General features: G+C 69.3%; 167 protein-coding genes, 1 tRNA gene, 2 pseudogenes and 1 riboswitch (1 of these 171 running past the window's edge). Of the genes and pseudogenes, 65 read left to right on the plus strand and 105 right to left on the minus strand.

Annotation, left to right across the window (positions count from 1 at the left end):
- Window positions 1–160: 160 nt before the first annotated feature.
- The 3 genes from ACT89H_RS18260 to ACT89H_RS18270 all read left to right on the plus strand — a co-directional run bounded on the left by ACT89H_RS18260 (window position 161) and on the right by ACT89H_RS18270 (window position 2,959).
- Window positions 161–1,801, plus strand: a complete 1,641-nt coding sequence (locus ACT89H_RS18260) for an acyl-CoA carboxylase subunit beta (RefSeq protein ID WP_445109833.1) — start codon at window positions 161–163, stop codon at window positions 1,799–1,801.
- Between the two features lie 202 nt (window positions 1,802–2,003).
- Window positions 2,004–2,330 carry an acyl-CoA carboxylase subunit epsilon gene (locus tag ACT89H_RS18265; protein WP_445109834.1) on the plus strand — a complete coding sequence of 109 codons (327 nt, stop codon included), beginning with the start codon at window positions 2,004–2,006 and terminating at the stop codon, window positions 2,328–2,330.
- Complete coding sequence (locus ACT89H_RS18270; RefSeq protein WP_445109835.1) at window positions 2,327–2,959, plus strand: nucleoside triphosphate pyrophosphatase; 633 nt, start codon at window positions 2,327–2,329, stop codon at window positions 2,957–2,959. Before ACT89H_RS18265 ends, ACT89H_RS18270 begins: the two co-directional genes overlap by 4 nt.
- On the opposite strand, the gene ACT89H_RS18275 is transcribed toward ACT89H_RS18270, so the two are convergent.
- Complete coding sequence (locus ACT89H_RS18275; protein ID WP_445109836.1) at window positions 2,888–3,664, minus strand: helix-turn-helix transcriptional regulator; 777 nt, start codon at window positions 3,662–3,664, stop codon at window positions 2,888–2,890. The two genes, ACT89H_RS18270 and ACT89H_RS18275, sit on opposite strands and share 72 nt — an antisense overlap.
- Before the next feature lie 168 nt (window positions 3,665–3,832).
- Between ACT89H_RS18275 and ACT89H_RS18280 the strand changes: the two genes are divergently transcribed.
- The 4 genes from ACT89H_RS18280 (at window position 3,833) to ACT89H_RS18295 (ending at window position 8,464) form a co-directional block, all read left to right on the plus strand.
- Entirely contained in the window at window positions 3,833–4,750 is a 918-nt protein-coding gene (locus tag ACT89H_RS18280; RefSeq protein WP_445109837.1) for a sulfurtransferase, read from the plus strand.
- 199 nt (window positions 4,751–4,949) lie between these two features.
- On the plus strand, window positions 4,950–6,755 hold the full coding sequence (locus ACT89H_RS18285; RefSeq protein WP_445109838.1) for an acetyl/propionyl/methylcrotonyl-CoA carboxylase subunit alpha: 1,806 nt from the start codon (window positions 4,950–4,952) through the stop codon (window positions 6,753–6,755).
- A gap of 121 nt (window positions 6,756–6,876) precedes the next feature.
- Complete coding sequence (locus tag ACT89H_RS18290; protein ID WP_445109839.1) at window positions 6,877–7,815, plus strand: patatin-like phospholipase family protein; 939 nt, start codon at window positions 6,877–6,879, stop codon at window positions 7,813–7,815.
- 304 nt (window positions 7,816–8,119) lie between these two features.
- Window positions 8,120–8,464, plus strand: coding sequence for a hypothetical protein (locus ACT89H_RS18295; RefSeq protein WP_445109840.1), 345 nt, complete (start codon window positions 8,120–8,122; stop codon window positions 8,462–8,464).
- A gap of 47 nt (window positions 8,465–8,511) precedes the next feature.
- Here ACT89H_RS18295 and ACT89H_RS18300 read toward each other — a convergent pair whose 3' ends face one another.
- The 3 genes from ACT89H_RS18300 to ACT89H_RS18310 form a co-directional block, all read right to left on the minus strand.
- The gene (locus tag ACT89H_RS18300; RefSeq protein WP_445109841.1) at window positions 8,512–9,696 is read right to left on the minus strand and encodes a YncE family protein; all 1,185 of its coding nucleotides are present in this window, start codon (window positions 9,694–9,696) and stop codon (window positions 8,512–8,514) included.
- Window positions 9,697–9,875: 179 nt separating this feature from the next.
- Window positions 9,876–11,210: an L-lysine 6-transaminase gene (gene lat, locus ACT89H_RS18305; RefSeq protein WP_445109842.1), complete on the minus strand. Its 1,335-nt coding sequence runs from the start codon at window positions 11,208–11,210 to the stop codon at window positions 9,876–9,878.
- A gap of 64 nt (window positions 11,211–11,274) precedes the next feature.
- Window positions 11,275–11,727, minus strand: a complete 453-nt coding sequence (locus ACT89H_RS18310) for an Lrp/AsnC family transcriptional regulator (protein ID WP_039796222.1) — start codon at window positions 11,725–11,727, stop codon at window positions 11,275–11,277.
- Window positions 11,728–11,839: 112 nt separating this feature from the next.
- Between ACT89H_RS18310 and amaB the strand changes: the two genes are divergently transcribed.
- The 4 genes from amaB to ACT89H_RS18330 all read left to right on the plus strand — a co-directional run bounded on the left by amaB (window position 11,840) and on the right by ACT89H_RS18330 (window position 15,676).
- Window positions 11,840–13,369 carry an L-piperidine-6-carboxylate dehydrogenase gene (amaB, locus tag ACT89H_RS18315; RefSeq protein WP_445109843.1) on the plus strand — a complete coding sequence of 510 codons (1,530 nt, stop codon included), beginning with the start codon at window positions 11,840–11,842 and terminating at the stop codon, window positions 13,367–13,369.
- Between the two features lie 75 nt (window positions 13,370–13,444).
- A tRNA-Met gene (locus tag ACT89H_RS18320) sits at window positions 13,445–13,518 on the plus strand.
- A gap of 260 nt (window positions 13,519–13,778) precedes the next feature.
- Window positions 13,779–14,258 (plus strand): hypothetical protein, encoded by a 480-nt coding sequence (locus ACT89H_RS18325; RefSeq protein ID WP_445109844.1) that lies wholly within the window; start codon window positions 13,779–13,781, stop codon window positions 14,256–14,258.
- A 272-nt stretch (window positions 14,259–14,530) separates the two neighbouring features.
- Window positions 14,531–15,676 carry a lipase family protein gene (locus tag ACT89H_RS18330; protein WP_445110054.1) on the plus strand — a complete coding sequence of 382 codons (1,146 nt, stop codon included), beginning with the start codon at window positions 14,531–14,533 and terminating at the stop codon, window positions 15,674–15,676.
- Between the two features lie 63 nt (window positions 15,677–15,739).
- Here ACT89H_RS18330 and ACT89H_RS18335 read toward each other — a convergent pair whose 3' ends face one another.
- Window positions 15,740–16,288 carry a histidine phosphatase family protein gene (locus tag ACT89H_RS18335; protein ID WP_445109845.1) on the minus strand — a complete coding sequence of 183 codons (549 nt, stop codon included), beginning with the start codon at window positions 16,286–16,288 and terminating at the stop codon, window positions 15,740–15,742.
- A 108-nt stretch (window positions 16,289–16,396) separates the two neighbouring features.
- Here ACT89H_RS18335 and ACT89H_RS18340 point away from each other — a divergent pair, with 108 nt between their 5' ends.
- The gene (locus ACT89H_RS18340) at window positions 16,397–21,154 is read left to right on the plus strand and encodes an ATP-dependent helicase (protein ID WP_445109846.1); all 4,758 of its coding nucleotides are present in this window, start codon (window positions 16,397–16,399) and stop codon (window positions 21,152–21,154) included.
- Between the two features lie 36 nt (window positions 21,155–21,190).
- Entirely contained in the window at window positions 21,191–21,973 is a 783-nt protein-coding gene (locus ACT89H_RS18345) for a DNA-formamidopyrimidine glycosylase family protein (protein WP_445109847.1), read from the plus strand.
- Window positions 21,974–22,030: 57 nt separating this feature from the next.
- Here the strand turns inward: ACT89H_RS18345 and ACT89H_RS18350 are convergent, their stop codons facing one another.
- A complete protein-coding gene (locus ACT89H_RS18350) occupies window positions 22,031–23,764 on the minus strand; it encodes a glycerol-3-phosphate dehydrogenase/oxidase (RefSeq protein WP_445109848.1) in 1,734 nt (577 codons plus the stop codon).
- 630 nt (window positions 23,765–24,394) lie between these two features.
- On the opposite strand from ACT89H_RS18350, the gene glpK reads away from it, so the two are divergent.
- Window positions 24,395–25,894 (plus strand): glycerol kinase GlpK, encoded by a 1,500-nt coding sequence (glpK, locus tag ACT89H_RS18355; protein WP_445109849.1) that lies wholly within the window; start codon window positions 24,395–24,397, stop codon window positions 25,892–25,894.
- 118 nt (window positions 25,895–26,012) lie between these two features.
- Here glpK and ACT89H_RS18360 read toward each other — a convergent pair whose 3' ends face one another.
- The 4 genes from ACT89H_RS18360 to ACT89H_RS18375 all read right to left on the minus strand — a co-directional run bounded on the left by ACT89H_RS18360 (window position 26,013) and on the right by ACT89H_RS18375 (window position 31,263).
- Window positions 26,013–27,191 (minus strand): aminotransferase-like domain-containing protein, encoded by a 1,179-nt coding sequence (locus tag ACT89H_RS18360; protein ID WP_445109850.1) that lies wholly within the window; start codon window positions 27,189–27,191, stop codon window positions 26,013–26,015.
- Between the two features lie 104 nt (window positions 27,192–27,295).
- Complete coding sequence (locus ACT89H_RS18365) at window positions 27,296–28,168, minus strand: DUF8176 domain-containing protein (RefSeq protein ID WP_445109851.1); 873 nt, start codon at window positions 28,166–28,168, stop codon at window positions 27,296–27,298.
- Window positions 28,169–28,452: 284 nt separating this feature from the next.
- Complete coding sequence (locus ACT89H_RS18370; protein ID WP_445109852.1) at window positions 28,453–29,547, minus strand: hypothetical protein; 1,095 nt, start codon at window positions 29,545–29,547, stop codon at window positions 28,453–28,455.
- 312 nt (window positions 29,548–29,859) lie between these two features.
- Window positions 29,860–31,263, minus strand: coding sequence for an NAD(P)H-quinone dehydrogenase (locus tag ACT89H_RS18375; RefSeq protein WP_445110055.1), 1,404 nt, complete (start codon window positions 31,261–31,263; stop codon window positions 29,860–29,862).
- Between the two features lie 173 nt (window positions 31,264–31,436).
- On the opposite strand from ACT89H_RS18375, the gene ACT89H_RS18380 reads away from it, so the two are divergent.
- Complete coding sequence (locus tag ACT89H_RS18380) at window positions 31,437–31,910, plus strand: gamma-glutamylcyclotransferase family protein (RefSeq protein WP_039796248.1); 474 nt, start codon at window positions 31,437–31,439, stop codon at window positions 31,908–31,910.
- A 188-nt stretch (window positions 31,911–32,098) separates the two neighbouring features.
- On the opposite strand, the gene ACT89H_RS18385 is transcribed toward ACT89H_RS18380, so the two are convergent.
- The 3 genes from ACT89H_RS18385 to ACT89H_RS18395 form a co-directional block, all read right to left on the minus strand.
- A complete protein-coding gene (locus ACT89H_RS18385) occupies window positions 32,099–33,247 on the minus strand; it encodes a M20 family metallopeptidase (RefSeq protein WP_445110056.1) in 1,149 nt (382 codons plus the stop codon).
- Window positions 33,248–33,363: 116 nt separating this feature from the next.
- Complete coding sequence (locus ACT89H_RS18390; RefSeq protein WP_445109853.1) at window positions 33,364–34,605, minus strand: M20 family metallopeptidase; 1,242 nt, start codon at window positions 34,603–34,605, stop codon at window positions 33,364–33,366.
- 137 nt (window positions 34,606–34,742) lie between these two features.
- Entirely contained in the window at window positions 34,743–35,447 is a 705-nt protein-coding gene (locus ACT89H_RS18395; protein WP_445109854.1) for an enoyl-CoA hydratase-related protein, read from the minus strand.
- A 436-nt stretch (window positions 35,448–35,883) separates the two neighbouring features.
- Between ACT89H_RS18395 and ACT89H_RS18400 the strand changes: the two genes are divergently transcribed.
- Both ACT89H_RS18400 and ACT89H_RS18405 read left to right on the plus strand, forming a co-directional pair.
- Window positions 35,884–36,675 carry a purine-nucleoside phosphorylase gene (locus ACT89H_RS18400; protein ID WP_445109855.1) on the plus strand — a complete coding sequence of 264 codons (792 nt, stop codon included), beginning with the start codon at window positions 35,884–35,886 and terminating at the stop codon, window positions 36,673–36,675.
- Window positions 36,676–38,172, plus strand: a complete 1,497-nt coding sequence (locus ACT89H_RS18405; RefSeq protein ID WP_445109856.1) for a phospho-sugar mutase — start codon at window positions 36,676–36,678, stop codon at window positions 38,170–38,172.
- An 18-nt stretch (window positions 38,173–38,190) separates the two neighbouring features.
- Here ACT89H_RS18405 and upp read toward each other — a convergent pair whose 3' ends face one another.
- Window positions 38,191–38,814, minus strand: coding sequence for a uracil phosphoribosyltransferase (gene upp, locus ACT89H_RS18410; protein ID WP_445109857.1), 624 nt, complete (start codon window positions 38,812–38,814; stop codon window positions 38,191–38,193).
- Window positions 38,815–38,967: 153 nt separating this feature from the next.
- Here upp and ACT89H_RS18415 point away from each other — a divergent pair, with 153 nt between their 5' ends.
- The 5 genes from ACT89H_RS18415 to ACT89H_RS18435 are packed head-to-tail and all read left to right on the plus strand — an operon-like array spanning window position 38,968 to window position 42,352.
- Complete coding sequence (locus tag ACT89H_RS18415; RefSeq protein ID WP_445109858.1) at window positions 38,968–39,279, plus strand: hypothetical protein; 312 nt, start codon at window positions 38,968–38,970, stop codon at window positions 39,277–39,279.
- 4 nt (window positions 39,280–39,283) lie between these two features.
- A complete protein-coding gene (locus ACT89H_RS18420) occupies window positions 39,284–40,393 on the plus strand; it encodes a C40 family peptidase (protein ID WP_445109859.1) in 1,110 nt (369 codons plus the stop codon).
- The gene (locus tag ACT89H_RS18425) at window positions 40,390–40,731 is read left to right on the plus strand and encodes a hypothetical protein (protein WP_445109860.1); all 342 of its coding nucleotides are present in this window, start codon (window positions 40,390–40,392) and stop codon (window positions 40,729–40,731) included. The genes ACT89H_RS18420 and ACT89H_RS18425 overlap by 4 nt, the downstream gene beginning before the upstream one ends.
- A complete protein-coding gene (locus tag ACT89H_RS18430) occupies window positions 40,728–41,075 on the plus strand; it encodes a YbaB/EbfC family nucleoid-associated protein (RefSeq protein WP_445109861.1) in 348 nt (115 codons plus the stop codon). Before ACT89H_RS18425 ends, ACT89H_RS18430 begins: the two co-directional genes overlap by 4 nt.
- Window positions 41,076–41,101: 26 nt before the next feature.
- A complete protein-coding gene (locus tag ACT89H_RS18435) occupies window positions 41,102–42,352 on the plus strand; it encodes a SatS C-terminal domain-containing protein (RefSeq protein ID WP_445109862.1) in 1,251 nt (416 codons plus the stop codon).
- On the opposite strand, the gene ACT89H_RS18440 is transcribed toward ACT89H_RS18435, so the two are convergent.
- The 4 genes from ACT89H_RS18440 to ACT89H_RS18455 form a co-directional block, all read right to left on the minus strand.
- Window positions 42,353–43,009: a hypothetical protein gene (locus tag ACT89H_RS18440; RefSeq protein WP_445109863.1), complete on the minus strand. Its 657-nt coding sequence runs from the start codon at window positions 43,007–43,009 to the stop codon at window positions 42,353–42,355.
- 106 nt (window positions 43,010–43,115) lie between these two features.
- Complete coding sequence (locus ACT89H_RS18445) at window positions 43,116–44,213, minus strand: adenosine deaminase (protein ID WP_445109864.1); 1,098 nt, start codon at window positions 44,211–44,213, stop codon at window positions 43,116–43,118.
- A gap of 235 nt (window positions 44,214–44,448) precedes the next feature.
- On the minus strand, window positions 44,449–45,738 hold the full coding sequence (locus ACT89H_RS18450; protein ID WP_445109865.1) for a thymidine phosphorylase: 1,290 nt from the start codon (window positions 45,736–45,738) through the stop codon (window positions 44,449–44,451).
- A gap of 60 nt (window positions 45,739–45,798) precedes the next feature.
- Window positions 45,799–46,200, minus strand: coding sequence for a cytidine deaminase (locus ACT89H_RS18455; RefSeq protein ID WP_445109866.1), 402 nt, complete (start codon window positions 46,198–46,200; stop codon window positions 45,799–45,801).
- Between the two features lie 274 nt (window positions 46,201–46,474).
- Between ACT89H_RS18455 and sdhC the strand changes: the two genes are divergently transcribed.
- From sdhC to ACT89H_RS18490, 7 genes are all read left to right on the plus strand, one after another.
- Entirely contained in the window at window positions 46,475–46,873 is a 399-nt protein-coding gene (gene sdhC / locus ACT89H_RS18460; RefSeq protein ID WP_445109867.1) for a succinate dehydrogenase, cytochrome b556 subunit, read from the plus strand.
- Window positions 46,874–46,875: 2 nt separating this feature from the next.
- Window positions 46,876–47,307 carry a succinate dehydrogenase hydrophobic membrane anchor subunit gene (locus ACT89H_RS18465; protein ID WP_445109868.1) on the plus strand — a complete coding sequence of 144 codons (432 nt, stop codon included), beginning with the start codon at window positions 46,876–46,878 and terminating at the stop codon, window positions 47,305–47,307.
- Between the two features lie 16 nt (window positions 47,308–47,323).
- A complete protein-coding gene (gene sdhA / locus ACT89H_RS18470) occupies window positions 47,324–49,123 on the plus strand; it encodes a succinate dehydrogenase flavoprotein subunit (protein WP_445109869.1) in 1,800 nt (599 codons plus the stop codon).
- Entirely contained in the window at window positions 49,123–49,896 is a 774-nt protein-coding gene (locus tag ACT89H_RS18475) for a succinate dehydrogenase iron-sulfur subunit (protein ID WP_445109870.1), read from the plus strand. Before sdhA ends, ACT89H_RS18475 begins: the two co-directional genes overlap by 1 nt.
- Before the next feature lie 329 nt (window positions 49,897–50,225).
- Entirely contained in the window at window positions 50,226–51,896 is a 1,671-nt protein-coding gene (locus ACT89H_RS18480; protein ID WP_445109871.1) for a WXG100 family type VII secretion target, read from the plus strand.
- Window positions 51,897–52,039: 143 nt separating this feature from the next.
- Entirely contained in the window at window positions 52,040–52,474 is a 435-nt protein-coding gene (locus tag ACT89H_RS18485; protein ID WP_445109872.1) for a YbaB/EbfC family nucleoid-associated protein, read from the plus strand.
- A 163-nt stretch (window positions 52,475–52,637) separates the two neighbouring features.
- Complete coding sequence (locus ACT89H_RS18490; protein WP_445109873.1) at window positions 52,638–67,229, plus strand: LuxR C-terminal-related transcriptional regulator; 14,592 nt, start codon at window positions 52,638–52,640, stop codon at window positions 67,227–67,229.
- A gap of 41 nt (window positions 67,230–67,270) precedes the next feature.
- On the opposite strand, the gene ACT89H_RS18495 is transcribed toward ACT89H_RS18490, so the two are convergent.
- The 3 genes from ACT89H_RS18495 to radC are packed head-to-tail and all read right to left on the minus strand — an operon-like array spanning window position 67,271 to window position 69,689.
- On the minus strand, window positions 67,271–68,299 hold the full coding sequence (locus tag ACT89H_RS18495; protein WP_445109874.1) for a HEAT repeat domain-containing protein: 1,029 nt from the start codon (window positions 68,297–68,299) through the stop codon (window positions 67,271–67,273).
- A complete protein-coding gene (locus ACT89H_RS18500) occupies window positions 68,293–68,979 on the minus strand; it encodes a HEAT repeat domain-containing protein (protein WP_445109875.1) in 687 nt (228 codons plus the stop codon). The genes ACT89H_RS18495 and ACT89H_RS18500 overlap by 7 nt, the downstream gene beginning before the upstream one ends.
- Window positions 68,980–69,017: 38 nt before the next feature.
- On the minus strand, window positions 69,018–69,689 hold the full coding sequence (gene radC / locus ACT89H_RS18505; RefSeq protein ID WP_445109876.1) for a RadC family protein: 672 nt from the start codon (window positions 69,687–69,689) through the stop codon (window positions 69,018–69,020).
- 187 nt (window positions 69,690–69,876) lie between these two features.
- On the opposite strand from radC, the gene ACT89H_RS18510 reads away from it, so the two are divergent.
- A complete protein-coding gene (locus tag ACT89H_RS18510; RefSeq protein WP_445109877.1) occupies window positions 69,877–70,182 on the plus strand; it encodes a DUF6881 domain-containing protein in 306 nt (101 codons plus the stop codon).
- Window positions 70,183–70,198: 16 nt separating this feature from the next.
- On the opposite strand, the gene ACT89H_RS18515 is transcribed toward ACT89H_RS18510, so the two are convergent.
- Window positions 70,199–70,393: a type II toxin-antitoxin system VapB family antitoxin gene (locus ACT89H_RS18515; RefSeq protein WP_445109878.1), complete on the minus strand. Its 195-nt coding sequence runs from the start codon at window positions 70,391–70,393 to the stop codon at window positions 70,199–70,201.
- Window positions 70,394–70,426: 33 nt separating this feature from the next.
- On the opposite strand from ACT89H_RS18515, the gene ACT89H_RS18520 reads away from it, so the two are divergent.
- Together ACT89H_RS18520 and ACT89H_RS18525 are read left to right on the plus strand one after the other, a co-directional pair.
- Complete coding sequence (locus tag ACT89H_RS18520) at window positions 70,427–70,582, plus strand: hypothetical protein (RefSeq protein WP_445109879.1); 156 nt, start codon at window positions 70,427–70,429, stop codon at window positions 70,580–70,582.
- Window positions 70,583–70,710: 128 nt separating this feature from the next.
- On the plus strand, window positions 70,711–71,607 hold the full coding sequence (locus ACT89H_RS18525; RefSeq protein WP_445109880.1) for a phenylalanine 4-monooxygenase: 897 nt from the start codon (window positions 70,711–70,713) through the stop codon (window positions 71,605–71,607).
- Between the two features lie 19 nt (window positions 71,608–71,626).
- Here ACT89H_RS18525 and ACT89H_RS18530 read toward each other — a convergent pair whose 3' ends face one another.
- Window positions 71,627–72,238, minus strand: a complete 612-nt coding sequence (locus ACT89H_RS18530) for an acyl-CoA-like ligand-binding transcription factor (protein WP_445109881.1) — start codon at window positions 72,236–72,238, stop codon at window positions 71,627–71,629.
- A complete protein-coding gene (locus ACT89H_RS18535; RefSeq protein ID WP_445109882.1) occupies window positions 72,228–73,745 on the minus strand; it encodes a DHA2 family efflux MFS transporter permease subunit in 1,518 nt (505 codons plus the stop codon). The genes ACT89H_RS18530 and ACT89H_RS18535 overlap by 11 nt, the downstream gene beginning before the upstream one ends.
- Before the next feature lie 201 nt (window positions 73,746–73,946).
- On the opposite strand from ACT89H_RS18535, the gene ACT89H_RS18540 reads away from it, so the two are divergent.
- Window positions 73,947–75,248, plus strand: coding sequence for a D-alanyl-D-alanine carboxypeptidase family protein (locus ACT89H_RS18540; RefSeq protein ID WP_445109883.1), 1,302 nt, complete (start codon window positions 73,947–73,949; stop codon window positions 75,246–75,248).
- A gap of 4 nt (window positions 75,249–75,252) precedes the next feature.
- On the opposite strand, the gene yhjD is transcribed toward ACT89H_RS18540, so the two are convergent.
- From yhjD to ACT89H_RS18570, 6 genes and pseudogenes are all read right to left on the minus strand, one after another.
- Window positions 75,253–76,284 carry an inner membrane protein YhjD gene (gene yhjD / locus ACT89H_RS18545; RefSeq protein WP_445110057.1) on the minus strand — a complete coding sequence of 344 codons (1,032 nt, stop codon included), beginning with the start codon at window positions 76,282–76,284 and terminating at the stop codon, window positions 75,253–75,255.
- 221 nt (window positions 76,285–76,505) lie between these two features.
- A complete protein-coding gene (trpS, locus tag ACT89H_RS18550) occupies window positions 76,506–77,537 on the minus strand; it encodes a tryptophan--tRNA ligase (protein ID WP_445109884.1) in 1,032 nt (343 codons plus the stop codon).
- Between the two features lie 424 nt (window positions 77,538–77,961).
- Window positions 77,962–78,456 (minus strand): barstar family protein, encoded by a 495-nt coding sequence (locus tag ACT89H_RS18555; protein ID WP_445109885.1) that lies wholly within the window; start codon window positions 78,454–78,456, stop codon window positions 77,962–77,964.
- A complete protein-coding gene (locus ACT89H_RS18560) occupies window positions 78,456–78,941 on the minus strand; it encodes a guanyl-specific ribonuclease (protein ID WP_445109886.1) in 486 nt (161 codons plus the stop codon). The genes ACT89H_RS18555 and ACT89H_RS18560 overlap by 1 nt, the downstream gene beginning before the upstream one ends.
- Window positions 78,938–79,024: pseudogene (locus tag ACT89H_RS18565) on the minus strand (exodeoxyribonuclease III); the annotation flags it as partial. The gene ACT89H_RS18560 and the pseudogene ACT89H_RS18565, both read right to left, overlap by 4 nt.
- 309 nt (window positions 79,025–79,333) lie before the next feature.
- Window positions 79,334–80,230 (minus strand): exodeoxyribonuclease III, encoded by an 897-nt coding sequence (locus tag ACT89H_RS18570; RefSeq protein ID WP_445109887.1) that lies wholly within the window; start codon window positions 80,228–80,230, stop codon window positions 79,334–79,336.
- A gap of 62 nt (window positions 80,231–80,292) precedes the next feature.
- Between ACT89H_RS18570 and ephH the strand changes: the two genes are divergently transcribed.
- A complete protein-coding gene (gene ephH / locus ACT89H_RS18575; protein ID WP_445109888.1) occupies window positions 80,293–81,183 on the plus strand; it encodes an epoxide hydrolase EphH in 891 nt (296 codons plus the stop codon).
- Window positions 81,184–81,224: 41 nt separating this feature from the next.
- On the opposite strand, the gene ACT89H_RS18580 is transcribed toward ephH, so the two are convergent.
- Together ACT89H_RS18580 and ACT89H_RS18585 are read right to left on the minus strand one after the other, a co-directional pair.
- Complete coding sequence (locus ACT89H_RS18580) at window positions 81,225–82,391, minus strand: MFS transporter (RefSeq protein ID WP_445110058.1); 1,167 nt, start codon at window positions 82,389–82,391, stop codon at window positions 81,225–81,227.
- Window positions 82,392–82,703: 312 nt separating this feature from the next.
- A complete protein-coding gene (locus ACT89H_RS18585) occupies window positions 82,704–83,921 on the minus strand; it encodes an NADP-dependent isocitrate dehydrogenase (protein WP_445109889.1) in 1,218 nt (405 codons plus the stop codon).
- Window positions 83,922–84,501: 580 nt separating this feature from the next.
- A riboswitch (SAM riboswitch) is annotated at window positions 84,502–84,612 on the plus strand.
- Between the two features lie 86 nt (window positions 84,613–84,698).
- On the opposite strand from ACT89H_RS18585, the gene ACT89H_RS18590 reads away from it, so the two are divergent.
- Window positions 84,699–84,842, plus strand: a complete 144-nt coding sequence (locus ACT89H_RS18590; RefSeq protein WP_445109890.1) for a hypothetical protein — start codon at window positions 84,699–84,701, stop codon at window positions 84,840–84,842.
- Window positions 84,839–85,996, plus strand: a complete 1,158-nt coding sequence (gene metX / locus ACT89H_RS18595) for a homoserine O-acetyltransferase MetX (protein WP_445109891.1) — start codon at window positions 84,839–84,841, stop codon at window positions 85,994–85,996. The genes ACT89H_RS18590 and metX overlap by 4 nt, the downstream gene beginning before the upstream one ends.
- Before the next feature lie 43 nt (window positions 85,997–86,039).
- Here the strand turns inward: metX and ACT89H_RS18600 are convergent, their stop codons facing one another.
- Entirely contained in the window at window positions 86,040–86,285 is a 246-nt protein-coding gene (locus tag ACT89H_RS18600) for a DUF3017 domain-containing protein (RefSeq protein WP_445110059.1), read from the minus strand.
- Between the two features lie 476 nt (window positions 86,286–86,761).
- Between ACT89H_RS18600 and ACT89H_RS18605 the strand changes: the two genes are divergently transcribed.
- Window positions 86,762–87,184: a hypothetical protein gene (locus ACT89H_RS18605; RefSeq protein ID WP_445109892.1), complete on the plus strand. Its 423-nt coding sequence runs from the start codon at window positions 86,762–86,764 to the stop codon at window positions 87,182–87,184.
- A gap of 122 nt (window positions 87,185–87,306) precedes the next feature.
- Window positions 87,307–87,771, plus strand: coding sequence for a tRNA (cytidine(34)-2'-O)-methyltransferase (locus ACT89H_RS18610; RefSeq protein WP_445109893.1), 465 nt, complete (start codon window positions 87,307–87,309; stop codon window positions 87,769–87,771).
- 17 nt (window positions 87,772–87,788) lie between these two features.
- On the opposite strand, the gene ACT89H_RS18615 is transcribed toward ACT89H_RS18610, so the two are convergent.
- The 7 genes from ACT89H_RS18615 to imuA' form a co-directional block, all read right to left on the minus strand.
- On the minus strand, window positions 87,789–88,022 hold the full coding sequence (locus ACT89H_RS18615) for a DUF167 domain-containing protein (protein WP_039796172.1): 234 nt from the start codon (window positions 88,020–88,022) through the stop codon (window positions 87,789–87,791).
- Entirely contained in the window at window positions 87,979–88,974 is a 996-nt protein-coding gene (locus ACT89H_RS18620; RefSeq protein WP_445109894.1) for a DUF4349 domain-containing protein, read from the minus strand. Before ACT89H_RS18620 ends, ACT89H_RS18615 begins: the two co-directional genes overlap by 44 nt.
- Window positions 88,975–89,063: 89 nt before the next feature.
- Window positions 89,064–92,417 (minus strand): error-prone DNA polymerase, encoded by a 3,354-nt coding sequence (locus ACT89H_RS18625; RefSeq protein WP_445109895.1) that lies wholly within the window; start codon window positions 92,415–92,417, stop codon window positions 89,064–89,066.
- Between the two features lie 54 nt (window positions 92,418–92,471).
- Window positions 92,472–92,927: a hypothetical protein gene (locus tag ACT89H_RS18630; protein ID WP_445109896.1), complete on the minus strand. Its 456-nt coding sequence runs from the start codon at window positions 92,925–92,927 to the stop codon at window positions 92,472–92,474.
- A 144-nt stretch (window positions 92,928–93,071) separates the two neighbouring features.
- Window positions 93,072–93,806 (minus strand): alpha/beta fold hydrolase, encoded by a 735-nt coding sequence (locus tag ACT89H_RS18635; RefSeq protein WP_445110060.1) that lies wholly within the window; start codon window positions 93,804–93,806, stop codon window positions 93,072–93,074.
- A gap of 531 nt (window positions 93,807–94,337) precedes the next feature.
- Entirely contained in the window at window positions 94,338–95,921 is a 1,584-nt protein-coding gene (locus ACT89H_RS18640) for a DNA polymerase Y family protein (RefSeq protein WP_445110061.1), read from the minus strand.
- A 13-nt stretch (window positions 95,922–95,934) separates the two neighbouring features.
- Entirely contained in the window at window positions 95,935–96,621 is a 687-nt protein-coding gene (gene imuA' / locus ACT89H_RS18645) for a DnaE2-dependent mutagenesis accessory factor ImuA' (RefSeq protein ID WP_445109897.1), read from the minus strand.
- A 483-nt stretch (window positions 96,622–97,104) separates the two neighbouring features.
- Here imuA' and ACT89H_RS18650 point away from each other — a divergent pair, with 483 nt between their 5' ends.
- Complete coding sequence (locus tag ACT89H_RS18650; RefSeq protein ID WP_445109898.1) at window positions 97,105–98,226, plus strand: serine/threonine-protein kinase; 1,122 nt, start codon at window positions 97,105–97,107, stop codon at window positions 98,224–98,226.
- Window positions 98,227–98,268: 42 nt separating this feature from the next.
- Here ACT89H_RS18650 and ACT89H_RS18655 read toward each other — a convergent pair whose 3' ends face one another.
- On the minus strand, window positions 98,269–98,904 hold the full coding sequence (locus ACT89H_RS18655) for a response regulator (RefSeq protein WP_445110062.1): 636 nt from the start codon (window positions 98,902–98,904) through the stop codon (window positions 98,269–98,271).
- Between the two features lie 111 nt (window positions 98,905–99,015).
- Entirely contained in the window at window positions 99,016–100,236 is a 1,221-nt protein-coding gene (locus ACT89H_RS18660) for an ATP-binding protein (RefSeq protein ID WP_445110063.1), read from the minus strand.
- 348 nt (window positions 100,237–100,584) lie between these two features.
- Here ACT89H_RS18660 and ACT89H_RS18665 point away from each other — a divergent pair, with 348 nt between their 5' ends.
- From ACT89H_RS18665 to ACT89H_RS18675, 3 genes are all read left to right on the plus strand, one after another.
- Window positions 100,585–102,288 (plus strand): PspC domain-containing protein, encoded by a 1,704-nt coding sequence (locus ACT89H_RS18665; RefSeq protein WP_445109899.1) that lies wholly within the window; start codon window positions 100,585–100,587, stop codon window positions 102,286–102,288.
- Window positions 102,281–102,499 (plus strand): hypothetical protein, encoded by a 219-nt coding sequence (locus ACT89H_RS18670; RefSeq protein ID WP_445109900.1) that lies wholly within the window; start codon window positions 102,281–102,283, stop codon window positions 102,497–102,499. Before ACT89H_RS18665 ends, ACT89H_RS18670 begins: the two co-directional genes overlap by 8 nt.
- Window positions 102,500–102,573: 74 nt before the next feature.
- Entirely contained in the window at window positions 102,574–102,699 is a 126-nt protein-coding gene (locus ACT89H_RS18675; RefSeq protein ID WP_445109901.1) for a hypothetical protein, read from the plus strand.
- Between the two features lie 59 nt (window positions 102,700–102,758).
- Here the strand turns inward: ACT89H_RS18675 and guaA are convergent, their stop codons facing one another.
- The gene (gene guaA, locus ACT89H_RS18680; protein WP_445109902.1) at window positions 102,759–104,333 is read right to left on the minus strand and encodes a glutamine-hydrolyzing GMP synthase; all 1,575 of its coding nucleotides are present in this window, start codon (window positions 104,331–104,333) and stop codon (window positions 102,759–102,761) included.
- A 191-nt stretch (window positions 104,334–104,524) separates the two neighbouring features.
- On the opposite strand from guaA, the gene ACT89H_RS18685 reads away from it, so the two are divergent.
- On the plus strand, window positions 104,525–104,881 hold the full coding sequence (locus ACT89H_RS18685; RefSeq protein WP_445109903.1) for an alpha/beta fold hydrolase: 357 nt from the start codon (window positions 104,525–104,527) through the stop codon (window positions 104,879–104,881).
- A 44-nt stretch (window positions 104,882–104,925) separates the two neighbouring features.
- Here the strand turns inward: ACT89H_RS18685 and ACT89H_RS18690 are convergent, their stop codons facing one another.
- Both ACT89H_RS18690 and guaB read right to left on the minus strand, forming a co-directional pair.
- Entirely contained in the window at window positions 104,926–106,089 is a 1,164-nt protein-coding gene (locus tag ACT89H_RS18690; protein WP_445109904.1) for a GuaB3 family IMP dehydrogenase-related protein, read from the minus strand.
- A gap of 348 nt (window positions 106,090–106,437) precedes the next feature.
- Entirely contained in the window at window positions 106,438–107,982 is a 1,545-nt protein-coding gene (gene guaB / locus ACT89H_RS18695) for an IMP dehydrogenase (protein ID WP_445109905.1), read from the minus strand.
- Between the two features lie 225 nt (window positions 107,983–108,207).
- On the opposite strand from guaB, the gene ACT89H_RS18700 reads away from it, so the two are divergent.
- Window positions 108,208–108,621 carry a DUF5319 domain-containing protein gene (locus ACT89H_RS18700; protein WP_039795739.1) on the plus strand — a complete coding sequence of 138 codons (414 nt, stop codon included), beginning with the start codon at window positions 108,208–108,210 and terminating at the stop codon, window positions 108,619–108,621.
- Window positions 108,622–108,850: 229 nt separating this feature from the next.
- On the opposite strand, the gene ACT89H_RS18705 is transcribed toward ACT89H_RS18700, so the two are convergent.
- The 3 genes from ACT89H_RS18705 to ACT89H_RS18715 form a co-directional block, all read right to left on the minus strand.
- Entirely contained in the window at window positions 108,851–110,029 is a 1,179-nt protein-coding gene (locus ACT89H_RS18705; RefSeq protein WP_445109906.1) for an anti-sigma-D factor RsdA, read from the minus strand.
- Entirely contained in the window at window positions 110,022–110,600 is a 579-nt protein-coding gene (locus ACT89H_RS18710; protein ID WP_039795737.1) for a sigma-70 family RNA polymerase sigma factor, read from the minus strand. Before ACT89H_RS18710 ends, ACT89H_RS18705 begins: the two co-directional genes overlap by 8 nt.
- Before the next feature lie 134 nt (window positions 110,601–110,734).
- Window positions 110,735–111,607 (minus strand): hypothetical protein, encoded by an 873-nt coding sequence (locus tag ACT89H_RS18715; protein ID WP_445109907.1) that lies wholly within the window; start codon window positions 111,605–111,607, stop codon window positions 110,735–110,737.
- 625 nt (window positions 111,608–112,232) lie between these two features.
- On the opposite strand from ACT89H_RS18715, the gene ACT89H_RS18720 reads away from it, so the two are divergent.
- The 3 genes from ACT89H_RS18720 to ACT89H_RS18730 all read left to right on the plus strand — a co-directional run bounded on the left by ACT89H_RS18720 (window position 112,233) and on the right by ACT89H_RS18730 (window position 113,785).
- Entirely contained in the window at window positions 112,233–112,526 is a 294-nt protein-coding gene (locus ACT89H_RS18720; protein ID WP_039796164.1) for a WhiB family transcriptional regulator, read from the plus strand.
- Window positions 112,527–112,956: 430 nt separating this feature from the next.
- The gene (locus ACT89H_RS18725) at window positions 112,957–113,532 is read left to right on the plus strand and encodes a sigma-70 family RNA polymerase sigma factor (RefSeq protein ID WP_445109908.1); all 576 of its coding nucleotides are present in this window, start codon (window positions 112,957–112,959) and stop codon (window positions 113,530–113,532) included.
- 1 nt (window position 113,533) lies between these two features.
- Window positions 113,534–113,785 (plus strand): RskA family anti-sigma factor, encoded by a 252-nt coding sequence (locus ACT89H_RS18730; RefSeq protein ID WP_445109909.1) that lies wholly within the window; start codon window positions 113,534–113,536, stop codon window positions 113,783–113,785.
- Window positions 113,786–114,013: 228 nt separating this feature from the next.
- Here ACT89H_RS18730 and groL read toward each other — a convergent pair whose 3' ends face one another.
- The gene (gene groL, locus ACT89H_RS18735; protein WP_445109910.1) at window positions 114,014–115,624 is read right to left on the minus strand and encodes a chaperonin GroEL; all 1,611 of its coding nucleotides are present in this window, start codon (window positions 115,622–115,624) and stop codon (window positions 114,014–114,016) included.
- 177 nt (window positions 115,625–115,801) lie between these two features.
- Window positions 115,802–116,104, minus strand: a complete 303-nt coding sequence (groES, locus tag ACT89H_RS18740) for a co-chaperone GroES (RefSeq protein WP_028479292.1) — start codon at window positions 116,102–116,104, stop codon at window positions 115,802–115,804.
- 586 nt (window positions 116,105–116,690) lie between these two features.
- Between groES and ACT89H_RS18745 the strand changes: the two genes are divergently transcribed.
- Window positions 116,691–118,229: a DUF7159 family protein gene (locus ACT89H_RS18745; protein WP_445109911.1), complete on the plus strand. Its 1,539-nt coding sequence runs from the start codon at window positions 116,691–116,693 to the stop codon at window positions 118,227–118,229.
- A gap of 77 nt (window positions 118,230–118,306) precedes the next feature.
- Here the strand turns inward: ACT89H_RS18745 and tsaD are convergent, their stop codons facing one another.
- The 7 genes from tsaD to ACT89H_RS18780 form a co-directional block, all read right to left on the minus strand.
- Complete coding sequence (gene tsaD, locus ACT89H_RS18750; RefSeq protein ID WP_445109912.1) at window positions 118,307–119,350, minus strand: tRNA (adenosine(37)-N6)-threonylcarbamoyltransferase complex transferase subunit TsaD; 1,044 nt, start codon at window positions 119,348–119,350, stop codon at window positions 118,307–118,309.
- A complete protein-coding gene (gene rimI, locus ACT89H_RS18755; protein ID WP_445109913.1) occupies window positions 119,347–119,850 on the minus strand; it encodes a ribosomal protein S18-alanine N-acetyltransferase in 504 nt (167 codons plus the stop codon). Before rimI ends, tsaD begins: the two co-directional genes overlap by 4 nt.
- A 5-nt stretch (window positions 119,851–119,855) precedes the next feature.
- Entirely contained in the window at window positions 119,856–120,572 is a 717-nt protein-coding gene (gene tsaB, locus ACT89H_RS18760) for a tRNA (adenosine(37)-N6)-threonylcarbamoyltransferase complex dimerization subunit type 1 TsaB (RefSeq protein WP_445109914.1), read from the minus strand.
- Between the two features lie 55 nt (window positions 120,573–120,627).
- Window positions 120,628–121,080: a tRNA (adenosine(37)-N6)-threonylcarbamoyltransferase complex ATPase subunit type 1 TsaE gene (gene tsaE, locus ACT89H_RS18765; RefSeq protein WP_445109915.1), complete on the minus strand. Its 453-nt coding sequence runs from the start codon at window positions 121,078–121,080 to the stop codon at window positions 120,628–120,630.
- Window positions 121,073–122,161 carry an alpha/beta fold hydrolase gene (locus ACT89H_RS18770; RefSeq protein WP_445109916.1) on the minus strand — a complete coding sequence of 363 codons (1,089 nt, stop codon included), beginning with the start codon at window positions 122,159–122,161 and terminating at the stop codon, window positions 121,073–121,075. The genes tsaE and ACT89H_RS18770 overlap by 8 nt, the downstream gene beginning before the upstream one ends.
- A complete protein-coding gene (gene alr / locus ACT89H_RS18775; protein WP_445109917.1) occupies window positions 122,158–123,378 on the minus strand; it encodes an alanine racemase in 1,221 nt (406 codons plus the stop codon). The genes ACT89H_RS18770 and alr overlap by 4 nt, the downstream gene beginning before the upstream one ends.
- A 427-nt stretch (window positions 123,379–123,805) precedes the next feature.
- Complete coding sequence (locus tag ACT89H_RS18780) at window positions 123,806–125,251, minus strand: NAD(P)H-hydrate dehydratase (protein ID WP_445109918.1); 1,446 nt, start codon at window positions 125,249–125,251, stop codon at window positions 123,806–123,808.
- Between the two features lie 42 nt (window positions 125,252–125,293).
- Here ACT89H_RS18780 and ACT89H_RS18785 point away from each other — a divergent pair, with 42 nt between their 5' ends.
- Window positions 125,294–125,716, plus strand: coding sequence for a cupredoxin domain-containing protein (locus tag ACT89H_RS18785; protein ID WP_445109919.1), 423 nt, complete (start codon window positions 125,294–125,296; stop codon window positions 125,714–125,716).
- 629 nt (window positions 125,717–126,345) lie between these two features.
- On the opposite strand, the gene glmS is transcribed toward ACT89H_RS18785, so the two are convergent.
- Window positions 126,346–128,229, minus strand: coding sequence for a glutamine--fructose-6-phosphate transaminase (isomerizing) (glmS, locus tag ACT89H_RS18790; protein WP_445109920.1), 1,884 nt, complete (start codon window positions 128,227–128,229; stop codon window positions 126,346–126,348).
- A 36-nt stretch (window positions 128,230–128,265) separates the two neighbouring features.
- Here glmS and ACT89H_RS18795 point away from each other — a divergent pair, with 36 nt between their 5' ends.
- On the plus strand, window positions 128,266–129,123 hold the full coding sequence (locus ACT89H_RS18795) for an alpha/beta fold hydrolase (protein WP_445109921.1): 858 nt from the start codon (window positions 128,266–128,268) through the stop codon (window positions 129,121–129,123).
- A 27-nt stretch (window positions 129,124–129,150) separates the two neighbouring features.
- Here ACT89H_RS18795 and ACT89H_RS18800 read toward each other — a convergent pair whose 3' ends face one another.
- The 5 genes from ACT89H_RS18800 to ACT89H_RS18820 form a co-directional block, all read right to left on the minus strand.
- Complete coding sequence (locus ACT89H_RS18800; RefSeq protein ID WP_445109922.1) at window positions 129,151–129,501, minus strand: hypothetical protein; 351 nt, start codon at window positions 129,499–129,501, stop codon at window positions 129,151–129,153.
- A 47-nt stretch (window positions 129,502–129,548) separates the two neighbouring features.
- Window positions 129,549–131,354 (minus strand): hypothetical protein, encoded by a 1,806-nt coding sequence (locus ACT89H_RS18805; RefSeq protein ID WP_445109923.1) that lies wholly within the window; start codon window positions 131,352–131,354, stop codon window positions 129,549–129,551.
- Between the two features lie 58 nt (window positions 131,355–131,412).
- On the minus strand, window positions 131,413–131,724 hold the full coding sequence (locus ACT89H_RS18810; RefSeq protein ID WP_445109924.1) for a hypothetical protein: 312 nt from the start codon (window positions 131,722–131,724) through the stop codon (window positions 131,413–131,415).
- A gap of 128 nt (window positions 131,725–131,852) precedes the next feature.
- Entirely contained in the window at window positions 131,853–132,161 is a 309-nt protein-coding gene (locus ACT89H_RS18815) for a DUF6802 family protein (RefSeq protein WP_445109925.1), read from the minus strand.
- Between the two features lie 99 nt (window positions 132,162–132,260).
- The gene (locus tag ACT89H_RS18820) at window positions 132,261–132,452 is read right to left on the minus strand and encodes a PspC domain-containing protein (RefSeq protein ID WP_445109926.1); all 192 of its coding nucleotides are present in this window, start codon (window positions 132,450–132,452) and stop codon (window positions 132,261–132,263) included.
- Window positions 132,453–132,599: 147 nt separating this feature from the next.
- On the opposite strand from ACT89H_RS18820, the gene ACT89H_RS18825 reads away from it, so the two are divergent.
- A complete protein-coding gene (locus tag ACT89H_RS18825) occupies window positions 132,600–134,255 on the plus strand; it encodes an ABC-F family ATP-binding cassette domain-containing protein (RefSeq protein WP_445109927.1) in 1,656 nt (551 codons plus the stop codon).
- A gap of 182 nt (window positions 134,256–134,437) precedes the next feature.
- Here the strand turns inward: ACT89H_RS18825 and glmM are convergent, their stop codons facing one another.
- The 5 genes from glmM to ACT89H_RS18850 all read right to left on the minus strand — a co-directional run bounded on the left by glmM (window position 134,438) and on the right by ACT89H_RS18850 (window position 141,396).
- Window positions 134,438–135,817 (minus strand): phosphoglucosamine mutase, encoded by a 1,380-nt coding sequence (gene glmM, locus ACT89H_RS18830; RefSeq protein WP_445109928.1) that lies wholly within the window; start codon window positions 135,815–135,817, stop codon window positions 134,438–134,440.
- 215 nt (window positions 135,818–136,032) lie between these two features.
- Complete coding sequence (gene rpsI / locus ACT89H_RS18835; protein ID WP_445109929.1) at window positions 136,033–136,551, minus strand: 30S ribosomal protein S9; 519 nt, start codon at window positions 136,549–136,551, stop codon at window positions 136,033–136,035.
- Window positions 136,548–136,991, minus strand: coding sequence for a 50S ribosomal protein L13 (rplM, locus tag ACT89H_RS18840; RefSeq protein WP_445109930.1), 444 nt, complete (start codon window positions 136,989–136,991; stop codon window positions 136,548–136,550). The genes rpsI and rplM overlap by 4 nt, the downstream gene beginning before the upstream one ends.
- Before the next feature lie 174 nt (window positions 136,992–137,165).
- The gene (locus tag ACT89H_RS18845) at window positions 137,166–138,806 is read right to left on the minus strand and encodes a chromosomal replication initiator protein DnaA (RefSeq protein WP_445110064.1); all 1,641 of its coding nucleotides are present in this window, start codon (window positions 138,804–138,806) and stop codon (window positions 137,166–137,168) included.
- Between the two features lie 97 nt (window positions 138,807–138,903).
- Window positions 138,904–141,396: an FHA domain-containing protein gene (locus ACT89H_RS18850; protein WP_445109931.1), complete on the minus strand. Its 2,493-nt coding sequence runs from the start codon at window positions 141,394–141,396 to the stop codon at window positions 138,904–138,906.
- A gap of 107 nt (window positions 141,397–141,503) precedes the next feature.
- On the opposite strand from ACT89H_RS18850, the gene ACT89H_RS18855 reads away from it, so the two are divergent.
- A complete protein-coding gene (locus ACT89H_RS18855; protein ID WP_445109932.1) occupies window positions 141,504–142,949 on the plus strand; it encodes a neutral zinc metallopeptidase in 1,446 nt (481 codons plus the stop codon).
- Between the two features lie 7 nt (window positions 142,950–142,956).
- Here ACT89H_RS18855 and ACT89H_RS18860 read toward each other — a convergent pair whose 3' ends face one another.
- On the minus strand, window positions 142,957–144,288 hold the full coding sequence (locus ACT89H_RS18860) for an FHA domain-containing protein (RefSeq protein WP_445109933.1): 1,332 nt from the start codon (window positions 144,286–144,288) through the stop codon (window positions 142,957–142,959).
- Window positions 144,289–144,430: 142 nt separating this feature from the next.
- Here ACT89H_RS18860 and ACT89H_RS18865 point away from each other — a divergent pair, with 142 nt between their 5' ends.
- From ACT89H_RS18865 to ACT89H_RS18875, 3 genes are all read left to right on the plus strand, one after another.
- On the plus strand, window positions 144,431–145,636 hold the full coding sequence (locus ACT89H_RS18865) for a DUF7373 family lipoprotein (protein ID WP_445109934.1): 1,206 nt from the start codon (window positions 144,431–144,433) through the stop codon (window positions 145,634–145,636).
- Window positions 145,637–146,206: 570 nt separating this feature from the next.
- Window positions 146,207–146,524: a WXG100 family type VII secretion target gene (locus ACT89H_RS18870; protein ID WP_039795679.1), complete on the plus strand. Its 318-nt coding sequence runs from the start codon at window positions 146,207–146,209 to the stop codon at window positions 146,522–146,524.
- 35 nt (window positions 146,525–146,559) lie between these two features.
- Complete coding sequence (locus tag ACT89H_RS18875; RefSeq protein WP_445109935.1) at window positions 146,560–146,862, plus strand: WXG100 family type VII secretion target; 303 nt, start codon at window positions 146,560–146,562, stop codon at window positions 146,860–146,862.
- 97 nt (window positions 146,863–146,959) lie between these two features.
- Here ACT89H_RS18875 and ACT89H_RS18880 read toward each other — a convergent pair whose 3' ends face one another.
- Window positions 146,960–148,378 (minus strand): type VII secretion-associated protein, encoded by a 1,419-nt coding sequence (locus ACT89H_RS18880; protein WP_445109936.1) that lies wholly within the window; start codon window positions 148,376–148,378, stop codon window positions 146,960–146,962.
- A complete protein-coding gene (gene eccCa, locus ACT89H_RS18885; protein WP_445109937.1) occupies window positions 148,378–152,409 on the minus strand; it encodes a type VII secretion protein EccCa in 4,032 nt (1,343 codons plus the stop codon). The genes ACT89H_RS18880 and eccCa (ACT89H_RS18885) overlap by 1 nt, the downstream gene beginning before the upstream one ends.
- Window positions 152,410–152,579: 170 nt before the next feature.
- Here eccCa (ACT89H_RS18885) and eccD (ACT89H_RS18890) point away from each other — a divergent pair, with 170 nt between their 5' ends.
- Complete coding sequence (eccD, locus tag ACT89H_RS18890; RefSeq protein ID WP_445109938.1) at window positions 152,580–154,046, plus strand: type VII secretion integral membrane protein EccD; 1,467 nt, start codon at window positions 152,580–152,582, stop codon at window positions 154,044–154,046.
- Window positions 154,047–154,056: 10 nt separating this feature from the next.
- The gene (gene mycP / locus ACT89H_RS18895; RefSeq protein ID WP_445109939.1) at window positions 154,057–155,526 is read left to right on the plus strand and encodes a type VII secretion-associated serine protease mycosin; all 1,470 of its coding nucleotides are present in this window, start codon (window positions 154,057–154,059) and stop codon (window positions 155,524–155,526) included.
- 92 nt (window positions 155,527–155,618) lie between these two features.
- Here the strand turns inward: mycP (ACT89H_RS18895) and eccB (ACT89H_RS18900) are convergent, their stop codons facing one another.
- Window positions 155,619–157,112, minus strand: a complete 1,494-nt coding sequence (eccB, locus tag ACT89H_RS18900) for a type VII secretion protein EccB (RefSeq protein WP_445109940.1) — start codon at window positions 157,110–157,112, stop codon at window positions 155,619–155,621.
- A gap of 112 nt (window positions 157,113–157,224) precedes the next feature.
- Here eccB (ACT89H_RS18900) and eccE (ACT89H_RS18905) point away from each other — a divergent pair, with 112 nt between their 5' ends.
- Window positions 157,225–158,868 carry a type VII secretion protein EccE gene (gene eccE, locus ACT89H_RS18905; protein ID WP_445109941.1) on the plus strand — a complete coding sequence of 548 codons (1,644 nt, stop codon included), beginning with the start codon at window positions 157,225–157,227 and terminating at the stop codon, window positions 158,866–158,868.
- An 80-nt stretch (window positions 158,869–158,948) separates the two neighbouring features.
- On the opposite strand, the gene ACT89H_RS18910 is transcribed toward eccE (ACT89H_RS18905), so the two are convergent.
- The 3 genes from ACT89H_RS18910 to ACT89H_RS18920 form a co-directional block, all read right to left on the minus strand.
- Window positions 158,949–159,509, minus strand: a complete 561-nt coding sequence (locus tag ACT89H_RS18910; protein WP_445109942.1) for an NADPH-dependent FMN reductase — start codon at window positions 159,507–159,509, stop codon at window positions 158,949–158,951.
- Window positions 159,510–159,708: 199 nt separating this feature from the next.
- The gene (locus ACT89H_RS18915) at window positions 159,709–160,698 is read right to left on the minus strand and encodes an NAD-dependent epimerase/dehydratase family protein (protein WP_445109943.1); all 990 of its coding nucleotides are present in this window, start codon (window positions 160,696–160,698) and stop codon (window positions 159,709–159,711) included.
- 5 nt (window positions 160,699–160,703) lie between these two features.
- The gene (locus tag ACT89H_RS18920) at window positions 160,704–161,513 is read right to left on the minus strand and encodes an S-methyl-5'-thioadenosine phosphorylase (protein ID WP_445109944.1); all 810 of its coding nucleotides are present in this window, start codon (window positions 161,511–161,513) and stop codon (window positions 160,704–160,706) included.
- A 209-nt stretch (window positions 161,514–161,722) separates the two neighbouring features.
- Here ACT89H_RS18920 and ACT89H_RS18925 point away from each other — a divergent pair, with 209 nt between their 5' ends.
- Window positions 161,723–162,046, plus strand: a complete 324-nt coding sequence (locus ACT89H_RS18925; RefSeq protein WP_445109945.1) for a metal-sensitive transcriptional regulator — start codon at window positions 161,723–161,725, stop codon at window positions 162,044–162,046.
- A gap of 91 nt (window positions 162,047–162,137) precedes the next feature.
- Here the strand turns inward: ACT89H_RS18925 and ACT89H_RS18930 are convergent, their stop codons facing one another.
- The gene (locus tag ACT89H_RS18930) at window positions 162,138–162,971 is read right to left on the minus strand and encodes an LLM class F420-dependent oxidoreductase (protein WP_445109946.1); all 834 of its coding nucleotides are present in this window, start codon (window positions 162,969–162,971) and stop codon (window positions 162,138–162,140) included.
- A 163-nt stretch (window positions 162,972–163,134) separates the two neighbouring features.
- Here ACT89H_RS18930 and ACT89H_RS18935 point away from each other — a divergent pair.
- Window positions 163,135–163,575: pseudogene (locus tag ACT89H_RS18935) on the plus strand (Hsp20/alpha crystallin family protein); the annotation flags it as partial.
- A gap of 121 nt (window positions 163,576–163,696) precedes the next feature.
- Here the strand turns inward: ACT89H_RS18935 and truA are convergent.
- The 8 genes from truA to infA all read right to left on the minus strand — a co-directional run bounded on the left by truA (window position 163,697) and on the right by infA (window position 168,759).
- Window positions 163,697–164,563 (minus strand): tRNA pseudouridine(38-40) synthase TruA, encoded by an 867-nt coding sequence (gene truA / locus ACT89H_RS18940; protein WP_445110065.1) that lies wholly within the window; start codon window positions 164,561–164,563, stop codon window positions 163,697–163,699.
- A gap of 106 nt (window positions 164,564–164,669) precedes the next feature.
- Complete coding sequence (gene rplQ, locus ACT89H_RS18945; RefSeq protein ID WP_445109947.1) at window positions 164,670–165,221, minus strand: 50S ribosomal protein L17; 552 nt, start codon at window positions 165,219–165,221, stop codon at window positions 164,670–164,672.
- Between the two features lie 186 nt (window positions 165,222–165,407).
- On the minus strand, window positions 165,408–166,466 hold the full coding sequence (locus ACT89H_RS18950; RefSeq protein ID WP_039796155.1) for a DNA-directed RNA polymerase subunit alpha: 1,059 nt from the start codon (window positions 166,464–166,466) through the stop codon (window positions 165,408–165,410).
- A gap of 139 nt (window positions 166,467–166,605) precedes the next feature.
- Window positions 166,606–167,211, minus strand: coding sequence for a 30S ribosomal protein S4 (gene rpsD / locus ACT89H_RS18955; RefSeq protein WP_356964759.1), 606 nt, complete (start codon window positions 167,209–167,211; stop codon window positions 166,606–166,608).
- Window positions 167,212–167,231: 20 nt separating this feature from the next.
- A complete protein-coding gene (rpsK, locus tag ACT89H_RS18960) occupies window positions 167,232–167,645 on the minus strand; it encodes a 30S ribosomal protein S11 (RefSeq protein WP_039795647.1) in 414 nt (137 codons plus the stop codon).
- Window positions 167,646–167,654: 9 nt separating this feature from the next.
- Complete coding sequence (gene rpsM / locus ACT89H_RS18965; protein WP_039795645.1) at window positions 167,655–168,026, minus strand: 30S ribosomal protein S13; 372 nt, start codon at window positions 168,024–168,026, stop codon at window positions 167,655–167,657.
- Window positions 168,027–168,272: 246 nt separating this feature from the next.
- Window positions 168,273–168,386: a 50S ribosomal protein L36 gene (gene rpmJ / locus ACT89H_RS18970; protein ID WP_011207363.1), complete on the minus strand. Its 114-nt coding sequence runs from the start codon at window positions 168,384–168,386 to the stop codon at window positions 168,273–168,275.
- 151 nt (window positions 168,387–168,537) lie between these two features.
- On the minus strand, window positions 168,538–168,759 hold the full coding sequence (gene infA / locus ACT89H_RS18975) for a translation initiation factor IF-1 (RefSeq protein WP_003418601.1): 222 nt from the start codon (window positions 168,757–168,759) through the stop codon (window positions 168,538–168,540).
- Window positions 168,760–169,267: 508 nt separating this feature from the next.
- On the opposite strand from infA, the gene ACT89H_RS18980 reads away from it, so the two are divergent.
- Window positions 169,268–172,402, plus strand: coding sequence for a nucleotide-binding protein (locus tag ACT89H_RS18980; protein ID WP_445109948.1), 3,135 nt, complete (start codon window positions 169,268–169,270; stop codon window positions 172,400–172,402).
- A 48-nt stretch (window positions 172,403–172,450) separates the two neighbouring features.
- Here ACT89H_RS18980 and ACT89H_RS18985 read toward each other — a convergent pair whose 3' ends face one another.
- A complete protein-coding gene (locus ACT89H_RS18985) occupies window positions 172,451–172,762 on the minus strand; it encodes a DUF4254 domain-containing protein (RefSeq protein WP_445109949.1) in 312 nt (103 codons plus the stop codon).
- Between the two features lie 359 nt (window positions 172,763–173,121).
- Between ACT89H_RS18985 and ACT89H_RS18990 the strand changes: the two genes are divergently transcribed.
- Together ACT89H_RS18990 and ACT89H_RS18995 are read left to right on the plus strand one after the other, a co-directional pair.
- Window positions 173,122–173,925, plus strand: coding sequence for a GntR family transcriptional regulator (locus ACT89H_RS18990; protein WP_445109950.1), 804 nt, complete (start codon window positions 173,122–173,124; stop codon window positions 173,923–173,925).
- A gap of 41 nt (window positions 173,926–173,966) precedes the next feature.
- Window positions 173,967–174,572 (plus strand): GNAT family N-acetyltransferase, encoded by a 606-nt coding sequence (locus tag ACT89H_RS18995; protein ID WP_445109951.1) that lies wholly within the window; start codon window positions 173,967–173,969, stop codon window positions 174,570–174,572.
- A gap of 53 nt (window positions 174,573–174,625) precedes the next feature.
- Here ACT89H_RS18995 and eccCa (ACT89H_RS19000) read toward each other — a convergent pair whose 3' ends face one another.
- Genes eccCa (ACT89H_RS19000) through eccD (ACT89H_RS19010) form a run of 3 tightly spaced genes read right to left on the minus strand, consistent with a single transcriptional unit; the run spans window position 174,626 to window position 181,593 of the window.
- Entirely contained in the window at window positions 174,626–178,705 is a 4,080-nt protein-coding gene (gene eccCa / locus ACT89H_RS19000) for a type VII secretion protein EccCa (protein WP_445109952.1), read from the minus strand.
- Between the two features lie 45 nt (window positions 178,706–178,750).
- Window positions 178,751–180,130 carry a type VII secretion-associated serine protease mycosin gene (gene mycP / locus ACT89H_RS19005; protein WP_445109953.1) on the minus strand — a complete coding sequence of 460 codons (1,380 nt, stop codon included), beginning with the start codon at window positions 180,128–180,130 and terminating at the stop codon, window positions 178,751–178,753.
- 32 nt (window positions 180,131–180,162) lie between these two features.
- On the minus strand, window positions 180,163–181,593 hold the full coding sequence (gene eccD, locus ACT89H_RS19010; RefSeq protein WP_445109954.1) for a type VII secretion integral membrane protein EccD: 1,431 nt from the start codon (window positions 181,591–181,593) through the stop codon (window positions 180,163–180,165).
- A gap of 285 nt (window positions 181,594–181,878) precedes the next feature.
- Here eccD (ACT89H_RS19010) and eccA point away from each other — a divergent pair, with 285 nt between their 5' ends.
- Window positions 181,879–183,711 carry a type VII secretion AAA-ATPase EccA gene (gene eccA / locus ACT89H_RS19015; protein ID WP_445109955.1) on the plus strand — a complete coding sequence of 611 codons (1,833 nt, stop codon included), beginning with the start codon at window positions 181,879–181,881 and terminating at the stop codon, window positions 183,709–183,711.
- Between the two features lie 46 nt (window positions 183,712–183,757).
- Here the strand turns inward: eccA and eccB (ACT89H_RS19020) are convergent, their stop codons facing one another.
- Window positions 183,758–185,266: a type VII secretion protein EccB gene (gene eccB / locus ACT89H_RS19020; RefSeq protein ID WP_445109956.1), complete on the minus strand. Its 1,509-nt coding sequence runs from the start codon at window positions 185,264–185,266 to the stop codon at window positions 183,758–183,760.
- A gap of 184 nt (window positions 185,267–185,450) precedes the next feature.
- Here eccB (ACT89H_RS19020) and eccE (ACT89H_RS19025) point away from each other — a divergent pair, with 184 nt between their 5' ends.
- Entirely contained in the window at window positions 185,451–187,184 is a 1,734-nt protein-coding gene (gene eccE, locus ACT89H_RS19025; RefSeq protein WP_445109957.1) for a type VII secretion protein EccE, read from the plus strand.
- Window positions 187,185–187,253: 69 nt separating this feature from the next.
- Here the strand turns inward: eccE (ACT89H_RS19025) and ACT89H_RS19030 are convergent, their stop codons facing one another.
- The 16 genes from ACT89H_RS19030 to ACT89H_RS19105 all read right to left on the minus strand — a co-directional run.
- On the minus strand, window positions 187,254–187,547 hold the full coding sequence (locus ACT89H_RS19030; RefSeq protein WP_445109958.1) for a WXG100 family type VII secretion target: 294 nt from the start codon (window positions 187,545–187,547) through the stop codon (window positions 187,254–187,256).
- Between the two features lie 60 nt (window positions 187,548–187,607).
- Window positions 187,608–187,913 carry a WXG100 family type VII secretion target gene (locus tag ACT89H_RS19035; protein ID WP_445109959.1) on the minus strand — a complete coding sequence of 102 codons (306 nt, stop codon included), beginning with the start codon at window positions 187,911–187,913 and terminating at the stop codon, window positions 187,608–187,610.
- 94 nt (window positions 187,914–188,007) lie between these two features.
- Window positions 188,008–188,799 (minus strand): ESX secretion-associated protein EspG, encoded by a 792-nt coding sequence (locus tag ACT89H_RS19040; RefSeq protein WP_445109960.1) that lies wholly within the window; start codon window positions 188,797–188,799, stop codon window positions 188,008–188,010.
- The gene (locus ACT89H_RS19045) at window positions 188,796–189,785 is read right to left on the minus strand and encodes a PPE domain-containing protein (RefSeq protein WP_445109961.1); all 990 of its coding nucleotides are present in this window, start codon (window positions 189,783–189,785) and stop codon (window positions 188,796–188,798) included. Before ACT89H_RS19045 ends, ACT89H_RS19040 begins: the two co-directional genes overlap by 4 nt.
- 34 nt (window positions 189,786–189,819) lie before the next feature.
- Window positions 189,820–190,161 carry a PE family protein gene (locus ACT89H_RS19050; RefSeq protein WP_445109962.1) on the minus strand — a complete coding sequence of 114 codons (342 nt, stop codon included), beginning with the start codon at window positions 190,159–190,161 and terminating at the stop codon, window positions 189,820–189,822.
- 32 nt (window positions 190,162–190,193) lie between these two features.
- Complete coding sequence (locus ACT89H_RS19055; RefSeq protein WP_445109963.1) at window positions 190,194–191,585, minus strand: hypothetical protein; 1,392 nt, start codon at window positions 191,583–191,585, stop codon at window positions 190,194–190,196.
- Entirely contained in the window at window positions 191,582–191,899 is a 318-nt protein-coding gene (locus ACT89H_RS19060) for a type VII secretion target (protein WP_445109964.1), read from the minus strand. Before ACT89H_RS19060 ends, ACT89H_RS19055 begins: the two co-directional genes overlap by 4 nt.
- Before the next feature lie 99 nt (window positions 191,900–191,998).
- A complete protein-coding gene (locus tag ACT89H_RS19065; RefSeq protein ID WP_445109965.1) occupies window positions 191,999–192,286 on the minus strand; it encodes a YbaB/EbfC family nucleoid-associated protein in 288 nt (95 codons plus the stop codon).
- Between the two features lie 38 nt (window positions 192,287–192,324).
- Window positions 192,325–192,681, minus strand: a complete 357-nt coding sequence (locus ACT89H_RS19070) for a hypothetical protein (RefSeq protein ID WP_445109966.1) — start codon at window positions 192,679–192,681, stop codon at window positions 192,325–192,327.
- A gap of 46 nt (window positions 192,682–192,727) precedes the next feature.
- Entirely contained in the window at window positions 192,728–193,501 is a 774-nt protein-coding gene (locus ACT89H_RS19075; RefSeq protein ID WP_445109967.1) for an ESX secretion-associated protein EspG, read from the minus strand.
- Window positions 193,498–195,354, minus strand: coding sequence for a hypothetical protein (locus ACT89H_RS19080; RefSeq protein ID WP_445109968.1), 1,857 nt, complete (start codon window positions 195,352–195,354; stop codon window positions 193,498–193,500). The genes ACT89H_RS19075 and ACT89H_RS19080 overlap by 4 nt, the downstream gene beginning before the upstream one ends.
- A gap of 471 nt (window positions 195,355–195,825) precedes the next feature.
- Window positions 195,826–197,454: a hypothetical protein gene (locus ACT89H_RS19085; protein ID WP_445109969.1), complete on the minus strand. Its 1,629-nt coding sequence runs from the start codon at window positions 197,452–197,454 to the stop codon at window positions 195,826–195,828.
- 96 nt (window positions 197,455–197,550) lie between these two features.
- Window positions 197,551–197,994, minus strand: a complete 444-nt coding sequence (locus ACT89H_RS19090; RefSeq protein ID WP_445109970.1) for a TY-Chap domain-containing protein — start codon at window positions 197,992–197,994, stop codon at window positions 197,551–197,553.
- Window positions 197,991–198,482: a DUF6301 family protein gene (locus ACT89H_RS19095; protein ID WP_445109971.1), complete on the minus strand. Its 492-nt coding sequence runs from the start codon at window positions 198,480–198,482 to the stop codon at window positions 197,991–197,993. The genes ACT89H_RS19090 and ACT89H_RS19095 overlap by 4 nt, the downstream gene beginning before the upstream one ends.
- A 29-nt stretch (window positions 198,483–198,511) precedes the next feature.
- Entirely contained in the window at window positions 198,512–198,796 is a 285-nt protein-coding gene (locus ACT89H_RS19100; RefSeq protein WP_445109972.1) for a hypothetical protein, read from the minus strand.
- Window positions 198,797–198,844: 48 nt separating this feature from the next.
- On the minus strand, window positions 198,845–230,686 hold the 3' portion of the coding sequence (locus tag ACT89H_RS19105) for a WXG100-like domain-containing protein (RefSeq protein ID WP_445109973.1). It continues 3,402 nt past the right edge of the window; only the last 31,842 of its 35,244 coding nucleotides appear in the window; its start codon lies beyond the right edge, outside the window; the stop codon is at window positions 198,845–198,847.

Consider the following 230,686-nt stretch of genomic DNA (forward strand, 5'->3'; position numbering starts at 1 on the left):
AGGCTACTCGCCGTGCGGACGCTCCCCGGCCAGGTCGCTCCCCAACCCCGCTACCGACCAGGAATTTCGCCTCGAAAATTTGATCTAGCTGCGGCTTTTACCGGTGGGTAGCCCCGTCTGGGTTAGAAGGACGCAGTGGCACTGGTTACACTCCGAAGCCATGACGAGTGTCCAGCAGCAGCCCGCATCAGGTCCCGCGGGCGCCCCCGATATCCACACCACCGCCGGGAAACTGGCCGACCTGCGGAATCGGCTGGAAGAGGCCAAGCACCCGATGGGTGCGGCCGCGGTCGACAAGGTGCACGCGAAGGGCAAGATGACCGCCCGCGAGCGCATCCTCGCCCTGCTGGACGAAGGCTCCTTCGTGGAACTCGACGCCCTGGCCCGCCACCGCAGCGTGAACTTCGGCCTGGAGAATCACCGGCCGCTCGGCGACGGCGTGGTGACCGGTTACGGCACCATCGACGGCCGCGACGTCTGCATCTTCAGCCAGGACGTCACGGTGTTCGGCGGCAGCCTCGGCGAGGTCTACGGCGAGAAGATCGTCAAGGTGATGGACCTGGCCCTGAAGACCGGCCGCCCGCTGATCGGCATCAACGAGGGCGCGGGCGCGCGCATCCAGGAGGGCGTGGTCTCGCTCGGTCTCTATGGCGAGATCTTCCACCGCAACATCCAGGCCTCCGGCGTGATCCCGCAGATCTCGCTGATCATGGGCCCGGCCGCCGGTGGCCACGTGTACTCCCCCGCGCTGACCGACTTCGTCGTGATGGTCGACGGCACCAGCCAGATGTTCGTCACCGGCCCGGACGTCATCAAGACGGTCACCGGCGAGGACGTCACCATGGAGGACCTGGGCGGCGCGCACACGCATATGACCAAGTCCGGTGTGGCGCACTACGTCGCCTCCGGGGAGCAGGACGCCCTGGACTACGTCAAGGACCTGCTGTCCTACTTGCCGAGCAACAATCGGGCCGAGGCGCCGCGCTTCCCGGCCACCGACCCGATCGACGGCGCGATCGAGGACTCGCTCACCGACGAGGACCTCGAGCTGGACACGATCATCCCGGACTCGCCGAACCAGCCCTACGACATGCACGAGGTGATCCGTCGCCTGCTCGACGACGACGAGTTCCTCGAGGTGCAGGCCGAGCGCGCGATGAACATCATCGTCGGCTTCGGCCGGATCGACGGCCGCAGCGTCGGCATCGTGGCCAACCAGCCCACCCAGTTCGCGGGCTGCCTCGACATCGACGCCTCGGAGAAGGCCGCGCGCTTCGTGCGCACCTGCGACGCGTTCAACATCCCGATCATCACCCTGGTCGACGTTCCCGGCTTCCTGCCCGGCACCGGGCAGGAGTACAACGGCATCATCCGGCGCGGCGCGAAGCTGCTCTACGCCTACGGTGAAGCCACTGTGGGCAAAATCACGATCATCACCCGCAAGGCCTACGGCGGCGCCTACGACGTCATGGGTTCCAAGCACATGGGCGCCGACGTCAACCTCGCCTGGCCGACCGCCCAGATCGCCGTCATGGGCGCTTCGGGCGCCGTCGGATTCGTCTACCGCAAGCAGCTCCAGCAGGCTGCCAAAGACGGCGGAGACGTCGATGCGCTGCGGCTCGAGCTCCAGAACGAGTACGAGGACACGCTCGTGAACCCGTACGTCGCGGCCGAGCGCGGCTACGTGGACGCGGTCATTCCGCCGTCGCACACCCGCGGCCAGATCGTCTCCGCGCTGCGTCTGCTCGAACGCAAGATGGTGACCCTGCCGCCGAAGAAACACGGCAACATCCCGCTGTGATCGAGCGATACGCTCGATAGGCCGCGCAACCAAGGGTGGCATCGGTCTCGGTAGCACTTACCCTGGCGTATACCGGCTTGTTGCAGAGAGGCAATGAGTGCGTCCGAGGACAGTTGCTTCATCCATAACTTGTCGGAAAACGGGAACAGCCTGATCAGTTCCGCTGATCAAGGCGAAGAGAGGACCTGGCACTGTGACGACCGTGGCAGAAGAAGATGTGTTGAGCGCCGTCGAACTGGATCTCACCGTCGACCCGATCGCGAACGAAGCCGGTGCGTCCACCGACTCGAACGCGGCAGCGCAATCCGCCGAGGCCACCCCGGAGCCGTTCTTCCGTGTCGTGAAGGGCTCGCCGACCGACGAGGAACTCGCCGCGCTGGTGTGCGTGCTGTCCGCCGCCGCGAACAGCGCCGCGCCGGCCGGGCCCGCGGGCCCGCCGGACCTGTGGGGGAGCCCGGCGCTGCTGCATCGCGGTGCTTCGCCGTTCTCCCCGTACTCCTTCGCCCATCTGTCCCACCTGCACGGGTGACGCGACTGATCCTGGCTTCCGCCTCCCCGGCCCGCCTGCAGGTGCTCCGCTCGGCCGGCATCGACCCGATCGTCCGAGTCTCCGCCGTGGACGAGGACGCGGTCGCCGCCGCCCTCCCCGAAGGCACGCCTCCGCAGGGAGTCGTGGTGGAGCTGGCGCGCGCCAAAGCGGGGGCCGTTGCCGCCGCGATTCCGGAGTTCGCCGCCGATTGCGTTGTGGTGGCTTGTGATTCCATGCTGCTGCTGGACGGCGAGTTGCAGGGCAAGCCGCACACCCCCGAGGTGGCGCGCGCCCGGTGGGGCGACATGGCCGGGCGCAGCGCGGATCTCGTCACCGGTCACTGCGTGGTGCGGATGCGCGACGGTGCGATCATCGCCGAGGCGGTCGACTGCAGCAGCACCACCGTGCATTTCGCCAAGCCGGAGCCGGACGAGCTGGACGCCTACATCGCGACCGGCGAGCCGCTCCAGGTGGCCGGCGCGTTCACTCTCGACGGGCTCGGCGGCTGGTTCGTCGACCGCATCGATGGCGACCCGTCCAGCGTCATCGGCATCGGGCTACCACTGCTGCGCCGACTGCTTGGCGATGTTGGGATCGGCGTTACGCAGCTGTGGGGCCACACGGCCTGACGGCGTGGTCAACGCCTCGGCGTCACCGCCGGGAGGCACCTTCGCGGCCTCTTGGGCGTCGGCGCGCTGCGCCGCGATGAGTTCCAGACGGGCCACGCACAGCTCCGGCTCCACGAACGGATGCATCCGCACGTCGACGGTCCCCTGCGCACCGCCGCGGTGCAGCACCTCCTCGAGCAGGCCGAGGTGCACACCGCAGACCACTTCGGCGTGCGTGCGCGCGAGCTCGCGCAGCGGACACGCCGTCATCCGGATCAGCACCTTCCCCTCGTTCACCGGGGAAGGGTCGCGCTCGGGCGCGAAACCCAGTTCCGACAGAAGCGTCATCGTGAGGTCCTTGGCGTCCTCCAACGACTCCACCCGATGGTCACCGACGTCGAGTCGGCTGCCCCAGGCGTGGCCCGCCGCATTCGCCGCCTCCGCCCTGCGCCGGGGATCGGGGGCGAGCTGGTCGGCGAGCACCTGCGCCAGATCCTGGTAGCCGACCGATCGCTGCACCGCGCTGTATCCGATGCGCGGCCGACCGCGACCCCGCGGCGGCTGCTGGAACTGCCGGACGAGGGATTCTCGGGTGAGCACATCCAGATGGAACCGGACCGTGGTGACGTGCTGTCCGGTGATTCTGGCCAGTTCCTGGGCGTCGAGCGGCTCACTGGCGCCACGTAGGATCGCGAGCAGTCGCCGCCGCGGCCAAGAATCGGACATAGCTCACCCCTCCTCCCGGGAGACTTTATCGGATGTAGGTGCCCCTTAATGGCCCTCATCCGATTTGTGATCTGAAACGAGAGTCACTGTCGCCCCACAACTACGCTCCTTGTGAGACATCGAACCGCTGTCACCGCCGTCCACCCATGCGTGAAGGACCCAAACACCGTGCCCGTCGCTCCGGACCCTCATCCCTCACTCGGTTCCTACGCACACCCTCACCGACTAGTAACCACGGAGTGGCTGTCGGCAAACATAGGCGCGCGGGGACTCAAGATCATCGAGGCCAACGAGGACACACTGCTCTACGACATCGGGCACGTTCCGGGCGCCACCAAACTGGATTGGCGAAGCGATCTGAACGATCCGGTCACGCGCGACTATATCGACGGAACCCGCTTCACCGAACTGATGCGCGCGAAAGGTATAGATCGTGACGACACAGTTGTGATCTACGGGGATCACGGCAACACGCAGGCGGCGCACGCGGCATGGGTGTTCACCCTGTTCGGGCACGAGGATGTGCGTCTGCTCGACGGCGGCCGCGCGGCGTGGATCTCCGAGGGACGCGACACGGCGTTCGAACCCGACTACCCGGTACGCGGCGACTATCCGGACGTGCGCCGTGACGACAGCACCTTCCGCGCCTTCCGCGAGGACGTGCTCGCCCACCTCGGCAAGCCGGTGCTCGATGTGCGCTCGGCCGAGGAGTATTCCGGCACGCCGGTGCTCCGACCGGCCGATCCCGAAGGCACGGCATTGCGCGGCGGCCATATTCCCAGCGCGTCGAACATCCCCTGGTCGGCGCCTCTCGCCGCCGACGGACGTTTCCGGTCCCGCACCGAACTCGACGACATCTACCACGCGTTGGCCGGCCCGCAGGAGGTGATCGTCTACAGTCGTGTCGGCGCGCGATCCAGCCACACCTGGTTCGCCCTGACCTACTTGCTCGGGCGTGACGGCGTACGCAATTACGACGGATCGTGGATCGAGTGGGGCAACTCGGTGCGAATGCCGATCGCCACGGGGGACGAACCCGGCGAAGTACCCGCACGCGGTGGGTCGCGACCCACGCGAAGCAGGTAGCGCGGGGTGCGATCATGAACGCAGGGCGCGTGCCGTGTGATCCGCGACCTACTGTTCGGTAGGGCTAGCCGAGTTCGGCGGTTGTTGGCAGACTGCCTACACTCGCCCGAGACGTAAGTTTGTCGATTACGGGAGCGGAGCACGCACAGCGACCCCACCCCCCGGCGAAGCGACCAGAAGAATGCACACAGGAGGCTCAGTGCCCAGCCATGCCAGCGCGCGGATCACAAAGGTACTCGTAGCTAACCGAGGCGAGATCGCCGTGCGCGTGATCCGGGCAGCCAAGGACGCCGGTATCGGCAGCGTCGCCGTTTACGCCGAGCCGGATGCCGATGCCCCGTTCGTCGAACTCGCCGACGAGGCCTTCGCCCTGGGCGGGCAGACCTCGGCCGAGTCGTATCTGGTCTTCGACAAGATCCTCGACGCCGCCGCGAAGTCCGGCGCCGACGCCATCCACCCCGGTTACGGCTTCCTTTCCGAGAACGCCGACTTCGCCCAGGCCGTCATCGACGCCGGGCTGATCTGGATCGGCCCCTCCCCCCAGTCCATCCGCGACCTGGGCGACAAGGTCACCGCGCGGCACATCGCCGAGCGCGCGAAGGCGCCGATGGCCGCGGGCACCAAGGACCCGGTCAAGGACGCGAGCGAAGTCGTCGAGTTCGCGAAGAAGTACGGCGTGCCGGTCGCCATCAAGGCGGCGTTCGGTGGCGGTGGCCGCGGCATGAAGGTCGCGCACTCCATCGAGGAGATCCCGGAACTGTTCGACTCAGCCGTCCGGGAGGCGACCGCCGCCTTCGGTCGCGGCGAGTGCTTCGTCGAGCAATACCTGGACAAGGCCCGGCACGTCGAGGCTCAGGTCATCGCCGACCAGCACGGCAACGTCATCGTCGCGGGCACCCGCGACTGCTCGCTGCAGCGGCGCTTCCAGAAGCTCGTCGAAGAGGCCCCCGCGCCCTTCCTGTCCGACGAGGTGCGCGCGAAGATCCACGCCTCGGCCAAGGCCATCTGCAAGGAAGCCGGTTACTACGGCGCGGGCACCGTCGAGTACCTGGTGCAGGGCGAGACCGTCTCCTTCCTCGAAGTGAACACCCGCCTGCAGGTCGAGCACCCGGTCACCGAGGAAACCGCGGGCATCGACCTGGTGCGTCAGCAGTTCCGCATCGCCAACGGCGAGAAACTGGAGATCACCGAGGACCCGACGCCGCGCGGCCACGCCTTCGAGTTCCGCATCAACGGCGAGGACGCGGGCCGCAACTTCCTGCCCGCTCCCGGCCCGGTCACCGTATACAAGGAGCCCAGCGGCCCCGGTGTCCGCGTGGACTCCGGCGTGGTGCAGGGCAGCGTGATCGGCGGGCAGTTCGACTCGATGCTCGCCAAGCTGATCGTCACCGGCGAGAACCGCACGCAGGCCCTGGAGCGGGCGCGGCGCGCGCTGGCCGAGTTCCAGGTCGACGGTCTGGCCACGGTCATCCCGTTCCACCGGGCGATCGTCGAAGACCCGGCGTTCATCGGTGACGGCGAGAAGTTCGACGTCTACACCAAGTGGATCGAAACCGAGTGGGTCAACACCATCGAGCCCTTCGCGGGTGCGGGCGCCCCGGCCGACGAGGACGAGCAGGCGCCGCGGCAGAAGGTCGTCGTCGAGGTCGGCGGCCGCCGGGTCGAGGTGTCACTGCCGGGCAACTTCACCGTCGGCGCCGGGGCGAGCGGAGCAGCGGGCAACGGCGCGGGCGTGATCCGCAAGAAGCCCAAGCCGCGCAAGCGTGGCGGCGCGGCCGGCGGCGCGGCTTCCGGTGACGCGGTCACCGCTCCGATGCAGGGCACCGTGGTCAAGGTCGCCGTGGAAGAGGGCCAGTCGGTCGAGGCGGGCGATCTGATCGTGGTGCTCGAGGCCATGAAGATGGAGAACCCGGTCAACGCGCACAAGGCGGGTGTGGTCACCGGCCTGTCCGTCGAGGCGGGCGCGGCGATCACGCAGGGCACCGTTCTGGCGGAGATCAAGTAGTACCGGTATCCGGGCGGGCGCGGACCAGGAGGTCCGCGCCCGCACCTTTGTTCACGCGGCGGTCCCTCCATCGTCACGCCGCTGGACCCGACACGCATACCGGGTGTCGTATCGTGATCCGGTGATCAGCTCGACAAGCTTCTCCCCCGTAGCGGAGGTGATCCGCGCGCGTCGTGCCACCGGCTGCCGTGCCGACGGCCACCGGCTGGCGCTGGTGGTGGAGGGGGGCGGCAGCCGGGGCGTGTACTCCAGCGGCATGGTGGCCGCGCTGGAGGAACTCGGGCTCGCCGGGGTATTCGACGCCGTGTACGGCACGTCGGCCGGTGCGATCAACGGCGCCTGGTTGCTGTGCGGGCGCGCGATCCGCGGCATGCGCTCGTGGACCGATCCCGAGATCATGCGCCGCGCCATCGCCCCGGCCCGGCTCCTGCGCGGGCGCCCGGCATTCGACCTGAGGTATCTGCTGCACCAGGTGTACGACGGCATCGAACCGATGGACTTCGGGGCGATCTTGGCCAATTCCACGACGTTCCATCCGATCGCCACCGACATCCGGACCGGACAATCGGTCGACCTGCATCCGCACATCACCGACAAGAAGACGCTCATGCGCGCGTTGCGCGCGTCGGCGGGCCTGCCCATCCTGGCCGGGCCACCGGTCGCGCTGGGCGGCTCGGCGTTCTTCGACGGAGGTCTCTCCGAGACCGTCCCGATCCGCACCGCGGTCCGCGCGGGAGCCACCCTCGCCTTGGTGTTGCGCACCCGGCGAGTGGATGAACGGCGCCCGCCCGCGTCGCGCTTGCATCAGATCGTCGGTGGCGGTTATATGCGCGCCGTAGCCCCTGGCGCGTACCGGGCCTGGCTGGAACGCCCCCGTCAACAAGACATCGAAGATCGGGCGCTCGCCGAACTAGGCGACTCGGTATTGCAGATCCACCCGCCCCTCGGCTCCCCCGATATCAACAGCGCCGCCCGGGACATACCGCTGCTGGCCGCGGGCCTGCGCATCGGCCGCCAAGCCGTCCGCACGGCACTGTCCGCCGTCCTCCCGGCCGTCTGAACGCCCTCTGCTCTTCCTCCCCAGCGGGCACGCGGTGGGCACGGCGGGCCATTCTATCGATGTACCGGCCGTCGTCGAACTCGCTGGGTGGCGAGCCGAGCCTCTCCGATGAACCTCCCGCTAGCCTCTTGCTCATGATCGAGTTACCCGAAATCCGCGTCGGTACCGCGAAACACGCGACAGCGACGACGCGACCATCCGATCATGTCCCGGGCAGGGAGGCCTGCGTCGCGGAATTCAGCGCAGCGCTCGCAGGTGTCCCGGTCGCGCCGCGCGATCGGCGCTGCGGAACGGCCGGATACTGATGGAGCCGATCGAGATCAACGCGGGCGCCTGGTATCTGCGCGCCCTGCGCGCCGACGACCGCATCGATGACCGCCCGGCCCTGGCCGCGGGTGGCATCACCGAACCGGACTACGTGGCCCGGCGCGGTGCGGGCTGGGCGGACGAGACGCACTTCTCCTGGGCGGTCTGCGAACCGACCACGGCGGAGTTGGTCGCCGAAATCGGCGTGACACCGGCGGGCGACGGCACCGCGCGGGTGAGCGGATGGGCGCGCCCGGGCTACGAGGCCGCCTTGGACGCCGGGTCGAGGTCGGTGCACCGCTTCGTCGAAGACGGTCTGGGGCTGCGTCCGGTCACGTCCTGACCGATCGGTTTCCCGAACCCGCGACGACCAGGGCGGCAACCGCCAGATCAGCGCATCACGCCGGTGTGTCCCGTGCAGTAGCGGCCCGGCTGCGGCCAGATGGTGAGGCCGTGTGGACCTTTCCCGACCGGGATGCGAGCCAGCAGAGTCCAGTTGACGATGTCGATGGCGTACACCTCGCCGTGGTGTCGGCCGGACGCCCAGAAGACACGCCCGTCGGCGGAGATATTGCCCATGTCGGGACTGCCGCCGCCGGGCACGAACCACGTGCGCACCAGCCCGTTCGCCGCGAAGTCCCACACCGAGATGCTGCCCTCATGCCGGTTGGTGATGAGCATCTGCGTGGAATCTCGGGTGACGTAGAGGCCGTGTGTTCCCTTGCCGGTCGGCACGAATCCGGTGTTCTCGAAGGTGTGCGCATCGAACAGATAGACGCCGTCGGCGGTCATGTCGGCGACGAAGAAGGTGTGCCCGTCCGGGGACAGCTTCACGTCCTGCGGCATGCCCGAGCGACCGCCGGGCAGGTCGACCAGCTTGACGACCGTGCGCTCGGCCACGTCGAAAACCAGCATGCGGCCGCTGAATTCGCACGACACCAGGGCGAACCGGCCGTCGGCGGTGAAGTCCATGTGATCGACTCCGGCGCAGTCGGGCACCGCCATGGCGTGCACCTTCTGCCACGTTCGCGGATCGTAGAAATCCAGCGACTTGTCCGCCTCCGCGACCACGACCGCGTACCGGCCGTCCGGCGTGTAGTACATGTTGTAGGGATCGCGCACGGGAAAGGGTTCACCCGGTTTGCCCGTCCGCGGGTCGATCGGCAACAGACTGCCCCCGCCGATCGGCAGATCATTGGTGACGTAGAGCGTCTGCAGGTCGTATGCCGGCACGACGTGTTGCGGTTCCGAGCCACCCGTCGAGTAGGTGTCGATCACCTGGAAGGTCGCCGGATCGATCACCGAGACCGTGTTCGACTCACTGTTGGGCACGTAGACGAGCGGGCGATGGTCGGCCACGGCGGGGCTGAGTTGCCGATCGGCCAGGTACACGTCGGTCGGGGAGAGCGGCGGCGGCATCCCCGGCAGCAGATCGAGCGGATGCGGTGCGAGCGCATCGGTGGGCGGGGCCGCCGCGGCCGGGATCGCCACGGTGGTCGGGACGGGCTGGCTTTGCTCGGTGCCCACCGTGCCCGCGCCGCCGGTCGCGCAGCCGGGCAGCGCCGGCAGCAACAACAGAGAGACGAGAAGGTGGAGTGCGCGGCACCGGTGTATCCGCAGGTGGTTCACGCGCTGCACCCTGTCGGAGCGTGGTGACGACGAGATGACATGAATGCGAAGCCTAGGAGCCGAATCCGGAATTCCGGCGCATTCCCGCGGAAGTACGCCGGAACATCCGGATCGTCGCCCGTACGCTAGTGCAGGCCGGTCAGCACTCGATCCAGTGCGTCGACGGCTTCGTCCAGTTCGGCGCCGGTGACCGTCAGCGGAGGACGGAACCGGATGCCCCGCTCGCCGGTGCCGAGGATCAGCACGTGCTCGCGCTCGCGCAGCGCCGTGAGCACCTCGTCGCGCAGCCGGGACGACGACAGGGTGATCGCGCACATCAGGCCCCGCCCGCGTGGCTCGCTGACATCGGCGTGCCGGGCGGCGAGTGCGCCCAGCCGTTCGAGCAGATGCGCCCCCAGCGGCCGGGACCGTTCGATCAGCCCGTCCTGCTCGAGCACCTCCAGGGTGCGCCTGCTACGCACCATGTCGGCGAGATTGCCGCCCCAGGTGGAATTGAGCCGGGAGCTGACCGCGAACACGTTGTCGCGCACCTCGTCCACCCGTCCACCCGCCATGACACCGCACACCTGGGTCCGCTTGCCGAACGCTACGACGTCCGGAGCCAAGCCCAGTTGCTGATAGGCCCAGGCCGTCCCGGTCATGCCGACGCCGGTCTGCACCTCGTCCAGCACGAACAGCGCGTCGTTCTCGTGACACAGCCGCTGCACGGCCTGCAGGAACTGCGGACGCAGATGCCGGTCGCCGCCCTCGCCCTGGATCGGCTCGGCGATGAAACACGCGATATCGTGCGGGCTTTCCTCGAATGCCCGCCGCACCTGCGCGAGCGCGCAGGCCTCCGCCTCCTCGACGTCGAACGCGTCGGTGAGATAGGGCGACTTGACGCGCGGCCAGTCGAACTTCGGGAAACGCGCGGTCTTCACCGGATCGGTGTTGGTGAGCGACATGGTGTAGCCGGTACGGCCGTGGAACGCGCCGGTCAGGTGCAACACCTTGGTGCCGAGTTCCGGTGCGCGGCCGTGTGCTTCGTTGTGCCTGCTCTTCCAGTCGAACGCGATCTTGAGGGCATTCTCCACCGCGAGGCCGCCGCCGTCGATGAAGAACAGGTGCGGTAGCCGCGGATCGCCGAGCACCCGCACGAACGTCTCGACGAAACGGGCCATCTCGACGGTGTACACGTCGGAGTTGCTCGGCTTGTTCACCGCCGCGGCGAGCAGTTCGGCCCGGAACTGCGCGTCCTCGGCGAGGGCGGGATGGTTCATGCCCAGCGCGTTGGAGGCGAAGAAGCCGAACATGTCCAGGTAGGGGCTGCCGTCTCGTTCGTCGACGAGCCGGCAGCCGCGGGAGCGGTTGAGGTCGAGTACCAAGTCGAAGCCGTCGGCCAGGATGCTCGCCGACAAGATCTCGTGGACCCGGGTGGCGGGGGTGACCGCCGGGCGGGTGCGTTCCAGTTCGATGGTCACGCCCTGAGGGTACGTAAAAATTTACGGAACCTCTACAACAAAGCGTATTAATTACACAGAATCGTCACCTGTCATAGAATGTCTGCAAGATGATGGTGCTCCGGGTGCGCACGTTGGCGGTGGCTCTGATCTCTTGGAGCAACTGCTCGAGGTGCCGCGGGGAGGCCACGCGCACCAGCAGGATGTAGCTCTCCTCACCGGCCACCGAGTGACAGGCCTCGATGCCGGGGATGTGCTGCAACACCGCGGGCGCGTCATCGGGTTGTGACGGGTCGAGAGGAGTGATCGCGACGAATGCCGACAGCAGCTGACCGAGCGCCTCCGGATCGACGTGGGCGGTGTACCCGCGGATCACACCGCGCGCCTCTAATCGGCGGACTCGGGACTGCACCGCGGACACCGACAGACTCGCCTTCTCGGCCAGGTTCGACAGAGTGGCCCGTCCATCGGCCATCAGTTCCCGAATCAGCAGGCGATCGATGTCATCGAGTACGGGTCGCGCCGGTGTATCCGCCATCAGCGAAGGCTAACTCAGGCAGCCCGCCTCGTGCCCGGAACCCGACCTCCATCCTCCCGCCATGTGGGACAGACACGCCGCGACGCGGCCGAAAGGTACGGCGGAACAACAGATGACCGATGTACTCGACGACCAGGCCACCCGACGACTCGCCGCCCGCGCGGAGGCGCTGCTGCGCCACTTGGGCGCGCCGCCACCGGAACCGGGCGATCTGCCCGCGCGCACTCCGATCACCGGAGGGCGGCTGACCACCCTGCGATCCAGCTCACTCGACGAGGTCGACGCCGCGATCGGCCGGGCCGCTACCGCCTTCCGGGCCTGGCGCGGGGTTCCGGCCCCGGTCCGGGCCGGGGTCGTGCGCAACCTCGCCCAGCTGCTCACCGCGTACAAGAGCGAGCTGGCCGAACTCGTCACGCTCGAGGCGGGCAAGATCCCCGCCGAGGCCGCGGGTGAGGTGCAGGAGATGATCGACATCTGCGAATTCGCCGTCGGCCTGTCCCGGCAGCTGTACGGCCACACCATGCCCTCGGAACGTCCGGGCCACCGGCTGATGGAGACCTGGCATCCGCTCGGCGTGGTCGGGGTGATCTCGGCGTTCAACTTCCCGGTCGCGGTCTGGGCATGGAATACCGCTATCGCGCTCGTCTGCGGCGACACTGTGGTCTGGAAGCCGTCGGAGACGACGCCGCTGACCGCCGTTGCCTGTCACGCGCTGCTGCGGCGCGCGGCCCGCGAGGCGAACGCCGATCCCGAGATCCATCAACTCATCCACGGCGCGAGTAACGTCGGCTCCCGCCTCGTCGACGACGAACGGGTGGCGCTGGTGAGCGCGACCGGCTCGGTGCGGATGGGCAGGCTGGTGGCGCCGCGGGTGGCCGAGCGGCTCGGGCGCTGCCTGCTGGAATTGGGCGGCAACAACGGCGCGATCGTCACCGCGTCCGCCGACCTCGACCTCGCGGCGCGGGCCATCGTGTTCGCGGCGGCGGGCACGGCCGGGCAGCGTTGCACCACGCTGCGCAGGCTGATCGTGCACCGAAGCGTGGCGGGCCCGCTGCTGGACCGGCTCGAGCGGGCGTATCGGCAACTGCCCGTCGGCGATCCGTTCGCCGAGGGTGTGCTGGTCGGGCCGCTGATCGACGGCAAGGCATATACCGGAATGCGGGCCGCGCTGGACCGGGCCGTGACCGATGGGGGCGAACTGGTATGCGGCGGCGAGCGAGTCGAGGGATTCGGCGACGACGCCTACTACGTGCGGCCCGCCATCGTGCGCATGCCCGCCCAGACCGCGGTGGTGCGGGAGGAGACCTTCGCGCCGATCCTCTACGTGCTCGCCTACGACGACTTCGATCGCGCGATCGCCCTGCACAACGAAGTACCGCAGGGCCTTTCCTCCGCCATCTTCACCACCGACCAGCGCGAGGCCGAACGCTTCCTCGCCGCGGACGGATCCGACTGCGGAATCGCCAACGTCAACATCGGCACCTCCGGCGCCGAGATCGGCGGCGCCTTCGGCGGCGAGAAACAGACCGGCGGCGGCCGCGAATCCGGCTCGGACTCCTGGAAGTCGTACATGCGCCGCGCCACCAACACCGTCAACTACTCCACCGAACTGCCCCTCGCTCAGGGCATCGAGTTCGGCTGAAACGCCCGCAACATGGCCTCCTACCAGCACGATTGGGTTTTTTCCTCCCACCCTGTGTAGTGTTGGAAAAGCCGACGCGGGGTGGAGCAGCTCGGTAGCTCGCTGGGCTCATAACCCAGAGGTCGCAGGTTCAAATCCTGTCCCCGCTACTGCGAGACGGCTCGGAGCACAGCGCTCCGAGCCGTTTCTCTTCTCTTATTCCCGGCGAAAGTCGGCTGATCTCGCGTGGGTGTCGCGCGGCGGGCCACGGGCGTGCTCGAGGACTGCTCGACCAACTGCCGCCCGATCGCCCGCACGCCGGTGCGGACAACGGTCCCCGAGCCGACGCGGTAACAGTCGGCGAGGTCGCACCCGTGCCACGCCGCGCATCCTCCACCGCACCCGCGCCCACCTGTGTGAAGGTGGAAAGGTGGCACCGCGCAGGATGGGTACGGCGATCGTCGCCGCCATCACGTTCGCAACGCTGACCGGGTGCGGGCAGCACGCGGGCCCCGGCGTGCCCGCCACCCCGGAGCGCACCGCGGAAGCGGCGGCGGGGATGCGGGCCGACCCCGGCCCCCGGCGTTACGCGGGCGGGACGATGATCGTCGTCCCGCCTGCCGCGGACCTGGAATCCGATTCGACACTGCCCTTCTCGGAGTACGACATCGAGGACGGGATGGACAAACTCGGGATCCACATCCCCGGCCCGCTCGGCTGTCCGAGCATCGGATTCACCGCGCGGGTGGAGGAATCGACCGACCTGGTGAGCGTGCGGCTGATCCACGGCCTGCATCACGGTATGCCGCCGTGTCAGGGTGCGAACCCGGAGCAGAAGCGCGAGTACGGCGTGGTCGTGGTAAGCCTGCGACGCGCGCTGGGCGGACGGACGGTGCTCAGCCTCACATGAGCCATGCGACGAGGGGCCGGATCGGCGCGCGACCGGGCAGGCCACCTCCGGCGCGGCAGTCCGCCATGACCGACTCAGGGCCCCTCGGCGGCGGTTCCTTCCGCTCTGCCCCGCAGCGCGGCTTCGCTGCGGTCTTCCTTGTAGTGCCGGCGCCGTCCGAAGCACCGACGCCGCGGCGCGCCCGCCGCGGCCGCGCTGGGTCGGTGACGGCTGACTTTCGAAGGAAACCCGTGTCCAGAGTTCCGTTCAGGATCGCGATCTTGCTGGTGAGCATGGTCTCGCTCGGCCTGCTCGGCCTGCCCGCGACTGCTCGACCCCTCTATCCCACTCCCGATCCCGACCCCTTCTACACCGCGCCGCCCGACTTGGCGGCACTCGCCACCGGTGACGTCGTACGGACCCGCCGGATCGCCACCGGTATGTATATCGGCACCGAAGGCTGGCAAGTCGCGTTCCGCTCCACCAATTCGCAGGGCAACCCCGTCATGGGCATCACGACGGTCCTGCTGCCCGCCGGGGTCGAGCACCCGGCGCTGATCTCCTACCAGGCACTCATCAATTCCCTCGGCACCCAATGCAATCCATCGCGCTCGCTGTTCAACGGAGAGTTGCAGGACGCGGTCGGCGCGATGCTGCCCATCGGGCGCGGGTGGGCGATTTCCCTGCCGGACTACCTGGGACCCACCACCGCCTACGGCGCCGCGCGCCTGTCCGGCATGATGACCCTCGACAGCGTGAAGGCGGTCCGCAAGGTCGCCGAACTCGGCCTGTCCGACTCCCCCGTCGCCCTCGCCGGCTACTCCGGCGGCGGTATGGCCACCGCGTGGGCCGCCGCCATGCAACCCACCTACGCGCCGGATCTGCAGCTCACCGCCGCCGTGGCCGGTGGCATCCCGGCCGACCTGGAGGAGATGGCGACGGTGCTCGGCTTCGAGCCGCACCCCGGGTTCGGCCTCGCCTTCGCCGCCGCGATGGGGCTGGAGCGGGAGTACCTGGACCGGCTGCCGATCTCCGACCAGCTCAACGAGAACGGTTTGTGGTTCCGGGAATTCACCCACGACGCCTGCCGCAGGTTCCTGCTCTTCCACGGCGCCTTCCGCAGCGCGGAGCAGATGGCGGCGTCCAAGAGCCTGATGGACAGCCCGGATGCGCATGCCGTCCTGCGGGAGAACAGTCTGAAGTACTTCGACGGCGTGCCCGCGGTGCCGACCTATATGTGGCAGGGTCGCTTCGACGCACTCACCTTCTACGAGCCGATCGCCGAAGTCGCGGACCGGTACTGCAAGGCGGGTGCGCAGCTGACCTTCCACACCGTCGACATTTCCGAGCACCTGACCGCGGCCGCCGCCGGATTCGCGGACGCGTGGAACTACGTGGAGGCCAGGTTCCGCGGCGAACCCGCACCGACCAACTGCTGAATCCAGACGTCGTCCCATCAGCTGATGGAACTGACAGCTCGGCCCGAAAGCCCCCAGATCGGCTCAGGCCGTGAAGTGCAGTGTCCATTCGCCGCGATAGTGCAGGCGGGTGACGCTGCCGGGCGGTATGTCGATGCGCCAGAACGATTTCGGCGGGGCATCCAGCGTCACCAGCAGCGCGGCCCGCACGACCGCGGGGTGGGTGACCGCGATCGTGGACACCGACCGCGCGGCGACCTCGGCCATCCAGAGCCTGGTCCGTTCGATCACGTCCAGCACGGATTCGCCGCCGTGCCCGCGGAACGCCGGGTCGGTCAGCCATGCGTACAGCTCGTGCTGGGGCACCGACATCAGTTCACCGCCACGCCAGGCGCCCGCGTCCAGGTCACGCAGCCGGTTGTCCTCCTCATCCGGCAGCAGCCCCAGCAGCGCGGCGGTTTCCACCGTCCGGCGTTCCGGGCCGGTGAGCACTCGCGCCGCGGTGAGCGGTCCGCACCCGGCCACCGCCCGCCTGCCGGCCTCGGTGAGCGACTCGTCCACCGGGAAGCGCGCCTTCCGCATCGCCTCGGTCATGCCATGGCTGACCAGGTCGAGTCTGAGCACTTTCTGCACCTGTGGAAGCGTACGGCCCGGCGTCGGCCGCCGTTGTTCGATTGCTCCCGCTGCGCTCGACCAAACGGTACGGGCGTGCTTGTCGGTGGGCCGGTGCACACTGATTCCATGGCCCAGTTCTCCCGCGCGACCCAGGAGTGGTTCGACGGCGCGTTCCCCGCGCCGACCTCCGCTCAGCTCGGGGCGTGGAAGGCGATCGCAGCGGGCGAGCACACTCTGGTCGTCGCGCCCACCGGGTCCGGCAAGACCCTTTCGGCGTTCCTGTGGGCGATCGATCAGCTGGCCGGCCGGGAGCAGCGGCCCGAGCGAGCAGGCACCTCGGTGCTGTACGTGTCGCCGCTGAAGGCGCTGGCGGTGGATGTGGAACGCAATCTGCGGGCGCCGCTGGTCGGCATCACCCAGACCGCCGAGCGCCTCGGTCTACGGCCGCCGGAGATCACCGTCGGGGTCCGTTCCGGAGACACCAGCGCGTCTGATCGGCGGTCCATGCTGCGCACCCCGCCGGACATCCTGATCACCACGCCGGAGTCGCTGTTCCTCATGCTGACCTCCGCCGCCAGGGAGACGTTGCGGGACGTGCGCACGGTGATCGTGGACGAGGTACACGCGATCGCCGGTTCCAAGCGCGGCTCGCACCTGGCGCTGTCGCTGGCCCGGCTCGATCTGCTCACCGAGCGGCCCGCCCAGCGCATCGGGCTTTCGGCGACCGTCCGGCCGCCGGAGGAAGTCGGGCGGTTCCTGGTCGGCAACGCGCCGATCACACTGGTCGCGCCGCCCGCGCCCAAGACCTTCGACCTGTCGGTGCGCGTGCCGGTGGCGGACATGACCGAGCCGGGTGACTCCGACCAGCCGGGATCGATCTGGCCCCACGTGGACGAGGCCATCGTCGAACTGGTGCTGGAGCATCGGTCCTCGATCGTGTTCGCGAACTCCCGCAGGCTGGCCGAGCGGCTCACCGCGCGACTGAACGAGGCCTACGCGGCGCGGCTGGGCGAGCCGGTGGCGACCGAGCACGAGCCGCCCGCACAGCTCGGCCCGTCCACCGAGGTCATCCACGGCGCCGGGCCGTTGCTCGCGCGCGCGCACCACGGTTCGGTCAGCAAGGAGCAGCGCGCGCTGATCGAAGACGATCTCAAGAGCGGGCGGTTGCGCTGCGTCGTCGCGACCAGCAGCCTGGAACTCGGCATCGACATGGGCGCGGTGGACCTGGTGGTCCAGGTGGAGGCGCCGCCCTCGGTAGCCAGCGGATTGCAGCGGATCGGCCGGGCCGGGCACCAGGTCGGCGAGATCTCGCGCGGGGTGATCTTCCCCAAGCACCGCACCGACGTCATCCACTGCGCGGTGGCGTCGCGGCGGATGACGGCGGGACAGATCGAGGCGATCCAGATCCCGGCGCACCCGCTGGACATCCTCGCGCAGCAGACCGTCGCCGCGTGCGCGCTGGACCCGATCGATGTCGACGCGTGGTTCGACGTCGTACGCAGCACCGGCAGCTACGCGTCGCTGCCGCGCTCGGCCTACGAATCGGTGCTGGACCTGCTCTCCGGGCGGTACCCGTCCGATGAGTTCGCCGAGCTGCGTCCCCGGCTGGTCTGGGATCGCGACGCGGGCACGCTCACCGGACGGCCCGGCGCGCAGCGGCTGGCCGTGACCTCGGGCGGAGCGATTCCCGATCGCGGCATGTTCGCGGTGTACATGGTGGGCGAGAAGGCATCCAGGGTCGGGGAGCTCGACGAGGAGATGGTCTACGAGTCCCGGGTCGGCGACGTGTTCGCGCTCGGGGCGACGAGCTGGCGGATCGAGGAGATCACCTTCGATCGCGTGCTGGTGACGCCCGCGTTCGGGCAGCCGGGCCGGTTGCCGTTCTGGCACGGCGACGGGCTCGGCCGGCCCGCCGAACTCGGTGCGGCGCTCGGTGAGTTCGTGCGCACGGTCGCCCAGGACCGGGCCGCCGAATCGGCCGGGCCCGCGAGCACCGAACGGACGTCACGGCGCGGCGACGGCGCACCGCGGAGAACCTCGAAACAGAGTCGGGTGCGGTCGGATTCGGGAAAAAACGGCACGGGCGGCGGGTCCGCGCCGGAGCGGATCGCGGACATCATGCACTCCGCCGGGCTCGACGACAACGCGACCGCCAACCTGCTCACCCTCGTGGACGAACAGCGCACCGCGACCGGGCACCTCCCCACCGACCGCACGCTGGTGGTGGAGCGGTTCCGCGACGAACTGGGCGACTGGCGGCTGGTGCTGCACTCCCCCTACGGTCTTCCCGTGCACGCCCCCTGGGCACTGGCCATCGGGGCGCGGCTGCGGGAACGGTTCGGCGTGGACGCCGCGCCGAACGCCTCCGACGACGGCATCGTCGTACGGCTGCCCGACACCACCGACGATCCGCCCGGCGCCGAACTGTTCGTCTTCGAGCCCGACGAGATCGACGACATCGTCACCGAGCAGGTGGGCGGTTCGGCGCTGTTCGCCTCCCGTTTCCGCGAATGCGCCGCGCGCGCGTTACTGCTGCCGCGCCGGGACCCGGGCAAACGAGCCCCGCTGTGGCAGCAGCGGCAGCGCTCGGCCCAGTTGCTGGACGTGGCGCGCAAGTTCCCCGAATTCCCGATCCTGTTGGAGACGGTGCGCGAATGCCTGCGCGACGTCTACGACCTGCCGTCGCTGCGCGACCTGCTCGCTCAGGTGGGGCGGCGCCGGATCCGGCTGGTCGAGGTGGAGACCGCGACGCCGTCACCGTTCGCCAACGCCTTGCTGTTCGACTACATCGGGCAGTTCATGTACGACGGCGACAGCCCGCTGGCCGAGCGGCGCGCCGCCGCGCTCTCACTCGATTCCGGTCTGCTCGCCGAACTGCTCGGCCGGGTCGAGTTGCGCGAACTGCTCGACGCCGCGGTCATCGACCACACCGAGCGGGAACTGCAGCGGCTCACCCCCGAGCGGCACGCACGCGACGCCGAGGGTTTGGCGGACCTACTGCGGCTGCTCGGGCCGCTCACCGCCGCCGAAGCCGCGCAGCGCTGCGACGGCGATCCGGTCGCGTGGTTCGAAAGCCTCGTGTCGGCGCGTCGTGCGCTGGAGGTCTCCTTCGCCGGGCGCACCTGGTGGGCGGCGGTGGAGGACGCGGCCCGGCTGCGCGACGCGCTCGGGGTTCCGCTGCCGATCGGCACGCCGTCGGCGTTCATCGAGCCGGTGGCCGATCCACTGGGCGATCTGGTCAGCCGCTACGCCCGCACGCACAGCCCGTTCGGGACGGCGGCGGTGGCGGCCCGGTTCGGGCTCGGCACCGCGGTCGCCGCCACCGCGCTGCACCGGCTCGCTGCCGAAAAACGGGTGGTCGAAGGCGAATTCACACCCGGAGCGGCCGGGGCTGAGTGGTGCGACGCGCAAGTGCTGCGCCGGCTGCGCCGCAGATCCCTCGCCGCCGCCCGGCACGAGGTCGAGCCGGTCGCCACCGCCGCGTTCGGACGCTTTCTCCCGTCCTGGCAGCACGTCGGCAGCGGCGAGCTGCGCGGCGTCGACGGCGTCGCGGCCGTGGTGGAACAGCTCGCGGGCGTGCCGATCCCGGCGTCTGCCTGGGAATCACTCGTCCTGCCCGCGCGAGTGCGCGACTACACCCCCGCCATGCTCGACGAACTCATGGCGACGGGCGAGGTGATCTGGTCCGGGCACGGCGCCATCACCGCCAAGGACGGCTGGATCGCCCTGCATCCGGCCGAGCAGGCGCCGTTCACCCTCGCGCCGCCGGACGAAGTCGACCTCACCGACGTCCAGTTGCGCCTGCTCGGTGCGCTGGGCGCGACCTTCGTGCAATGGACACCGCCCGGCCCCGTGGAAACCGTGCCGGATCGAGCACCCGTGCCGTTGGACGACCCGGATCCGCCGTCCGGAAGCGCGGCCGAGGGTTATCAGCGACTCGTACCTGTGCCGCACAGCGGCGGTGCGTACTTCTTCCGGCAGCTCTCCGACGCCACCGGCCTGCTCGACGACACCGCGGCGGCCTCCGCGCTATGGGAACTGGTCTGGGCCGGAATGGTGTCCGGTGACACGTTCGCGCCGGTGCGGGCGCTGCTGTCCGGCACAGCCCGGACCACGACGGCGCACCGCACGCCCCGGCGCGCGCCACGAGGGCGAACCTATCTGCCCCGGCCGAGCATGCCCACCCGTTCCGGTCCGCCCTCGGTCGCCGGGCGATGGTCTCTGCTTCCGGAGCGGATCTCGGACAACACACTGCGCGCACACGCGACCGCGGATCTACTTCTGGAGCGGTACGGCGTGCTGACCAGGGGCTCGGTGCAGAACGAGGGGGTGCCGGGCGGGTTCGCGCTGATGTATCGGGTGCTCACCGAGTTCGAGGACCGGGGCCGCTGCCGCCGCGGCTATTTCGTCGACTCGCTCGGCGGCGCCCAGTTCTCCACCACCGACGTGGTGGACCGGCTGCGCTCCTTCGATCCCGAACGCGCCCGCCCCGAGTCCAGGGAGCCGACCGGCACGGTACTGGCGCTGGCCGCGTGCGATCCCGCGAATCCGTACGGCGCCGCGCTGGCCTGGCCCAAGAGCGACGTCGATGGCGGGCATCGCCCCGGACGCAAAGCCGGGGCGCTGGTCGTGCTCGTCGACGGCGAACTGGTCCTGTACCTGGAGCGGGGCGGCAAAACCCTGCTCACCTTCACCGAGGAGCCCGACGCACGCCGCGCGGCCGCCGCGGCGCTGGCCGACCTGGTCCACCGCCGCCGGGTGGATTCGCTGGTCATCGACCGGGTCAACGGAGACACCGTGCACGGCAACACGTTCGCCGGATTTCTCACCGAAGCGGGTTTCTCCGCCACCCCGCGCGGCCTGCGCCTCCGGAGCCGCCCGTGAGCCCGCGACCCCGCGCCGACTCGACGGAGCTGCCCTGTGCCCGAGGGTGACACCGTCTTTCTCGCCGCCGAACGGCTCCGTGCCGCCTTGGCGGGAAAAGAACTGACCCGCAGCGATTTCCGGGTTCCGCGCTACGCGACGGTGGATCTGCGCGGACAGACGGTCGAAAGCGTCGGCAGTTACGGAAAACACCTGTTCATCCGGACGCCCACCGTGAGTATTCACACTCACCTCAAGATGGAGGGCAGCTGGCGGGTGTTCCACTGCGGACAGCGCTGGACGAAACCCCGCGTCGCCGCGCGGGTCGTGCTGAGCACCGCGGATGTCGAGGCCGTCGGGTTCTCCTTGGGCACCGTCGAGGTGGTGCGGGCGCGCGACGAGTACAACATCGTCGACCATCTCGGACCTGACCTGCTGGGCCCGAATTGGGATGCGGCGGAAGCCGTCCGGCGACTGGAGCGGTATCCCGATCAACCCATCGGTGTCGCGCTACTGGATCAACGCAATCTGGCCGGTATCGGGAACATCTTCCGCAGCGAGGTCTGTTTTCTCCGCCGCGTCCACCCCGCGACGCGGGTCGGCGATGTCCCGGACCTGCTGGCCTTGGTCAACGAAGCACACCGCATCCTGGCCGAAGCGGTAGCGAAGCCTCCGCGGCGCGCTCTGGTCTACGGGCGAACGCACCGCCCGTGCCAGCGGTGCGGCACCCTGCTCGCGGCCGACCTGCTCGGTGACACCGCGCCGGAGTACGACCGTGTGGCGCAACGAGAGCGCGGCATCTTCTTCTGCCCCCGGTGTCAGCCCGTCCCGGCCGCATGATCCGACGCCGCGAACCGTGGCATCCGCAGACCGGACTGCCGTTCCGGTCCCCACTGCTCAGCCCTCGGACGGCACCGGCTCCAGGATCTGCGGGCGCGGTTCGGGCGCGGCGATCCGCAGGGCGTCGGCGGAGGCGTCGTCCGGTTGGGTCTGCGAGTGGATCTCCGCGTCGACCCGCGCCTGATAGGTGCGCACCTCCCGGTCGATCTCCTCGTCGTCCCAGCCGAGGATGGGTGCCACCAGCTGGGCCACCTGCTCCGCACAGTTGGTGCCGCGATGTGGGTACTCGATCGAGATCCGGGTCCGCCGGGCCAGGATGTCGTCGAGATGCAGCGCGCCCTCGGCCGCCGCCGCGTAGACCGCCTCCACCTGGAGATAGGACGGTGCGTCCGTAATCGGTTGCAGCAGTTCCGGTTTGTCCTCGGCAAAGGCCATGACATCGGCGATCAGCGAACCGTACCGATCCAGCAGGTGTTTGATCCGATACGGATGCACCCCATAGGTCTCGGCGAGCTGTACCGTCTGGTTGACCAGCGCGAAATAGCCGTCGGCGCCGAGCAGCGGCACCTTCGCCGTGATCGACGGCGAGACCCGGGCCGGGATGTCCTGCGCCGCTTCGTCCACCGCGTCGAGGGCCATCACACGATAGGTGGTGTACTTGCCACCCGCGATACCGACCAGGCCGGGCGCGACCCGTGCGACGGCATGTTCGCGCGAGAGCTTGGAGGTCTCGTCGCTCTCCCCGGCCAGCAGCGGCCGCAGGCCCGCGTACACGCCGTCGATGTCGTCGGGCGTCAGCGGGGTGACCAGCACCTCGTTCACGCGTTCCAGCAAGTAGTCGATATCGGCCTTGGTCGCGGCCGGATGCGCGAGGTCGAGGTTCCACTCGGTGTCGGTGGTGCCGATGATCCAATGCGCGCCCCACGGGATGACGAACAGCACCGAGGTCGCGGTGCGCAGGATGATCGCGGTGTCACTCACTATTCGGTCGCGGGGCACCACGATGTGCACGCCTTTGGACGCCCGCACGTGGAACCGACCGCGCTGATGCGACAGCGCTTGGACTTCGTCGGTCCACACGCCGGTCGCGTTGATCACCACGTGTCCACGGACCTCGCCCGCGCAGCCGTCCTCGGTGTCGCGCACCTTCACGCCGACCACCCGGTCCGCCTCCCGCAGGAATCCGACTACCTGTGTGGAGGTGCGGATCACCGCGCCGTAGTGGGCGGCCGTGCGCGCCACCATCATGGTGTGGCGCGCGTCGTCGACGACCGTGTCGTAGTAGCTGACACCGCCGATCAGCGAGTCGCGCCGTAGCCCGGGCGCCAGCCGCAACGCGCCCGCGCGCGTGAGATGTCGTTGCCCTGGAACGGATTTCGCCCCGCCCATGGTGTCGTACAGGACCAGCCCCGCCGCCACGTACGGACGCTCCCACACCCGGTTCGTCAGCGGGTACAGGAAGCGCAGCGGCTTGACCAGGTGCGGCGCCAGCATGGACAACGTGAGCTCGCGCTCGCGCAGCGCCTCGCGCACCAATCCGAACTCCAACTGCTCGAGGTATCGCAGCCCGCCGTGGAACATCTTCGACGACCGGCTGGAAGTCCCGGACGCGAAATCGCGGGCTTCGACCAAAGCGACTTGCAAACCTCTGGTCGCCGCGTCCAACGCGATCCCGGCTCCCACCACGCCCCCACCTACGACGACCACATCGAAATGATCCTTGCCGAAGCGCTCCCAGGCCGCAGTGCGCTGCTCCGGGCCGAGAAGCTGCGATTCCGGTTTCTTGGCCATGCTCGACTCCTCCAGCCGACGCGGATGTGTCCGATCGAGCGTTCGGCTCCAGGCTAGGCGAACCGCGCGAATCGACCACCCGCACCCGATCCGTGTCGCCTCGGCCTACTCATCGGTAGCAAGTCCAACCCTAGCCGAGCGGCGAACCATCACCAACAGCCCAGTGAGGCACCCGACACCGCGGCCCGGACTCACCGACCGGATATCCGCCCCCACGCCTCGGCGGTCTCCGGACATCGCGTCACGGAAGACCACCGCACCAGGCGGCCCCTCTACGGCCGGATCGAGACCCGAGCATTGCTCAGTTTGCGGCACGGGCGTTCCGCTGGGGTACCGACGCCCCAGCGCACCTCGACTGCGGGTGCCCAGCAAAGCGAATCCGAACCTGTTCCGCTCACGGCCCCACTCGCTGTGCGGGCGGACGCGACAGCCCGGAACCGCGCACACCTGGCAGCGAGCTTCGAGACCGACACGCCCAGCACACCCCCACAGGTTTCAGACCGAGCATGCGCCGTTCGCGGCCCGGCTCGCGTCTACGCGGGTCGCCGCGCACCCGTGAACCACCACAGAGCCGCGAACACCCAGCGCCGAACGCGCTGGAAATCGAACACCGCCAAATAAAATCACAGCATGCGTCGCTATGTGGCCGCCATCGACCAGGGCACGACCTCGAGTCGGTGCATCGTCTTCGACCGGCAGGGGCGCGTCGTCGGCGTCGCCCAGCGGGAGCACGAGCAGATCTTCCCGCAACCGGGCTGGGTGGAGCACGATCCCGAAACCATCTGGCGCAATACCGAATTCGTCCTCAGCGACGTTCTCGAGCGCAGCGGCCTCGGCGCCGGTGACATCGCCGCGGTGGGTGTCACCAATCAGCGCGAGACGACCGTGGTGTGGGATCGCGAGACCGGCCGCCCGGTCTACAATGCGATCGTATGGCAGGACACCCGCACCGACCGCCTGTGCGCCGAGTTGGGCGGCGATGCCGGACCCGGCCGCTACCAGGACCGCACCGGCCTGCCGCTGTCCACCTATTTCGCCGGGCCGAAGCTGCGCTGGATCCTGGACAACGTGCCGGGCGTCCGGGAACGAGCGGAGGCGGGCGAGCTGTGCTTCGGCACCGTCGACAGCTGGGTGTTGTGGAAGCTCACCGGCGAGCACATCACCGACGTGACCAATGCCTCGCGCACCATGCTGCTGGATCTGCGCTCGTTGCAGTGGAATTCGGCGATCTGCCGGGAGTTCGGCGTGCCGGAGTCGATGCTTCCGCAGGTGCGCAGTTCCTCGGAGGTCTACGCGCCGATCGGTTCCGGCCCACTGGCCGGGGTGCCGGTGGCGGGCATCCTCGGCGACCAGCAGGCCGCCACTTTCGGCCAAGCGTGCCTGTCGCCCGGCGAGGCCAAGAACACCTACGGTACCGGCAATTTCATGTTGCTGAACACCGGGACCACGCCGGTGTTCAGCAAGCACGGACTGCTCACCACGGTGTGTTACCGCCTGGGTGACGCGGACGCGGTATACGCCCTGGAGGGCTCCATCGCGGTGACTGGCTCGCTGGTGCAGTGGTTCCGCGACAATCTCGGCATCATCTCCTCCGCCGACGAGATCGAGCCACTGGCCCGCAGCGTCGAGGACAACGGCGGCGCCTACATCGTGCCCGCCTTCTCCGGACTCTTCGCGCCCCGCTGGCGTCCGGACGCGCGCGGCGTGATCGCCGGTCTCACCCGTTTCGTCACCAAAGCGCACTTGGCGCGCGCGGTGCTGGAGTCCACCGCGTTCCAGACCCGCGAGGTGGTCGACGCGATGCGCGCGGACGCCGAGTCCCAGCGGCTCGGCTTGGAGCTGACCACGCTGAAGGTGGACGGCGGCATGGTCGCCAACGATCTGCTCATGCAGTTCCAATCCGATGTCCTCGACGTGCCGGTGGTGCGCCCCGTGGTCAACGAGACCACCGCGCTGGGCGCGGCGTACGCGGCCGGGCTCGCGGTCGGCTACTGGTCGGGCACCGACGACATCCGCGACAACTGGACCGCCGACAAGACCTGGCACCCGACCATGCCGGAGGCGGACCGGGACGAGCGCTTCGCCGCGTGGAACAAGGCGGTCGAGCGCACCTACGGCTGGGTGGACTGACCAGCGCACCGGGTTTCCTCGCACGACCCGCCGACGCGTCGTGCGGCACGGTCCACACCGTAGAGCTGAGACGAGGAGCGGGCCCGGTCGGAAGTCACTGTCCCGAGGCTGTTCCTGGCTATTCCCCGATCGCGCGCGCCAAGCGCCCGACCGCCTCTCGAAGTGTCGCCGCGTCGGAGGTGGTGAAGCACAGGCGCATCGAATTCCGATGGGCGCCCGACACCGCGAACGCCTCGCCGGGGACGTAGGCGATGCCCAGATCGATGGCGTGGGGCAGCACGTTCACGGTGTCGGTCCCATCGGTGAAGTCGACCCACACGAACATGCCGCCCGCGGCATCGGTGCTCACCAGCCGGTCGCCGAAGCGGGTGCGCAGCTCGTCGACCAGGACGCGCGCACGCGCACCGTAGACCCGCCGGATCTCCTCGATGTGCCCGGCCAGCCAGTCCGCGTCGGCGAGCAGATCGGCGGCGATCTGCTGGGTCAGCGCCGAACCACACAGGTCCGCGCCCTGCTTCAGCAACTCCACGCCCCGGCATACCGCGTCAGGCGCGATCATCCAGCCCACCCTCAGGGTCGGCGCGAGAATCTTCGACGCGCTGGACAGCCGGATCACGTTGGGCGAATACGTCGCGATCGGCTCCGGCGACGGCCGGTCGAACCACAGCTCGCCGTAGGGATCGTCCTCGATCACCCAGAACCCGAACCGGCCGGCGAGCTCGGCGAGCTCCCGTCGACGCTGCGGGCTCATGGTGACACCGCGCGGATTGTGGAAGTTGCTCACCGTGTGCACCACCGCAGGCCGCTCGCCGCGGCCCAGCAGTTCGGCCAGCACGTCGACCCGCATTCCCTCGGCGTCCAGCGGGACCGTCACGACGCGCGATCCAGCGGCCTGGAACACCTGCAACGCACCGACGTATGCCGGATCCTCCACCACCACGAGCGCGCCCGGATCCAGCAACACCTCGGCCAGCAGCGACAACGCCTGCTGCGAACCGTGGGTGACGAACACCTCCGCCAGCGCCACCGGCCGCCCGAGCCGCTGCGTCTCGCGCGCTGCGAGCACGTCACGCAACGGACCCCACCCGGCTGATTCGGTGTACTGCAGACGCGCGCGGTCCGCCAGCGCCGACTCCGCTGCCCGGGCGATCCGGTCCCGCGGCATCAACTGTTCGTCGGGCAGGCCACCGGCCAGGCTGATGACGTCGTCGCGCGCGGCTACCTTCAGCAGATCACGAATCGCCGAACTCGTCAGGCCGTCGAGACGCCGGGCCAAGGGTGGAGTGATCGCCGACATGAAACCTCCAGAAGGACGCCACGGTACGCGTGTCCTCACTGTTTCACATCGCCTACCAAAATATGAAATCAAATTCCCAATATATGAGAAATATTGGAGCGGACTCAATCGATCAGGTAGATGAGGGTCCGTCCGTCCAGGGTCATGGTCGTGAACACCGGGAAATACTGGGCCTCGGTGCCGTCGGGATGGCGCTCGGTGATCTCGACGTTGAAGCGATCGGGCGTGATCTCCGCGATCCGCAGGCAATAGGCCGTGCCCTGCGGGATGTGCTGGTCGATGGTTTTCTGCAGGTCGGCGGGTGGCTCGACGTTCGCGCCCGGTGCCACGAAGGTGTGCGCGCGGGTAGCGCTGCGCTCGGAGTAGTACGCGTGCTCGAAGCCGAGAATCGCCCGGACCCCACTGCTCGTATCGCCCGGGCCGTTGCCGAAGGTGACCTTGCCCTCGGTGCGGGACGGGCAGTCCACCGCCACGGTGCTGGTGGCGCCCCCGGCAGCCGTGCCGCTCTCGCCGTCATCGCCGCCGCCGGACACGATGATGGTCACCGTCAGCGCGATCAGCACCACGGCCGCCGCGACCACACCGAGCACGATCCGGCGAGGCGAGGAGTTCTTGCGCCGGGCAGGCTCCGGTGTGGTGGGCACGCGCAGCGCCAACCGCATGGCGATCGGGTCCTCGGCCCAGGACAGCCCCGATTCGGACGGCGCCGGAGGTTTCGGCACGCCCCCCTCCGCGGTCGGCTGGTTCCACCAGGACGCCTGCGGCTCGCCGCCCGTGGACTGCTCCGCCTCTGCTTCGGCGAAAGGCTGCTCAGGGGCTGCGGAGGCAGGTCCGGCGTAGACCGTGGAATCCGGCGCGCGGAACTGCGACGGCAGTGCGGGTGTCGTTTCCGGCTCGCCCGCGGGCCGCCAAGTCAGTTCCGGGTGATCGGTGGGCTCCTGTGGCACCTGCCAGCGCGGGCCGGTGTCGGCCCCCATCGGCGGACCGAACTCCGAAACAGGCGGACCGAACTCCGAAACAGGCGGACCGAACTCCGAAACAGGCGGACCGAACTCCGAAACAGGCGGACCGAACTCCGAAACAGGCGGACCGAATTCGGAAACCGGCGGTCCGAATTTCCCCAACGACGGACCGAACTCCGAACCGGACTGGTCGGATTCGTTCTCCCTCGCATCACCCTCGGAGGTCACACCCAATCCTTTCCCAGGACACACAAGTGGGGCGGCCGCGAACGACCGCCCCACCCGTCGAGAACAGCACGTCAGTACTGGAGTGAACCACCCCACTGGGTGGTGACACCACCCACGCCGACGGTCTGCGGAGCGAAATCGCCCGGCTGAAGCGGAAGCTTAACCTGTGCGGCGGCATCCAGGGCGGCAGCTCCGCCCGGCTGCTCCCGAATCCAGTTCTCCACCGCGGCCTTGGCCTGGTTCAGCTGGGTGGTGTCGAGCACCGTGGTGGTGTTGTTCGAGGCCAAGCCCTCCCCACCGGTGTAGGTGGTCAGCTTCACGGTGTTCTTGTCGATGAACTCCACCGAGACGCCCGCTTCACCCGAGCCGGTCGGCGTGCGGTAGCCGATGGTGCCGACGTAACCGGCCTCGTTGCTGAAGTGGTGGGTGTTGGCCACGTGGCCCGGGAGGAGGGTGCCGCCGTCGATGTTCGCGCCGATCTCCGCGTGCGGGCCGGTCATCTCCACGACCGGAGCGGCCGGGGCCGACTCCAGACGCGGCGCCTGCCAGCGTGGCTGCGCCTGCGGCTGCACCAGCGTGGAGCTCTCCGGCTGCCGCGCCTGGGCGTTGTCGTTCTGGGTGCCCTGCTGCGGAGTGGCCTGCTGACCCGGCTGCGGCGCGGCTTGCTGACCCGGCCGCGGAGTGGTCTGCTGACCCGGCTGTGGAGTCGACTGCTGCCCCGGCTGCGGCGCGGCCTGATCCGGCGCGACCGCGGGCAGCGGCTCGCTCGGCTTCTGCTGACCGGGGACCGGCAGCGGCGCGACGCGCGGCGGAGTCACACCCGGCTGGGTCGGCTTGGCCAGCTTCGGGTCCTTCTGGTCCGGCCCGACATGATCCGACTCCGGGGTGGTGACACCGGGCTGGCTCGGTGTGGGCTTGCTCTCCGGCTTCTGCGGATCCTGCTTGGAGTCCGGCTTGTTCGGCGCCGGCTGAGTGGTCTCCGGTGTGCTCGGCGCCGACTCGTTCACGCCCGGCTGCGCCGGAGCAGGCGTCGGCGGAGTGGTCGGATCGTTGGGAGCCGCCCCCGCCGGCGCAGCGAAGAGAGTGGCCACGGCAGCCGCAGTGGCCAGTGGCAGCGAGGTGCTCGCCATCGCTCGCTGCGCCCGACTCGGCTTACGATGTTTCACTTTTCGCAATTTCCTTCCCGGGTGCGGCCCGGCAGGCCGCGTGCAGTTGTCCCTGGGTGAGACGCCTGATCGCCGAACGGCCCGGGCCGTTCGCTCGTGCCGATTTGGAAAGGACCTATCCCCCCACACCGAACTCCGCGACCGTCCAGCCGATCGCATCTCTGCCGAGAGTGAACCACATGTTCGCACGATGGGCAACGCGACGAATAGCCAAGGGTGGCAAGACCGCACGCGTCCCGTGCCCGCCCCGACCGGGGTTCACCCGGCCCGATGTCCGGGACGGGACACGGCACCGGACACGCCGAACGGAGCTCAGCCCAGGTCGTCGTGCCGCATCAGCAAACGCGCCGCCTCGGTCACCGAACCGGTGAGTGACGGGTACACCGAGAAGGTCTGGGCCAGGTCGTTGACCGTCAGATTGTTCTGCACGGCAAGGGCGATCGGCAGGATCAGTTCCGAGGCGATCGGCGCGACCACGACGCCACCGATCACCACGCCGGTCGCCGGACGGCAGAAGATCTTGACGAAACCGCGTCGCAGTCCGGACATCTTGGCGCGCGGGTTGGTGTTCAACGGCAGCATCACCGTGCGCGCGGGTACCTCACCATTGTCGATCGCGGTCTGGCTGACGCCGACGGTCGCGATCTCCGGCCGGGTGAACACCGCGGACGCGACGGTCTTCAGGCGGATGGGGTTCACGCCTTCCCCGAGCGCGTGGTACATCGCGATGCGCCCCTGCATCGCGGCCACCGAGGCCAGCGGCAGCAGGCCGGTACAGTCACCCGCGGCGTAGATGCCCGGTGCCGAGGTGCGCGACACGCGGTCCACCCGCAGATAGCCGCCGCGATCGAGTTCGATGCCGACCTTCTCCAGCCCGAGGCCTGCGGTGTTGGGTGTCGAGCCGACGGTCATCAACGCGTGCGAGCCGGCGACGGTACGCCCGTCGGAGAGCTTGACCACGATGCCGTCGGCGGTGCGCTCCACGGCGTCGGCGCGCGCGTGCTTGACCAGTTCGACGCCCCGCTCGGCGAGCGCATCTTCCAGCACGAGCGCCGCGTCGGCGTCCTCGCCGGGCAGCACCCGGTCGCGGCTCGAGACCAATCTCACCCGCACGCCCATCTCGGTGTAGGCGGAGACGAATTCCGCACCCGTCACACCGGAACCGACGACCACCAAGGTCTCCGGCAGTTCCTCCAGGTCGTAGAGCTGACGCCAGTTGAGGATCCGCTCACCGTCCGGTTCCGCCCCCGGCAGCACCCGCGGGCTCGCGCCGGTCGCGATCAGCACGACCTCGGCCTCGATGATCTGCTGCGCGCCGTCGGCCAGCTTGGCCAGCACTCGGTGCGCGGCCAAGCCAGTGCCCGGATCGATCAGCTCGCCGTATCCGGCCAGCACGGTCACCCCGACGGTTTGCAGTTTCGAGCGGATGTCGGAGGACTGGGCCAGCGCCAGAGCCTTGACCCGCGCGTTCACCTCGGACAGTTGCACGTGCGCCTGGGCCGGGTCCAGGGTGATGCCCAGATCGCGAGCGCGGCGCAGGTCGGTGCGCACGCCGGTCGAGGCGATGAAGGTCTTCGAGGGGACACAGTCCCACAGCACGCATGCCCCGCCGATGCCGTCGGAGTCGACCACCGTCACCGACGCTCCGTGTTGGGCCGCCACCAGGGCGGCCTCATAGCCGGCCGGTCCGCCACCGATGATCGCGATGCGGGTCATAGATACCTCCGCTCGTGCTTCGCACCGGGATCTCCGGCACGGGTAAACGTTATCCGGCAGCCACCCCGCACTATCGACCGCGTTACCGGTGCGCAACGGTTCCCCAGCGGACGGCGCGCCGCAGGTGCGGCAATCGAACGCGGTCTGCGAAGGTTATTGGCTACCCTTTGCTGGTGCCGATCTATGCCGCCTATGGGTCCAATATGGACTCGACGCAGATGCTCGAGCGCTGTCCGCACTCCCCCATGTCCGGGACGGGCTGGTTGGAGGGCTGGCGGCTCACCTTCGCCGGTGACGATATCGGCTGGGAAGGGCCTCTCGCGACGGTCGTCGAGGATCCCGGTTCCCGGGTGTTCGTCGTGCTCTATGACGTGTCCCCGGAGGACGAGCAACGGCTGGACCGCTGGGAGGGCTCCGACTTCGGCATCCACAAGAAGATCCGCCTGCGCGTGACCCGCAACGGCGACGGTGGCGAACCCACACTGGCCTGGCTGTACGTCCTGGATGCCTACGAGGGCGGCCTGCCCTCGGCCCGCTACCTCGGCGTGATCGCCGATGCCGCCGAAAAGGCCGGTGCGCCAGAGGATTACGTACACGCCCTACGCACCCGCAACAGCCGCAACGTCGGCCCGGGCAACTTCGGCTGACCGGGCGCGTACACCCGTAACGCCGGCGGCCCACTCCCCGCCCCGTTCGGGTGCGAGGCCGTCGAACACCATTCCCGGTCCTGCTCGCGTCCGAGTGGGCGAAGCGCATGCGCCGCAGGCGCGAGTCTCGCCCACTCGGACGCGAGCCACAAAGTGGCCGCGAACACCCAGTGCCGCAGGCGCTGGAATCAGACCGGGCCCGCGCCGAGCGCGAGGTTGCTGAGCACCCGGACGCCGACCGCGAGCGCCCGTTCGTCGATGTCGAAGGTCGGCTGGTGCAGATCCAGCTGTTCGCCCTCGCCGGACCAGACGCCCAGGCGCGCCATCGCGCCCGGCACCTCCTCCAGATACCAGGAGAAGTCCTCGCCGCCCCCGGACTGCGGAGTGTCGGCCAGCGCATCGGGACCCAGCGCGCGAATGGCGTCCTCGAAGATGCGGGTGGAGTGCTCGTCGTTGACCACCGGCGGCACGCCGCGCCGGTAGTTGAGCTGGTACCGCACACCCGTCGGGGCGAGCAGGCCGTCGACGATCTCCCGCACCATCGGCTCCAGCAAGGACCAGGTCGCGTGATCTCCGGTGCGGATGGTGCCGGTGAGCATGCCGGTCTGCGGAATGGCGTTCGGCGCCTTGCCCGCGCTCACCGCGCCCCACACCATCACGGTGCTGGTGCGCGGGTCGATACGGCGGCTGAGCAGGCCGGGCAGGCCGGTGATGACCGAGCCGATCGCGTAGACCAGGTCACTGGTCAGGTGCGGACGCGAGGTATGGCCGCCGGGCGAGTCGAGCACCAGCTCGATGGTGTCGGCGGCGGAGGTGATCGCGCCCACGCGGATACCCACCCGGCCGACCTCCAGGCGCGGGTCGCAGTGCAGCGCGAAGATCCGCTCCACGCCGGTCATCGCGCCGGTGGCGACCACGTCGATCGCGCCACCCGGCATGACCTCCTCGGCAGGCTGGAAGACCAGCCGCACGCCGACCGGCAGCTCCGGCACCTCGGCCAACGCCAGCGCCGTGCCGAGCAGGATGGTGGTGTGCGCGTCATGGCCGCACGCGTGTGCCACTCCGGGGACGGTCGAAGCGAAGGGCAGTCCGGTGAACTCCTGCAGCGGCAGCGCGTCCATGTCGGCGCGCAGGCCGATCCGCGGTCCGTCCGGTCCGATGTCACAGATCAGTCCGGTGCCGCCGGGCAGCACCTGCGGCGTCAGCCCCGCCTTGGTCAACCACGCCGAGACGAACTCGGTGGTGCCGAACTCGGTCCTGGACAGTTCCGGATTGGCGTGGATGTGCCTGCGCCACTGGACGAGATCGACCGTGTGATCGGCCAACCACGACTCCACCGCTTCCCGTCCTGATCCCCCGGTTTCCGACACCGCGGAGCTGCCGGGGCCCTCCGTGGCCACACGGATGCCCGCTGCCGGGCCCGGCGCCGGCGCCGCAGAACGGCCGGTTGTGCTCACCGAATGTCCTCCTGTCGTTGAACTAGCCGTTGCAACAACCTGTCTCTATGGATGTCATCGCGGGCGACGGCGATCGCGGTACGCGCGAGCGCGAGCGCACCATCGAGGACCGCGCGATCCGCCGAGGCGTTGACGCTGGCCGCGGCGAAGCCGGGCTGATGTGTCACCGCACCACCGGCATCAATGCCGATGACCGGGTGAATCCCCGGAATGACATTGGTGACGTTGCCCATATCGGTGCTGCCCAGCGGCCGTTGCGCCTCGAACTCCGGAGCGAGTGGCACGCGTCCGGATCCGGTGAGCTGCTCGCGATAGACGAGCAACAACTCCGGATCCGGGGTCAACTCGGTATAGGTCGGCGCGAGCGTCCGGATCTCATGGGTGCAGCCGGTCGCGAGGGCGCCCGCCTCGAAGCAAGCCGATGCTCGTCGCATCAGATCGTCGAGGGATGCGGAGTCGACTGCGCGTAGGTAATACAGCAATTCCGCACGTCCGGGCACGATGTTGGGAGCTACGCCACCGTCGCCGACTATACCGTGCAGTTGCTGGCCGGGCAGGAGATGCTGCCGCAGCAACCCGAGGGCGACCTGTGCGACGGTGACCGCGTCGCCCGCGTTTCGGCCGTGCTCCGGCGCCGCGCTGGCGTGCGCCTCGCGCCCGTGGAAGACCACCGACAGGTCGGCCAGAGCCAGCGAGCGGGCGCCGACGATGTCGAGCGGGCCCGGATGCACCATCATCGCCATCGCGACATCGTCGAACACGCCGCGTTCCAGCATGAGCACCTTGCCACCGCCGCTCTCCTCGGCCGGGGTGCCGAACACCAGCACGGTCAGGTCCAGCGCGTCGGCGACCTCGGCGAGCCCGAGAGCCGCGCCCACCGCGGAGGCGGCGATGATGTTGTGCCCGCAGGCGTGGCCGATCTCGGGAAGAGCGTCGTATTCGGCGCAGATGCCGACGGTCAGCGAGCCGCTGCCGTAGCGTGCGCGGAAGGCCGTGGGCAGTTCGGCGACGCCGACCTCGATCTCGAAGCCGCGCTCGGCGAGCGGTGCGATGGTCTTGGCGGCGCTACGGGTCTCCTCGAACGCCAGCTCCGGCTCGTCGTGAATCGCATGCGAGAGCGCGATCAGCTCGGCGGACGCGGCGCGGATCGCGGCGTCACCGCGAGCGGTGGCGTCGACCCCGCGGACTGCGTTGCCGTCGTGCTGCGCTTCCTGGCGCCCGCTGCGCGATGGTGGCATGCAACACAGTCTCGCAGGTATTTGGTTTTGCGGCGCCCGCGGCGCTGCGTGTTCGCGGCGGTGCTGGTGTGGATGCCCGGTCCCGCTGCGCTCGAAAGTCGTGGTCGAGGTGCGCTGGGCGCCTTGGTGTAGGCGGGTCAGTTCGCGCCGAAGGCCAAGTTCTCCGGGGTGGTCGGCACCGCGAGGCCGGCCAGCGCTTTCGCGTGCAGCGCGCGCTTGATCACCGGCAGGTTGGGTTTGCGGTTGCTCGCCAGTGCCGCGGCCCACTGGACGGCGGTCGGGAGCAATTCGCCGGCTTCGGCCTTGCCGTCCACGATGCCCGCGGCGATCGCCTCGTCGGCCGGGTAGCGATGGCCGGTGGTCATCGCCCGAACGCAGACCTGATTGGTCAGCCGCTCGGTGAGCAGGGCGTTCATCCCGATAGTGAACGGCATGCCCAGGTGCACCTCGGGCAGGCAGTAGAAGCCGCGATCGGCGCGCATCACCCGGAAATCGTGCGAGGTGGCCAGCATGGCGCCCGCGCCGAAGGCATGGCCGTTGATCGCCGCGACGGTCGGCAGCGGGAAGGCGAGCAGGCGGGTGTAGAGCGAGTGCACGCGATCGAGATAGCCGTGCATCTTGTCCAGGTTGCCGAACAGCCAATCGGTGTCCAGACCGTTGCTGAAGAACTTCCCGGTCGCCGTCGTCACCAGCGCGGCAGGCCCCGCGGAGCTCTCCACCTCGTCCAGCAACCCATGAAACGCGTCGATCCAATCCGGGTGGAAACGGTTCTCGCCGTCCGTCTGCGCCTCGGCCCCGAGGTAGACGACGAAAACCTCCCCTTGACGTTCCAGATACGGCATGCGATGCAGCGTAACGGGCCGCGCCCGACCCCTACTCACGGGTAGCAGTCGACCGCGTACCACGACGATCAACCGCGCACCGAACCACCACCGAAAGACAGGCAGCGGCCCGTCGGACAACCATCCCCGAAGGCACGGCAACCAATAAAGGTTTCTGAACCGCGCGCCCCTGCGCCCCGCGGCTCGAACACAACGCGCCCAGCGCACCCCAACTACGACTCTCGAGCGAAGCTGTTCAGGGGCGCTGCGCGCTCCTGCGTGGGTGGGGAAATTCAATTTTCGTGTCAGCGAGACCGAGCATGCGCCGTTCGCGGCCCGGCTCGCGTGTGCGCGGCCGCCGCGCAAGCGACGAAGGAGCAAGCGGCGGCCGCGCACACGCGAGCCACAAAGGGGCCGCGAACACGCCGCGACAAAGTCGCGGCAATCAAACACAGCTATGGTGACCATCATGCTTGCCGAACAGGCCGCCGAGGCGATCGCCGAACGTACGGGAGTGTCACGTCACCGGGTCGCGGTGGTGCTGGGGTCCGGCTGGCAGGACGCGGCCGCGGAGATCGGGGCGCCGCGGGCGTCGGTGCCGATGCCGGAGCTGCCCGGTTTCGGGACGCCGACCGCACGGGGCCATGTCGGCATGATCCACTCCGTCCAGGTGGACGACAACGACGTACTGCTGTTGATGGGCCGCCAGCACCTCTACGAGGGCTATCAGCCCGCCGATGTGGTGCACCCGGTGGCGGCGGCGGTGGCGGCGGGCGCGGAGATCGTCGTACTGACCAACGCCGCGGGCGGTATCCGATCCGGTCTCCGGGTGGGTGAGCCGGTGCTGATCAGCGACCATCTCAACTTGACCGGCCGCACGCCGCTGGTAGGCGCGACCTTCGTCGACCTGGTCGACGCCTGGGATCCGGAGTTGCGGGCGCTGGCGAGGGAGATCGATCCGAGCCTGGCCGAGGGTGTCTACGCGGGCCTCACCGGTCCGCAGTATGAGACACCCGCCGAGATCCGGATGTTGCGCACCATCGGCGCGGATCTGGTCGGCATGTCCACGGTGCTCGAGGCCATCGCCTGCCGTGCGCTCGGCGCCCGGCTGCTGGGCGTCTCGCTGGTGACCAACTTGGCCGCGGGGGTCACGGGCGCGCATCTGTCCCACGCGGAGGTGCTGGCCGAAGGCCACGCCGCGGCGCCCCGGCTCGGCAAACTGCTGCGCGGCGTGCTGGAACGGGTGTAGATGCTGCGCTTCGGCACGGCGGGCCTGCGCGGACCGCTGCGCGACGGCCCGGACGGCATGAACGTCACCACGGTGAGCCGGGCGACCGCCGGACTCGTGGCATGGCTGCGCACGCGCTGCCTCGGCGGTGGCCCGGTGGTCGTCGGACGCGACGCCAGGTACGGTTCCGCCGAGTTCGCCGCGGCGGCCGCGGAGATCTTCGCCGCCGCGGGCTTCCCGGTGACGCTGCTGCCGCGTCCGCTGCCCACGCCTGTGGTCGCGTACGCGGTGCGTGAGCTGGGCGCGGTCGCGGGCGTGCAGGTCACCGCCTCGCACAATCCAGCCACCGACAACGGCTACAAGGTCTACCTCGACGGCGGAGCACAGCTGATCGCCCCGGCCGACGCCGAGATCGAGCGCTGCATCGAGGCGGTCACCGAGCCGATCGACCGGGCGCCGGTCACCCCCGCCGGCGACGAGGTCGTGCGGCGCTACCTCGAGCGCGTCGCCGGACTGCCCCACCGGATCGGCGGACCGGGCGAGCGCGCCGGAATCCGGATCGCGCTCACCCCGCTGCACGGCGTCGGCGGCGACCTCGCTGTCGACGCGCTCCGGGCCGCGGGTTTCGCCGACATCCATGTGGTCGACGAGCAGTTCCAACCGGACCCCGACTTCCCCACCGTCGCGTTCCCCAACCCGGAAGAGCCCGGTGCGACCGATCTGTTGCTCGCGACGGCGGCCCGGGTCGGCGCGGATATGGCGATCGCCCTCGATCCGGACGCCGACCGGTGCGCGGTCGGCGTCCCGCGCCCGGACGGCACCTGGCGGATGTTGCGCGGCGACGAGACCGGCGTGCTCCTCGGCGATTGCGTACTGCGCACCGCCCCGGAAGATGCGCTGGTGGCCACGACCATCGTGTCCTCGCGGCTGCTGTCGAAGCTGGCGCGGGCGCGCGGTGGCCGCTACGCGGAAACGCTCACGGGATTCAAATGGCTGGCCCGGGCGGGGGACGGCTTGGTGTACGCCTACGAGGAGGCGATCGGCCACTGCGTGGACCCGGCGGCGGTCCGGGACAAGGACGGAATCTCGGCCGCGGTGCTGGCCGCCGACCTGGTGGCCCGGCTGAAGGCCGCGGGCCGCGACCTGAACGACGAACTCGACGACTACGCGGTGGAATTCGGCGTGCACGCGGGCGATCAGGTGTCGCTGCGGCTCGTCTCGGCCGCCGAGGCGGCCGCCGCGGTCGAGCGGTTGCGGGCCGATCCGCCGCACGAGATCGCGGGCGAGCCGGTGGAGTACACCGATCAGCTCCGGGTGCGGGGCCAGATGCGTACCGACGCAATGATTTTCCAGGGTGTTTCGTCCCGCGTGGTCGTTCGCCCTTCCGGCACCGAACCGAAGCTCAAGTGCTACCTGGAGGTGGTCGAACCGGTCGGCTCACGCGCCGATCTTCCGGCCGCGCGAGCCGCCGCACGGGAACGCCTTTGCGCGCTGCGCGACTTCTGCCAGAAGTTCTGACCCGCCTTCGTCAGCAGTTCAGCGCGGGCCGAATTGCCTGTCGCCCGCGTCGCCGAGGCCCGGAACGATATAGGCGTTCTCGTTCAGGCCCGCGTCGACCACGGCGGTGACCAGCCGCACCGGCAGGCCCGAGTCGGACAGTGCCGCAATGCCTTCCGGAGCGGCGACGACGCACACCGCGGTGATGTCGGTGGCGCCCCGGGCCGCGAGCAGTTGCAGGGTGTGCCGCATCGAGCCGCCGGTGGCCAGCATCGGGTCGAGCACGAAGACCGGCAACCCGGCGAGATCCGCGGGCAGCGATTCCATGTAGGGCACCGGCAGGTGGGTGTCCTCGTCACGGGCGAGACCGACGAATCCGATTCTGGCATCCGGGATCAGCTCGGCGGCCGCGTCGACCATGCCGAGTCCGGCGCGCAGTACCGGAACCAGCAGCGGCGGGTGGGCCAGCCGGACGCCTTCGGTGGGAGCGACCGGGGTGACGATCTCGAAGCGCTCCACCTCCGCGTCGCGCAGCGCCTCGTAGATCAGGATCCCGGTCAGATCCCGTAGTGCGGCACGGAAAGCCGGATTCGGGGTTCGCTCGTCCCGCATGGCGGTGAGCAGGGCGGCGACGAGTGGATGGTCCACGGTGTGGGTGCGCATGAGGGAACGATAAGGTCGGTCGAGAACGCACCGCTGGACGCCACCGGACTTTTTTTCGAAGCGGCGGAACCGAAACGCGACAGCGCGCGTCGAACCAAGTAGATGACGTACTCTGCCTGGGAACAACAGATGGGGGAAGCTCTGATGCGAAAGATGTCGGCGGATACCGAAGGCATCGCGGCCTATGGCGCGACCGCCCACGTCATGGCGGGTGAGATGGCGGCGGCCGGAGCGAGCGCCGCGGCGGCGGAGCCCGCCTTGCTCGGCCCGATCATGGGGCTGATCGGCGGTGACTTCATGGCGGCCTACGCCGCGGCGCACGCCGGGCACGTGGCCTCGATCGGCCAGCTGTCGGCGGTGCTGACCAGCATGGGCGGCGCGGCCACCGGGGCGGCGGCCGTCCTCACCGAGACCGACGCCGCACACGCCGGAGCGCTGCGGTCCGCGGCCACCGAGCTGGAGTGAGCGCGTGATCGATGTCAACGCACTGGCCCAGCCGATCCTGGACCTGCTCGCAAGCTTCGGCAGCGGCGTGTTGCCTGCGGGTGGTCCCACCGACGCGCTGCGCAGCACCTCGACCGTGGTCGACCAGATCCATCAGATGGGCCGCGACAGCATCAACGCGATGAATACCGCGTGGGACGGCCGCGCCGCCGACGCGGCCACCGCGAAAGCGCTGCGCGTGCAGACCTCCGCCGCCACCATCTCCGATCGCGGCAACGAGATGGCCACGGTGGTGAACCAAGCCGCCGGCGAGGTCGAGACGGGCCAGAAAGAGCTCACCGACATCGCGCAGTCCTTCGTGAACACCGCGGCGAGCATGGGCCCGGTCCTGGCCACGCCGGAGGGGTTGACGGTGCTCGTCGGCTCGGCGATCGACCATCTCAACCAAGCGCTCAACGTAGTCGGCCGGGTGCAGAACGAATTGCAGACGCACACCGCGTCGATGAACGACCTGACCCCGCCGCCGCCCACCCCGTCGCTCGCCGGTGTGCCGGTCGCGGGCGTGCAGCAAGCGGCGTCCGCCGCATCCGGTGTGCTCAACGGTGCCGGCTCGTTGCTGAGCACCGTGATGGCCACGCCGCTACAGTCGCAGTCCTCGCCCAGTTCTCGTGGCACGCCGGGCCCGGCGGGCACCCCCAGGCCGGACACCGGTTCGTCCGGGGCGCCCGACAACGGCGAGGGCGTCAAGATCACCCTGCCCGACGGCAGTGTCGTCGAGGCCCCCAACGAACAGGCCGCCACGGCCGTCCGGTCGGCGATCGGCGCCGTCGGCACGCCGTACGTCTGGGGCGGCAACACCCCTGGCGCGGGATTGGATTGCAGCGGGCTCACCAAATACGCCTACGGCGAGGCGGGCGTCGACCTGCCCCGGCTCGCGGCCGAACAGGGCAACGGGGCCACGCCGGTGTCGGCCGGTGACCTGATGCCCGGCGACCTCGCGATCTGGGACGGCCACGTTGCCATGGTGATCGGCAACGGCCAGTTCGTCGAGGCGGGTGACCCGGTCCAGATCAGCTCGATTCGAACGGAGAATTCAGGCATGGACTTCCACGGCTTCTACAGGCCGACGGCATGACCCGACCGCAAGTCCCCAATGTCACGGTGGCGGCCAGCAGCAACCGGTCGGGCACCATCTCGGTGCGCGCCACCGATCAGGGCATGCCGGTGGAGATCACATTCGAGCGCAGCGAATACCGTTACGGCGCACAGTCGCTTGCGAACGAGATCCTGCGGCTCACCCAGCGGTCCGCCATCGCGGCGCGGGCGCGGCGGCGCGAACTGCTCGCCGAGGCGGGCATGCCCTCGGACATCCTCGACCGGCTCGGCCTGCCCACCCGCCGGCAGGCGGTGGACGAGCTGGACCGGATCGACGACGCGGACACGGGACCGACGAGCTGGATGAGGCCGGTATGAGTGCGGAGATGGACGCCCTGGTCGCGTCGGCTACCCAGAAACTGGAGGCGCTGGAAGCCGCGCTGTACGGGCTGAAGCAGGTGCGTGGGCGGTTCACCTCGGACGACGGCGCGGTGAGCGTCGAGGTGAACAGCGATGGCGCGCTGGTCGGTCTGACCTTGGCGGAATCGGTCACCGCACTGCCACCCGCGGAGGTCGGGCAGTTGATCGTCTGGGCGTGCAGGCAGGCCGCCGAGGACGCCGGCACACAGCGATCCAAGGTCGTTGCGACACTGAACGAGTCGTTCGTCCCCGCGGCCGGGCAGCCCGCGGGCACGAATGGGGGCGGGCCGGATAGTGCCTGACGCGGAAGGTCGATAGGCTTCCGCACATGGCTTCTGGAGACATCGTCCCGATCGAGCTCGGCCTGACCGACGGCGATCTCGTCACCCTGTGGGCACCGCGCTGGCGAGACGGTGACGACGAGTGGGAGGCGTTCCTCGGTCACGAGGACGCGCTCTACGGTTTCGAGTCCGTGGCGGAGCTGGCCGCATTCATCCGCACCAACGCCGACAACGACCTCGTGGACCATCCGGCGTGGAAGGTCGTCGCGGGTCTGTCGGCGGTCGAGCTGGAGCCGGAGGAGAACTTCTCCTTCGATCTGGTGGCGGTGCCGGAGCTGGCGGCGGGCGAGCCCGACGTCGACACCGTCGCCGAGCTGGAGGACACGCTCGGCATGGTCCGCAACATCGGCGAGGTGTGCGAACTCGAGACGGTGACCAAGTTCTTCGGTTCGCATCCGGTGCTCGGCGCGCTGCCCGGAGGCGTGAGCGCGTTCGTCGGGCGCGACGGCGAGGAGCTGTGGGACCAGATCGGCGCGGCCATCGCCAAGGGCTGGGACGACGTTCTGGACGCGATCGATTCCGTGGTGCGGACGCCAGAGGTCGACGCCGAGGCGGTCGCGGTCGCCGAAGCCGAGCTGCTGGCCGCCGAGGAGAACGTGGTCGACGCCGATGACGCGGCCGACAGCGACGAGGACGAGGAGTTCGAGCCCGTCGACCTCGAAGAAGACGACGAGGACGAGGACGAGGACGAGTCGTTCTGGCATGAGGTCGGCATCGACCCGGTCAAGATCATCACGTCCGAGGGCAGCGTTTTCACGCTGCGCTGTTACCTCGACGATGAGCCGATCTTCCTCGGCAACAAGGGCTCGATCACGGTGTTCTCCTCCGAGCGCGCACTGGCCCGCTACCTCGCCGACGACCACGAGCACGATCTGGCCCGCGTGAGCACCTTCGCCGACGTGCAGACCGCGGCGGTGGACGGCTCGCTGGAGGTCGAGGTCACCGACGAGAACGTCTACGTGCTGCCCGGCCTGGCCGAGGACCTGGCCGAAGGCCCGGACGCGGTCGACATCGAACAGCTCGATCTGGCGGTCGAGTTGTTCACCGACGCGGCGGACTACGCCGATGACGACACGGTGGAACAGGCCCTGGCCCCATCCACCCCGCTGGGCTGGTATGTCTCCTACCTGCTGAACCCCGACCCCACCCGGTTGGCGCCCAACCCGCCGTTCACCGCCGAGGCCCAGGCCTGGCGCGAACTGGAACGCAACCTGGAGTCCCGGCTCGACAAGCAGTAACTAGGTCAGCCGGATCCAGACCTGCTCGGCCTGCCCGAGCAGGCGTTCGTCCGCGCCGTAGACCGCGGTCGAGGCCCGGCATTTGCGGCCCTGTTCGCCGTGGAATTCACCCACCACGACGCAGCGCTCGTCGACCTGGGGAATGCCGTGCACCGTGGCGGTCATCGAGCCGAGCAGCGCGGGACGTTGGAGCATGCCGGGCAGGGACCAGCCGCCGGGGCAGTCCATCGCGGCCCACAGCAGCGGTGGACCCAGCGGCACGGTGGCGTCGGGCACCCACGGCGCGGCCACCCGGTTCTCGTCGACCCGGCCGGGTTCGATGCGCAGACCGTCCGCGCGGCCGCTGCCGCAGACGAAGCAGGACGCGAACATCTCGATGCTCGTATAGCTGCGCGTCGCCTCGGCCGCGGCGGCGAAGGGGACATGACTCGGTGCGTCGCGCTCGAGTTCGCCGCTCTTGGACTCGGCGATCAGCCTGTCCCCGTCGTAGAGCCGTTCGTCCCGCACGGCCAGCGGCGTCTCCAGGGGCGGCGGACTGCGCAGGATCACGGTGACGACCGGCTCGTCGTGCTGGTCGGCGAGCAGACCGGCCACATAACCACCGTTGCCGGAATCGAGCGGACCGTTGAACCGGCGGGGGATCCGCAAAGTCGCCATGGTCGCCACGCTAGCGAACCGGTTGCCGACGGGCGGCCGAACCTCGCTGCCGACACTTTCCGTTGCCGCACGGTGATCCGGCACGGCCTGACCTCGAGCGCGCCCGTTATCCGATCAGCACCGCGTATCCGGGCTTGATGATGTCGTCGATGATCCGCAGCCGCTCGGGGAAGGGGATGAACGCCGACTTCATGGCGTTGATGGTGAACCGTTCCAGATCGCTCCAGCCGTAGCCGAACGTCTCGACCAGCTTGAGCATTTCCCGGCTCATGCTGGTGTCGCTCATCAGCCGGTTGTCGGTGTTGACCGTGACGCGGAAACGCAGGCGGGCCAGCAGGTCGAACGGGTGCTTGTCCAGCGAGGGCACGGCGCCGGTCTGCACGTTCGACGACGGACACAACTCCAGCGGGATGCGCATGTCCCGGACATAGTTGGCGACCAACCCGAGCTGTGCGTCCTCGATCGCGCCGGGCACGCTGATGTCGTCGGTGATCCGCACGCCGTGGCCGAGCCGGTCGCAACCGCAGAACGCGAGTGCCTCGTGAATGGACGGCAGACCGAAGGCTTCGCCCGCGTGGATGGTGAAGTGCGCACTGTTGGCGCGCATGTATTCGAACGCGTCCAGGTGCCTGCTCGGCGGGTAACCGGCCTCCGCGCCGGCGATGTCGAAACCACCTACGCCACGATCGCGGAAGCGCACCGCGAGCTCCGCGATCTCCCGCGAGCGCGCGGCATGCCGCATCGCGGTGAGCAGGCAGGTCACCACGATCGGGCGCCCACTGGCTGCGGCGACCGCCGCACCTTCGCGGAATCCGGCCAGCGTGTGCTCGACCACCTCGTCCAGCGTGAGCCCGCGCTCGAGGTGCTGTTCGGGGGCGAACCGCACCTCCGCGTACACGACGCCGTCGGCGGCGAGGTCCTCGGCGCATTCGCGGGCGACCCGGCGCAGGCCCTCCGGGGTCTGCATCACGGCGACGGTGTGCGCGAAGGTCTCCAGGTACCGTTCCAGCGATCCGCTGTCGGCCGCGTCACGGAACCAGGCCGCCAGCGACGCCTCGTCGGCGGCGGGTAGATCCTCGTAGCCGCAGTGCGCGGCGAGGTCGAGCACCGTCGCGGGCCGCAGGCCACCGTCGAGGTGGTCGTGCAGCAACGCTTTCGGCGCTTGGCGGATCGAGGCAAGGGTCAAAGGCATCGGTCCAGTCATGTATCGACGGTAGCCGCAGCGCGCCGAAACGGCAGCCGACTCCAGCCGTTGCCACCATCTCGTTGCCCACCGGATGCGGACCGGTCCACAACCGGACACCGATCGGTTCTGCGCCACATTCGCGATCCACCCGCATCCACGTGAATGCGTGTGGCCGCGACCCGGTCGTGGACCGGCGGCCGCACCAGGTACCACGCAGCCGTGGACGGGGCGAAAGCCGGCATGCACGGGTCGCTCAGGAGACGATGCGGCCGAGGATCAGCGAGTTCGGAGCGGGCGCGGCATCGGTTCCGATCCTGATGGCGTCGCGCACGGCCGCGATGGCCCCGGGAAACGACTCGGGCGTATCGGTGTGCAGTGTGAGCAGCGGCTGACCCGCCGTCACGGCGTCGCCGGGCTTGGCGTGCATTTCGATGCCCGCGCCGAACTGAACGGGATCGCCCTGACGTGCCCGGCCCGCACCGAGGCGCCAGGCGGCGACGCCGACACCCATCGCGTCGAGCCGGGTGAGTACGCCGTCGGCGTCGGCGCGCACGGTCTCGGTGTGGTTCGCCGTGGGCAGTTTCGCGTCCGGGTCGCCGCCCTGGGCGCGGACCATCGCGCGCCAGTGATCCATCGCCCGGCCGTCGGCCAGCGCATCGGCGGGGTCGGCGTCGAGACCGGCCAGCGCGACCATCTCACGAGCCAAGGCGATGGTCAGCTCGACGACGTCGGCGGGACCGCCGCCCGCGAGCACCTCCACCGATTCCGCGACTTCCAAAGCATTGCCCGCGGTGCGGCCGAGCGGGGTGTCCATGGCGGTGAGCAGCGCGACCGTACGCACATCCGCGTCGGCGCCGAGTTCGACCATCGCGGCGGCCAGTTCGCGCGCCCCGTCGAGAGTCTTCAGGAACGCGCCGGAGCCGACCTTGACGTCCAGCACCAACGCCGCGGTGCCCTCGGCGATCTTCTTGCTCATGATCGAACTGGCGATCAGCGGGATGGATTCGACCGTGCCGGTGACGTCACGCAAGGCGTAGAGCCGTCGGTCCGCCGGCGCGAGATCCGCGCCTGCCGCGCAGATCACCGCGCCGATCGCGGGATCGGTCAGGAGATCTCGCATCCGCGACGCGGACAGGTCCGCCTGCCAGCCGGGAATGGATTCCAGCTTGTCCAGGGTTCCGCCGGTGTGGCCGAGACCGCGCCCGGACAACTGCGGCACCGCCGCGCCGCACGCCGCGACCAGCGGCGCCAGCGGCAGTGTGATCTTGTCGCCCACCCCGCCGGTCGAGTGCTTGTCCACGGTGGGGCGCGGCAAGCCGGTGAGGTCCATGCGCCGCCCGGAGGCGATCATCGCGGCGGTCCACCGCGCCGTCTCGCGTCGCGTCATCCCGCGCCAGACGATCGCCATGGCCAGCGCGGACATCTGTTCGTCGGCCACGGCGCCGCGGGTGAAGCCATCGACCACCCAGTCGATCTGCGCGTCCGACAGCTCCCCGCCGTCGCGTTTGGTGGTGATGATCGAAACCGCGTCCAGTGTCGTCACGGTCGCCAGTTTGGCATGGGCCGACGCGCACCCGGGTTCTCGCCGATGGGATGCGACCGGCTACACCTGCCCGGCGTGCAAGTCGTCGGGGCCGAACGCGTCCGGCAGCAGCGTGCGCAACGGCACCGGCCCGGCCTTGTGATCGACCAGGAGCCCGGCCCCACCGTGCTCGTGGAGCAATTGGCGGCAGCGCCCGCAGGGCATGAGGATTTCGCCGCGCGAATCGGTGACGGAGATGGCCCGAAGACGCCCTCCGCCCCCCGAAATCAAGTTACCGATGAGTACACATTCGGCGCACAGGCCCAAACCGTATGAGACATTTTCCACATTGCAACCGCTCACCACTCGGTCATCGACACTGAGAGCCGCGGCGCCGACCGGAAACCTCGAGTACGGCGCATAGGCATTGCGCATAACTTCAAATGCACTGTCGCGCAACATTTTCCAGTCGATTCTCGACATATGAGACCCCTCTCGGATCGACCTGCCACGGCCACGACGAGGCCGCGACGGAACCCCGCACCCATCGAGAAAGGTAAGCCTAACCCGATCCGGTGTCGCGCAACGCACGGTACGCCGAATTAGTTCCGGGATTGCTCGAGGATTAGAGTCCAGAACAGATCGGTTCAGGTTCCTGCGACGGGCCGGAGTACAGCTACCTGGGCATTCGCCCACCACGCCGTCGGCGTCGGACCTGCGACCGGGTCCATCAACGACGTTGGAGGCACCGCACTCTATGACCACGATTGAAGCTCCGGCCCAGCCGAAGCGGAAGACGCTGTACCGAGGCGACCCTGGAATGTGGTCGTGGGCGCTGCACCGGATCACCGGCGTCACCATCTTCTTCTTCCTCTTCGTCCACGTGCTCGACACCGCCCTCGTGCGCGTGAGCCCGGATACATACAACAAAGCGATCGAGACCTACAAGACGCCCATCGTCGCGTTGATGGAGATGGCCCTGGTCGTCGTCGTCCTGTACCACGCGCTCAACGGCGTCCGCGTGATCCTGGTGGACTTCTGGTCCAAGGGCCCGAAGTACCAGCGCCTGATGCTCTGGATCATTCTCGCGATCTGGTTCCTGCTGGCTGTTCCGGCGATCGGGCGCCAGTTCTTCTACCTGTTCACGGAGCACTGACAATGAGCGCACCTGTTCTCGGCAAGTCGTACGACCGTCCGGCCGGCCTGGACCTGCCCCGCACGCCTCGCGCGCGCTCGAACGGCAACTTCGAGAAGTACGCCTGGCTGTTCATGCGCTTCTCCGGCCTGCTGCTGATCGTGCTGGTGCTCGGCCACATGGCGATCATGCTGCTGCTCGACGGCGGCGTGAAGCGACTCAACTTCGCCTTCGTCGCGGGCCGCTGGTCCAGCCCGTTCTGGCAGTTGTGGGACCTGACCATGCTGTGGCTGGCGCAGTTGCACGGCGGCAACGGCCTGCGCACCGTCATCGACGACTACTCCCGCAAGGACTCGACCCGCTTCTGGCTCAAAACCCTGCTGGCCGTCTCGATGATCCTGATCATGGGCGTGGGCACCTACGTCATCTTCACCTTCGACCCCAACATCAGTTAGGAACAGGCCCCCTCGCATGAGTGAGCGCAGCGAACGAACCATCGGGACTGGTGAATCTCGTCCTGTCCAGGAGCACCGCTACGACGTCGTCATCGTCGGCGCGGGTGGCGCGGGCATGCGCGCCGCGATCGAGGCCGGCCCGCGTGTTCGGACGGCGGTGCTGACCAAGCTGTACCCGACCCGCAGCCACACCGGCGCCGCCCAGGGTGGCATGTGCGCCGCGCTGGCCAACGTCGAAGAGGACAACTGGGAATGGCACACCTTCGACACCGTCAAGGGTGGTGACTACCTGGTCGACCAGGACGCCGCGGAGATCATGGCCAAAGAGGCCATCGACGCGGTGCTCGACCTGGAGAAGATGGGCCTGCCGTTCAACCGGACGCCCGAGGGCAAGATCGACCAGCGGCGCTTCGGCGGGCATACCCGCGATCACGGCAAGGCCCCGGTCCGTCGCGCGTGCTACGCCGCCGACCGCACCGGCCACATGATCCTGCAGACGCTGTACCAGAACTGCGTCAAGCACGATGTGGAGTTCTTCAACGAGTTCTACGTGCTGGATCTGGTGCTCACCGACACCGATCGCGGCCCGGTCGCCACCGGCGTGATCGCCTACGAGCTGGCCACCGGCGACATCCATGTCTTCCACGCCAAGTCGATCGTGTTCGCCACCGGCGGCTCCGGCCGGATGTACAAGACCACCTCGAACGCGCACACCCTGACCGGCGACGGCATGGCCATCGTGTTCCGCAAGGGCCTGCCGCTGGAGGACATGGAGTTCCACCAGTTCCACCCGACAGGTCTGGCCGGACTCGGCATCCTGATCTCCGAAGCGGTCCGCGGCGAGGGCGGCATCCTCCGCAACGCCGACGGCGAGCGGTTCATGGAGCGCTACGCCCCCACCATCAAAGACCTCGCGCCGCGCGACATCGTCGCCCGCTCGATGGTGCTCGAGGTGCTGGAGGGTCGCGGCGCGGGGCCGAACAAGGACTACGTCTACATCGACGTGACCCACCTCGGCGAGGACGTGCTCGAGGAGAAGCTGCCCGATATCACCGAGTTCTCCCGCACCTACCTGGGTGTCGACCCGGTGAAGGAACTGGTGCCGGTGTTCCCCACCTGTCACTACGTGATGGGCGGGATCCCGACCCGCATCCGCGGTGAGGTGCTGCGCAACAACACCGACATCGTCCCCGGCCTGTACGCCGCGGGCGAGTGCGCGTGCGTCTCGGTGCACGGCGCCAACCGGCTGGGCACCAACTCGCTGCTGGACATCAACGTGTTCGGCCGTCGCGCCGGCATCGCCGCCGCGGAGTACGCGCAGCGCAGCGAGTTCGTCGACCTGCCGGAGCACCCGGCGCAGATGGTGCAGGACTGGCTGACCCAGCTGCTGAGCGAGCACGGCGACGAGCGGGTCGCCGACATCCGCACCGAGCTGCAGCGTTCGATGGACAACAACGCCTCGGTGTTCCGCACCGAGGACACGCTCAAGCAAGCGCTCACCGACATCCACGCGCTCAAGGAGCGTTACACGCGGATCACCGTGCAGGACAAGGGCAAACGCTACAACAGCGACCTGCTCGAGGCCGTCGAGCTCGGCTTCCTGCTCGAGCTGGCCGAGGTCACCGTGGTCGGCGCGCTCAACCGGAAGGAATCGCGTGGCGGCCACGCCCGCGAGGACTACCCGGACCGCGACGACGTGAACTTCATGCGCCACACCATGGCCTACAAGGAGGGCTCGGAGCTCCTGTCGGACATCCGCCTCGACTTCAAGCCGGTGGTGCAGACCCGCTACGAGCCGATGGAGCGTAAGTACTGATGACTGCTGTTGCCGAAGCACCCTCTTCGCAGAAGCCCGCTCCGGTCCCCGAGGGCTCGGTGATGATCACCGTCAAGGTGGCCCGGTTCAACCCGGAGGACGGCAAGGGCGCGCATTGGGAGTCCTTCCAGGTGCCGGTCCTGCCGACCGACCGCTTCCTGAACGTGCTGATCTACATCAAGTCCTATCTGGACGGCACGCTCACCTTCCGCCGGTCGTGCGCGCACGGCGTCTGCGGTTCCGACGCGATGCGGATCAACGGCGTCAACCGGCTGGCCTGCAAGGTGCTGATGAAGGACATGCTGTCCAAGGACGGCAAGTCGATCACCGTCACCGTCGAGCCGATCCGCGGCCTGCCCGTGGAGAAGGACCTCGTGGTGAACATGGAGCCGTTCTTCGACGCGTTCCGCGCGGTGAAGCCCTACCTGATGACCTCGGGTAACGAGCCCACCCGCGAACGCATCCAGAGCCAGGCCGACCGCGCCCGGTTCGACGACACCACCAAGTGCATCCTGTGCGCCTGCTGCACCACCTCCTGCCCCGTGTACTGGAGCGACGGCAGCTACTTCGGCCCGGCCGCGATCGTGAACGCCCACCGCTTCATCTTCGACAGCCGCGACGAAGGCGCCCGCGAACGCCTCGACATCCTCAACGACGTCGAAGGCGTCTGGCGCTGCCGCACCACCTTCAACTGCACCGACGCCTGCCCCCGCGGCATCGAGGTCACCAAGGCGATCCAGGAAGTCAAGCGCGCATTGCTCTTCACTCGCTGACCCAGGCACCGAACGACGAAAGCCGCGACCATCCCACAGATGGTGGCGGCTTTCGCCGTTCGCGCCCGCAGCAGAGCAGTCAGCAGTAGATCGACAGCGCAGCAGCACCCGCCTCATGGAGTGCTACAACCTTGCGGGTCTCGAACCGGCCGGTCCCAAAGGGCTGCCCGAGGCAAGTGGCCGCCGCGTTCCCGCCGACGAGAACACCAGCGCACGTCGCTTATGCTTCGGCTCGGGTCGACCTGGCGCGTGGCGATTCGCCGATGCGCGAGGTCCCGTTCAGCAGCCGAGGACGGCCGGGCCGTCTCGATATCGACCTAGGGGGTCGCGTGGCCGAATCACTGTCGGTCGACCTGGCCCAGCTGCGCGAATCGGCGGCGGAGTTGCGGCAGGCGGCCGAAGACGCCGAACGGGTGGCGAACGAACTGAAGGCGGCACTCGCCGACGAGGGTGAGTTCTGGGGTGACGATGAAGCCGGCGAGACGTTCGCCCACACCTACAAGCCCGGTGCCGACCGTACGTTGGAGGGGTTCGACGACCTCGTCGCGGACATGCGGGCGATGAGTTCCGCGATGGAGCAGGCGGCCGATGCGTTCGAGGACGGGGACCACCACGGCCGGCGGAACATCCGGAACTCGGCCGACGATGGCATCCCGTACACGAACCCACCGAGCCGAAACCGGTCGGCAGGGCCCATCCCCCAGGCGACGTCCAGCGAACCCCTCGGCTACCCAGACGACTTCGCATGGCCGCCGGGCACGTCCCATCCGGCGAACGGAGACTCCGCCCGTCCGCAGCCGGACACCCCGAACGACCGCGGCAGTGTAGATACACAGCGACCCCCGGCATCCGGCCAGGAGCCCGCGGCATCCGGCGAGCAGCCCGGGGAGTCCGGCCGGCAACCTCCGGAATCCGGACAGCCGGACGATTCGACGAGCGATTCCCCAGAAGCCGAATCCCCCGAGAACAAATCCGGTGGCCAACCCCCGGCAGCCGAGACCGGATCGCCGACTACGCCAGGTAACGGCGCAGAGCGACCGGGAGCGCCGGCGAATACACCAACGAGGCAGCAGACGGGTCCACAGACGATGCCGCCGGGCGGCCGCAACGACTCTGGCAAGCCGTCGGCAGGTACGCCGTGGACGCGAAACGGGTCGGGCACCCCTTGGGCGAAGACTCCGAGCCCCGCGGGCGCGCCGGCGAACGAAACCCCGCCTCGGGTATCTCCGCCACGCACCCCGGACCGCCCGCCCGCGGGCAAGAAGCCGGAGCGGGCTCGGCCCGAGCAGAAGCGGGCCCCGAAACCTGCGAGCGTGCGGGCGCGCCGAGAAACCGATGCCGAGGCCATGCGGATCGCTCGGGAGATGGCCGCCCGGCACAACATCGAAATCGTCGGGTTCGACGCGGCGGGTATCGCCACGGCAACGGTCCAGGACATCGCCGATGCTGTCGACACCGTGCTCCCGCGGATGCCGGTCGTACTGCGTGGAATCGAGATCCGGGAGGTGACGGATTCGCTATCTGCCGTCGAAAATCGCGGCACGGCAGACCAACCTGGGGAGGTGGCGCCATGGATCGTGCTTGCGCACACTGCTGTGATCGATCCTCGGACGTTGGCCGGCCGTTCCAGGGCGACGACCCGATCCGGTCCTCCACGGCGACCGATGTATGCCGCGATCCTGCGGGAACTCGGCGCCGCGATCGACCTCACCGGCGGGTTCCGGGCACACCAGGAGGCGCAACGCGCGCTCATCACCGAATACGTGCGGATCAACGACCCCCGAGGCCAGACGTTGAGCCGGGTGGTCGCCGGCTACAAGCGATGGCGGGCGCAACTCGGCGACAACTGTTTCGAACACGGTCTGTTCGTTCCGGGCAGGGCGCTGGCCGAGGGATTCGCCGCTGTCGAATCGAGTGAGGACGAGGCCAACGGCCCGCAGAAGGTGCTGGGTCGGCTGCTGGTGACGATGTCGCGTGCGGCGTTGCCGGACCGGCCATGAGGCCCGTTGCCGCCTGCGCGGGTTCTTCCCTCTTCCCACCAGCGGTGAAAGTTGCCACGCCTCAGTCGGTCATCATTATGGGCACGTTCGGAGGTCCGCGGTCGTCGCTGTCCGCTGAGCATTTCGAGTCGGAAGGTCGTGGCATGGATCGATGGGAGCGCGAAGGCCTACGCTCGGCCAACAACGGCATGCGCAACCAGCTCGAACATCTCCTCGACTCCTTCGAACGTCAGCAGAGCCGGCTCTCCGATGTGTTCCGAGAACTGGAAAATGCTCGCACGCAGGCGAGTTCTCCCGACCAATCGGTAGAGGTGACCGTGGACGCCGCCGGCGTGCTGACGGACCTGCGCCTCACGGCCGCGGCAATGCGCCGGACACCGGAGCAGTTGAGCAGGGCGATCGTGGACGCCACTCGGACCGCGGCGCACCGGGCGCAGCAGCAGGCCGAAGCCCTCGCCGCACCCGTCGACGACGACTTGGACGACTTACCCGACCTGCCCGATATCTCCCAGGGCGCCCCGAGCCTCGACGAGATTCGCGCCTTCTTCCGCAGGGACAGCGAAGGTTCCCCGAGATAGTACCGGGCCGCGTAGTGCAGACGATGCCGCGTACCTGTCGACAACCGGAGCGGAGCTTCCCGCCGGCGGAAGGGCATGGGATTCGGGTGCGACCGTGCGATGCCGGCAGCGGTAGCGTTCGCAAAGCCGCTTGCCGGATACGCATCGACGAACGCGAGCACACATGACGCTGCGTTTGCCGGCCTGGCTTCCCCCGGTCGTAGTGATGTGTGTCGCGGTGCACTTCCCTCTGGGTGACGAGGACGCGGAACGACGAGCCGCCGACGCCTGGTCGGATAAGGCCGAATGGTGTCGTGAGCAGGCTGAATATCACGAAGCCAAGGCACAGCCGTCCGAGGGCTCACACGGCGAGACCGTCGCCGCGATCGCCGACAAGCACCGGCGCACGGCCGAGCGCTTCCGACAGCAGGCGACCAATTGCGACAGCCTAGCCAGGCAGCTCTACGAGAGCGCCAACGCCACCGAGCTGCAGAAGATGGTCATCATCAGCATGGCCGTGATCCTGGCCCTCCAGCTGGCCCGGTGCGCACTGATGTTCGCGGCCGGTGGTCCGATCCAGGCCGCCATTGCGCAGATGGCGACCCGAACCGCGGCGCAGCGCGCGTGGATGAGGTTCGTGGCGTTCCTTTCCGGACGCGGTGCGGAACTGGCGGCGGAACGCGGCTCGATGGTGCTGCTGCGCAACGGAGTCCTGATGGGGGTAACACTGGGCGGCGGCACCCAAGCCGCTGCCCAGGCGATTCAGGTTGCCAAGGGCGACCGCGAACGTATGGATTGGAAATCCGTCGGCGTGGCAACGGCCGCCGGCGGTGTCGGTGGCGCCCTCGGCATGTTGTTCGGACTCTGGGCAGGGCCGAAGGTCGCCACCATCGGCGCGAACGCCAACAGCACCGCGGGACGGGTGGCGCTGCAACTCGCCGGCACCACGATGGTCGGCGCCGGAGCCGGAGCCGTCGGCGCCCTCGGCGGCACCGCCGTCTCGCTTGCGCTGTCCGACCAGCCGTTCAGCCGCAAGGCCTTCACCGAGGGCCTGATCCCCGGTATGGGTAGCGGATTCCTCGGCGCGGCAGCCTTCGCGGCACAGGGGATGCGCAGCCGGGCGCCACTTCCCGACACGACTGCCGCCCCCGCTGTCGCACCGGATGTCACCAGGGCCGAAGCATCGCCCGGTTCGCTCGTCGACGCACTGCGCTCGCATGGCATCGTCACCGCTGACTTCGATCCGAACAACCCCTCCCACACCCATCAGCAACAACAGATCGACAATCTTGTGGCGCTGCTGAGCCGAGCTGGGGCAACCGCGGACGCGCCGGCCCATCCCGCACTCCCGTTGAACAATGCCGACTGGCAGCCCGCGAATGTGCCGAATGTGTCGCCCGACAACCTCAACCCGGTCAAGTCTGTCAAGCCCCCCTCCGACGCCGTTGCCACACCTGCTGATCCGGCCCCCGCAGGGACAACGCCGAAAGCTGACGGAGGCAATCAACCGCCCGATGTGTCGCCGCCGAAAGAGTACAAGCCGCGTCCGGAGCAGCCGTTCTCCGTGCCGAACAACAGCATGGACTGGGAACCACCCGCAGGCATGCCCGGCGCCCTGATCGACAATGTCAATCCCGTCAAGACCGTCACCTTCCCCGCGGCCGCCATCGCGTCCACCGTCAACCCGGTCGGCGTGCCGAGCCTCGGGACGGATCCGGCATCGGCGGAGGCGCCCGGGTCACCTAACGCTCCCGCCGCACGATCGGATTCCGAGGCCGTCGGCGCCGCTGCAGCTCCTGTCGACGGGGAGCTGCCTCCAGCACCGCGCGACTCGAATAACAGCACCGCCGAGAACGCGGGTACAGCACGGCAAACCACCGAACATGAGCACCCCGCAGCCGGGCCCGACCACTCGGTGCGGCCACACCCCACGGATACCGGCGAAGGCAGTGTTCGACCGGCAGACGTCGCGCCCGGGTCGGCTCACGGCAACCGGGTCGGCTCCGAGAAAACGCCGGTGGCACCGCATTCCACGCCGGAGCACGCCGCAGTGCCGGACAACGCCGCCGCCACTGCCCGACCGCATCCTGGCGGCCGGGACACGGCGGGCGAGGGGCCCGCCGGGCGAGGCCGCGCCGTCGCGGATGCCCGAGACGACGATCCGGCGGGCGAGGGGCCGGCCGGGCGAGGCCGCGCTGTCGCGGATGCCCGAAGCGACGACCCGGCGGCCGGGCCGTCGGCACCGGTTCGGCAACGAGGTGTCGCAGCGGACGAGGAATCCGGTCCGCAACCCGTCACGGCCGACTCGCACGACGCATCGGCGCAGCCGAGTCCGGTAGCGGCGGCGACCGAGCGCCAAGAGGCACAACAGGCCCCTGACGCAGCGGCCGATCCCGCACCAACCGTGTCCGAGCTGGTACCGGCGGAGGCGCAGAAGGATTCGGTCGACGGAGTGTCGTCGGACCGGGACGCGTCCCCGACCATGACGATCGTCACCGACCCGGCGCCCGCTCCACAACGCGGCGATCCCGGTCAGCGCACCCCCGGCGGGGACAGGCTCGTGGACGCGGCTGGGCAGCAGCGGCAGACCGCGCAGCCGACCGGCGGCCCAGTGCGACCGGCCGCCGGGGCGCAGCCTGGCGCACCCGCTGCCGGTGGGCCACCCGGCGCTGCCGGAGGCAATCGGCCGCCGCGCGTGTCGGCTCCGAAGAATGCTGCCGCGGAGCGCCCTCCGGCTGTCGAACCGGTCGAAGGAGCGCGGGGACATGCCGAGGACGGCTCCGGGCCGCCCGAATCGACGACGGCCCGAGCCACCAAGAATGACAACCGGAACACGCCGCCTCCGGCCGACAAACCGGAACCGGAGCATGGCCGCGCCGACGGCACCGACGCCAAGGGCGACGAGACGGCACGAGCCCCGCATCCGGAGACGGAGCCGGAGCAGGCCCGCGCGGTCGACGATACGCCGCCCGCCGCTCGCGATGAGGACCCCGCCGCGGCCGTACGCGCGAATGCACGGGCTGAAGTAGAGCAGCGTATTGCGGGAGAGCGGCAGCAGAACGAGCTGGTGCGCGAACACCACCGGCAGCGTGTCGACGCGGCGGCCGAGCGCGAGCGGGCCGCCCATGCCGAGTTGCAGCGGCAGGAGAAGGCCGTACGTGTGGCGGTGGAGCATGAGCGGGCCACCCGCGTCGGCTTCCGCGACGAGATACGCGATCTGTTCGGGCGGGGCACGGCGGAGGATCGGGTGGCCGTCGAAGCCGCGCGGGCCGCTCAGGAACAGCTCCGGCAGGCTCAGTCGAGGTTGGCCGAGTGCCGGGATGCGTACGAGGCGGCGGTAGCCCAGCATGACGCCGCAGCCCAGGCCAGAGCCCGTGACCTGGTGGAAATCTCGGACAACGCGGGTGTTTCGCTGATGAACGACTACGAGGCCGGGGTGCTCACCGATCGCGACGCCGTGTTCGAGATGGTCGCCCAGGAGCGGGTGCGCGCGGCCCTGGACGCCGGTCGCGCGATCGGGGAGTTGCGGAAGCCGGGCAGCACGGCCGACGGTACGAGCCCGTTGGCGAAGGCATCACCGGAATCGTTGGCCGACACCATGGTGCGGGGATCCAGGGAGGAGCGCGTCGCGGCGATGACGGAATGGATTCGCCGGGGCGACGACCGGCATCGGCTGGTGCGGGAGACGCAGGCCGCGGCGTTTCTGCTGCTCGAGCACGGTCCGGTTGATATGAAGACCGGTGAGGGCAAGACCATCGTCATGGTGATGAAGAAGGTGTCCGACGCCATCGATCACGGCACCGCACATGCATGGACCAGCAGTGATCTGCTCGCCGGTGAGCTGGCCGGTGAGTTGCACGCATTCGTGGCGCGGCCGGAGTCGGATACCGGGATCGATGTGGTCCGGATGGATCAGGACGGTCCGCTGCCGGATCCGGTGCCCGGCCGTAGCCGGATCGTCGTGGGTACGAAGGAGGACTACCTGTTCCGGGCGTTGAAGGTCGCGGATTCGATGATGAACGAACTCGCGGCCAGTGGCATGTCGCACCAGGAGGTGACGGCACTGCGGGACTTCCTCAACACGAAACCGTCGATCGATCTGATCAAGGAAAGGCTGGATGCCGCGGCATCCGACCACGGCTTGGACGTCCGGTACGACCCGTTCCCGGCGGGCAAGCTCACCGTCGACGAATTCGACACCATCTTCGACGGCAATTCCGAATGCGTACTTTCCCCCGGGGCGGCGGAGGAGGCCCCACCCGAGGTGCGCGCCGAATTGCAGGGCATCTGGAATCGGCTGACGACAGCGGAGCGTGAACACGGTTTGACGGCAGCGGATTTCAAGAGGCCGGAGCACACCCGGGGAATGTGGGCCGCGGAAACAACCCCGGCGGCGGTGGCGAAGCTGGAGAAGGTGGCGGGTGGACCGGTCACCGCCTCGGAGCTGAAGCTGTACGCCGATGCCGCCAACGCCCGCTGGGGGCTGGAGAAGGGCACGCACTACATCACCCGGGCGGACGAAGGCGAGGGCGCGAAGATCGGCATCCTCGCGCACGAAACCAACGACAAGGCGATGTGGGACAGGACGAAGTGGACCGAGGTGCGCTGGCAGGACGTCGGTCAGTTCGTCGACCTCAAGGAAGGGCTGCCGGTCCGGGCGAATCAGGAACATTCGCTGCGCATGTCGGATCAGCAGTTGATCGGCAGCAAATTGCTGTTCGATCCGTCTGGTCTGTCGGGGACCATGAAGGGCGTCGAGGGCATCACCTACGACCTGTACGGCGTGGGGCCGGTGCCGGAGCTTCCGACATTCTATGCATCGCAACGGGTCGTGGAACCGCCGAAATTCTACGAGAACACGCATGCGAAACTCACGCAGCTGGCCCGCGACATCGTGCGGGACGCACATGTTGTCGACGGGGAGCAAACCGGCCGTGCGCAGTGGGTCGTGTGCATGGACAACGGCGAAATCCGGGGCGACCCGGACGCCGGGCGGATCGGACTGATCGACCTGCTCCGCGCAGCGGCGAAGGAAGAACACGGCGAGGCGTTCGAGCTGAAGTTCGAGGTGGTCGATGCGGATTTCTACGCCGAGCACGGCGGTAGCAATGCCGGCGCCGAGGCCCTGGTCAGGCAGAAGATCGAGGAATTCGGGGACAAGGGCACCATCTATATCACCAACAAGGACGGAGGCCGCGGCGCCGACCCGACGCCGTCGCAGGAGGTGATCGATCTCGGCGGTGTCGACGTCAAGGTCAGCGGCGGGCCGTCGTACTCCGAGCGGGTGAACGACCAAGTCGATGGTCGTGGCGCCCGCGGCGGATCCGGCGACGACCGGGAGCACGGCGGCACCCCGGGTTCGGCGGTGCACTACGTCTCCCCCGAGGACTTTCTGGGCCGGGTCACCGACCACGGCGTCACGCAGCAGATCGTCCAGTACACGGAAGCCGTCAAGGCCCACCGGACCGCCCTGGAACAGCACGAAGCCCTCAACACCGAGGCGACGCGCATCGAACTCAACAGGACCGAAACGGCGCTGCAAAACGCCGAGTCCGACCTGTGGAAGCATGCCGTCCCCGCGATGAAGGACGCTGTCGAGCAGAATCAGCTCGCCTCCAAGTACGCGAGCGCCAACCAAGCCAACGCCCCGCCCACGGACGCACATGGCACCGCGACCCGGCAACCCCAGCACCCCCCTCCCCAATCCGCGGGGACCGCGGCTGCGCATGCGACCGGTTCACATGCGACCTCGCACGCCGCTGCCGCCACCCACAACGGCACCTTCGTCCCGACCGCCGCAGGCCTCGCCGCCGGGGCAGCATCCAATCTCCCTTCCGGTAACCCACCGGTCGCACCCAAGCTGCGTGACGAGCACGGCGACAGCACCCTCCGCCACCTCCTGCAGCTGCTGGACGCACCCGGCGGACAGGCGGCCGCACCGTTGCTGCCGGTCGCGCAGGCCGTCCGCGACGCGGCATTCGATCAGGTCGAGTCGCAAGGTCTCCCGATCGGGACCGACGTCGCCGACCACTTACGCGAGACCGCACGAAATCTGCTGGACACCAGCCTGAATCAGCTCGATCCGGCGCAGCGTCAACTCGTCACCGATGCCGGGACGACGTTGCAGCAAGGACGCAGGCTCGAAGACGCGCACACCGCAGCCGTCGCCCAGTTGGTCGCGCAGGTGCCGACCGCCCAGCCCATCCTCGCGGCCGCTGCGGGCACCACCGTCCCGTTCGACCAGCTGCCTCCCGACAACCGCACCGAGATATTGCAACGGGCGCAGCGGGGAGACCAGGCCGCCGCGCAGACCTTGGACCGCCATTTCGGCCCCGCCACCGCCCAAGCCATGTGTGCCGTACTCAGCGGGAATGCGGAGCACGACACCCCGCCCACGCGGATCCAGCTCCTGGCGCACGCCGTCGCCCGGGCCACGCTCGGCGCCGCCGAAGCCGGTGGCTGGCAAGTCCCCCCGGGCATCGACATCGGCGACTGGCTGCTCAGCCAGGCGCGAAACACATGGCTCGACAGCCTCGACCACCTGAATCCCGCCGTACGCCGACTCGTCAGCGAGGCGCTCGATCCCAGATCCCGCAGCGACGACCTCACCGACGCTCAGATCGCCCTGTTCGGGTGGGTCGCGCAGGAGATCGCAGTACCGGCGACCGATTCGACGGCCCGGCAACGGCAACCCTCGGCCGAGAACCGCGACCGTGCGACCTCCGCGAAGACGGCCGCGACGGATCGAAAAATCAAGCAGGCCATTGCCCGGCAGTTGTTCGAGACGTTCGGCATCGAGGTGCTCGGACTGGACAAGCCGGGGATCTCCGTCGACACGGCTCTGTCGATCAGGAATGCGATTGTCGACGGTTTCGCGGCAGGGCAGGAGCTCGAGCTCGACGTCGTACTGGTCGCCCCCATGGTCGGCAATACCGGTGCCTGTATCTGGACTCCCGAAGGCATCGAAAAGGACGCCCCGACCTTCATGGTCCTGAACGAGAACCTCTTCGGTGACCCGGAGAAATTCCGGAACGCCATGCGGAAGGCGGTGCAGGCAGGTCACCTGATGGCCCCGACCGGCGATCCGGCATACGACTCCGTCAGTCACGAGATGGGCCATCTGCAGGATCGAGCCGCGCGGAAGGGGCTCTACGACGAAAAGCCGATTGCCTATCTACGAGACGGAGCGGTCCAGGGGAAGGACTACGAAGACTCCAAAGAGGCGCGCGCATTCGGATTCCTGTTCACGCATTTCGCCGAGTTCACAAAGGCCGGCATGCTGCCACCGGACCTCGATTTCGACGATTGGCTGGGGCAGCTCGATTCGTACAGCAGAAGCAGGAAGAAGCTGAAGGAGGCAGAGGAAAACAACCGAATACTTGCGGGAGAAGAGTCGCAGGGTACGGAAATGGGCACTTACGAGCCCAAAATGGGTGACCTCGCGGTATTCAATCCGGCCGAAGCACTGGCCGAGGCGAACAACGCGTTCGGCAGGACCGCACCGGCCGATCGCACACATCCCGCCTACGTCCTGCAGGCCCTGCTTCGAGACATCCCGTATTTCCAGGTGTTGCGGGAAGCCGAACAGCGCAATGCCCTGGTGCAGGCGGACCATCGCGGTCCGGTCCCGGCCGCGTCCGAGTTCGGCACGAGCATCGCCTCCAACGGCCCGTCCGCATCCCTGGCCGCGAGATGGCGCGCCATGTCCCCCACCGCCCGCGCCGACTACGCGCAACAGCAGATCGCATACTTGAACCCCGACAGCGGGTTCGTGCTCGACGAGTTGGCCCGGCTCCAGGCCGAGCACCGCGCCACGGTCGCATCGACCCCGAATCACACCGCACAATCGACGGAAACGTCAGCGCCCCACAATAATTCATCACAGCAGGAGTCCGGACGACCTGACGGCGGGTCGGCATTCCCACCCGAGTTCTGGCAGCAGCACAGTCAGTCCCACACGCGGGCAGCTGTCCCGGCCCCGATCCACCTCAGCGAGCCCGACGAGCCAGGCAGCCGCGGAATCCCGGAAGCCGAAATGGATACCGCTCTCCCCGAATTCAGTGGTTTGACCGGTCGAGAGCTCGACATCCTGCGCATGAGTGCGCGGGGTCTGTCGTACCGGGAAATCAGTGCCGAGATGGGGATCCCGTATTCGCAGCTGTACCGCCACGCCGGAAGCGCCTGCGCCAAGCTCGGCCGGAGCAGCCTGGTACGAGCCGTCTTCGCAGCGGATCAGAAAGGCTGGCTCGATGACGGCGCCGACGACACCGTTCCGCACGTCGCACTGACTCCGCCGGAAGTTGCCATCCTCCGCTTGGCGGCCGACGGGCTCTCCGCCCATAACATCGCCACAAGACTCGGAATGAACAGATACCGAGTGAGAAACTTCCTGGCGGAACTGCCCGGCAGATTCGATACCACCGGACGCATCCCGGCCATGCTCGCGGCACACCGGCAAGGATCGCTCGAGATCGGCCACCACAACCCGTCCGTGGCACTGGATCGCGTCGCTTTGTCGCCGCGCGAACGCCAAGTCCTCGATCTGATGGTGGCGGGCCTACCGGACCGCGCGATCAGTGACGAGTTGGGGATGCCGGTAACGACGGCACGGGGGCACCGATTCCGTCTGCAGGCCAAGCTGGGCACTTCCGATCTCGAGCAGATCAAGGTTCTGGCCGGCCTGCTGCCCGTCGCCGACGAGCCGCGGCCTTCCGACTTGCCCGGCCACTTCCAGTCCGCTCTGCACAACGCCTTGACGCACGCCGCTCAACCCGATCCACAGCAACTGCTGGAGCGCGCGACCTCGCAGCAGTTGGCCCACGCGTTCCATGGACTTACCACTGACGATTGGAATGCACTGCGCTCGGTGAAAGCCGGAGCGGATACGCCCGAAGCTCGCGCGATAGCACTTGCGGCAGCTCACAGACTGGTTATTTCCATTGGCGCCGTGAATAACTCGGAGCAAGAATGGCTGGCCGCCGCGCTCGTGGACGCGAGCCCGGTGAGCGTCCGGGAAGCACTCGACAGGCTCACCCCAACTCAAAGGGAACTCATTACCAGTCGGTATGCGCGCAACGTACCGCCCGCCCAGTTGGCACCGATACTCGGCTACGACGACGCAACGTTCGACTCCTGGGCTCTCAGCGTTGTTCGGCAGATAGCCGTGCACATTGCGAACCGAGCCGACGAGTCGGGAGAGCATCCCGGCCGGCCGGAATCGGCAGCCACACCGGTGTACGCGGAAAACGAATGCCTGAATGCGGTCACGCAGTGGCTGGACGACCACGCCCTGACACGCCTCGCGGAGACCGGAACGCTCGACGAGCGTTCACCACAGGAACCGAGGGACACCGGTCCCCACACACCCACACAGCTGGACAGGCTGCGGAACATCCTGCATACCGCCCTCCAGGGCACTGCGCCCACACCGGAAGAGCTGCTGAACGAAGCAGACATCGAGCAGATCGATCGCGCGATGCAGGCGCTCACCCCCAGCGACCGGTTGAACCTGCATCAGCTCGCGTCCGGTACGAACAGCAAGTCCGTCCGCTCGTCGGTTGTCATGTCGGCGCGCCGGGTGGTGAATTACCTTGCGGCCGAACACGGCACATCACAGGCGATGCTGGCCGGCACGATAGCCGACGCGGGGCCCGCGGATCTCCTGGACGCGTTGAGCGTACTCAGCTCGCAGCAACGGAAACATGTCACCGGTGTGCTCGCTCGGCCGAAATCGTCTGCCACCGCGGCTTCCGCGCCCGCGAACCGCGCCGACCCCGACGCTGAGGCGCAGACCGAGCGAGCTGCCCAGCGAATGGCTCGGTACCTAGTGGCCCGATCCGGGACCTCCGCCCCGACGACCACAGCCGCGGCGACGTCGGCCCGTCCGTCGGCCGACAGCACCGCCGAGTACACCAGCTCCGAACTGTTGCGGATCTTCTTGCCCTGGTTCGAGGAATACCAGCGCATGCAGGACGAGCGGCACCCCCGGCCCACTACGCGCACGAGGCCGGCACCGGATCGTGACGCGCTGCGAAAGGTCAAAGCCACATTTGCCGTCGCGGTCGAGGCGGCGGAGCGAGGCGACCCGAGAGAACTCGACAGGCTGCGGACGGCGATCCGGCAGCTGGGCAATCCCCGTCAGGAACGATGCCTCGAGCTTCGGTACCTGGAGGGCCGCTCGATTCCTGAGATCGCCGCCGTACTGGACGAAAACCTCAGCCGCGGTGCGGCCGAACAGTTGCACCGCCGTGCCGTCCGGGCACTGGCCGCAGTCCTCGAGCAGGACCACACTCCGGACGAGCCGACACCGCCACCAGCCACGCTCGCGCAGGCGCCGGAACGCGGAATCCAGCCCGGTGTTCGGAGATCGAACGCGCCGGAGGAATTCCCGGATCCCGACGACTTCGAATCAATAAACGACTGGTTGCGCGAGCTTCGGCATCATTACAGAATGAAACAGTCCGAGTTCGCTGAGTTATGCGACAGGTCTGTCACGACGATCGTGAACTACGAAAAAGGACGCAGTAGGCCCGATATCACCCTGCTCCGGAGACTTCGTGACCGACTACGTTTCTCCAATGATTCACTGATTGCCGTACTACGACGTTTTCCGAAGCATCCGAATTCAGCGAGCCGCGAATCGGCCACACATCCGCTGATTTGGGAATTCATCGCAGCGCGAGTCGGTAGCGCGATCGAGGCCAAGGCTGAGAAGCTGATTGTGCAGGAATACGCGTGGATCGCAGAGCAGCTGGCAAGCGGCTGGGATATCTCAGTAGAGCACCGCGCCGAACTCATGAAGGTTGGCGAAGAGGCGATCGCGGTGGCCTTGCGGAATTTTGTCCCGCCAGGCGACTTCGCTGCCGTGGCGCGATCGTCAGCCCGATACGCCATGCTCAGATCCACCTACTACGCGCCGGCAAACCGTAACGTCGGCGAGTATCGCAATACATCTGGTAATCGCACCGATCCAGTCGCGATCGACCTCGATGATACAGAAGGCGCGCCCTCCGAACTCCCGTCGGCCGGCGACGTCCACGGTACTGCGCGAGCATCGACAGAAAAGCCGCGATCGGAAACGCCGCCTCGGGGCAAACGGCGATCCCGCGCCGAACAGTTGGTGAAGGTACTCACCGACGCACACCGCGACAACCGGAAGGCCTTCGAAGCGGGCCTCGAGGTACTCGAGCCTGCCGATCGCGACGAGGTGGCCGCGGCAGCAGGAACAGAGCAGGCCGTCGTCCGCGACGCTGAGAAGGGTGTCGGGGAGCCTGACGTCATCAGTCGGGTATGCCGGGCCGCCGACGAGGTCGGGTACTGGTACCACCCGGACGGACCGATGGCAGTCGCCGCGGCGGCAGCCTCCGGCGCACAGCGGCCGGACTCTGATGAGAGCGTGACGGCCGCGCATACCCCCGCAGATGTCGCCACGGCCCTGCGGAACAGCCTGCCACCGAACACACCCGCATCCGATCCGGGCACCCGGATCGCCCCCGTCGCCATCGACCTCGACCCCGACGAACCAGAGACATCGAGCACGCCTACACCCGGCGCTCCACGGATCCACCCCCACCAGCCGGTGAATTCGAGCGAGCACGCCACCACCGGCCCCGGTGAAAGCCCACGCGCAGGCCATCAGCCCGACAGCGCGGAATCCCGTGAAATCGAGCAGTTGCGGGCACTTCGTGATGCGGTCGCCGCGAGACTGGCTGGCGCAGTGGCGGTTTCGAACGATTCCGTGCTGACTCGAGCCCCCGCTCTGATCGATGAACTGGTGGCCGCGCGGCGCCGGCTGGATGCGCGGGTCCCGGCGGAACGGCTACGGTTGCTGGAGCAGTTCGCCCACCAGATGTCGGCATGGTCGGCCGGCGCGGACGAAGCCGCCGAGGCAACCGCCGCCTACGAGCAGGGCCTGCGAGAAGGGACGCCCGCCGTCCTGCGGGCCCGGCAGGACGCCGCGGAGATCCGGCTCGGATCGGCTCTCGCCGCCGTCGCGGAGGTCTGGGCACGGACCCGCGCCCGAACAGATACGCCGATCGTGACCCGGCCGGCGGAACACCTCCAGCCAAAAGAGACGGAACGGCTGCGCGACGTGGCCGAAACGATCTTCGCGGAGATGGTGGCCGCGGGGGCAGCGGTCGATACGGTGGTCACCACCGACCGCGAACAGCTCGCCGAGGCCACGCGGCGCTATGACGCGCTGCGAGATATGTCGCAGTGGCTGGAGGAACTGCTGACCTTCGCGGAGCAATGGGATACGACACGGATAGGCCGGGAGCGACTCTCATTCCTGCTCGACCACTTCCGCGCGATCTCAGAGCTATTGGCGGCAACCAAGATGCGCGACGCCGCGGCCGCCGCCCTGGCCGGTGCGACCGATAGAGAACGACGACTCGCGCAAGCCGCCGGGAACTACGGCGTGGCCGACCGCGGGGTCCGCGCTCTAGCGGAGATGCTGGGCGAGCCGCAGCAGCGCGCGACGACCACTCCCCCGGTGGCGCAACCCGGCGCACCCGTCGTCTGGCCCGGCGCGGACGGACAACCCGACTTCATCGCACAGACCCAGCCCCGGCAGCATGATCTCACCGAGCCCGGTCCCGGCGAGTCGGCGTCGCCCGATCCAACCACCGAGGACCGCGCAGCGCAGTCCGGATCGGAACACCCGCGGGGGCACCATGTCGAGCAGCCCCGCGGCTCCGATGAAACTACTCCGCGGCGCTATGTCGAGCAGAACCTGACGGTGGAGGATCTGGGTACGGTCGCGGCAGCGAGCGATCGGGGCCGGCACGCGCACAACGAGGACGCCTTCGCCCTGATCCGAGTGAATGTCGGTAGCGAAGAGGCCACCGCACTGATCGTGAACGACGGACTCTCGCGGCCGAAGGGCGGTCATCGCGCCTCCGCCGCCGCCAAGGCAGCCGCCCACGATTTCGTGGTGGCGGCGCTGCGGCGGGCCGCCCGCGACGGCACGATCGATCCGGTGGCCGTAGTCGAGGGTGCCGTGGCCGCCGCCCAGGAGGCGGTACTCGCCTTGCCCCCGGAGTCTCCCGCGGACAAGCCGCCCGCCACCACGATCGTGGTCGCGTTGATGGAGTCGGGACGGCTCACCGTCGACTGGGTGGGCGACAGCCGCGCGTACTGGATTCCGCTGGACGGCGGCCCGCCGATACAGCTGACCAGGGACGACTCGAAGGTCCAGGATGTGCTGGACGTCTTCGACGACACCACTCGTGAAGAAGCCGAACACTCGGCGATCGGGGGCCCGGGTCTCACCCACAACCTGGGCCGGTCCCTGGACGGGCTGAAACCGCGCGAGAAGGCCCGAGACATGCGCGGCGACGGTGTCGTCCTGGCGCTGACGGACGGCGTGTGGGAACCGATCAGCCCCGACGACCCCGAACCTGTCGCGGCCATCGTGCGGCGGTCGCTCGCCGAGGCCCCGGGCGATCTCGGCGCCGTCACGCGCGCGCTGGTACGGGCAGGCATCGAAGCGGGCACAGATGACGATGTGACCGCCGCAGCGGGATTCCTGTCTGCCGCGAATATCGACACCCCCGCGAATACGGTGACGGACCAGGACGGGCCCGCGACCCCGGCCGATCGCGGCGCTGACCCCGTCGCGATCGACCTCGAGCCGGACGAAGCCGGTCCCACGCCGGTCGGGTCACGACAACCCGGCACCACCGCGCCGCAGAACTCGCCGGATGCCCCCGGCCCACAGCACGGCACGACCAACGAGGCGAACACCGCCGGCAGCGTCGGCACCCCGTGGGCTCGACTCGCACAGCGCGAGACACCACCGGGAACCGCAGCGCCCGATGTGGGCGTTCCACGGCCCGGTCCTGATGCTCGGCCCGATCCGGCCGCATCGGAGCCTCGAACAGGCGGCCGGACACCCTGGAAGTCCAGAGCGTCCCTGACCGAGGCCGCGCGGAACGCAGGCAGCACTCGGAAAGAGGTCGTGTCACACGCTCGGCCGGGTCTGCAGGCACCACCGACCACCGCGCGCACCAATTCGTTCGACGAATGGATCCAGGAGCTCCGGTACCTGGAAATCGACACTCAACAGATGATGTCGGATCTGACGGAAATCTGGGACTACCTGCGCCTCGACCCGAAAGTCCACGCGACGTTCCCGGATGCTTCGAAGCCCCAGGAAAACGAGCACATCGGCAGAGCTACCGCACCCGTGCCGATGTCCGATTTTCTCCGCTACGGCCTGCCGGACATGACTGGACGGGAACTGGTGTCCGCCCTCGCGAACGAGGTGCGAGAACTCATCGAGGCATCGACGACAGGACACATCGTCGAGCAAGAAATACCCGATAACGTACGGATCGCCTACCAGAACGTGGCCGGGACGCTCGAACTCGCCCGAATCGGGTCGACCCGGCAAGAGTTCCGGGTGCTCACGCGACTTGTGCAAGGCAAGACCTATAAAGAAACCGCAGCGGAACTCGAAATAACGCCGTGGGCGGTGCAGAGGCAAGCCCGGTCGATCTACGCCGAATTCGGCATCGAAGGGCCCAGCGCGCTGGAAGCAGCAATCCGAGCCCGCCACGCCGACACCGCCGCCGAGGCCGCCCCACGCGATCCGGGCGCGCCGACCGAGACCATGCCGAACGGCGAATGCAATGCCCAGTGGCAGGCGCGCTTCGACCGCGAGAAGGCGCGGACCGTCGCCACCGAGCAACGTTCGCCCGCTGAACCGGGCGAAGCATGCCGGAGGACGAGCCGGAAGGACCAACCAGCAGCGCCGCCGTCGATCGGGCCATGACCGGATTCCACTGGATCGGCCACACCACGCCGTGAGATCGGTCAGGCTTGGCCCGGCTGCTCGCCCGGTCGTTCTACGAGCGTTTCCACGAGGGCCGAGGCTATGGCCGCCACGGCGCGATCCTCATCGCAGGACAGTTGCCGCAGGGTATCCAGCGCGATGGTCCCCGGCATTTCAGCGAGCGCCTGGGTCAGTCGGATTCGCACCGCCGAGTCCGCCGCATATGCGGTGAGCTGTTCGACCAGCGCACTGATGATCTGATCCGCCCACTCCGCGTCCTGCGCCAGCGTTCCCAGGAGTTCGGCCGCCTCGACGTCGTTCGGGCCTTCGACCACCGTGCCGACAAGCGCGGGCACGGCCCGGGTCACGCCGCGCCCACCCACGGCGAGAGCAGCGTGTCTGCGGACCGTCGTGTCCGGGTCCTCGAGCGCGTCCGTGAGCACCGCGGTCGCCTCGTCGCCCGGCAGCTCGGCGAGCGCCAGGACCGCGCGCCGCCGGACGTCGACGTCCTCGGAATCCAGGCCGGATGCCACGCTCGCCACCCCGTCACCGCCGGCCCGTGCCAGCGCCCACCGCAAAGCCCCGGCCACATACGGATCGGATTCGGTGAGCACCGCCTCGGCCAGCAACTCGGCCGGCACCGCAACGTCCTCGGCCGGCGCCAGGACGGCCTGCTGCCGCCGGGCGGGGCTGTGCGAACCGAGTGCGTGTAGCAGTTCGACGATGCGCAGGACATCTTGCCAGCCGGAGGGCTCGGCCGAATCCACCGTACGCAGCCGCTCCAGGAGTTCTCGCTCCCGGTTCAGTCGTTCTTCGGTCTTCCGAATGAGGTCGCCGACCAGCGTGGACGGGGTGAATCCGGCATCATCGAGCGCGCGTCCGATCTGGCTCAATGACAGCCCCAGCGAGCGCAGCCCCTCCACGTGGAAGATCCGCCGGATGTCTTCCGGGGAGTACTCGCGGTAGCCACCCACGGTGCGGCCGGTCGGTCGCACCAGCCCGAGGGAGTCGTAATGCCGGAGCATGCGGGCACTCACACCCGAGCGGCGCGCCACCTCACCGATCAGCACGCAGTTGTCTCCTCCTGGTCCGGACCGAGCGCGACGACCCGTCTCGCCGCATCGACGGCGAGGTCGAATCCGGCATCCGGGTCGCGCAGGAGCCGCTCCGTGGCGCGTGCATGCGCCCGCACGGTCGGGTCGGGATTCGCCATCGCCATCCGGAGGACCGGCTCGATCACCTCCCCGAGCGCGACGAGAGCGCGGCTCAAGCTCAACCGTACCTCCCGGTCTCCCCGGCCGAATTGCCTGGCCAGTTCCACGCCCAGCCATTCTTTCGCTTCGTCGGGCACGAGAACGACGGCAGCACGCCAGGCACTTCGCGCGACTTCATCGTCGGCCTCGTGCAGCAATGAGCGCGTGATCGCCGACCACGCGCTCGGATCCCCGATCTTGGACAGCGTGTGCAACGCTTGGCTCCGGGCCTGCGCCCGCTCGGAACGAGCCTCCGTGAGCAGCTTCGGCACCGTGAGCTCCGCCGGGAGCCGCGTCAGCGCCCACGTGAGCATGTCGCGCACGAAGAAGTCCGGCTCGATCGCGCACCGTTCTATCAGCGCATCGATGAACCCGGGATCGGGATGAGTGCCCGCCGCCAGTGCCGCCTCGAGCCGCGTCGACGAGCTCCCCGCCGCCAATGCGTCGAGCAGCCGGGCGTGCTGTGGATTCTTGTGTGTCGAATTGATGGGAACCACCTCCGACAGCCAGTGAAGGCCTTGACACAGTGCGAAGGTCAAGCGAACTTCGGTGCGCTCGTCCACCTCTCCCCCGCGACCACCACGTGGTCGAGGAAGCGGAGGCCGACGGTGTGGGCCGCTTCGGTGAGCAGGGTGGTGGTGTGGCGGTCGTCGGGGCTGGGGGTGGGGTCGCCGGAGGGGTGGTTGTGCACGATGGCGAAGGCGCGGCCGTCGTGGCGGAGCACGGTGTTCAGGATTTCTCGGACGGGGACGGCGACCTGGTCGACGGCGCCTTCGGCGACGAAGACTTTCTGGCGGAGGCGGTTCTGCGCGTCGCAGACCAGCACGAGCAGGCGCTCGACCCGGCAGCCCGCGAACAGCGGAAGGGCCGCGGCGGCCACGTCGGCGGGGCTGGTGAGCCGGATCGACGTGTCCGGCCTGCCGCGCGCTCGCGTGCCGAGGTGGAAGGCGGCGACTATCGCGGCGGCCTTCGCCACACCGATGCCCGCTCGGCGCGACAACTCCTCCGGACGCGCGGACGCCAGCCCGGCGAGCCCGCCGTGCTCGACCAGCAACTCCACCGCCAGGTCCAGCGCGCTCGCCCCGCGCCTACCCTGACGCAGCAGCAATGCCAGCAACTCCGCGTCGCTCAGCGCGTGCGGCCCGAGCGCCAGCAAGCGCTCCCGCGGACGCTGCTGCACCGGCACGTCGACTAAAGAGACCGCCATGACTCCCACCCCTCGGGTCACGCCAACAGTGCCCGGGATTCTGCCAGGGGCCACCGACAGTTCGGCCGGGTCTCGCTCACCACACCCGACACTCGTCCGACAGCTCGCCGACGGGACGCCGACCCGCGACACCCATATGCTGGCTGGTGTGCGGTTCGGTAGCCGAGTCGGTCGAGCTGGGGAGCTGATGGCGATGTGGTACCTGAAGGCGCAATGGCACCACGATTTCGAGGACGAGCCGGTCGAGCTGTTCAGCGAGATCGGCGACGACGGTTTCGAGGTGCGCAAGATCGAGGTGTTCCGCGACGGGCACCGCGACTGGGCCGATTCGACCCGCGGCACCGGTACGACCGAACTCGGGCAGATCCCGGTTCCGACGCCGGACGAGCTGAGTGCGCAGACCGAGTTCACGGCACTCCAGATCGACGCCGAGGAGTTCGACGAGGTCTGGCAGCGTGCTCGCGACGAGCAGCGGCCCGCTTCTCCGAGATAGCGCGCCGGTCGCGGGCCTAGCGGTCCACCACCGCGACGTCCGACCCGATGAACGCCTTCGCGGCGAGCCGCTGCAAATTGTGCAGCTGGCGCTCGTGCACGACGATCCGGCGCAAGGCCTCGTTGACGGTGGTGTCGCTGGTCGACGTGCCCATGATGGCGGCGGCCGCGGCGAGCAAGTCCTGGTCGAGATCGATCCGCACGGATTTCATGCGCCCTCCTTCATACTTTCGCCATCTTGCGGCATGACGCCCGCTCATGTCCGGCAAATCGCCAACTACTCGGCGGATGGCGGCCGTGACCACGCGGTGGCCTTCGTGCTGACCACGCCGGTCAATAAATGGATGATCGGACGCGGCAAAGGCCACGCGGTGGTGCATGCACTGCACGGCGCGCACTGATCAGCACGCCGCCCGATCCGCGCCTTCGAATGACACAGGGGTCGGATCTCAGCCCGTTCAGCTAGGCAGATTGCCCAGCTGGACGGGCTTTTGTTGTCGGCGGGCGCCTGCGGTGCTTGCATCGAGTCATGTTCAGCGAGGCGCAGTTGTACTCGCCGGTGACGCGCACCGGCGACGGCGACGTGACCGTGCACCTGAGCGATGAGCACCCCGGTGTGCACGATCCGCAATACCGGGCCCGGCGCAATGCCATCGCCGCGCTCGCATTGGACTACGCACCCGGAAAGCCGCTACCCCACGTCGCCTACACCGATGAGGAACAGCAGGTGTGGCGGATCGTGTCGGCCGAACTCGCGCGCAAACATCGCACCTATGCCAGCGCGGAGGTATTGACGGCCGCCGAGGCGCTGTCGCTGCCTACCGATCACATCCCGCAATTGGACGAGGTGTCCGCGGCACTCGCCCCGTTGACCGGGTTCCGCTACGCACCGGCCGCGGGACTGGTGCCGCTGCGGGAGTTCTTCGGCTCCTTCGCCGACCGGATCTTCCATTCCACCCAGTACATCCGGCATCATTCCGCACCGCTGTACACCCCGGAGCCCGACGCGATCCATGAGATCATCGGCCACGCCAACCAGATCGCCAGCCCGCGCTTCGCCGCGATCTACGCGACCGTCGGCGCGGCGGTCGCACGGCTGAGCACCGACCACGCACTGAAATTCCTCGCCGACGTCTTCTGGTTCTCGATGGAATTCGGCGTCGTCCGGGAGCGCGGCGAGATCCGGTGCTACGGCGCGGGCCTGCTGTCGTCCTACGGCGAGATCGAGGAGTTCCGCCACGCCGAACTACGCCCGCTCGACATCGCCCAGATGGGTACCGCCGCCTACGACATCACCCACTACCAGCCGACTCTGTACTGCGCGGACTCGATCGCCGAGATCGAGGACGTGATCGGCGGCTTCTTCGCGACGATGGACGACGACACACCCGACCGTTTACGGCACGCCAGCCCCGCCGGCGCGTAGTGGCGGCCGAATCGAGACGTCAGGCCTCCCGCCGCGGCCCGAGCGGCATGCCCGCGTCGAGGAAATCCAATGTGCGGGTGATGTTCTCGACGTTCATCGGCGTCATCGTCGCCATGCCGATGGCCGCGCCGGCCACCGCGCCCGCCGCCACCCGCACCTCGAAGTCGTCGGCGGCCCGGCCGAGATGGTCGGCGAGCAACTCCGCGATGAGGTCGATGCTGCGGATGATCTCCAAGCCGATGGCCGACCGCAGCTCCGGCACGTGATAGAGCAATGCCTGCCGTTCCTGCTCGAACGCCAGCTCGGCGGCGGGCAGACTGCCGAAGACCTCGAGCACCGCGTTGCGGAAGGCCGCCATCGGCCGGATGTCGCGCGGCTGGCGCCGCAACGCCTCGATCATCGGCGGATCGAGATCGTCGGCGAGCACCAACTGCTCCTTGGACGGGAAGTAGCGGAAGAAGGTGCTCGGCGAGACATCGGCGGCCGCGGCGATATGCTCGATCGTCGTCTCGTTGTAACCCTGCTCGCGGAACAGCCGGAAAGCCTCGAGGCGAATCGTTCGGCGGGTCCGTTCTTTCTTCCGCTCGCGCAGACCCTGCGCTGTCCCGTTCGCGGGTAGCTCAACCGACATGTATCGATTCTGCCGCACCCGGCTCCGGCGCCCGGGCGGGTTGCCGGATGCGCACCAACGTCGCCGTGAGCACCGCGGCCAGCACGCACAACGCGGCGCAGGCCCACAGCATCGCGCTCATGCCGCCGAGGAAGGCCACCTGCACCTGGTGCAGCATCGAGGGATCGCCCAGTTTGTGCGCGGTGGCGACGCCCGCGTTCACGCCGTCGGAGATCGGTTCGCGGTTCAGCGCGCCCAGTTCCGACCGGTACCGGGTGGACAGCACGGTGCCCAGCACCGCCACGCCGATGGTGCCGCCGGCCTGGCGCAGCGCCTGCAACAGCGCGGAACCGGAGCCGGAGCGCTCGGCGTCCAGGTCGCCCATCGCCATGCCCATAGCCGCGGGCATCACCAGCCCCATACCGGCGCCGAGCAGCGTCAGCCACAGTGCGGCGAAGCCGTAACCGCTGTCCACGGTGGTCGACGCGCCCACTGCCAGCGAGCCTGCCAGCAGCGCGAATCCGGTGGCCACCACCACGCGGACACCCAGTTTCGGCAGCACCTTGTCGACCAACCTGCTGCCGACCAGCAAACCGGCGATCAACGGAAGCAACCGCAGGCCGCTACCGAGCGCGTCCACGCCGAGCACCGCCTGGAAGTACTGCGGAACGGTGAAGAACATGCCGAACATGGCGAAGTTCACCACGATCGAAAAAACTGTCCCCCAGCGGAATCCGTCGGCGGCGAAGAGCTCGAGATCGATCAGCGGGTGCGTGGTCCTGCGCTGCCAGAGCAGGAACGCGCCGAGCAGCAGCACACCGGCCGCGATGATCGCCCAAGCCGGGCCGTCGCCCCAGCCTTCCTCGCCGATCCGGATGAAGCCGTAGGTGAGCCCGAGCATGCCCGTCGCGGACAGCGCGACCCCGGGCAGATCGATCCGGAAGCGCTGCGCGCTGCGCGATTCGGGAACCAGGGCGGCGACGGCGCACGCACCGATCACGACCATCGGCACGTTGATCAGGAATACCGAACCCCACCAGAAGTTCCGCAGCAACCAGCCGCCCACGATCGGGCCCAGCGGTAAGCCGATCGCGGTGGAGGTGATCCAAATGGTGAGCGCCCGCTGGAGCTCGGCCGGTTCGGGGAACATCGCGGGCAGCACCGACATCGACAGCGGGATCATCGCCGCCGCCGCGACGCCGAGCACGACGCGCGCCGCGATGAGTTCGCCGGGCGAGTCGGCCACGGCGCAGGCGACGGATGCCACACCGAACAACACCAGCGCGACGAGCAGGAACTTCTTGCGCCCGTAGCGGTCGCCGAGCGCGCCCGCGGGCAGCATCACGGCCGCCAGCGCCAGCGTGTAGGCGCTGCTGAACCATTGCAGCGCAGCGGTATTCGCGTTCAGGTCGACCGCGAGCGTGGGCAGCGCCACGGTCAGCACGGTGACATCGAGCCCGATGGTCAGCATCGCCACGGCCAGCGCGCCGAGGGCAAGCCAGCGACGACGGGGCGCGTCGTTCTTCATGACGCCTCCAAAAATGGTATTGACAGCCTTTTGCTAGTAACTCTCATTTAGTAGCAGATGTCAATACCTCCGCGGGCTTCGCTCCGGCCATGCGCGGGGCTGAGGGCGGACTGCGTCCGGCTGTGCCCGTTACGCGTACCTCCGCCTTCGCTCCGGCCATGCGCGGACTGCGTCCGGCTGTCCCCGTTACGCTCATCGGCGATGAAGATCACTCGCCGTGCCCTGCTCTGCCTGGGCGCCGTGCTCGCCGTCGCCGCGTTCGGAGCGACGGCCGCGCCGTCCCTGGCAGCGCCCAGCACCACCACGCCGTTCACCACCCCGAACACCGACGGGTGCCCACAGAAGACATCGCCGCCCGCTCCGATCGACACCTCCGAGGCGCCCGCGCCCGGACAGCCGACTCCCACGCCGCTGCCGATTCCGTCCCCGCCGATCGGGGGGACGCGCCTCGGCGAGTGCGGCGTCGTGCTCCCCAGAGCCGCGCCGCCCGCTCCGCAGGACATTTCGGCCACGGCCTGGCTGGTGGCGGATCTGGACACCGGAGAGGTGCTGGCCGCGAAGGACCCGCACGGTCGCTACCGGCCCGCGAGCACGATCAAAGTGCTGCTGGCCACGCTGGCGCTGCGCACGCTGAATCTCGACAAGGTGGTCGTCGGCACGCACGACGACGCCGACGTCGACGGCACCCGGGTCGGCATCGGGCCCGGCGGCCGCTACACCAACCGGCAGCTCGTGCAGGCGCTGATCATGGCCTCGGGCAACGACGCGGCCCATGCCATCGCGGCGCAGCTCGGCGGCGACGCCGCGACCGTCGCGAAGATGAACGAGCTGGCGAAGTCGTTGCGCGCCATGGACACTCGCACGGCCACTCCGTCCGGACTGGACGGCCCCGGCATGAGCACCTCGGCCTACGACCTCGCCGTGCTGTTCCGCGAGGCGATGACCATCCCGCTGTTCGCCGAGCTGATCCACACCGAGCAGGTCGATTTTCCCGGCTACCCCGCCGACCCGGCCGTTCCGGGCGACGCCGATCGCCCCGGCTACCCGATCGGCAACGACAACCAGCTGCTCTACAACTACGACGGCGCCCTCGGCGGCAAGACCGGCTTCACCGACGACGCCCGCCAGACCTTCGTCGCCGCAGCCCAGCGGGGCGGCCGCAGGCTCGCCGTCACCCTCCTCAAGGCCGACGTGCAGCCGGTGCGGCCATGGGAACAGGCCGCGCGCCTGCTCGACTACGGATTCGCGCTGCCGCGCGGCGCCTCGATCGGCAACCTGCCCGGCGCGGTGGTACCCCAGCGCAACCCGAGCGGAGCCACCCTGGCCGCGCCGCCCACGCCGGGCACCGACCCGGCCATGGCATCGTCGCCGGGCAGCGATCCGTCCGCCATGCCGCACACCGGAGATCACCGCACCGGCGCGCGAACCGTTCTGATCGTCGGCGGCATCCTGGTGATCGCCGCTCTCCTGCTAGGGGCACGGCGGGCCACCCGGCGACGCTGATCGATCACCGCCGGTCCGGCGACCTGCGCAATCCGGACAGCGCGAGTGCGGCAAGCGCGCCGGCGCCGAAGAAGGCGGCGCCCACTCCCATCGACACGTCACGCGCACCGGCCCGCGGCGCGATCACAGCCGGTCCGGGCGCGGGAATCTCGGCTTCCGGCTCGTTCTCCGCGGCGGTGGCGGCCCAGGCGGTGGCGAACAGGACGATGCGGTAGGTGATGTAGCTGAACACCATCAGACCGATGATCGAGCCGAAGGTGGCCCCCGCCGGGCTGCTGAGCACCGATTGCAGGTAGATCGAGGCGACGATCTTGAACACCTCGAAGACCAGCGCGGCCAGACCGGCCGCCTTGGCGGCGCTGGCCAGCGTCACCGGTTCCCGGGGCAACCGCGCGATGACCCACGCGAACACCGCCCAGGAAGCGAGGAAACCGAGCCCGAGCGACAACAGCGACAGCAACACGTCCGCACCGGGTAGGTCACCGAGACCGAGGTCGTCGAGCAGTTGGCTGCCCAGCGAACTCGACGCCAGCGCCGACAGCCCCAGCGACACGGTGAACGCGAGCCCGAGACCGATCAGCGCACCCAGATCGGAGAGCTTGGTCATCAGCCAGTTACCGTCCGGAGACTTCTGATCCCATTGCTCGGTGAGCGCGGCGCGCAGGTTGGCCATCCAGCCGAGCCCGCTGTAGACGCCGGTGAGCAGACCCAGCGCGCCGACCGTGCGCCGAGAGTCGACCGCCTGATCGATCAGGTCGTTCAGCTGGGTGCCGAACGAGCCGGGAATGTTCTCGACGATCTTGGCCTGCAACTCCCCGAGCAGATCCGGATTGCTGGACAAGATCACGCCCGCTACCGCGAAAGCGATCATGAGCAGCGGAAACAACGACAGCACAGTGAAATACGTGATACCCGCCGCGTAGTAGTCGCCCCGCTGCCGCTGATAGCGCTCCGCCGCACGAACCAGATGATCCAGCCACGGCTGTGCGTGGATCCGGCGTTCGATCCCGGCTTTGACGTTGTCGATCACCTGCACCATTCGCCCCTTCGACCGAGAACCTCGCACCGGTGATACCCGGTCGAGCGCACGACAACCGCCCGGCGAAGGCGGAGGTACGCCTAATGGGCGCAGCCGGACGCAGTCCGCCCTCAGCCCCGCGCACGGCCGCAGCGAAGGCGGAGGTACGCATAATAGGCGCAGCCGGACGCAGTCCGCCCTCAGCCCCGCGCACGGCCGCAGCGAAGGCGGAGGTACGCCTAATGGCTCAGCAAGCCGACCCGGTCATAGACCTGCGCGAGGGTGTTGCCGGCGATCTCTCGCGCGCGCTGCGCGCCGGCGGCGAGTACGCGGTCGAGTTCACCTTGATCCGACATGTACTCTTGCACCTTCGCCCGCAACGGCGTGACAAATTCGACCAGCGCGTCGGCCACGTCGGCTTTCAACTCGCCGTAACCCTTGCCCTCGAAATCCTTCTCCAGGGTGACGATCGGCGCACCGGTCAGGGAACTCAGGATCACCAGCAAGTTGCTGACGCCCGGCTTGAGTTCCGGATCGTAGCGGATCTCGCGTTCGGTGTCGGTCACCGCGGATCTCACCTTCTTGGCGGTGACCTTCGGGTCGTCGAGCAGGTTGATCAGACCCGCGTCGCTGGAGGCCGACTTGCTCATCTTCGCGGTCGGATCCTGCAGGTCGTAGATCTTCGCCGTGCCCTTGACGATGTGCGCCTCCGGCACCACGAACGTCTTCTTGAACCGAGTGTTGAAGCGCTGAGCCAAGTTCCGGGTCAGTTCCAAATGCTGCCGCTGGTCCTCGCCGACGGGCACCTGATGGGCGCGGTAGAGCAGAATGTCCGCGGCCATCAGCACCGGGTAGGTGAACAGGCCGACGGTCGCGTTCTCCGCCCCCTGCTTCACCGACTTGTCCTTGAACTGCGTCATCCGGCTCGCCTCGCCGAAACCGGTGATACAGCTGAGCACCCAGGCCAGCTCGGCGTGCTCGGGCACCTGGCTCTGCGCGAACAGGGTCGACTTCTTCGGGTCGATGCCGAGCGCGAGCAGCTGGGCGGCGGCGACCTTGCTGCGCAGCCGCAGCTCTTTGGGGTCCTGCGGCACCGTGATCGCGTGCAGATCCGGGATGAAGTACAGCGCGTCGTAATCGTCCTGCATGGTCACCCAGTACTGCAGCGCGCCAAGGTAGTTGCCTAGATGGAACGAGGAGCTGGTCGGCTGGATCCCGGACAGAACCCGCTGTTTGCGTTCGGCGGCCGGGCTGGGCGCAGGACTCGACATGTCTCCGATTTTCGCATGCGGCTCGAGCCGAATTTCGCTGCACCCGGTCGCGCGGGTCCACCCGGCCATACTCGGCCGTCCGCCGCTGACCAGTTGGTGTTCCCCGCTGACTGCTGCGACGGCACACCCTGCGAATGGGGGCCGCGCTGCCCGGCCAGGGCCGGTACTGCGCGCCCGCACCACCGAGACGGTGCCGGCCTTCGCGCGGACGGTTGCCACGGACTCCCACCGGATGTCCGATTCGGCCCCGGTCGCGGTGGTCGGCTTCCGGGCGCTGTACCTGGTCGGGGGGCTGGTGCAGACGCCGACCGCCTGGCTCCAAAGCGACCCGGATCTCACGCGCGAGGAATCGATCGAGCAGACGGCCGACGTGTTCGTGGCGCTCGGCGAGCACCCGGCCGACCGGCTGCGGCGAACGCCCCGCTCACAGGCGCAGGGACACGTCTTCCAGGTCGGGCGCGTCGCCTTGCAGGACCACCCGGAACAGCACGTCCCGTCGCGACCAGTAGGCCGCGCAGTCGCGCATGGCCTCGGCGAACCAGTCGCGCTCGATCGGCTCGTCGGCGAGCAATCCGGCCGAGTCGCGCACCACGGCAACGTATCCGGCCCCTTCGCCGAGAAAATCGTCGAGGTCACGCAGGCATTCGTCGAACGCGTCCTTGTTCTCGCCGAAGTAGTACGGGAACTGGAACGCTGCGGCGAACTCGTCGAACAGCCGGGCGGTGGTGGGCATCTTGGTGCCGCGCAGCTCGCGCACCAAGTACCCGGAAGGCGCCTTGTCCCGCACCCCGCTGAAGTCGGCGGCATCGACGGCGAGGGTGCCGAACGTGACGCGCGGCGGGCCGAGTTCTGCGCTGGGCGGCGCGTCGGCGGCGTCGGGGCGGGCAAGGAACTGCGCCAGCGTGACGGTCTTCGTCATCAGCGCATCCTCGTGAAGGTCTGGTAGTGGTCGCCGGTGTACCAGGCCGAACCGTCGCTGCCGGTGATGATGCGTTCGGCGTCGCGGGATCGGCCGGACTGTTTGGGATTGACGTCCCATTCCTGATAGGTGATCGGCTTACCGGAACCGTCGGTCGCGGGCAGGTCGCCGCCACGGTTCTGCCACCGCTCGCCCCCCTTGGTGCCCGGGGCGTTCGCCGAGTCCGGCCACCGGCCCGCGTCGATCTCCCGCAGCGTGGCGTAGGCGCGCTCCGGCACACCGGACGCCTGAGTGACCGGCGACACACTGTCCGCACCGCGTGGCGCGGCAGCCGTCGGGGTGACCGTGCTCGTCGCGACGGTGGCCGTGCGATTCACCGGGGCGGACGTGGTGGTGCCGCCGTCGTACAGCGCGAGCACCGCGGCGAGCACCACCAGGGCCACCGCGCCCAGCAGCCCGAGACCGCGTTTGATCGACCGGTTCATCGGTACTGCACCGTGACGGGCGCGTGGCCGGACCAGCGCTGCTCATAGGTGGCGGCGCGTTCGACCACCGCGTCCGTGGCGCGGGTGGAAGGAACCGGAACGCAGACCCCGTTACGCGCCTTGCTGGTGGCGCGGCTATCCGTCATGACTGACGAATCTACGTCACCTGCCCGGCAGTTGGACACGGACGCAACACCGTGCAGGCGTATGTGTTCGTCCGGCGGGACATCACACGCGGCAATCCGTCAGTGCGTGAATTCGAAATCGCAACCGTGGAAGCGGGGCCGTGCCGGTAGCCGCGGGCTTCTTGTCGAAGGCAGCACAGCGGAACCGAACATCACACAGCCGCGAGAGGTCCCGGTGTACCACCGGACGTTCGATGTTCTGGCCGGTCAATCCGTGACCGGCGACGCTACACGAGAGCTGATCCGCACGACGCTGGGTGCCCGCACGCCCCGACCGTGACCGTGACCGTGCAGGGGGTATTCACTGGTCAGCGGTTCGGGAACCTTCTGCGCAAACTCCACTGTGACCGGAGCATGGTCGGACCAGCGCTCGGCGTACGTCGCCGCACGCTCCACCCGTGCCGACACAGCGCGGGATGCGACCCCCTGTCTCGTGTACACCGCGTCGATGCGCCAGCCGCTGTCGTTGTCGAACGCGCGCCCCCGATACGACCACCAGCTGTACGGACCGTCGGCCTCCGGATGCAGATGACGCACCACGTCGACGTATCCGGCGGCCAGCAGCTCATCGATCCACGCCCGCTCCTGCGGCAGGAACCCGGCCGACTTCAGATTGCCCTTCCAGTTCTTCAGGTCACGCTCGGTGTGCGCGATATTCCAGTCCCCGGCGACCACGAAATCGCCGGTTCGGGTGGTGAGGTAGGCGCCGAGTTCGGCCATGAAGCGATACTTCTCGGCTTGGCGCACCGTGCCCGCGTCACCGGAGTGCACGTAGACGCTGGCCACGGTGACGTTGTCGAAATCGGCCTCGAGATAGCGGCCCGCCGCGGCGAACTCAGTGCTGCCGAAGCCGACTCGCACGGCGCTCGGCGCCCACCGGGACAGGATGCCGACACCGGCGCGTCCCTTGGACTCCGGCTCGGCGTGCGACAGGTGCCATCCGGCGTCCAGGGCGGGCGCCAGCGCGGCCCGGACCTGCTCATCGGTGGCGCGGGTCTCCTGCACGCAGACGATGTCCGCCGTGGTGGCGGCCAGCCAGGCGAGCAGTCCCTTGCCCGCGGCGGCGCGGACGCCGTTCACGTTCACCGTCGAGATACAGAGCACACCACGACCGTACAATGCTGATCAGATGAAGTCCCTCGGACACTGCCGTCCAGGAAGGGGTGATGACGATGTCGTCGGACACCTCCCAGTCCTTCTCCGCCGCCGCGCGCGGATCCAGCCGGGCGACACAGCCTCGGCCGATCAAGGCGTTGCACGTGGGATCCGGCGATCCCCTGCTGTTGCTGCACGGATTCATGATGTCGCCGCACTGCTGGGAGCAGACGGCGGCGCGGCTGTCGACGCAGTGCGAGGTGTTCGCGCCCGCGTTCGCGGGCCACTGGGGCGGCGCGCCCACCGGAGGTCCGTCGGTCGACGTCGCCGACCTGGCCGACCGGATCTGCGAACAGCTCGACGAATTGGGTTGGCGTACTTGTCATATCGCGGGCAACTCGCTCGGCGGGCTGGTCGGCGTCGAACTGGCCCGCCGCGGACGCGCCCGCACCCTGACGCTCATCGCGCCCGCGGGCGGCTGGCACGCACCCTCGCTGACCCAGTGGCGGATCAACCTGAAATTCCTGTCCCTGGTCGCGCTCGTCGAAATCGGCAAGCGCGTGGGCGGGTTCGTGATCGGCAACCCACTCGCGCAGCGGGTCGCGTTACTCGCGCTGAGCAAGCACGCCTCCGCGGTATCCCGGCGCGACGCCGCGGCCGCCCTCACCGCCGCGCTGCACTGCCCGGCGACGGTGCCGATGATCCTCGGCGCGATGCGGGCACCCGCACAGGAGGACCTGTCCACCCTGCGAACGCCGGTCCGGCTGCTGCTGTCGGAATACGACCGGGTCATCCCCAACCACGTCTACGCACGGCGCTACCTGAAGGAACTGCCCGAATCCGCCGATCGCATCCTGGTCAACGGCGTCGGCCACGTCCCGATGCTGGAAGCACCCGACCGCATCGCCACTCTCATCGCCGAGCACGTCTACGCCGGCCGCAGCCGGCTGCGGGCGATGTAGTTCGGCCGCGTCGTCTCGGTCAGGCTCCCGCTTCGGTGCCGCTACGACGCCGCGCGCTGGGTCTGCCCAGCAGGGCGCGAGCTCCGCGCGGTCCAGACGGTGACCGTGAACAACGCGACACCGGTCGCGGCCAGAACGGCGCCGACCACGGCTGGGGCCGTGTAGCCGAGTCCCGCGGCGATGACCAGACCGCCGAGCCAGGCACCCGCGGCGTTGGCGATATTCAAGGCGGCGTGGTTGAGGGCGGCGGCAAGAGTCTGAGCATCCGCCGCGACGTCCATCAGACGGGTTTGCAGTCCGGGCGCCAGCGCGGCTCCGGACGCGCCGACCAGCAGAGCACCGAAGGCCGCGGTGTACGGGTTGTGCACGGCGGCGACGAAGCCACCGAGGATGACGGTCATCGCGACCAGTGATACCCGGATGGCGCGGTCCACGCCGCGATCGGCCAGCACGCCGCCGACGATGTTCCCGATCACCATGCCCACGCCGAACAGCATCAACACCAGCGGGACCAGTCCGGCCCGCAGACCGGCGACGTCGGTGAGCGTGGTCGCGATGTAGGTGTAGACGGCGAACATGCCACCGAACCCCACAGCGCCGACCAGCAGCGTCAGCACCACCTGCGGGCGACGCAGCGCGCCGAGTTCGGTCCTCGGATCGGTCACCGTGATGCCGGTGAGCTCCGGGACGAAGCGCAGCAGCGCCACCACGGTGGTCACCCCGATGAGCGCGACCACCACGAACGCATCGCGCCAGCCGAGATGCTGGCCGAGCCAGGTAGCTGCGGGAACGCCGACGACATTGGCGGCGCTCAATCCCAGCATAACTGCGGCAACTGCCTTGGCCCGCTGGCCTACCGGGGCCAGAGTGGCGGCGGCCAGCGAGGCGACACCGAAGTAGGCGCCGTGCGGCAAACCCGAGACGAATCGCGCGAGAACCAGCATCTCGAACGAGGGCGCCAGGACGGTCGCCGCGTTTCCCACGGTGAACGCCACCATGAGCGCGACGAGCAGGCGTTTGCGCCGCATCCGCGCGCACAGCGCCGCGATCAGGGGCGCGCCGATCACCACACCGAGCGCGTAGGCCGATACCGCGTACCCCGCGGTCGGCTCGGAGACGCGCATGGCCGAAGCGATGTCGGGCAGCAACCCCATGGTGACGAATTCGGTCGTGCCGATGCCGAAGCCGCCGAGAGCCAGGGCGAGCATCGCGGGCACATGCCAATCGGTTCGTCCGGGCGACGCGGTGGTGCTGGTGGTCAGGGCGCTGGTCACGTGTTCATGTAACCGGCCTCGTCCTACGTTCGCTTCCCGGGCGAACGTGAGTTCGGCCACGCACCGCCGCTGAACCATGCGGATGACCTGCGGTCGCGAAACGGTCCGGGCACCCGTTCCACCGATGGTGGGCCGGGTGCCCGATATTCAGCCCGGCGCTGGGCGAGCACCCAGCGCCGGAGTCGGCCGAGCGACGCGGCTCGGCCCCGCAACCCCGGCCCCGCGACGACGCGGCGCCGGAGCGGCTCAGCGCAGCGCGCGAGCCAGGTTGGCGTCCAGCGCGCCGAGGAACTCCTCGGTGCTCAGGTAGCCCTGGTCCCCACCGACGAGCAGCGCGAGGTCCTTGGTCATCTGGCCGCCCTCGACGGTCTTGATGACGACGTCCTCCAGGGTCTGGGCGAAGCCGATGACCTCGGGGGTGTTGTCCAGCTTGCCGCGGTGCTCGAGCCCGCGGGTCCAGGCGAAGATGGACGCGATCGGGTTGGTCGAGGTCGGCTTGCCCTGCTGGTGCTGGCGGTAGTGCCGGGTAACGGTGCCGTGCGCGGCCTCGGCCTCGCAGGTGCGGCCGTCCGGGGTCAGCAGCACCGAGGTCATCAGGCCGAGCGAGCCGAAGCCCTGCGCCACCGTGTCCGACTGCACGTCGCCGTCGTAGTTCTTGCACGCCCAGACGTAGCCGCCCTCCCACTTCATCGAGGAGGCGACCATGTCGTCGATCAGCCGGTGCTCGTAGGTCAGGCCCGCGGCGTCGAACTGGCTTTTGAACTCGGCGTCGAAGATGTCCTGGAACGTGTCCTTGAACATGCCGTCGTAGGCCTTGAGGATGGTGTTCTTGGTCGACATGTACACCGGGTAGTTCTGCTGCAGGCCGTAGTTGAACGACGCCCGCGCGAAATCCTCGATGGACTTGCGGAAGTTGTACATGCCCATGACGACGCCGCCCTCATCGGGCATCTTCACGACCTCGTGCACGATCGGCTCGCTGCCGTCGTCCGGGGTGAAGGTCACGGTGACGGTACCGCTCTGGAACACCTTGAAGTCGGTGGCGCGGTACTGGTCGCCGAAAGCGTGACGGCCGATGATGATCGGCTTGGTCCAGCCCGGCACCAGCCGCGGAATGTTCGAGATGATGATCGGGGCGCGGAAGATGGTGCCACCCAGGATGTTGCGGATGGTTCCGTTGGGCGAACGCCACATCTTCTTCAGACTGAATTCCTTGACGCGCGCCTCGTCCGGAGTGATAGTGGCGCATTTCACGCCGACGCCGTGCTTCTTGATGGCTTCGGCGGCGTCGACGGTGACCTGATCGTCGGTCTTGTCGCGGTACTCGATGCCGAGATCGTAGTACTCGAGGTTCACGTCGAGATAGGGGTGGATCAGCTTGTCCTTGATGAACTGCCAGATGATCCGGGTCATCTCGTCGCCGTCGAGTTCTACGACGGTGCCTTCAACCTTGATCTTGGACATGGATCTTCGTGTCCTCCTAGGATGGTGCCCTCATTGCACGGCCAGGCGAACACGCTTGTGAGCGGACCCCAGCTGTTCCAACAGACAACGTATATGTCCCGCGTTGTCGGCGAGACATGTGGTGCAAACAAGACAAGCGTACTGCTGCCGAATTCCGCACCGCACGGGGCAGCCCCCGAAGTGAGCTGGAGCACCTCGGTCACCCGATTGGCACGCCCGTCCAACACCTCGGCGGGCCGCCCGCGCAACCGCCGTCGCCGCCATGATCCGCCTTCCGTTCCGGTACGGCAACCGCCCGGCAGACGACGAAGCTCCGCGCGGCGCCGTCACGCCGCGCGTATCTCGTTCCAGCGGATCGGACCGCGACCGCAAGCCACGCCCCGACCTCGGAACTTCGATCAGGTTCTCCGGCTGGTCCCGGCGAACAGCGGACCCATGCCGCGTACGGTGAGCACGTTGGGCCCGCAGCACCGGCCGATGCCGTTCCCGCCCACCTGCCGCGCGGCGCCGAGCACCGCGGACCAGTGAGTTCGGAGGAGGATTTCGGGCGCCGACCGCCCGCCGGTTATGATGCCGGACAGGTCATGAGTGCCAGCGCCAAGCCCCGGCTCGCTGGTCGGCAACCCTCCAGCCGCGGTGGGGTGCTCCGGGTGATGACCTGGCTCCCGAAAGCCGGGAGCAAGCGCGTAACAGGAGGTCGCCGGCATGTGTTGTTGTTCGTCACCAACCCACCGCTAACCCCTGCTGTACCGGCGAACACCTGCTTGGGAGCAAACCATGAGTGAATTCACCGCGCCCGGGGCCGAGCGAGGCCCGGCGCAGTCGGCCCCGCACAGCCACGGCGCCGAGTTCGGGATCGTGCGTTTGCTCCCGGATCCTCCGGCAGACCTGCACGCCGGTTGCACGGCGGCGGCGACATGACAGTGAACACCGAAGCGAGCGCGCGGACCTCCGGCATCACCCTGCCGCCCCCGGACGGGCAGCTCGGCACCATCGCCATCGGAGACGTGCGACTGGAGAACGGCGCGGTCATCCCGGACGTCCACCTCGCGGTGCAGCGCTGGGGTGAACTCTCCCCCGAACTGGACAACGTGGTGCTGGTCGAACACGCGCTGACCGGCGACTCACACGTGGTGGGCAAGCCCGACGACGTGCACCCGCTGCCCGGCTGGTGGGACGGCATGGTCGGTCCGGGTGCACCGCTGGACACCGACGAATGGTGCGTGATCGCGACGAACGTGCTCGGCGGCTGCAAGGGCAGCACCGGGCCGTCCAGCCCCGCTCCGGACGGAAAACCCTGGGGCGCACGGTTTCCCGCGATCTCCATTCGTGATCAGGTGACCGCCGAGGCCGCTCTGCTCGATCTGCTCGGTGTCGAGCGGCTCGCCGCCGTGGTCGGCGGGTCGATGGGCGGTATGCGAGTGCTCGAGTGGATGGTCGGCGCACCGGATCGGGTCGCCGCGGCACTGGTGCTCGCGGTCGGGGCCCGCGCTACCGCCGATCAGATCGGCACGCAAACCACGCAGATCGCGGCGATCAAGGCCGATCCGGACTGGCAGGGCGGCAACTATCACGGCACCGGCCGCGCTCCGACGACGGGGATGGCCCTGGCCCGGCGGATCGCGCACCTGACCTACCGCACCGAATTCGAGCTGGATCACCGGTTCGGGAACAAGCCGCAGGGCGACGAGGACCCGTGGAACGGCGGCCGCTACGCGGTGCAGAGCTACCTGGATCATCAGGCCGAAAAGCTCTGCCAGCGTTTCGATCCCGCCACCTACGTACTGCTGACCGAGGCGATGAACCGCCACGACGTCGGACGCGGCCGGGGCGGCATCGAGGCGGCGCTCACGGCGACGCCGGTGCCGTGCGTGGTCGGAGGCGTCGACTCCGACCGGTTGTATCCGTTGCGGACCCAGCAGGAACTCGCCGATCTGCTGCCCGGTTGCGACGGACTGGAGATCGTGCACTCCCGCGACGGGCACGACGGATTCCTCACCGAGGCGGCGGCGGTGTCGAAACTGCTGACCGAGACCATGCGGCTGGCCCGCGCCGGGGTGCGACCCGAACGCTGACGGCCCACTCCCGCGGCTGCCCGAGTTCGGCGCCGACCAGCCGTCAGCCGACGCCGAGTGTGTTGATCGTGGCCGCGAGAAACAGAATGCTCGAGCCGAGCAGCGTCAGCGCGCCGACGTCGAACGGCTTGCTGCGCACCGCCAGCAGTCCCACCCGTACGGTCGGCAGACACAGCCGGAACGCCGCCGCCAGCAGCGTCGCACCGCCGAAGAAGAACGCCCCGCGCCGCCACCGATCGGACGCCACGAACACCACCGCCACCACGATGACCAGCGTCACGACGACCATCGGCAGATGGGAACGCAAGAACTCGGCCCCCGGACTGCGGCGCCTCGCGATAGGCGTGTCGGGATCGGTCACTCCCCGATTCTTGCAGACTCCCCGCCGCCGGTCCGCCGAAGGTATCCGAGCAGACCGAAATACCAACCGATCCCTACGAAAACAGCAAGGCGCAGGTTAGGGGCTAAAACCGTACTCTGCTGTGCGGCGGCTGCTTCGGCATCGTCAGCATCGCGGCCGACGACATTAAGGACTCCGCGTCCGGTACCGGGAATCGAGCAGCCACGCCGGACGGACCGGCGGCACCTGCGAAATCCGACGCCGCCCCCTTGGGCAGGGAGGTCCGCCGACGAGTGGCACATGGCTGCGGCAAAAGGCGAGTAGGCCCCGCACTGGTGTGCCACTCGTGTGGCTGTAAGCGGGCGGCGCCGGGCAGCACTGGTGCGTCAACCTGGGCATGTTCAGGTGGCTGGCATCATTCGATCATGATCCTGCGACGACTTCCCCTTCTCTTGCTCGCCGCACTACCGGCGATGGCACTCGGCTCCGGCGCCACCGCTACCGCGGCACCTCCACTGTCGCCTCCGGTGCTCGAGGAGATCTTCTCGGTGCCCGGAACCGTGTCGGCGAAATTTCACAACCCCAACGCCGAGGGCGTGTGCTGGGTGTACAACGACGACACCGGGGAGATCTTCGGCGGCAACAACCCGACGTCGTTCGCCATCGCCGACGGCAAGATGGTCCAGACGTCGCTCGGTAACGGCTCCCTGCCCGCCGGACAGGTGCGCGTGCGTGGCGCGTGCGCCGGGGCACGCCCCACCGGTGATCCCCGCCAGGGCGATGCCTCGAGGACGGACGTCGTCACCGTCGACGTGATCGGCAGGCCGAGCACGGGCAGCTTCGGCTGATTCCTGGCCGGCCGCGGAGCCCGGGCCCGGTCACGGCACCGGCTCCGGGTTTCTCTCCGGTGGTCCACGAGCTGGGGATCGCCGTTCGCGGTGGTTCTCGATCACCTGGTTGACTGACACCCGTGTTCCATCTGATGTTCCATCAGCCGTGCATTCCGCCGAATACCGGCAACGCGATCCGGTTGGTCGCGGGGACCGGGTGTCATCTGCATCTGATCGAGCCGTTGGGGTTCGATCTGTCGGAACCGAAGCTGCGCAGGGCCGGGTTGGACTACCACGATCTGGCGGCGGTGACGGTGCACCCGAATCTGGCGGCGGCGTGGGATGCGTTGCGCCCGGAGCGGGTTTTCGCGTTCACGACGCAGGGCACCACACGGTTCACCGACGTGGCCTACCGCGAGAACGACGTGCTGCTGTTCGGCACCGAGCCCACCGGCCTGCCCGCGGAGGTGCTGGCGGACCCGCGCATCACCGACCGGCTGCGCATCCCGATGCTGCCCGGCCGCCGCTCCATGAACCTCTCCAACGCGGCCGCCGTAACCGTCTACGAGGCATGGCGCCAACTCGGTTTTCCCGGCGGGATGTGATCTCTGCGACAGCGACGTCAGGAGACGTCGATTTCGAATCGTTTGAACCGGGAGGTCGCGCCCGCCGTCAGCCGGACGGCGGACTTGGGGACTCCGTAGTGGCCTGCGAGCAATTCGATGGCCGCCTTGTTGGCCTTGCCTTCGACGGCGGGAGCCCGCACGTACAGTTGCAGGCTGCCGTCGTCGAGGGTCTCTACCAGCGGGCCCTTACGGCTGTTCGGCTTGATCGTCGCCCTTACCACCGTCGGCACTGTTGCCTCCTGCGCTGGTTTCCGCGCCGTCGGAGGCGCTGCTCACCGGCTCCCCGGGAGCCGGTGCCGATTCTCCCGCACCCGGCGCGGGCTTGCGCCGCCGCACCCAGCGCACGATGCCCCACAGCACGGCGGCCACCACCGCCAGGAAACCGAGCCACGGAATCGCCTTGCCGCTGAAAACGATCACGTCGTGTAGCCAGTGGACCAGGGAGTTCCAGCCGGAGACGATGCCGTCCCAGAAGGTGTCGGGGTCGTCGCCGGAGTGCTTGGCATCGGTGGTGACGTCGATGGTCAGCGTGGACAGGGCGACCTGGTCGTCGAGTCTGCGCTTCTGCGCGGTGAGACTGTCGAGTTCGCCCTGGCGGCTGGACAGCGCCTGCTCGGCGGCGAGCAGGTCGGAGGTGGTGGTGGCGGCCGCGATGAGCCCGCGCAGCCGGTCGACCGAAGCTTGCAGCGCCTTGATCCGCGCGTCCAAGTCCTCCCAGCGCATGGTGACGTCGTCGCGGTTGGTGGTGACCCGAGTGATCCGCCCGACCCCGCCGAGGCCCGCGATGAACGCGTCGGTCTTGTCCGCGGGCAGCCGGACGACGAGTGTGGCGCTGGGCTCGGTGTCGTCGGTGCCGGGCTGCTCGGTACGGCTGTCGACCCGGCCGCCCGCGGCGCGCACCTGGTCGATGATCGTGCCCGCCGCGGCGACCGGCGCGTCCGCGGTGATCTCGACGCTGCCGGTGACCACTTCCTTGCGCGTTGTCGTCGGTTCGGCGCCGGAATTGTCCTCCCGCTTCGGCGGCGCGTGCTCGGGTAGCCCCGGCGGCACGAGCGCTGGAGCGGCGGGCCCGGTGACCCCCGACGACGTCCGATCCCGAGCGGGTGCCGCGTTGTCGCTACCGCAGCCGGTGAGCAAGATCAACCCCAGCACGCCGGCGCACAGCACCGCAAGCTTCCTCATGTCAGGCACAGTAGCCGTTCACGACGCGCGGAAAGCCCCGCACAACAGTTTCTCTAGAACGCTTGTGACACTTCCGCAGAGCAACCGGCTCAACGGAAATCGCGAGATTTGGACGTCATCCGCAGATCCAATCGCTGGAGATGTTCGGCGACCACGCTGACCACACCCTCGGCATTCTGCACCCGTCCGCGGATGAGCAGCGCGGCGGCGCCCTGGGCCAGACGGCGGTAGCGCCGCCACAGCCCCGGCGAACAGACGATGTTCACCATGCCGGTCTCGTCTTCCAGATTGAGAAAGGTGATCCCCTCCGCGGTCGCCGGACGCTGCCGGTGCGTCACCGCGCCGCCCACCAGGACCCGCGCACCGTCGAGCACGGTGAGCAGACCAGAGGCAGGTACGACACCGAGGGCGTCCAGGTGCGGGCGCAGGAACTGCGTCGGATAGCTGCCCGGCGAGACGCCGGTGGCCCAGACATCGGCGGCGGCCGTCTCCAGATCGCCCATCCCGGGCAGGACGGGCGCGGTGGTGACCGCGCCCGTGCCGGGCAACCGGTCCGGGCGCTCGCCTGCGGCGGCGCCCGCCGCCCAGAGCGCTTCACGACGGGTGACGCCGAGGCTGCCGAGCGCGCCCGCCGTGGCGAGCGATTCCGCTTGCGCGACGGTGAGCTCTACCCGGCCGGTCAGGTCGAGGAAGGACGTGTAGGGCCGCTCGCCTCTGGCGGCGACGATGCGCTCGGCGAGGTCGTCGCCGATCTGGCGGATCGCGGCCAGGCCCAGCCGCACCTCGGTGCCCTTCGCCTCGAGGGTGGGCTCGGCACGGCTGGCGTTGATATCGGGACCGTGCACCGCGACCCCATGCCTGCGCGCGTCGGCGACCAGCGACTGCGGCGAGTAGAACCCCATCGGCTGAGCGCGCAGCAGGCCGGCGCAGAAGGCCGCGGGATGATGCAGTTTGAACCAGGCCGAGTAGTACACGATCGAGGCGAAGCTCTGCGAATGACTCTCCGGAAAACCGAAATTCGCGAAGGCGTAGAGCTTCTCGTAGATGCGGTCGGCGACCTCGCCGGTGATACCGTGCCGCTCCCGCATGCCCTCATAGAGCCGCGCTTTGAGACGATCCATGCGCTCCGGTGACCGTTTGGAGCCCATGGCGCGGCGCAGCTGATCGGCCTCGACGGCGGTGAATCCGGCGACGTCGACGGCCATCTGCATGAGCTGCTCTTGGAACAGCGGCACGCCGAGCGTGCGTTCCAGCGAATTCTTCAGCGCCGGATGGTCGTAGACGACATCCTCGGCTCCGTTGCGCCTGCGGATGTAGGGATGCACCGACCCGCCCTGGATCGGGCCGGGACGGATCAGTGCCACCTCGACCACCAGGTCGTAGAAGCTGCGCGGTCGCAGCCGGGGCAGGGTGGCCATCTGCGCGCGCGACTCCACCTGGAAGACACCGACCGAGTCCGCGCGCGAAAGCATCTCGTAGACCTCGGGTTCGGCCAGATCGAGCGCGTGCAGCTCGACGGTCTCGCCTTTGTGCTCGCGGACCAGATCGATCATGTAGTGCAGTGCGGAGAGCATGCCGAGGCCCAGCAGGTCGAACTTCACCAGATCGATGGCCGCGCAATCGTCCTTGTCCCACTGCAAGACGCTGCGGCCGGGCATGCGCGCCCATTCCACCGGGCAGACGTCGGCGATCGGCCGATCGCAGATCACCATGCCGCCGGAGTGGATGCCGAGATGCCGCGGCAGACCCTCGAGGTCGGCGGCCAGTTCCAGCACCTCGGCCGGGATGTCGGTGTTCGTCTCGGCGCCCACCCCGGACCAGCGGCTCACCTGCTTGCTCCACGCGTCCTGCTGGCCGGGTGAGAAGCCCAGCGCCCGTGCGGCATCGCGCACCGCGGACTTGCCGCGATAGGTGATCACGTTGGCCACCTGCGCGGCGTACTCGCGGCCGTACTTGCGGTAGACGTGCTGGATCGCCTCCTCCCGGCGATCGGACTCGATGTCGACATCGATATCCGGCGGGCCGTCGCGTTCCGGGGAGAGGAAACGCTCGAACAGCAAGTGATTGCGCACCGGGTCGACATTGGTGATGCCGATCGCGTAGCAGACCGCGGAGTTGGCCGCCGAACCGCGGCCCTGGCAGAGGATGTCGTTGTCCTTGCAGAAGCGGACGATGTCGTGCACCACCAGGAAGTAACCGGGGAATTCCAGGGCGTTGATCACCGCGAGTTCGTGCTCGATCTGCCGGTATGCCTCCGGGTTCTCCTCGGGAGTCCCGTAGCGCGCCGCGGCGCCCGTCATGGCGAGTTCGCGCAGCCAGGACTGTTCGTCGTGTCCGGCGGGCACATCGAAGGGCGGCAGGTTCGGGGCGATCAACTGCAGGTCGAAGGCGCATTCGCGGGCCAGGGCCGCCGCGTTCGCCACCGCCTGCGGGCAGTCGGCGAACAACCGCGCCATTTCCGCCCCGGACCGCAGGTACGCACCACCGGCAGGGGCCAGCCAGCCCGCTATCTCGTCCAGGCTCCGCCTGGCCCGGATCGCCGCGAGCGCCATGGCTCGGCGGCGCAGGCTCGGCGCGGCGAAGTGCGCTCCGGTGGTGGCGAGCACGGGCAGGCCGAGACGATCGGCCAAGGCGATGAGATGCGCGTTGCGCTCGTCGTCCTCCGGGATGCCGTGCTGGGTGAGTTCCACGCTCACCCGGTCGTCGCCGAAGCGGTCGGTGAGCTCCCGCAGCGCGGCTTCCGCACGTTCGAGCCGGGTGCTGCCCGCGCGTAAGTCGAGTTCGAGCGCCTGGCGCAGATGCCCCTTCCGGCATCCGGTCAGGATGTGCCAGTGGCCCTCGGCCGCCGCGGTGAGCGTGTCGAGGTCATAACGCAGGATGCCCTTCTCCCCTGCGGCCATGTGCGCGGCGGCGATCTCACGGGAAAGTCTGCGGTAGCCCTCGTGCCCGCGGGCCAGCACCAGCAGATGCGGCCCGGCCGGGTCCGGCGTGCCGGTGCGCGGCGCCGAGTCGGGGGCGGCGGCGTGCCCCCGCGCGGTGCCGGGCACCTGCGGTTCGAGTGCCGTGCCGAGCGATAGTTCGGCTCCGAAGACGGTGGGCATGCCCCATTCCTCGGCGGCCTCGGCGAAGCGGACGGTGCCGTAGAAGCCGTCGTGGTCGGTGAGCGCGATCGCGGTCAGGCCGAGCCGCACCGCCTCCTCCACCAGTTCCTCCGGATGGCTCGCACCGTCCAGGAAGCTGTAGGCCGAATGCGCGTGCAGCTCCGCGTACGGAACCGTCGGTTCATCGACAGGGCGCACCGGCTCCGGACGGTACTCGCCGCGCTTACGCGACCACGCCGGGCTGTCACCGCCGTCGCCCGGATACCGCCCATCGGGCCTCGCCCGCCCGGACAGCACCCGCTCCATCTCCGCCCAGCTCGGCGGACCGTTGCCCCAGCCCACGACTCACCTCCTCGCATCGAACATACATTCGAAAGGTGGCGATGTACAGGCGGGTCAGGATGCCCGGAGCCGTTCGACGGAACCGGCGGCCAGAGCGGCTTCGACGCCCCGCAAGCGAGTCCGGATGAGCGCGCCGTAGGCATCGCAGGCGAGGACGTCGAGATGCCCGCGGGCGATGGCCAACTGCATCTTGGCGACTTCGAACTCGCCTACCCGGCGATGACTGTCGGCCAGGTTCAGATAGAGCGACGGCAAAAAGCCGCGCAGACCTTCGTCCAGCGGCACACCGGGCCCGAACACCACGGCCAGGGCGCGCTGATCCCAGCGCAGCGCCTCGACGGGCTCCTCCTGGAGATCGGCGAGATGATGTGCGACCACGCAGCGCTGCAACACTCCGCCGTGTTCGCCGAGTTCGTCCCACAGCTTTTCCAACGCCCGTCGCCCCGCCGCGGGGTCGACGCCACCGAGCCGCACCGCGGCAAACACCTCCGCCATCCGATCGTCCGACATGCGCTGAGTATCGCACATATGTTCGAACGATTCGAGAGTTGTTCGATTCCTTTCGAACACCCGCGAATCCGCAGGCCGCGTGTGGTTCTCGAACCGCGGCACGACACGCCGCGGTGCCCTGGGGGCGACCGGTTCCGCCCCGATTCAGCCTGCCAGGAACGGCCGGACGGCCGCGGCGAACTCGTGGTAGCGGTCGCGGTGGATGCTGTGACCGCAGGTGAAGGTGGTCACCGTGCAGTCGGCGAGGCTGTCCCGCAGGATGGCGAGTTTCTCCGGATCGACCATGCCGCCCGGTCCGCCGCACAACACCAAAGTGGGTGCGGTGATGTCGGAGAGGCGGTCCCACCACTCCGGGTTCGGCTTGCGGAACTGCTCCAGCGCGGTCTTCGTCATGGAGCGGTCGAAGGTGAGTACCGCGCGCGGGTGCCGGACCAGGCTGGAGGTGGCGTGCCACAGTTCGGGCGCGGTGGGAAACCGGCGGGTCAGGCGCAATTCCTCGGCGCCGGACCGCAGTGGGAGCGGGCACTCCTCGATGACCAGCCTGCGCGCCAGTTCCGGCCGCTCCTGCGCGACGCGCGACACCGCGTAACCGCCGAGCGAATGCCCGACCAGATCCACCGCGGACAGTTCCAGGTGGTCGCACAGGCGCAGCAGATCGTCGCCGAACTCGTCGAAAAGATAGGAATCGGTGTGTGAGCTACGGCCGTGTCCGCGGAGATCGGGGATGATCACGCGGCGTCCCGATCGCGCGAGAACGCGCGCGAACCGGTCCCACGTGTGCCCGTCGCCGCCCATGCCGTGCACGAGCAGCACGGGGATGTCGCTGACCGCCCCCACCCCTGAATCCCGATAGGCGATCCGCACGTCTCCGAATGTCATCTGGCCCAGCGTCAGATCCACGACCAACGAGGATACCGGCAGTCATGCACCGGCCCCGCGTGGTGTAGCGCTGATCACCCTCCACGGCGAAAACGCGATTCGGGCGGCACGTACCGGAGCCGGATATGCGAAGTTCGTTGTCACATCGGTGTTTCGAGTAACGCGAATACGCCTGGAGCATGGGTGAACTCGGAGCGAATACTCGCCGCATGCCCTCCTTCGCCGATTTCGACCGCCGCGACTACCCACCGTCGACCGGGGTACGACGGTGGGGCGCCGACCTACGAGTAGACCGTCTCGGATGCGATGGATCTCGCTCCGCTCGCCGCTATTGCGGTTGGACCTCGGTGGAGTGCGGCGCGCGGCCGACCTCGCCTGCGGCACGGGCTAACCGGAACTCGGTTGCGCGACCGCGGAATACCGCACATCGACGGCGTCGACGTGAGCCAGGGGATGTCGGCGTCGGCCGCCGAACGCGGCGCCCACACCACGCTGACCCGAGCGGATGTGCGGGCCACCCGGAATGGGCCCTCAGTCGTAAAGCCCTTCCGCGCGCCAGGTTCCGTCGTGATAGACCAGCAGCAGCACGCGGCTGGTGGCGGTGGCGGTGGCGAGTTGGACCTGCGCGCGGGCGGTGCATTCCGCATTGTCCGAATCGGGGGCCCACCAGCGTTCGTCCACCGGCCACGGGCCTGCCCAGCCGGTGAGCCGCCACTGTTTGCTCCCCCAGCGCAGCAGCGCGGGATCGGCGTCGAACAGGGCGCGGTCGGTGACCTTGACGAGCGCGCCGTCGGCGGTTTCCAGCCGCACCAGCGGGCGGTTCGGCAGGATCACGGCGGGGGCGGGCTCGGGCAGCCGGCCCGGCCACGGCTGCGCGGGGTCGGCCGCGGGAACGAGTTCGTCACCCAGCGCGACCATGGTGATTCGTTCGGCGGGGCCACGTCCGCCGCTCAGCACGCCGACCCGCACCGCCTCCCCGCCGAGCAGCCCCTGCACCCGGATCAGCGCGCGGCGGGCACGCTCGTCCTCCTCCCCGTCCCCGCCCCACAAGCCGAGTTGCAGCGCGCCCGCCGTGACCACCTCGACCGGTTCCAGCCGCAGCACGGTGATCGGCGCGGTGGGCCGCGCGCCGTCGCGCCGGGTGAGCCAGCCGTCCAATTGCCAGCGCACCCGATCCGCCGTGCCCTCCGGCGTGAGCGGCTCGGCGCAGCGCCAGATCCGCGAAAGATGCTCCCCCGCCGCGGTTTCAGCGTGCACCGAAAGTCTGGTGCAGGCCAGCCCGGCATCCGCGAGCGCGCTGTGCAGCCGGATGGCGAGCAGGCGACCGGCGAAGGCGGCGGCATCGACCCGCTCGATCGGCGGATCACAGCGGTATTCCACCATCAGATCCGGCGGCGGCTGCCGCGCGGACGGCGGACGCTCCGGCTCGGCTCTGGCACAACGATGCGCGAGCACGGCGTCGGTGCCGAACCGGGAGGCGACCTCCGCCGCGGAGAGCGCGGCGAAATCGCCGATCCGGCGTAGCCCCAAGCGGTGCAGCAGATCGACCAGATCGGCGCGTTCCGGTGCGGCCAGGCTCGGTTCGACCGCGAGTTCCCCGACCGGCAGCGATGCGAGGAACCGCGCTCCCGCCCCCGCGGACACGATCGCGGCGCGCCGGGCGGCGATCACCGCCGTGGACAGCTCATCGGCGATCCCGATCTGCGCTTCCGCCCCGGCCGCGGCCACCGCGTCGACCAGGCGCTCGGCCGCCGCCTCCTCGGACCCGAAGAACCGCGCCGCGCCGCGCGCACCGAGCACGAGCAGCCCGGGTCGCAGCACCTCCACCCCGGGCACCGTCGCGGCCACCGCGGCGACCAGCGGTTCGAACAGTCGCGCGTCCCGATCCTGATCCTGTTGCGCGAGGTACAGCTCGGGGCAGCGGGCCTGCGCCTCTCTGCGCTTCAGGCCGCGGCGGACCCCTTCGGCTCGCGCGATCGCCGAACAGGCCACTACCCGGTTGGCGAACAGCACCGCCACCGGCCGCGTCGCGGACAGTCCAGCCACCGCCGCCGCGGCGACCGCGGGCCAGTCCGGGCACCACAGGGCGAGCACCCGCTTCGATCCCGGCCGGATCACGGCGCCGCACTCATGACACGGCCTCCTGTGTGTCGACGGACTCGACTGGCGGAGCGGCCTTTTCGCGCAGTACCCATTCCACCCGCCCCGCATTCGGGCACAGCTCCAACCGCCCGCGCCGTGGCGGTCCCGCCTTGCCGCGCACTTCGACCGTCACACCGAGCGAACGCAAGCGTCCGCGCCCCCGGCCGAGACCCGCGTACCCCGCGATGCGGGCATCGAGCTGGAGGGACGCACCGGGCCAGCGACCGTCGGCGACCACCAGGGTGGCGCCCTTGTTGCGGGCACGGGCCGCGATCACTCGGCTGCGAGCAGGCGCGACGGCGGCGCCCCCGAGCCCGAGCACGATCAGATCGAGCCCGTCGAGCAGCACCGCGGCCACCTCCACCGGATCGGGGCCGGGATCGGCGATCACGGCCAGCCGCCGCAGCTGCGCCCCCATCTCCACCGCGGCGAGCAGACCGAACCGGGGCATGCCCACCACCGCGGCGTGCCCACCATCCGCGGTCACCGCGGCGAGCAGACCGGCCAGCAGCGAACTCGCTCCCGTGTAGGCCACCACGGAACCCGTGACCAAGCCACCCTCCGGCAACAGCGGCGCGAGAGCCGAGGGCACCGGCAATGCCGCTCGGCGCGCCCCGTCTCCCAGCGGAGCCCGATGCGCTGCCGATTCACCGCGCCCCGGCACCGCCGCCATGCGTCTACGCAGTTCAGCCAGGGAGGGTGCCTCTGCCCGCCCACCACCGCGCGACAGCGCGCCCCGATTCACCCCTCCCTGCGATATCGCATCCGAACCCATCTCAACCACCCACTTCCCGCGATGGACCCGAGGCGAAGCATGCGGAGCGACCCTCGATTGAGCGCCAGCACCGATTCAGCTATCGATTTGTATCGAATATACGTTCGATACCGACCCAGTAGAAACCGACCCCCGGGTTTCGTCAAGCTGCGACGCCCTCGTGTCGCGAACGGTCGGCTCGACCGGCGTCCGACTCGATGCGGGAGGCGGGGACCGACCCGGCGCGCGCCCGGCTACTACGCCCGGCGCCCAGTCATCGGTATGGTTTGTGGCACACATCCGAACCCGGAGCGCGCCCGACACAGAGCCGTGCCCTGGTGTCTCACCTATGCGCGAACACGAATCAGGCCAGCTAGCCCCATTTTCCGCTACCCTGCACCCGTGACCGAACGCGCTCGTCCCACTGTCGGCCCCCAATATCTCGTCGCAGGCCGCTACCGCCTCCAGTCGAAGCTCGGTGGCGGCGGTATGGGCGCGGTCTGGCTGGCACACGACCGGCTGCTCGACCGGGACGTCGCGATCAAGCAGGTGCTCACCACCGCCGGGCTCGGCGAGGCCGAAGCCCATGCGGTCCGCAACCAGATCATGCACGAGGGCCGGGTCGCCGCGAAACTCTCGCACGACCACGCCATCGCCGTGTACGACGTGGTGCTCGAGGCCGGTGAGCCCTGGCTGGTGATGGAGCACCTACCCTCGCGCAGTGTCGCGAAGGCACTGGCGCTGGTCGACACGCTGCCGCCGATCGAGGTCGCGCAGATCGGCGCCCAAGTCGCCGACGCGCTGGCCGCCGCGCACGCGGTCGGCATCGTGCACCGGGATATCAAGCCGGGCAACATCCTGGTCGCCGACCGGGGTCCCGGGGTGGGCATGGCGAAACTCAGCGACTTCGGCATCTCCCGTGGTGCGGGCGATCTGCTCGACGAACCGGACGGCGTGATCACCGGCACCCCCTCCTACCTGCCTCCCGAGGTCGCCCGCGGAGCGCAACCGACCAAGGCCAGTGACGTGTTCTCCCTCGGCGCCACGCTCTACACCGCGATCGAAGGACAGCCGCCGTACGGCTTCGACGAAGACAGCGACGTCATCGTGCACCGCGCCGCCATGGCGCAGATCATCCCGCCGACCCGCAGCGGCATGCTCACCCAGGCGTTGCTGCACATGATGGAGCCCGCGCCGCAGCGCCGCCCGACCATGGCCGAGGCGCGCGACGAGATCCTCACCGCCGCTTTCGGTCCCGGCACCGGACCGCACATTCTCGGCGCGCCGGTCCGCACCGAGGACGGCACCATCCCGTTCTGGGCGGCACGCAACTCGGCAGCCGGGATCCGCAGCCCGCACTCCACACCGCTTCCCCGCCCGCATCGCAATCTCGCCGGGGCGGCCGCGGCCGCGCCTCCGCAGCGCCCCAAGGATTCTCAGCCGGGCAACGCCCCCCTGGCCATCGCCGTGGGACTGCTGATCGGCCTGGTCATCATCATCGGGATCATCGTCGCCGTCCTCTGACGCCGGCGTTTGCGGCCGCGGGTACGCGGAACCGAACGGCGGTCAGTCGATGCGGCGGCGGTGCGCCCAACGGGTCAGGGCGTTGCGATTGGACTGCTGGGTCTTGCGCAACACGTTGGAGGCGTGCGTCTCCACGGTCTTCACCGAGATGAAGAGGGATTCGGCGATCTCGCGGTAGGTGTAGCCGCGCGCGAGCAGGCGCAGCACCTCCAGCTCGCGCGGGGTCAGGGAGTCGAGTTCGGGGTCGAGGGGCGGTTCGGGTACCGGGGACCTCCCGGTGAACGAGTCCAGTACGAAACCGGCCAGGCGCGGGCTGAAGACCGCATCGCCGCCCGCCACCCGGCGGATGCCGTCGGCCAGCTCGGCTCCCGAAATCGTCTTGGTGACATACCCTCTCGCCCCGGCCCGGATCACCGCGATCACGTCCTCGGCCGCGTCGGACACGCTCAGCGCCAGGCACACCGGCCCGGGCTCGATACCCCCCAGCACCGCGACCCCACCGCCGTCGGGCATGTGCACGTCGAGCAAGACGACGTCGGGCCGTTCGGCGTTGATCCCGGCCACCGCCTCCACGACCCCGCCTGCCTCCCCGACCACCTCCATGTCCGCCTCGCGGCTCAATTCAGCACGCACCCCCGACCGAAAAACGGCGTGATCATCGACGAGAAAGACCCGCACGGTCACCTACTTCTCCTAACCGACCCTTGACCCCTCACCCGTACCACACTCGTCCCCCATGCGCTCCGCGCCCGTCCTTCGCATTCCGCACAGGAGGCGAGGAGCGCAGGCCTAGTCGGCGGCCCGAACGGGCTCTTCGTCCGGGGTGGCGCAGCCGGAATCGGCGCGCGGCATGATGATTCGGACCTCGGTGCCGCGGCCCGGCGTCGACCGGATGTCCACCTGGCCGCCGCGGCGCTCGATCCGGCCGCGAATGGACTTCGCCACGCCGCGGCGATCTTCCGGCACGGACGCGAGGTCGAAGCCGCAACCGCGGTCACGGACGAAGATGCTCACCTGATGCGGCTCGACCTCGGCGAACAGGTCGATCTCCGGCACACCCGCGTGCTTCGCGGCGTTGACCAGTGCTTCCCTGCTCGCGCCGAGCAGTGCGGTGAAGTGTTCCTTCGGCAGACCCGATCCGGAACTGTCGACGTCCATCGATACGTCACCGACGGTCACCGGCGCCACCTTCACACCGTGCTGGTCCTCCACCTCGCCCGCGATGGTCCGCAGGGCCGCGGCCAAGCTCGACTGCGCGGGGCCGGCATCCTCGAACAGCCACTTCCGCAGCTCCCGCTCCTGGCTACGGGCCAGCCGCAACACCTCCTGCGGGTCGTCGGACTGCCGCTGGATGAGCGCGAGTGTCTGGAGCACGGAGTCGTGCAGGTGCGAGGCGATCTCCTCGCGTTCCTCGTTGCGGATGCGGGCGGCGCGCTCGGCGTTCAGCGCGCGCATCATGCGCAGCCACAGCGGAACCGTCAACAATCCCGCGCCGATCAGCGTGACCGCCACCGCCAGCAGCGCCGATCCGATCGAGCTCAGATTGATCCTGGCCAGCACCACCACCCCGAGACCGGCCACGATCAGTGTCGCACCGGCGATGATGCGCGACCAGGTGACCACCGAAGGACGCGCGGGCAGCCCGAGCAGCGAACGCGGTCCGTCGACGTCGTACTCCCGCCACACCAGTGCCGCGCCGACCGCCACCACGATGATCGGCGCGATCACCTTCGCCGCGGTCCCACTGAAAACCCAGGACACGGCGATCGCGAGGCCGAGCCCGAGCATCGCGAGCCCGATCGCCTGCCGCCGCTCCGCACCGGAGGGTTTCGCCTGATCCGACCCGCCCGGCGTGAAGATCCACAGCAGCCCGTACGCGACGACGCCCGCCCCGGCCAACGCGGACAGCAGCACGAACGCCACTCGCACCTTGAACACGTCGACACCGAGATGGTCGGCCAGACCGCCCGCCACCCCGCCGACGACCCGGCCGCCCGACCGGCGGATCATCCGCGCCTGCGGCGGCCAGGGGACCGGCGCGGGCACGGGTCCCAGCCCACGGGCAGCGTCGAACCCCCGGGGGTCGGAACCCCGGGCGCAGAACCCCCGGGCGTCGAACGCGGGAACAGACGGGTACATGTCTTCGATACTGGCACGGCGACGAAGCTGCCAGCATCCGGATTCACCCTGATCTTGCTCGTCCACACCCGCGCCGACCAGGGCGTACGCTATCCAGCCCGATCGAGCCCGTGCATAGCTGAAAGTTTGCTGCATCAGCGGATCGGTCCAAGTGTTCAGGTCGTTTTTCAGGGTTCCCCCCGATGCGCCGATTCCGCGGATCGGCACACCATGGGAACCATGACGAAAACGAGCCTCGGCGACCAGGTCCAGCAGATATGGCAGACCCGGCCGGTCCGATTGCCGCAGCAGGGACCGGTCGCGGGCGTCGCGGCGGGGTTCGCGCGCCGCTACGAGATCGATCCGGTGCTGGTTCGCGTCGCGTTCGTCGTCTCGACGATCTTCGGCGGCGCGGGCATCGTGCTCTACCTGCTGGCCTGGCTGCTGCTGAGCGCAGCGGGCGACCAAGCCTCCGCGGCCGAGTCGCTGGTCGGCAAGGGCCACAGCTCGCAGTCGCAGACCAAGACCATCGTGTTGATCGTGGCCCTCGCCATCGCGGTCAGCACGATGGGGCCGGTCGGTGTCGGTCTCGGCGGATCCGGCCTGATCAGCCTCGCCCTGATGCTGGCGGGCTGGTGGATGCTGCACCTGCGCACACCGAACCCGCCGCCGGGAACCACCGAAGCGTTCGGCGGATTCGCCCAGGAGAGCGGAATCAACGCCACCGGCTACCCCGGCGCGGTCTTCCCACCTGCAGCAACCCGGACGGTCGGCGACCTGTACGTGCCGCAGGCCACCATGTACACGCCGTACACGAAACTGCCGGATTCCTACGTCCCGGAGACGCCCGCGCCCGCTGTGGACGGCGCAACGGTCCCGCTGCACAAGCCCGGGGCCGAGATACCGGACGAAGCGGCGAAGCCCGCTGCCGGATCGGAGACGAGTTCGTCCGAGGAATCGGACGCTCCGCCCGCCACCGTCGGCGATCGAGATGCACCGGCTGCGGCCGGCAGCGGCCGGACCGATCCACCCGCCCCCGTCGGCGATCAGGACGCACCGGCGGCCGACAGCGGCCGGACCGATTCACCCGGTTCGGTCGGCGAAGCCGGAGCGGGCAAGGCTCACACGGTCCGAGCCGATTCGGCAGGCAGCGAACCGGGCACGACGATGTCACCGTCCGACGGCCCGGTCCCACTCGGCAAAGACATTCCGGCACTCGGCCGCGCTGCGAACCCGTATGGCCCCGCAGCCGCGCACCCCGCGATCATCGGCGGCCCGACCCCACCGTCCTGGGACCCGCTCGGCGTCGCGCCACTCGCCTGGGACCTGCCGGAACCCACCCCGGAACGCACTGTCGTCACCCCGCCGCAGCAGCGTCCGCGCTCGCGCCTGACGCCGGTGGTGATCGGCTCGGCCATCCTGGCGGCGGCCGGTGCGGGTGCGGCGGCGGCCTCGGGTGCGGAATGGATGACACCCGGCCGCATCGCCGCGGTGGCGCTGGCCGTGATCGGTCTCGGCCTGGTGCTCGGCGCGTTCCTGCGGCGCGGCTACGGCTTGCTGGTGCTCACCGCGCCGCTCGCCGGGTTCGTCCTGCTCGCCTCCGCCGTCGGTCCGGTCGAGTTCGACAAGGACCTGGGCGACCGCACCTGGGCGCCCGCCTCCGTCGCCGATCTGGCCCGGAACTACCAGCTGACCATGGGCACCGGCACGCTGGACCTGCGGTCGGTGAAACTGACCGAGAACCGCGCCGTGGACATCGAGGTCCGGATGGGTGAAGCCCACATCCTGCTGCCCGCGGACATGACCGTCCGCACCCGGTGCACAGCGACGATGGCCGAGGCCCTCTGCCCCGAGGGCATCAGCGGCCCCGCGACTCCCGGCGCGCCGGTACTGGATCTGAATGTCGACGTCCGCGTCGGAAACGTGGAGGTGCAACGTGGCTGAGAACGAGAAGAGGCAGACCACGGACTCTCGCCGCGGCCCCGCCACCTCGCTGCTCATCGCGGGACTGCTGTCCCTCGCGATCAGCGTGTGGGCTTTCGTCGGCCCGGCGTCCTGGCCCGCGGCCAGCATGATCCCGATCGGTTGGATCGTCGTGCTCGCCGCGATCGTCATCGGCATAGTGCTGGTGATCTCCCCCCGCAGACGACCATGAGCATGCGGCCCGTCCATCCCGGACGGGCCGCTTCGCGTTCACAGCCGCACTTGCCTTCTACGACAGGACACCGCATGAAGCGCGACGAACCCACCGAACAGAGACCACCCGCCACCCCGCCGGATCCCCGCCCCGGCGCCACGAACGGCGCGCTGCTCGGCCACCTGATCCTGCACAGCGCGTTCCATCGTCCCCGCTGATCTCTCCGCGGATTCGATGACGGCGGCGAGCAGTTACCGCCTGCTGTGCAGTCGAGAAATCACTCCCACTCGATGGTGCCCGGCGGCTTGCTGGTCACGTCCAGGACCACGCGGTTGACCTCCGCCACCTCGTTGGTGATCCGGGTGGAGATGCGCTCCAGCACCTCGTAAGGCAACCGGGTCCAGTCGGCGGTCATGGCGTCCTCACTGGAGACCGGGCGCAACACGATCGGATGTCCGTAGGTGCGGCCGTCGCCCTGCACGCCGACGCTGCGGACCTCCGCGAGCAGCACGACCGGGCACTGCCAGATCTGTGCGTCCAGACCCGCCGCCGTCAGTTCCTCGCGGGCGATGGCGTCGGCCCGGCGCAGCGTCTCCAACCGATCCGCGGTGACCTCACCGACGATGCGGATGGCGAGGCCGGGACCCGGGAAGGGTTGGCGGGCAACGATTTCCTCCGGCAGCCCGAGTTCGCGTCCGACCGCGCGGACCTCGTCTTTGAACAGCAACCGCAGCGGTTCGACGAGATCGAACTCCAGATCGTCGGGCAGACCGCCGACATTGTGATGACTCTTGATGTTCGCGGTGCCGCTGCCGCCGCCGGACTCCACGACGTCCGGGTACAGCGTGCCCTGCACCAGGAACTCGACCTTCGGCGGCGCGCCATCGGCCGCCCCGTGCTCGAGCACCACCTCGCCCACCGCGTCCTCGAAGGAGCGGATGAACTCCCGCCCGATGATCTTGCGCTTCTCCTCGGGATCGGTGACGCCCTTCAGCTCGCCGAGGAACTTGTCCACGGCGTCGACGGTCACCAGCTTGGCGCCGGTCGCCGCGACGAAGTCCTGCTGCACCTGCTCGCGCTCCCCGGCCCGCAACAGGCCGTGGTCGACGAAGACACACGTCAGCCGATCCCCGATGGCGCGCTGTACCAGAGCGGCGGCGACGGCGCTGTCCACCCCGCCCGACAGCCCGCAGATCGCGTGCCCGTCACCGATCTGCTCGCGTACCGAGGCGATCAGCGAATCGGCGATGTTCGCCGGCGTCCAGGTGGCGGGGATACCGGCGAGCTCGTGCAGGAACCGGCTCAGCACCTGCTGGCCGTGCGGCGAATGCAGCACCTCCGGGTGGTACTGCACACCGGCCAACCGGCGCGCGCGATCCTCGAAGGCTGCGACCGGAGCGCCCGCGGTGGTGCCGGTGACCTCGAAGCCCTCCGGCGCGTCGGTGACCGCGTCGCCGTGACTCATCCACACCGGCTGAATGGTGGGGAGGCCGCCGTGCAGCAAACCGCCGTCGATGTTGAGTTCGGTGCGCCCGTACTCACGGGTGCCGGTGTGCGCGACCGTGCCGCCCAGCGCCTGGGCCATCGCCTGGAAGCCGTAGCAGATGCCGAAGACCGGCAGCCCCAGATCGAACAACCGCGGATCCAGCTGCGGCGCGCCCTCGGCGTACACGCTGGCCGGACCGCCGGACAAGATCACCGCGAGCGGCTGCTTGCCCGCGATCTCCTCCACCGTCGCGGTGTGCGGAACCACCTCCGAGTACACGCTCGACTCGCGAACCCGACGCGCGATCAGCTGGGCGTACTGTGCTCCGAAGTCGACGACGAGGACCGGTCTCTGGGTTTGTGCCACTCGCCCAGTTTAGTGAGCAGCGAAATGAGCGAATCACCGGCACAGCGACCCCGCGTGCGAGGCTGGGATGCCCGCGGCCACGGCCGCACCAGGAACGAGGGCCTACAGCCCACGGCCCCACCCCGGAACAGTCCACCGCCACACGGAAGTTCCTCGACGAGTGGTACGACGACGGCTCCCGCGAACGGGCCGTGCAGCAGCTCGCTTCCTGGCTGATCGGCGACGACGAGTGGTACCGCTCGATCTGGACCCGACGCTGGCAGGTGCGCGAGCGCCGCGGCATCGAAGTTGCCGCGGGCTGCCTGCTCAGCCGCGACTCGGTGCTGGACCGCCTCCGCGAAATCGCTTGCCCTGCCTTGGTGATCCACACCACGCACAGCGGCATGGACCGGGAGCGCGCCCAGGAACTGGCCCAGGGGCTGTCCGGCGCCACGTTCATCGAGATCGCCGAAGCCCGACTTGCGGTGACGATGACCCACGCCGAGCCGGTGAACCACGCGATCCAGCAGTTCCTGCGCGCCCGGACGAAACCGACCCGCGTGCGCTGAACCTGTGTTGGTTTTCCAGCGCCTGCGGCAGCTCAGGCCTACCTTCAAGCGCGTACGCTCAGGCCCACCTTCTGGAATTCCTTGAGATCCGAGTAACCGGCCTTGGCCATCGAGCGACGCAGCCCGCCGACGAGATTCAGCGACCCGAACGGATCGTCGGACGGGCCGAAAAGCACCCGCTCCAAGCTCGGGCGCACCTGGTCGCCGATCGGCTCGCCACCGAGATCCCACGGATCCTCGACGTGCAGCATCGATCCGCGCGGCACCGACGGGTGCGCGGCCGCCGACGGCCAGTACCAGCCACGACCCGGTGCCTCCGCGGCCACGGCGAGCGGAACCCCCAGCATGGCCGCGTCCGCACCGCACGCGATCGCCTTGGCCAGCTGCCCCGAGGTGGCGATGTCGCCGTCCGCGATGACGTGCACATAGCGACCGCCGGTCTCGTCCAGGTAGTCGCGGCGGGCGGCGGCGGCATCCGCGATCGCGGTGGCCATCGGCACGCCGATGCCGAGTACCTCGCCGGTGGTGGTCGCGCCGGGGTAGGAGCCGTAGCCGACGATCACGCCCGCCGCTCCGGTGCGCATCAGGTGCAGCGCGGTGCGGTGATCGCTCACGCCACCCGCGACGACGGGCACGTCCAGCTCGGCGATGAAGGTCTTGAGGTTCAGCGGCTCACCGTCGCCGACGTGCTCGGCGGAGATGATCGTGCCGTGCACCACGAGCAGGTCGACGCCCGCCTGCAGCAGCGCCGGAGTGAGCGTGCGCGCGTTCTGCGGGCTCACCCGCACGGCCACGGTGACACCGGCGGCGCGCACCTGCGCGACCGCTGCGGCGAGCAGATCCGGCTGCATCGGCGCGGCGTGCAACTCCTGCAGCAGCGCCACGGCGCGCTCATAGCCGCCCTTGCCGACCAGCTCGAGCAACTGGTCGATCTTCGCGCCGACATCCGCGTGCCGCGCCCACAGTCCCTCGCCGTTGATCACGCCGAGCCCGCCGAGGCGGCCGAGCTCGATGGCGAACTCCGGCGACACCAGAGCATCGGTGGGATGCGCCAGAAACGGAATCTCGAAGCGGTAGGCATCCAGCTGCCAGGACAGCGAGACCTGCTTCGACGAGCGGGTCCGGCGCGACGGGACGATGTCGACGTCGTCCAGCTCGTAGGTACGCCGGGCGGTCCGGCCCATGCCGATCTCCACCATGTCGCGCACGCGAAATCTCCTTGTCTGATGTGCAGCGCCTGCGGCGCTGGGTGTTCACGGCTGTGTTGGATTTCCAGCGCCTGCGGCGCTGGGTGTTCACGGCCCCTTTATGGCTCGCGTTCCAGCGGTCGAGACTCGCGCCTTCGGCGCATGCGCTTCGACCGCTGGAACGCGAGCCGGGCCGCGAACGGCGCTCGTAAGACTCGCGCCTCCAATGGTTATTTATGGGGGCAGGTAGGCAGGTGGGCAGCACGGAAGGCGCCGCCGACTGCCACGCAGTGTGCTCACGGCCGCCACAGCCGGTTGGCAAGCTCCATCATGCACGGACCAGTTGGTCCTGTACACGAACCTAGTGGGCTAACCCCGTCCCGTGTAGTTAGGGGCTTCGACGGTCATGGTGATGTCGTGCGGGTGGCTCTCCTTGAGGCCCGCCGCGGTGATCTGCACGAACTGGGCTTCCTGCAGATGCGCGATCGACTGCGAGCCGGTGTAGCCCATGGCGGCGCGCAGGCCACCGACCAGCTGGTGGATCACCTGGTTGACCGGGCCGCGGAACGGCACCCGGCCCTCGATGCCCTCGGGAACCAGCTTGTCCTCGGCCAGGACGTCGTCCTGGAAATAACGATCCTTGGAGAACGACTTCGCCTGGCCGCGGCCCTGCATGGCGCCCAGCGAGCCCATGCCGCGATAGCTCTTGAACTGCTTGCCACCGACCAGAATCAGCTCACCGGGCGACTCGGCGGTGCCCGCGAGCAGCGAGCCGAGCATCACCGTGGACGCGCCCGCGGCGATGGCCTTGGCGATGTCACCGGAGAACTGGATACCGCCGTCGGCGATCACCGGGACGCCCGCGGGCTTGCACACGGCGACCGCCTCCAGGATCGCGGTGATCTGCGGCGCGCCGACACCGGCGACCACGCGGGTGGTACAGATCGAGCCGGGGCCCACACCCACCTTGACCGCGTCCGCGCCCGCCTCGACCAGCGCGGCCGCGCCCTGGCGGGTGGCGACGTTGCCGCCGACGACCTGGATCCGGTCACCGACCTCGGACTTGACCTTGGTCACCATCTGCAGCACCTGGGCCTGGTGACCGTGCGCGGTGTCCACCACGAGCACGTCGACGCCCGCGTCGGCCAGTGTCATCGCCCGCGACCAGGCGTCCTCGCCGACACCCACCGCGGCGCCGACCAGCAGGCGGCCGTCCCGGTCCTTGGTGGCGTTGGGGTACTGGTCGGTCTTGACGAAGTCCTTGACGGTGATCAGGCCGCGCAGCCGCCCGTTGCCGTCGACGATCGGCAGCTTCTCCACCTTGTGCCTGCGCAGCAGTCCGAGCGCGGCCTCCGCGGTGACGCCCTCCTGCGCGGTGATCAAGGGAGCCTTGGTCATGACATCGGCGACGCGGCGGTTCTGATCCACCTCGAAGCGCATGTCGCGATTGGTGATGATGCCCACCAGCGCACCGGTCTCGTCCACCACGGGAAGACCCGAGATGCGGAATCTGGCGCACATCGCGTCGACCTCGGCCAGGGTGTCGGTCGGACGGCAGGTCACCGGGTCGGTGACCATGCCGGCCTCGGACCGCTTGACCGTCTCCACCTGGGAGGCCTGGTCGGCCGTCGAGAGGTTGCGGTGCAACACGCCCATGCCGCCCGCGCGGGCCATCGCGATGGCCATCCGCGCCTCGGTCACCGTATCCATGGCCGAACTGACCAACGGGGTGCGCAAGCGGATCTCCCTGGCCAGCAAGCTGGAGGTCTCCACAGAGCTGGGGATGAGATCCGAGGCGGCAGGCAGCAACAGCACATCGTCGAATGTGAGGCCGAGCATGGCGATCTTGTTCGGATCGTCGCCACCCGTAGGAGGGCGGACTGCGATTCGTTCGCCCGATACGGGATTACTCATTCGGATCGACCCCTCCTGGACGTCGATAGCGACCGGCGCCGGTCTGACCGGCGCCGTGACGGCTGATTGGGATGGACGTGCTTCGGCGGCGGTGCGATCGAGACCCGCCGTAGCGTGTGCTCCATGGTATCTGTCCGGTGAACTCGCCGACGAAGTGAGCCCGCCACCGAAACTGGCAGGCCGCATCGCTGGCGCAGACCGCCCTGTTCTGCGTACCGTGGGGATGTGCGTGACCATCTACCACCTGGCTTGCCGCCGGATCCGTTCGCCGGAGACCCCTCCGACCCGTCCGCCGCGCTCGATGCCATCGAGCCCGGCGAGCCGCTGGATCCCCACGAGCGCCTTGCGGTCGAGGAGGATCTCGCCGACCTCGCGGTGTACGAGGCACTGCTGGCCCACCGCGGCATCCGCGGGCTCGTGGTCAGCTGCGAAGACTGTAGGCAGGATCACTACCACGACTGGGACATGCTGCGCGCCAACCTGCTCCAGTTGCTGGTCGACGGCACCGTCCGTCCGCACGAGCCCGCCTACGACCCGACGCCGGAAGCGTATGTCACCTGGGACTACTGCCGGGGCTACGCGGACGCTTCGATGAACGAGGCTTTCCACGGCGACGGGTTCGACGGATTCGACGGCTGATACCAGTCCGAGCGGGTCGCACGCGGGTCTTCCGAGGCTCGCGTACTGTGCGCTTGCCGCTGTGATCTTCGACGCACAAGATCACTTCGGCAGGCGAACGAGGCGGCTCCGCAGGCCGACACGCCGATGATCGCGGCCCTGTCGTCACCCACCGGAAAGACCCCCGGAAAGACAAAAATCCGACCGCCTGGCCGGCGATCGGTTCTTGCCTGGACCGATATTTCCGCTGTCAGCGGCCGGGCGGCACGAACTGGCCCGGATTGGGAATGACGGGAACGCTGAAGGTCGGCGGCTGATTGTTGCTGCTGTGGGTATTGGTGTTGCCCTGCGTCGGAGCGGTGGGCGGCTGCTGCTGCGGAGCCGTCGGACTACCGGTGTCGCCCGTGGGCCCGCCCGTCGGCGGCGGCTTGACCTCGGTAACCGGCGGCCCTTGGGGAACCGTCGGTTCCACCGTCGCCGACGGCTGGGTGGTCACCCGCGGCACCGTGGTCACCGGCGGCGCCGTGGTCGGCGCGCCACCGCCGTTCGACGTACCGCCCTCGCTCGAGGTTCCACCGCCACTGGGAGCGGTGGCGTCGGCCGAGGGCGAAGGCTTGTTCGTCGGCTCGCCCGGCTGCTGGACGATCGTCGAGGTCCCGCTACCGGGCGTTGGGCTGGGCTTGGTGGTCGCGCTGCTGCCGGAGGTGGCACGCGGGTCGGTGGTCTTGGGCACCGTGGACCCCAGTTGATCGGCCAGCGCCGGATTCACCTCGCGCAGTTTCGCGAGCAACCGCTCCCACTCGGTCATCAACTCGGCGCGCTTGTCGGGATCGCTGACCTGAGCGGCGTTCTCCTTGGCCTGCTCCAGCCGCACCTTCGCCTGCGTCGGGTTCTGCGTGACCAGCGTGGACGCCACGTCCAGGTCGTCGCCCGCCCGCTGCACGACGGTGGTCTGGGCCTGTTCGCTGAACACGACCTCTTTGACTCGCCACAGCGGATCGCCCGGCTCGGCGTTGTACGAGAACGCCGTCATACCCCCGATGACCAGGGCCAGCGCGGCCGCGGTGCCCATGATCGGGCGGAGCAGCCGCAGCCGCCCGCCGCCGTGCGCCCCGATGCGAACCTGCCGCGCGCCGATCTCCTGGTTGACCGCGGCCACGATCGCATCCAGATCCGGCTCGGCCGGCATCGGAGCCGCGATCAACTCCGCTCGCCAGTCCGCGAGCAACGTCGCGAGCTGATACTCCTCGGCGCTGTCGGTGTGCACCGGACCATCGCTGGCGATGGCATCGATCAGAGCATCATCGCGGCGGACCGCGGCGATGTCGACCGGGCCGGTATCACCGGACGCCTCGGCGTAGGGACCGCTGTTCCGCGATCCAAGCCGCGCCTTCCAGTCACCCCGACCGCGCTCGCCATCCCTAGCCATACATTTCACCTGCCCTCGCCACTTGTGACTTGAGTTTCGCGAGTGCCCTGTGTTGGGCCACCCGTACCGCACCCGCCGTACTGCCCACGGCGACTGCGGTTTCTTCCGCTGACAAACCCATGACCAAGCGCAGGATCAAGATCTCCCGGTGCTTCTCAGGAAGCGTCGCGAGCAAGCGGTTCATCTGCCTGCTCGTCTCGGATTCGAGAGCTCGTTGTTCCGGTCCCTGGTCGGTGGATATGACATCTGGTACTTCGGCCATCGCCTCCGCCTTGTTACGGGCGGCGTTGCGATGCGCGTCGGCGACCTTGTGCGAAGCGATTCCGTAAACAAAGGCCATGAAGGGCCTGCCCTGGTCTTGATACCTGGGCAAGGCTGTCATCACAGCCAGGCAAACCTCCTGCGCAACGTCATCCGCGGAGAGCTGCCCACGCTCCGCGGCTCCGATCCGCGCGCGGCAGTAGCGCACCACCAGCGGGCGGATCATCTCCAGTACCTGAGCTAAAGCGGATCTGTCGCCCTGCGCAGCGGCAGCGACGGCGAGGTCCAACTCTTCGCCCGTGTGCGTCATCGTCAGAGATATTCCCGGCGTTACAAAGTGGCACGGTCAGGTGACGACCAGTGCTTCCACCGAAGGGGCGGAACGGATCTAACAATAGCGACCCGTCGGCCGGAACTGGGCAACACGGGGCACTCCGTGATCACCTACCAACCGGTCATGGGGCGCAATACGCCGCCGGAGCGGGCGATGGCCGCGGCGCATTCGGCCGCCTCCGCCGCCGCGTTCCGCGCGCCCGACCCGGCGCGGAGCATGGCACAGGCCCAGCGCAACGGCAGCAGGCCGTGCTCGCGGCACTGCTCGGCGACATCCTCGGCCGAGACGCCGGATCGCCCGTGCGCGTCCGCCGCGGCGACCAACAGGCGGGACTTGACCCGGTGGCGCACCGACGGGGATCGCTCGGCCAGCTCCAGCGCGGCCGCCGCGTGTGCCGACGCCGTCTCGAAATCTCCTGCCGCCAACGCCCTTTCCGCGGACACCCAACCCAAGCGGATCGCCGGACGCCAACCGGCCCGGTACTGCCGCGCCGCCGACGCGCTGCGCCGCAGCAAGCGATCGGCCAGCGCGAGCCGTCCGGTTCCGAGCGCGTCGGCGGCGAGTCCGGTGAGCGCGTCGCAGATCGCGTCGGCGCGGCTGGGACGGTAGCCGCCGACCGCCTCGGCGGAACCGCCGGCGGTGTCCGGCTCCGCTCCGGTATCGGCGGTGAGGATCAGCGCGGCCGCCCGCCCGTCGAGCGCCGCGGCGCGCTGGTGCCAGCCGAGCTGGCGAAGAAAAGAAGCCTCGGTACTTCCCGCCAGTGCGAGGAGGACGGGGTCGGCTCCGTGCTGGCATACCCTTCGCAATTCGGTGCGCGCCGCGGCGTAGCGGCCCTGGCCGCCGAGGACCACCGCGCGATACCACCGGCCGAGCGGGTCCGACGCGGACGGCAGATCGGCGGCGGCACGCCCCGGATCAGCGCCGAAGGCGGCCTCCGCGAGGACCGTGACGTGAGGATCTCCGGGCAGAGCGGGCACCGACACGGGCGCACTCTATCCTGTGCGGCACCCGGGCCCCGGCGCGGAAAGGTGATCGAGGCAGGCCTGCCCCCTCTCGGGATTTCCGTCGCCGAGCCGATGTTGCCATTAGGTAAATCTCGTCCTGGCAATCGCCGAGCGGCCGCGCCGGGAATTCATGCGCGTTTCGCGTAATTAACCTGCGCGCCCCGTTGGCGCCATCTTCGGATCCGCCGGCGCGGAACACCCCGGTCCGCGGCAGTGACCCACGTCATGGGCTCGACATCTGCGCCGCAGCGGCGCCACGCCCCGGAAAAGGCCCCTACCAGCGGAATCTCGATCCGCCCCGGAACATGCAGCAGCCACGGGCATCCGGCTAACCAAACAGTATCGCCGGAACCAACGCGAAAAGTAAACAGTTCGGAGGTTAAATTTCGCAGCGCGAGATTTGGAAAAGTGCTGCGTCGAACTATTGACGGATTTTCGCGGCTGGACCTAACGTAGCTCATCGCCACGGACGGCGCGGCACGAAATTGCGGCGACCACGAGGGCGAGCCCCCGGGCACCCCCGCCGACACGGCGTCCTGGCCCAGGACTGTTGCAGAACAACTGCTCGACAACGCTGACGAGCTCTCACCACGAGGAGTTCACCATGCCCATGCCGACCCACCTCCCGGGACCCAACGCCGATGTCTGGGATTGGCAGATGCGAGGATCGTGCCGCGGGCAGGATTCCGCGGTGTTCTTCCATCCCGATGGTGAGCGTGGCCGAGCCCGCACCGCGCGCGAGATGCGTGCCAAGGAGATCTGCCGCACCTGCCCGGTGCTCATGCAGTGCCGCGCCCACGCGCTGAAAGTCAGCGAGCCCTATGGCATCTGGGGCGGCATGTCCGAGACCGAGCGCGAGATGCACGCGCGGCGCAACCGCCGCCGCATGGCCGTCTGAATCAATCGGCTCCCATCCGCACGCCGCCGGGCGTCGAATTCCTAGCAAACAACGGGCCACTGCAACATGCTTCGGTCGAGCCGCTCACGCGACACGGTGATCGGTCCGGTGCCGAAGGTCGGCGCGTGGGCTCCGATCGTCACCATCGATCGGCCGGCCGCCGAGCCACGCCGGAAACCGCGCACGCGGTGTTTCCGGCAGGCGCGACAGCGCTCGGCGTGTCACGGCTTGTCTTTACCGAAATGTCCGGCCTCTCGGCGCTTTCCGCGACGCGGCGCCGCTACACGACGAGCTTGTGGCCACCCCATCGGAAGGGAGGCCATAGCGGCAAGCTACGGTAGTGACCGATGACACAGAATGGAGCGTTGTGACAACGCGGCCGTCGGCCGCAGAGGGCGACTCGTTCCGAAGAGAAGCCTTCCCACCCACGGTGGATTCTGCGGTTACGGCACGCGCAGCCGAAAGTATCGAGCTCGCCGCGCTTTTACATCGATGCGGCCGAGCCGACCAGGAAGCATTCGCCGAACTGTACGACCGGACGTGTGCGCGCGTCTTCGGTCTGGTGTTGCGCGTTCTGCACGATCCGGGATACGCGGAGGAGACCACGCAAGAGGTCTATCTGCAGATCTGGCGGATGGCATCGAGTTTCGACCCGGCGAAAGGTTCCGCGGTCACCTGGTTGATGACGCTCGCCCACCGGCGTGCCGTCGACCGGGTCCGCGCCGAGCAGGCCCACACCCAGCGCGAGGTCGCCTACGGGATCCGGGTGCTCGGCAACGAATTCGACGAGGTCACCGAAGAGGTCGAGCGCAGGCTCGAACAACAGGCCGTCCTGGCTGGTCTCGCCACCCTCACCGAAACCCAGCGGGAAGCCATCTCGCTCGCCTACTACGGCGGGCGGACCTATGCGGAGGTAGCCACCTACCTCGACGTGGGTTTACCCACGGTGAAGTCCCGGATTCGGGACGGATTGACACGACTGAAGAAAAGTTTGGGGGTGACGTGAGATGAACGAACGCCGGATCGATCTCGCGCACACCGTCGCGCTCGGATCGATCGACGACGAAGACCATCAGGAAGTGCAGGGACTGCTCGACAGCGAGGACCCCGTACTACGCGCGGAGTTCATCCAGGAAGTCAGAGACACGAAAGAAACGCTCGCCGTTCTCGCCACCGCCACGGCGGTCACTCCGCCGCCGTCGCTGCGTGCTCGCCTACTCGCGGCCATCGCCGCTGAGCAGCCACCGGTCGCCAGCTGAATCCGGCGTACCGCCAGGCCTTCCCGCTCCGCGCGTACCGACCCCAGCGGTCCGGCCTTTCCCGCGGCCCCCTTCCGGCCCTGCGGCAGACAGCGTGTCGAGCATCGGAACTCCCTCGGTTTCACGGCAGCCGCGGTCCCGCCCCGGCTTGCGGGCCCGATCGGATACGGCAAGGCCCCCGAACCACGATGCGGTGCGGGGGCCTCGTCCGTGCGTTGTCCCGAAGGCTCAGTGCGCGTGACCGTGGTGGCTGTGGTCGTTCTGCTCCTCGGCGGGCTTGTCGACCACGGCGCTCTCGGTGGTGAGCACCATCCGCGCGACCGACGCCGCGTTCACGACGGCCGAACGGGTCACCTTCACCGGGTCGACGACGCCGTCGGTCAGCAGGTCACCGTAGGTGAGCGTGGCGGCGTTGAAGCCCTCCTTACCCTCGGCCACCTTGCTGACCACCACGGCGCCGTCCAGGCCCGCGTTGGTGGCGATCCAGTACAGCGGCGCCTGCAGCGCGGTGCGGACCACCTCGACGCCGACGGCCTCGTCACCGGACAGCGAATCGCGCAGCTCGACGAGCTTGCCGCTCGCCTGCACCAGCGCGGTGCCGCCACCGGGCACGATGCCCTCGTCCACAGCGGCCTTGGCGGCGCTCACCGCGTCCTCGACGCGGTACTTGCGCTCCTTCAGCGCGGTCTCGGTGGCCGCGCCGACCTTGATCACCGCGACGCCGCCGGCCAGCTTGGCCAGCCGCTCCTCCAGCTTCTCGCGATCCCAGTCGGAATCGGTGGCCTCGATCTCGCGGCGCAGCTGCGCGACCCGCGCCGACACGTCCGCCGCGGAACCGGCGCCGTCGATGATCGTGGTCTCGTCCTTGGTGACGACGATGCGGCGCGCCTTGCCGAGCACGTCCAGCCCCGCCTCGCGCAGGGTGATGCCCAGGTCGGGGTTCACCACGGTGCCGCCGGTGACCACGGCCAAGTCGTCGAGGAACGCCTTGCGGCGGTCGCCGAAGAACGGCGCCTTGACCGCCACCGCTTTGATCGTCTTGCGGATCGCGTTGACCACCAGGGTCGACAGCGCCTCGCCTTCGACGTCCTCGGCGATGATCAGGACGGGCTTGCCGCTCTCGGCGATCTTCTCCAGCAGCGGCAGGAAGTCCGGCAGCGAGCTGATCTTCTCGCGGTGCAGCAGGACGAACACGTCCTCCAGGATCGCCTGCTGGCTGTCGGGATCGGTGACGAAGTAGGGCGAGAGGTAGCCCTTGTCGAACTGGACGCCCTCGGTGACGACGAGTTCGGTCTGCAGCGTCGAGGACTCCTCGACGGTGACGACACCGTCCTTGCCGACGGTGGTCAGCGCCTTGCCGACCATCTCGCCGATCTCCTCGTCCCGCGAGGACACGGTCGCGACCTGCGCGATGGCCTGCTCGCCCGCGACCGGGGTGGCCAGCGCGAGCAGCGCCTCGGAGACCGCGTCGGCGGCCTTGGCGATGCCGGAGCCGACCGCGATCGGGTTCGCGCCGGCGGCAACGTTCTTCAGCCCGGCGCGGACCAGCGCCTGGGCCAGCACGGTGGCGGTGGTGGTGCCGTCGCCCGCGACGTCGTTGGTCTTGGTGGCGACGCTCTTGACCAGTTGCGCGCCGAGGTTTTCGAACGGGTCTTCCAGCTCGATGTCGCGCGCGATGGTGACGCCGTCGTTGGTGACGGTCGGGCCGCCGAAGGACTTCGCGAGTACGACGTGCCGTCCGCGCGGGCCCAGGGTGACCTTCACGGCGTCGGCGAGCTTGTCGACACCGCGTTCCAGAGCCCGGCGAGCCTTCTCGTCGAACTCGATCTGCTTTGCCATGGGGATTCGCTCCTGTAGTGGATTGCGGCGCTCCCGGGTCCCATCGCCGTTACGCAGGCTGCCGCCTCCGGGCCCGTCGCTCGCACCGCGTGTTTCAGTGCCGTGGTGTCGGCGCCGAACGCACTCCGCCCCGGGTCGGGGAAGACACCGGGGCGGAACGCATGCGTGCCCGATCGGCTACTTGGTGACGACGGCCAGCACGTCGCGCGCCGACAGGATGAGGTACTCCTCGCCCTGGTACTTGATCTCGGTGCCGCCGTACTTGCTGTAGATAACGGTGTCACCCTCCTGGACATCCAGCGGGATGCGCTTCTCGCCCTCGTCGTCCCACCGGCCGGGACCGACGGCGACAACGGTGCCCTCCTGCGGCTTTTCCTTCGCCGTGTCCGGGATGACCAGGCCGGAGGCCGTCGTCGTCTCGGCCTCGTTGGCCTGGACGAGGATCTTGTCCTCGAGCGGCTTGATGTTCACGCTCGCCACGTTGAGCCCTCCACTTTCAGGGGATTCGGTCGTTCGGAACTTGTCGCTCCGAACTCGTCGGTTGGTCACGATGCTGACCCTGCGCATAGCCCCGTCGTCGCGGGTGCCGGGACCCCTGCCCAGTGGTCAAGCTGCTGGCACAAGCACTACACACAGTGCCGACTAGCACTCTATACATGAGAGTGCCAGCGCTCAAGGCTGGAAGGTGCCAACTTTGCGCGGCGCGCCCGCCACGCCGGTGGGCTTGGCGATAAGTTCGGGAAAACAGTAACGTTCGGATAACGGATTGTGACACTATTGACGACGGCTGCGGTCCGGCCGCCGGTTCGTCGCTCCTCGGGCGACGGCGCGGCGGCACCGGATAACCACAGCGTCGACGGAACTCGCAGCGCCGCAGCACGATCGTTGCACCACCCGCTTCACCAGAGAGCAAGACACACGTGATCCATGGCCGGTCCCCGCGACCCACCCGGACCAGGGGCCGGTTCGTTTCCCGGTCCTGGTCGCGCGTCATCCATACGGCGGTCCGGCAGTCCATTCGAGATGGTCGGCGACACCGTGACCATCCACTCGAAGGGAGGTGAACATGCGAACATCCCTCGGCATCTCGGCCGGGGCAGAGGTCGTGTGCTCGGCGTTGGTCTCCACCGCGCCGAACGGCACGCAGAGCTTCGATTACCGCGTCGTCTCCGCCGACGCGGCCCATTCCGATCTCGGTGACCTGGTGGCGTCCTCCATCGAGTTGATGACGACCCAGCTGCCGACCACGCAGCCGCCGCGCAAGATCGTCCATCCGGTCGGCGGTCGTTTCGCGGGCGGTCCACGCGACTTCGAGCCGACGACCGGGCGCCCGCCCACCAGCGTCGCGGTCGCCTACCGCACCAAGGAGCAGGCCCAGATCATCCGCTCCGCCACCGGCAAACAGCGTGAACTGCGGCTGATCCCGGAGGGCACCGCCGCGCTGACCTACCTGCGGCACACCGGCCTGCTCGACCGCTACGAAACGGTCGCGATCGTCGATCTCGGCGCCTCCGGGCTCAGTGTCACCGTCGCCGACCGCGCCGACGGCTCCCTGCTCCGTTCCGATCACACCGCCACCGTGAGCGGCAAGGCGATCGACGACCTCGTCTACCACCATCTGCTGAACTTGCACTTCGCGCGGCGCAGTACCCGCCCGAACCGCGGCATGCTCACCAACCGGAGCCGCGCGGCGAAGGAGCACCTGTCCATCGCGCCGGCGGTCACCATCGACCATGTCGCAGGTCGTCCGCTGAAGCTGACCAGGGCCGACTTCGAAGAGTTGATCGCCGACCTGCTGCGTGACCTGGCACGGTTCGTGACGATGTCGTTCACCCGGGCGCCCAGCCAGCCGCAGGTGGTGGCGGTCATCGGCGGCGGCGCGAACATTCCCGCGGTGCTGCACACGCTCACCGCCGCCGTGGACGTCCCCGTGTTCACCGTGCCGGATCCCGAGGCGGTGACCGCGAAAGGCGCGGCGCTGGTCGCCGATTCGACGCAGCCCTCGGTGTTCCCGGTGGGCGGGCTCGGCGGCGACGCGCCCGCGGGGACCGTCACCAAGGTGTTCGGCACGCTGGCCGGTGCGATCGTGGTCGTCGGACTGATCGTCGGTTACGGGGTCAAGACGTTCGCGCCGGCCTCGGATGACGAGGTCTCCCCCGCGGGGACCACGAGCAGCGCGTCGCAGCTTCCGAACCCGACATCCGTACCGCCCGCGACCACGGCGGCCACCACGCCGCACGGCCGGACGCCGGAGAGCACCGGCATCGCCTCGACGACCATGGAACGCGGACCGCAGAGCACGACCGGCGGGCCGTCGGCCACGCAGGGGATCACACCCACACAGCCCACGCTGCGCCCGGATCCGAACCTTCCGCCCATTCCGTTCCCCGAACTGCTCGGTCCACTGTTGGGGAATTCGACTGCGGCACCGGACAGTTCGCCCGAGTCGCCATCGAGCCAGACGTGGTACCCCGCGGCGCCCGGTGCACCGGCGCCCGGCACGAGTCCGGCGCCCACCCAGGCGCCCGCGCAGTCGGCCCTGCCGCTTCCGCCCCGGGGGAATTCGGGGTCGGCGGTACATCCCGGCCTGATCACACCGAACTGATCCGGCCGCCGACGGCTCGCCAACTCACCGGAATCCCGGTGCGGCCATCGACCATCGGCGCGCTGAATCCGAGCCGGTCAGCGAACCATACTGACCGACACCGGCAAACCGGGATCGGTGGCGACCGTCAGCGGCGAAGCGGCCGCGCCACCCGCGATGACATGCGCGCCGAGCGCGGCGATCATCACCCCGTTGTCCGTGCACAGCCGGGGCTTGGGTACCCGCAGAGTCACACCGGCCGCAGCGCAACGTTCCTCGGCCATCGAGCGAATCCGCGAGTTGGCCGTCGCACCGCCACCGAGCACCAGCGTGCCGACACCGACATCCTGGGCAGCGCGAACCGCCTTCATCGTGAGCACATCCGCGACGGACTCCTGGAAGGACGCCGCGATATCGGGGATGGGCAGATCCTCGGCGGCGACACCGTCGCGCTGGGCCGCCTCCACGTAGCGGGCCACCGCGGTCTTGAGGCCGGAGAAGGAGAAGTCGTAACGCGGGTCGCGCGGCCCGGTCATGCCGCGGGGGAAGGCGATGGCGCGCGGATCACCGGTCGCCGCGGCGGCATCGAGCGCGGGACCACCGGGAAAGCCCAATCCGAGCAGCCGGGCCACCTTGTCGAACGCCTCGCCCGCCGCGTCGTCGACGGTGCTGCCCAACTCGACGATCGGCTCGGCCAGATCCGTGACGTGCAGCAGATGCGTGTGCCCGCCGGAGACCAGCAGCGCGACGCACGGCGGCATCGGCCCGTGTTCCAAGGTGTCCACCGCGACGTGCCCGCCGAGATGGTTGAGCGCGTAGAAGGGCACATCCCACGCCGCCGCATACGCTTTCGCGGCGGCGACTCCGACCAGCAGCGCACCGGCCAGGCCGGGGCCGATGGTGACCGCCAGCGCGTCCGGTTTCGCGATACCCGCGGCCGACAGCGCGCGGCGCATCGCGGGCACTATCGCCTCGAGATGGGCGCGCGAGGCGATCTCGGGAACGACACCACCGAAGCGCGCGTGCTGGTCGACACTGGAAGCGACCTCGTCGGCGAGCAGTTCGCAGGTGCCGTCGGAGTTCCTGCGGACGATGCCGACACCGGTCTCGTCGCAGGAGCTTTCGATGCCCATGATGATCACGACAACACCTCGTCCCGTGTGCGCCTGCGGTACTCGCCGGCCAGCGCGGGGCGGCGCATCGTGTACGCGTCCGCGCCACTGGGGTGGTAGTAGTTCTTGCGCAATCCGATGATGTGGAAGCCGTGCTTGGCGTACAGCGCGATCGCGGGTGCGTTGTCGGTGCGGACCTCCAGGAACACCGGTCCACCGCGCCGGTCCGCCTCGGCGAGCAGCGCCTCCAGCAGCAGCGTGCCGACGCCCGCGCGGTGGCAGCCGGGATCGACGCCGATGGTGTGCACCTCGGCCTCGGGGTGTTCGGCATCACCCAGCAGAGCGATACCCGCGTAGCCGACCATTCGCCCATCGTCGTCGCGCGCGGTGATGTAGCGGTTGTGCCGCCCGGCCAGCTCGGACTGGAACGCCACGGCGGCCCACGGGTCGTCCTCCGGGAACAACAACTGTTCCAACTCGACGCAGCGCGTGATGTCGGCGGTCACCATCGGCGCGATTCGGACAGTCACCGGCCTCACGCCCCCGTCCGGTCGAGTCGGCGGTAGGCGTTCTCGACCGCGTCCGGCCTGCGCAAGTACAGCGGAACCAACGGTTCCGGCACACTGCCGGACAGCAGCTCGGCGGCGGCGACGCACACCAGCCCCGCCGGCGATGGCGTCTCGGCGGGAAGCACGGGGAGATCGAAGTAGTCGACGTGCGAGGCGGATCCGGCGATCGCCGTGGCCTGGCCCGCATCCAAGTCCGAAGGCTTGCACACCTCGGGTCCGGCCACGCGCGCGCCCTCTCGGTACCGCGCCCAATACACTTCGCGCCGCCGGGCATCGGTCACGACGAGCAGTTCGGTTTCGGGCGGGAGCTCGACCGGGATCGGCACCGCGAGGTCGGCGGCGGCGTCGGCGGCGATCGCGTCGAGGCTGCACACGCCGTACACCGGGATACCGAGCGCGTCGCCGAACGCGGCCGCGGTGGCCATGCCGACGCGCAGGCCGGTGAACGGCCCCGGACCGGCACCGACCACGATCGCGTCGATGTCGGTCCTGGAACGACCTGCCTCGGTGAGACATTCGAGGATCTGCGGGGTGAGTACCTCGGCATGGGCACGGGGGTCGACCCGCACCCGGGAGGCGACGGTGTGTACCAGGACAGGATTCGCCGCGCCCGCGCCCTGCTCCAAGTCCACCAGTCCCGCTGTGACGGCGGGTGTCGCGGTGTCGACGGCTAGTACAAGCATGATTGGGCCAAGGATACCGGGTGGTAGCAACCGCCGACGCAGAGCTACCTGGGAGCTAATTCACCCATTCCCAGCTGGCGGTGCGCACATCCGAGTCCGGCGCCCGCGACAGCACCACGCGCAGGTGCCGCTCCGCGAGGTGTTCCACCACTCCGCGGCCCCACTCCACCACGACCACCGCCTGATGCAGATCGGTGTCCAGGTCCAGCGCGTCCAGCTCGTCCAGATCGCCGCCGAGCCGGTAGGCGTCCACGTGCACCATGGGCACCGGCGGCCCGCCCGCGCGCTGCCCCGCGCGGTGCTGGCGGGCGATGATGAACGTCGGCGAACTGACCCGTCCCTGTACGCCGAGTCCTTCGGCGATGCCGCGGGTGAGCGCGGTCTTGCCCGCGCCGAGCGGACCGTCCAGCACCACCAGATCCCCGGCACGCAGATCGGTGGCCAGTTCCCGGCCCAGTGCCTCGGTGTCGGCGACAGTGGGCAGCACCCGATGCCCCGGATCAGCCACGAGCCGCCTCCGATGCCTCTTCCGACGCCGGGTCCACCACGCCCGCGCGCACGAGCAAGCGATCCAGCGCGGCATCGACGATGTCCGGGTATTGCAGGTGCGGCATGTGCGCCGCGCCCTCCAGCCGGACGAGCTCGCTGCCGGGCAGGGCGGCGGCCAGCGCACGCGAGTTACGGAACGGGATCACCAGATCGTGCGCGCCGCCGAGCACCAGAACCGGCGTGCCCGCCAACACGGGCAACGCCGCCGACTCGTCGTGCAGCTCGATGGCCTGGAGAAATTTCACGATGGTCGCCATCGGCGTCTGATCGATCATCAGCGTCGTGAAGCGCGACAGGGTCGGGCTCACCGGTCCGTGGAACGAGCTGACGTGCAGGATCGGCGCGATCACATGGCGAGCGGTGACGCGGCCGGCCTGGACCAGTGCGGGCGCGGTGTACACGGCCAGCCGGAAGCCGTCGATCGCGGGATTGCGCAACACCTGCCCGATACCCGCCGCGGTGACCTCGGCGGCCGCGGTCGACAAGAGCGCGACCCCGATCACCCTGGCGGCGAACAATTCCGGGAATCGCGCGGCCGCGGCCAGGATCGCCATCCCGCCCAGCGAATGTCCCACCAGCACCACCGGCCCGGCCGGAGCAGTGGCGTTCAGCACGGCGGCAAGGTCGCTGCCGAGCTGGGCGACGGTACAGCTCGCCGCGCTCGGCACACCGGAACGACCGTGCCCGCGCAGATCGAACAACACCATGCGAACCCGTGCGCCATAGCGCTTTTCCAGGTCACGACGCTGAAAGTGGAAGGAAGCCATGCTGTTGCAGAAGCCGTGCACGAAGATCACCGTCACCGGCGCGTCGTCGGGGCCACAGGTCCGCGTGGCCAAGGGCACACCGTCGTCGGCGAGCACCGTCCCCGCGCGGTCGGCATCGATCAGCGCGAAATTCTCGTCGCGGTAGTCGTCGCCCCGGGCGGGCCACAGCACCCGCGCACCAGCGCAGCGCAGGGCATGGGCGCCCGCGAGCGCACCGACGAAACCCACCGTGGCCAGCCCGCCGCGCAACGGGGTCACCCGGAAGCGGCTCATCGGACGCCACCGACATAGCGCCGGGTGACCCGGCCGCGCGGCGCACACACCACTTCGTAATGGATGGTGTCGAGCAGGTCCGCCCAGTCCTGGGCGTGCGGTCGCGCACCGAAGAGAATCGCGGTGTCGCCTTCCTGAACACCCGCCGCGTTGTCACCGAGGTCGACGACGAACTGATCCATGCACACCCGCCCCACGTTCTTGCGCAGTGCCCCGCCGAGCCAGACGCCGAATCGTCCGCTCAAGGGCCGGAAGACGCCGTCGGCGTACCCGGCGGGAATCAGCGCGACGGTGGTGTCGTGCGGCGCGATCCACTGGTGCCCGTAGGAAACGCCTTCGCCCGCGGCCACCCGCTTGACCAGGGCGACGCGGGCCTGGAACGTCATCGCGGGCCGCAGGCCGAAATCGTCGTCCGGTATCGGGGACAGGCCGTACATGGCGATGCCCGGCCGGACCAGGTCGAAGGCCAGGTCGGGGCGGGTCAGGGTGGCGGCGGAGTTGGCGATGTGCACCAGCTCCGGCTCCAAGCCGTGCTCCTTGGCCGTGGCGATGGCGTCCAGGAAACGGGCGCGTTGCGCGTCGTTGTTGCGGTGCGCGGGTTCGTCGGCGTGCGCCAGGTGGGAGAAGATCGCGCGAAACCGCACCACACCCTCGTCGACCAGAGCGCGCAGCGCCGTCAGGACTTCCGGATATACCACCGGCGACACGCCATTGCGGTTCAGGCCGGTGTCCACCTTCAGGGTGACCGTCGCCGGACGGTCGAGGTCGCGCGCCGCGGCCTCGACCGCTCGCAGGTGAGCCGCCGAGGAGATCCCGATCTCGACGTCGGCGGCCACCGCGGCCGCGAAGTGGGTGTCCGTGCTGTGCAACCAGCACAGGATGGGCGCGGTGATCCCGGCCGCACGCAACTGCACGGCCTCGCCCACCGTCGTGACGCCCAGTTCCGCCGCACCCGCGGCCAAGGCGGCCCGGCCCACCTCGATCGCACCGTGGTTGTAGCCGTCGGCCTTCACTACCGCCATCACCGCGGCGTCGCCCGCGTGTTCCCGCAGGATCCGCACGTTGTGGGCGATGGCGTCCAGGTCGATGACCGTTTCCACTTGCGCTGTGCCGCCTCTCCGCGGGTCAGGGCCGTACTGGTCGGGCACGCAAGATTCGGGTCCATGCCCTGCGTTCGATGCCGCCCGGATCGTGGGCGTGCCCGGCGAGTTACCCATGTGCTCTCGAGATCAGTCGTCGCGTTGTTTCCGGTCGAGTCTATTGGCGCGCTCGTTTCCGGTTCCAATCGGTTTGTGTGGCGCTCCGGCCGGTGTGTCGTGCGCCACGACCAGCACCGATTACGCCGACGAGGGTGACGCCCGGCACATAGCATGCCGGCCATCGTGCTCGCCGGAACCCGCGTCGGACCGGCTGGATGCCCGCCGGCTCCGGGTGCGGCACGCGCCGATCGGGAAGATCGCCGATCGGGAAGATATAGCACCGGCTCACTCGACAGCCGTCGGCTCCGCACTGCTCCGCACCGCCCATCGCTTTCACCGAACACCGCCCACCGCGACGCGAACCATCACCTTGCACCCGCGGGTTCGGCGCACGCTCCATGCTCGCCTGACGCCTCGGCGAAAGAGCTGGTGGGCGGCCGACCGGTCAGAAGGGGTGGGCGAGGCCGCGTAGGACGCCGATCGCGGGGCGGACATGAGCTGCCAGGAGACTCGCCGAGATGGGGGTTCCCGCGGGGGCGGCGTCGTGGGCGGCGAGGTTCGCGGCCAGTGCGTGCACGCGCGCGGCCGCCGCGGCCGACCATGCGGGTTCGCGGCCCGCCGCGAGCAGGGTCCCGATGATGCCCGACAGCACGTCGCCCGCGCCCGCGGTCGCCGCCCAGGAACCGCCCGCCTCGTTGACCAGCACCGGACGGCCGGGAGCGGCGACCAGCGTCGCACGGCCCTTCAGCAGTACCGTGACCTGCCAGGCAGCGGCGAAGTCGCGGACCGCGGCCACCCGGTCCGGACCGACCTCGTGGCCGGTGAGCCGAGCGAACTCGCCCGCGTGCGGAGTCAGGACGGTCGGTGCCGCACGACCGCGCACCAGATCCGGCTCCGCGGCCAGCACAGTCAGGCCGTCGGCGTCGATCACCACCGGGAGGTCGGTGGCCAGGATTTCGCGCAGGCGTTCCCTGGCGGCGGCATCGGTGCCGGCGCCGGGACCGAATACCCAGGACTGGACGCGACCGGTCGCGGCGATCTCCTGGGTAGCGATCACTTCGGGAAAGTGGTTCAGCACCTCGGCGGCCGCGGTCCCGGCATACCGCACCATGCCCGACGTCGCGGCCACGGCGGCACCCGCGCACAACACCGCCGCGCCCGGATACGTCGCGCTGCCGGCGCATACGCCCGTCACACCCTGCGTGTATTTGTCGTCGGCCGGGCCGGGAACCGGCCACGCGGCGCCGACGGCCGCCGGCTCCAGCGCGACGAGCCCCGCCGCCGGAAGACGTAAGCCGATGGGCACCAATTCGATTCGGCCGCACTGCGGCGCGGCGAGGGCGTGCACCGGCTTGTACGCGCCGAACGCGACCGTGACGTCCGCGCGCACGGCCGGGCCTTCGATCGCGCCGGTGCCCGGGTCGACGCCGCTGGGCAGGTCGGCCGCGACGATCGGAGCCTGCACGGCCGCGACGATTTCCGCGGCGCGCGGCCGCAGCGGCCCACGACCGGATATGCCGACGATTCCGTCGATCACCAGGTCCGGCCGGCCCGCGTCGTCGGCGACTCGACCGCCTGCCCTGCGCAGCGCAGCGAGCCCTTCGGCGTGCGCCCGCTCCGGGTTCAGCAATACCGCGGTGACCGCGACACCGCGGCGGCGCAACTGCGCTCCGGCCCAGAGCGCGTCGCCGCCGTTGTCCCCGCTACCGATCAGCAAGGTCACCGCCCGCCCCGCGATACCGCCGGTACGCTCCCGCAGTTCGCGCGCCGCCACCGTGGCCAAACCGTGCGCCGCCCGGCGCATGGGTACGCCGTCCGGCACCCGGGTGAACAGTTCGGCCTCCGCCGCGCGCACCTCGTCTACGGTGAAATAGCCCCGCTGCGTGGACATCGCCGCTCCCTCCGTCGGTGTGGCCTACTACGCTTGGCCATCATGCCAAGCGCCCGCCGCATCGAGATCGTCCGCGTCGTCACGGGTGTCGCCCTGGCCTGCGCGCTGCCGCTGTCCGGTTGCGGCGGTGACGAATCCGGTTCGGCCGCCACCACGACGAGGCCGGCCCGGCCGACCACCACCGCTGCGCAGACGGGTGACAGCAAGCCCGCCGCCGCCACCGTCGTGGTGCACGACATGAAATTCTCCCCCGCCGAGGTCACCGTCGAGGTCGGCGACACGGTCACCTGGAAATTCGACGACAAGGTCCCGCACACCGTGCAGGGCATCGGCGACAAGGCCATGGGGATCAACAGCCCGATCTTCGACAAAGGCGAGTGGAGCTACACCTTCACCACACCGGGCACCTACCGCTACCTCTGCTCTCTGCACCCGGAGATGCGCGGCTCGGTCACGGTGAAGTAGATCGGGGTACAGACCGACCGCGCCGGAACCACATCGCCGGGTGTTCCGTCGGCGCAGCGCCCCAGACGTCGGCTCGACGAACCCCTCCATCCAACCGAGTTCAGGATTCGCGGCCGCTTGCCCGGGTGCCCCAGGGTGTGTCGGCCGAGCCTGTTCAGCAAGTCCAAACCCGCCGAGATGCGGCGACGGTCGTCGAGGCATAGATAGCGCTGGAGCAGGCCCCGATCTTCCAGCCGGGTAGGCGCGCTCTGCGTCAGCACCGCGACCTCGGCCACCTGGTTGATCCGCAGGTCGCCCGCCCGGCCCGTCGTGCCGACAGCTCGAGACGACCAGCAGCGAGTATCCGCGAACGCTCAGATCGTGGCCGGACCGCGAGGCCCGCTCGAGGTGCGCCGCAGATCCGGTCGTACGGAAGCGAGCGTGTGTACCGACCATCGGTAAGGCCGGCCAAGGGGGGATCCGCGGGCCGCTGCTGCTCGCGGTCCGTCCGGGCAGCTCGAGCGGCGCGCCACGGCCACCGGAGTCCGCCACGCCCGTACGGGCGTAAGTCCGTGGCTCTCGGACGGGCATAGCCGACCGCTATCCGGGCGAAGCAGCGGCCGCGCACTCGAGAGTGCGCGGCCGCTGAACTATTCCACGGTGACGGACTTGGCCAGGTTGCGCGGCTTGTCGACGTCATAGCCACGCGCCTGCGCCACCTCGGCGGCGAAGATCTGCAACGGGACCGTCGACAACAGCGGCTGGAACAGCGTCGGCGCGCTCGGGATCTCGATGAGGTCGTCGGCGAACGGACGCACCGTGTCGTCGCCCTCCTCCGCGATCACGATGGTGCGCGCGCCGCGGGCCTGGATCTCCCGGATGTTGCTCAGCAGCTTCGAGTGCAGCACCGCGCGCCCCTTCGGCGACGGCATCACCACGATCACCGGCAGGCCGTCCTCGATCAGCGCGATCGGGCCGTGCTTGAGCTCACCCGCCGCGAATCCCTCGGCGTGCATGTAGGCCAGCTCCTTGAGCTTGAGCGCGCCTTCCAAGGCCACCGGGTAACCGACGTGTCGTCCGAGGAACAGCACGGTCGGCACCTGCGCCAGCTCCCGCGCGATCGCCCGCACCTGCGGCGCGGTCTCCAGCACGCGTTCCACCAGCCTCGGCATCGCCTCGAGTTCGGCGAACTCGCGGGCCACCTCGTCCGGGTACTTGGTGCCGCGCGCCTGCGCCAAGGCGAGCCCGACCAGGTAATTCGCGGTCACCTGGGCCAGGAACGCCTTGGTGGAGGCGACGCCGATCTCCGGCCCGGCCCTGGTGTAGAGCACCGCGTCGGACTCGCGGGGGATCTGCGCGCCGTTGGTGTTGCAGATCGCGAGGACGCGCGCCTTCTGCTCCTTCGCGTGCCGCACCGCTTCCAGCGTGTCGGCGGTCTCGCCGGACTGGGAGATCGCCACCACCAGCGTGGAACGGTCCAGCACCGGGTCGCGGTAGCGGAACTCGCTGGCCAGTTCCACCTCGACGGGCAGCCGGGTCCAGTGTTCGATGGCGTACTTCGCCAGCAGACCGGAGTGATAGGCGCTGCCGCACGCCACGACGAACACCTTGTCGAAATCGCGCAGCTCCTGGTCGGCGAGGCGCTGCTCGTCCAGCACGATCCGGCCCGCGCTGTCGTGGTCGGTACTGAAATGCCCCATCAAGGTGTCCGCGACGGCGGCGGGCTGTTCCTCGATCTCCTTGAGCATGAAGTAGTCGTGGCCGCCCTTCTCGGCGGCGGCGAGGTCCCAGTCGATCGTGAACGGGCGGGTGCGCGCTCTCGCGTCGTCACCGGCGAAGTCGGTGACCCGGTAGCTGTCCAGGGTGATCACCACCGCTTGGTCCTGACCGAGCTCGACCGCCTCCCGGGTGTGCTCGATGAACGCCGTGACATCCGAGGCGATGAACATCTCGCCCTTACCCACTCCTACCACCAGCGGGGTGGAGCGGCGCGCGGCCACGATCATGTCCGGATGGTCGGCATGCGTGAAGACCAGCGTGAACGCGCCCTCCAGACGGCGCAGCACGAACAGCGCGCTGGCCGCGAAATCGCCGGCGGTCGGGCCATGGGCGTACGCGCGGGCCACCAGGTGCACCGCGACCTCGGTGTCGGTGTCGCTGCTCAGCTCGACCCCGGCGTCCTCCAGCTCGCGACGCAGCGGGGCGAAATTCTCGATGATGCCGTTGTGCACGACGGCGACCTTGCCGCTGTGGTCCCGATGCGGGTGCGCGTTGCGGTCGGTCGGCGCGCCGTGCGTGGCCCAGCGGGTGTGCCCGATACCCGTGGTGCCCGCGAAGCGATCGACCCCCGCTTCGGCGAGCTCGGCCTCCAGATTGGCCAGGCGGCCCGCCTTGCGCTCCACCGCCAGCGCGCCCGCGCCGTCCAGGATCGCGACACCCGCGGAGTCGTATCCGCGATATTCCATGCGGCGCAACGCGTCAACGACGACGCCGAGCGCGTCTCGGTACCCGACGTACCCCACGATTCCGCACATGGCTCACCACACTACTTATCGGATAACGTTCACGTCGTGTCGGCGTCTGTGAAATCGCTATTGAGCACCCTGACCAGCCGGGGCCCGCACCGCGTGTTGCGTGGCAATCTGGCCATCGCCGGCCAGCCGGGGGTGGTGTTCACGCCCGAGGCGGGGCGGAATCTCCCTGCCGTCGCGTTCGGACATGGCTGGTTGACCGGGGCGGGCCACTACCGCACGCTGCTCGAGCACCTCGCTTCCTGGGGCATCGTGGCCGCTGCGCCCGACACCGAGCGCGGAGCGATTCCGTCACATCTGGGGCTGGCCGCCGATTTGGTCACCACGCTCGACATCTGCACCGGTGTGCGCCTCGGTGACGGCGAGATCAGCGTGCATCCGGAGCGCCTCGCCCTGGCCGGCCACGGGATGGGCGCGGGCGCAGCGGTCATCGCCGCCGGTCGTCGCCCCGTCGCCACCGTCGCGGCGCTGTTCCCCGCGCCCACTGCTCCTGCCGCCGAAACCGTCGCACCCGAGCTGGACGTTCCGGCGCTGATCCTGGCCGGCGCGACCGACATCACCTCGGTCAGCTCCAGCGCCATCCCGCTGGCCACCGCGTGGGGCGGCTCGGCGATCCTGCGTGCCATCGACAAGGCCTCGCACAACGGCATCATCGAGGGACGACGCGTCCTCGCCGCCGTGGGTGCGGGCACACACGAATCGAAGACCGCCCGCACCACCCGCGCCCTGCTGGCCGGTTACCTGCTCGCCACGCTGGCGGGCGACAAGACCTACCACGCCTTCGCCGATCCCGACCAGGTCATCCCGCACACCACTGTCGTCGACCCGGCTGCGCCGCAGGAGAAGGAGCCGCCGAAGCTGAAGGTCGGCCAGCTCGCCGCGCTGCTGCGGCGGTAGCCGGCCGACCGGCCCGGACTCCGCCGGTCAGATCAGCCAGCTCTTGCGTTGGTAGAACTGGGCCTCCTCGTCCTCCTCGTCGACCGGCGTCACCGTTTGATTGGCCCGGCGGGCGGCCATCGACCGCGCGATGGCCGCGCGCTGCTCTTGTGCTTCGTCTTGCAGCCGCTGCTGCTCTTCCGCCACGGCGGCGGCCTGGTCCAGGTCGGCGGCGTGCGCCACCCAGAACTCGGCCATATCGGCGGTCAGCCGGTCGGTGAATTCCCGGCCGGTCGCCGCGGTCTGCTCGTTGATCGCCTGGATCTCGCCGAGCAGCAGCGACATGCGGCGCTGATTCTCGGCGGCGAGTTGCCTCGCTTCCTCGGCGTAGTCGACCATGCTGCGCCTCCTCACTCATCCGGTGTGCGATCTTGCGCCGGCCGGGCTCACAGTGGACCCGCCTCGGCGAACCCCGCGTCCAGCGGCCCGGCTTCGGCGAGTTCCGCGCCACTGTCCACGGGGTCGCCCAGCTCCGGCTCGCCCAGCTCCGGCAGCGGCTTCGGGTAGTGTTCGCCGTCCTCTTCGCGTCGGGTACCGGGCGAGGTTGCGCTCGGCAGCCCGGGCGGACCGTCCCCGGTGCCTGGTTCCGAGCCTGGAGCGGGCGTTTTCTTCTCCTCCTGAGATTCCGGCGCCGGCGACTCCTCGTCGCGTGACTTCGGTGTCAGCGCCTCCGGCGCCGGAGGATGTGCGTTATCGGCTTCCGGCTCGATCATCGAGATGACCGGTATGCCGTGCTCGTTCAGCTCGACGGTGAACTCCCGCTCCGCACCCGTGGCATCGGAGAGGAGAAGTTTCAACCGGCCGTCCGGCCCCATCTCGAATTTCACATGCTTACCGCCGATATCGAATTCCGCCTCCGCGCGGGGCGTTTCGTTCCGCCCCTCGTCGTTGCGTTCGTCGGCTTCGGCATTCTGCGGATCGGTGCTCTGCATGAGCTTTTCGATCGCGTCGTCGACCCCGCTCTTGATGATTCCGCCCAGCGCGGACACTCCCTGCTCCACCGCCTGGCCGAGACTCGTTGCCAGTGGCGCCAGTTCCCGCGCCACCTGGCCGAGCGCGGCAAGGCCGTCGAGCCCGGGCATCTTGACCGCTGGGGCGGTCGGAGTGCTGGGCATGCTCGGGGTACTCGGCGTGTCCGGCGTGATCGGCGTAGTCGGCGTGATCGGCGTAGTCGGCGTGATCGGTGTGGTCGGCGTAGTCGGCGTAGTCGGCGTAGTCGGCGTAGTCGGCGTAGTCGATGCGGGGACGGTACTCGGCGCCGTGCTCGCCGGGACCGTGGCCGTGGGCGCGCCCGGCGGACCAGGGGCATTTGTCACCTGGGGCTTGTCCTGGTCGACCGGTGTTCCCGGCGGTGGTTCGGAGGGGGCTTCCGGACGCGGGTAGGACTGCTCGGACACCTGCGCCAATGCGTCGGTGAGGTTCTTGTACTGGTCCTTGAACAGTCGATCGACCTCGGCGCAGACATCGACGTAGGACGCCAGTTTGCGATCGAAGTCCGGTTTGAACGTATTGGTCAGCCACTCCTCGGTGACGCTGCGCACGCGGTCGCCGTACGCGCCGGTGAGCAGGTTCCTGTGGTCGATCTCGTCCTCCGGCACGGCAAGAGCGGGGAAGATGCGGCCGAGTTCCCGGACTTGGTCCGTGTCGATCCATTCTCGCGCGTTGCGCACGTCGACGATGACCTTCACCTGTTCCGGTGTCTTGCCGTCGATCGCAACCGCTTTGCTGCCGCCTACCGGACCCTCCAGCAGCTCCCGGGTGGCGAACGCCTTCGCGGCCACCGCCGACCGCAGCGAGTTCGCCATATCCGCGATCACGGCCATGGCGGCTCTGGCGTGCTGCCGGTCCTCGTCGGCCAAGGCCGACTGTTTGCCGAGCATGTCGAGCGCCGCGGCGGCCGCCGCTCCCTGCCACAGTTCGGGCAGCCGACGGGTGTATCCCTGCTGCGCGTCCCATTGCCGATCCGCCTCGGACAGCGCGATTTTCAGCGCCTCCCCCGCCTGCTCCAGCTTCTCCAGCCGCGCGCCGCGCTGCTCGTCGTACATCGCCAGCAGCTTGTCGACGTCACCTCGGCCCCCGTTGCCGCCGAACGCCGCCTCGTACAGCGGCAGGAACTCGATCCAGTACTGCAATCCCACGCTGCCCTCGTCCAAGAGGGTGTCGATCGTCTTGCCCTGCCAGGAAACCGTCATGATTCCGACTCCTCGAATGTGTGGCGTCGCCGCTGCGAGCACATGTCATTCGGCGGTCTCATGTCTTGTTCGTCTCGGAGGCGCGCTGCCGGTCGGTCTCGGTGTAGGCCACTACCGCGACCCCGAGCGCGTCGGCGGTCGCGGTAGTGGCCTCGCTCCAGTTACGCAGCCACGAACCGATCCGTTCCAGCCCCTGCTGCACCGCGATTCCCTGCGGCGCGTAGTTCCGGCCCGCCTCGCCACCGATGCCGAACAGGTGATCGGCAACTCGCTTCGCTTGGTCGCGCACGGCGTCCGCCGATCTGCGATAGTCGCTGCCGAGCGCACCGAGCTCCCCCGTCCGGGCACCGACCATTTCCGACCCGCCCACGACTCCCCTCCGTCCTCGTAGTGTCGTTGCGCCGACGCGAATCTCGTTCGCGCCGAAATGCCGCCGTACTTCCTTCGACGCAACACACCGACACTCGGTTCCCTCGAATTCCGCTCCCGCGGATCCGGTCAGCCGCCGATCTTGCCTTTATCGGTGCGGACCCACTCGGAGGTGCCGTCGGGGTGGCGGTGGAATTCCCATGCGGCGTAGTCGCCGTCGTTCTCCACCACGGTGACGTGGTCGGCGAAGCCGTCGTGGTCGTAGTCGGTCCAGACCTGCATCGCCTCCGCACCCGTGGTGGTGATGGTGTCGAGCGAGCCGTCGCCGTCGATGTCCTGCGTCGGATGGTGCAGTTCGATCGCACCCAGGCCGTCCAGTGACGAGGACGCGTCGATGCCGGGTATATCCAAACCTGGGAATTCGCTCGAGGTGATCATGACCCCTCCTCAGCAGGACTCGTACCGGTGGTGCGGTGCCGCTGCAGCGGCATCGTTCCATCCTGTCACTCGCGCGGGCTCGACGCAGCCCCCGCGGGTTCACTTCTTCGGCATCAACAGCCACAGCACCAGGTAGATGACGAACTGCGGACCCGGCAGCAGGCACGACACCACGAACAGCAGACGGACGACGTTGGCGTTCCAGCCGAGGTACTCGGCGATGCCACCGCAGACGCCTGCGATCCACTTGTCGTGGGCGGAGCGGGTGAAACGGCGGGTGGGGGCGGTCATTGGTCTTCCCTCTCGTGCGGTGATCGCTACGTCCTCCACTGTGCCCGTCTCCGCGGGCCCCGCCATCGGTCCGACGGCCGATGCCGACCCTGATTTCTCCCGGGGTCGATCTCAGGGTGCGACCCCGAGCACGGCAGACTCGTGCTGGTGAGCACCACTCTGCATGCCCGCGGCCTGTCGGCCGGTCACGGCGAACGCACACTGTTCGCCGACCTGGATCTGACCCTCGCGCCGGGCGACGTGATCGGCTTGGTCGGCGTGAACGGCGCGGGCAAGTCGACGCTGCTGCGCATGCTCGCCGACGGGCACGCACCGACGGGCAGCATCACGCTCAGTCCCCCGGATGCGACGGTCGGTTATCTGGCCCAGGAGGCACAGCGGGTCGACGGCGAGACCGTCGTCGAATTCCTCTGCCGCCGAACCGGCGTCACCGAGGCGCAGGCAGCGATGGACGCCGCGGCCGAGCGCCTCGCCGAAGGCGGGCCGGACGAGTACTCCCCCGCGCTGGAGCGCTGGCTCGCCCTCGGCGGAGCCGATCTGGACCAGCGTGCCCACGAGGTCGCCGCGGATCTCGGCTTGGCGGACAGCCTGCCCAGTGGCCTGGACACGCCCATGACCGGTTTGTCCGGCGGTCAGGCCGCGCGCGCCGGACTGGCCTCGGTCCTACTGTCCCGCTTCGACATCCTGCTGCTGGACGAGCCGACCAACGACCTGGACCTGGACGGCCTGGCCCGGCTGGAACAGTTCGTCGCCGCCGTGCGGGTCCCGCTCATGGTGATCAGTCACGACCGGGAGTTCCTGGCGCGCACGGTGAACCGCGTCGTGGAGCTGGATCTCGCGCAGCAGCAGGTCGGGTTGTACGACGGCGGTTACGAGTCGTACCTGATGGAGCGCGAAATCGCCCGGCAGCACGCGCGCGAGGCGTACGAGGAGTACGCCGACACCAAAGCGAGTCTGGAGTCCCGCGCGCAGATGCAGCGCAACTGGCTCGAGCACGGTGTCCGCACCGCCCGCCGCAAGGCGCGCGATCCCAGGAAGCTGGACTCGGACAAGGCGGGCCGCAAGATGCGGGCGGAGTCCACCGAGAAGCAGGCCGCCAAGGCCAGGCAGACCCAGCGCCGGATCGAACGGCTCGAGGCGGTGGAGGAACCGCGCAAGGAATGGGAGCTGCGCATGAGCATCGCCGCGGCCCCGCGCAGCGGCTCGGTGGTGGCGACGCTGTCCGGGGCGACCGTCACCCGGGGCGACTTCACGCTGGGCCCGATCACCACCCAGGTCGACTGGGCCGACCGCATCGTGCTCACCGGAGCGAACGGCTCCGGGAAGTCGACTCTGCTCGCCCTGTTGCTGGGAAAACTCCAGCCCGACACCGGGACCGCGAGCCTGGGCTCCAGCGTCGAGATCGGCGAGGTCGACCAAGCGCGCGGGCTGTTCCGCGGGACCGCGGCCCTGGCCACCACTTTCGGCGCCGAACTGCCGGAATGGCCGGAGGCGGAGGCGCGCACACTATTGGCGAAATTCGGCCTGCGCGGCCCCCACGTGCTGCGGCCGTGCGACACGCTCTCCCCCGGCGAACGCACCCGCGCCGCCCTCGCCCTGCTTCAAGCCCGCGGCGTGAATCTGCTCGTGCTCGACGAGCCGACCAACCACTTGGACCTCCCCGCCATCGAACAATTGGAGCAGGCCGTGGAATCCTTCACCGGCACACTCGTGCTCGTCACCCACGACCGCCGCATGCTCGACACCGTCCGCGCGACCCGCCGCTGGCACATGAACGCGGGCGTGCTCACCGAGTCCCACTGATTTCGGTGCTGCGGGATTCACCTCATCGCTTCGGTCCGAGGACGAACCGCGCCCAGCGCACCTCGACCAGGTCTTTCGAGCGAAGCTGTTCAGGGGCGCTGCGCGCTTCGTGGGTGGGGAAAATTCACTTTCGTGTCAGCGAGACCGAGCCTGTTCGGTTCGCGGCGACGAAGTCGCGGCAATCAAACACAGCCTGCGACCCGCTTGGCGAGATCGTCCGCCAACTGGCGCGCCTGGGCCGGATCGGTGGCCTCCACCATCACCCGCACCAGTTCCTCGGTGCCGCTGGGGCGCAGCAGCACGCGCCCGGATTCGCCGAGTATCCGCTCCGCCTCCAGCACGGCTTCGCGAATCTCGGGCGCGCGCGCGACCACGGATTTGTCGTTGACCGGCACGTTCACCAGAATCTGCGGCACGGTCTGCAAAACGCTCGCCAGATCGGCCAGGCTGCGCCGGGACTGCGCCATCCGCGCCATCAGGCGCAGGCCGGTGAGAATCCCGTCGCCGGTGGTGCCGTATCGGGGGAACACCACATGCCCCGACTGCTCACCCCCCAGCGTGAAGCCGCCGCGCCGCAACTCCTCGAGTACGTAGCGGTCGCCGACCGCCGTGGTGCGCACGCTGATTCCGGCCGCCCGCATCGCGATGTGCAGGCCCAGGTTGCTCATCACGGTGGCGACCAGGGTGTTCTCGGTCAGCTCGCCCGCCTCGTGCATGGCGAGGGCGAGGATCGCCAGGATCGCGTCGCCGTCGACCACATCGCCGTGGGCGTCGACGGCCAGGCAGCGGTCGGCGTCGCCATCGTGGGCGAGACCGAGATCGGCACCGTGCTCCACCACGGCGGCCCGCACCTGGTCGAGATGGGTCGAGCCGCAGCCGTCATTGATGTTCAGCCCGTCGGGCTCGGCGTTGATGGCGATCACCGTCGCCCCCGCTTCACGATAGGCGGCGGGCCCCACTTCCGCGGCGGCGCCGTGCGCGCAGTCGACCACGACGGTCAGCCCGGACAGGTCCTGCCCGGTTCCCTCCACCAGGTGCTCCACATAGCGTTCGTGGGTGCCCGCGAGGCTGTACTGGTCCGGGACGGCCAGTCCGTGATCACGCGCGCCCGCCGCGTTGCGCACCCGTCCGATGCCCGCGCCGGTCGGGCGGAACGGCGTCTCCGCGGTCACCAGTGCCTCGATCCGGTCCTCGATCGCGTCGTCGAGTTTGTGGCCGCCCGCGGCGAAGATCTTGATCCCGTTGTCGGGCATCGGGTTGTGCGAGGCGGAGATCATCACGCCGAGACAGGCGTCGTACAAGCCGGTGAGGTAGGCGACCGCCGGGGTCGGCAGCACCCCCACCGAGAGCACGTCCACTCCCGCCGCGGTCAGCCCAGCGGTCACCGCGGCCTCGAGCATCTCCCCGCTGGCCCGTGGGTCGCGCCCGACCACCGCGAGCGCGCGCTTCTTGCCCCGGCTCAGGATCTGCGCGGCCGCGCCGGACACGCGCAGCGCCAGCTCCGGACTCAGTGACTCGTTGGCAAGCCCACGGACTCCGTCGGTGCCGAACAACCGTCCCATACCTCGCCCCTCATTGATGATCTGTGGCGTGGGCGCCGGCCCCGGAGGCACCAGCCCGTGCACCACGAAGGCCCCGCGAACGCCGCGTCTTCATACAGCGCGAGAGCAGGCGACCAGCTGTTCGCTGGGAGCCTGCTCTCGTACAGCTGCCGCGTCGACCGTACCTCGTCCGGCATCGCGAGAGTGCCGGACGAGGAGGGTCGACGATGCCGAAATCAGCGCTTCGAGTACTGCGGCGCCTTGCGCGCCTTCTTCAAACCGTACTTCTTGCGCTCGGTGGCGCGCGGGTCACGGGTCAGGAAACCGGCTCGCTTGAGGGCGGGACGGTCCTCCGGGGTGACCTCGATCAGCGCACGGGCGATGGCCAGTCGCAGGGCACCTGCCTGGCCGGACGGGCCGCCGCCGACCAGGCGGGCGTGCACGTCGAAAGACTCGGTGCGCTCGACCGTCACCAGCGGCGACTTGACCAGCTGCTGGTGCACCTTGTTCGGGAAGTAGTCCTCGATGGTGCGGCCGTTGAGCACGAAGTTGCCGGAGCCGGGCAGCAGGCGCACGCGCACGACGGCCTCCTTGCGGCGGCCGACGGTCTGCACCGGGCGGTCGATCACGATCGGAGCGTAGGACGCCGAGACCTCGGAGTCCTCGGAGTCCTGGTAGCCCGCGCCGTCCTCGACAGCCTCGGCGGCGTCGAATTCCTCGACGTAGTCCTCGTTGAATTCCTCGGGAGCGGTCACTGGGCCACCTGCTTGATCTCGAACGGAATGGGCTGCTGGGCGGCGTGCGGGTGCGTCGGGCCCGCGTAGACCTTCAGCTTGCCCGCGATCGCGCTGCCGAGCTTGTTCTTCGGGATCATGCCCTTGACGGCCTTCTCCACGAGCCGATCGGGACGGCTCTCCAACACCTGACCGACGGTCCGCGACTTGAGGCCGCCCGGGTGCCCGGAGTGGTGGTGGATCAGCTTGTCCTGCCGCTTGTTGCCGCTGACGGCAACCTTGTCGGCGTTGATGATGATGACGAAATCGCCACCATCGACGTTCGGGGCGTAGGTCGGCTTCGTCTTGCCACGCAGCAGATTCGCTGCCTGGACGGCGAGACGGCCGAGCACTACGTCAGTGGCGTCGATGACGTACCACTTACGGGTCACGTCACCCGCCTTGGGGCTGTACGTAGGCACAGTGCTTCCCTGTCTGTCGTCGGTGTTGCCGGCCAGGCGTACGGTCGAGGTGTTCCCGGCGGCCGGTGGAGACCCGGGACTCGGCGGACATCCACCCGGTCCACCAGGAGTCGGCTGGACGTTCCGCACGCCAACGAGCCACCATACCAGTGGGGTATCGCGGGAAGAAATCCGTCAGATCTCGAGCGGCGGGCCGAGGTCGATGGCGCCGGGCGGGCCGGGGACCAGGTAGCGCAGCGTGTCGACGTCCGGACGCCCGCACTCCGCCACCCTCTCCCTCGCTTCCCGCTGATTTTTCCGGGCAGCGGTGACTCCCGGGGTCGGCTGGGTGGTCGCGTAGGGCGCGGTCGGACACCCGACCGGCTCGCCGTCGGCCCCTTCCACCGCGACGACCGATCCCGCGTCGAGGACGACCTGGTGCGCGGTCAGCTCCACCTGGTGATTCCCGGACGGAAGCGCGACCACGGCCAGCGCCACCGCGCCGACGACGGTGTTGGCTCCGAACAGGCCGCCCTTCATCTTGTTCCACAGTTTGCCCTTGCGGTGCTGGTCCGGGTCGTCGGACTCGGCGCCCGGGTCCTGCCACGGTCCCTGTCGCGAATGCCCCGGGTAGGACGACTGCTGCGCGCCCGGATAGGGCGTACCCGTGCCGAGGGGCGGCACCGGACCACCTGGTCGACCCGCGAGCTCGCCGGGTGGGCGACCGCCGTCCTGCTGCTCGTCCGGCGCGCTCGGCGGCCGGGTGAAGCGGCTGCCCAACTCGGCGAGGTTCGGTGGCAGGCCGCGCGGCACTTCGTCGCGCCCGATCCTGGTCGTCGTCTCGTCGGGCTGGGTCGGGTACCCCGAGCCGTGCTGGGCGCCCGGCACCCGCAGGCCCGCGTCCTGCTGTGGCGGGTACTGCGCCTCCGCCGGGCGCGGCGACGCGGGCGCGGGCTCGGCGGGCCTGCCCGCGGACTCCGGCTCGCCCGCCTCCGGATCGCTCACCAGCAGATGCGCCGCGCCGAGGACGAGCGCGTGCATCGGATGGTCGGCCACGTGCAGGCGGTGCCCGAGATGGTTCTGGAAGGCCAGCCGCAACGCGTCGTTGAAACGCACATTGCCCGACAGCAGAACCGTCGAGGTGTCCGCGCCGATCGAACGGGCCGCCGCCATCACCTCGATCACGACGTCGTCCGCCGACCTGGCGTCGCGCATGGCCTCCGCGTGCACCGGAACGTCGACCGACTCGGTGGGCTGCTCGTCGTCGCCGTGTACCGCGACCACCAGCATGCCGCGGCCATCGGAGTACACACCGGTCGCGCCGATGCCGTTCGGCCTGGCCCGGTCCGGCGGGTGCACCAGTCCGAGGGCGCGGACGTAGCCGGACAGCGCGACGCTCTCCGGCAGCGGTTCCACGACGACATCGAGCTGTTCGACCATCGAGGCGTAGATATCGATCCGCTCGTCCGGCCAGCTGTCCGGGTAGGGCAACGCCACCAGGTCCGGTTTGCCGCGCAAGTGCTTGCCGATCTCGGCGAGCGGGTTGTACAGGCGCGCGCGGAAGACCAGTTCCGCGGGCCAGGTCGCGCCCGCGACCACGATCTGCGGATGCCCGAGGATGTCGCGCACGTCTGCGATCGCCATCCCGAGATCGGGTCTGTTGCGTTCCACGCCCGCTGTGTGCAACCGGCCCGACGAATCCGCCAGCAGATAGGCCGGCGGCGTCCACATGCCCTCCACCTGCACCGGGCGGATGGGCACGCCACCGCCACCGGCCGCCACGGACACCACATCCCAGCCGAGATGCACTGCCCCTACTCGCACCGTCACAGGCATAAGTGTGCCCGGTTCGCGGCCGAGATGCTCGTTGCCGTCCGACACCGCCGGGCGCCGCGTGCGCGCACCGGGGCGAAGGCGGACCGTCCGGACCGCATCACGCCGCCGACTTCTTCAGTCGCAACCGGCGCCAGGTGATGACCGCGAGCACCACGGTGATCAGCAACAGCACGACCACGTCCAGCGCCCAGATCGCCGGCTTGTGCTGCCAGAGCGTGTCGGCCTGCGCGTTCAGGAACAGTTCACGAATGTTCACCGTCGACGCGCCCGTCGCGTATCCCCAGCGAGCCGGGAACAGCCAGGACACCTGCTCCAGCACGACCCGGCCGGTGACCGGGATCAGACCGCCCGCCATCACCAGCTGGCACATGATCGCCACCACCAGCAGCGGCATCACCTGTTCGTTCGACTTGGCCAGCGACGAGAGCAGCAACCCGACAACCACACAGCAGATCGCGGTCAGGGCGATATCGATGTACAGCTCGGCACTCCCGGACGCCAGCACCGCACCCTGGCCCGGACGCTTCTTGCCCGCGAGGACGATGCCGACCAGCACCGCCGATTGCAGCAGGGCGGTCGCACTGAACACCGCGATCTTCGCCATGAGGTACGCCGAGGGAAGCAGCCCGACGGCGCGTTCGCGGTGGAAGATCGTCCGTTCGCCCACGAGGTCGCGCACGGTGAGCGTCGAGCCCATGAAGCAGGCGCCCAGAATCAGCACCACCAGCAACTGCTGCGTCTCGCCCCCGCCCTCGGGCACGAACGTGCCGTCGGGCAGCGCTCTCAGCGCGCCGCGCTGGAAACCGTTCTTCCCCGGCACCACCAGCGACAGGCCGCCGAGGATGAACGGCAACAGCACCAGGAACGCCAGATAGCCGCGATCGGCCAGGATCAACCGGATCTGCCGGCGCGCCAGAGTCGAGAACTGCTTGCCGCGACTGGACTGTGGCGGACTGCCCGCGGGCCCGTACGGCTGCGGAGGCGGTGGGGGCGGCGGTGCGAACGCCTGCCGGGAGCGGTAGGCGGCGAACGCCTGATCCGGGTTGGCCGCGACATCGGCGAAGATCTCCGCCCAGTCGCTGGTCCCGAGCGTCGCGCCGACACCGGCCGGATTGCCGCAGTAGGCGGTCTTACCGCCGGGGGCGAGCAGCAGCACCTGATCGCACATGTCCAGATGCGCCACCGAGTGGGTCACCACGATCACCACGCGGCCCGCGTCGGCCAGTTCGCGCAGCATCACCATGACCTGGCGGTCCAGCGCCGGGTCCAGGCCCGAGGTCGGTTCGTCCAGGATCAGCAGCGACGGGCCGGTCAGTAGTTCCAGCGCCACCGAGGCGCGTTTGCGCTGACCGCCGGAGAGCCGGTCGACCCTGGTGTCGGCGTGCTCGGTGAGCGAAAGCTCCTGGAGCACACCGTCGATGACCTTCTGCCGGTCCTGCTTGCTGTTGTCCCTCGGCAGCCGCAGCTCGGCCGCGAAACCGAGCGCCTGGCGCACCGTGAGCTGCCGGTGCAGCACGTCGTCCTGCGGCACCATGCCGATCCGGGAACGCAGCGCCTCGTACTCGGCGTGCAGATTGCGGCCTTCGAAGGTGACCACACCGCCCGAAGGCCGGGTGGTGCCCGCGATCAGGCGTGACAGCGTGGATTTGCCCGCTCCGGACGGGCCGATCAGCGCGGTCAGCGTGCCGCGGCCGGCCGACATGTTCACGTCGACGAGCAGTTGCTTGTTGCCCTCGACGGTGAAGCCGACCCCGTGCACCGCGAGGCCCTGCTCGGCGACCGGCTTCTGCCGGTGCACCAGCGTGCCCTGCTGGACGACGAAGTCGATGTTGCCGATGGTGATGATGTCCCGCTCGCGCAGCACCGCCCGCTGCCTGCGGTGCCCGTTGACGAACGTGCCGTTCGCCGATCCGAGGTCCTCGATGGCCAGGCCCTCGGCCGAGGCGACCAGGCGGGCGTGCTTGCGGGAGGCCAGCGGGTCGTTGACGACGATCTGGTTGTCGGTGGTGCGGCCGATGCTCAAACCGGTCTGCGGGATCCGGTCGGCGCGGGCGACGGGCGCCGTGCTCGCCCTGGCTCGGACCGGCGGGATGTTGGAGGTGTCGGCCCTGGTCGTCATGTTGACGTTCACCGCGGGCGCCGGTGCGTCCTGCGCGGGCGGATAGTGCGGGCGCTGGAACTGCGGCGCGGGCCGCCGGACCCCGTGCGCGGGCGGACCCGGAGTCGGCGCCTGCGCCGGTTGTGGTGGGCGCGCGGAAGGCCGTTGCGGGGGTTGCGGGTTCGCGGGCAGCAGGTGCAACAGCGGGCCGCTGATCGCGTCACCCAGCCGGACCTGTGTGGGGCGGTCGATCGACACCGGCTGAGTCAGCCTGCGCGCGTCCACGAACACCCCGTTGGTGCTCTGGTTGTCGGTCAGCACCCAGGCACTGCCCTGCCAGGCCAACGTCGCGTGCACACGCGAAACGAGCGGGCTGTCGACGAAAAGCGTCACCTCCGGCGCGCGGCCCATCGTGACCTGCTGGCTCGAATCGAATACTCGTTCGCTTCCATCATGGCGCACGGTGATGGACTGCGCCCCCGGTGAAGACATGCAGCGGATACTATTCCATCGCCCGGACATCGGCGGTGCCCCCGATGCGCCAGATACCCCGATCCGGCGACCGATGTGAACGTTGTAGCGGCCGACCAGGGGGAGCCTTGCCGAGAGTCCGAGCGACCGCGCTGGTTGCGGCGCTGCTCAGTGTTCTGCTGCTGGTCGGCGGCTGCATTCGAGTGATCGACGGCCGGGCCGTCTCCGTCTACGACGATCCGTTCAAGGTTGCCGGGTTGCCCACCACCAGCGGCCCGAGCGGTCCCCGCGCCGGCGTCCCGGACAGTACGCTGACCGCGACCAACGGTGACGGCGGCGCTGTGGACACCCTGGCGCTCAACGCCGTCGACGACATCCAGGCCTACTGGCGCGGCGAGTTCGGCAAGGAGTTCCAAGGCGAGTTCAAGCCGGTCGGGAAGCTGCTGTCCTGGAGCGCGAAGGCCGGGCGTCAAGAATCGCTCGAGTTCTGCAGGGAATCCACCTACCGCTTGGTCAACGCCGCCTACTGTCGCCTGGACAATTCCATCGGCTGGGATCGGTCGGTGCTGCTTCCCACCATGGAGGAGACCTTCGGGAAGATGTCCGTGGTGATGGTGCTCGCGCACGAGTACGGGCACGCGGTGCAGACCATGGCCAAGATCGTCGGACCGAAGGATCCGGTGATCGTCAAGGAGCAGCAGGCGGATTGCTTCGCGGGCGCTTTCATGCGGTACGTGGCCGAGGGCAAGGCCGCGCATTTCACGATCAATACGTCGGACGGCCTCAACTCGGTGCTCGCCGCCACCGTCGCCATCCGCGACGCCGACCCCGACGACCCGGAGAGCGTGCACGGCTCCGCCTTCGAACGGGTCACCGCGGTGCAGATCGGTTTCACCGACGGCCCCAAGGGGTGCAAGGGCATCGACCAGAACGAGATCGACCAGCGCCGCGCGAATCTGCCGCAGAGTTTCAGCGACGACAACGGGCGCGGCGAGTACCCCATCACCAAACAGACCCTGATCGAACTCACCAAAGCCCTCAAAGCAATTCTGCCGATCGGCCACGAGCCGACCTACGACTACTCGCGGGCGAAGATCGATTGCCCCGATGGTGTGGTGACCGAACCGGTCTCGTACTGCCCCGCCGGGAACACGATCGCCACGGACATTCCCGCACTCGCCGAGCGTGGTAGGTCGAGCTCCGGCGCGGACGACCCGCTGCCGCTCAAGGTGACCGGCGACTACAACGGCTACATCGTGTTCATCTCCCGATACACCTTGGCCGTCCAGCAGAGCCGCGGCCAGAGCCTGGTCGGCGCGAAAACCGGACTGCGCGCGGCCTGTCTGTCCGGAGTGGTCACCGGCAAGCTGGCCGAATCCGGGCGACCGGTCAGCCAAGGGGATATCAAGCTCGCCGCAGGCGATCTCGACGAGGCGGTCTCGGGTCTGCTCACCGACGGCTTGGCCGCGAGTGACGCCCTGGGCAAGACCGTGCCCAGTGGTTTCTCCCGGATCGAGGCCTTCCGCGCCGGAGTCCTGAACGGGGAAAGCGTATGCGCCGCGCGCTATTCGTAGCGCGGGCTCAGCGGCCGAACGGCGGCGGAGCGGCCAACTCGAAGCGCAGCACGCGGTTGCCGAGCATGATCTCGGCGCCCGGTATGAGCGCCATGGACTGACGCGGCGCCAGGCGCACCCAGTCGCGGTAGCCCGGCAGGCGAGTGCGGGTTCCGTTGGTCGAACCGCAGTCCACCACCATCACATCCCAGTTCACCAAACGGATTTCGGCGTGCGCCCTGGACATGCCACCGGAGGCGTCGTCGACCCGCAGCGGGACGAGTCCGCTCTCCGCGGCGGGCGAGCGCTCCGGATCACGACCGATCACCGCGTCCGCGGCGAGCATGTAGGTCATGCCGTCGTCGAGGATCAGCATGCCCAGCGGCGGGCGGACCACTTCGATCAGCGCTTGGGTCTGGTCGACCGGCATGCCGCAGACGGTGCAGAACGCCGCCCGTGGATCGCTGGGATGCGCTCGCGCGCATTTGAATCCCATCACCTTGACCGTCAGCGCGGTGGCCTTCGCCGTCGCCTCCAGCCGACGCTGGAGCTCCGGGTCGGGCCGCGGCGCGGGATTGGTGCCGCCCAGCTGGGTCGGCGCGTGATGCGGGTCGATCGGCGCCTGCTCGGTCTGGGCGTCGAGCATCGCGGTCGACGGTGCCGTCGGGTGCCGTGACGGTCGCGGCTCCGATCGTTCCTGCCCTTCCGGTGCGGCGGGCGGCTGCTGTTCGACGCGCGCCGTCGGCAGCGGAGACGTCCGTGGGCGGTGGTGTGCGCCCACGGAACCGGACTCCCCGCCGTTCGTCGACGAACGGGTGCGGGAGCCCTCCGTCCACACGATCGCGCCACCTGCCTGAGCGATGCCCTCGACCAGCCTGCCGATGCCCCGCTCGAGTGGCAGATCCGGGATACGGCCCTTCGCGTCGTCGACGAACAGCGCCGCCGCCCGCGCCGGAACCGCCGCGACCCGATCCACCGTGAAAGCCGCGTCACTGCCGCGATATCGCTCGAGCAGGCCGTCACCGGCCAGCACGGCGGTGATCGCCCCGTGCAGGAAGATCGCCACACCCCCGTGCTCGGCGGTGGACAGGATGCCGAAGTCGATCGGCTCGCCCGGGCTGATCTGCTCGGCCTGCTTCATCAGCCAGCGCGTCGCCTGCCGCGCCACCAGGGCACCCGGTCCGCCCGGCTCCCGATCGGTCGCGTCGCGCACCAGGTCGGCCAGTGATTCCAAGGCGACGACGGCGGGCGAGTCCCGAGTCGGCCTACCGGGCTTGCGGTGCGCGACGACAACAACCGCGCCCGCGACCCTGGCCACGGCGTGGCTGCCAACGACGACCTCGACCTGCCGATCCTTCACCGGTATCGGCCTCCACCGGGGTTGCAGTGCAAGGTCGTCGCCACACCGACAAGGGTATTGCAATACCTCGCGCATCGGTCCCCCTCCCCGGCCTCCGTCGGGTAACTTCAGTGTCAGCAATGGGAGGAACGAGGGGCCTGAGATGGTTCGGACGCAACGCATCGCGCTCACCGCGTCGTGCCTGGCACTGGCAGGGATGCTGGCCGGTTGCGCAGGCGCGCACGGCACACCTACCGCGAGTGAGATCGATGTGCGCAAGCTGGAAGTCGGCACCTATCCCGTCGACAAGCACAACTACAACCAGGATTCGGCCGGCAAGGGCGCGCTGCTGGAGGGCATGCGGATGTCCGACGCCGTGGTCCCGACGGTGCGCATCGACTCCACACTGAAGTTCGGTCGCGGCAGCACCGTCGTCAAGGACGCCGAGCAGGCGCTCGACTTCGTGGCCAAGGTGTCCAAGCCCGTTCTCGACAATCGCAAGCTGGTCGTGGGATACGCCGCCAGCGGTGCCGACCGTCCCGATCCGGCCGGTCAGTCCAATCCCGCGCCGCAAACCACCGCGGTCACCAACGCGGTGTTCCGCTTCCCCGACGAGGCCGCCGCGAAGCTCGCGGCCCGTGAACTCGAGGACGTCGACATCGCCGTCTCGCCGGACAACCGCAAACTGTCGTCGACGAAGTATCCCGACTCCTACATCCACTGGCGCCCAGGCGTCGCCAATGTCGGTACCTTCATGGCCTACAAGGAATTCGTCATCTCCTTGTTCATCCAGCGTCCGACAGCGGAAGCCGACGACCTGGTCAAATGGGTCGACAAGACCTTGGCCGCCGAGGTCGCGCAGCTGGCGAAATTCACCCCGACCCCGGTGAACAAGCTCGACACCCTGAAGGCCGATCCCGACGGCCTGCTCGCCCGCGTCGCGGTCGTCGACCGCAAGAACCGCGTACCGGACCCGGCGACCTTCGCCGTCTACGGCGGCTATCACACGGTGCACCGCGCCGACGACGAGTCGGTACACCTGCGCCTGGTCGAGGAAGCCGGTGTCGACCACATCGGCCTGCTCGACGACAGTTACGTCGCCCGCACCCGCGACGCGGCCGCCGCCCAGAAACTGGTCACGGGCCTGTTGGACAGCGAAGGCGCGCACTACGACCCACTGGGCGCTCCCAGGGACGTCCCCGGCGCCAAGTGCCTGCAACTCAACAGCAAGGGTGACCCGGATCGGGAGTACAAGTACCGGTGCTACGTCGCGTACAAGCGGTACGTCGGAGTCGTCACCAGTGATAAGGAACCGGACGTTCGGCAGAAGGTCGCCGCGGAGTACGCACTGTTGGCGAACAGTTTCTGAGATCGGCGGCGGTACGCGCCCAAAGCTTTCCGATCCCCCGCCATGGGGGCCGAAGTAGGATCCGGCGCCGGGCCGTAGCCGCGGTGCGCGACTGGAGCCGGCCTTCCCGGCAGGCTTTGCTCGACCGTCTGGTGCCGGTGCTGCGCAATCGCGTGCAGTGATTGGGCTGCGTCTCCGGAATGCAAGGCCTCCTGGACTTTTCGGTCTGCGCGCCCACCGGCTTTCGTCAATCTGCTGGTAGCGGCGGACTTAGGCGTTCGGTAAGGTGTACCGCAGCCAGCCCACTCGCCGATCATTACAGCAGCGAGCAGGGGGAAGGAGGGGAGCCGAGCGCTGGCGTTACAAGTCATGCAGACCCGGATCGCATCGTGGTCTTCCGAGCAGGCCCGTACGCGGCCGCCGAAATCTACGGACGAGCCGGGCGGAGGGCGCAGGACCCTGATCCCGTGGGGCGATGCCGAACTTTTTCGAGTCGGATGGAACCGATCAGACCCGCACCGCGTCCAATCAGATGTACAGGCCAACTGAGGCTTCCGCCGTTGGCCGAGACGGGAACCGAAAGGAGCCGAAATGGCAGGACAGCTCGAAGCGAGCGAAGAGGCGATCTCTAAGTTTGTAGACAATTGCCGGCAGCGGCACCAGGATTTGCAGACCGCGATCACCGCACTGAACAGCAAGTCGGATCAGACCACCGCTACCTGGAGCGGTGCGGCCCGTCAGGCGTTCGACACCTTCATGGACAGCTACTTCGCCCAGGCGCGGAAGCTGAACGATCAGCTGGATCAGACGTCGGACAAGCTCGCCCACGCCGGACGGAAGTTCGCCGATCAGGACCAGCAGTTCGCCCAGCAGGTGGCCGCGCAGGCCTCCAGCCTGGACCTTCCCTGATCCGATAGCCGAACCACAGAAACAAGGAGTTCCCCATGGTAGCGAACGATCCCGGTCGGATTGCTTCGAACTTCGGCGAGGTCGAGGCGGGTGCCCAGGCCATCGTGGCCGAGGCGCGCAGCGTCATGACCATGCTCGAAGATTTCCACAAGCAGGTCACCGACTTCGTGACCAACTACTGGAAGGGTGACGCAAACGACGCGTTCGCCTCGCTGCAGGCCCAGTGGAACACGCAGGTCACCCAGCTGAACACCACGCTGGAAAGCGCGGGCAAGCTGGTCAGCAGCGGCAACTCCGACCTGCAGAGTACCGACACCGCGCTGGCGGGCCTCTTCTGAGATCCCGTTTCGGCTGATTCGAGCCCCCGGTACTTCGGTGCCGGGGGCTCGAATTGTTCTTGGCTGCGGCATGTCGCCTAGGTGCGCGCCTCACCTATCAGGGGACGACGCGGACGGTATCTCCGAAATGCGAGCACGGGGCTTCCAACGGTCCCCATTCGTCCCCCGCGTACTGGCAACCGATGCTGACCTGAATTCCGGACTCCAGCAAGACATGCCAGCGAACGGTTGATCCGTCTCCGGGATGTTCCAGATAGGCCAGACCGGAACGGCCACCGAACATGACGTCCTGCTGCAAGTCGGTCAGTACACCCGGTGTGTGCTGCGCAATCTGTGTTTCCAGCTTCGCCGCGATCTGCGCGTAACTGGACGACGCCGTCAACGGTGCCTGCATCACCGTGATCCGCTGCCGGGCAGTGGCCTCGGGCACTAGATCGACGCGAGCACGTCCCGTATCAGACGACTGTGCAATGCGCCAGCCCGGAGGAACTCGAAACCTGATTCTGCCGAATGCCTCCGGCGCCGCCTCGGCCGGTGGGGCGGTCGGCGACGGCGCTTCCGCGCTGGGTGCCGCTACCGTCTCTCCGCCTCGGCGACCGGACAGGACAACCGCGCCGACGATCGTCACTGCGACGACCATCACGGCCGCGATCGCGGCGATCACGATACGCGCTGTGCCATACCGGGGCTGCCGTGCTGCGGCACGCTCACGAAGCGGTCCCATCCACTCGGTGGGCGCGGCGGGCACCTCGCATCGATCACCCGGCTCGGCCCGACGCCCTCGGACGAGATCGGGACCGGTAACCGGACGCAGCTCGACGTCGGCACCTATAGACTGCCGAGCCGCCTCACGGAGCAAGTCCCGCTGCTGGTAGTCGCTGATACCCACCACCTGCACAAGGTCGATCGGGCCGCTGTCAAGCAATCGAGTGATCAGGTTGCACAAGGCGACGAATCCTGGCGAATCGGCGACTATTTCGGCTAGCGCGAGCGTTGGCTCATGCTCACAGGATTCGATATGCACGCCGCGATGGCTTCGGATGACCGCCGACGCCGTGGTGACCAACATGCCGAACTCCAGCACCAGCGTTCGCTGACTGTAGCTGGTGCCCTCGTCCGACGCGACCGAACGGACCGCGATGTCTTCGAAGACCACATCCGAGGCGACGCGGCGCGCCGCCTGAGCGAGCACACCGCGACGGCCTGCGCCCCATTCGGTCGGACAGACCAGCGTTATCCGTGCACACGGAGAGGCAACTCGAAGATGGTCGAGCACACTCGCGAAAACGGCACTCATCGCGTCCACCACCGAAGGCATGCGGGGCGGCAGGGCTATGGCATCGGCGGGTAGGAACTGGACCACCGAACTGACTTGGGTGGGCGGCGTCAACGACTGCCCCACGACGAGATCGAAGCCGTTGCTGCCAAGAACCACCGAAGGCGGCGCGTCCCAGTGCGTGTCGGCGCCACGCGCCCAGATGCGCGCCTCGGTGACGACGAGCTCAACCTCGGACATCAGGGCGACGGCATCCACGCCGTCTGGACCAAGCCCTCGACATTGCGGGTGACGTAGGTGCCTCGGCCCGGCAACATCGGACTCGGTCGCTTGGTGCCCATCAAGACGCCCTCGTCCTTGCTGCAGCTCAGGATCAGTCCCGCCGAGCCCAGATCACGCATTCTGGCCAATGTCGCCTCGAACATCGCTCTGCTCGCACCACCCGAACGCCGGGCGATGATCACGTGGAAGCCGAGGTCTCGGGCGTGCGGCAGATGCTCGAGCAGCGCTTGGACCGGGTTGCCCGCGGACGTGGCGACCAAATCGTAATCGTCGATGATGACGTACAGTTCCGGCCCGCTCCACCATGAACGATCTCGCAGCTGCTGCGGAGTGACGTCCGAGCCCGGGGTCCGCTTGCTGACATAGGCGGCCAAGTCGTTCATGTTCTGGGTGAACTGCGGCGCCGTGGAGCCATAGCCCGCCAGATATCCCTCCGGGACGAGGCCGAGCATACTGCGCCGGTAATCGCCGATGATGAAGCGAGCCTGATCGGGGGTGTTGGATGCGGCGATGCCCTCGATCAGCGAGCGCAGCAGCGTCGTCTTTCCCGATTCGGTGTCGCCGATGATGATGAAGTGCGGGCTCTCCACGAAGTCGATGTAGACCGGAGCGAGCTCGGACTCGTTGATGCCGAACGGAATACGCAGGCACTTCGCGCTCGGATCGACCTGCGCGGGCCAATCGCCCGCCAGATACAGCAGCTGCTCGCGCGGGAGCTGCTCGGGCAGCATGCGAACCTGCGGCGCATGACGGCCCGGCGTCAGCCTGGCGATGGTGGCGACCGCGTCCGCGACGGCCTGGGTGAGGTCGGTCGGGTCGGAGTTGCCGTCGATGCGGGGCAGGCCGGTCAGCATGTGCAGGCACTCCGGGGTCATACCGCGGCCCGGCCGCCCCACCGGAACCAGCGAGGCGAACTTGCGGCCCAGATCGGAATCCATCGGATCACCGAGGCGCAACTCGATCCTGGTGCCGATCTGATCCTTGAGCGCGGGCCGCGCCTCCGGCCAGCGGTTCAGCGTGACGACCACGTGCACGCCGTAGGACAGACCTTGCGAGGCGAGGCTCATGATGGTCGGCTCGAGCATCTCGAAATCCTCGCGGATCGTGATGAAACGGTCGATCACCAGGAAGACGTCACCGAACGGATCCTCGTGCACACCCGCCGCGCCGGGGCTGCTGGCCGGGTCCATCGCGCGCAGCCTGCGGAAGTCCGCCATCGATTCGATGCCGAGCTGGCGGAAGCGTGCCTCACGGTGCCGGAGGATGGTCGTCACCTCCGCGATGGTGCGCCGGACCTGGTCCTCGTCCAGCCGGCTGGCTACCGAGCCGACGTGCGGCAACCCCTGCAGGCTCGTCAAGGAGCCGCCACCGAAGTCGAGGCAGTAGAACTGCACCTGTTCGGCGGTGTGCGTCAACGACATCGCCATGATGAGCGTGCGCAGCGCCGTAGACTTGCCGGACTGCGCGCCACCGACGATGGCGACATTGCCGCGGGCGCCGGACAGGTCGATGTTCAACGGGTCGCGGCGCTGGTCGTACGGGCGGTCCACGATGCCGATCGGGGCGCGCAGCGTGGACACCGCGGAGTACTCGCCGGTGAGGATGGAGCGCGGGAGGAGCTGGTCGAGCGTCGGCGCCTCGTCCAGCGGCGGCAACCATATCTCGTGCGCCGGGCGGCCGTGGCCGCGAATCCGGGAGACCAGCATGTTCAGGTTGGACAACTGCTCGCCGTCCTCGTCCTGTTCCGGCTCCAGGCTCGGTTCGGGCGGCAGCGCGACGCGGTCGGCGGCCCGGAAGTCGACATGGTTCGCGGTGAACGGCCGTGCTTTGACATCGATTTCACCGGCCTGCGTGGCCACGGTCATGTCACGCTGCGAGCCACCGCCGACATACGCGCCGGAGACATAGGAAGCCTGGAAGCGCTGGATCTCTCCGGAGTCGGCCTTCAGGTAGCCGCCACCTGGGCTGTTCGGCAGGTTGTAGGCGTCCGGCACGCCGAGCACCTGGCGAGACTCGTTGGCGGAGAACGTCTTCAGGCCGATCCGGTAGGACAGGTGGGATTCCAGGCCCTTGAGCTTGCCTTCCTCCAGACGCTGCGAGGCGAGCAGCAGATGCACGTGCAGCGAGCGGCCGAGGCGGCCGATCATGACGAACAGCTCCGCGAAATCCGGGTGCTGGGTGAGCAGTTCGGAGAACTCGTCGAGCACCACGAACAGGGCCGGCAGCGGATCCAGGTCGGCGCCGGCGGCCCTGGCCTTCTCGTACTCCAAGACGTTGGCGAAGTTGCCCGCCGCCCGCAGCACTTCCTGGCGGCGGTTCATCTCGCCGGCCAGGGCGTCCTTCATGCGGTCGACGAGGTCGGCCTCTTCCTCCAGGTTGGTGATGACGGCGGCGACGTGCGGAACCCCTTCCAGGCCGAGGAACGTCGCGCCGCCTTTGAAGTCGACCAGCACCAGGTTCAGCTGGTCGGGCGAGTGCGTGGCCAGCAGGCTGAGCACGAGGGTGCGCAGGAACTCCGACTTACCGGAGCCGGTGGCGCCGATGCACAGGCCGTGCGGGCCCATGCCGTTCTCGGCGGCCTCCTTGATGTCCAGTTCCACCGGAAGGCCGTCGGCACCCACACCGAACGGGACGCGCAGGCGTTCCCGTCCGTAGCGCGGCCGCCACGCGTGCTCCGGGTTGAACGAGCCGATGTCGCCGAGGCCCATGAGCTGAGCCCAGGTCGAGATCGCCTCGGAGTCGTCGGTCTCCACGTCGCTGCTGCGCTGCGTGGCGGCGCGGTAGGGGGCGAGCCTGCGCGCCACCTGCTGCGCCTGCTCGGGACTGATCCGGTCGATCAGCGCGAACCGCTCCTGATTACCGGTGGCACCCCGGCCGACACACTCGCCGTTCTCGACGATCATCTTGATGCCGCGGGACACCGCGAGGCGCGGCGCGTAGCCGCACAGGTCGATGATGGTGACGCCCTCGTAGCCGGACTCACGCAACTGATCGTCCTCGGCCTCGAGCAGGCCACCGTCGACCACGATGACGATGTGCACCATGTTCGCGTTGGCGGGTTGGTTGCGCGAGTACCGCACGCGGTTGCCGAGCAGGGGATGCAACCCCGCCGTGGCCTCCCGGATCGAGCCGTAGAACATGCGCTGGGTACCGATGCCGTCCTGCGCGTCGGGGTGCTGAGTGTGCGGGAGCCACTTGGTCCACTCCCACTCCGGCGCCGTGTCCGGTCCGCAGACGACCGCGACCAGCACTTGGTCCGGCGCCTGGAACATGCACAGCTGCACCAGCATGGCGCGGGTCATGTCGCGCGCCTGGCCGCGGTCGCCGTCCAGCGCGATGGTTGCGAAGCCCTTGACCGCGATGGCGGTCGGCAGATCGGGCACGGTCGAATGGGCGCGCACGAAACGGCGCAGCGAGACCGCGGCGATCGGTTCGAGTTCCTCGACCGGACCGGTCTCGGGGGCGACCAGCCTCGTGGCCAGGCGCTGGCCGCCGAGCCCGATGCGGGCGTGGCAGAAGTCCTTGTCCCCCGCGCGGCGTTCCCACATGCGGCTGGTGCCGGCCAGCATCCAGACCAGCCCCGGCTCCGGGTGGCTCCACTCGACGGAAGCGCGCTGCTGCGCGGCGGTCGCGTCGACGTCCTTACGCACCTGGTCGAGGTAACGCAGGTAATCTTTGCGGTCCTCGTTGGCCTCGGCGGCCTTCTGTCCCTTGCCCCCGCCCTGACCGGCGAACATGCCGACCATCGAGAACAGCATCATGATCGGGAACATCATGCTCATCGGGTTGGAGGCGATGCCACCCCCCTGGGTGAACATCAAGGCCATCATGCCGACCATGCCGATCACCATCACGACCGGCATGAGTTTGAGCACCAGGTTTCCCGGTGTGACCCGGGGGATTTCGGGCGGCGGCTGTAGCGTGACCTCGCCGCCGGGCGTTCGAGGCATCTCGCGGCGCGCACGGCGCTGGAAGCGGACAGTGCTCATCGACGAGATTCCCCCTTCGGCCAGCTGTGATTCGGCCTCAGTGTAGAGGGCACAGCCGACATGTCGTACAGTTCGACCAGCATTCTGCTGCCCGGACCGAGGGTTCGCAAGCGCGCCCCCGGCCTGCCGTGCCGTGGAATCACGAGGTAGAAGACCGAGTTGGGGGAAGCTTGACGCACGCGCGACTTGACCACATCGACGAAGAATCCTCGCGCGGCATCGTCCGCGCCCCCGACCTCGCGCGGGTGACGATTCTGGCCAAGCACACTCAGGTCGACATGGCCATCCCGGTCGACGTGCCGGTCGCGCTGGTGATTCCGAGCGTGGTCGACATGGTCGCCCAGCACAGCCGCACCAACGACTTCGACAACGAGGGCGAGCGTTACGAGCCCGCGGATTGGGTGCTCGCCCGGATCGGCCATCCGCCGTTGTCCAACTCGCTCAGTCTCGGCGAGCACGGCGTGCGCGACGGCGAACTGCTGATGCTGGAAAGCGCTTCGCACACCGCGCCGACACCGCTGTTCGACGACATCATGTACAACGTCGCGATCGCCGACGCCGACCATTACCGCAGCTGGACCCCGCGGGTCGCGCGGATCACCGGCTCGGTGCTCGCGGCGCTCACCATGATCGTCGGCTGCCTCGGGCTGTTGCTGTCCCCCGGCTCGCTGCCGATCGGGGTCGGCGGTTCGATCGCGCTGGTGGTCGCGATCCTGCTCGTCGTGACCGCGATGGTGCTGAGCAGGATGTACGGCGACAATGGCACCGCGCTGGTACTGGGCGGCTGCGCGCTGCCCGCGGCGTTCAGCGCGGGCATGCTCTTCGTGCCGGACGGTTACGGCTGGGCGCATATCTTGCTCGGATCGGTCCTGGCCGGGGCGACGGCGATCCTGGCATGGCGGGTCACCGGCGTCGGGCTCGCGTTGTTCATCGGCGCCGCCGCGCTCGCCGCCTACGCGGTACCCGCGGCGCTGGTGGGCCTGCTCACCGATCAGCCGCAGCGGGCGATCGGAGCGGGCGCGGCGGCGCTCGGCCTCGGCGGCCTGTCCCTGGCGCCGCGCGTGTCCATGCTGCTGGCGAAACTGCCGCTGCCGCCGGTGCCTTCGCCGGGCACCCCCATCGATCCGACCGAGGACGACCCGGACGATCACCGGGCGCTGCCGACCATGGAGGTGCTGCGGGTCAAGTCGGAACGCGCCCGCATGTACCTCGCGGGCCTGGTCGCCGCGACCACGCTGGTCACCGTCATCGGCGCGCTCGGCGCGACCGACCCGGCCGCCGACGACCCGAACTGGCCGGGCATCGCACTCGCCCTGGTCTGCGCGGTGGTACTGATGTTCCGCAGCCGCACGTACGCGGGCGCGGAACAAGCCGTCGTGCTCATTGCCGGTGGCGCTGCCATCGTGCTGATCATGCTGGTGGGCGCGGGTTTCGCGATGCACCAGCCGCTGGCCGTCTTCGGCGCGGCGATGATGGTCTTGGTCGCGGCGCTGATCCTCGGCATCATCATCCCGAACCAGTCGGCCACCCCGCCGATGCGGCGCGGCGTCGAACTGCTCGAGTACACGTTCGTCGCCGCGGTGCTGCCGCTGGTCTTCTGGGTGGCGGACCTCTACTCCCTCGTCCGCGGGCTGTGAGTTCGCGGCGATGGGTTCGAAACGGTTGAGCGACAGATATTTTCGCGCGACTCGGATCGGGACGGCAGCATGCGTGCTGGCGCTGAGCGTATCCGTCGGTTTCGGCGCGACCGCTGGAATCCCACGAGCGCTGGCGGAGAAACCCACCGTGAGCCCGAACACGCCACCACCGCCAGGGGAGCCGGCCGCTCCGCCCGACAAGACCGAGCGGGCGACCAACACACCGTGCGTCAGCACCGGATCCGGCGGCAACGGGCCCTCGACGCCGGTGGCACAACGCTCCCTCAACCTGGAGCACGCCTGGCAATTCTCCACCGGCGCCGGCCAGCTCGTCGCGGTCATCGACACCGGTGTCGCACGTCATCCTCGCCTGCCCGGCCTGATCGCGGGCGGTGACTATGTGAGTAATACGGACGGCACCGAGGATTGCGACGCGCACGGGACATTGGTCGCCGGGCTGATAGCGGCCACCAAGGTCGACGGCCAGGGCTTCTCCGGGGTCGCGCCAGATGCGCGCATCCTCACCATCCGTCAGACCAGCAGGTTGTACCAGAAAGAGGGAGCGAATCGCGACAAGGGGCCCGATGCGTTGCCCCAGGGATACGGCACCACTCGCACCATGGCATCGGCGATCCGTCGCGCGGCGGATATGGGAGCTACCGTCATCAATATTTCCGAAGTCGCGTGCAGGTCTACTTCGGAGCCTTTCGAAGACGCCGATCTGGGTGCCGCGGTTCGGTATGCCGCGATCGAGAAAGACGTGGTCGTGGTGGTAGCAGCCGGCAACAGCAGCGCTGACAGCTGCAAGGGCAGCAACGCGGTCATCGATCCGGTGGACCCCACCGGGGACCCGTGGAGCAAGGTGGACCTGAACGTGTCGCCGGCCCGCTATGACGACTATGTGCTCGCGGTCGGTTCTATCAACGAGAACGGGCAGCCGTCGACGTTCACCGTGCCCGGGCCATGGCTGGGCGTGGCAGCGCCAGGCGAGAACATCACTTCCCTCGATCCACTTTTCAATGATCCGAACAGCAAGGGAACCGCGGTCCAGCTCGGCAGCGTACAGCAGTCCGGACAACTCGGCCCGATTCAGGGCACCAGCTTCGCCACCCCGTTGGTCTCCGGAGTAGCCGCCCTGGTGCGAGCTCGTTTCCCGCAGCTGAGCGCGCTGGAGGTCATCAAGCGCATCGAGGCCACCGCCCATGCCCCCGCGGAGGGATGGAATCCCTACATCGGCTACGGCGCTGTGGATCCGGTACAGGCGCTGACCGCCGAGGTATTCGGTGCATTGCCGCCGAAGCGACCATCGGCAGCCACAAGCGTCCAGCTTCCGATGCCGTCTGCGCCACCGCCGCCGAACAATCGCGCACGCAACGTCGCACTCATCGGAAGTGGCGCTATCGCATCATTACTGGTCTTGGGAATGCTGGGGTCTTTCCCCATCCGACGCAGATTCGGCGTCACCAGCGACGACGCGTAGTGAAGACACTGGAAACCGAACACCGACGCAGTCAGTGAACGACACCCCGGGACTCGGCCGATGGCCGAGTCCCGGGGCATTTGATAGATAGCTCAGTTTTGGTTCTTGACCAGCGCTTTGGCCGGACTCGCGTCCGGCGCGACGCCGTCGTGGGCCACCATCGCGTCCTGGCGACCGAGGGTTGGGCCGGAGGCGAGTAGACCGACGATGGGCCATGGAGCCGGTTCCGGTTGCCGCACTCCGGACTCCGTACTCAGGCCGAGCGCTTTGACCGCGTCGGCATCCTTTATGCCGTAGCGGACGCCGGTATCGGCGATGTAGAACATGCTGTCCTTGCGACGGCTGTCCGGTTCGATGCCGGTGCTCTGCACGAACGCGCCGGAGCCCGGTTTGAAGTACACAGAGTCGACGTTGTCGCCCTTCCCGTCCGCCTGCGCAAGCGGAACGAGCTTGGCGCTGCCTGCCATCGGTAGATCGCTGCCGTCGATGACGGTCAGCTCCGCGCGTAGCGCGACGTCGGCGTTACCCTCGACGCCCGGTATCGGCTTCCACGACAGGCAACTGACCGGCCGCGCCTTGGGTTGGATGACCGTCGGAGCAACCTCGGGATACGTGTCGACCTTCAGCACGTTCGACACCGGCGCGTGCTGCTGCTCGTAATCGCCGATGGTGGTGCCGTGATCCGGATTGCGCTGCGAAGCCCGTATCACGTCGGCGGTGAACGGGCTGATGGGTTGCAGACCGTTGTGCAGAATGACGAAATTTTGGTTCGCCTTGCCGGAGACCTGCACGACCGTCCCGATCTTCAGGCCGTTGATCGAATAGCCGGACGGCTGTCCACCCGGATCGGCAATCGTCGGTGGCACAATCGCGTTCACCTCGGGGATGGCGTTCAGCAGGCCCTCACTGATCGGGCGCGGTGTCACGCCCCGAATCCCGAGCGGACCGGCGACGGCCGGGTCGTTCACATCCACGCGAGCGCGCGTCTTGTTCCAGATCAGATAGGTCGCTTCCTTACTCTTCACCAGCATCGCCTTGTCCGGTCCCATGGCCGACGCCTTGTCACCGAGGTCGAGGTCGCCGATCAACACGGAGGTGGTGCGGTCGTCGGTGCCGTCGGTCTTCAACGAATCACACACCGTCCATGCGCGCCCCTTGCCCTCCTTGTCGAAGGGCAGCGAGCCGGGCGCGCCCGGGATGCCGATCAAGGGGCCGCGCGGCTTCTTCCCGAGCTCGGACTCCTTCACGGTGGCGGGCTTGGCGGCCTCGCCCACCGCCAGGCGGGCCGAGGCCAGGTTGAGGGCCGGGTACACCACGTCGTCGATTCGCACGTAGACCGCGCCGGAGTCCTTGCCGATCAGGATCTTGGCGTCACCGATCTTGTCCTGCGGACGCAGCAACGCGAGTACACCGCAACCGGCCAGTGCGACACACGCCAGGATCAGACCGGCCGCGTAGGCGCGGGACTGCGAACGCATGGGGTCGTGCAGCATTCGCACGTCCCGGCGCACCAAGGCGTGCTCCATCCGCCGGACCAGAAAGCGGTAACCGCTGACCTGCCAGCGAGTAGTGGGTTTTGAAGGCATTATTCCTCCCCCGAACAGTGCTCACGTTCGCCGAACACAGTACAGTTCCCGGGTACTGTTGTTCAGCTCGGCCGCGGCGATCCGGCCGATATCGGGTACTTGGGGGACGACGATGGCGGAACCGGCCGGTGCGGGACCACGCCCGCTTTTCGGGCGCGTCTCGATGCGGAACCTGCTGATCGCCCAGATCATCGGGCTGATCGCCGGAGTCGTCGCGCTGTTCGCCGGCCTGCCGGGGCTTCCCGCGCTCGGCGTCGCGGTGGTCGTCGCGCTGATTCCGCTGATTTCGGTCGCCCGGCGCACCTTGCTGGACTGGATCGGCACTTGGTGGCGCTATCTCACGCGGCGTGACTACGACCTCGGCGACACCGTCGACTTCCGCGGCGCCGACGGTCGCTCGCTCGGCCTGTACTGGGACGGCAGCCGCGTGGTGACGGTGGTGGAGGTGCTGCCCCCGCCCGGCGGGCTGACCAGGATCGCCCGCACCACGGTGCACGCCTCGCACCTGCTTCCGCTGGCGGAGCTGGCGAAATGCTTGAACCAGCACGACATCCTGCTCAGCGGCATCGACATCATCAGCCACGGGCACCGCAGCCGTTCCGGCACACCCGCGGGCAAGATCTACGAATCGCTGCTCGGACCGCTGCCCGCCACCGCGCACCGCACCGTGTGGCTGGCGATCGGCTTCGACGCGGTGGCCTGCCCGGAGGCCGCGGACCGGCGCGGTGGCGGGGCGGAAGGCGCCTCGCGCGCGGTCACCATCGCCACCCAGCGCATCATGCGCACGCTCGAGGATGCCGATTGCAACGCGCGCATCCTCACCGCGCCGGAGATCCGCAAGGCGGTCCAGCAGATCACCAACGGCTACGACCCGCGCACGCTGGAACACCGCTGGCGCTACGCCGAAATCGGCAACAGCGTCAACATCGGCAGCGCCCTCGACCCCAAGCGACTCGAATCCGACCTGCTCGCCCAGCTCTGGGTGGCGCCGTCGCGCGGCACGACGGTGACGGTGCGGCTGCGCCCCGGCAGCTCCGCCGCCTCGGTGAGTATCGGCGCCGCCTGGCGGCTGACCGCACGGGAGCTACCGGAACGCGCCCAGCTGCCGGGCATGATCTCGATGAACGGACGCCACCGCGACGGGCTGCTGGCTCATCTGCCCCTCGCGGTTCCCGGCGTGGACGACACCGTCCCGATGATCGAGCACCTGATCGACATCGTCGATGATCTGCACCTGCCCTCCTCCGGCTGCGGTCAGCTGATCGGGTCGGACGACGAAGGCAACGGCGTGGCGGTCCGCATCGTCGGCGCGGGCATCTCCACGGTGTATGTCGCGGGTGAGCTGTACCTGGCGCAGCAGCTGGTTTTCCGGGCGCTTGCGGTCGGCGAGCGGATTCTCATCCGCACCGACCGGGCACGGGCCTGGGAGAACCTGGTCACCACCATCGGCAATCCGGAGCGCCTGACCATCGCGGTCGAAACCCACCAGTCCGACGCGGGATTCACCGCCACGGTGGTGGACGGGGTGCTGGCGCCTGCGCCGCACGCGGGCGTCACCACCATCTACGTCACGGGCGATCCGACGGGCTGGCCCGCCAGCCGTCCCGATCTGGCCATCCACCAGCCCGGCGCGATCGGCAACCACGTGGTGCTGCGCACCGGCACGGCGCAGGTCGACCTGACGCTGGTATCGATTCCCAGCGAGGCCACCTACATCGGCCAGCCGCGCGGCCGTCGGGCGATGCAGCCGCAGTAGTACGAGAGATCGGCGAGATGGATTCGCGGTTTCCGAACCGGGCAGCCGGGCCGATGACGGTGGCCGCGCGCAGGCGCCTGCTAACCGGGGTATGGGTCGGTTGTCCTCGCGGCTCGCAAAGTGCGTGCCCACCAGGCCAATTGACGCAGCATGCGGTCCGCCGCGTCGATGGCGGCGCCGTCGCGGGTGTCGCCCGCCTCGTCGAACCGTTTCTTGGCCTGATGAAAGCTGACCGTCTCGCGGACCGACACCATATGGATCTCGGCGACCACCTGGCGCAACTGCTCCACCGCACGCAAGCCGCCGGAAAGGCCGCCGTAGGAGACGAACGCGATGGGTTTCGCGCGCCACTCGTGCTTCGCGGTGTCGAACGCCGTTTTCAGCGACGCCGGATAACCGTGGTTGTACTCCGAGGTGACGACGACGAACGCGTCGGCGTCCCGCAGCCGCGCGCGATAGGCCGCGGTCTCCTCGTTTTCGGTGAGCTCGACCGGCAACGACGTGTGCGCGAGATCGATGACACCGGTATCGAATTCGGGACGATCGCGCACGGTACGCAAGAACCAGTCCGCGACCACCGGCGCGAACCGCTCCGGACGCACACTGGCCACGATGACCTCGAGCCGCAACGGGGTATCCACCGCGCGAGCATAGTGGATGCGGTCGGACGTAGTCCGTCCTCAGTCCCGCGCATGGCCGGAGCGAAGGCGGAGGTACGCCGAATGGATGCGGTCGGACGTAGTCCGTCCTCAGCCCCGCGCATGGCCGGAGCGAAGGCGGAGGTACGCCTGCGGGACCTACCCGCCACCGCGTACCGGCGCGTTCCGGCGATCCGGGTGATCAGTCGGTGACCGCGAACTCGGCCAGGCCCTGCGCGGGCGCTACCGAAGCGGTGAAATCCAGCACCCGCCTCGCCTTTTCCGGGTCCGCGACGAAATGCCGGACGTCACCGATACGGTATCGGCCGGTCACCACCGGCGCGGGGCCGCCGCGGGCGCGCGACATGATCGCGGCCACCTCCCACACCGTGACCGGCCGGCCCGACCCGATGTTCAGCGCGACGAAGCCGGGCAGCGCACGATCGACCGCCGTGACGGTGGCCGCGACCGCGTCGCGCACGTGCACGAAATCCCGGATCTGCCCGCCGTCTTCGAACACCTGCGGCGCTCGGCCCTGTGCCAGCTCGGCGCGAAACCGCCCCACCAGTCCGGCTCGTGCTCCGGCGCCGTACACGTTGGGCATCCGCAGGGCGGTGACCGCGCCGCCGGTCGCCAATCCCCAGGCCAGCGCGTAATTCTCTTGCGCGACTTTGCTCGCCGCATAGGGACCGCGCGGACGCAGCGGCGCGTCCTCGCCGACCGGCTCCCAGGTCAAGATCTCGCCGGTGCGCGGAGCGCGATGGTCGAACATCCCCCGGTCGAGGTCGGCCCTGCGACGCAGGTTGGGAAAGAACGGGCCGCTCTGCGCGCCGCGATAACGACCTTCGCCGTAGACCGCGACGGACGAGGCGAGCACCAAGCGGCCGACCCGCGCCCGCTCCATGGCCCCGAGCAGCACGGCGGTCCCGAGGTCGTTGTGCGAGGCGAAGTCGGCGGCGTGCGCGCCCGCGGTGACACCCGCGAAGTGGCAGACCACATCCACCCCGTCCAGGAGGGGCGCGAGCGCTTCGGCGTCGCGCACATCCGTCCGATCGACCCCTTCCGGTGGTCGCGCGTCCGGCCCGTGGCCGAGCAGCACATCCACCCCGGTCACGTGGTGTCCCGCGGCGAGCAGCGCGCTGCGCAGATGTCCGCCGAGGAATCCGGCCGCCCCGGTAACCAGCACCCGCATCGGACTCAGGGCAGCTCGAACGGCAGCGATACTTCCGCGTGGACCCGGCACTTGTCGCAGGTCTCGGTGCTGTCTACCGCGGCCACCGCGCGGCGGATGAGCTCCTTGAACGGCACGAGGTTCCGCTTGAACTCGGCGAAGACGTCGACGGCGCGCACGCCCTCGCCCTCTTCCAGACCGGCGTCCAGATCGGTGACGAGCGCGACGGCGGCGTAGCACATCTCGAGTTCGCGGGCGAGCACCGCCTCCGGGTGGCCGGTCATGTTCACCAGCTCCCAGCCCTGCGCGGCGAACCACCGGCTCTCGGCGCGGGTGGAGAAACGCGGTCCCTCGACCACGACCATCGTGGCCGCGTGCATCATGTGCAGGTCGTCGGATTCGGCCTTGATGGCGGCGGCGCGCAGTTCCTCGCAGTACGGGTCGGCGAAGGACACGTGGATGCCGCCGCCGTCGAAGTAGGTCTGCGGGCGGCCGGAGGTCCGGTCGACCAGCTGATCCGGCACCGCGACCGTGCCCGGACCCCAGTCCGCCCGCAGACTGCCGACCGCACAGGGCGCGAAGATCCGGCGCACACCCAGCGAGCGCAGGGCCCACAGGTTGGCCCGGTAGGGCAGCGTGTGCGGGGCGAACTCATGGCTCTTGCCGTGACGCGGCAGGAACGCCACCGGCCGCCCCTCCACCTCTCCGACGGCGATGCCCGCGCTCGGCGCGCCGTAGGGGGTGTCGACCTCGACGATGGTCGCCTCGTTGTCGAAGAAATCGTAGAAGCCGCTGCCGCCGATGACGGCGAGCGCGGGACGGGGGTGCGAACTCATACCCCAATTGTCGCGTCCCACGGCCGCCGTCGCGCGCCCGGATCCGCGTTACCCTGCTTCCGTCGCGGTTCACGGCTGGACATGGACCGTTCCGACCATCGGGAGCCTGCCGCGCCGGATGCTCCCGACCTGACAAGACGCCCCCTGAACTGTACCCTAGGGGGGTATTGATCCGGTTCCGGCGACCGGCAGGCAGCGAGGAGACATCGGTGGCAGCTTCCCCCCACGACCACACGGCGGCCGACCACGCCGCGCACGGCTACATCACCGCCAAGGACGACTACCTCAAGCGGCTGCGGCGTATCGAGGGCCAAGCGCGCGGTCTGCAGCGGATGGTCGAGGAGGAGAAGTACTGCATCGACATCCTCACCCAGGTCGCCGCTATGACCAAAGCCCTGCAAGCGGTCGCGATGGGCCTGCTGGAGGACCACATCAGCCACTGCGTCGTGGACGCGGCCGTCGCGGGCGGCCCGGAGGCCGAAGCCAAGATCAAGGAAGCCACCGACGCCATCGCCCGCTTGGTCCGGTCCTGACGGAGCTATCCGGGCCGGCGGCGATCGACCGCCGCAGCGCCCGGGTGCAACCCGTCCTCAGCGCGGGCCGGGCCGGAGAAGACACCGGCAGTCAGGATCGCGCGGTGAGCAGCGGAGCCAGGGTGCGCAGCGCCGGGAGGTAGTTGTCGCCGAGGATCTGCACCGCGACGTGGTCGGCGCCCGCGGCGGCGTGTTGCGACAGCTGGGCGGCGATCCGCTCCGGCGTGCCGTGCGCGATGACGGCATCGAACAGCGCCTCGCTCGGCGGCCCGGTGAGGTCGGCGTCGGTGAAACCGAATCGGCGCAGGTTCGACGCGTAGTTGGTCAGGCCGACATAGAACCCGACAGTTTGGTCGGCGACGGCGTGTGCCGCGCGGGCGTCGTCGGTCAGCACCACCTTGTGCTCGGTCGCCAGCAGCGCGTCCGGGCCGACGATCGCACGCGCCTTCGCGGTGTGCGCCGCGGGCACGAAATAGGGCAGCGCGCCCAGCGACCGCTCGGCGGCCAGCTTCAGCACGCGCGGGCCGAGCGCGGCCAACGCGCGACGTTCGGCGGGCACGCCCGCGGCGTCGAGCTCATCGAGATACTCGACCAGAGCGTCGTACGGCTTGCGGTACTCACCGGTGCGCTCCGGATGACCAGCACCGATACCGAGCAGGAACCGGCCCGGGAAGCGGGCCTCGATCCGATGGAACGAGTCGGCCGTCTCCTTCGCGGGCGCCGCCCAGATGTTCACGATGCTGGTGGCGACGGTGATCGTTTCGGTCGCCTCCAGCAGCGGCTCGACCGCCGTCAGGTCCGCCGGGGGCGAAGCCCCCAACCAGAGCGCGCCGTATCCGAGCCGCTCCAATTCCCGTGCGTCTTCCTGGCTGAACCCGTTGTACGCCCGCCACACTCCGAACCGCCCGAGACTGTCGAATGCCATGTCCCGACCCAACGCTCACCCCGAGGCGGCTATTCCGGCTTCGGCGTCACCTGCTTGCCGGACCGATGCCCTTCCGATTACCGAGGGCTAGTGTGGCTATTGCACAGCTATCGGCGCCCGCCGCCGTGGTGGGTGTCACCACTAGGAAATGGAGGTGATTGCTGTGCTTCGATTCGATCCATTCCATGACATCGACACCGTCGCCCGTCAACTGCTCGGTGAGAGAGCCGGGACCGGTCGCGCACCACGATTCATGCCGATGGATCTGTTCAAGGCGGGAGATCACTACGTCCTGAACGCGGATCTGCCCGGCGTCGACCCCGGCTCGATCGATGTCAGCGTCGACAACGGCACGCTCACCCTACGAGCGCAACGCACTGTGCCGAGCGAAGAAGGCGTCCAATGGATCGCCTCGGAACGCTTCGCGGGCACCTTCATGCGCCAGATGTCCCTCGGCGACAACGTCGACGTCGAGAACATCAGCGCGACCTACAACAACGGCGTGCTGTCGGTGACGATTCCCATCGCGGAACGCGCGAAGCCACGCCGCATCGAGATCACCGGGGCGTCCCAGGAACCGAGGACCATCGAAGCGCAGTCGAGCCGGTCCGAAACGATGTCGCCGACGCAGCAGGAACAGTCTCGGCAGTCTCAGCAGCAATACCCGCAGTCATCGAAGTGACCGCATCCGCTACCCGCACCCGCGCTCCGGGTGCGGGTAGTTCTCACCCACCGCAGCAACCCCCACCCGGCACCGGAACCGACCGCATCTCACGCGTCTGCGCGTTGCGTGCCGCGAGTTCCTCGTCAGCCGGATAGTCGACGCCGATCAGGCTCAGCCCGTGCGCGGGAGCGACGGTGACCGAACTGGAGCGCTCGGTCTCCCGCAACAGATCGGCGACCCAATCCGGCGTGCGCCGCCCTTCGCCGACGGCGAGCACCGCACCGACCAGGCTGCGGACCATCGACCAGCAGAACGCGTCGGCGCTGACGTAGGCGATCAGCAGGTCACCGTCGCGCACCCAGTCGAAGCGCTGCAATTCCCGCACCGTCGTCGCACCCTCTCTGCGGCGGCAAAAGGCGGCGAAGTTGTGCAGGCCCAGCAACTTTCGCGACGCGGCCCGCATGGCGTCGACATCGACGCCGGATCGGCAGGCGACCACGCTGCGGGCGAGTAGCGGCTCCGCCCCGTACGGCGCGGTGGTCAAGCGATAGGCGTAATGGCGGCGGACGGCGGAGAACCGGGCGTCGAACTCGGGCGCGGCGGGGCGCGCGTGCTTGATCCGCACGTCCTTCGGCAGGAAGCGCGCCATCCGATGCACGAGTTTTTCCGCGTCCAGTTCGCCGACCGTGTCGAAATGCGCGACCTGCCCCTCGGCGTGCACGCCCGCGTCCGTACGACCCGCCACGGTCAGCTGGATCGGCTCGCGGAACACCGTGCTCAGCGCGTCCTCCAGCACCCCCTGCACGGTGCGCAAGCCGGGCTGACGCGCCCAGCCGATGAAGTCCGTGCCGTCGTAAGCGATGTCCAACCGGACCCGTGCGCGTGGCGCTTCGGTCCCCGGCGCGTCCTCGCCCGGCCGATCCGGCATCGATCCCACCGATTCCTCCACGGTCACATGATCCTCTGATCGAAACGAACGAGCCCGCCGACCCAGGGTGGGTGGCGGGCTCGTTCGCGAACTCCGACGCTCAGCGTCAGGCGTCCTTCTTGTCCTCGGCGGCCTCGGCGGCAGCCGGAGCCTCGGCGTCGGTGGTCTCGGCGACAGCCTCGTCGGCCTGAACCTCGGCGGCCTCGTCGGCCTGAACCTCGACGACCTCGGCGGCCGGAGCCTCCTCCGCCTTCTTCGACGCGGCCACGCGACGAGCGCGATCGGCCTCGTTGGTCACGGTCTTCTCCCGGACCAGCTCGATGATCGCCATCGGCGCGTTGTCACCCTTGCGCGGCAGCGTCTTGATGATGCGGGTGTAGCCACCCTCGCGCCCCTCGAACGACGGGCCGATCTGAGCGAAGAGCTCGTGCACGACATCCTTGTTGCGGATCACCTTCAGCACCTCGCGACGGTCGGCCAGGGTGCCGGCCTTCGCCTTGGTGATCAGCTTCTCCGCGTAGGGACGCACGGCCTTGGCCTTGGCCTCGGTGGTGGTGATCCGGCCGTGCTCGAAGAGCGCCGTGGCCAGATTGGCGAAGATCGCCTTCTGGTGCGACGCCGACCCGCCGAAGCGGGCACCCTTCTTGGGCTTGGGCATTGTGGTGTTCTCCTGTGTCTTTTTGCGGCGCTCCCGGCGCCCTGCGTGGTTACGCTCTGCTACCGCCTCCGGGCGCGTCGCTCACGCCGCGGGTAGGAGGCCCCCTCCCCCACAAAGTCCTCCAGGTGGCACGGCCACCTGAGGAGTCTTTCCGGGGGTGTGCGGGGGCGCAGGCCCCCGCAGGTCCTAGAGCTGTTCGGTCTCGGCGTAGTCCTGCTCGCCGCCGTCGGTGTCGCTGAACGTGCCGCTGTCGCTCCACGTGCCGGTGCTCGCGTCGTAGCCGACCACACTGGACGGATCGAACGACGCGGGGCTGTCCTTCAGCGAGAGGCCCAGCGCGTGCAGCTTGACCTTGACCTCGTCGATGGACTTCTGGCCGAAGTTGCGAATATCCAGCAGATCCGACTCGGTGCGGGCGACCAGCTCGCCCACGGTGTGCACACCCTCGCGCTTGAGGCAGTTGTAGGACCGGACGGTGAGGTCCAGGTCCTCGATCGGCAGGCCGAACGAGGCGATGTGGTCCGCCTCGGCCGGCGAGGGGCCGATCTCGATGCCCTCGGCTTCGACGTTCAGCTCACGGGCCAGGCCGAAGAGCTCGACCAGGGTCTTGCCCGCCGAAGCGAGCGCGTCCCGCGCGCTGATGGAGTTCTTGGTCTCCACGTCCAGGATGAGCCGGTCGAAGTCGGTGCGCTGCTCGACGCGGGTCGCCTCGACCTTGTAGGTCACCTTCAGCACCGGCGAGTAGATCGAATCCACCGGAATCCGGCCGATTTCCGCGCCGGAGGCCTTGTTCTGCACGGCGGGGACGTAGCCGCGACCGCGCTCGACGACGAGCTCGATCTCCAGCTTGCCCTTGTCGTTCAGGGTCGCGATGTGCATGTCGGGGTTGTGCACCACGACGCCGCTGGGCGGGACGATGTCACCGGCGGTGACGGTGCCCGGGCCCTGCTTGCGCACGTACATCGTGACCGGCTCGTCCTCCTCGGAGGACACGACCAGGCCCTTGAGGTTCAGGATGATGTCGGTGACATCCTCCTTCACGCCCGGAACGGTGGTGAACTCGTGCAGGACGCCGTCGATGCGGATGCTCGTGACCGCCGCCCCCGGAATCGAGGACAGCAGGGTACGCCGCAGCGAGTTGCCGAGGGTGTAACCGAAGCCCGGCTCGAGCGGTTCGATGGTGAACTTCGAGCGGTTCTCGGCGACGACCTCTTCGGTCAGCGTCGGACGCTGTGAAATCAGCATGTGGATCATCCTCCTTTTGGGCGCCCGCTATTTGACGCCTCGTCTCAGGGGTTGTGCCTGACCGCCCATCGGGAGCGGCCGGGCACCAGCAGCACGCGCGCTCGCCGTCCGAGGTATGCCAGGACGGCTCGCCGAGTGCCTACTTCGAGTAGTACTCGACGATCAGCTGTTCCTGCAGCGGCACATCGATCTGGGCGCGCTCGGGCAACTGGTGGACCAGGATCCGCAGCCGGCCGGGGAGCACCTGCAGCCAGCCCGGAACCGGACGGTCGCCGAGGGTCTCACGCGCGACCTGGAACGGCAGCGTGCCCAGCGACTTCTCCTTGACATCGATGATGTCGTACTGGGTGACCTGGAAGCTGGGAACGTCGACCTTCTTGTTGTTCACCAGGAAGTGGCCGTGCGAGACCAGCTGGCGAGCCTGCCTGCGGGTACGGGCCAGACCGGCGCGGTACACCACGTTGTCCAGGCGGGTCTCGAGCAGACGCAGCAGGTTGTCACCGGTCTTGCCCTTGAGGCGGTTGGCCTCCTCGTAGTACCGGCGGAACTGCTTCTCCATGACGCCGTAGGAGAAGCGGGCCTTCTGCTTCTCCTGCAGCTGGAGCAGGTACTCGCTCTCCTTGATCCGCGCGCGGCCGTGCTGGCCGGGCGGGTAGGGGCGACGCTCGAACGCCTGGTCGCCGCCGACGAGGTCGACGCGCAGACGACGCGACTTGCGGGTGATGGGGCCTGTGTAACGAGCCATTGTTCGCTATTCCTTTCCCGCTAGACGCGACGCCGCTTGGGCGGACGGCAGCCGTTGTGCGGCTGCGGGGTGACATCGGAGATCGTGCCCACCTCGAGGCCTGCGGCCTGCAGCGAGCGGATCGCGGTTTCGCGGCCCGAACCGGGGCCCTTCACGAACACGTCGACCTTCTTGACACCGTGTTCCTGCGCCTTGCGGGCGGCGTTCTCGGCGGCGAGCTGCGCGGCGAACGGGGTCGACTTGCGCGAACCCTTGAAGCCGACGTGACCCGACGACGCCCAGGAGATGACGTTGCCGTTGGGGTCGGTGATCGACACGATCGTGTTGTTGAACGTGCTCTTGATGTGCGCGTTACCGTGCGGGACGTTCTTCTTGTCCCTGCGGCGCGACTTCTGGGTCTTCTTCGGGCCCGCGGCCCGACTCTTCGGAGGCATCGGTTATCCCTACTTCTTCTTGCCGGCGACGGTGCGCTTCGGGCCCTTGCGGGTGCGCGCGTTGGTCTTGGTGCGCTGGCCACGCACGGGCAGGCCACGACGGTGGCGCAGACCCTGGTAGCAGCCGATCTCGATCTTGCGGCGAATATCGGCCTGCACCTCGCGGCGCAGGTCACCCTCGACCTTGAACTCCGAAGCCTCGATGTAGTCACGCAGCTTCGTCAGATCGTCGTCGCTGAGATCCTTCGAACGCAGGTCCGGGCTGACGCCGGTGGCCTCGAGGATCTCCTTGGAGCGGGTACGGCCAATGCCGAAAATGTAGGTCAGTGCGATCTCCATGCGCTTCTCGCGCGGGAGATCGACGCCCATGAGACGTGCCATCTGGCAGTTTCCTTAATCGTCGCGGAGGTCTGCTCCCTGTCCGTCCCCTCGTCTTGGTGGGGCACCGGCCTCCGAACCGGTGGTAGGCGCGCACGCCCAGGGCGAACCCTGATTTCCGCAGCGTGCGGCTGGTGCTGGGAGTTCTTCTTGCCAATCCGAACTGCGGTTCGGTGCTTGGCTGGTGTCGCGTCGAGCGGCGCCGTCGGCGAGCCTCGGGCGCGTGGGCGAGGTCGCCCTCGCCTCCGCTCAGCCCTGGCGCTGCTTGTGGCGCAGGTTGTCGCAGATCACCATGACCCGGCCGTGACGGCGGATCACCTTGCACTTCTCGCAGATCTTCTTGACGCTCGGCTGAACCTTCACGTCCGTCCAATCTGTTGTGGTTCACATCAGGTGTGAACACAGTTTTTCCCCAGTCGGCGACTGGGGAAGCTCTGGTATGAGTCTTTCGACTCGGCCCCGGCTCACGCCGGGACTGCCGGCCCGCACTCGACCTCGATCGCGACGGGCACGATCACTTGTAGCGGTAAACGATCCGGCCGCGCGACAGGTCGTAGGGCGAGAGCTCGACGACCACACGGTCCTCGGGGAGGATGCGAATGTAGTGCTGCCGCATCTTCCCGCTGATGTGCGCGAGAACCTTGTGTCCGTTCTCCAGCTCGATCCGGAACATCGCATTGGGCAGCGGCTCGACAACTCGACCCTCGACCTCGATGGCCCCGTCTTTCTTCGCCATGTCCTCCGCGATCCTGGTTACACTCAACCTGGTTTGTTTGCCTGGTTCTGCTCGAATGGATCGGTCGCCGGAGCGGACCGCTCGCACACAAACAGGCGGCGCATAGGTGCACCGCCGCTCCAGCTTACCGATCCGTTCCGGATCGGGCAAAAATTCCTCCCGGTATACCCGTGTCGCCAGGCGTTTCGCCGCTGCCTTCCCACCCGTGGTGGGCCGCGGACGCTGCGCCGCGACGGCACCGGCTGGTCGCGTAAACTGGCCGCTGTCCAGGTATCCGGGTCGAGATCGAGGGGGACGCGTGAGCCGGCGCAGCGTGCGAGTCACCGGCGGAGGCGCTCTCGTCGCGGCCGAAGCGAGCGGCAGGGAGGCGAGGCCGTGAGTAAGCGTAGCGAGCGAGTCACCGGCGCAGCGGCCCTGGCCACGGCCGAGCCGAGCGGGCAGCGAGGGAAGTCGTGACCGAGCGCGGCGAGCGAGTGAACGACATGCCGAGCGGCAGCGAGGCACTGTTGTGAGCCGCAGCAATGACGGCCTGCCCATGCTGCCGCCGTGGCTGTCGGAGAGCGAGGTCAGCCAGAGCGGCTACGAAGCGCCGGTACAGAACCTTCCGCACGACGACCTCATCGAGGAAACCCCCAGCCGCAGACGCGGCCGTTTGCGCGGCCGCGCGCCCGAGGCGGAACGCCCCGAAGGCCCGCGGCCGGAGAAGCGCCGTAAGGGCTGGCGCCGCGACAAGCACGAGGAGCACGCCGAGGAGGAACAGGGCCTGGGCGAGGCGAGCCGCGCGCCCGCGGCGGCTCCGGAGCAGCCCGCACCGGCTCGGCCGCCGCACGAGTCCTGGCCGCCGCACGACTCCCGGCAACAGCCACGGGACTCTTGGCAGCAGCAAGAGACCTGGCAGCAGCCCGGCTACGACCGCGATTCACCGGTGCAGGACAACTCGTGGCAAGCGCCGCCGGAGCGCACCGACGTTCCACCGCACAGCCTGCCCACGCGCAATCCGTCGCAGCCCTCACCCGGGTTCCAGCCGCTGGGTAGCAGGCCCGCGCACCCGTCGGCTCCGAGCGAACAGCAGGCGCACCGGCAGGCAGACCCGCCGGATCTCCCGCCACCGCCGCCCCGGCAGTCGGCCGACGAGCAGCCCGCTCCGACACAGAACGACGAGCACGCCCGGCCGTCGCACGCCCAGAGCGCACCCGGCCAGACCGTCGGCGGCCCACCTCCGCTCGGACCGCAGCACGGCGGATGGCCGTCCACCGGCAACCCTCGGCTCGACGCCGCCCTGTCGGCCGTGGCCCCGAGCCTGTGGCCGAACTCGGCTCCGCCCGGCCGATCGACCCCGTCGGTGGGCCCGAGCCCGACCGGACACGAGGCGGCACAATCGGGCGGCGAGTCTCGCCAGACCGCACCCGCCGGTCCGAGCCAGACCTGGCCGGCCGCGGCGCCGACCGGCGGCGACACCGGGATGCCATCGACCGGGGAAAGCCCGGTCGAACCGCACGGCGAGAACACCGTTGCCGAGGCGAGCCGGAGCGTGGCGGCGGCGCAGGCCCCGACGATGTCGGCCGGTCCGGAACTCGGGCATGACACCTCCGGCGCAGGGGCCACCGCGCCGTCGAGTGAGGCCGGCCAGATGCCGCCCACGGCCGGGCCTGCGGCGCAAGCCGTCGCACCCGGCCCCCCGGCGGTGACTCCTGACGGTCCGCCGCCCTGGCTCGGCGCACCTCGGCCCGAGCAGGCCGACGCCTCCGCGACCGACGCGCCGCGCCGACTCCCACCGCTGCCCGACCCGCCCGCACCGCGGGAGCGGCCGCGCACCGGCGGGTCGGGCTCGGCCGCAACGGCTGCGGTGCGCGATGGGCACCGCCCCCCGCCGCCCGACGCGGACGGCCCGCCGCCCGGGCTCGGGCACGGCACACCGGAGCGATCCGGTCGGCCGGACCGCCCCGGGCTCCCGCCGGCGCCGAACGAGACCGCCGCCTCGCCCGACCCGGCGAGGGTCGACGACTCGGCACCGGAGATCCGCGTGCCCGCCGATCCACGACCGCCGTCGCACCCTCGGCCCGCGGACCACGGCATCACCGAGCCGGCCGCGGCCTCCACCACCGGTCCGCACGCGGGGCAAGGCGGGGTCGCCGCGCCACCCGCGCCTTTCAGTGCCGCCATGACCGGAGCTCCACCGACCTCCGGGCCGCAGACCCACCCGCAGCCGGTCGAGGCCGCGGTCGAGGCGCCCGGCGCACAACCGGATCCGGGCGTGCCGACACCGAACGGGGCCGGCGCGACCGAAGCCGACCACGCCGCGGCACGATCTGTCGGCGGCGGACGCCACCGGCTGTCCGCGGAGCCGAACGAACCATCGTCCTCCCAGCCGCCGGTCGAACGAGCGCCCGACGTCGACCAGCAGCCGGTTCCCCAGCCCCGGCCGGATTCGGCCTATGACGCGGGCGGGGCGCAGCAGCCTCCCCATGGCGGCAGCGGCGCGTTCACGGCCCCCGCAACACAGTTCGCGAGCGGGCAGGCGCCGGGTACCGCGCCACCGGACCCCGCTGACCAGTGGCGCAATGCCGCCGCGCCCGAATCCGGGCCGGTCGCACCGTATTCCGTGCCGGCGCACCCAGCCGCCGCACACCACACCCCGCAGTGGGGCACGCCACCGGGCTACCCGCAGCCGCCCGCACCGCAGCCGCCCGCACCGCAGCCGGGCGCCCCGTTCCAGCGGCCTTCACTGGACGACGTGCCGCTGCGCCGGGCCAAGAAGTCGCCGGGCACCGGGTGGCGCAAGGCGGTGCACCACGTGTCCGGTGGTGCGATCAACCCCGGTATGTCCGCCGAGGAACGCAGGCTGCAGGAACTTGTCGCACGGATCAGGCAACCCGTCCGCGGCGACTACCGGATCGCGGTGCTGTCGCTCAAGGGTGGTGTCGGAAAGACCACCACCACAATGGGTCTCGGCTCCACGTTCGCCTCCATCCGCGGCGACCGGGTGATCGCCGTGGACGCCAATCCCGACTTCGGCACGCTGTCGCAGCGGGTGCCGCTGCAGACCAGGTCTACCGTGCGCGACCTGCTCCTCGATTCGGCCATCCAGCGCTATTCGGATGTGCGCAGGCACACCTCGCAGGCGACGAGCCGCCTGGAAGTGCTGGCCAGCGAACGTGATCCGGCCGCGTCGGAGGCGTTCAGCGAAGAGGAGTACCGCGCGGTCGCCCGGATCCTGCAGCGGTTCTACAACATCATCCTCACCGACTGCGGTACCGGACTCATGCATTCGGCCATGACCGGTGTGCTCGACCTGGCGCACTCGCTGGTACTGATCTCCTCCCCGGCGATCGACGGAGCTCGCAGTGCCGCAGCGACATTGGACTGGCTGTCGCTGCACGGTCACGACCATTTGGTGCGCAATGCGGTGGTGGTGATCAACTCCCCGCGGGCCGGATCGCCGAACGTCGGTATCCAGCAGCTACGCGAGTACTTCCTGTCCCGATGCCGCGCCGTGCACATCATCCCGTTCGACCCGCACATGTCCGAGGGCGCCGAAATCGATTTGCACCGGCTGCACAAGCAAACCAAACGGGCCTACGTCGAGCTGGCCGCGACCGTCGCCGACGACTTCGCCACCGATCACCGGCGTTACCGTCCGTGACGCCCGCCGGGCCGTGTCCCGGCGGGTAGCGGCGAACGGATCAGCCGCTCACCACTCGGGCAGGCGCCGCCTGCCCGCCATGACGTCGCGCACCAGATCGTCGTAGGCGTCCGCGAGTTCGGCGAGATGATGCCACGCGTTGTGCAGCAAGTCGTCGTGCGCGTTCAGCGTCATCAACGCGTGGTGCGCGCGCACCGACGACTCGGCGAGGCGATCGATCACCGCGCCCACCGTTTCGGTGTGCAGAGTGGCGCCGAGCCGATGCTGCGGCACACTTCGCATCACCCAGTCGTCGATGGCCATCACCAATTCGGCTCTGCGGCGCTCGATTTCGCGGGCCACCGCCAGGGAGGTGTCCACCGAACCACCGCGGCCGATCAGGCGGCGCTCGTGTAGCACTGCCAGATCACGAGCGAACCACAAGAGCGGACCACCGACGACGCGGTGCCCGCGACACGCCCGAACCAATAGGTCGGACGTGGGAAGCAATCCCGGTGCCGAAGAGCGCACCGAAGGGTCGACACACCTCGGTGTGCCAGGGAGGGCCATTACGACCGTTGAATCCGAACCTGCCACGTTGCCTCGCCGTCATCGCCGCACAACACCCGGATCAGGACTTCATTACAATAAACCGCTGAAAGCGCCTGTCAAGCGTTACTCGGCCGTAGGGAGTCACGAAGAGTACACTTCGTTACCTGCATGACCAACCGAGGAGCAAGATGGCGGACGGTCCGAGGTATCACCGGATCGCAGACCTCCTCCGCGAGGAGATCCGCGCAGCCAAGTGGAAACCGGGCGATCGACTGCCCAGTCACTCGGAACTTGCCGATCGAATGCAGGTCTCGATAACCACCGCGCGCAACGCGATCCAGGTGCTCGTCGCCGAAAATCTCGTCTATACAGCTACTTCCCGCGGAACGATCGTCCGAAACCAAGAAGTCCTGGAATCCGTGGTCACCGATTCCATCCGCCCTGACCGGCCGCAGACCCCGCACGACATCTTCGAGGAGATCGCGCGGGCCGCGCACCGGGAGCCGTCGAAGGAGTTCACCGCGAAGATGGAGCCCGCCAGCCCCGAAGTCGCGTCTTGGCTGGGTGTATCGCCGAAGTCATGGGTGCTGGCCAGGACGGTGGTCCAGTATCTCGACCATGAACCGTGGTCGTGGGAGGTCAGTTTCTATCCCCGTGACCTGGCCGAGTCCGCGGGAATCGACTCACCGCACGACATCCCGGAGGGCACCACCCGCCGTCTCGCGGACCGGGGTCATGCCGAGACCGCGCACCGCGACACGCTCGTCGCGCGGCCGGCCAACGCGGAGGAAGCCGTGGTGCTCGGTGTCGCCACGGGCACCATCCTGCTCGACCATGTGCGCATCGGCGCCACGCACGAACGCGTCACCCGGGCCACCCGGCATCGTTCGCTGGCTACCGGCAACCGGATCGCCTACGAGCTCGGCGACGCCGAAGGCACCGCAGTCATCCGGACCACGCTTGCCGTCGCGCACGGGTCCGGCCGGGCCTGAGCCCCGCGCGCATGGCCGAAGCGAAGGGCGGAGGTACGCCCATGACGATCGCGCTGCGCCAGGCGACGTTGGGCGACCTCGGTATGATCTGCCGCCTGCGCGTGCAGCGCACGGCGTGGCTCACCGCGCGCGGCTCCGACCAGTGGACGGTCGCCGGCCGCGGCCTGCCGATCGAGATCTTCGCCCGCGCCGTCGGCCGTTCGCTGGACGCGGGCGAGACGTGGATCGCCGAGGTCGCGGGCGAGCCGGCGGGGACCATCACGGTCAACGACCGCGCCGACGCGGGTCTATGGTCACCGTGGGAACTCGACGACGCGGCGATCGTCCATTTCATGATCGTGGATCTGCGGTTCGCGGGCCTGCGCGTGGGCCACCACCTGCTCGCGCACGCCGGAATGCTCGCCCGGGAGCGGGGCCGCGCATGGGTCCGGCTCGACGCGTGGACCACCAATACCGACCTGCACGCCTACTACCGTTCGGCGGGATTCCGTTTGGTGCGCATCGCGGGACCGCTCGCGCTCGGACCTTCACGCGCGCTGTTCGAACGGAGAGCCGATGCCTGGGACGCCGCAGTTTCCGTGCCGGTACCCGCTGTCGGGCGGGTGGGCGCGGCGGCGCTCTTGCGCCCACCGCCGCCGAACAACTGATTCGAACCACAGCGGGACCCGGTGTCGGCTGTGGCCGCGTGACGGCGAACCGATCAGATCGGCGGCAGGTGCGCGATGTGCACCATCTCGATACCTCTGCTGCGCGAGACGAGCGTTCCGCGTCCGGGCGGCAGCTTGCTCGGCCGCACATCGCCGATCAGCTTGCCCTCGTCACGCGAACCGCTCATGATCAACGTCTCCACGGACAGGTTCTTCAGCGTACCCAGGATCGGGTCGTACAGCGCTCGGGACACACCGCCGCTGCGGCGGGTGACTACGAAGTGCATGCCGATGTCGCGCGCTTGCGGGAGGAATTCCAGCAGCGGAGCGAACGGATTCATACCGGTGCCCGCGGCCACCATGTCGTAGTCGTCGACCACGATGTAGATCTCGGGGCCGCTCCACCAACTGCGTTCGCGCAGTTGCTGCGGCGTGATGTCCGAGCCGGGAATCCGTTTGGCCAGATACCCGGCCACCTCCTGGATCATCGGACCACAGGTCTGCGACGAAGTGGAGTAGCCGGCCAGATGGTCGCCCTCGACCACGCCGAGCATGGTGCGCCGGTAGTCCACCATGATGATCCGAGCCTGCTCGGTGGTCGACTGTTCCACCACGCCCATCACGATGTTGCGCAACAGGGTGGTCTTGCCGCATTCCACGTCCGCGAATGCCATGAAATGCGGTTCGACGCCGAAATCCAGGACCAGCGGCTGCAATTCGGACTCGCCGCGACCGACCACGACGCGGGTGGGGTCGAGCTCGATGCCCTCCGCCTGCGCCGCGGCCATCAGCTCGTCCCTGCCGAACCGCAGCGGCAGCATGCGCACCTCCGGCGCGCGGCGGTCCGGGTACTGCTGTTCGAGTCCCGCCCGCGCTTGCGCGACACCGTCGGCCAGGCTGCCCGGATCGGAGTCGGAGTCCAAGCGCGGCAGGGCGATCAACATGTGCAGCTGGTCCGCGGTCAGGCCGCGACCCGGGCGTCCGACCGGAACCTGATGCGCGGTGCGCCTGCCCATCTCCGAGTCGGAGGGATCGCCGAGCCGCAGCTCGATCCGGGTGCCGATCTGGTCCTTGACCACCGGACGGATCTCCGCCCAGCGCGCGGCGCCGATCATCAGGTGGATGCCGAACGACAGCCCCTGCGCCGCGATGGCGTTGATCTGCGGCTCCAGCATGTCGAACTCTTCCCGGATCGCCGCCCAGCCGTCGATCACCAGGAACACGTCGCCGAACTTGTCGTCGGCCAGCGGATCGGCGGGCGCGGCCGTGCCATCCGAGACACGGCGTCCCTCGCCGAACTTGCGGCGCCGGAACTCGGCCATCGATTCGATACCCAGTGCGGCGAACCGCTCCTCCCGCTGACGCATCAGCGTGGTCAGCTCGGCGACGGTGCGGCGCACCCGGTCGCTGTCGAGGCGACCGGCCACCGAACCCACGTGCGGAATACCGGACAAGCCCGCCATGCTGCCACCACCGAAGTCGAGGCAGTAGAACTGCGCCTGCTCGGGGGTGTGCGTGGCCGCGGTCGCGATAATGATGGTGCGCAGGGTCGTCGACTTGCCCGACTGCGGGCCGCCGACCACCGCGATATTGCCCTGGGCGCCGGCCAAATTGACGGTGAGCACATCGCGGCGCTGCTCGTAGGGCTTGTCGATGACGCCGATCGGCATCCACAGCCGGCCGTGCCGGTTGACCGGCGAACGCCAGTCCGGCTCCGGCAGCAGCATGTCCACCGTCGGGGATTCGTCCAGCGGCGGCAACCACACCTCGTGTGCCGGGCGGCCGTGGCCGGTGAGCCGCTTGACCACCACGTCGAGCAACGTGTCCGGGATGCCCTCGTCGGCGCCGGGCACGGCCCCGACGGCCGAGGGTGGTGGCGGCAGCTCCAGCAGCGGGTTCGACGGCGCGACCGGCTCCGCTTCGGTCTCCGTATCGATCGGCTCGGGAATCTCCACCGGCACGGCCGTGAACACCGCGGGCCGCCTGCCCGCCACCGGGCTGCCGTCCTCGCCGGTCACTGCGCCTTGCGGCGCGACGTACGGACCGGACACGTAACTGGCGTTGAACCGCAACGGGTCCGACGCGTCGCTCTTCAGATAGCCCGAGCCGGGCACGCTCGGCAGATGGTAGGCGTCGGTGATGCCGAGCACGGCCCGTGATTCGTTCGCCGAGAACGTGCGCAGGCCGATGCGGTAGGACAGATGCGATTCCAGGCCGCGCAGCTTGTTCTCCTCCAAGCGCTGCGACGCCAGCAGCAGATGCACGTGCAACGACCGCCCGAGGCGGCCGATCATCACGAACAGCTCCGCGAAATCGGGCTTCTGCGAGAGCAATTCGGAGAACTCGTCGACCACGATGAACAGCGCGGGCAGCGGATCGAGCGGCACACCCGCGGCGCGCGCCTTCTCGTAGTCGGTGACGTTGGCGTAGTTGCCCGCCGAACGCAGCAGCTCCTGGCGGCGGTTCATCTCACCGGCGAGCGCGTCCTTCATGCGATCGACCAGCGACAGTTCCTCTTCCAGGTTGGTGATCACCGCGGCGACGTGCGGCAGCGAGTCCAGGCCGAGGAAGGTCGCGCCGCCCTTGAAGTCGACGAGCACCAGGTTCAACGCGTCCGGCGAATGCGTGGTGACCAGCGAGAGCACCAGTGTGCGCAGGAATTCGGACTTTCCGGAGCCGGTGGCGCCGATACACAGGCCGTGCGGGCCCATGCCGTTCTCGGCCGACTCCTTGATGTCGATCTCGACCGGAGTGCCGTCGGGGGTGATGCCGATCGGCACCCGCAGCCGTTCCCGGCCAGTGCGCGGACGCCACACCCGCGCCGGATCGATCTGCGCGGCGTCCGGGATCTTCAGTAGCGCCATCAGTCCCGGATCGGCCGTGGTTCCCTCGCCGAGACTGACGATCTGCGCCGCCGTCGCGAGCCGGTATCTGGCCAGTGCGCGGGCGAAGGACTCGGACTCGGCGGTGCTCACCTCGTCGGCAGTGGCGAACTTCTCCACGCCCGCCGCACTGCGCGCGGCCACCTCGCCGTCGCCGACGACCAGTTGCAATCCCCGCCGCGCCGCGAGCCCGCCCTCCGGCGCGGTGAGGTCGAGCACCGTCACCGAATCCAGGCCCGATTCGCTGACCAGCCGTTCGCTGCCGCTGACGTAGCCGTCGTCGATGACGACCACCAGATGCAGTCGCCCCTGAGTCGGCTGGGGGTTGCGCATGAACCGGCCGCGCTCGAGCAGTTCGGCCGCCAGCGCCGTTTCCAGCTCACCGAGCGAGTGGTACATCATCCGCGCCGAGCCCATCCCGTCGCGCTGGGTCGGATGTTGCAGCTGCGGCAGCCATTTCGCCCAGGACCAAGCCGGACCGTCCGGGTCGGAGCAGACGATCGCCATCGCGAGGTGGTCGGGACCGTGGAAGGCGGCCAGCTCCATCAGCATCGCCCGCACCAGCATGCGCGCGTCCTCGGCCGGGCCGCTGATATTGATCGCGGGGAACGCGCGCAACGACACGGCGGTCGGCAGGCGGTGCACCACCGAATGGGTGCGCACGAATCGGCGCAGGGCCACGGTGGACACCGGTTCCAGATCCTCCAGCGGACCCGTCTCCGGGCGCGCCAGCTTGGTGGCCAGCCGGTGGCTGCCGACCCCGACGCGCACGTGCCCGAAGTCCGGGTCGTTGGGCCTGCGCTCCCACATCCGCCTCGTCCCGATCAGGGACGGCAGATCGGCGGGCTCCGGATGACTCCACCGCAACGTCTCCAGCTGCTTGCCGCCGGTGCGGCGCACGTCCTTGCGGACCTGGTCCAGATAGCGGAAGTAGTCCTTGCGTTCCTCGTTGAGTTCCACCGCGCGTTTGGGCCCGCCGCCACGAATGCCCGCCATCATGCCGACCATCGACATGATCATCATCATCGGGAACATCATCATGAACGGATTGGCCAGCAGGTTGCGGCCCATCATCGCCATCATGGCGATCATGCCGACCACCGCGACCACCATGACGATCGGCATCAGCTTCATCATCAGCGGCGCGGGCAGGGCGCGCGCGATCTCCGGCGGAGCCGTCAGCGCCACCTCACCACCGGGTGCCCGGGGCGGCGCGATGCGGGGGCGGCGCACAAAGCCTTCGGTAGCCATGATTCCTTCGTTCGGTCGGCGACGAGCGGTCGATCTGCGCCCGCGCTACGGATCGAATTCCGCGTTCAGGTCCTGCCTGGTCCGCCGGAACGGAAACGCCACGGCCACACCGATGGCGAGGCCGGCCAGGCAGACGAGGGAGCCGATCACGGCGATCCGGCGCGGCCGCGGGTCCGGCCCGGGTGGGATAACCGGGGCGGCGACGACTCGCCCGGCGTCGGCGCCCGCGCTGACGGGCTTCTCCGGCAGTTGCGCGGTCAGCGCGGCGAGCGGATCGATCAGCCCGTGGCCGATCCGGTCGTCGCGGCCGGTGCCGGGCCCGTGCGCGGTGCGGATGATGCGGTCCATCACCTGCTGCGCGGTGAGTTCCGGAAAACGCGCCCGCACCAGCGCGGCCAGCCCGGCCACATAGGGCGCCGCGAAGCTGGTGCCCTCCACGGCCCTGATCCCGTCGGTGGTCTGGACGCCGTCGACCAGTCCGGTCGCGCCCGGCTTGCTGTCCAGCGACACGATATTGCGGCCGATCGCCGCGACGCCCACCCAGGGGCCGTGCAGCGACAGCTCCGACACCTGGCCCGTCGAGTCCACCGAGCCCACCGAGAGCACATAGGGCGTGAACCAGGCCGGGCTCGCGACCGTGACCACCGAACTCCAGCCGGAGCCCTCGTTCTGTTTCGAGCACGCGCCGTCGGGTTGCAGGTTGCCCGCGGCGGCGACCACGACGACATTGCGGTCGTAGGCGTATTTCACCGCCGCGCCGAGCGACGCGTCGGCGGTATCCGATCCCGCCGCGGTGCACGCGACTTCGGAGATGTTGATGACGGTGGCGCCGAGATCGACCGCGCGAACGACGGCCGCGGCCAGCGTGAGCACGCTGCCGTAGCCGTCGCTGCTGATCTTGCCCGGCGGGTCGCCCCGGCCGCCGCGGTCCTTCGGCTCATAGGCCAGGCTCAGCTGCCGGATGGTGAGCAGGTCCGCATCGGGCGCGACACCTGCGAAGGCGTCGCCGGGACTGGGCTGTGCCGCGATGATCCCGGCGACCAGGGTGCCGTGACCATCACAGTCGACCGTGCCGTCGCTGTCGGAGACGAAGTCACCGCCCGGCTGCAAGGACCGCAGCCGGGGGTGCGGATTCACGCCGGTATCGATGACGGCCACCTTTTGCCCGGCGCCGCGGCTGAACTGCCACGCCGACGGCAGATCCAGTACCCGCTGTGCCATCGGCGGCTCGCTGGGCGGCGCGCCGGTGAGCAGGGGTTCGGCGCAGACGGCGCGCTGTTCGGTCGGTTCCAGCGGTGCCGGCCGGACGCTCAAACCCTGTGCGGCGCCGAGCGCGCCGGGATCGATTCCCGGTGGGGTGATCGCCTGGGCGCTCGGCCACGGCATGCCGAATCCGGCGCCGACGACCGTTGCCGCGCAGGCCATCCGCATGACGCTCCGGCGGAGGGCGCTGCCGGTCATATGTTCCGGGCCATCGTGTAGATGTCCATCACCCACAGCACCAGCGGAATCACCGACACGATCAGCAAATATTCGAAGATCTCGATCATCCGCCGGGTCACCGGCGTGACGTCGATGTGCGGACCGATCACCCCGAACCCGACGACACTCGTCGCGAACGCGAGCAAAAGGCCCGCGGCGAGCAACGTGTGATCCGAATCGCCCACGGCGAAGCCGACGGCCAGGGCGACGGCAGTCACGCACCCGCCGCCGATCATCGTCGCGGCCTGGGTGAGATCGGCGAACGAACGGCCGCGCAACGTGAGGATGATCGCGGTCACGACCGCCAGCGTGACGCCTTGCCAGCGCGCCGAACCCAGCGGATCGGCCACGCCGAACGCGCCGACGACCGCGCTCGCGGTGCACGCCGCGACCAGGCCGGACTGGAACCGGTTGGCCGTGCGGGCCCGTACCCCCAACCTCGCGGCCGAGGGGAGGGCGCTGGCGCCGATGGCGCCGATACCCTCGATGGTCGGTCGGGGTTCGTGGTCGGCCGGGTCGATCGCGCCACCCGCGGTGGGAACCGGCGGAATCGGCAGCCGCGCCAGCACGGCCGCCAGCCGCGGCACCGCCGAGATGATCGCGATGCCAGCCACCAGCAGCCCGGCCGACAACTTCGCCAGGCCCGGATGCCAGATCAGGTGGATCGCCGCGGCGACACCCGCGATCACCGCGAGCGCGGCGGCGCAGGAGAACAGGGTCGCGCCGATGCCGGTGATCCGGTAGCCCAGCAGCGCCGCGATCAACAGCACCGAACTGCCCAGCAGCAGATGGGGACTGCCGAGCGTGCCCGGCACCAGCAGCGCGGCGCCGCCGAACAGCAGCAGCAGTCCGTCCAGCGACAGCCAAGTCGCGGTCACCGTGTCGGTGTATCGGTGCGCCGCGATGCCCGCTGCGACGAATGCCGCTGCGCCACAACCGAGGAGCGCGAGTGCGGGCGCGAGCGGATCGCCGTTGCCGCGGGAGATCACCAGTACGGCCAGCGTGATCAGCACGGTGAGCGCCGAGACCACCAGGCCCATCCAGCGGGCGGCCGCCCCGGACCAGCTCCCGAATTCCTCTGCGGTCAACCGCGATACCGCGTCGATGACGTCGTCGAACAGCGCTGGCGCTTCCTTCGCCGCGACCGACCGCAGCACCAGCAGTTCGCCGTCGTAGACCTCGGCCTCGGTGAGCGTGCGGCTCGGCGCGATCGCCTCCCGGCCGAGCCGGGCCAAGGTCCAGTGCCGCGCGTCCAGCGGCGCCGACTCCTCCTCGGCTTCGGGCCGCTGCGGGTTACGCGATTCGATGAGCGCCACCAGATCGCCGATGAATGTGGCGATCGGCACGGTGGCCGGCAATCCGACATCGACCTGAGTGTTTCCACCGATCACCGAAACACGACTCAATGCGGGTTCGGTGGCACGTGTACCGCTCGCCGACTCGATCAACGGCAACCTTCCCCAGCCCTCATCCGGAACAATGATTCACGCATCGACAACATTTGCTGGAACCCGTCCCGAGTGCACGACTTCACCATGTCGAGCACTCGCACCCATAGCCGACTCTTGCGTTGCGACCTCCCGGCAGCTGAACCTAATGTAACGGACGAACCGGGCCACGCGCGATCGGTAGTCTGGTATCCAGATGAACGTCTCTACTACGAGAAACGAAGGTTTCGGGGTTCGACAGCAATGACCGGCAACCGTCAAGCACAACGCGCATTCGATGCCGGAATCCTGTCGCTCGGATTGTCCATCGAGGGGCAAGAATCCGCACGTGATCTCGACTACGCGAAACTGGCATTTCAGCGGGCCACGGAGTGGGATCCCACCATGTGCGACGCCTGGCTCGGCCGCGCGGCCGCGGGCGAGCTGACCAAGGACGTTCTGTTCAATCTGTACAAGACCAGCGCGAGCACGCTCTACCGCGAGCAACGCAGGCTCGGGTTGCGTCCACGCGAACTCGCGGGCCGGTTCCTGCCCGGCCTGTACATCGATTATCCGCTGGCCAACCACACCGAGATCACGCTGGCCTGGGCGGCGCACCTGATCGCCGACAAGGAGTACGACGAGGCCGAGCGGGTGCTCGACGAGCTCGACACGTTCCGCGGCGGACAGCTGAGCAACCCCGACGGCGAGATCGACAACCGCGTCTGCGCGTATGTCCGTGGCATACTGCACTACAACACCCAACGCTGGCCGGATGTGATGACGGTGCTCGCCGGGTCGGCGGACTGGGAGGATCCGTACCTGGCGGCGGGCGCGCACGTGATGGTCGGCACCGCGTGCGCCCAACTCGGCTTGTTCGGCGAGGCGATCCGGCGGATGCAGCAGGCCGAGGCGGGCCCGATCCCGGCGGCCAGGTCCACCGCGATGTTCTGCCGCGGCCTGTGCCTGCGGGAATCGGGCAACGAGGAAGAAGCCCAAGCCCTGTTCGAGAAGGTGTACTCGCAGGCACCGGATTTCGACGCGAACGCGGCCGCGATGCGCGACCGCACCTATCGGATCACCGTCACCAGCCGCGAGGTGATCGATGCGCGGACCGACAAGTGGGATCCGGCGTCCTCGCCGTCGATGGAGCAGATGGAGCAGGCCGAGAGCCAGGACCGGGCGAAGAAGATCCTGGTCGAGGCCCGTGCCGAGCTGGACTCGCAGATCGGTCTGGCCTCGGTGAAAACCCAGGTGGCGAAGTTGCAGTCGTCGGCGCAACTGGCGAAGATCCGGTCGGAGAAGGGCTTGGCGAGCCAGCCGCGCGGCCAGCACCTGGCCTTCACCGGTCCGCCGGGCACCGGTAAGACGACAATCGCCAGGGTAGTCGCGAAGATCTACTGCGGCGTGGGCCTGTTGAAGACCGACCGGGTGGTCGAGGCCAAGCGCGTCGATTTCGTCAGCCAGAATCTGGGCGGCACGGCGATCAAGACCGAGAAGCTGATCGACACCGCGATGGACGGCGTACTTTTCATCGACGAGGCGTACACCCTGATCCAGACCGGCCTGCAAGGCGGCGACGCGTTCGGCCGCGAAGCGGTCGACACGCTGCTGGCGCGCATGGAGAACGACCGCGATCGCCTCGTCGTGATCATCGCCGGCTACGACGGCGAGATCGACCGGCTGCTCGCCGCCAACGACGGTCTGGCCTCACGCTTCGCGAAGCGATTGCAGTTCCCGTCCTACACGCCGGAGGAACTGGGACAGATCGGCCAGGTGATCGCCCGCAAACGCGACTCGGACCTGTCCGAAGGAGCGCTCGAGCACTTGGTCCGGGCCTGCGAGCGCCTGTACGCGATGCAGAGCACCGACCAGAGCGGTCAGCCGCGCCGCGGCGTAGACCTCGCCGGCAACGGGCGATTCGTCCGCAACGTGATCGAGGCGGCCGAGGAGGAGCGCGAATTCCGGCTGGCCAACGACGAATCGCTGGATCTGACCGACATCGACGAGGCGGTGCTGCGCCGCATCGAGGCGTCGGACATGGAGCTGGCCTTGTCCAGCCTGCTCACCTCGCTGAACGTGGGTTGGACGGACTGAGTCCGAGTGTGCGGTCGGCGGACCGGATCACCGGTCCGCCGCACCTTTACTTGGTCGGCAACGAATCGTGGCTGACGAGTGCCTCGCGCGCCGACAGCGTGGGCCCGGGGACCAGCTGGCCGATGATCGCCCAGGGCGCGAGGCGTGGGGTGCCGCCGAGACCGAGCACATTCGCGGTGGCCACATCCGGAATGCCGTAGCGCACGCCGGTATCGGCGATGTAGAACAGGCTGTCCCGGCGCGGACTGCCCGGCTCCATGCCGGTCACCTGCACGAACTCCCCTGAGCCCGGCGGGATATAGGCCGCGTCCACCCGGTCGCCGACACCGTCGGAGGTGGACACCTCGACGGGCTTCGCGGACTCCGCGATCGGTAAGCGGGTGCCGACCAGCAGGCTGACCGCAGCACGCTCGCCGGGGCCGTCGCCCGTCTTGCCCTCGCTCTGCCCCGGAGCGGTGCCCGGCGACTTGGCCCAGGCCACACAGGCGACCGGGGCGTCCTCGGGGGGCAGAATCCGCGGGGTTCGCACCGGGAAGTCGTCGACCGGCAATTGCCGGACCACCGGAACCCGTTCCAGCACATCGGGTGGCATGGTCGCGACCTCCCGCATGCCGTGCGAATCGGCGTACCTGATCACCTGCGCGGCGAACGGTGACACCGGCTGCAAACCGTCGGCGAGCACGACGTACAGCGCCGAACCGCCGTCCGCTCCAACGCCCGACACCGAGATGACGCCACCGACCGGGATCTCCGACAGCGGGCCCGGCCCCCGCTCCCCCGCCCGGGGGATTTGCGGCGGAGTCAACGCGGGAACCTGCGTCGTCGCGCCGAGCAGTCCGGTGCCGACCGGCCGTGGCCGCTGGGCGCGCAGGTCCAGTGCCCTGGCCATCACCGAATTGGCCGGGTCGACCTCGGCGCGTTTACCGTCGTAGACCAGGTAGGTCTTGTTGTCGCGCCGGACGAGCAGCGCCTCATCGTGATTCGAGGTCCGGATCCGGTCCGCGAGCACGGGATGGCCCGCGATCACCGTCGTCGTGCCGCCCGAGGACGCGGCGGCACTACCACCTTCGGAGAGCGGAATGGTCTCGCACAGCGACCACTCCGAGTTGTTGCCCTGCTTGGAACCGGGCAACGCGCTCGGCGCTCCCGGAATACCGAGCAGCGGCCCGCGCGGCAGATCGCCGAGCTTGTCGTCTTTCACCGCGTGCGGCTCGGCGTCGGCGCCGGTGATCAACCGCGCGGACGCGAGATTGAGCACCGGGTGCAAGGTCTTGTTGCCATCCTGGCCCTGCACCACCACGTACAACGCGCCGCTCTGCTTTCCCGAGACGATCACCGCGTCACCGATCGCGCCCTGTGGACGGAGGAAGGCCAGGATCGCGGCGCCGGCCACCACCAGCACACCGAGCACCGCGCCGACGAGCAACGAGCGGATCTGGGAACGCATCGGATCGTGCAACATGCGCACGTCGCGGCGCACCAGCGCGTGATCGAGCCTGCGCAACAGGAATCGGTATCCGTTGACCTGAGCGCGGGTGGTCAGCTGTGCCGGCACATGGTCTCCATCGAGCTAGCGATCACCATTCTCTTCGACACGGTACCGTAATTCACCGACGGCCCTGAACCGATGGAATCCGAAGCCGATCAACGGCGGCCGTACAGAGGCGAAGCAGGGGCAAACAACTGTGAACGAAACGATGAACGGTGGGGCAACCGATAGCGAAATAAGGGATGCGCCGGTGCCGAGAATTCAACGCCCATCGGACTATGACACTCTGCGCGATCCGGAATTCTGGTTGTTTCGTATTTTTCCGCTGCGCGTGATCGTGCCCGTCGCGATATCGTCCGCCGCCGTCGCGTGGATTGTTCTCGCCGTCGGCAACTCGATCTGGGGTGCGATCGCCGCCGGCGCGGTGGTCGCACTGGCCGGGCTCGCCCCGGTGGGTGGGCACACCCCCGCCGAGCGCATCGGTAGCGCGATCGCCCGCAGGCGTCCCGGATTGCGCCCGGCCGAACGCTTGACGCAGGCACCGGCCCTCGACGTGCCGCTGGCCGAGGGCGGCGGTTACGGCGTGCGCTGGGACGGCGATCTGCTGCTCACCATGCTCCGGATCGATCCGCCACCGGACACGCTGACGCTGCTGGACCGCGGTTCGCTCAGCACCGACCAACTGCTCCCGCTTCCCGAAATCGCGCGTTGCCTCGATCAATTCGATCTCACCCTGGCCGGCATCGACGTGGTGAGCACCGGCGCGCGCACGGCGGGCACCGGCGTGGCCGCGCAACTCTACGACCGCATCCTCGGCCCGTTGCCCGCCATCGCGCACCGCACCTGCTGGCTCGTGCTACGGATGGATCCGCTGGCCAACGCCGAGGCGGTGGACAACCGTGGCGGCGGTGGCAGCGGCGCGCTGCGCACGGCGATCATCGCCACCCGCCGGGTCGCCAACCGGCTCGCCGCCCACGACATCGCCGCGTCCGTGCTGACGGCTACGGAGATGAACACCGCGGTGCGTCAACTCACCCACGGTTTCGAGGTCGACCAACTCGCCGAGTCCCCGAAAACGCTGGAGTACCAGGGCCGTTACCTCACCCAGTACCAGATCGCGGCCGATATGATCGGCCCGCGCGGACTGGCCGGCATCTGGGCGGTGCCCAGCTTGTCCACCACGGTGACGCTGCGCCTGCGGCCGGGAGCGGCCCGCCACGATCGGCACACCGATTTCGCCGACACCGTGGTGCTCAACGCGGTGGTCCGCTTCGACACCGTCGCACCGCCCGAGGAACCACCGCTGCCCGGCTTACGTGAGCTGGTCGGCAACCAACTGCGAATTCTGCTGGATACCTTGCCCATCGGCTACGCGGGGCGCTGGGGCAGCGACATCGCCTATCGCGGCACACTGACCGCGCTCACTGAGTTCGCGGTGCCGACGGCGGGCTGTGGCCAGCTCATCGGCGCCGACGAGCGCGGGCAGGGCATAGCGGTGCCGTTGATCGGCGAGGGCACCAGGCACCTCGAGGTGATCGGCAACCTGGATCTCGCTCAGCAGGTGATTTTGCGCGCCACCGCGCTCGGCGCCCACGCCATCGTGCACACCGCCCGGCCCGAGGCGTGGCACACCATGGTGACGAATCTCGCCGCGCCGCACGTGCTCTCGATCGCTCCGCGAGCCGCGGGCGCCAGTTACCATCCGCCCGCTCCCCCGCCGCCGCCCGCCGCTCCCTATCCGAGCACGACGGTGCTTGTGTTCGACGGAATCCCGCCGATCGCACACGCGGGCGGCGCGACGATCGTGCACGTGCGGCGGCCGGACGATCCCGGCGGGTCGGTCGACGCGGACGTCACCCTGATCCAGGATCCGGCGGCGCCCAACCGGATCACGGTGCGCACCGCCGCGCGGAGCGCGACCGTGCTGATGGTGACCACACCGGACGAGATGCACTACATCGGCGAGTCGCTCGCGGCCCGCTGATCACACACGAAACGGCCGGCTGGAACCCATACCCGTTCCAGCCGGCCCGTCGCTCGTCGCTATACGCGATCAGAAGGCGGCGAAACCGTCGCCGACCTTGCCGTCGGCCTCGATCGCGCGGTTCAGCGCGTTCTCGACCTTGGCGGCGAGGTTGTCCAGCTTCTGCAGGGTGTCCTCCAGCTCGGTGGTCAGGTTCTTGTGCGCGGTGTCGAAGTTCGAGACCGCCTGCTCACCCTGCAGGTTCTGGCGGAACGCCGCCGCGGCGCCGTTGAGCTCGTCGATCTGCGCCTTCATGTTGGAGCCGTACTGGTTGAGGTCGCCGACCATCTCGGTGATGGCGGGCGAGTTGTACTTGATCGTCATTGTTGTTTCCTTCTGGTCGTGCGGTGGGCGATCCAGCTGGACGGCAACGCCATCCAGCGGTCACAGACCCGCCGCGTCGGAGCCGACAATGGTGTTCTTGCCCGAGGTAACGGCCTGCGAGAGCCGATCCAGCTTGCCGTTGAGCGCGGTGACCTCGTCGTGCCATTCGGTGGCCGCGGTGTTGAACTCGCGGTGGGCGTCGCCCTGCCAGCCGCGCGCGACGGCCTGCACCGACTCGTCGATCTGGTTGATCGAGGTGCGCAGCGTCGAGATCGAGTCCTCCATGCGGCTGACGACGCCGTCGATGCCGCCCTGTTCGACACCGTAGGTGTTCCCCGAGCCGTCGCCGAGATTTGTGTAAGCCATTTCGTTTGGTCCTTCCGTCAGAAGTTGTGTGGGTGCGGAGATCCGGACGATCTCACCGAGCAATGTGGCAACCGAGTTTCGTGCGACTCGACAGCTACTGAGGCAGCCACCTCCCCCCGGGCAGCCCTTCCAGCAAGGTGGCGACCGCCTGAGTCACCCGGTGGTCGGTGCCCGTCGTGACCGTCGACCAGATCTGCCGGTCCGGCGCGACCATGGGGGCGATGACGATGCGGCCGCGGCCGGTGTCGTACACCGCCACCGCGCCGGGCGCCCGGCTGGTCAGCCCGTCCTGATGGGCGTAGGCCACGATCTCGGCGTAGGCGCGGCAGGAGCCGAAGGCGAGCCCGAGCCCGGCGGCGTCGCGCTCACCGACACCGAGGGCGTACATCGCGTCGGAGTAGTCGGCGGAGCCCTCGGCCGCGTCCATGCGGTCGGCCAATTCGGCGGCGAGCGCGCTGAATCCGGTGAACTGCGCGGGTTCGCACGCGCCGAGCGCCGCCAGCAGCGGACGAGTCAGCGATGCGTCCGAGCCGTCGGCCCAGATGGACGTCACCTCGAAGTTGTCGCCCGAGCGCACGGCGAGCGCGTGCTGCTCGCCGCGCCGGGCCAGGCAGAAGCGGCGAACGCCTTCCTCGGTGTAGACGCGGGCGACGAGCTCGCGGTCCGGCTGCGCGAGGACGAACAGCGCACCGGCCAGGTCCGATTCGACTTCGCCCTCGGCGCCGAGCAGCCCCGCGCCGATCAGGCCGGACAGCGCCCGCTCCCGCGCCGCGCGATATTCTTCGATCGAATCCTGTTGTGGCCCCACCGAGAGCACCAGCGGCAAGGTTTGCACACCGAGCCGCTCGGCGACGACGAGCAATGCGTCGTTCGTCAGTGCCGTCACGGCGCGCCTCCCGTCTCGGTGCCGGCTTCCGTCGGCGCGACGGCGGGCGCCGCGGGTTCGGCGCCGCCGAGTACCGCGGGCGCGGCTTGGATGCCGCCATCGAAGCCGATCTGGTCGCTGGTCTCCGCGGGAATGCCGGCGCGCGGGAACCGCGCCGTATCCTGTGCGGGCCCGGCCTGACCGAGTGCTCCGGGAACGAGCGGAGCAGGTTGCCCGCCCGTGTTCACCGTGGCCTGCGAGACGCGCGGAACGACGTCGGCCGTGGTGGCCGACTGGATGTACGTCGGCGCCCGGTACGCGGCGGGTACTCGCGGCATCGCCGGGATGGGCACCGTCCCGATCGGCATCGCACCGATCGTCGCGGCACCGCGCGGCACCGCGGCCTCGGCCGATGCCGCGGCCTGTTCGGCGGCCAGCGCCTGCTCCGGCGCCACCACGGGTGGCTCCTGGTGCTGCCAGGGCAGGGCCAGTGGTTCGGTGGCCATCTCGTAGTTCCGCATGACCCGCGAGGCCATCGCCTTCGCCGCGTCCTGCTCGGCATCGGTGTCCGCCGCGATCGCGCGGATCGGCGCGCCGAGCATCCCGGTCATCGACTCCAGCATCCGCTGCACCTGCTGAAGGGTTTCCAGGTCGGCGGTGTTCGGCATCGCCAGCCGGGCGATCTCGTAGGCGGCGACCTGGGCCTGGAACCGCGCGGCGTTGGCGGCCGCCGCGGCGGCGGCCTCGACCAGCCAGTCCCGCAGCGTCGTGATGCGTTCCAGCACTTCGTCGCTGCGCCCCGATTGCCAGGCCCCGCGCACATCCGCGAGAACCTTTTCGTACTCGACCACAGCTGCGCCGAACGACGCGGCCAGGCGCGACCACGCGGAAACGGCCTCGGCCATCGGCACGGCGCCCGGCCCCGTGGTGAGGTCGCGCGCGAGCCGCTCGGGCGGGCGCGCGGTCCACACCACACCGGTGAAACCTGGCTGCGGTGGTTCGATCATTGCTGCGGACGACCTTTCGGTTGCTCGACGACGGTCAGGCGGACCGGCCACCCGTGGTGTCGAAATCCGCTGTATTGGCCGATTCCATGCCGTCGAACTGGTTCGAGTGCAGCCGCAACGTGGCCGCCAGCTTGCGCAGCTCGTGCACGCTGGCCTGTGCCCCCGCCAGGTATGACGCCGCCACGTCGTTCGCGGTCCGCGCGGCCCGGCCGGAGACCTCGTCGGCGCCTGCGGGAACGACGGTCAGCGCTTCCTCGGCCGAGCGCAGATCCGACGCCAACCGGTCGGCCAGCGCGTCCAGTCCGGATGACGCCTTCGCCGCCGTGACCGAGTCGAATCGCACGCTGTCGTACACCTGACCCCGCCCGTCACTCATAAGACCCTCCTGTGTACTGCTCGGCACTCGCGTCAGAGCGTGAGTTCCTTATCCGGCGGTGGTTCCGATGTCGCGTCGGCCGCGCCGACCACCGGCAGCGAGACCCCTTCGATCCGGCCGACCACTTCGTCGCCGTGCCCGCCGGTGACCATCTGGCCGCGCAGCGCGTCGGTGGTCGATGCGCCGTCGCGCGCCAGGCCCGCGCCTGCCGCACCCGCGCCGCCCATCGGCATGTATCCGCCCCCGGTTCCGGTCCCCGCCGCCGCGGTGCCCGCGACGGCGGTGGATGCCGCGGACGACGTTCCGGTCCCGGCAGCGGTGGCGCCGCCGATGCTGCCGAGCGACCCGCCGGCCACACGGGTCCCGGGCCAGGGGTTCAGCGGTGCGGAGGCCGCGGCGATCGCACCGGGGACACCACCGCCGATGCCACCCGCGCCGCCCGAGCCACCGGCGTACTTTCCTGCTTCGCCTTCTTTGCCTTCTTCGCCTTCCCCGCGTTCACCCGCGCCGTCGTGCGCGCCGGGGGCGCTGATCGGCTTCGGCGCGAGCAGTGCAGGATTGGCCGCCGCCAGCTGTCCGAGCGACTGCGCCACCTGACCGGCAGTGCTGATCAGCGGCGTGATCATGCTCATCAACTGGGTCAGCTGTTCGGCCGACTTCACCCCGGTCGGCGCGTTCGTGATCGCGACCTTCTGACCGGCCTGCGTCATGCTCGCACTGTGGCCGACCATCTCGGCCTTCGTCTTGGCGGTGATCGCCAGCGCCTCGGTCATCGCCTCGATCGCGGAGGCGACCAGGAAGCCCTGGCCGCCCGGCGAGGCCGCCAGCAGCGGCGCGAAGGCCATGGTGGTGGAGAACTTCGCCAGCACCACCGACATCAGGCCCGCGCCGGTGAAGACGCTACCCGCCGCGCTGCCGAGCACCACCTTCTCCTGCGTGCTCTGCGCCGCCAGCTCGCTCGCGTCGGTCTGCGCCGCACCGGCCTTCTTCGCGGCCTCCATCGCCGCCATGCCCTGCCAGACCGACATCAAGGTCTGCACCAGGGACGAGCCGACCTGCATCACCGTCTGCATCACGGTGGACACGTTTTGCAGCAACTGAGTCGGTTCGGACGGTGGCGCGGCGGTACCACCGGCCTGGGCCGGCGCGGGCGCGGGCGCGCCGAGCTGACCGGTGCCGAACGCGGAGGCGAGATCGGTCAGCGGGCGCATGAGCGCGCCGAGATCGATCGTCGGCAACGGCGGCAGCTCCGGCAGGTGCACGAAGGCCGGCATCTCCGGCAGATTCGGTAAACCCATGCTGCGCAGCACATCGTTCACCGGCATGTCGAGCATGGGCGCGAGAGCGCTGCCCCGCAGCAACTCCAGAACTGTGGGATCCAGCGGATCGGCGCCGGGTGGCGGAATGGCTCCCGGCGTGGTCATGACTGTGTGCGGATCGCTCCGATGGCCGCGCCCGACGCGGTGTCGGTGCCCTCGTAGGTGGCGGCGGCCTGATGCGCCGTCAGCGCGGTGCCCGCGTGCACGGCGGCGAGTTGCGCCACCGACGAGAGGTGGTTGGCCTGGGCGAAGGCGTAGGAGGCAAGGAACTCCTGGCCGATCAGGCCGAACACCGGGACCACCGCGGCAACCGTAGCGGCCTGGTCGGTCGCGGCGATCGCCCCGATTCCGGCGGCCATGGCCGCCGATTCGCTTCCGTATACACGCAGCGCATCCGGGACTACTTCAATGTGGCTCATGATCATCGTCCAATCCCGAAACATCCCCCGATGTTTCGTATTCAACCTTACCTAGCGAAGACCGCGAATCGCGATCCGGTCGTGGTTAACATCCGGTGACTACCCGGTGGCCTCCTCATTGAATGCCGTGATAAGCGCGCCGCGTTCGGCAAAAGCCTTGTGCGCGGCCGCTCTCGCGGTGGCGACGACCGATTTCTCGAACTCCGCCGGCGAAAGCTTCGATACCGCAGCGGAAAAGCGGAGACCGATCAACGCGGCGTTACCGTCGACCTCCGCGGTCACCGCACCGTCGGGCGATGTCTCGGTTACCCGGATCCCATTCATGGCGTCGTTGAGATCGGTGAGCCGGTAGAGCTGATTCTGCACCCGAGCGATGAGCTCGTCCATTGTTTCGACCATACCAACCTCACGAATTACGTTGCGGTTCAGACCGATCGCAGCCAGCTCTGCGGTTCGGTGTCGTACTCTTGCTCGTCGATGATCTCCTGCGTCGCCACCTGCTGTTCGGTGGGCAGCCCGGTCAACGCCAGCATCTCCGAGGTGAATCCCAGCTGCTGCAATTGCGCCCGCCGCGCCAGACCCGCGCGGTTCGCCGCCTGTTTGCACAATCGCAGGACCTCGCGCGCCAGCGCTTCCGGGTCGCGGCGCAATTGGTCCGGGTCGACCTTGATGCCCAGCGGCAGACCCATTTCGGTGGTGCGCACCGAAATGGAGCCGGTGAGCGAAGTAGCCACGAATTCCGCCGGGAATTCGCCGAGCGGACCGGGCTGCGGTGTGGTCATTGAGTACCCCCCCGTATCGAAAATGGAATCGCGCGCATACGACCGATCACATCCGCTCGTCTTTGATGGCTTGGACGACTTCGGCGATCCGCGCGTTGATCAATTCGGTCAGCCGCCGGACGTCCGCCGCGAGCACCGTCGGCGGACTGCCCGGCACGATCGCATAGCGCCCGTCGTCGACGAGGTCGCGCCAGGCCAGGTGTGCCCGGGTGATACCGCGCGGGCCGAACCGCGAATGCCCTTGCTCCACCACGATGGTGCCCACGGTGGCCGCGGGCGCGCGATCGAAGGACTCGCTGCGACTCGCCGCGCGATCTTCGACATCGTTCACCAGGGAGCGGCCGTAGGAATGGTCCAGGCCGTCGCCGCCGGGCTCGATGAGATCGAAGGCGCGCCCGCGACCGGCATCGACCTTCGGCAACGCGGTGGCCACGATATTGCCGAGTGACAGCACGTCGTGTTCGGCCACCGTGAATCCCCCCGTTCCCCGTTCCGGCCCCGGCTTCTGGGTCACCAGGAACGCGCGGTCGCCCCTGCGGCTGGCGAGCATGCGGATCGAGCCCTGCGGATTCCGCGCGTCGCGGCCGTCGATCCCGCGGATCACCAGCCGGATATCGGGGACCGTGAGCACGTCCATCAACTCCTCCAGCTCACGGCCCCAGCGCATCCGAATCCGCTGCCACGCTTCCGCTTTCTGCCTGCACGCGTCGTCGTAGTAGGTTGTGCCGCTGAGGTAGAAGAACGGATCCGGCAGGCTCTCCTTCGCCGCGTGCCATACCGCGGCGAATTCCAGACCGGAGAACTCCCAGACCTCGTTCATCGCTCCACAACGGGTTTCGCTACCACCGGCGCCTCACCCAGCGCTTCTTCCAAATGCTCGGTGGAGTCCAGGTAGTCGGCGCGCTTGTGCTCCTTCTGCTGTCCAGCCTGGGCGGCGCCGGGACCGCCCATCGGCATGCCGGGGCCGCCCATCATGCCCTGGCCCGCCGCGAGTCCCGCGCGCCCGGTGGCAGCCGCGGTGACCGCGTTCGTCGCTGCCCGCGGGAACAGTTTCGACGCCTTCTCCAGGTTCTGGTTCACGGCCGATTTGGGGACGCCGGGACCGCCTGCCGAACCACCCGGGCCGCCTGCGCCCTTCGCCAGCGCCGACTCGAGTTTCTTCGTCGCGTCGGACAGATTCGGCATGCCCGGCAGGCCGGCCAGGGAAGCCTGCTGCGCGGCTTGTTGCGCCGCTTGCTGCGCGGCGCCGGCCACCTGCTGGCCGATCTGCTGCGCCTGTTGTGCGATCTGCTGGGCGGCCTGCTGCGCCTGTTGCGCCAGCTGCTGCGCGGCCTGCTGGGCGGCTTGCTGCGCGGCCTGCTGTTGCTGCTGTTGTTGTTGCTGCTGTTGCTGTTGCTGTTGTTCGGCGGCGCGGCGCTGAGCGTCCAATTGCGCTTGGCGCTGCGCGTCTTCCAATGCCTTCTGCTGCTGTTCGGCCTGACGCTGCGCGTTCTGCATCGACGCCAGCTGCGCCGCGCTGGTCCCCGGCCCCGGTGCGGCGCCCGGCCCTGGTCCGCCGGGTCCCGGCCCTGGCCCCGGCACCTGGGCGGTGGTCGGCGGAATCGGATCCGGCAGTACCGCGATGACCTTGTCGGTCTCCTCGACGCCGGGGACATATGCCGCTTGCATCGCCCTGACGTAATTCCGGACCGCGGCCTCTTCCTTCCGCTGCCGGTACGCGTCGGCGGTCTCGCCCGAGTTTTGCGTGGGGGGATAGTCGTCACCCTGCTGGAGCAACACTCCGGTGGTGTACAACCACTCCGACACGTATTCGAGGCTGTCGCCGATGAGCTTCATATTCGTATTCAGCTGATCGGTGCCGGTGCCATAGGCGGTGATCGCGCGGCGTGCTCGGTCGGCACCGCCGTTGTTGTTCGGACTGGTCCAGCTCGACCTACTGGTCGTCATCTGGTTGGTGAGGATGTCGAACGTTTCCTTCAGTTCGCCGGCCAGCCACCGCCAATCCGACGCGGCTTGCGCGACCTTGATCGGCATGGATGGACTGCCCCCGGTGATCGACGAAATGATCGTCTGATATTGGGAATAGGTGAAGTTCTCCGGGTCGTCGGCATGCACGCCTCGCGGTTCGAATGTCACTTCGCCCGGATCGGCCAGGCCGGGCGGCAATCCGTGGTTCTCCTCGGGCGTGCGGTTGCCGACCTCATTCCAATCCGGGTGCGCGTAGGTGTTTCCGCTGCCGTCGCCCGCGGTGGTCAAACCGGCGGGGTCCCGTCGCCTCGAGAGGTTTTCGGTGATTCCCTTGTGTTCGCTCACCCGACGCTCGAGCGCGGCGAAATCGACCCTGTTGTCCTCCTCGGTGCCGCGGTAGTGCCTGGCCGCCGCGAAAAACGTATCGGTCAGATCATCGAGGATGGTGATGTGGTCGTCCAGGATGCTGCCGAGTTCTTTTCCCTTCTCCGAGAAGCGAGCAGCGAGCGCCTCGGCAGAGAGCAACACATCGGCGAACGGCGGCAGCGAATCGACCTTGGACAGTTCCTTCTTGACCGACGCGACGCGGACGCGAACCCCGTTCGCCGCGTTGATCAACGCTTCGAGCGCTCCGGGCCGCAGCTCCAAGGTGCCGTTCTGCGCCTCGCGGGACAGGCCGCTCCACGGATTCGTCTCCTCAGACATGCCACGCTCCTTCCGTCCCGGCGATTCGGAAGCCCCCTGAACCTGTTGTCACCCCTGGGAAGCGCGCTACGTGAGAGCCAGCGGCCCAGGAAGATACGATGCCGAGGTCCGATCTCCGAGAAGGAGACGCCGACCCGCACAACCGAATACCTTCCCGACGTGGGCGTCGACTGCGTATGCGCCATGGCGCGGTGACCCGTTCGCCCCCGAGTACGGGATCACACTGCTGCGCCCGGCAACTCATACGTCGACGACCCTCCTCATCGCTGGCATGCTGCGAACGGCTGTGCGCCACACGTCAATATGGCAGCCGATTCTTACGGCAGGCCGAATATCGTCTTACGACGCACCAACTATTCTATGGTGAGTCGGGTTGCCTACCAATGTACAGACCCGGATCCTGGTGGCACATCCTCGCCGCTTCTCCCCGGCCGGCCGGTTTCCGTTCGCGGCGCGGCTGGCACGCGGGTATCAAGACCCGCCGACCGGACCGTGCCGGTCCCGGAACCGCCGCTCGAACTCCGCGATGTAGACCGACGGCGCCACCGAGGACGACGACCGTTCCAGCACACCGTCATCGGCGATGTAGTAGATCGCCCGGCCGATCGCGATCTCCCCCGGCTCGACCGGGACGTACACCATCCAGCCCACGCCGATCCGATCGGCGCGCAGGTCCTCCAGCGGATAGTTCGCGAGGTCGGCGCCGCTGTCCCGGACGAACCGCTCGACCCGGGCGAGCGCGTCCTCCCGCGACATCGGCCCCGGCGCCGTCATGGTCACCCCGGCCATGGTGAGCTGGAAGAAAGCGCCGTCCACATCGAATCGTTCGTCGTCGAAAACACCGGCGAGGGTGTCCCGCGTGACGACGCCGACCTCCGCGGCGGACACCAGCTCGCCGACGGCCGCGCGCCGCTGCGCGTTCGCGTCGTCGCCGAGCAGGCCGCTGACGATGTCCACGACCGACTGCGCGCTCCACACACCCGGCATCGCCTCGGCGAACCGGGCTGGTCCCGGTGACGCACCGCGGTACCAGCGGCCGTTGTCCCACCAGTAGCAGAACGACAGCAGACCGCTGGTGCAGCGGTGGTTCAACACCTGCCCCGCCACCCATTCCGGCGCGCCCGCGTACAGATCGGGCAGCTGGACGCCGTCGTTGTAGGCCGCCGCCAGTTCCGGGGCGTTCCACACCCCGCCGGACAGCACGGCCCGCCCGCCGGGCAGCCCGTACAGCGAACAGCCGCTGCGCCGGGCGCCCTCGAACCAGCTCACGGAGGGCAGCACCCTTGGGCCCCAGGGCGATTCGGCCGCGACGAACGCCGCGGCGAGTACCGCCCACCGGGCGGCCATGATCGGGAACGGGGGCAGCTCGTCCTCGGACGGCACCGCGTGCACGCCTGCCTCCCGATCTGCCCGCGCCTGTGCCGCCGCCACCCGCGGCGGCCGCGACTGACGGTCGCCGTGCCCGAGGTAGGCGCCGAGCCAGACCGGCAACGAATCCCGTGGGTATGCCGCGAGATCCGCGAGGTAGGCCTCCGGCGGAAACAACTGCTCGTCCGGAAACGGCTCGTCGCCGTAGTCGTAGTCGACTTCCATCCGGCCATCGCTGGTCAGCGTGAACAGCAAACGCCACCAGGGCCCGTCCTCGAGTTCAGCCGCCAGCTGCCGATGCTCCCGGACCAGCGCCACGATCCCGGCATCGGGACTCACCCGTACGGCGCGTTCGCCGTCGTCGGCGTAGACGGCCAGCGCGACCTCCGCGGCCACCGTCAGCGCGAACACCGCGTCGACCCGCCGCCAGCCCGGCGGACCGGCCGCGGCCAGCTCGCGGGCGACCTGGTGCATGAGTGCCTTGGCCTGTTCGGCGGCGTCCTCGACCGGCGCGGCCGCGGCGAGGGTGAAGCCGACATCGGGCTCCTCCGCTCCGACCCCGGGTCGCTCTGCCGACTGCTGGGCTGCTGACTGCTGGGCCGCTGACTGCTGGGGTACCGCTTCGGCCGACGTCGCCGCGCCGGTGGACGGCGTCGGATGTGTCGGGGCAGCGCCGTGTTCGGGAGCATCACCGAGCTCGTCGCCGGTTGCCTGGCCGCCGGGTCTGGTCACGTCGCGGAAATCCCCTCTTCCACCGCATCGGAGCCGGCGTACACGCCACGATGCCTGCTCTGTTCGTCGTTCACGCCGGTTCGTGCGCGGTACTCGTCACTGCTCCTGCCGCAGACCGAGCAGCGGCAGGTCCAACTCGCGGTTCTCCAACCGTTCATTCCATGCGGCATAGGCCAGGGCGGTGGGAGAGTCGATGCCGAAGCCGTCACGCAACCCGGTGACGACCATGTCGGCCAGTCGGCGGTATTCGGTCGTCGGACTCGGCCAAGCGAGCTCGGTCCACCAATTGCTGTGGCCCGCATCGCGTTCCCGCCAACCCGACTCGGCGATCAGCGGGCGTCCCGCGACGCCCGCGCGCAAGGGCGGGTCGAGCCATTCGTCATCGACCAATTCGGCCGAGAGCGCGTCGTCGAGCTGGAGGAACTGGGCGTATCGCCGCCGCGGTCCGATCCCGGACTCGACCACCTTCACGATGGAACCGGCGCGCAGCGTGGCGAGTTCCACGGCCAAGCCCGCGGCGAAGTCTTCCCACCCGGTCAACTCTGCTCCTGCCGGTCCAGCTCGATGGCCTGATCGTGCAGCTGGAGCCGGCTATTGGCGGTCAGGGAAAGATGGACCGAGCGGCCCAGGTTCGCCACCACCAGTGTTGTTTCCGGACCCGCCCACCGGGCCTCGGCGGTGGCGCCGGGAATCCGGGTGGTCGGTTCGCCGAATGCGCCGGTCAGCGCCACGACGATGGCCGCGAACGCGTCCATCGACCGCGCCCTTCCCTCCGCGTCGTCCGGAGCGAAATCGGTGACGCGCAGTTTGATGTCGACGATCCGGCCCGCGCGTCCATGAATTTTCCCGCTGGCCATCCCGAATCCCGCGTCCAGCATCGCCCGGTCCGGATGGGTGCTCAGTACTTTCCAGCCGAACGTCTCGGCCAGCCGCGGCACCGCGTCCATCGGCTGCGAGCCGTCGAGCGACCGCAAGCCGGTGGCCAGGTCGACGATCTCGGTGTCGGTCAGCGTCCGCCATTCGGTCATATGCCCACCTTAAGTCGTGACATCGGCGCTCATCGGGCCGACCGGCGACGATTGATCTCCTCGATTCTGCGGGCCAGCGCTTCCTTGCGCTCGCGGGCGTTGGAGCCGTCGAGCTGGCCCGCGAACGCCGAGCGGGCCGCGTCGACCAGCGCGTCCGGCACGTCGGGGTACGCGCGGGCGATCGCCCACAGGGCGTCCTCGGTCTTCATGTCGAGGCCGGTCTCCGTGCGAATGCCGCCGCCGGTCAGCACGGAGCGAAGCATCTCGTCGAAGTTCGCTCGCAGTTCGTCATCGGTCGGATGGCCGATCCGCATCATTGCTCCTCACGTCGATGGTTACCTTGTCGCATCGTCGGCTTCCGGTCATCCGGCGAAGATCTCGGCGCGGCGCACGGGGTCGTCGACCACGGCTCGGACCAGCGCACCGATGTCCATCTCCGCCGGCACCGAGCGATAGGTCAGCTCGCAGAAGACGACGCCGCCCACGGCTACGGCGAACCGGGTGGTGCGCCACCCCACTGTGCCCCACTCGACGCCGACGGACCCGTCGAGCTCGACCGTGCGGTCGCCGACTCGCAGGACGAGCCTGCCGTCGTGTCGATAGAACACCACCGATACGCCACCGAGCTCACCGTAGACGCCGCTGTGCGTGGCCGCATCCGACGGGTTGGCCCGCAGCGCGCCGGTGCTCGGGTCGAACTCGGCGGGCACGCCGAAGCCGGCGAACGGGCGGACGGGGATACCGCGTCCGGAGTCCTGGGCGCGGTGCCCGTTCCCACGCGGCCCGCGGCCGTTGGCCGGCCGACCGCCGCCGTTCGTCGATGGCGCCATCGGTATGCCGGGCGGCATCGGGGGCATGGGCATGCCCGGGGGGACCGTGCCGTCGGGCAGGCTCGGTCCGTTCGGGTAGCCCGGCCAACTCGGTGACGTGGGCGGATACGGTGGGGCGGACGGTCCCGGAGTCGGCGTCGACGGGTATGGAGGCAGTGGTCCGGGTGGCGTCGGCGGGTACGGCGGTGTCGGCTGGCCGGGCGGGTAGGGAGCCTGTGTCGGCGGGACCGGCGGCGTGGGCGGCACCGGCGGAGTCGGCGGCACCGGCGGCGTGGGCAGGACCGGCGGCACCGGCGGCACCGGCGGCACCGGCGGCACCGGCGGCACCGGCGGCACCGGCGGCACCGGCGGCACCGGCGGGACCGGCGGCGTGGGCGGCACCGGCGGGACCGGCGGCACGGGCGGGACCGGCGGCACCGGCGGCACGGGCGGCACCGGCGGCTGGGGCGGTACCGGCGGCTGGGGCGGCACCGGCGGCTGGGGCGGCACCGGCGGCTGGGGCGGCACCGGCGGCTGGGGCGGCACCGGCGGCTGGGGCGGCACCGGCGGCTGGGGCGGCACCGGCGGCTGGGGCGGCACCGGCGGGTTCGGGGGCACCGGCGGCTGGGGCGGGTTCGGGGGTTGCGGTTGCGGCATCGGGACGGGCCACGGTTCCACTTCGTTCCGGAACGGACCCGGCATCTCGAACTCGTAGTCCTTCGGCGGATGCGGAATGTGCGAGCGCAGCGCCCAATTCGGCGGCATCCGGCGGGGACGCGCCGAGCCCGGTCCGGACGACCCCTCGGGCGGCTCCGAATGATCGTCGCGGTTCGAGCGGGCGTCGCCCGACGACTCCTCAGCTCCGTCACGAGGTACGCGAGCTCCGCTGTTCGACGAATCCTCGCCGCCGTCGGGCTCCCGGGGCGACGTGTGCCCGGCACCTCTGGCCGCCCGCGAACCGGAGTCGCCCTCCTGAGCAGAACGATGCGTGGAGCGCTCTGAACGGAACTGACGCACGGCGTCTTCGGCCCGGGCGAGCTCCTCTTCGGCATCGAACACCCGCAGGGCCGCACGCTCCAACTCCGCAACCCGTTCTTGCCACGGGCCCTGCTCGTCCACCCGCATCGTGCGCCCGCGCAGGCCATCGAGCGCGTCATCCAACGCATTCCGCGTCAGATCCTCGTCGCTCACCGGCAAACCACGCCGAGCATCCGCGAGCGCAACCCGCGCGTCCGCCAAGTTCCGTTCCGCCGCATCACGATCGGCGAACGGGGCCGCATCGGCCTCCGCCCGGTCCCCGGCCACGTGATCGGCCCGGCGGACCGCGTCTTCGGCCCGGGCGAACTCGTCTTCGGCATCGAACACCCGCCGAGCCGCATCCTCGAGGCGTCCGACCCGGTCCTGCCACGGCTGCTGCTCGTCCACCCGCATCGTGCGCCCGCGCAGACCATCGAGCGCATCATCCAACGCATCCCGCGTCAGATCCTCGTCGCTCACCGGCAAACCACGCCGAGCATCCGCGAGCGCAGCCCGCGCGTCCGCCAACTCCTGAGCCGCCGCGTCACGCTGCGCGGACAGGCGCGCATGCTCCGCATCCGTGTCGGCCCGGGCAGATTCCGAAGTCGACTCTGGTGCTGGGTCGTTCGACGGCGGGCCGGGCGGCTGGGTGGTTTGCGCGAGGGCGTCGTCGAGCCGGGCCACGTCCGCTCCGGCGTCGAAGACACGGCGGGCGGCCTGCTCGAGTTCGGTGAGCCGGTTCTGCCACTGCTGTTGCTCGTCCACCCGCATGGTCCGCGAACGCAGATTCTCGAGCGCATCAGCTAGGGCTTCCGGCGTCAGGTCCGCGTCGTCGACCGGCAATCCGCGGCGAGCCACCGTGAGATCGGCCTGGGCGGCGGCCAATTCACGCGCCGCCGCGTCACGCTGGGCCGACAGACTGGCGCGCTCGGTATCGGCATCGACATTCGGGCTTTCGGGGGCGTGGCCGGTGTCTTGTGCGGTCGCCCGGTCGGCCTGCTCGAGCGCGTCGTCCAGGCGAGCCAGTTCCGCATCGGCGTCGAGAACACGACGGGCTGCACGCTCCAACTCTCCGACCCGCTGCTGCCACGGGCCCTGCTCATCCACCCGCATCGTCCGCCCACGCAGACCATCGAGCGCGTCATCCAACGCATCCCGCGTCAGATCCTCGTCGTTCACCGGCAAACCGCGGCGAGCATCCGAAAGATCGGCCTGCGCGTCCGCCAACTCCCGAGCCGCCGCGTCACGCTGCGCGGAGAGGCGTTCCGCATCGGCACGGGCGGCGCGCTGGACGAGGTCGGTGAGGGCAGCGATGTCGTCGGCCCGCCCGACGACCTCGGCGCGCAGTGCGGCCTGCACTTCGGCCAGCTGCGCGGGGGTCAGTCGCTCGTTCTGGTCGAGCTTGCCGTCGCGGTAGACCTCGTAGACCTCGGCCCACCGTTGCGGACCCGCGTCGGTCAGGTCGACGCCGACCAGTCGCGCGAAGTCCCGGCCGGCCCCGCGGTCGGGGCCGGGTGGAATGCCGGTGGCACCGTCCAGCATGCCGAGCCGGCCGGGGGCCTCGGTGAGGTGGACGACGTCGCCGATGACCTCCAGCAGGTGGCGAACCGCCTTGTCGTGCACGGGGAACTCGACATCGGACACGCGGGGATCGAGCGCCTGGTCGCCGTGGGCGCGCGGGTCGAACACGTCGGCTGCGGCGAGAGCGTCGGCGTAGTCGGTGAGCGCGTCGACCAGGTCGGGGTGCAGGTTCGGTCGATACGACAGGTTGGCGATCACCTCGCCCAACTGCCCGACGCCGGTGACGCGCACCGTTCCCGGCAAGGCGTCGAGGCGCCGGACCAGCCGATCGTTGGCGGCATCGATCGCGGCGCGGTCCATGCCGCGCAACAGCTTCGCGTATTTGACCAGCGCCTCGGCCCGCTGCTGCCGCAGGGCGTTGCGGATATCCGGGTCCGCCATCGCCTCGGCGAGGCGCTGCGGTGTCATGTCGGCGGCATCCAGGCCGAGCCGGTGCGCCAGCACATTCCGGGCGTCGCCGACCTCGTGATAAGTGTCGATGTCCCATGCGGTACGCGCGTAATCGATGATCGCCTCGATCTGGCCTGCGCGAATGGCGTTCTCGTCGTGCAGCACCGCGAGCCGCTGGGCGAGCAGGTCCGGGGAGCCCAGCTCCGCGTCGGTGATGCCGAGGCGCTCGGCCAGTTCGCCGATGGCGGCGCCGAGCTCCTCCCGCGACAACGGCTCCGGCGCCTCGTCCGCGGCGGGCAGCGCGGCGGTGTCCACGGGAGCGTCCGGCACGACGCGCCAGCCGTCGCCGTCGTTCACCACGGTGACATCCAAGGCGCGTCCCTCGACCGCGCCGGTGAAGTGCCGCACCCGCGTCGCCCCGCCGTCGACGATCGCGATCCGATCCGGATGTACGTCGGTGACCAGATAGTGGACCTCGACGATGCCCTCGTTGACCGCCTCGGCGAGCCTCGGGTGCGCCGCGAGCGCATCGGCGACGACCCGGTCGTGACCCAGCCTGCCGTCCACGACCACCAACCGCATCGGGCCACCGGGCTCGCCGGGGACCAGGCCGAGCCCGGTGCCGTCCTCCAGCAGCGCACCGCCCCGCGCGAGCACCCAGTCCCGCCCGGCCATGTCGCCGATCAGGCCGGTGAGCTCGTCGGCCGCCGCATCGGCCCGCAAGAACTCGTCGGCGTCGGTCAGGAAGGCGGTCAGGCCGCCGGCGTGCTCGCGGATGCGATCCATCTCCTCGGCGAGCGTGTTCGCGAGCTGATCCGCGTCGAGTGCGTGCAGATCGGTGCCGAGCAGCTGCGCCCACACCGAGCGCTCGTCCTTGATCTGGTCGCGGCGCAGCGCGTTCTCGAAGAACGCGCGCAGGCCCTGGTCCTGGCCCGGCTGATCGCTGTCGTAGAGGTCGCCCCACTCGCGGCTCGGCTCGCCGCCGTTGTTCACGCCCTGCCAGTCCAGCAGGGTGGGGTTGCCGCCGAAGGCGCGCACGACCTCACCGAGGAAGCGGTTCATCGGGTTGGCGTCGAAGAAGCCGACCTCGTCGCTGTAGGGGATCCGCTCGTGCTCGGCGTTGTACCGGCGGGACGCCTCGGCGAGACCGGTGAGCGCGCCGATCCGGCGGACCTGCTGGTACCGCAGCAGATCGACGGCCCGACGGACGTTCTCGGGGGTCGGCTCACCGAGGTCGACACCCAGGGCATCGGCCGCGGCCGCCAAGGCGTCGGCCAATTCCTGCCGCCGGACGGTTGCCTCGGACAACTCGTGCAGCCAGTCCGCGAGTTCACCGGTGCTCGCCGGCAACTCCTCGCCGGGGCGCACGGACGGGTCCGGGGTGGCGTCGAGCGTCTCGCCGTCGGTCAGCTCCGGCATGGTGTCCGGCGCGGCGAGCGCGCGTGCGGCGTCCTCGGCCTGTCGCTTCAGCTCCGCGAGTTCTACCCCGAGTTCCCGGCGCACCAGCTCCGGATCGGCTTCCTCCAACCAGTACCGGTACTCCCCGCCGTCGCGGGCGATCGGCGTGCCGTACTCGGCGGCCGGACTCGATACCCGGGAGGTCAGGTGCTTCAGGAACGGGATGAGTTCCCGCTTCCGCCACATGGTGACGGCTTCCTTGAGGATGCGGACCGGACTGAATTTGGTCTGTAGCACCTCGTATTCGTCGCCGTGCGCGGGAGTCGGATCGTAATGCTTGGTGAGCGGCAGGCCCGCTTCGTGGGCGAGCAGCGACTGGCCCGCGCTGTCGACACCGGAGCCGGACGGGTACTTCGGGGTCTCGCCGAGATATCCCGCCGTGAGCGCCTCCCACAGGCGACGCAGCCGCGACTTCGGCCGCTCCGGTTGCCGCGGTGCGGGGACGGTGGTGTCCGCCGGTTCGGGTGCGTCGTGACGTTCGGGCGTCTCGACCCGCCAGCCGTCGTTGTCGTCGGCGACCAGCCGCGCGGGCACGCGCTCGCCATCTACCTCGAGGGTGTACCGGCGGCTCTCCCCCGGCTCGGGCGGCTCGGCGCCGGTCTGCCTGCGCGCCGCTTGGACCGCGTCGGCGAGGTCGGCGATGTCTTGCGCGTCGCGGCGCACCGTGGCGCGGGCCCGCGCCACTGTTCCGGCGGGATCGCGATCCAGGTCGGCGGGATCGATGCGCAGCCGCCGCGCCCAGGCGTCGCGGGTATCCCGCACCTGCGCGCGCAAGTCCGGATGGTGCGTACTAGCCGCCCGCTCGGTCGCCGCCGCCAGCGCCTCGACCATGCCCGCCTGCAACAGGTTTCGGTAGCGCAGGTCGGCGATGGTCGCGCCGAGCTGCTCCGGCGACAGATCGTCCTCGTCGAGGCCGAAGCGGCGGGCGAGCCGGTCGCGGGTCTGGTCGATCGGTTCGGGGTGCGGTATGCGGGAGGACGACTCGGGCGCGTGCGCATCTCCGGCACGCTCTCGGCTCGCCTCCGAGTGCGGGTCGGCGGCTTGCGCGAGGGCATCGTCCAGCCGGGCGACTGCTGCTTCGGCATCGAACACGCGGCGGGCGGCCCGCTCCAACTCCGCGACCCGTTCCTGCCATGGGCCCTGCTCCTCCACCCGCAACGTGCGGTTACGCAGGCCGTCGAGCGCATCGTCCAACGCGGCCGGCGTCAGATCCGCGTCATTCACCGGCAGACCACGCCGGGCATCAGCGAGTTCGGCGCGGGCTTCGGCCAATTCGCGGGCCGCCGCGTCCCGTTGCGCGGACAGGCTTGCCGGGTCGGCGGCGGCCGGGCGGCCCGGGTCGGCGGGTGGCACGGCATCCGGGCTCGTGGGAGCCGCGGGCAATTGCGGCGGCCGCGGCTGCTCGATCGGCAGGCCCGCGCGGCGCAAGTCGTCCCGCACCGCACGCAGGCCGTCGTCCGGCGCCTCGGCCAGCCAGAACTGCTCGTCGCCGTAGCGTTCCGCGCTGGTGAGCGGTTCGAAATCGTCGGGGTAACGCATGCGCGGGCCGTCGGCGTCATCGAGGAAACCACGTGCTCCGGCGATTTCGGCGAGCTCGGCCAGGGCGGCCAGCGGATCGCGCAGCTCGGCGAACCGCTCGTCGAGACCGAGCGCCTCGGTCAGCAGGCGAACGTGCTCGATCTCGGCTTCGGTGAGCGGTTCGGCGTCGCGCTGGTTCGGCCAATCGCGCTGCTCGCGCAGGAACTCGAGCACGTCGCGGACCGGGTTGCCCGTGCGGCGAGCACCTTCCGGACGGCCGCCGGCCGGTGGCTCAGTGTGCGCAGGCGGGGCCGGCGGCCCGGATGGCGGCTCGCCGCCCGCTGCCTGCTGATCGGGCGAGTCGTGCGGCCCGGCGTCCTTCTGCGCGACCGAGCGTTCAGGATCGGCGTCGGCATGCACCGGCTCGTCGGCTCCGGCTTCCTCGTCACTGGAAACCCGCTGTGTGCGCGGGTCTTGTGGCGTCGACCCGCCCTCGGCGGCCCGAGCGGACCCCGGACGGTCGTTGTCGAACCGCGCCAGTTCGTCTTCGGCGTCGAACACCCGCCGCGCGGCACGCTCCAACTCCGCAACCCGCTCCTGCCACGAGCCCTGCTCATCGACCCGCATGGTCCGCCCGCGCAGGCCTTCGAGCGCATCGTCCAACGCGGCCCGCGTCAGATCCTCATCGTTCACCGGCAAGCCACGGCGAGCGGCCATGAGTTCGGCCCGCGCCTCGGCCGCCGCCCGCTCCGCCGCAGCACGCTCGGCGGACCGAGCTGTTGGTTGTTTCGCCGCGCGCGCCGGTCCGGCGGTGTCGTGATCGGCTGCCCGCGAAGTCGGGTCCGCACCCTGCGGGGTTTCCGCGATGGATGTCCCGGGCGGTGTTTCCGGATGGACCGGGCCGGTGGTGAACTCGTCGAGCTCGCGTTCGAGGCCGGCGAGGCGGTCCATGGCGCGGCGCTGGATTTCGTCCAGTTCGGCTACCAGGCGCTCGTGCAGTTCGTCCAGTGCCTGGGACTCCGGAGACGGGTGGACAGCGTCGTCGGGTCCGGCGGCGAGCCGGTCGAGTCGGGCGACAGCGGCGTCGAAATGCCGGTCGAGATCGGCCGTGATGGCGTCGAGCTGGGCGAAGGTGTCGCGAAGCAGCTCGTCGAATCGTTCGTCGGTGCGGCGGGCCGCGTCGTCGAATTCCGCTCGGATGCGCTCCAGTGCCGCTTCGGCCGAGTCCTGCGCGCCGGTGCGGGCCGTGGGCGAGTCGGGCTGCGGGACCTCGCCGTCGGGCGGAACGCCGCGGTCCGGCCGAGCGGACAGCTCGTCGAACCGTTGGGCGAGCTCGGCTTCGATTTCGGCCAGGCGGTCGAGCGCGCGCTGCTCGATTCGGTCCAGATCCGCACCCGCGCGGCGCAACAGGTCGTCGAGCTGCTGGTCGATTCGGCGGTGCAGCTCGTCGAGTTCGGCGAGCGCTCGGTGCGCGTCGTCCCGCGCGGCGGAGGACGGGGAGTCGTCCTGCCGAGGTGGCTGCGCCCCGTACTCCCGAGACGCGGCGTTCCCCGGTTCGTCCGGCGAACTCGCACCGGACTCGTCCGGGCGCGGCGACGCCTGCGCCGCATCCGATTCGCCCTCGGAGCGGTCGGTCCGCGACGCGCCCTGCTCGCCGTCGCCCGAGTCGTCGGGCTCGTCGGGCTCGCCCGCACGCGCGGGGGCGGGCGGGTCCTCCGGTGGCTTCTGCGCGCCGCCGTCGGTGTTCGGCGTCGCGGCGTCTTCGTCCCGCGGACGCGGCAGCTCGTTCCCGGTGGGCGGGCGGCGCTCGCCGCTTCCGGGTCCTTCGTCTGGTCCATGCGGCCGCGACGGCGTCGCACCCGGTGCGGGCGGCAGGTAGCCCGGGTTCGGCGGAAGCGGAGCGGGAGCGTACGGGATGCCCGCGCGCCAATCGGTCAACGGCGGGCGATCGGCATCCCAGTGGTAGCCGAGCCCGATCGCGTGCGCGTTGGCCTGCTGCCAGCTCGCGCCGGGATTGTCGTCCAGGAATCGCGCCTCGGCCAGCATGTCGTCGAGCAGCACGAAATCCTGCGGCAGCCCGGCGCCGTCGATCAGGCGGTGCCACGCCTCCGCGACATCGGCCAGGCGATCCATCCGCGTGCGCACGTACCGGCCGTGCGGGTCGCCGTGGTCGCGTACCCGGTGCTCGTCGACCATCAGGTGGTTCTTGATGCGCGCCAATTCCTCGCGGGTGAACACGGGAACGTCGTCGCGCATGTGCTCGGCGAGCGCGGTCGCGAGCTGCTCGGGATCGCCACCGCCGGTGAGCAGTTCGCGGATGTCCGCGACCGTGTCGCGAATCGACTCGGGGTCGGCGGCGGCGAACCGGTCGGCGAGGCCGCCCGCCACCCGGTCGATGTCATCGTGGATGCGCGCGAGCTGCGCGTCGACGTCGCCGAGCGGGTCGATGCCCGGCTGGCGCCGGACCAGCCGCGCGACGGCGTCCACCACCTCGCGCGCCCGGGTTTCCCGCTCGGCGCGCCGATGCCGGTCCAGGCCGTCGGCGATCCGGTCGAGGTCGGTGTCGTCGGCGAGGAACCGCTGGTATTCCCCGTCCGCCCAGTCCTGGACCCGCTGCCAGGCGGCGATGTCGCGGTCCCACTCGCGCTGCAGGGCCTCCGGGATGTCGACCCGGTCGCCCGGCGGCACATGGTCGGCCGTATCCCAGGGCCGGTGCATCGGCTGGATGTTGCGCTGCGGTGGGGCGAACCATTCGTAGTTGCGGAACACCGTGCCGAATGGCGGCACATGCCGCAGCCACGGCCGCGCCTGCACCCATTCGCCGATCTCCGGATGACGCTGGATCCAAGCCTTCACCGCCGGATGCTTCGGCACCTGCGCCGCCATCAGCAGCAGGCGCACGACGTTGTACGAATCACCGCCCCAGTGCTGGGTGAACACGTCCTTCTCGTCGATGCCCGAGGTGTCGTACCGCGAAGGCGCCTGCGGCATGTGCAACGGGAGGGTGCTCTCCGGGATCATGCCGGGCGGAACGTTGTCGGTCGGCAGGGTGATGTCGTTGACGACGTCCTCCATCGCCCACCCGCTGACGCCGTCCGGCAGTTCCTTCGGCGAGTACTTCTTCGGCAGTTCGCTACGGTCGCGGCCGAATTCCCAGTCCGGGCGGGTCGGGTCGACGCGGTGCCAGACGCCGTCGGCGTCGCGCCACGAGGTGATGTCCAGGCGGCGGCCGCCGATCCACCCGGTGCTCAACCGTTCGATCTCGGGCGGGTCCGTGTCCCGCACCCGCACGTTGTCCTCGCGGTCGGCGAGCACGTGCCGGTAGTCGACCGTGGTCTCCGGACGCACAATCGCCTGTGCCACCTCGGAACTTCGGCGCAGGGCGTCGGCCAGAGCGGCGTCGTGATCGGCGCGCGGTGCGGCCGGGTCCGGCCGGGGACCGAACACGATGATGCGCGGCCGCTCGCCCTCGACGATGCCGACCCGGTCGGTCACCATCCGGCCGCCCCCGCGCTCGATGAGGTCTCGGTACGCGCCCGACACCCTGGCCATGTCGTCCTGGATCCGGCCGATCGCGGTGTGCGCGTCGTTCACCGCACGAGCGACGGCGTCGAGCGCGTCGATGTCGCGGTGGCGAGCCGCGGCCTCCTGCTCGGAGAGCGTGCCGTCGGCGAACCCGTCCCGCACCGCCGCGCGCAGGTCGGCCACGGTCCGGTCCAGCCGCTCCGGCTCGCAGGCCGTCTGATCGACTCGTCCGTCCTGGTCCAGCAGGCCCGAGCGGGCGGCCAGGTTGTCGCGCTCGTGTCGCAGCGGCTGGACCTCGCGCAGCGCGTCGGCCCGCTGCTGGGCCAGCCGCTCCAGCGCGTCGATCACGTCCTGCGGCCGGGACCGTTCCACGCCGACGCCGGCCGCGCGCAACTGGTGGAGCCGCTGGTCCACCTGCTGGATCTGCTCGTCGAGCTGGTTGACCTGCTCGGCGGCCGCGGCGAGCTTCTCGATCGTCCGCCTGCGATGCTCGAGTTCCAGTGGCTCCGGCGTGACCCGATCGGTGTGCGGCGCTTCGTCGGGGCCGCCGATGTCGTCGATCATCCGGACGTTCGCGGTCTCGTACAGCCGCAGGACGGTGGCCTCCAGCTGATCCCCGCGCAACGCCGACTCGTCCAGAACGACGTTGTCACTCCAGGATTCGCAGCGCGCGGCCCGGCCGTCACGTTTGGCCCGCCAGAACTCGCGTTCCCGGGTCAGTGTCTGACGCTGCTGGACGAGCTGGTCGTATTCACCCAGCGGGGTGGTGGACAGTTCCAGGTCCGTGCGTTCCGCTTCGAGGCGAGCGGTGTCCGCGTCGGCGTCGGCGAAGTCCCGCGCGGTCTGTTCCATTTCGTCGATCCGGGCGAGGCGTTCGGGCATGTCGCTGACCGGCATCGTCCGTCCGCGCAGGTCATCCAGCGTCCGGTCCAGGCCGTCCGGCCCGGGTCGCAGGGCCGCCCAGTCGTCGGCGTCGTCGATCGCCAGCCGTCCGGCCAGCTCGTCACGCCGCAGGCGCAGTTCGTCTCGCCGGGCCCGCGCCTGCTCGAGTTCGGTTGTGAGCCGGTCGTATTGCGCCCTGGTCTCGGGTGACATCCGAACGCGCGGATCGTCATCGGCGGCGGCGGCACGCGATTCGTCCGCGCCGAGCGGAGGTGTGCCCCCCTCCGGGGTGGCGGCGGACGGTGGCTCCGGGTCGGGCCGTATCGAGGACCCCGCGTCCGGTGTGCCCGAATCGGCGTGTCGCTCGGTCCCGATCGGCGCGTAGAGCCTGCGCAACCATTGCGCTCGGTCCTCGGCCATCCGGGCGTTCCATTCCGCCTGTTGCGCGCGCAGTTCCGCCCACGGGTCGTCCGGATCGGCGTCGGCGGCGCGCCGCGACCGGTCGGCTTCGAGGCCTGCGGACCAGGTCTCGTTCTCCGCCTGCTCCAGTCGCAACCAGGCCGCGCGGTCGGCGGCCATCCGGGCGTCCCATTCCGCCTGTTCGGCGCGCAATCGCGCCCACTGGTCGTCCGGGTTCGCGTCGGCCGACTCGCGCAGCCAGGCGGCGTGGTCGGCGGCCATGTCCGCCGCCCAGTCGGCCTGCTCGATCCGCATCCGGAAGTACCAGTCCGATGGCGGGCCGGACTCGTCGCCGGGATCGTCCGCGGAAGGCGGTGTGGTCGGCGGCTTTTCAGCACCGCCGTCGCCCGAAGCGGGCTGCGCGGTAGCGGCATCGTCGTCGGGGCCGGGCTGCACGATATCGGCCTCGCCCGCGTCGGCCGGGCCATCGGATCGCCGCCCGGCCGCGGTCTGCTGCGGCCCCTCGCCCGCGGTCGCGTCCGCGCGCGGGTCGATCGGCACGACCCGGATGGCGCCGTCCGGATCGACCCGCAACTCGCGCGGCCGCGCGCCTTGGGCGAGCGCGTCCGCCACCTCCGGATACCGTGCGGCGGCATCGGCCAGCGCACGAGCCGGATCCGTCCCGCCGAGATTCACCACCAGCACCATCGGCGGCTCGCCCGGGAGAATGCCGACCCGGTCGGTGACCGGCCGCGCATCGGCGCGCAGCAACGCGTCGCGTTCCAGGGCGGTCGCCAAAGCCCGGTCCAGCCGCTCGACGCGCTCCTCGGCGCGGGCGAGCCGTTCCGGATCGTTCGCCGCGTGGGCGGCGTCGCGTTCACGGACGGCGGCGTGGTTCTCCGCCGCCAGCCGGTCCAGCACCGCCTGCCGCCGATCGGCCTCGGCTCGGCGTCCATCGTCGGAATCGGGGGTACGCGGCCGATCGAATTGCGGCGGGTCGTGCTCGCCCGCATCGATCGCGCGCGGGGCATCCTCGGGCGACCCGAAGGACAGTCGGCCGGCCATGCGGCGCAACCGTCCCCGGGGTTCGCGCCGGATCAGATCGGCCCCGCCATCCTCGAGCATCGAGGCGATCCGCTTGGCCAACCGTTTGTGGCTCTTGTCGGACATGCCCTGGAACAACTGGCTCAGGGCGTCGTCGAGGCCGCCATCACCGTTGGGGGCCGGCACCCGCCATCCACCGTTGCCGTCGGCCTCCAGCACGATGCCGAACGTGTAGTCGGCGATCTCGATCCGCCCCAGGGTGCTGCGGGGCCAGGACACACCTCGGCCACCGTGCAAGGGCAGCGGCACCTGCCTCGTGGCCAGCCGGTGCGCCACCACCGCCGGATGGGGTTCGTCGACCTCCGGTTCGGTGCGGAAGTTCCGCAGGGCGCCGGGCCGCAGCGTGCCCTTGTTCGCGCTGCCCTCGTAGGCCTCCTGCGAGTCCGCCTCGCGCTGGTCCTTCCTGGTGTGGAAGTTCTCCGGACCGAGCTGGCGCAACCAGGCCTCGAAGCCGAGATCGGTGTGGCGTGCCAGCCGATACCGCAGATAGTGCGCCAGGAACTGTTCCATCGCCTCGTGGCTGCTCGGCGCCCGGTACGCTCCCTCCGCCTGGCCCGAGTTCAGCCAGCGGGTGCTTCCGTCCTCCTCGCCGGGTGTGACCAGCAGGTACTGGCGGTTCTGGGTCCCGGCCCACAGCACGTCGCTGTACTCCGCGTTCCGGACGGACAGTTCGCGCAATGCGTCGATATGGCCGCCCCGCTGCGCCGCGATGACGAGTCGCTGACCGCCGAACCGCTCGTCGGGCAGCAGCGCGATGCGTTCGGTCAGGCGCACACCCTCGGGGTACCGATCGAGCTGGGCGGCGATCGCGCGCCGCGCCGCGCCGAGATCGCTGACCTCTTCGGTGGCCACCCTGGTCCGGGTGCTCGGATCGTCGGCCAACGGCCACGGCTGGTATTCACCCTGGTTGTCCGCGCCGGATCGCGCGACCTCCATCGCGATCTCGGCCTCGGGCAGGCCGACTTTGTCCACGTACTTGCGGAGGGCGGCCAGCCCCGCGTCCATCGCGCGACGCTCCGGCGGCGTCGGGTCGTCGGCGCGTTGTGCCTTCCGGTAGGCCCGGTCGTATGCCTGGGTGTAGGCGGTCTCAGCGGGGCCGACCGGGACGAACCGGCCGGAATCGCGCAGCATCCGCAGCGTTTCGATCTCGACCGCGAAGTCGGCGGTACGCATTCGCCGCAGCTCCGGCGAGTCCTGCTTGTGCGGATTGGGGGCGTGGTCCAGGTCGGCGGCGGTGAATCCGTTGGCGCGGTCCCATTCCCGGGCGTAGTAGGTGGCGTAGTCGACGCCGTCGACCAGTGGTCCCCGCTCGACCAGCGCCGCGCGCACCTCGCGCACGGCCGCGCGGAAGGCCGCCGCGTCCAGCATCGTGTCCCGGACCGACGAGTTGCCCTTGTACGCGCGCGCCGCGATCTTGCGTGCCTTCGTGAGCGCTTCGTCGTAGGTCTGACGCAGTAGGTCCTCGTGGTCGACGGTGCGCGGCTCGTCGGGGAGGCGTTCGTCCGCGCTGCGGTAGGAATTGCGCCGATCGCGCACCCGGGTGAACTCGAAGGCCCGTGCGTGCGCCTCGGCCTGGCGGTCGAGCATCGTGCTGATGTATTCGTCCCGCGACAGGGTGACCCGCTCCAGCGTCCCGTCGCCCGCGGCCCGCGTCCGGTCCGCCATGGTGGCCGCGTGGACGATCGTTTCGGCGAGCTCGAGCGCCGACGAATTCAGGTGCAGCACAATGGTCTCGGCGAACGGCACGTAGCCGGTGTCGGACCGCAGCACCTGCCTGCCGTCGCGCGCGGCGGGTGGGTCCTCGAGCGTGAACCGCAGCTCGACGCCGAGCCGGTCGACGGTGCTCATCGCCCACCGGCCGGGGTAATTCCCCTCGCCGCGCACCCGTTCGCCCCGCATGGTCATGTACGTGCGATGGTTGTCGCCGTCCAGCTCCAACAGCGTGCGGTCGAGCCGCTCGGCCGCGTGGTCGGCGGGCGTCTTCTCCTCGGCCGTCCGGCCGGCCGGGGTCGGCTCCCCGGCCGCGGAACGGTCCGGCGCGTCGCGCCGTCCCTCCGGCCGCTCGCGCATCCAGCGGCCGTCCTCCTCGGACCAGACGTCGCGCGGGCTCGTCTCCTGACGACGCAACCGCACCTCACCGGAGTCGTCTATGTCGACCCAGACCCGATCGGCGAAGACATCCCGGTACCACAGGGTTTCCCGAATCGACCGGAAGGGCGCCTCGTCGCCGGTCACCCGCGTGTACCGATCGCCGGTCTCCGCGACGAACAGCTTCGGCTGCGATCCGGGCATCCACGCGACCCGGTCGGTGAGCCAGCTGCCACCGGCCTCGCGCACCTGCCGGTCCATCAGGTCGTGCCCGACCCGCCCGGCGAGCTCGAGGGCGAGCTGGTCGCGGGCCTCGACCACGCGAGCGCGCTCGGCCGCGAGGTCGGTCAGTACCCGCACCTGGGTCTGGAACAACGACAGCTGGTCGTCACCGAGTTCGAGCCGCGCCTGGGCGAGGTCTTGCAGGTGTGCGAGCAACGACCGATCCGGCCGCAGGGCCTGCCGGTCGAACACATTGTTCTCGGGGTCGAACCCGTCCAGGTGCGGGATCAGCCCCTCCCGCATCGTGTCGATGCGGCCGATCTCCCGGTTCAGGGCGGCGTGCCCGCGCAGCAAGGCTTGGGTGTCGCGGGCGGCTTCCGCGCTCGTCGGCCGGTACACGTCGCTCGCGATATCCAGCTGCTGGGCCGCGTCCCAGTCGCGGCCGTGGACGTTGCGTGCGCTGGCGCTCTCCTCGTCGGACCAGGATCCGTCGAACAGCTCACCGGCCAGCAGCGCATCGACGCCCGCCGCGCGTCCCAGTTCCCGCAGCCGCTGCGCGTCCGCCGCCGGATCGGCTTGTTCCGCCCTGGCCACCGCCGCGTCGTAGGCGTCGAGGTACTGCTGGTGCATCGCGCGCCGGTAGTTCACCTCGACCGGCGCCATCGCCATCGGGCGGCCCGGATACCCGGCCTGCTCCAGCTGGCGCAGGAATTCCGCCTGCCTGCCGGTCGCCGCGGCATCGGCGCGCAACTGTGCCGCGACGTAGTCCTCGCGTGTCGTGCCCCGAATGCGGGCCGGGGTGACCTCCACCTGTCCGTCGCGGATCGCCTCGGTCAGGGCGGCGAGCCGGACGAGCTCGGCGGCCAGCTCGACCTGTCCGCGGTCATGCGTGTCGACCAGGATGTCCATGGTGCGCCGGTCGAACGCGTCCGCCTCGCCGATCTCGTTCCCGAGATCGGCGAACCGCACCCGGGCGCCCTCCGCGCGGAGCACGTGCGCCGCCTCGCGCCCGACAGTGCTCTGCTCGAGCATCTGCCACACCTGGTTGGTGGCGATGTCGATCCGGCCCAGCTGCCACAGCTCTTCGGTGCCGAGCTCGTCGGTGTCCGTCCGCTCCGGCTGATCGGCGGTGCGGTCGGCGTCGGCCGCGTCCTGCGTCGCCGGTTCCGGGTTCCCGGCGTCGGGGTGGTGTGGTGCGCCGGCTTCGTCCGGCGTCGAACCGGTGTCGGCGCGGGCGAACTCCGGCTTGGTGAAACGCACTATGGGCACAGTGTTTTCGCCGGGACCGGCGGGCTCGATCCGCACCTCGGTGAAGCCGTGCTCGGCGGCCAGCCGGCCGAGGACGGTCCGGGCCACGGCTTCCTCGGCCGTTCGGTAGAGGTCGTGCCGGTCGGCGTCGAGGGCGTCGAAGTCGCCCTCCCGCTGCCACTCGCCGTGGATCTCGTGTGCCCGCTGTGCGCCGAGTTCCGAGATCGCGTCCGCGAACATGGTCGCGCTGTCCGTCGGGCCGTCCGACACGCGCAGGCGGACGCGCAGGATGCCCTCGAAGGGGTCGAAGGTGGCGTAGATGCCGTGGTCGTCGTTGTCCCGCCAGTCGTAGGTCTGCTCGGTGCGGGGGACCACGCGGACGATGTCGTCGTCGCCGCCGATCGGTGTGTAGAGCTTGGGCGGCTCGGACCGCTGCACCGGGCCGACGTCGCGCGCATGCTCGCGCACCTGCGCCAGCCGTTCCATGACCAGGTCGTGCCAGCCGCCGCGGCCGTACCGCTCGAACTGCGGCCGCAGCACCGCAACCCGGTCGATGAGGATGTCGACGGCCTCGCGGGTCAGCGGGTTGTCGCGGTAACGCACGGTGCCGTCGTCGGCGCGGACCAGGAATCCGTCGGCGAACGGGCTGATGGCCGCGCGCGCCTCGTCGCTGCTGTCGAAGGAGCGACTGTGGTCGATTCCGGCGACCTCGCGATCCGGACCGGCGAGCCAGCCGAAGCGGTCCCGGTCCGGGATGCGGACCAGGGTGTCCAGCAGTCCGAGCGCGCGGCCCGGCACCGAATCGGCGTAGCCGAGCTCATGCGGATCGAGGATGCCGCGGTGCCGGTCGGCGGCCGGTTCGCCCGGCATCACCTGCTGGTAGACAACGGTCGGATCGTGCAGGTCGAGCACCGACTCGGGTACGGGCGCGTCGATGGCGCGACCGAGCACGCTGGTCAGCACCTCGGCGACCGCGTGGCGCGGGTCGACGACGATCTTGCGGACGAGTTCGGTGCCGTTGGCGAACCGGACCCGCTCCACCCGCTCGGCGCTGTGCCGGGAATCGCCCTCGCGCAGCACGGTCACCTCGGCCGCGCCGGACGCGATCGCGTCTTGGACGACCCGGTCGAACGGGCGGTGGCCGTTCGCGTCGTCCCAGGCCGCACCGTAGAACTCGGCGTAGGTCTGGTCCGGGCCGACGAGTTGGGTGTCCATCAGTGGGCGCACCACGTCGAACGCGGCCTCGCGCGCCAGGTCGTCGAGGCGCTCGGGCGTGGCGTCCGGCTCGGCCGCCGCGGCCGCCTCGCGTGCGGCGTCGAAAGCGTCGGTGTACGCGCGCTCGAACGGGGTTTCCGGGATGTCGTGCAGCGCCGCGCGCAGCTCACCGAGCGCGGCGAATTCCATCACGTGCGCCGCGGTCTCCAGGTCGAGCATGAGGGCGACGTACTTGCGCCGCGACGATTGCATCCTGGCCTGGGCGGCGTTGGGCAGGTCGCGCGCGTGGGCGAGTTCGGCGTGCAGCCCGGCCCGCAACAGCGCGCGCATCTGGTCGGTGTCCGACAGTCCGGGGTCGAGGACCAGTCGCCGCTGGGCCGGGTAGTAGCGGTCCGGCGCACCCGACTGGTACTCGATCGTCACCTGGTGGGTGGTCAGTGCCTGGTCGAGCTCCCGGCCGAGCTCGGTCCGCGCCATTTCCGCCCTGATCCGCGCCGTCCGCTCGATCGCCGCGGCCCCGGACAGGTCGCGCGGCGGGCTATCGGCGACGGGTTCGCGCGGCGCGGCCGCATCGGGTGCGTCGATCGATCGAACCCGCACCCGGCCGAAGTCGTCGGTCTCGACCTCGAGGTATCTGCGGCCGACCTCGTCGCGGCCGAGCAGCGCCGCGGCGAACGGGTCGCGCTCGGCCTCCCGCATGACCCGCTGGTGGTCGCCCGGTTCCGCGGCGACCACCAGCCGGTCCGGCTCGCCGGGCAGATAGGCGAGGTGATCGGTGAGCACCCTGGCACCCGATTCGCCGCGGACGACCGCACCGAGCACATCCCGCGCGGCCAGCGCGGCGAGACTGTGCGTGCGTGCCTCGAGTCGGGCCTGCGCGTGGTCCCGCAGATCCGCCAGGTCGGCGAGGACGCGCAGATCGTTCTGCCTGCGCAGCACCTCCGCGCCGTGGTCGACCCAGGTCGTGGTGTCCAGCTCGGCCTCGGCCGCCCGCAGTGCTCGCTCGATCTCCGCGCGCGTGCGGTCGCCCGAGCCCTCGCCGAAGACCGCCTCGGCTCGCCGGGTGAATTCCTCGGCGACCTCCCGCGCCCGCAGCCGGGCGTCCTGGCGGTGCAGCGCGCTTTGCCACAGCTCGTCCGCGGTGACCGACGACAGTGGCCGGTGCCTGCCCGGCTCCGCCGCACCGTCCCGGACGGTATTGGCTTCGTCCCAGGCGTTTCCGTAGTAGCCGGCGTAGGTCTGCCCGTTGTGCCATTCGACTCGACCGATGAGGTCGCGCAGGACCGCGACGCCATGTTCGTGGGCCTCGGTGCGAGTCCACGGCTTGTCCCGGCCGCTGTTCTCGATCACCTGGTCGAACACTTCGTTGTAGCGCTGCTCGAGCGGATGCTCCGCGATCTCGTAACCGAGCGCCCGCAGTTCCCGCGCGAGCCGGAAGTGCCGCCCGGTGGCGGCGGCTTCCTCGTCGATCATCGCGTCGACGAACTCCTCCCGCGACATCGTGCGGATGTGCTCGGGCGTGTTCGCGGTCGTCCGCTGGAGGTACCGCTGGGCGTGCAGCGATTCGTGCGCCAGCGTCAGCGCCTGGCGCACCTGCGAGTTGCCCGCGGTGAAGGCCAGCGCGGCCAGCTCCCGGCGGCGGAACTCGCCGGCCCGCCCGTCCTGCGCCTGGTCTTCGAACCGGATGCGGGTCGGGCCGTGGTCCAGACTCGCCAGGATCTGCTTGCCGAACTCGGTCTGCCCGAGCAGGTCACGGACCCGGTCGACAGGGTCGTCGAGCACCAAGCGGTCGTTGGCCGGCGCTGGGACGTCGCGGCCCAGCTCGACACGATTGCGCGCGTGCTCCAACAGCAAGTCGTGCAGCGCGCGCACGGGTTTGCCTGCCGGGCCCAGGTCATCGAGCAGGTCGCGGAGGACGACCTCGGCGAAGGCTTCGGCCATCGCCTCGTGCGCGTCCAGCAGGCCCTCGTGGTCGAGGCTGTATCCGCTCAGCTCCCGCAGCCACGCACCGAAATCGGCGTCCGGGTCCGCGGCGGCGAGGTCGAGCAGGTGGCGCTCGGCCCGGTGCCGGGCGGCGAGGTTGCCGTAGTGGTCGAGCGCGTGACCGTATTCGTGCACCACGGTGGCGTAGACCGACCGCCGCAACATCATCGGCTTGAACTGATCGTTTCCGACGGCGTTGTACACCGCCGCGCGGAAGTCCCGTGCGCTCGTCGCATGGTCGTAGCTGAGGACGATCGCCCTGGTGTAGACGGACTCGGTGACCTCGTCGATGGCGCCGTCGGCCCACCCGAGCTCGCCCTCGCGCAGCTCGCCGATGCCGACACTGCGCAGATCGACGTGCGGGAACCGCTCGTACATGTCGACCATGGCCCTGGCGTATTCCCGCACGACTTCGGGGTCGAGACCGGGCAGATCGAAACCGAACACCTCGAACTCGGGGTTGCCCATGGCCTCCCGCAGCCGACCCTGTAGCAGCTCGCCGACCTCGTGCGTACTCAGGTGCGACCACTCGTCCGCACCCGGGACACCGAGCACCTCGGCATCGGTCACGTCGGGTGCGATGTCCTCGGGCGGACGTGCGGCACGCGCGGAATCGTCCGCCATCCGGTCCCGGTCGGCCCGAGGGCGTTCGCCGCCGTCCGTGGATCGATCGTCGTGCCGGCGCCGACCGTCTTCTGTGGTCCCCGCGCTGCCCTGCCTGAGCCGATCGATGAACCGGCCGAGCCTGTTGCGCGGCTGACTGCGATCGGTCAGGTCCGCCGAACCGTCGCCGAGCAACTCGACGATGCGGGCGACCAGCTTCCTCCGATCGGGCGCGGCCAAACCTTGCAGATGCGTCGACAGGACATCGGATTCCGATCGGTTCGACAGCGGAGCGGGCACCCGCCAGCCGCCGTTGCCGTCGGGCTCCAAATGGATGCTCAGCACCGTCTTCCCGACTCGGAAGATTGCCAGCTCGTGTTGCGGCGGGCGAGGAATCCCCGAGTCGCTGGGCAGCGGGATCCGGCGGGTGTACAACCGGTGAGCGACCTCGGCCGGATGCGGTGGCGTCAACGGCGGGTCGGCGTGGGCCGCGGTGCGGTATCCCGCCTCATGGAAGCCTTCGGTCAGCCTGCCCGGCACGTGGAAACCCTGGCGGTTGGTACCACTGGCCCGCTTGCCGTCCTCGGCGGTGTAGAACGCGTCGGGGCCGAGCTGTTTCAGCCACTCCTCGAACCCGAGATGGGTCCGGCCCTCCGCCCGGTAGCGCAGATACTGCGCCAGCATCTGCGTGAGCGCTTCGCTCCTGGTGGGGTGACGGTAGGGCCCCTCGGCCGCCGTGACCGTGATGTGGTGCATGGTCGGCAGGCCACCTGCCCCGCGCACGGCGTTGCGGTAGTCGAGATCGTGCGACCGGTCCCAGAGCACGTCGGCGAGTTCCGGGTGGCTCGCCGCCAGTTCGCGCAGGGCGTCGAGGTGCTGCCCGGGTTCGGCGACCACCACCAGGCGCGGCCGCCGCCCCGGCTCGGAATCGGCCGGGTAGCGTGCGACGCGGTCGGTGAGTCGCTCCGGATGCGGCTCGCTGTCGAATTCCTGATCGAGCACGCGCCGGGCCAGGTCGGCGTCGTCGTGGCGTTCGATCTCGCGAGTCGCGGGGCCGTCGGGATGCTGTGTGGCCCCGTCCTCGCGCGCTTCCGGATAACCCCAGCGCGACTCGTCCTCGTTGCCCGCGGCGCGGACGACATCGAGGGCGATCTCGGCCCGGTCCACTCCAACCCGGTCGAGATAGCGCCGTACCGCCTCGCGGCCCGCCCGGTAGGCGGCCTCCTCCGGCGGCAGGGCCTCGGGGTTGCGGCTATGCGCCTTCTCCGCCTTGGGATACGCCTTGTCGTAGGCCTCGGTGTACGCGCGTTCGGCCGGGCTGACCGGGACGTATTCGCCCAGATCGCGCAGCATGCGCAGGCTTTCGATCTCCAGCGCGACATGGGTGGCGCGCTCGGCGACGCGGGCGCGGCTGTCGCGCACCGGTGCGTCGGCAGCGGCGACGCGGTCGGTCGGCGCGATGCCGTGCGCCCGGTCCCACGCCGCGCCGAAGTGGTCGCCGTAGTCGCGCCGGCCGACCTGCGGCCCGAGGTGGTTCAGGTGCTCGCGCACGGCGCGCACACCGGCGCGGAAGGCGGCCCGATGGTAGAGCGGGTAGGACCGGACGACGCCGGACTTCCAGTACGTCTTCTCGGCGTACTTCAGTGCGTCGTCGTAGGCCTTGGCGTAGGCGCGTTCCAGGTCGTCGACGCCGATCCGGTTCAGGTCGGTCGCGCCGGTCTCGTCGGCGTTGCCCGCGTACATCAGGGCGTACGCCTCGGCCATCCGGTCCAGCATCAGGTCGACGTATTCGTCGCGGGAAAGGGCCAGCCGCTCCAGCGGTTCGCCCGCGGCCTGGTTCGCCTGCTCGGCCAGCCGCGCCGCGCGCACCAGTTCCGCGGCGTGCCGCTCGGATCCGGCATCGGATTCCAGCACAACCGTATTGGTGACGACGTGGTAGCCCGCGTCCGGGCGCAGACCGTATCGGCCGCTGTCCATGCGACGGATGTTCGCCTCGGATTCGGTGCTGAAGCGGATGTCCACACCGAGCCGCTCGAGCGTGCTCGCAGCCCATCTGCCCTGCGGGCTGCCGCTGAGTTCGACCAGCGCCTCGCGCAGCAGTGCGCCCGCGTGCTCGGTGATCGTCCGCGGATGTGTCCCCTCGCCCGCCCGGTACCGGGCCGGATCGGGCGGTGCGTCCGTCCCAGGGGCGTCGGCGGCGTCTCGAAGGACGTGCAGGTCACCGGATTCGTCAAGGTGTACCCGGAGGTCGGTGGGCGGCGGGTCCCCGGCGAGGGCGGCGCGGGCGGACAGGTCCCGCCGCACGAGGTCGGTGATCTCGCCCAGGAGACGGGCGTGCTCCGCGCTCACCCGCGTGTGCTGTGCGGTCAGATCCGCGAGCAGCAGCACGTAGCTGGTGCCGTTCCAGATGTCGATGCGCTCGGATCGTTCCCGGAGCATGTCGAAGATTTCCTGCCGGGTGGCCGGAATCTCGTCGTCCGGAAGGTTGAATCCGTCTTTCAGCCGCCGGAACGCGCGATCCCAGTCGGATTCGATCCGTGCCACCTCACGCCGGGCCGCCGCCTCGGCCCGCTGGAGCCGCTCCAGATCGCGGGCCGTCGCGAGATCGGAGGGAGTGTATTCCGCCGTTTCCACGGATGCGCGCGAGCGCTGCGCGGCGTCCCATTCCTCGCCCGCCTCGTGCCTGCCGCTGACTCCCGTGCGTGGATCCGCCGGGTCGTCGAACCGCGAATCGGCCAGCAACTCGTCCACGGCGGCCGCACGCCGTCGTGCCGGATCAGCTCTCGAATCCCGTTGCCGCTCAGGGGAGTCCAGGTCGATTACGTGACGCAGGTCCGCGTCGGCACGAGCCAGCACGTCCTGGAGATCGATGACCCGCAGTGCCGCCCGCTCCAGCTCCGACAACCGGTCGCGCCAGGCGCTGGACTGGTCGATCCGGACCGTCCGGCCGTACAACTGCTCCATCGTGTCGGCCAGCGCGGCGCGGGTGCCCAGTTCCCCGTCGCCGGCCAGGCCGCGTGCCGCCTCCGCACGCAGGACACGCGCCGCGTCCACCGCCGCAGCCACAGCGTCCCGCCGCGCGGTCAGCCGAGCCGCTTCCGCGCCGCGAATCGCCCGGTGCACCGGGTCGTCCACCGCAGACGAGCGATCCGGCGCATCGAAGACATCCAGGTAGGCCGCTTCCAGCGCGCCGCGCTGCGCGGCATCGACCACATCGCGCACCGGCCCGCCGTACGGGTCGTAACCGGCCGCGCGCATCTGCCGGTGGAATTCGGCTTGGCGGCCGAGTGCCTCGGCTTCCACCCGCACCCGCGCGGCGATGTGATCGGCCCGATCCAGCTCGCGGATGCGGGCCGGACGCACCTCGAGCCTGCCCTCGGCGACCGCACCGGCCAGCTCCGCCGCCCGTACGACCGCCGCCGCCTGCGCCAGCTGGTCGCGCCCACGGGTGCCGATGAACACTTCCATCGTCCGCCCGTCGAACCGGTCCGGGTCTCCCGGACCGTCGCCGGGTTCCTCGAACCGTACGGCCGCCCCGAGGTCGCGCAGCCGGGCGAGCGCTTGCCTGCCGACCTCGCTGCGCGCCAGCACTTCCCGCACTTCCGCCGCGGCGATATCGGTGGGGCGGTGGTGCCAACCGTCGGGTTGCCCGTCGTCCGGTCGAGCGAAGTCGTACGACCTGATTTCATCGCCACCGGGCGTGCCGGGCTCGTCGGCGCGCAGGTCGCCGAGATCGACGGGCCGGGCGTCAGCTACGCCTGGAAGTTCCCCGCCGGTAGCCAGATCCCGTCCTTGCGGTGCCGCGTGATCGCCATTCCGGCCGCCTTGATCGCCAGCCGGTCGGTCCTCCCGTCCGCCACTGTGACGGTGTAATCCGCTTTGTCGATCGTCAGTTCCCGATTCAGTTGATCGTTCGCGCCCCCGAACCGATACGTCACTTCCCGATCCGTCTCGGCCGACTTCCGAAACACCAAGTGAATGGCCATTTTCGGCGCTCCATTCGGATATATTCTCGCCGGATCTCTCCGGCGGGAGAGATTCCCAATTGAATTCCTTGTTGGCTTCCGCATGCGCCTCGCTATACGGGGCCCCAGGATGGTCAGCGTAGTATTGCTGCTCGACAATTTCATGTTCCAGCAAAATGATGTCACTGGGCCGGGCACGACCCGTGGACAACCGCATCCATGCCTCGGCGATATCGGCATCGGCGTCATATCGCGCCACTCTCGTCCCGATTTCGTTCCCGTTGTCGTCGTAGACCGTGAGTGGATGCTCTTTTCGGAACAGATGCTCTTTGACCCGCTCGATCTCGTCCAAGCCGAAGCCGGTCGAACCGTCGGAACGAGGCGTGTCCGCGAGTTCATTCACCATCCGGACGACGTCGCTGTCAGCGGCACGGAAGTGGTCGTAAGCCCGCTCGGCCCACGCCTGCTGAGCATCGATATCGAACATGTTGCGCGGCCGGACCGCACCACCGGACTGCAGCCACTCACCACCGGCCCCGTCCTCATAGCGCGCACCGGTCTCGTGCGGTGGCGAGTCGGTCCGGGGCGTCGGGTCCTGCGCGGCCTCCCACTGCGCGTCCCTCCGACGCATCCGCTCAACCGTCGACTCCGGATCGGACATCCCACGCAGCAGCGGATCATGCGCCGCCCCCGCGTCCCCAGGACGCTGTGCGGCAAAGCTTTCCGGTGACCGCCGACCGTCGTCCAGATGCGCAGGCAGCGGCGACCGCTCGGGCTCGGGCGAGAACGTATGCCGCGGGGTGCCCCCCGTTCCGCGGGGCCGGAAATGCGCCCCCAGGTACCCGTCGACGGAGCGGCCGATCCGACCGCGCTGCGTACCCCGGTCGAATGCTTCGACCAGCAAGTCGTAGGCCACCCGCATGGGTTCACTCACCCTGTCGCGGCCACGCGACTCGACTTCGGCGAATACCTCGGCCAACAACTCCATTTGGTTGGGCATACCGGACTGGTGAAGTGAGTACGGGCTGAAATGATCCCGCAGCCACGCCACGTACCCCTCTGTGGTCAGCTCCCCCGGCTGAGTGGACTCATAGTGGTCCCACAGCGCCTGGTCGAGCTTACGCGAAGCGTACAAGCTGCCGCTGGAGTCCAGGACGTGGCCGAACTCGTGCAGCGCGATCGCTCGCACTGGTCTGTCCGCCATACCCTGTCGCAGATAATATGGCCCCGCGGTCTGGCGGGCGGCGACTGCGCTCGTGGCATGGTCCGCGTTGATCTGCACGGCGTCGGGGTAATACCGGTAGCCGACGCTGATTTTCGAGGGGACTTGTGCGACGGTTCGCGAGGGCATATCGCTGCTGACGACGATTCGATTCAGCTCTGCTCCAGGAAACCGCGTGAACACGTCGACCATCGCTCGGGCCCATTCCCGGAGGATCTCGGCGTTGAGACCTTCGCGGTCGAAGCCGGTCACCTCGAACTCGGGATTACGTGTCAGCCGACGCAACTCGTCACGCAGCTTCTCCCCGACCTCCGACGGGCTCAGCCGCGACCACACGTCATCGGCCGGCGCGCCGAGCACCCACGCGTCGACCGAGTCGGCGAACCGGTCGTACAACATACCGACGGGCTCGGTCACGTTCTGACGGCCATCGGCAGCGACCTGGACCAACGCCTCGGCCACCGTCCTGGACCAATCGATCTCCCCAGAAGTCAGGCCGGCGCCGCTGAGGCCTGCGCCGCGCAACCAGTCCCGCAAACTACCCATCGCCACGTCACCCGGATGGTTTTCCGCGTAGTGGTCCCACAGCCGGCCCTGGGCTTCGCGCAGCACGGCGGGGTCGCCGAAAACTCTCGGCGAGTGAACCAATTCGTGGACGAACTCGTTGGCGACGATGGAGTACCCGGGCCGACGCGCGGCAGCCGAAGGCAACAACCCGTCGCGCACCCGATCGGCCACCGCATCCCGCAGCTCCCGCGCACTCGACACGAACTCCGCGCTCACCGTCATCGTCTTCGGGTGCCCACGTCCGTCTTCGAACCCGGACCCCGTCACTGCCATCATCCCGTCCGGCAGGTCACCGATACCGAACCCGCGGATATCGACCCCCGGGAAGCTGCGGTGCAACTCGACCATCGCGCGAGCAATCTCGCGCACCGCCACCGGATTGAGGCCATCACGGTCGAAGCCGGTCACCTCGAACTCGGGATTGCGCGTCAGCCGACGCAACTCGTCACGCAGCTTCTCCCCGACCTCCGACGGGCTCAACCGCGACCACTCGTCGCCGGCCGGCGCGCCGAGCACCCACGCGTCGACCGAGTCGGCGAACCGCCCGTACAAGATACCGACAGGCTCGGCCACGTTCTGCAGGCCATCGGCGGCCACCTGGACCAACGCCTCGGCCACCGCCCTGGACCAATCGATCTCCCCGGAAGTCAGGCTCGCGCCGCTGAGGCCCGCGCCGCGCAACCAGTCCCGCAAACCATCCATCGATCCCCTGTTGAGCAGGTTGTGGAGGATCAGCTGGCTCTCGGCTTCGCGGCTCGCGGCGTGGTCACCCGCGGCGTCCAGCGCGCGGCCGAACTCGTCGACGACGATGGCGTACGCGGGCCGACGCGCGGCAGCCGAGGCCGACAACCCGTCGCGCACCCGATCGGCCACCGCATCCCGCAGCTCCCGCGCACTCGACACATGCTCCGCATTCATCGTGAACGACTCGACAAACCGGCGTCCATTCTCGACCCCGGACCGGGTCGCCATCACCGCCCCGTCCGGCAGGTCACCGATACCGAACCCGCGGATATCGACCCCCGGGAAGCTGCGGTGCAACTCGACCATCGCGCGAGCAATCTCGCGCACCGCCACCGGATTGAGGCCATCACGGTCGAAGCCGGTCACCTCGAACTCGGGATTGCGCGTCAGCCGACGCAACTCGTCACGCAGCTTCTCCCCGACCTCCAACGGGCTCAACCGCGACCACTCGTCGCCGGCCGGCGCGCCGAGCAGCTCGGCGTCACGAACATCAGCCGCGACATCCTCATCCGGCTCGGAACGCCACGAACCATCCGGACGCTGCGCTTGATCCGGCGTGCCCGGTTCGTCCGCCGCCCGTGCGGGCGTCGAGGGCGGCTCGGACCCAGGCCCGCTCGGCCGCACCCCACCCGCTGCTTCGGGGCCGTCCTCCCCCGATTCGTCCGGTGGCGCCTCGTCCGCACGACGCTCCCCGTCCTGCGAGGCCGCCCACGCCCCGTCCATCCGGCGCATGCGCGCAACCGTGGCCTCGAGATTCTCCAGCATCCCGTCCAGCACGGCGTCACGGGAAAGCGGCTCGTCGCCCGGAACACGGTGTGGGCCGGACGCATCCGGCGACTGCGCCGCGCGCTCGGACTCCGCCGCCCACTCCGCGTCCATCCGGCGCATCCGCTCGACGGTCGCCTCGAGCTTCGTAAGCGTCCCTTCCAGCACCGGATCGCGCACCGGATCGACAGCCGGAGAACGTTGCGCGACGGAGTCTTCCGACGACCGCGGCCCGTCGGCCAGATGATCGGGCAACGGCGGCGCGTACGGGATGTCGGCACGCCAATCCGACAGCGGCGGGCGCCGATCGTCCCAGTGCGGCCCCTCGAGCCGTGCCACGGCCTCGTAGATCTCGTGCCAGGTGACGTTGTAGTCGCTTTCCGCGCGGAACCTGCGCGCCAGCTCCGACCATGCCCGCGCATCGGCGACGAGCCGGAAGTCCGCCGGCACGGGAGCGCCGTTCGCGAGCCGATCCCACGCCTCGGCGACATGCGCCAGCCGATCCAATTGCCGCCACTCGAGCTGCCCACTGTCCGGGTCGAGCATCAGCAGCTCGTCCTCCATCAGCAGCTTCTTGATCTGCCGCATGTCGTCGGCGGTGAGATCCGGTGTTTGCGTGCGCATGTGATCGCGCAGGGCGGCGCGCAGGGTATCGGCATCGGCGTCGCCCACCATCAGGTCGACGACGTCGCCGAGGACGCGCCGCCGCTGTGCCGCGTCGAGCGGACCAGCGAAATGCCGTTCCAGCATGGAGTTCGCCGCATCTATGGCGCCACGGAGCCTGGTCAGCTGTGCGGCCGGATCGCCGGTCGGGTCGACCGCGGCATGGGGTAGCACCCGGCGGCGGAGCACATCGACGACTTCCCGCGCTGCCGCGTCGCGCTCCCGCTGATGCTGCTCGCGCACCCGCTCGGCGATCCGGTCGACGTCGTCGGTGTCACCGAGGAAACGCTGGTACTGCTCATCGGTCCAGCTCTGTACGCGGGCCCAGTCCGCCCGCCGCTGCCGCGCCCGGTCGCGCAACTGCTCCGGGGCGCCCCGGTCGTCGGTGACGTCGTCCGGTTCGACCGGACGGACGAACGGCTGGTGCTCGGACTTGGCTGCGCGGAACCACGGATGGCGTTTGAAGCCCGGCCGGATGCTGCCCGGGTTGTCCCGATCGGCGAACCAGGTGAAGCCCGACAGCTTCGCCGTCTCGATGATCACGCGCATCGTGGCCGAGATCGCACCGGAGAACGGCATCTCGTAGGTGGGGATGTCGCCCGGGTTGACCGGCGACCCGCCGCCGGGGATGTGCGGCAGCAGATCCGCGTCGATCCGCGCGGGCGGCGGCGGACTGTGCGGATCACGCATCGTGGGATCCGGCGGCGGCGGGTCGGCGAGCCAGTCGTGCACCGTCGCCTGGATCTGGTCCACGGCCCAGCCGCTGATGCCTTCCGGCAGGACGCGACTCTCGAAGTCGTGCTCGGCCACACCGCGGCGGTTCTGTCGCCAATCCGGCCGGGACGGATCGACCTGCTGCCACTCGCCGTTCGCGGCGAGCCACATCGCCAGGTCCAGACGGCGGGACATCGGCCGGTCTCGGCCCCTGGGGTGCAGCAACTCCGGGCCGGGGAGGTCAGCGATCCTCCAGTCGCCCGTCCGGTCGGAGCTGACCCGGCGGTACTCCACCGTGACATCCGGATGCGTCATCGCGCGTACCACGGTGTCGGAGGTGTGCAGGGCGTGCTGGAGTGCGAGGTCGTGCTCGTTCATGCCATTGCGCCCGGCCCCAGGCGTCAGCGGCTCCCGCGGACCGTAGACGACGATCCGGGGCGGCTCACCGTCGACCACGCCGACCCAGTCGGTCCGCATCCGTCCGCCCGCGGCTTCGATGTCCCGGCGTCCGGCGCCGGCGAGCTGCGCCATCCGATCCTGGATCCGGCCGATCCGGTTGTCCGCCTCGTTGACCTCGCCGGCCACCTCGTCGAGCATGCCGATCTGGTCGGACCGGTCGGGGTGCTCGGACGAGAGCCGCTCGATCGTGTCCGCCAACCGATCCGGTCGCAGGGCGGCCTCGTCGACGACACCGTGCTCGTCCACGAGGCCCAGCCGCCGCGCCAGATCGTCGCGCATGCCGCGGCGGGGTTTGATCCGCACCAGCTCGCGGGCGCGCTCGGCGGCCGATCGATGCTGCTCCGCAAGGGCATCCGCCAGCAGCGGCCTGCCCTCGACCGCGCCGTCGCGGACCAGTTCCCCGAGCCGACTGTCCAGCACCGCGATCCGCTCACGCAGTTGGACGACCTGCTGGGCGGCCTCCTCCAGCTTGGTCAGGTCCCGCAACCGCCGCATGCGATCGGCGGCCGAGCGCTGTTCGCTGACCTGCCCGCCCGCGTCCTCGCCCAGCGCAGCGATGTCGACAGTCCGGCGGGCGGCGGCCTCGTCCAGCCGCCGCATCGTGTCGGCCAGCGCTTCGCGGGTACCGAGCGCACTCTCCGGATCGTCGACCTCCAGCAACCTGGTGGCCCGGTCGTCGCGCTTGGCCTGCCAGAACTCCATCTCGCGGGTGAGCCGGTGCCGTTGGCCCAGCATCCGGTCGTACTCGCGGTTCGCCCATGCCGTGGCCGCGTCCACATCATCCGGCAATCGAGCGTCCGCCTCGGAACCATCATTCGGGACGTCGACGTGGTCGGCCGCGAGCGAGAGCGGCGCGTCGCTGTTCTCCGGCGGCGCGGCGGCCAACCGGGTCAGCAGGTCGTGCAGCGCTCGGGCGGGGGCGCTTGCCGATTCATCGTGCTCGCCACGCAGCACGTGATCCGCGAACGCCTCGGGCAGCGCCTCTTCCGGGCGCAGGTTGCCCTCGTGGTCGAAGCTGTGGCCGCTGAGCTGGTGCAGCCAATCCTCGAAAGCCAGCCGGGGGTCGCGGGTTTCGTCGTCGAGATAGCGCTCGTACAGGTGTTCCTCGGCCTGATGCCGCGCGCTCTGTTGGCTGGCGTAGTCGAGCGCGTGCCCGTATTCGTGCGCCACTACGGCCCGGACCGGACGGCGCAGCACTTCCGGGGAGAACCGGCCGTTGTCCACACCGATCCGCATCCGATCCCGGAACGTCTGTGCCCCGGTGGCATGGTCGTAGCTGAGGACGATCGATTCGGTGAACATGTGGCCGGAGGCGTCCAGCCGTGGCTGCGCCATGCCGATCACCTCGGGCGGCAGCCCGCCGATACCGATGCCGTGCAGGTCGACGGCCGGGAACCGATCGACCAGATCGACCATCGCCCTGGCATATTCCCGTACCACCTCGGGATTCAGACCGTCCAGGTCGAACCCGAAGACCTCGAAGTCGGGGTTGTCCAGCGCGCCGCGCAGGTGCTCCTGCAGCCGCTCGCCGACCTCCTCCGGGCTCAGGTGCGACCATTCGTCCTCACCCGGTACGCCGAGCAGCTCCGCGTCGCGGGCGGCCGCCGCGTCGCTGTCATGGTCCTGCGGCGGGGATGACGAATCGTCGGCGTCCCGCGCGGGAGTGTCGGCATCGCGCGCAGAATCGTCGGCACCGCTAACCGGACTGTCGGCATCACGAACCGATGCGTCGGCGGGCGGCACCCGGTCCGGTGTTCGCACCAGCGCGGGTGAATCGATGCCGCCGATGACATCGACGCGCACCAGCACGCCGTCCCGATGGAGATCGAACTCGCGCGAGGTGACAACGCCGTTCTTGGTGGCGTGCACCAGGTGGTACTCGACCTCGAGCGTCCCGTCCCGATGCGCCTTCAGCAGTTGCTCGCGCGCCCGCGCCAGCGCCCTCCCCTCGGCGCTGTCCGGATCGACACCGCGCGCCGCCATCTCCTCGGGCGTCTCGGTCAGAATCCGCCGCAAGTTCTTGTCGATCGCGGCCGTGCGGCGCAGGTACTCCGGCGAACCCTGTTGCGCTCCAGCAGTTTTCGAGCCGCCGAGCTGCGAACCGACACCCTTGGCCTCGATCACCACCAGCTTCGGCGGCCCACTGTCGGTACCGGGGACGAGCACCGCAATGTCGACGGTATCGGCGCCATCGATCGCGCCGTCGAACGGCGACAGCAGCACCGCGCCCGGCCGTTGCTCCGCGTCGAGGGCGAACGCCCTTCCGCCCAACTCGCCGAGCGTCTTCGACGCATTCACGAGCAACGGACCCAGGTCGTTGAACTTCTCCGCGTTGAGCTCCATCTCGCCGAGACGATCCAGCTTCGCCTGCTTCTCGTCGTCGGAGAGATCGGACTCCAGGATCTCCCGCTCGAGCTCGTCCACGCGCCCGGCGAGTTTCTCCTCGGCCAGGTCGCTGATCTTCTCGATCCCGAACTCGGCCAGGTGCCGCTTGACCGCGTCATTGGCCTTGTCGCGCTGCGTCTCCAACGCCGCCCGCTCGGTGACCGCTTCCGCGATCTGAGCCGCGATCGCCTCGTCGACCACGGTGTACGGCTGCTTGTCTCCCGGATCGGCCAGGAACCGGTAAGGCCGGTTCGTCAGCGGATCGCGGAGGTATTCGTTGGTGTCCGCGTCGTGCAAACGGAAACTGTCGTCGCGGTAGGTGCCCGGCTCGTCGTCCTGGTGATGCCACGTTCCGTCCGGGTCGCGGTAGGAGTCAGGCCGATCACCGAACTTGTGCAGCAGCCCGTCGGCGTCGCGGTACATGCCGGCGGGAACATGGTCGTCGCCGTGTTCCCCCCGGTGCTCGGCGTCGTCGGATTCACCGAGGAAGTCGGGCGTCTCGTCGAGTGCCGGGATGCGGTCGCGCGCAGGCCGTGCGTCGTCGCCATCCGCATCGCCTCGGTCCAGCGGCGCGACCTTACGGTCACCCGCTTCCGGCGCGTCGTCGGCGTCGCGTTGCCGGCTCGCCGAATCGGAAAGCCGATTCGCTTCACTCGCGGCGCTCGGTTCACGATCGCC

It is taken from the genome of Nocardia aegles (assembly GCF_052545135.1).

Bases quoted from the DNA above. Each gene is read 5' to 3' on its own strand.
- ACT89H_RS18260 (WP_445109833.1), top strand. From the start codon at position 161: ATGACGAGTGTCCAGCAGCAGCCCGCATCAGGTCCCGCGGGCGCCCCC.
- ACT89H_RS18275 (WP_445109836.1), bottom strand. From the start codon at position 3,664: ATGTCCGATTCTTGGCCGCGGCGGCGACTGCTCGCGATCCTACGTGGC.
- ACT89H_RS18295 (WP_445109840.1), top strand. From the start codon at position 8,120: ATGGAGCCGATCGAGATCAACGCGGGCGCCTGGTATCTGCGCGCCCTG.
- ACT89H_RS18310 (WP_039796222.1), bottom strand. From the start codon at position 11,727: ATGGCGGATACACCGGCGCGACCCGTACTCGATGACATCGATCGCCTG.
- amaB (WP_445109843.1), top strand. From the start codon at position 11,840: ATGACCGATGTACTCGACGACCAGGCCACCCGACGACTCGCCGCCCGC.
- ACT89H_RS18330 (WP_445110054.1), top strand. From the start codon at position 14,531: ATGGTCTCGCTCGGCCTGCTCGGCCTGCCCGCGACTGCTCGACCCCTC.
- ACT89H_RS18340 (WP_445109846.1), top strand. From the start codon at position 16,397: ATGGCCCAGTTCTCCCGCGCGACCCAGGAGTGGTTCGACGGCGCGTTC.
- ACT89H_RS18350 (WP_445109848.1), bottom strand. From the start codon at position 23,764: ATGGCCAAGAAACCGGAATCGCAGCTTCTCGGCCCGGAGCAGCGCACT.
- glpK (WP_445109849.1), top strand. From the start codon at position 24,395: ATGCGTCGCTATGTGGCCGCCATCGACCAGGGCACGACCTCGAGTCGG.
- ACT89H_RS18360 (WP_445109850.1), bottom strand. From the start codon at position 27,191: ATGTCGGCGATCACTCCACCCTTGGCCCGGCGTCTCGACGGCCTGACG.
- ACT89H_RS18365 (WP_445109851.1), bottom strand. From the start codon at position 28,168: ATGGGGGCCGACACCGGCCCGCGCTGGCAGGTGCCACAGGAGCCCACC.
- ACT89H_RS18375 (WP_445110055.1), bottom strand. From the start codon at position 31,263: ATGACCCGCATCGCGATCATCGGTGGCGGACCGGCCGGCTATGAGGCC.
- ACT89H_RS18390 (WP_445109853.1), bottom strand. From the start codon at position 34,605: ATGCCACCATCGCGCAGCGGGCGCCAGGAAGCGCAGCACGACGGCAAC.
- ACT89H_RS18395 (WP_445109854.1), bottom strand. From the start codon at position 35,447: ATGCCGTATCTGGAACGTCAAGGGGAGGTTTTCGTCGTCTACCTCGGG.
- ACT89H_RS18400 (WP_445109855.1), top strand. From the start codon at position 35,884: ATGGTGACCATCATGCTTGCCGAACAGGCCGCCGAGGCGATCGCCGAA.
- ACT89H_RS18405 (WP_445109856.1), top strand. From the start codon at position 36,676: ATGCTGCGCTTCGGCACGGCGGGCCTGCGCGGACCGCTGCGCGACGGC.
- upp (WP_445109857.1), bottom strand. From the start codon at position 38,814: ATGCGCACCCACACCGTGGACCATCCACTCGTCGCCGCCCTGCTCACC.
- ACT89H_RS18415 (WP_445109858.1), top strand. From the start codon at position 38,968: ATGTCGGCGGATACCGAAGGCATCGCGGCCTATGGCGCGACCGCCCAC.
- ACT89H_RS18425 (WP_445109860.1), top strand. From the start codon at position 40,390: ATGACCCGACCGCAAGTCCCCAATGTCACGGTGGCGGCCAGCAGCAAC.
- ACT89H_RS18430 (WP_445109861.1), top strand. From the start codon at position 40,728: ATGAGTGCGGAGATGGACGCCCTGGTCGCGTCGGCTACCCAGAAACTG.
- ACT89H_RS18435 (WP_445109862.1), top strand. From the start codon at position 41,102: ATGGCTTCTGGAGACATCGTCCCGATCGAGCTCGGCCTGACCGACGGC.
- ACT89H_RS18440 (WP_445109863.1), bottom strand. From the start codon at position 43,009: ATGGCGACTTTGCGGATCCCCCGCCGGTTCAACGGTCCGCTCGATTCC.
- ACT89H_RS18445 (WP_445109864.1), bottom strand. From the start codon at position 44,213: ATGACTGGACCGATGCCTTTGACCCTTGCCTCGATCCGCCAAGCGCCG.
- ACT89H_RS18455 (WP_445109866.1), bottom strand. From the start codon at position 46,200: ATGTCGAGAATCGACTGGAAAATGTTGCGCGACAGTGCATTTGAAGTT.
- sdhC (WP_445109867.1), top strand. From the start codon at position 46,475: ATGACCACGATTGAAGCTCCGGCCCAGCCGAAGCGGAAGACGCTGTAC.
- ACT89H_RS18465 (WP_445109868.1), top strand. From the start codon at position 46,876: ATGAGCGCACCTGTTCTCGGCAAGTCGTACGACCGTCCGGCCGGCCTG.
- sdhA (WP_445109869.1), top strand. From the start codon at position 47,324: ATGAGTGAGCGCAGCGAACGAACCATCGGGACTGGTGAATCTCGTCCT.
- ACT89H_RS18475 (WP_445109870.1), top strand. From the start codon at position 49,123: ATGACTGCTGTTGCCGAAGCACCCTCTTCGCAGAAGCCCGCTCCGGTC.
- ACT89H_RS18485 (WP_445109872.1), top strand. From the start codon at position 52,040: ATGGATCGATGGGAGCGCGAAGGCCTACGCTCGGCCAACAACGGCATG.
- ACT89H_RS18490 (WP_445109873.1), top strand. From the start codon at position 52,638: ATGACGCTGCGTTTGCCGGCCTGGCTTCCCCCGGTCGTAGTGATGTGT.
- radC (WP_445109876.1), bottom strand. From the start codon at position 69,689: ATGGCGGTCTCTTTAGTCGACGTGCCGGTGCAGCAGCGTCCGCGGGAG.
- ACT89H_RS18510 (WP_445109877.1), top strand. From the start codon at position 69,877: ATGGCGATGTGGTACCTGAAGGCGCAATGGCACCACGATTTCGAGGAC.
- ACT89H_RS18515 (WP_445109878.1), bottom strand. From the start codon at position 70,393: ATGAAATCCGTGCGGATCGATCTCGACCAGGACTTGCTCGCCGCGGCC.
- ACT89H_RS18520 (WP_445109879.1), top strand. From the start codon at position 70,427: ATGACGCCCGCTCATGTCCGGCAAATCGCCAACTACTCGGCGGATGGC.
- ACT89H_RS18525 (WP_445109880.1), top strand. From the start codon at position 70,711: ATGTTCAGCGAGGCGCAGTTGTACTCGCCGGTGACGCGCACCGGCGAC.
- ACT89H_RS18530 (WP_445109881.1), bottom strand. From the start codon at position 72,238: ATGTCGGTTGAGCTACCCGCGAACGGGACAGCGCAGGGTCTGCGCGAG.
- ACT89H_RS18535 (WP_445109882.1), bottom strand. From the start codon at position 73,745: ATGAAGAACGACGCGCCCCGTCGTCGCTGGCTTGCCCTCGGCGCGCTG.
- ACT89H_RS18540 (WP_445109883.1), top strand. From the start codon at position 73,947: ATGAAGATCACTCGCCGTGCCCTGCTCTGCCTGGGCGCCGTGCTCGCC.
- trpS (WP_445109884.1), bottom strand. From the start codon at position 77,537: ATGTCGAGTCCTGCGCCCAGCCCGGCCGCCGAACGCAAACAGCGGGTT.
- ACT89H_RS18555 (WP_445109885.1), bottom strand. From the start codon at position 78,456: ATGACGAAGACCGTCACGCTGGCGCAGTTCCTTGCCCGCCCCGACGCC.
- ACT89H_RS18560 (WP_445109886.1), bottom strand. From the start codon at position 78,941: ATGAACCGGTCGATCAAACGCGGTCTCGGGCTGCTGGGCGCGGTGGCC.
- ephH (WP_445109888.1), top strand. From the start codon at position 80,293: ATGACGATGTCGTCGGACACCTCCCAGTCCTTCTCCGCCGCCGCGCGC.
- ACT89H_RS18580 (WP_445110058.1), bottom strand. From the start codon at position 82,391: ATGCTCGCCCTGGCTCTCGGCGGCTTCGGCATCGGCACGACCGAATTC.
- ACT89H_RS18585 (WP_445109889.1), bottom strand. From the start codon at position 83,921: ATGTCCAAGATCAAGGTTGAAGGCACCGTCGTAGAACTCGACGGCGAC.
- ACT89H_RS18590 (WP_445109890.1), top strand. From the start codon at position 84,699: ATGAGTGAATTCACCGCGCCCGGGGCCGAGCGAGGCCCGGCGCAGTCG.
- metX (WP_445109891.1), top strand. From the start codon at position 84,839: ATGACAGTGAACACCGAAGCGAGCGCGCGGACCTCCGGCATCACCCTG.
- ACT89H_RS18600 (WP_445110059.1), bottom strand. From the start codon at position 86,285: ATGGTCGTCGTGACGCTGGTCATCGTGGTGGCGGTGGTGTTCGTGGCG.
- ACT89H_RS18605 (WP_445109892.1), top strand. From the start codon at position 86,762: ATGATCCTGCGACGACTTCCCCTTCTCTTGCTCGCCGCACTACCGGCG.
- ACT89H_RS18620 (WP_445109894.1), bottom strand. From the start codon at position 88,974: ATGAGGAAGCTTGCGGTGCTGTGCGCCGGCGTGCTGGGGTTGATCTTG.
- ACT89H_RS18630 (WP_445109896.1), bottom strand. From the start codon at position 92,927: ATGTCGGACGATCGGATGGCGGAGGTGTTTGCCGCGGTGCGGCTCGGT.
- ACT89H_RS18635 (WP_445110060.1), bottom strand. From the start codon at position 93,806: ATGACATTCGGAGACGTGCGGATCGCCTATCGGGATTCAGGGGTGGGG.
- imuA' (WP_445109897.1), bottom strand. From the start codon at position 96,621: ATGGCGGCGGTGCCGGGGCGCGGTGAATCGGCAGCGCATCGGGCTCCG.
- ACT89H_RS18660 (WP_445110063.1), bottom strand. From the start codon at position 100,236: ATGATCCGCCGGTCGGGCGGCCGGGTCGTCGGCGGGGTGGCGGGCGGT.
- ACT89H_RS18665 (WP_445109899.1), top strand. From the start codon at position 100,585: ATGACGAAAACGAGCCTCGGCGACCAGGTCCAGCAGATATGGCAGACC.
- ACT89H_RS18675 (WP_445109901.1), top strand. From the start codon at position 102,574: ATGAAGCGCGACGAACCCACCGAACAGAGACCACCCGCCACCCCGCCG.
- guaB (WP_445109905.1), bottom strand. From the start codon at position 107,982: ATGAGTAATCCCGTATCGGGCGAACGAATCGCAGTCCGCCCTCCTACG.
- ACT89H_RS18705 (WP_445109906.1), bottom strand. From the start codon at position 110,029: ATGGCTAGGGATGGCGAGCGCGGTCGGGGTGACTGGAAGGCGCGGCTT.
- ACT89H_RS18710 (WP_039795737.1), bottom strand. From the start codon at position 110,600: ATGACGCACACGGGCGAAGAGTTGGACCTCGCCGTCGCTGCCGCTGCG.
- ACT89H_RS18720 (WP_039796164.1), top strand. From the start codon at position 112,233: ATGCCCATGCCGACCCACCTCCCGGGACCCAACGCCGATGTCTGGGAT.
- ACT89H_RS18730 (WP_445109909.1), top strand. From the start codon at position 113,534: ATGAACGAACGCCGGATCGATCTCGCGCACACCGTCGCGCTCGGATCG.
- groL (WP_445109910.1), bottom strand. From the start codon at position 115,624: ATGGCAAAGCAGATCGAGTTCGACGAGAAGGCTCGCCGGGCTCTGGAA.
- ACT89H_RS18745 (WP_445109911.1), top strand. From the start codon at position 116,691: ATGCGAACATCCCTCGGCATCTCGGCCGGGGCAGAGGTCGTGTGCTCG.
- tsaB (WP_445109914.1), bottom strand. From the start codon at position 120,572: ATGCTTGTACTAGCCGTCGACACCGCGACACCCGCCGTCACAGCGGGA.
- ACT89H_RS18770 (WP_445109916.1), bottom strand. From the start codon at position 122,161: ATGAGCCGCTTCCGGGTGACCCCGTTGCGCGGCGGGCTGGCCACGGTG.
- alr (WP_445109917.1), bottom strand. From the start codon at position 123,378: ATGGGTAACTCGCCGGGCACGCCCACGATCCGGGCGGCATCGAACGCA.
- ACT89H_RS18780 (WP_445109918.1), bottom strand. From the start codon at position 125,251: ATGTCCACGCAGCGGGGCTATTTCACCGTAGACGAGGTGCGCGCGGCG.
- ACT89H_RS18785 (WP_445109919.1), top strand. From the start codon at position 125,294: ATGCCAAGCGCCCGCCGCATCGAGATCGTCCGCGTCGTCACGGGTGTC.
- glmS (WP_445109920.1), bottom strand. From the start codon at position 128,229: ATGTGCGGAATCGTGGGGTACGTCGGGTACCGAGACGCGCTCGGCGTC.
- ACT89H_RS18800 (WP_445109922.1), bottom strand. From the start codon at position 129,501: ATGGTCGACTACGCCGAGGAAGCGAGGCAACTCGCCGCCGAGAATCAG.
- ACT89H_RS18805 (WP_445109923.1), bottom strand. From the start codon at position 131,354: ATGACGGTTTCCTGGCAGGGCAAGACGATCGACACCCTCTTGGACGAG.
- ACT89H_RS18815 (WP_445109925.1), bottom strand. From the start codon at position 132,161: ATGATCACCTCGAGCGAATTCCCAGGTTTGGATATACCCGGCATCGAC.
- ACT89H_RS18820 (WP_445109926.1), bottom strand. From the start codon at position 132,452: ATGACCGCCCCCACCCGCCGTTTCACCCGCTCCGCCCACGACAAGTGG.
- glmM (WP_445109928.1), bottom strand. From the start codon at position 135,817: ATGGGACGGTTGTTCGGCACCGACGGAGTCCGTGGGCTTGCCAACGAG.
- ACT89H_RS18845 (WP_445110064.1), bottom strand. From the start codon at position 138,806: ATGCCTGTGACGGTGCGAGTAGGGGCAGTGCATCTCGGCTGGGATGTG.
- ACT89H_RS18850 (WP_445109931.1), bottom strand. From the start codon at position 141,396: ATGTCTTCACCGGGGGCGCAGTCCATCACCGTGCGCCATGATGGAAGC.
- ACT89H_RS18865 (WP_445109934.1), top strand. From the start codon at position 144,431: ATGGTTCGGACGCAACGCATCGCGCTCACCGCGTCGTGCCTGGCACTG.
- ACT89H_RS18870 (WP_039795679.1), top strand. From the start codon at position 146,207: ATGGCAGGACAGCTCGAAGCGAGCGAAGAGGCGATCTCTAAGTTTGTA.
- ACT89H_RS18875 (WP_445109935.1), top strand. From the start codon at position 146,560: ATGGTAGCGAACGATCCCGGTCGGATTGCTTCGAACTTCGGCGAGGTC.
- ACT89H_RS18880 (WP_445109936.1), bottom strand. From the start codon at position 148,378: ATGTCCGAGGTTGAGCTCGTCGTCACCGAGGCGCGCATCTGGGCGCGT.
- eccCa (WP_445109937.1), bottom strand. From the start codon at position 152,409: ATGAGCACTGTCCGCTTCCAGCGCCGTGCGCGCCGCGAGATGCCTCGA.
- mycP (WP_445109939.1), top strand. From the start codon at position 154,057: ATGGGTTCGAAACGGTTGAGCGACAGATATTTTCGCGCGACTCGGATC.
- eccB (WP_445109940.1), bottom strand. From the start codon at position 157,112: ATGCCTTCAAAACCCACTACTCGCTGGCAGGTCAGCGGTTACCGCTTT.
- eccE (WP_445109941.1), top strand. From the start codon at position 157,225: ATGGCGGAACCGGCCGGTGCGGGACCACGCCCGCTTTTCGGGCGCGTC.
- ACT89H_RS18915 (WP_445109943.1), bottom strand. From the start codon at position 160,698: ATGCGGGTGCTGGTTACCGGGGCGGCCGGATTCCTCGGCGGACATCTG.
- ACT89H_RS18920 (WP_445109944.1), bottom strand. From the start codon at position 161,513: ATGAGTTCGCACCCCCGTCCCGCGCTCGCCGTCATCGGCGGCAGCGGC.
- ACT89H_RS18930 (WP_445109946.1), bottom strand. From the start codon at position 162,971: ATGGCATTCGACAGTCTCGGGCGGTTCGGAGTGTGGCGGGCGTACAAC.
- truA (WP_445110065.1), bottom strand. From the start codon at position 164,563: ATGCCGGATCGGCCGGGCGAGGACGCGCCGGGGACCGAAGCGCCACGC.
- rplQ (WP_445109947.1), bottom strand. From the start codon at position 165,221: ATGCCCAAGCCCAAGAAGGGTGCCCGCTTCGGCGGGTCGGCGTCGCAC.
- ACT89H_RS18950 (WP_039796155.1), bottom strand. From the start codon at position 166,466: ATGCTGATTTCACAGCGTCCGACGCTGACCGAAGAGGTCGTCGCCGAG.
- rpsD (WP_356964759.1), bottom strand. From the start codon at position 167,211: ATGGCTCGTTACACAGGCCCCATCACCCGCAAGTCGCGTCGTCTGCGC.
- rpsK (WP_039795647.1), bottom strand. From the start codon at position 167,645: ATGCCTCCGAAGAGTCGGGCCGCGGGCCCGAAGAAGACCCAGAAGTCG.
- rpsM (WP_039795645.1), bottom strand. From the start codon at position 168,026: ATGGCACGTCTCATGGGCGTCGATCTCCCGCGCGAGAAGCGCATGGAG.
- infA (WP_003418601.1), bottom strand. From the start codon at position 168,759: ATGGCGAAGAAAGACGGGGCCATCGAGGTCGAGGGTCGAGTTGTCGAG.
- ACT89H_RS18990 (WP_445109950.1), top strand. From the start codon at position 173,122: ATGGCGGACGGTCCGAGGTATCACCGGATCGCAGACCTCCTCCGCGAG.
- ACT89H_RS18995 (WP_445109951.1), top strand. From the start codon at position 173,967: ATGACGATCGCGCTGCGCCAGGCGACGTTGGGCGACCTCGGTATGATC.
- eccCa (WP_445109952.1), bottom strand. From the start codon at position 178,705: ATGGCTACCGAAGGCTTTGTGCGCCGCCCCCGCATCGCGCCGCCCCGG.
- mycP (WP_445109953.1), bottom strand. From the start codon at position 180,130: ATGGCCTGCGCGGCAACGGTCGTCGGCGCCGGATTCGGCATGCCGTGG.
- eccA (WP_445109955.1), top strand. From the start codon at position 181,879: ATGACCGGCAACCGTCAAGCACAACGCGCATTCGATGCCGGAATCCTG.
- ACT89H_RS19030 (WP_445109958.1), bottom strand. From the start codon at position 187,547: ATGACGATCAAGTACAACTCGCCCGCCATCACCGAGATGGTCGGCGAC.
- ACT89H_RS19035 (WP_445109959.1), bottom strand. From the start codon at position 187,913: ATGGCTTACACAAATCTCGGCGACGGCTCGGGGAACACCTACGGTGTC.
- ACT89H_RS19045 (WP_445109961.1), bottom strand. From the start codon at position 189,785: ATGATCGAACCACCGCAGCCAGGTTTCACCGGTGTGGTGTGGACCGCG.
- ACT89H_RS19050 (WP_445109962.1), bottom strand. From the start codon at position 190,161: ATGAGTGACGGGCGGGGTCAGGTGTACGACAGCGTGCGATTCGACTCG.
- ACT89H_RS19055 (WP_445109963.1), bottom strand. From the start codon at position 191,585: ATGACCACGCCGGGAGCCATTCCGCCACCCGGCGCCGATCCGCTGGAT.
- ACT89H_RS19060 (WP_445109964.1), bottom strand. From the start codon at position 191,899: ATGAGCCACATTGAAGTAGTCCCGGATGCGCTGCGTGTATACGGAAGC.
- ACT89H_RS19065 (WP_445109965.1), bottom strand. From the start codon at position 192,286: ATGGACGAGCTCATCGCTCGGGTGCAGAATCAGCTCTACCGGCTCACC.
- ACT89H_RS19070 (WP_445109966.1), bottom strand. From the start codon at position 192,681: ATGACCACACCGCAGCCCGGTCCGCTCGGCGAATTCCCGGCGGAATTC.
- ACT89H_RS19075 (WP_445109967.1), bottom strand. From the start codon at position 193,501: ATGAACGAGGTCTGGGAGTTCTCCGGTCTGGAATTCGCCGCGGTATGG.
- ACT89H_RS19080 (WP_445109968.1), bottom strand. From the start codon at position 195,354: ATGTCTGAGGAGACGAATCCGTGGAGCGGCCTGTCCCGCGAGGCGCAG.
- ACT89H_RS19095 (WP_445109971.1), bottom strand. From the start codon at position 198,482: ATGACCGAATGGCGGACGCTGACCGACACCGAGATCGTCGACCTGGCC.
- ACT89H_RS19100 (WP_445109972.1), bottom strand. From the start codon at position 198,796: ATGCGGATCGGCCATCCGACCGATGACGAACTGCGAGCGAACTTCGAC.